Below are 230,686 nucleotides of genomic sequence, written 5' to 3' on the forward strand. Positions count from 1 at the left end.
GGGCACGCGAGATCGTAGCTCTCGGTCATGAGGTCCGGCTCATTCCGCCGGCTTATGTCAAACCCTTCGTCAAGCGTGGTAAGACGGATGGGGCGGACGCGGAGGCCATCAGCGAAGCGGTGACCCGAAAGACCATGCGCTTCGTGCCGATTAAGACGGCTGAGCAATAGGCTGCCGCGATGGTGCTGAAGACCCGCGCTCTTCTAGTGCGGCAGCGAACGCAGGCGGTCAACGCGTTGCGCGCGCATCTGGCAGAATTGGCATCATCGCCACCGCCGGCCTGGCGAAGGTTGAGGCGCTGGTCGCAATCATACGGGATGAGACAGATGCCCGCCTGCCCGCAGCAGCGCGTTTCGCGCTGACGGCTATTGCCGACCAGATTGAAGCTTCAGCCGACCAGATCGAGAGGCTCGAGCGCGCAATCGTCGTGGAGGCCAAGCGCGACGAGGACATGCGTCGGTTGACCACAATCCCTGGCGGCCGCACCATCAAAGGGCCGGACAGATGGCAGCATCCGACTACGTGCCGCTCTTCTTCAAAAATCGTTTGCATCTTGCGGGGCTTCCACAGATGAGTACGCGGCGGGTGACCGAGAAACGAGAGAGTAGGGCACCTTCTCATGTGGCGCCCGCGTATACCATAGGTTCTTCGAGACCGCCGACTGTTGGGTCGAGTATAACGGAGAGGAACCATGAGCCTCGGAGCCATTCTGGCGCACTGGGGATGACAAGACCCGCACTCGTGAACTAGTTCGATGCGGTAGGAGTGACCATGCATCTGTGGCAGCGGTGCGTCTCGAGTATGATCTTGCCCCCATATGTGGAACGGCCCGCGAGGCAAGAGCTTTTTGCGCGCGGCACAATATGGCCGCTGGCCTCGATGAGATCGCGGAACGAGAAACCAAATCAAGTTTACGCGCTTGAGCGCATTGGGGGCAGTAGCTTCACTCGTTTCGGGATTTCGTCCCAAGGGTTCATCGCCTGTTGTTGCACCATTGCCCTCTGCCGGCCTACGCCGATGAAGCTGCTGGCCCGTATGGGAGTTCGCAGACCGGAACCAAATCATAATGCGTGCTCTAGGCACGGTGAGTACGCCTGGTTCTTCCGGCTTCGTCTCGCCGACTGTTGCGTCATACCCTACCTTCGACCGACTACATCTCGGACGACCTCAGGTCCGCCAAGGTCACGCCTTGGCAGCGACCGGAGCTCTGTAATTCTCCTGCTTCAGAAGCAGCGCCCAGACGATCCGCGCTGTCTTGTTGGCCAACGCGACTGTTACAAGCATGCGCGGTTGCGAGCCAGCATCTGTTCGAGCCGAGAACCCTTCGGCGCCCCCGCTTGCTTGCCTGCTTTACGACGGCGCTACTGCCGATGATGAGCAGGCGTCTGAGCGTGCGTTCGCCCATTTTGGAAGTTGCACCGAGCTTCTGCTTGCCGCCTGTCGATCTTTGAAGAGGCGTGAGACCTAACCAGGCGGCGAAGTCACGCCCCTTGGCAAAGTGTCGGCTGGCGGGGCTAAGGCGACGATCGCAGTGGCTGAGATTGGGCCGATACCTGGGATCGTCATTAGCCTGCGGGATGCTTCATCTTCCCGAGCGCGCCTAGCGATCTCGTTGTCGAGATCCTCAATCTTGCCGTTCAGGCTGTCTAGCAGGTCTAGCATCACTCGGAACATGGCGCGGGCCTCCACGGGAAGCGAATTAACCATCTCTTCTTCCTCGATCAGGTCGGCGAGCATCGCCACATGCGACGGCCCCTTGGGCGCGACCCAACCATATTCCGTGAGGTGTCCCCGGACCGCGTTGATGAGCTGAGTTCGCTGCCGCACTAGCAGATCACGGGTTCTAAACGCCAGGTCGGCCGCCTGCTGCTCTTTGCTCTTAACGGCTAGGAACCGCATGCTGGGCCGCTGAGCGGCTTCACAAATCGCCTCGGCATCGATCGCGTCGTTCTTCTGTCGCTTTACGAACGGCTTTACGTAGGCTGGCGGGATCAGCCGCACCGGTTGGCCAAGCTGAGTGAGCTGGCGAGCCCAGTGATGAGCACCGCCACACGCTTCCAACGCGACGGTACAACTCGGCTGGGCTGCAAAGAAGTCCAGTAGTTTTCCCCGAGTAATCCGTTTGCTGAATACATTCGCCCGTTCCCGTCCGCTCCATGAGCGTGGAAAACATGTTTGGCGATATCCAGACCGATTATGCTAACCTCCGCCACGGATGCCTCCCTTAAGTCGTGCTAAACACCTCCACTTTGGCGCATCGATGCCGTCGGCGGGGCGTCCACCCCATCATAAGTCTTCGTCGATGTTCGGTTCGCCGCGACACAGAACGCCTTTGAATCGGAGCAAAGGTTGCGATGACCATCAACCGAGCTCCGGCGGAACAGTAATGATGAAGTTGCCATCACGCCTTGAGCGGAATTATAGGTCGCGCAATTCAGCTAGCTACTCAATCGGTGCCGGCGCTCTTTCGACTTGACGCAGTTGGCCGGCTGTTCCAAATAGTTTGGCGCACGAGATGCATTGCTGCCAGCGCAGCCGTGAAGACCATCGTCAGCAGCAGGATCGCCACGGTGGCTTCGCGGATGTCCTGAACCTGCCAGCTATACCCCCTGGCGTCGACCGCTCGACCTGTTTGTCCAATTATCCATGGCACGATATGTGTGAGGCCGGCGCTTACGTAAAAAAGGATGCCAATCGCTGGTAGCTTAGGGCTCATCCTTGGATACGGCTGGAGGCAGCTACGGCGGAGATAGAGCGCGAAGGCGTAAAAAATCAGCCATGAGGTAAGAAGCCAACCAAGATAGTTGGAGAGAGGAACACCGAATACCCCACCGCCGTCGTGCCATATCCAGACCTTGGCGATTGTCGCGTTGGGGGCATCCATCACAAGATCCCATTGGGTCATCACGAACGCAGCGACGACGGGCAGGGCGATCAAGTTGAAAAGGCGATGGAGCTGACGGTCGGCGCCATCAAGCAGAACCGACGCGACTACCCAGGAAAAATAACCGGCTCCGAACCATAGCGGTCCCACAATAATCGGAATCAAGCCGACGTGCGACAAGTTCGGTCCTACCTCGAAATGATAGACGCCGAATGGAAAGCCCGTGGCGGTGCTGAGATTCTCCATCGCAAATGCAATTGCATTGCAAGCAACGAACAGGACCAAGGCTCGCCGTGGACCATAGTCAAAAGTGGCATGGACCAGCGCGCAGCCAATGAAAATCGCCGCGAGCGCTTGCGCAAGCGGGGTTGGATTCCAGGAAAACCCAATTGCCGCAGCAAGAATGCCAGCGATGGCCAACCAAAGCGCGGGCTCCTGCCGCGCCCAGAATCTGCTGCGCGCAACATTATCTAACGTCATTGCGCATCGTTTCCGTCGGCTGAGCGAGCAATCAACGGCAACGCAGTTGCGTTGACTATCCACCCTATCTATTGCAAGAAAATGGCACTGCTTGGTCTCTTCTGAACCTGTGAATCTTGCCGAAGAGATCTTTTCTTTCCTTAGTCTCCCAAGCGTATGCGCGCGGATAGTCAGGTATAAGAATAATCGCCGCGCCGAAAGTTTGTTCACCTCGGAGGGAATAGTGCGCGATCGACCCAATTTGGCACTTGGCGAATTGCTTACCTTGCTACAGATGACGGACCGGCCATCTTGTCTCTCAGCCTTCGCTGAACGGTTTCGACCAGAGCCGCTCCGCGAAATCCAGATGGCACTTCATTACTCCCGAGGGAGTTTTGGAATTGGCAAGAGTTTTCAGAAGATTGGTTTGAGCGTGCAGAGAGGAAGCAGCCAGCTTTGCCCCCTCCTTCAATGCCGCAGCGAACAGGTCTGTTGTCTCTTCGAGAGATATTTTCCATTCTGGAGGCGCAAATGAATGGCTTGATGCGGCCCTCGCTGATTCTCCAACATCGTGCGTAGTGCCAGCCGCTCCAGAGGTTGATGCCTGGGCGGCCTGTTCGAGCTCCGGATCTGTCTTTCGTTCGCGTTTCTCGTATTCGGGGCTTCTCGCGGGCATTCAACGTCTCCCCATCTGAACAGGATCGCAGCGCTGCGTGGTCTAGATCCGACCAAGAGGCTTCCGGAAAGTACCACAAGCGGCAACATACCGAACCTATCTCATTTGGTAGCACTTGCTCAATCGGGATCGCTTAAGCGGATACCCAACAGGACGTGAATTGCCAGAGAGCTACCTAGCCGAACTCCTTCGGCGCTGATGTGGAGGCGAGACATTTGTTGGCACGCACACGTCCCCCTCTAGAAGAGTCCGTATGCGCGCAGCGATCTTCCGTGCCTCCTCGGGCCCGGGGTCGCGTTTCACGCAATCGAGGATGCCCAACACTTCCTGAGCCTCCTCGGCATTAAACGTCGCGACTTGGCGATCTGCCAGGCTCAACAGCGGATCGACCGCAAGAGCCTGATTGGCAGCAAGCACCGCAAGCGCTTGCGACCGCAGGGACGTGATGTGCCGCTCGAATGTGTGCATTCGTTAGCCTTTACTACCTTGTAAGGTGGCGTCGCAGCCGCCGGTGGCCAGCCCCGCCTATGAAGACTGTGGCCGGCCACCTTTGCTCCTGAGACATATTCCCGAGGCGCCATCAGATAATGGCGCAGACAAGTAACCGGGGCACCTACCTGAATTGGTCGGCGGCATGGTCCGCCGCTGAACGCTAACCTTGTTGCTCCTTTTGCATGCGGAAGAAGAGATCCCCGTGGCCAGACTCGCACGCGTTCGTTGCATCGGTAAGACCGACAGGACGATTCCACACGAGAGAATTAGCAGCGTCGGCGGGGTATATTCGAACGGAAGTCACTGGGAGCAATCTGTCGTTCAGACGATCAGAGACATCGAAAGCGGCGCGCGGGAATTCTATGTCCAGGAAGACGGGCTCACTGCTGGTTTGATCGTGGCCAAACACAAAGGGCACAAGTACATCAAGACGACAGCAGACGGCATTCAGCCAGACAATCTTCTTTCACTCGCTGAGTGTCCGTGATCCTTGTCCATCCGAGATTGTTCGCCGTCAGGGCCTGTGAGAAACAGGGGGATTTTGCGGAGGGAGGAGTTCTGGTTCATCGTAGCCACCAGAAGCGAAGATGAAGCAGAGAAAAGCGTCGGCAGACCAAGTACCAAAGGACATTCGGCGCCAGACCCGCCGGCAGTATTCGGCGGAAGTGAAGATCCGCATCGTGCTGGAAGGATTGCGCGGCGAGGAGAACATCTCCGAGCTTTGTCGCCGAGAAGACATTGCCGCCTCGATGTATTACGGCTGGTCCAAGGAGTTTCTCGAGGCCGGCAAGCGCCGCCTGGCCGGCGACATTTGGCCTGGGGGGTGTTTAGTCTCAGACTTTGATGGTGCATCCTTCGTCGCACGATTCGAAGGAAGCGCTTTGGGACAGATTTATACGACTGCGCCACCACGAGGGAGGCAGTCCGTCGAGCAATACAAAACAGTCAAGAGAGCCTGAGAGGTCTCGCCAAGGCGCTACGGGATCAACCAGAAGACAGTCGCGAAGTGGAAGCAGCGCGAGACAGTCACCGATCGTTCGACTGGCCCCAAGGAAGCCAAGTCGACTGTCCTTTCCATCGAGGAGGAGGCGATCATCGTTGCTTTCCGGCAGCATACGCTGCTGCCACTCGACGATTGCCTCTATGCAGCCGACTATCCCGCATCTGACGCGGTCATCCCTGCATCGCTGCCTCCAGCGTCACGGCATCAGCCGATTGCCGGAAGTCGGGGGTGGCAAGCCCTCGAAGAAGAAGTTCAAGGCTTATCCGATCGGCTACTTCCATATCGACATCGCCGAGCTCCAGACCGCCGAAGGCAAGCTCTACCTCTACGTCGCAATCGATCGCACCAGCAAGTTCGCGCTCATGCAACTGGCCAGGAAAACGGGAAGGACCTCGGCCGCGGCCTTCCTCGAAGCTCTTATTGCGTCCACCGTGAAGAATGCAGATCCACCTGACAGATAGACAGAATTTGTCTCGGTAAAGTATTCGATTTTGCAGGAAAGCTGGGTGTTGTACCTGGCTTTCTTGCGTTTTGGGATTTTGCTCTTGAGCGATTCGTGATTCCCTGACGGCGTCGTCGACATTGGGGAATGCGATGAGCAAACCGCGGGATGATCGCCAGAAAGACCTGCTGCTTCCGGCGCTGGATCAGATCATCGACATGGGTCATCCGCTGGTTCGGTTGGCGGCGCTGATCGACTGGAAGTTTCTGGATGAGCGCTTTGGTTCGGTGTGCCAGGCGGGGTCGGGGCAGCCTGGCCTGCCGACGCGGCTTGTCGCCGGCCTGTTCATTCTGAAGCACATGCACAACCTGTCGGATGAGGTGCTGTGCGCCCGCTGGATCGAGAATCCCTACTACCAATACTTCTGCGGCGAATTGAGCTTCTGCCACCGGCTGCCGTTCGATCGATCGTCGATGACACGCTGGCGTCATCGGCTCGGGGAGGAGCAACTCGTCGCGCTAATTCAGGAAAGTCTGTCGGTGGCGCACAAGACTGGCGCGATCGGCGCCAAGGACCTGGAGCGGGTGGTGGTCGATACCACAGTGCAGCCCAAGGCAGTTGCGCATCCGACCGATGCACGGCTGATGCATCGGGCCATCATCAAGCTCGTCGGGCTCGCCAAGCGCAACCGTGTGCCGCTGCGCCAGAGCTATCTGCGCCTGGCCAAGCGCGCCGCCATCATGGTCGGCCGCTATACCCACGCCCACCAGTTCAAACGCGCCCGGCGCCAGCTCAAGTTTCTGCGGACACGGCTTGGCCGGATCATCCGCGACATCCGCCGCAAGATTGATGGCGATTCGGTGCTGGAAGCGCGGTTCGGCCCGCTGCTCGGTTTAGCGCAGCAGGTGCGCAGCCAGGATCAGCATCAGCGCGGTCCGAAGGTCTATGCGTTACATGCCCCTGAGGTCGAGTGCATCGGCAAGGGGAAAGCCCGCGCGCCTTACGAGTTCGGGTGCAAGGTCAGTATTGCCACCCCTGTGACGTCTCCGAAGGGCGGGCAGTTCGTGCTCCATGCCAAGGCGCTGCATGGCAATCCCTTCGACGGGCACACGCTCGGCCCTGTGATCACCGATATGGAGAAGCTCACCGGCGTGGAGGCCCGCCGCATCCACGTCGACAAAGGGTACCGCGGCCACAACCACCCGCATCGGTTCAGGGTCTGGATCTCGGGTCAGGTCCGCCGCGTTACGGCTACCATCCGGCGCGAGATGAAACGTCGCGCGGCTGTCGAGCCTGTCATCGGCCACGTCAAGGCCGAGCACCGCATGGACCGCAACTATCTCAAAGGCCGCGCTGGTGACCGCATCAACGCTGTTCTCGCCGCAGCCGGATACAACTTCGGACTGCTGCTGCGATGGCTCGCAGGACTCTTACGTGCCATCATCCTGGCGCTTGCCCCGGCCCAAAAGATCGCTTGAAACGCCATTCGGCCGCGTTCTTCACGGGGGACTATTGCGACCGTCCCCTACAAGATCCACACGGTTCTCACCGACAATGCGATCCAGTTCACCTTCACACCGCGCTATGCGGACGGCCCAACAGCAAGATACGCGACGCATATGTTCGACATGCCGGGAGAACGGGATCGAGCATCGCCTGACTAAGATCAAATCCCTGGACCAATGGCCAGCTCGAACGAATGAACCGCACGATCAAGGAAGCGACCGTCCAACGCTATTACTGCGATCGACACGATCAGCTCGAAGCTCACCTCGCCGACTTCATCAACGCCTACAACTATGCTCGGCGGCTGAGGACCCTGAATGGCCTCACACCCTACGAATACATTTGCAAATGCTGGACTTCCCAGCCAGAACCATTCAAACTCAACCCGCTCCAGCAAATGCCGGAACTAAACACCTAGAGCACTCAGGTCGGATGGGACCTCACCAAACTTCCTGATCAACTTGGCATTGCTGAATTCTCCAATTCTCCCGTCGGGGATCGCCGTTGGGAAGCCGTGCAGAAACGGGCGAAACGCCTAGCAATAGCGGCACCGCCTGGCCACAAAATAGTTGGATTATAGCCAGTGGTTTAAGTATCTGGGCCCATGACATGCTTGGCGCATGAAAGCTCGTGCGCTTGTGGCCTTGAATGTGCGTCAGCTCCGCGTGAATCGCGGTATTTCGCAAGAGAAACTGGCTTATGAGACCGGGATTGACCGCTCCTACTTGGCTAGCCTTGAACGCCAATCCAAAAATCCGACAATTGATATCCTGGATCGCATCGCCGAAACGCTGGGTGTTCATGTATCCGAATTGGTTGTTCAGCCCTCCAAACGCGCCAAAGCCGCAAAGACATTGTCTAAATGCCGCAAGCGCGTGTCTCTCTAGAGCGGTAGCCCATCTTACTGAATCGTTGGGGATTGAACGAAGCCGCTGGCGCGGCATGTAGGGAGGCATAGCAAGGATTGCCTCCTGTCTGAGAGGATTGCGGGTTTTCGAAGCCCAACCCTTTAGACAGGAGGTTTTCCGATGGCTGAGATCAGCCCACTTCGCCGCCGCATGATCGAGGACATGACGGTCCGCAATCTGTCACCGGCGACGCAGCAATCCTACCTCAACGCCGTAGCGAAGTTGAGCCGATATTTCGGTCGTTCTCCTGACCGCCTCGACCTGGAGGATATCCGTGCTTTCCAGGTTCATCTGGTTGCGACGGGGATGTCCTGGCCGGCGCTGAACCAGATCGTCTGCGCACTGCGGTTTTTCTACGGTGTGACGCTGGGTCATGACACCGTTCCGGAGCGCATCGCCTATGCGCGTAAACCGCGCAAACTGCCGGTGGTGCTGAGCGCCGACGAGGTCGTGCGCTTCCTGGAAGCAATCCCAAGCCTCAAGAGCCGTACCGCGCTGACCACCGTCTATGCCGCAGGCTTGCGCGTATCGGAAGTGGTCCTCTTGAAGGTTGTCGACATTGATAGCCAGCGGATGTTGATCCGGGTCGAGCACGGCAAGGGCGGCAAGGACCGTTACGTTATGCTCTCGCCGCAGCTTTTGAGGATTCTGCGGACGTATTGGCGGCTCACTCGGCCCAAACGATGGCTATTTCCCGGCCGCGACGACGAGCGTCCGCTCGTCCCTAACGTGCTGCACGCCGCCTGCCGTTCAGCCTGTACGGCGGCCGGCTTGAGCAAGTCGGTGACAGTGCATACGCTGCGGCACACATTCGCGACCCATCTCCTGGAGAACGGGGCCGACGTGCGCATCATCCAGGTGCTGCTCGGCCATGCCAGTCTGCAGAGCACGGCGCGCTATACCCAAGTCGCCACAAAGACCATCAGCAATACGCCAAGTCCGCTTGACCGGCTCCGCCTGGAGGTCGTGCCGCCCGGCTGAGCGGACCTGATGACTCCAGTTCTGGAAGTGGCGGATATCTTCCGCCGCCACGGCGAAGCGTTTCGGCAAGCTCGTGCCGGACATCTGGGCCGCGTCGAGCGGCGCGTCATGGGCGCGATCACGGCATGCCGGACGGCTGTGCTTGGCGGCCACATCGAGCAATGCGACGACTGCGGTGCCACCCGGATCGCCTACAACTCCTGTCGCAATCGGCATTGCCCGAAGTGCCAAGGCTCGGCGCGCGCGCAATGGCTTGCCGAGCGACAATCCGAACTCCTTCCCGTGCCATACTTCCACGTCGTCTTCACCTTGCCGGCGCCGGCCAGAGAGATTGCTTTCCAGAACAAGGCGGTGGTCTATGCCATTCTGTTCCGCTGCGCGGCCGAGACGCTCACCACCATCGCGGCCGACCCCAAGCATCTCGGCGCTCCGCTCGGTCTGACCGCCGTCCTCCATACTTGGGGTCAAACCCTGCAACACCATCCGCATATCCACTGCGTCGTGCCTGGTGGTGGACCTTCACTCGACGGCACACACTGGGTCGCTTGCCGGCCCGGCTTCTTCCTGCCGGTGCGCGTCCTCTCCAGGCTGTTCCGCCGCCTGTTTCTGCAAGAGCTGCAAGCTGCCTTCGCGGCTGGCCAGTTGGGCTTCTTTGGCGATCTCGCCCGTCTCGCCGATCCCGCCGCATTCGCCGAGCGCCTCGCTCAACTTCGATGGACCGACTGGGTCGTCTATGCCAAGCCGCCATTCGGTGGGCCCGAACAGGTGCTGGCTTATCTCGGCCGCTATACGCATCGCGTCGCCATCGCCAACAGTAGGCTGATCTCGCTTGCCGACGGCAAGGTGAGCTTTGCCTGGAAGGACTATCGGCAGAATCGTAAAACCAAAGTGATGACGCTTAAGGCCGATGAGTTCATTCGTCGCTTTCTCCTGCACACCCTGCCGGACAGCTTCCACCGCATCCGCCACTATGGTTTCCTCGCCAATGGCGGACGCAACGATAAAATCGCTTTCTGCCGTCAACTCCTTGCTGTCCGCAACGCTCCGACTGATCAAGAAGCCGGCGCCGATCCCCTCACCAAATGCGAGATCCCCGTCTGCCCGCATTGTGGCGGCACCATGCGGCGCGTCGATATCGTCCCGCGAGCCTGCGCGCGCGACCAGCCGTTTCATTGTGATACGTCATGACCAGCGTCTGTACCATCCACCCCTTCCGTAATCACCTTCTTGGTGGCAACGTCCGAAGTCGCCGTGGCCGCGCTCGTCACCGAACACCCCGCCAATCGTTCGGTAGCGCATCCCAGCGCTGCAAATCGCTCGCTGGATCGCGCCCTTGGCCCGATCAATCGGGCCCCTCACATCCGATGAATGACTCGCGGACGCGCGGCGACCACAGGCGAGCGTTCCCCGCAGCCGCACCCGCTGCACTATTCCCATAGCGCCCACAACTCCGCAGCTTCGTTCAATCCGGCTTCTATGAGGTCGCACGCACCACAGAGCGCGCGGCTCGCGCCTGCCACGCGACCTCACAGAACCCTCAAGATTCCGGGTCTGGGACGAATATGATTCAAGATGCTGGCTGGGCTGGAGGCCAGCATCCGATGGTCCGACCAATTTCCAACGATTTGCGTAAGCGTGCGGTATCCGCTGTTGCCAAAGGTGAGAGCTGCCGATCTGTGGCGGAACGGTTTGGCGTTGCTGTCTCGTCAGTTGTGAAGTGGTCACAGCGTTATCGAACGACCGGCTCGGTAGCGCCTGGCAAGATGGGTGGTCACCGCAAGCCTGTGCTTGATCCGCACCGCGCCTTCATCGTCGAGCGGATCACTCAGACGCCGCACCTGACGCTGCATGGTCTGAAGGCGGAACTGGCAGCCCGTGGGGTCAAGGTCTCACACAATGCGGTCTGGCTGTTCCTGCGCCGGGAAGGGCTGCGGTTCAAAAAAAACACTGTTCGCCCTCGAACAGGCTCGCGCCGACGTCTCTCGTAGGCGCTTGCGTTGGCGAGCCTGGCAGGCCGGGCTCGATCCGGGCCGGCTCGTCTTCATCGATGAGACCTGGATCAAGACCAACATGGCCCCTTTGCGAGGCTGGGGACCCAAAGGGGCGCGCCTGCGCGGCTTCGCTCCGCACGGTCACTGGCGTACCCTCACATTCCTCGGCGCGCTCCGCCATGACCAACTCACGGCACCCTGCGTCTTCGATGGCCCGATCAACGGTGAATGCTTCCGTGGTTACGTAAAGCACATTCTCCTGCCAACCCTGCGTGAAGGCGACATCGTCATTCTCGACAATCTCGGAAGCCATAAGTCGAAAGCCGTCAGGCAAATGATCAAGGCTGCTGGCGCCAGACTCTGGTACCTGCCGCCATACTCGCCCGACCTCAACCCAATCGAACAGGCCTTCTCCAAGATCAAACACTGGATGCGGCAAGCTCAGAAGCGCTCAATCGAGGAGACTTGGCGCCATATCGGTCACCTCGTCCAAGACATCCAGCCTCGCGAATGCGCCAACTACTTCGCCAGCGCCGGTTATGCTTCAATCAAAATGTGAAACGCTCTAGTCGTTCCCTTTTCCGCGACTGATCCGAACCGGCATCTAACGCCAGCGGATATTCCTTTTAATGCAAGGACATATGAATGCTTGACGGTCGAGACTTGGGCGATTTGCTCTGCGGTCATGAGCGTTTCTCATGATCGCTTGGACCGAGTATCCGTCCGTCGCCACCGAACCCATCCCAGGTATTCCATGGAAACCCTAAAGCCTGCGGATTTGGCGCTTATTGAAGCAGGACTAAGACATGCGATGGGAACCTGATTTCTTTTGAATCGTTAACGGTTCCGCGTCTTGTGGCTGTTATCGGTAGCCTCTATATCTAGACCATCCCCCCGGGGACCTGTGGGGCCGGGTTCCTGCTCACCGCGCGCGGAGCGCTGGACCGGCCTCGAAATAAGCCCCGTCTCGCAAGAGGCGGGGCTTTTCGTTATTCCGCTGTCGTGCAGGTACCTGCACGCGGTCTATTTCAGGTCCACCGAACTACCGTGCGTCCAACCATCGCCGCCCAGCAATTCTGGCTCATCTGGCAAAGGGACGTTCTTGAGCCAATACCCCTTGCCCTCATGGCTTTCGAACACGTCCTGATGACGCCAGAGAATAGTCCCAAGATAGCGCGGCTTGTCGGTGCTCGGGATCGAATGCCCGCGCTTCTCCACCTCCTCGACCAAATCTCCCCGCTGTAGCGGTCGCCCGGCTTCTTTCAGAACGTCTTGCATGATCTGGGCAAAATCAGCAGGCCGACCACGCAGCCGCGACGCGTGGCTAGCGGCCATTCGGTCAAGGTCAGCCTTGCTAACGGGGCTACCGATCATCACCCGTGCAAGATTCTCTTGACGGACTTCATCGGGGTCAGTTCCAGTCAGCTCGTGATACATGTGGATGAATTCGTTCAGGCGACGAAGCTCTTTTTCCAATTCAAGCCGTCTTTTCAATGCTTTATCTAATGCTTGATCCATTTCGCGACCCCATCGTGTCTGTAGGACACTGTAATACAGGCTTGCGGTTTCCGCAATCGGAGGATTCCGTTAACCTTCTTTGTTAAGAATCCTTTAACTAAATCGATGCCGTAAATTTCCGGCATATCCCGTAATCTTCCGGATACGAGTGGCCTCTTGAGTGGGGGATGATTCCGGCGTACAAGGGGAACTGGGCGTCTGAACGCATACAGCCCCTTACGTGGCTTCAACACGTAAAGGGCTGATGTTCAGTTCCGGGTTGAGGGGCCTTTTGCACAGGGCACCCCTCAACCGCGTCCGGGCAATATAGCGTTCCGCCCGGACGGGCTCAAGTGCCTCAATCATGAGGTATCAAATGGACGCTTCGGCCCCGAAATGGATCTACGTCGACACCTACTACCGTGTCCGTGATGGAGTAATCCAACACGTTCGCGGTCATTGGCGCCGACGTAAGACCAGCCGGAAGTCAGCGACCGTAATTCCGTTTCGACATCCGTCTGTCGCGTAACGAAACTACGGCTTTCTGATCAACATCGCCGTCGGAGGGAGCTTTCCCCTTTCCCCCCGGCGGCTTCTTCTTTTTAGCACGCTTTACGTTTGCTTCTACTTCCTTCGGATCGGCTTGAATGAACCGCTTCAGCGCTTCATCAAATGGCATGTCGAGGCCGAACGGCGGCTCTGGCGGTTCGCTTCGTATCTTCGGCTTTTTCACGAGATCAGTACCTTGTACGGCAGCGCGCCGGCAACGCATTCAAACAGATCATTCATGCGATCAGCGGGCGACAGGCTACGCCGGTTGAGGCGCCAAGTCATTTCCTGCACGTACTTTTGCAGATGCTTTTCGCTGACCCAGTGATGGGTGCCGACGATCTGGCGCTTGAGAAGTGCCCACACACTTTCGATGCCGTTGGTGTGAGCCTCGCCGCGCTTGTACTCGCCCTTCAGATGGTTGACGATTTGGTGGTTCTGATAACCCTCAAGGCGCTGGTAGACGGGATGGGCATCGGTCGCCAGCATCGCGGCATCCTTTGCGACAGTGTCGTTGAGGAACGCGTGCATCGTGCTTTTGTTCGCGATAGGCAGAACCTTTGCGACAACTTCGCCGTCGCGCTCAACGGCGCCGATGACCGGGGTCTTATCCTTCGGGCCGCCCTGAGTACCGCTGCGGCGCTTGTGGCGATTGATCGCTTTGCCTCCGACGTATGTCTCATCCACTTCAACCATGCCATCGAGCGGTTTGTTGAACGAGCGGGTGCGCGCGGCATGACGGAGGCGATGAAGCACGAACCAGGCTGACTTCTGAGTAATCCCCAAGTCCCGCGCCAGCGTGGTCGAGGCAATGCCCTTTGGGTGGTTGGTGATGAGCCAGATGGCGCCGAACCAAATGCGCAGCGGGAGCTTGGTATCCTCGAAAATGGTGCCGACCGTCACCGAGAAGTTGCGCAGGCAGTCCGAGCAACGAAACTTGTTCTTACGGCTGAGGGTGTAAGCCTTCTGGCAATCGCAGTAGGGGCAAACCGCGCCTTCCGGCCAGCGGATCGCAGTGAAGTGGTCAATCGCAGTCTGCGGGTCCTGAAAGGCGATCATCAGGTCGGTCAGGGTCTTGAACTGCGTCAACATGGCTGACTCCCTCAATGCGGCCAATCATACTGCATTTTAGTTTAGTGTCAACTGGTATATAGGTCCCATTATAATGCTACTTAACTCGGCCAAGGCCGCGCCAAGCCTGCGGCGCTTTTTCGCGCCAGTTCGATAAACCGCGCCTATGCCGCGATTGATGACGACTATTGGACCGCAGCGCCGGATCCGCACTTAAATGAGGGTGAGCAGCTAGCGAGATTCGAGGTGCATCATGGCCGCAAATCCCCATCGCGTCGTCATCGTCGGCGCCGGCTTCGGCGGGTTGGAAGCCACCTACCGACTTGCGGGTGCCCCGGTCGAGATCACGCTGATCGACCGCCGCAACCACCATCTGTTTCAGCCGCTGCTCTACCAGGTCGCGACCGCCTCGCTCGCGACCAGCGAGATCGCCTGGCCGATCCGCCATCTCATGCGCGACCGACGCGAGGTGACGACGCTATTTGCGACGGTGGGCGGGGTCGATGCGGACAGGCGCTGCGTGCTGATCGACGACGGCAGCGAAGTGCCCTACGACACCTTGGTGCTCGCGACCGGCGCGCGGCACGCCTATTTCGGCCATGACGAGTGGGAGGCATGGGCGCCGGGCCTGAAGACGCTGGAGGATGCGACCACGCTGCGCCGGCACATCCTGGTGGCGTTCGAGCGCGCCGAGCGCGAGACCGATCCGAAGCGGCGCGCCGCGCGGCTGACCTTCGTCATCGTCGGCGCCGGCCCGACCGGCGTCGAACTCGCCGGCACCATCGCCGAGATGGCGCATCACACTTTGCCCGCCGATTTCCGCAACATCGACACCCACAAGGCGCGCGTGGTGCTGATCGAGGCCGGCCCGCGCGTACTCGCCGGCTTTCCCGACGAGCTGTCGGCCTATGCGCAGGCCTCGCTGGAAAAGATCGGCGTCGAGGTCGTGCTCGGGCGGGCCGTCACCGAGATCAACCGCGAGGGCGTCGTGTTCGGCGGCAAGCTGCTGGAGGCGAAGACGAGGATCTGGGCCGCCGGCGTGCGCGCCTCGCCCGCGGCCGAATGGCTCGGTGCACCTAGCGATCGCGCCGGGCGTGTGCAGGTCGAGGCTGACCTGACGATTCCCGGCCATCCCGAGATCTTCGCGATCGGCGATACCGTCAGCATCAACGCCTGGGACGGCAGGCCGGTGCCCGGCATCGCACCGGCGGCCAAGCAGCAGGGACGACATGTCGCGGAAACCATCAAGGCACGGCTGCGCGGCGCTGCGACGGGTCCGTTCCGCTACAAGCATTCCGGCAACCTCGCGCAGATCGGCAAGCGCCTCGCGATCATCGATTTCGGCAAGGTGCGGCTGCGCGGCACCATCGCGTGGTGGATCTGGGGCATCGCCCACATCTACTTCCTGATCGGCCTCCGCCACCGTCTCAGCGTTGCGCTGAGCTGGCTCTGGATCTACGCGCGAGACCAGCGCGCGGCGCGGCTGATCACGCAGGGATCGAGCAAGGTGGCGTAGGACGCCTGCCCCCTCTCCCCGTTCTTACGGGGAGAGGGGCAGGGTGAGGGGCTCTCTCCGCCGAGACAGTGAGAGTTGAGTTCATCGATATTTCCCCATCGTCATTGCGAGCGCAGCGGTCGCGGTAGGGACGCTCATTGCTGGGCGCCCCCCGCACAGATCCGTACGTGCGGCTTTCCCGCATACGGCTCCCACCTCGGGTGAGTAGCGGTGAAGCGTGTTCGGGGCCAAGGATGGAGGATTTGTGGCTTGGGGAGCAAGTCGGAGGCAAGCCGCGCGACCCGCTGCCACGTGGTCCCGTCAATCTGGCTGCGGCGCCGAAGCATCCGCCTCCATTGTTCGGTGACGAAGTAGCGGAAGGCGCTGAGCGCTCGGCTGTTGGTCGGTACCGCGTGGTAGTTGAAGTACCCGGTAACGACCTGCCGCAGCCATTTGCCCTGTTCGAGCACCGACTGGTGCATACGCCGTCGCATTCCCTGCTTCACGGCTTGCAGTTTCGCCCGCATGCGGTCTTTGCGAGACTTGCGCCTGATCTGGAACTTGCCTTGCTTGGATCGGCTGCAGATGAAGGTGAAGCCGAGGAAGTTGAAGGTCTCCGGCTTGCCGAGCCCGCGCCGCCTGCGGTTGTCCTCCGCATGACGTCCGAACTCGATCAGCCGGGTTTTCTCAGGGTGCAGTGACAGCGCGAACTCCTGCAGCCGTTTGCGCAATTCTTCGAGGAAGTGCCGGGCCTCATTCTCATGCTCGAAGCCGACGATGAAGTCGTCAGCGTAGCGCACGATGATCATGTCGCCCGCGGCCTCGCGCCGTCTGAAGCGTTCGGCCCACAGATCGAGGGCATAGTGCAGGTAGATGTTGGCAAGCAGCGGCGAGATCACCGCCCCTTGTGCCGTCCCCTGTTCGCTGACCCTGACCGTTCCTTCTTCGAGAACACCCGCCTTGAGCCATTTGCGGATCAGACGGATGATACGCTGGTCGCCGGTCCGATGTTCGACGAAGCGGATGAGCCATTCCTGGTCCACCATGTCGAAGAACGAGCGGATATCGGCGTCAACAATGAAGTTCACCCGCCGGCTCTCGATTCCGACCAGCAGCGCATCCATCGCATCGTGCGCGCTGCGCCCGGGCCGGAACCCATACGAGAACCCGAGGAAGTCCTCCTCGTAGATCGCGTTGAGCACCGTAGCGGTTGCCCGCTGAACGATCTTGTCCTCGAGGGACGCAATCGCCAGCGGTCGCTGCCGCCCATCCTGCTTCGGGATATGGACCCGCCGCGACGGCTGCGGCCGGTACGCTCCCCGGTGAACACGAGCATGCAGGTCCTCAAGATTGGCCTTGAGGTCTTGCTCGTAGTCCCGCCACATCATTCCGTCCACACCCGGCGCGGCATGCTTCTTCAGCGCGAAGAACTCCGCCTCGAGCAGTTCAGGCGTGATGTGGTGAAGCAGCGCAGTGAACCTCTCCTTCTTCCTTTCCCTTGCAGTTCGCCGTATGCGTTCCAACGCCTGTGTCACGCTTGTCCGGCTCGGCGTCCGGGGCGTGCTTTGCTGGTCCGCATTCCCCTTGGTCGCGGCCCTTCGCTCCACCAACTCCTCCGCGGATCGCTCCGCTTCGTTCGCAGGCTTCGACGCTACTACGGCCGCGTCCGACTTCCCGCATCCGTTCGTCATCGGCTTTGGCTCCTCGCCTTCCCGATGCGGACCTTGGGGGCATGTTGCCATCGGTCAGATGCGGGACCTCCCAGGTTCCGACGCGGTCCTTTGCTGCGTGATGGGGTCTTCGACCACGGCAGAGCGTCAGCGCCTCGCATAACGGCGCCGCACATGTTGCCTTCGACGTTGCTTACCGGCTCGGCCTCTGCGAGTTTCTGTCTTTCGCGGCTCAATAGCCCACCCCACAGCATCGTTGTGTACGCTTCGCAGCCGCCGTTGCCGACGGCCACGCAACACTCACTACCGGGCGCTCGCTACCGCTTACCCGGACCGGACTTCCACCGGTTGGACCACGCCAGCTTGCCTGGCGCACAAGCAATCCAGAGCCTCTCCGCGGTGGGATTCTAGATTGCTTCGCGGCGCTCGCGATGACGTGTCGAAAGATCGACGTTCCGGCAAACATCTGGAAGCTCCCCCTAACCCGCCACGCACCGGACGATGCTCCGCATCGCTCGGAGCGCGTCGGCCTCTCCCGGCAGGCGGGGAGAGGCGAGAGGGTGCAGCGGCCCTCGCGGCAACAGCTACTTCACCAGTTCGCACCCGCCCTCCGCCAGCGGGCGGAACGCCTGGTCCGCGGGAATGGTCGAGACCAGCTTGTAATAGTCGTAGGGGTATTTCGACTCCTCCGGCTTCTTCACCTCGAACAGGTACATGGGATGCACGACGCGGCCGTCCTGGCGGATCGTGGTGTCGCCGAACAGCTTGTCCTTGCCCTTGAACTTCTTCATCTCGGGGACGGCATCCCTGGCATGGTCGCTGCCGGTGGCCGCAACCGCATTGAGATAGGCGAGCGTGGAAGCATAGACGCCGGCCTGGTTGCCGCTCGGCATCTTGCCGTTCATGCCGGGACGTGCGGCAAAGCGTTTTGCAAACGCGCGGGTATCGTCGTTCATGTCCCAGTAGAAGGCTTCCATGAGCTGGAGGCCTTGGGCAACCTTGATCCCCATCCCGTGGATGTCGTTGATGAACAGCAGGAAGGCGACGAGCTTCTGCCCGCTCTGCTGGATGCCGAACTCGGCGGCCTGCTTCACCGCATTGATGGTGTCGCCACCGGCATTGGCAAGCCCGATCACCTGCGCCTTCGAGCTTTGCGCCTGCAGCAGGAACGACGCGAAATCGGACGTGCCGAGCGGATGCTTCGACGAGCCGAGCACCTTGCCGCCATGCGCCTCGATGTATTTTTGCGCCTCCGCCTCGATGCCCTTGCCGAGGGCGTAGTCGACCGTCAGAAAATACCAGTCCTTGCCGCCGCGCGACATCATTGCGGCTGCGGTCGTGTTGCCGGTCGCCCAGGCGTCATTGACCCACTGGATCGTGTTCGGCGAGCACGCCTTGCCGGTGAGATCGGAGCTTGCCGTCGACGAGGCCAGGAACGTCATCCGGCTGTCGCGCAGCAGCGTGTTGATGGAGAGGCCGACCGCCGAATTCGGCACGTCGACGATCGCATCGACGCCTTCGACATCGAGCCATTTGCGCGCGATGGCGTTGCCGACATCGGCCTTGTTCTGGTGATCGGCATAGACGATCTCGACCTTGATGCCCTTAGCCCCGCCGTTGAAGTCCTCCGCGGCCATGCGCGCGGCCTCGACCGAGCCCATTCCGTTGGTGTCCTGGAAGATGCCCGAGATGTCGTTGAGCACGCCGATGCGCACGACGTTGTCCGATATCTCGGCACTCGCCGCACCGGTCACCAGGCTCGCGGCCAGCGCGAGCGACCACTTCAGATGCTTCATCATTCCCTCCCCTGCTTGCTGATTGCCGGTCGTTGCCGGCACGATCGAAGTTTCAGACCTGCCGCTCCGGCAGACGCAGCACGAGCCCATCGAGTTCAGGCGTGATGTTGATCTGACAGGACAGCCGGCTGTTCGGCCGCCGTTCGGCGGCGGTGCCGTCGAGCAGCGCGTCCTCGTCGTCGGCCATCGCAGGCAGGCGCGCGAGCCAGCTCTCGTCGACATAGACGTGGCAGGTCGCGCACATGGCGTTGCCGCCGCACTCGGCGAGGATGCGGTCGAGGCCGCGACGGGTCGCGGCCTGCATGGCGGTCTCGCCGCCTGCGGTCTCGATACGGTCGGACTTGCCGTCGGGATGAATGAAGGTGATAGCGGGCATCAAAGCTCCTCGTCAGGCCGGGGTGATGGTGACAGGCAGGCTGTCGAGCCCGCGCAGCGTGTTGTTGAAGCGGCGCTTCGGCTGGCCCGTGATCTCGATCTTCGAGATGCGGCGGGCCAGCGCCGTCAGCATCACCTCGCCTTCGAGGCGGGCGACGAGTTGGCCGACACACATGTGGATGCCGGAGCCGAAGCCGACATGGCCGGAGGTGCGGCGCGTGACGTCGTAGCTGTCAGGGTTGTCCCAGCGCCTGGGATCGCGATTGGCAGCAGCAAGAAACATCAGCACCTTCTCGCCCTCGCCGATCCGCGCGCCTGACAGCTCGACCTCGCGCGTCGTGGTGCGGAAGAAGGTCTGCACGGGGCTCTCGAACCGCACCGCCTCCTCGAAGGCGCCCCGCGCCAGCGAGGGATCGCTGCGCAGGCGCTGCCACTGATCGGGGAAGCGTGCGAGACAATAGACCGCCGCGCCGATGCCATTGACGGTGGTATCGAGACCGGCCGACAGCAGCGAGCGCACCAATAGCGGCGCCTCGGTGGCCGTGATGGCGCCCTCGTCGACCTGCGCATGAATGCAGGCGCCAAAGCCGCCCGCCGCGAGGTTCTCGCGCTGGCATTGCTCGGCGACATAGGCCTGGTGCGGCATCGAACGTTCGATCGCCTCCTGGCGGAGCTGGTTGGGCGGCCCGAAGGCGTTGAATACGACGCTGGCATAGGGAATCAGATGCTCGCGGCCTTCGGCCTTCAGCCCGAGCGCATCGGGAAATATCGACAGCGGATAGGCCTCGGCCAGGTCGGTGATCGCATCAAAGCTGCGCTTCTGCAGCAGCGCATCGACCCGCTCCTCAGCCGCCGCGGCAAAACGGTCCCGCACCTGCTTCATCACCGTCGGCGACAGAACCTTCGACAGCACCGCGCGGGTGCGGGTGTGCGCGGGGGGATCGGCCTCCAGGATCAGGCTTGGCGGCCGCCAGGGCGTCTCCTTCTTGAAGTCTGACAGGCCGACGCCGCGGCTGGAGCAGAAGGTGGCAGGATCGTTCAGCACGGCATGGACCTCGGCATAGCGCGCCACACCGTAGACCTTCCATTTATCGAGATAGACCACCGGCCCCGCCTCCCGCAGCAGCTCATGGGTGGGATAGGGGTCGGCGAAAAACTTCATGTCGAAGGGGTCGACGTCGAGATGCGGGACGCCTGATACGGCGGAGCCGGGTGCGCTCATTGAAGTCCTCCCTCATTTTGATCTTGTGAAAGGGCGGCGCATGCCCTTAGGTCTTTCGGCACGCCGCGAGTCAGTACCGATATGCCGCCGTCCTCGACCAGAGCCCGCCAGAAGCCCGCGCCCACGGATGCTGGGCCGACGCTCGACCTCGAGCGTTACGTGCCGGCGTTCATCACCTTCATCGCCAACAAGCTCTCGAACAGCGCGACCGCATTCTACCAGAAGCAGTTCGGCGTCAACGTCACGGAATGGCGGATCATGTCGCTGCTGGCGATCGAGCCCGGCATTCCCGCCTCGCGCATCTGCCACGTCATCGGCTTCGACAAGGGTCCGGTGAGCCGGACGCTGGCGGGCCTCGAGAAGCGCGGGCTGATCTCGATCCGCACCGACCCCAATGACGGCCGCACCCATTCGATCTCCCTGACCGCGAGGGGCCGCGCCACCCATGACAAGGTGATCGTGGCAGCGTTCGAGCGTGAGCGGCGCCTGTTGTCCTGCCTGAGCAAGGACGAGCGCGAGGTGCTGATCGACCTGCTTCGCCGGCTGCACGAGAATCTCGGCGCGGTGACGGACGGCAGCTACACCTGACGCGCCGCGCCGCGCGCGATTCGCACCGCCACTGTCAGCCATGCGCCCGCGTTTGCCCGCGGCACCTCTCCTGCCAAGCATTGTTTCCTCCGAGAGCGGCCGCGGCAGTTCTTCCACCGTCGACCTTCACCAGAACGGTTCGCACAAATTAGTTGCTTAGGCAACAAAATATATCGTGACAGGTTGGCTGCCGTAGTTGGGGGCCCTTCATTCCCTCTCCCCGTTCTTACGGGGAGAGGGTGGGGCGGGGGATAGTCCCTCTTGGCACGAGGCCGTCGACCATTCTCCGTCATTGCGAGCGCCGCGAAGCAATCCAGAGTCTTTCCACGGTGGGATTCTGGATTGATTCGCTGCGCTCGCAATGACGGGTGGACTGAGCGTGGCCTTACTCCGACTAGATCTACCAGCGGCTACAGCCCGATCCACTCCCCCGACGCATCGTCGTTCAGTCGGGCCACCGCCTCAGCGCGCCGCGTCAGCACGGCGCGCTGGTTGATGTAGCCCTTGTCGGTGATCTCGCCGCCGTCGACCGATGGCGGCTCGGCGAGCAGCAACGCGCGCGTGGCGTGGCCGGAGGAGTTTGCGCTCTGCTGCTTCAGTCTTGCGAGACCCTGAGCGATCGCGCTGCGGACCTTGCCATGCGCCAGCACATCGCTCACCGCTGCCGTCTCGGGCAGGTCCGCATGAGCGCGGCAGGCCCCGATGTTCGGAAACACCAGGAAGCGCACCTCGTCGCCGCCGTGGCCCGACACGACGATGTCCTGCGCGAGCGGCGCCAGCGCGGCGATGCCGGCAACGCGTAGCGTACCGACACTGACCCAGGTGCCGGAATTGAGCTTGAAGTCCTCCGCGACGCGCCCGTCGAAGAACAGGCCGCGCTCCGGCCGTTCGCGATCGGCAAGCTTCACCGCATCGCCGATGCGATAAAACCCCTCCTCGTCGAACGCCTGCTTCGTCAGCTCGGTCGCCTTCCAATAGCCCGGCGTGACGTTGGGACCGCGCACCCGCACCTCCAGCTTGTCGGCTGACCTAACGAGCTTCAGCTCGGTGCCGGGAATCGGCACGCCGATATTGCCGGAGCGCTCGGCCAGGAAATGACAGTCGGTGGCGAGCGGCGAGGTTTCGGTCGATCCCCAGGCCGAGACCATCGGAAGCGCCCGGCCGACAGTCTCGACGGAGAGCTGCTCGAGCGCATCCCAGAGATTCTGCGGCAGCGCCGCGCCGGCATAGAACGCGAATTTGACCTCGCTGAAGAAGCGGCGACGCAGTTGCTCGTCGCCGCGCAGCGCCCCGATCAGCATGTCGAAGCCGCGCGGCACGTTGAAATAGACCGTCGGCATCACGCTTTTCAGATTGGCGAGTGAGGTCGCAAACAGGCCGGGCGCGGGCTTGCCGCCGTCGATATAGAGCGAGCCGCCATTGCGCAGCACGAGGTTGAAATTGTGATTGGCGCCGAACGTATGGCTCCAGGGGAGCCAGTCAAGGATGACGAGGTCGCGGCTGCGCTCGAGAAATGTCCAGGTCTGCGCCTTGGCCTGCTGGCTCGAGGTCAGCATGCGCTGGGTGTTGATGACGGCCTTGGGCGTGCCGGTCGAGCCCGACGTGAACAGGAATTTTGCAATCGTATCAGGCGTGATCGCAGCGAAGGCCTTTGCGACTTCCGGACTCTCCGGCGTTGCCGCAACAGTGCGGAAGGCCAGCGCATCGGCGTCATCCGCATTGCCGCTGATGATAGGCGCCCGGTGCAGCGGCTTGATCGCAGCGAGCGCTGCCGCAAACGGCTTGGTCGCGGAGACATAGATTGCGCCGGGCTCCAGCAGCGCGATCATGCTCTTGAGCTTGTCGAAATCTTTCGACATCAGCGAGTAGGCCGGGGAGATCGCCGCCGAGGGCGCGCCGACATGCTGGGCGGCAAGCGCGAGCAGTGCGTGGTCGATGCTGTTGTCGGAGAGGATCGCGAGCGGGCGCTCCGCGCTGAGGCCTTGCGCGAGGATCCACGACGCCGTCCCGCGCACCCGCCGCAGCGCCTGCGCGTAGGTGACGGTGGTCCATGGCGCATCAACATTGCCGCGTTCAGCGAGGAAGATCGTGTCGGGCGTTTGCCGCGCCCATTGCTCCAGCCAGTCGCCGATGCACCGCGCGCTTTCGCGCAGAGGCTCGGGCGAACGCAGCACGATGGTGCCGTCCGCGCGATGCTCCGCGACCGTGTTGGGCGCTGCGAACAGGTTCGAAGCTTCACCGCGAGCGGCGCTTGTCATGGTTCCCTCCTCCCCCGTATCAGCGGTCGGCCGCAGCCTCGTTCCGGACTGCTTTGGCCATAATGTCGGGCATGACAATTGTTGTCGTCAACAACAATCTTTCGCTGTGGCTGTCGAGACGCTATGGTTCCGCGGCAGGAGACACAACGTGACAGCCAACGCAGCCCTGACGTCCCCGCGTCAACGATCCGGCAACGGCGCAGTGCGACGCAATGACGACGACGAAATCGGCCTCGACGCACTGGTCGGCCACGCCGGCTATGCGGTGCGGCGCTTCCAGCTCTGGATTTTCCAGGACTTCATCAAGACGCTCGGCGATGTCGACATCCGGCCAACGCAATATTCGGTGCTGACGGTGGTGGGCGCCAATCCGGGCCTGTCGCAGATGGCGGTGGCAAAGCGCCTTGGCATCGAGCGCGCCCGTCTGGTGCACCTGCTCGACAGCCTCGAACAGCGCAAGCTGGTGAAGCGCATCAAGTCGAAGGAGGACCGGCGCTCCCACGCGCTGCACCTCACCACGCAGGGCGCCACCGCGCTGGCGAAGTTCAAGCGGCTGGCGGCCGAGCACGAGCGAAATGTCGAGGCCAAGATCGGCAAGGAGAACCGGGAGCGGCTGCTTCGCATCCTCGCGGGCTTCACCTGATCCAATCCGCCCAATCTTTATGCAGATGCCCGTAACAGGGCGCTGGCACGACCACCTGCCGTGACGCCGAAATATCCCCCAACTCACTGATCCCACGATAATATCCGGCGCACGTGCCCTGCCCGGATTCTGTACACAATGGCACATCGCTTGCTTCCGTCCGGGTGAAGCATGTTGCCGGAGTTTGGATGCCATGGGGGCCGAGCCTGAAACGATCGCCGCGATTGTGGCCGCACATCGCGCGGGCACGCTGACGCCCGCCGAGACGATCGCGCGGACCTATCAGCGCATCCGCGACCACAACGATCCCGCCGTCTTCATCAGCCTGCGCGAGGAGAAGGACGCGATCGCGCAAGCGGAAAAGCTCGCCACGCAGAATGCGGCCAACCTGCCGCTCTATGGCGTTCCGGTCGCGGTGAAGGACAATATCGACGCGCTGGGCTTTCCGACCACGGCGGCCTGCCCGGCTTTCTCCTACACGCCGACGCATGATTCGACCGCGGTGGAGCGCCTGCGCGCCGGGGGCGCCATCATCATCGGCAAGACCAATCTCGACCAGTTCGCAACCGGCCTCGTCGGCGTGCGCTCGCCCTACGGCATCCCCCGCAACGCGACCCGGGAGGACCTCATTCCCGGCGGATCGAGCTCGGGATCGGCAACCGCCGTCGGCGCCGGCCTCGTCCCGCTGTCACTCGGCACCGACACCGCAGGCAGCGGCCGCGTGCCGGCGATGCTCAACAACATCGTCGGGCTGAAGCCGAGCCTCGGCATGATCTCGACCGCGGGCCTCGTGCCGGCCTGCCGCACGCTCGACTGCATCTCGGTGTTCGCCTTGACGGTGGACGACGCCGCGCTCGCGCTGTCGGTGATGGCCGGACCGGACCAGGCCGATCCGTTTTCGCGCGACCGGCCGCTTGGCGCACTTACGCCGTTCCCCGCGAATTTGCGCCTCGGCGTGCCGCGCAATGGGCAGCTGATCTTCTTCGGCGACAAGAAGGCGGAAGCGGCTTACGGCGATGCACTGAAGCGCTGGACCGCGCTTGGCGCAACGCTGGTCGAGTTCGACCTCGAGCCGTTCTACGAGACGGCGCGACTGCTGTATGAAGGTCCCTGGGTCGCCGAGCGCTATCTCGTGATCAAGAACCTGCTCGCCTCGGCACCTGACTCAATCCATCCGGTCACGCGCGAGATCACCGCCGCCGGCGCGCGGCTCACCGCCGCGGAAACCTTCTCGGCGCTCTATCGCCTGCAGGGCCTGCGCAAGATCGCCGAGCGCACGTTTGCGAACATCGACGCGCTGGTGCTGCCGACCGCCCCGACCGCCTACACGACCGCGCAGGTGCTCGCCAATCCGATCGAGCTCAACAGCCGGCTCGGCACCTACACCAATTTCGTCAACCTGCTCGACCTCTGCGGCCTCGCGGTCCCGGCAGCGATGCGCAGCGACGGCATTCCGTTCGGCATCACGCTGCTCGCGCCGGCAGGACGCGATGCGCTGCTCGCGAGCATCGGGCGCGTGTTCCATGCGGATACGAAGCTGACCGTCGGCGCGAAAGACGTGGCGCAAACACCGCTCGCGCCGCTGCCTGCGACCGGCGGCGACGAGATTCCGATCGCAGTGGTCGGCGCTCATCTCTCCGGCATGACGTTGAACGGCGAGTTGAAGGCGCTGAGCGGCAAGCTGGTCGAGGCGACAAGGACTGCGCCGGACTACAAGCTCTATGCGCTTCAGACCACGCCGCCGAAGCCGGGCATGCTGCGCGTCGAGGCCGGCAAGGGCGCTGCGATCGAGCTGGAGATCTGGTCGCTCTCGGCGGCTGCGTTCGGCAAGTTTGTGAATGCGATACCGGCGCCGATGGCGATCGGCACGATCAGACTCGCCGATGGGCGCAGCGTGAAGGGTTTCCTCGTCGAGCCGGAAGTGCTGGGCGAAGCCCGCGACATCACGAGCTACGGCGGCTGGCGGAAGTTCATGGCGGAAGCAGCGACGGCGTAGACGTCGACCGCGCTCTCACGCCGATTTGCGCCAGGCGGCTTCGTTCTTCTTCTCGTAGTCCTCGAACGCCTTGATGAGGCCGGACAGCACTTCGGCCGAGGTCTCGAACATCGCCGCGAGTTGCGGCTCGTCGACCTTGCGGATGTCTTCGCGAAGATGCGTTACCGTCTCCTGGAGACGCTGTTTCATCTTCCGGGTGTGATGCCGCGGATCTTTCTCGGAGGATGCCATGATGTTTCTCCTCATCGATCGATGAGAGAAAACGATCGGGGCAAAGCCGGGTTCCCGGCAGCAGTCACCGCTGCTTCACCTCGCAGTGAACGTGCGAAGGTCAACCGGGAACTCAAACCGACACTGCGTAGATCTCGTACTCCCCGCGCACCAGTTCGATGTGCGCGCGCATCGCAGCCGCAGCGCCCTGCTTGTCGCCGCGCATGATGGCGACGACGACGCGGTCGTGCTCGGCCTGCGATTTGGCGAGGCGGCCGAGGTTGCGGAACTGGGCGCGGCGGAACGGCTGCACCCGCACGCGCGTGGCCAGCGTGATCTCGGCGATGTAGCCGTTCTGGGAGCCCGCATAGATCGTGTTGTGGAAGCGCTCGTTGACCTCGTGGAAGCGCTCGGGATTGCCGGCGTAGCTCAAGAGCCGCAGCTCTTCGTGGACGGCCTCGAGCGCATGCCGCTCGGCAGGGGACATGCGCTCGGCGGCAAGGCCGGCGCACAGCGCCTCGAGCTCGGCCATCGCCTCGAACATGCTCTTCAGCCGCTCGATCGACGGCTGCGCCACCACTGCGCCGCGATGGGGCCGCGCCTCGACCAGGCCGCTCGCCACCAGCTGGCGCAGCGCCTCGCGTACCGGCGTGCGCGACACGCTGAAGCGCCGCGCGATGTCGGTCTCGTCCAGCGGTGAGCCCGGGGCCAGGGTCCCACGCACGATCTCGTCGGCAAGCTGAAGACGCAGCTCCTCGGCGCGCGTGACCTTCAGCACCGACGGCAGTGCCCGGTCGACGCGGGGCACCACCGGCTCGGCCGGCAGTGTCCCGGGCGGAAGATCGTCAAGCGTCATTCGATCAGGTCTCTTTCGGCTCGTCGATGATGCTGACATGAGCGGCGACGACGCGCCAGCCCTCCGGGAAACGTATCCACGTCTGCATCTGCCGGCCGACCTTGCCGGGCGCCGTGTCGCGATAGAACAAGGTGGATGCCACCGCCGTGTCGCGGCCATAGCTGGTAATTACGGTTTTCGCGGTCCGGCGATTCAGTCCGACCGGCGAACGGCCGGCGCGGAAGCCGGAGATCGCCTCGTAGCCATAGAGGTTCTCGCCGATGCCGTAGCGCAGCGTGCGGGGATCGTTGCGGAACAATTCGCCGAGCACGGCGACGTCATTGCTGACCAGGGCCTCCTCATAGCGCTCGAACGCGGCTTTGACTTCCGCGATCGTCTCGGGGAGATCGATCTCCATTTCAGAATCCTCTTGGTGCGGGCGCGGATACGACGCCCATCTGTTCCAGGGCGTACGCGACACGCAACGCAATATCCTCGCGCCAGGGCGCGGCGATGATCTGTACGCCGATCGGCAGCGGCTCGAGCGGCACCGGGACGGCGACGACGGGCAGGCCGATGAAGGAGATCGGCTGGGTGTGAATGCCGATATTGGCGCGCACCGGCAACTCGACGCCGTCGAGGCTGAAATTGACCTGGCCGAGTTTTGGCGCGGTGCAGGGCGTTGCGGGTGCGAGCAGCACGTCGACCGATTTGAAGATCTCCGCGAGCTGCGCGCGATACCAGCGGCGGAATTTTTGCGCGCGATCAACCATCGGCGCAGGAACCATGGCGCCCGCGATCAGCCGGTCGCGCACGGCAGGATCGAAATCGTTCGGGCGCTTGCGCAGGCGATCGAGATGCAGCGATGCGCCTTCGGTGGTGGTGATGACGTAAGCCGCCGCGCGGGCGCGCGAGGCTTCGGTGACGTCGACGATTCGCGTTGCGCCCAGCGCCTTGGCAACGCGGCCGACGGCTTCGACCGCTTCCGGAAACACGTTCGTCTGGAAGTGGCCGCCGGCGATCGCGATGCGCAAATCCGAGATTGGATTTGCGATCAACGGCAGCGTCGGCTCCAACCCGCGCGTGGTGCAGGCGCCATCATCCGCGTCCGGACCCTGCATCGCGTCATAGGCGAGCGCGAGATCGGTGACGGAGCGCGCGAACGGCCCGAGATGATCGAGGCTCGCCACGAACGGGAACGAGCGGGCACGAGAGAGCCGGCCATAGGTCGGTTTCAAACCGAAGATGCCGCAGAACGAGGACGGCACGCGGATCGAACCGTTGGTGTCGGAGCCCAGCGCGATCGGCACCAGCGCGCCGCCGACGGCGCTGCCCGAGCCACCGGAGGAGCCACCGCTCATCCGGGTGGTGTCATGCGGATTGCGCGAGGGACCGTCATGGATGTTCTCGCCGGTGAAGTCGTAGGCGTATTCGCCCATGTTGAGCGCACCGACGAGGACGGCGCCGGCCGCCTCCATCCGCTCGATCAAGGTGGCGTCGCGCCTGGCGGGCGCGAGGTCGCGGTTGATCTTCGAGCCGGCGCGCGTGGCAAGGCCCGCGACGTCGAACAGGTTCTTCACCGCGAAGGGCACGCCGGCGAGCGGGCCGACGGTCTTGCCCGCCGCGACGTCCGCGTCGATCGCGCGCGCTTTCGCACGGGCGCGCTCGGCGGTCACGTCGGTGAAGGCATTGAGGATGCCGTCGTGCTGCTTGATGCGTGCAAGAGCGGCTTCGGTGGTATCGAGCGCGCACAATTTGCCGCCGGCCACCGCTTTGGCGATGTCGGCCGCATTCATCTCTGGCTTAGCGGTCATGGCAGCATCAGGCGGTGAAGATCGGCGCCGGCTCGGTCTCGTCCGGCAGTTCGAATTCGTCGACCAGGCGGGCGAGCCGCAGCGACACTTCGAGGTTGGCGCGGATCGCGGGCCTGAAGGCCTCCTCGACCGGCAGCGCCAGCGCTTTCGATACGGCGTCGATATAGTCGTCCAGCGGCTCGGCCATCACGCTCCCAAACAATCAATGCGTTCTCAGTGGACCGGCAACGGCGGATGCGGGATCGCCGTCAGCAGCTCCTTGGTGTAGTCGTCCTGGGGATCGCTGAGGACCTGCTCGGAAGAGCCTTCCTCGACGATCCGCCCCGTCCGCATCACAATGACACGATCGCACAACAAGCGCACTACATTCAAATCATGCGAGACGAACAGATAGCTCATACCTAGCCGCGCCTTGAGATCCTGCAGCAGGTTGAGGACCACGGCCTGCACCGAGACGTCCAGCGCCGCGGTCGGCTCGTCCAGGATGACCAGCTTCGGATGCAGGGCAATGGCGCGGGCGATGCCGACGCGGGCTTTCTGGCCGCCGGACAATTGGTGCGGGAAGCGGTCGAGCAGATTGTGCGGCAGCCCGACCATGGTGGCCAGCTCCTCGCAGCGGGCGCGCAGCGCGTCGCGCGCCTTGATGTCCCCCAATTGCATGATCGGGTCGGCGATGGCGCGCGCCGCGGTGAAGCGCGGGTTGAGGCTGTCGGTCGGATCCTGGAACACCATCTGGATGCGGCTGCGCTGCGGCAGCCGGGCAAATGATGCCGGCTGGATGGCGCCGATGTCCTCGCCGTCGAACTCGATCAGGCCGGAGGTCTGGTCCAAGAGGCGCATCACCATCATGGACGTGGTCGATTTGCCGCAGCCGGATTCGCCGACGAGGCCGACGCTCTCGCCATGGCCGATCGAGAAGCTGATGCCGTCGACGGCGCGGAACACATCCGGCTCGACCGGCGGCTTGCGGCTGAACAGCTTGCCGAGCACGGCCGTGGCGCCCTGGCGGGGGTACTCTTTCACGAGCTTTTCGATCCGGAGGAGGGGCTGGTCGCTTGCGCTGGTCTGCTCCCTCTCCCCGTCCTTCACGGGGTCGCGACGAGCTTCGCTCGCGCTGAGAGGGTCGTGGTGAGGGGCCGCCTCCGCGAACTCGGCTCGTGGCGCGTCCCCCTCACCCGCCGCGCGTTGCGCGTCGGCCTCTCCCCGCACGCGGGGAGAGGCGAAGACAGCGGCGTCCTCTTCAGGCAGCAAGTCTCTCAACGACACGCCGAGCCGCGGCGTCGCGCGCATCAGCTTCTTGGTGTAGGGGTGCTGCGGGCTCGCGAAGATGTCCGCGGCTTTCGCGGTCTCGACCACGCGGCCCTTCTCCATCACGACCACGCGGTCGCAATAGGCAGCGGCGAGGCCGAGATCGTGCGTGATCAGGATGGTCGACATCGCGCGGCGTTTCGTGAGTTCGACGATCAGATCCATCACCGCCTTCTGCGTGGTGACGTCGAGCCCGGTGGTCGGCTCGTCCGCGATCAGGAGCTGCGGATTGCAGGCGAGCGCGAGCGCGATGACGACGCGCTGGCACATGCCGCCGGAGAGCTCGAACGGATAGGCGTGATAGCGCTCGCGCGGGCGGGCGATCTTGACCTGCTCCAGCGCCTCGATCGCCTTCTCGCCGTGATCTTTGACCTGGGCCTGCTGCACATGGGTGCGCAGCACGTCCTCGATCTGGTCGCCCACCTTCCGGATCGGGTTCAGCGCCGCACGCGGGTTCTGGAAGATCATCGAGACTTCGCGGCCGCGCAGGTCGCGCATCTGGTCTTCGGTCGCCGCCTTCACGTCGACGCCGGAGAACATCACCGAGCCCTCGGCAATCTTGCCCGCGCGGTCGAGGATGCGCATCACCGCGTAGGACGTCACCGACTTGCCGGAGCCGGACTCGCCGACGATGGCCAGCGTCTCGCCCTTGGCGACGGCGATGTTGACGTGCTGCACTGCTTTCACGATGCCGCGGCGGGTGGTGAACTCGACCGTGAGATCCTGGACGTCGAGCAGGGGTTGGGCGGTCATGGGCGGCTCCCGTCGCTCAAGGCGTCGAAAACAACCCCATGCACAGTAGAATGAGGATTGGAATCATTGAGGAATTTTGCGCGTGAGGAGGGCAAAGCTGTCTCGCTCCCTCCCCCCTCGTGGAGGAGGGTCGGGGAGAGGGGTGGCCCCAAGCGAGATCGGAGTTCGTGGCTACCCCCCTCTTTGCCCCTCCCCCACAAGGGGGGAGGGAATGAGAGAGTGGCGCCCTCCTCACATGGTGGTTTGACACACTCGAATCCGGCCATCACGTCCTCCTCTGGGGGTCGACGATGTCGCGCAGGCCGTCGCCGAGGAGGTTGAAGCAGAACACGGCGATCATCAGGGCAAGGCCCGGGAACAGCGCGATCCACCATTCGCCTGAGACCATGAAGCCCGCGCCTTCGGCGACCATGATGCCCCATTCCGCGGTCGGCGGGCGGACGCCGAGGCCGATGAAGGACAGGCCCGCGGCGTTGAGGATGGCGTAGCCCATGGTCAGCGACATCTGCACGATCATGATCGGCATGATGTTCGGCAGGATGTGCACCAGCAGGATGCGGAATTCGCCGTTGCCTGAGAGACGCGCGGCCTGCACGAAGCCGGCATTGCGGCGGACATTGGCCTCGGCGCGCGCGACGCGGGCGTAGAGCGGGAAGTTCACGATCGCGGTGGCGAGGATGATGTTCTGCACGGTGTTGCCGAGGGCTGCGACGATGCCCATGGCGAGCACGAACAGCGGGAAGGCCATGATGGTGTCGGCGATGCGGCCGACAATGCGGTCGGTCCAGCCGCCGAAATAGCCCGCGGCGATGCCGGCGAGGCCGCCCATAAAAAACACCAGCACGACCGAGGCGATCGCGATGAAGAAATCGAGCCGCGTGGCCACGATGACGCGGCTGAAGATATCGCGCCCCAATTGGTCGGTGCCGAACCAGTGCGCCGCCGATGGCGGTTTCAGCGCGGCGGCCGTGTCGGAGGCGAGCGGATCGTAGGGCACCACATACGGGCCGAGCAGCGCGGCGAACACGATGATCAGGAGCAGCGCGAAGGCAAAGCCCGTGACCTTGTTCTCGCCGAGGACGTAACGGGTCTGTTCGAGCACCGCGACGAGGCCGGACGTGCGGGCGGGACCGACAGGTTCAACAGCAGGCGCAACCGAACTCATGATTTAGCCCTCCAACCTGACGCGCGGATCGATCACCCCGTACAAAATGTCGATCACGAGATTGAGCAGCACGTACATGACCGCCATGGTCAGCACGAAACCCTGTACCGGCGCGAAGTCCGATGAGATCAGCGCTTCCACCGCGTAGGAACCGATGCCGGGCCAGGCGAACACCTTCTCCACCAGCACGTTGGCGCCGAGCAGGAACGAGAACACCATGCTGAGCGTGGTGATGACCGGCAGCATCGCGTTGCGAAAGGCGTAGGTGACGATGACGGTCGCCGGCGACAGGCCGCTGGCGCGCGCGGTGCGGACGAATTCGGATGCGAGCACCGCCAGCATCGAGGCGCGCGTCATGCGCGCGATCGGGGCCAGCGAGAAGATCGCGAGCGTCGTCGCGGGCAGGATGAGCTGGCTCAGCGCCGAACGGAACGCCTCGACATCGCGCGCGATGAGCGTGTCGATCAGATAGAAGCCCGTCACCGTCGGCGGCGCGCTGTAGAACACGTCGAGGCGGCCGAGCGGCGCCGGCGACCAGCCGAGCCGGAAATAGAAGACATAGACCAGCACGAGGCCGGTGAAGAACACCGGCAGCGACACGCCGGCCGTCGTCGTGACCCGGCAGAGATGATCGATCCATGACCCCGGCCGTGTCGCCGCCAGCACGCCCAGCGGAATGGCGATCACGATGGAGACGATGAGGCCGAGCAGCGTGAGCTCGGCGGAGGCCGGCAGGCGGTTGCGGATCTCGGTCGCGACCGGCTGGCCCGTGGTCAGCGAGTTGCCGAAATCGCCGTGGGCGAGATCGTTGGCGTAGCGGAAGAACTGCTCGACCAGCGGCTTGTCGAAACCAAGCTTTTTCCGGATCTGCTCGACGGCTTCCTTCGTCGCCGCGGGGCCGGCGAAGTAGGCGGCCGGGTCACCCGGCAGGGCACGCGTCAGCAGGAAGGTGACGATGACGACGCCAATCAGCGAGGGAATCGCAAACATCAGGCGCTTGCCGATCATGGTCAGCATGGGATGAGACTCCAGGATGACGAAGCTCTGCCGATGAGAGGCGACCTAGCCGTCGCGCGCTCCGCTGCGTTCCCTCCCCCCTTGTGGGGGAGGGCTAGGGAGGGGGGTGGCTCCGGGAGGGATCGGAGTTCGTGGCTACCCCTCTCCCCAACCCTCCCCCCCAAGGGGGGAGGAAGCCTGAAGAGCGTGCTCACCTCACCCATCACGCGTCACCCCTTCGCCATCGCGCGATAATCGAGCCTGCGGTGGAACCAGTATTGGTAACCGCTGATGTTCTTCTGCATCGCGACGTTGACGAAGGGCTGGTACAGCGGGATGCGCGGGATGTCGGCGAAGGCGAGGTCGACGAAACCTTTCACGTCGGTGGCGTAGGTCGCGGTGTCGCCGGTGGCGGCGGCGGTGCGCGCGCCGTCGATCAGCTTGTCCATCTCCGCCGACTTGTAGCTCATGGTGTTGAAGACGGAATTGTTGCCGTGATAGCACCAGTAGAAGAAGTACTCGGGGTAATCGAGCCAGCCCGAGAACACGTTGGTGAAGAGCGGCATCTCCTTCTTGTTCAATTCGGTGCGCCAGTTGGCGCCGGGCACCTTGTTGATGGTGGTCTTGATGCCGAGCTGAGCCAACGATTCCTGCACCAGCACGCAGAGCGGCTCGTTGACGCCGGCGAAGTTGAGATCGAACGAGATCGTGGTCTCGAAGCCGTTGGCGTAGCCGGCTTCGGCCAGCAGCGCCTTCGCCTTCTCCATGTCGGTGTTGTATTTGTGCGGCTGCGGCCAGGCGACCTCGGTGGCCTTGTCCAGGGGCGCGCCGAACATGGGATTGCCGAGGCCGAACAGCACCGCGTCCATGATCTTCTGGTACGGCAGCGCATAGGCGATCGCCTGCCGCACCTTGACGTTATCGAACGGCGGCTTGGTGACGTTCATGCCGATGTACTGGATGCCGTTGGAGAACGGCAGTGACACCACGTTGAGCTTGCCGTTCGCCTTCATCTCCTGGAAATCCTTGAACGGCAGCTCGTAGGAGATGTCGGCGTCGCCGCGCTCCAAGAGCGCGCGACGGTTGCCGGCCTGCGGCACCATGCGCCAGATCACGCGCTTGATCTTGGGCAGGGGACCACCGACCCAATCCTCGCTGCGCTCCATGATCACTTCGGTGCCGGCGGTCCATTTTGTGACTTTGTAAGCGCCGGAGCCTGCGGTCTGCTGCTTTGTGAACTCGAGACCCCACGGGTCTTTCTCGCTCGCATTCTTCTTCACCAGCTCGGAGTTGACGATGCAGGGCACGATGACCGCGAGATCGGGAATCGTCAGCCGGTCCTTCTTGGCGAAATCGACGCGCACCGTGGAATCGTCAACCACGACGAACTGCTCCGGCTTGGTCAGCGAGCCCGCGCTCATCTGGAAAGTGGGGAAGCCGCCGACGCTGACGGCGCGGTCGAGCGACCATTTCACATCCTTGGCGGTAACAGGCGCGCCGTCGTGGAATTTGGCGTTCTTCTTCAGCTTGAAGGTGACCGACATGTCGTCGATCTTGAAGTCATCGGCGAGCTCGCCCTTGAACTTGTCCCGGTCGTAATAGGGCACGCCACCGGGGCCGCTCTTCATCTCGTGGCTGATCAGCCGGTCGTAGCAATTCCAGGACACCTCATAGCCGGGCACGTTGGTGCCGACGCCGTGGATGTCGAGATTGTTGGGGCCGCCCTCCGAGACGATCAGCAGCGTCTCCGAGCGCGCATCGGCCTTGGCCGAGGAGATCACCGAGGGCATGGCCGGAAGCGCCGCGCCAGCGGCCAATCCGGAAACGGACTTGAGGAAATCGCGGCGCTTCATGAAATCGCTCCAACACAAAAGTTTCTGGTTGGAACGGGCTTCGCAAGGTTCGTGCCAAGGATTAAGGGAAGCTCACGCCACGAATAAACTATTGATATAGAACGGGAATATTTCTGTTCGCGCCGACGGATACTTTCTGATCAAAGCCAATCATTGCATACAAAGCTGTGATTTTGACTATAAAACAGGCTGGCATGCGCGGAGCCCGATTTGTCACCACAACTTGCCCCGGCACAACCTCGTCGTTGCGAGCGCAGCGAAGCAATCCAGAATCTTTTCCGCCGAGACAGGCTGGATTGCTTCGCTGCGCTCGCAATGACGGCTGCGGTCGTCACTCCGCCCAGATCAGCTCCTGCAGCTCGACCAGATCACCCGCCCTCTCCTGCCAGCCCTCGATGCAGATGTGGCTGTTGAGGTCGCTGGCATGGTGCAGCAGCATCAGCGCCATCAGGCGGCGCTTGAGCGCGAAGTCGAGCTTCGCATAGCCAAAACCTTCGAGCAGGCTCTTCACCCTCCCCGGCCGTCCGGCGGCCATGAAGGCGCTGGGGCCGAGCAAATCGTAGTCGCGCCAGCCGGCGCGCACGTCGCCGAAGTCGAACAGGCCTTTGAGCGACCATGCGCCGTCATCGCGGCCGAGCAGGAAATTCTCGGGGATGTATTCGCCGGTCAGGATCACCGGCGGCGCATCCATCGGAATCAGCGCGGCCGCATCGCGCAGGAGATCGTCGAGGCCTTCGAGGAATTTCGGCGCAAGGCCGAGGCGTTCGTGCCGCGCACGGCAGCCCCGCATCTGGGCACGCATGAAGTCGTCCCAGCGCGGCTCGATGTGTGCGAGCGGACCGAGCGGGGCGCGCTGCACCGAGGCGATGGTCTCGCCGATCTGGCGCAGCACACGCTCCTTCTGGTCTTCCGCCAGGGACGGCCACACCTCCGAGCCGAGCGTGCCGGCAAGGCGGGTGATGACGAGATAGGGCCAGCCGTCGCGCACCCCTTCCGCGACGATCTCGGGGATGGGCAAGGACAGCCGGCCGGCAAGTTGCGTCAGCGAACCTCGTTCGGAGAGGAATTGCGCGCGAAGCAGCGGCGGGAAGACCTTCAGGATCAGGTTCTCGCCGAAGCCAACCACGAGATTGGTGCCTGTCGCGAAGACGTGCGGCGCGCTGACATCGAGACCGTGGCCGCGCGCGATGTCGAGCGCGATTCCCAGCCATCGCGCGCGGTCGGCGCGAAAGATGCGAAAGCTTTTGGAGTCGATGATGTGAGGCAGTTTCAGCGACATTGCGACCTTGATGCATTTCAAAATCAGTTTCCCCGCGGTCCCATCCGTCGAGACGCCCGCTTTGGCGGGCTCCTCAGGATGAGGGCGGAGTGCGTGGCAACAATTTCGCGGGCACCGATGCCGCTTAGCCGCCATCCTGAGGAGACCGCGACAGCGGTCGTCTCGAAGGACGAGGCGAGCGCTGAGACCGCCGCTATCGCTCCGGACTTGCGCGCTCGAACTGGCGCAGCAGCTTGTTGCCGCGCTCGACCGCGGAATCGAGCGCTCCCTGCGCGCTCTTCTGGCCGGTAAAGGCCTGCTCCAGCTCGTCCTCGATCACGCCGCGGATCAGGACGAAGGAGCCGAGCCGGATGCCCTTCGAGTTCTCCGTCGGCGGATGCAGCGTGATCTCCTCGAACGAGATCGCCGATCCCGGATTGCGCTGGTAGAACCCCTGCGCCCGCGTCAGCTCGAAAGCGGCGCGGGTCACAGGCAGATAGCCGGTGTTCTGGTGCCAGGCGGCCTGCACGCCGGGCTGCGACAGATAAGCGAAGAACCGCGCCACGCCCTTGTATTCCTCGCGCGGCCGGTCGCGCAGCACCCACAGCGTGGCGCCGCCGATGATCGAGTTCTGCGGCGCATCCTTCACGTCCGGCCAGTACGGCATCATGCCGTAGCCGATCTCGAATTTCGAATTCGCCTTGATGTCGGCGCGCGTCGCCGAGGAGCCGATGAAAATGCCGCATTCGCCGTTCTGGAAGCGCGGCTCGGCGGACTGGCCACGACCGCCATAGTCGAACACCTTGCTCTTCTGCCATTCGGCGAGCTGGGCGACGTGCTTGACGATGACGGCATTGTTGATGGTCAGCTCGGCATCGAGCCCGGCAAAGCCGTTGGTGCGGGTCGCGAGCGGCAGATTGTGGAAGGCGGAAAAATTCTCGACGTGAATCCAGGACGGCCAGGACGTGGTGAAGCCGCACGGCGCGCCGCGATCGCGCAGGCGTTTGGCGGCGGCACCGAGCTCGGGCCAGGTCCTCGGCGGCGCCTCCGGATCGAGGCCGGCGTCGCGGAACATGGACTTGTTGTAGTACAGGATCGGCGTCGAGGAATTGAACGGGAACGACAACAGATTGCCGGCCGCATCGGTGTAGTAGCCGGAGACCGCGGGAAGGTAGTCGTCGAGCGAGAACGGCTCGCCCTCGTCCCGCATCAGGCTGAACACCGGATAGATCGCGCCCTTGGCCGCGGTCATCGTGGCGGTGGCGACCTCGTTGACCTGGACGATCGCGGGCTGGCTGCGCGAGCGGAAGGCGAAGATCGCGGCCGTCACCGTCTCGGTATAGCTGCCCTTGTAACTCGGGACGATGCGGTAATCCGGCTGCGAGGCGTTGAAGTCGGCGGCGAGCTTGTCCAGTTGCCGGCCGAGCTCGCCGGACATGGCGTGCCACAGCGCAATCTCGGTGGCGGCGCGCGCTGGCGCGGCCAGCGAGAGAGCCGCGAAGACGGCGAGGACCTGCAACAGGCGCGATGCTGACGTCACGATGGCTCTTCCCGTGTCGCACGACCAAAGGCGACCGGTCCTGCTTAAGGCGGGGCGTTTGCGGTTTCAACGGGAATGAGAGGCGGCCGCACCGCACAATCAGCCCGCGGGCCGGGCGCGGGATGGCCTTCCCTTGACCATCTGCTAGATTGCATTGAACCTTTTGGTCCCGCCATAGACTCCACCACTGAGGGGTTGAGTGTGCCAGTGTGTTGAACCGTGCCGAACTCTCGCGGACCGGGGTGATCTTCGTCGCGCTTCTGCTCGCCGTCTGCGCCACGGGCGCCGTCGCGCGCGAATTTCGCGCCGCCGACACCCAGACCGAGGATTATCCGACCGTCCAGGCGCTGCGCTACATGGGCGCGCTGATCACTGAACGCACCGGTGGCCGGCACCAGATCAAGGTGTTCCACTCCCGCCAGCTCGGCGAGGAGAAGGAGACCATCGAGCAGACCCGGGCCGGCGCGATCGACCTCAACCGGACCAATGTCGCCCTGATCGGCAATTTCGTTCCGGCCATGAACGTGCTCGCCATGCCGTTCCTGTTCCGGTCCATCGAGCACATGCAGAAGGTGCTGGACGGGCCGATTGGCAGCGAGATCCTGAACAGTTTCGAGCCCTACGGCTTCGTCGGGCTCTGCTTCTACGATTCCGGGGCACGGTCGATCTACAACGGTGTCCGCCCTATCAGGAGCATCGAAGACCTCCGGGGCCTGCGGATCCGTGTGCAGCAGTCGGAGTTGATGAGCCAGATGATCCGCTCGCTCGGCGCCGAACCGGTCGAGATGCCCTACGGGCAGGTGCTCACCGGGCTTGCCAACCACCTGATCGACGGCGCCGAAAACAACTGGCCATCCTTCGTGACGACCGACCATTACAAGCATGCCGGGCACTACACGTTGACCGAGCACACGATGAGCCCCGAGGTGCTGGTGATCTCGCTGAAGGCCTGGCGGAGCCTCCCGGCGGAGGACCAGACCATCTTCAGGGAGGCCGCGCAGCGCTCCAGCCGGTTCATGCGCGAGAAGTGGCGCGACCTCGAGGAGCAGTCGCAGCGCAAGGCGGTCGCAGCCGGTGTCAGCATCGTCAGGGACATCGACCGCAAGCCGTTCGAGAATGCCATGGCCCCGATCTACACGAGGGCCGCCCGGGACCCCGCCGCGGCCGCACTGATCGAACGCATTCGCAAGGTGGAGTGAGCCCCGTTGCCTGCGCCTGGAAACAGCGAGCACGCAGACAGGCCGTCCGGCCCGATCGGGGGGGTGCGCGTGCGTCTGGTCGGCGTGCTCCGCGCAGTACCGATCCGCTGGCGCATCCTGTCGATCGCGGCGCTGAACTCCGCCGTCGTGGTGGTGCTGGTGGCGCTGATCTGGAACGGCTCGCAGGTGCTGGGCTCGGCCTGGGACGACGTGCGCCGGGTGCGCGAATCCGACCGCATCCTGGCGCTGCTCGAAAGCGAGACCGGGCGCCTGCACAATCTGATCCACCGCTACATCAACCAGCCGAGCCCGGACCTGTTCGCCGAGATCCTGTTGCTGCGCGAGGCGGTGCTGGGCACGCTGAGCAACCGTGCGGCCAAGGACCCGATGCTGTCGGGCTCGGTCGAGGAGCTGGAGCGCACCACCGAGCGCTTCCTCAACGGCTTTGGCGAGCTGCGCAGCGTGCAGGCGACGATCGCGAAGACCTATGAGGACCAGGTGCAGGGGCCGGCCAGGGACATGGCGGGGCTCTATTCCATCATCGAGGGTGCCACCGGCCATCGCGACGCGCTGATCTGGCCTTCGCTCGGCAAGTCGCGCGAGGCTTTCACCGCAATGCTGGTCGCGGCCAATTCCTACTATCTGTCGCAGTCGAAGGGCGCGGCCGACGATGCGCGCCGCCACACCGAGACGATCGAGAAGACCATTCCCGTGATGATCGATCTCGCCGACAACGACCTCCAGCGCATGGCGCTGCAGCGGCTCGGGGCCCGCACCGCGTCCTTACGCGAGGGCTTTGCCAAACTCTCCGAGCAGCTGACGAGCCGCACCGAGCTGCTGCGCAACAGCATCGACGTCAGCCAGGCCGAGGCGATCGGCGCCATCGACGATCTCTCGACCAAGATGCGCCAGCGCGAGCAGAAGGCGCAGGAGACCTTCGACCGCACGCTGGCGGACATCTCCCGCCGTGTGCTGTCCATTGCGGTGATCTTCCTCGGCATCATCCTCACCGCGGGCGTCTTGATCGCGCTGTCGATCCGCCTGCCGCTGCAGCAGATCATGGCCGCGATGCGCGCGATCACGCTCGGCAATCTCGATCGCGAGGTGCAGGGCACCATGGCACGCGACGAGGTCGGCGCCATGGCGCGCGCGGTGGAGGTGTTCCGCGAGAACGCGATCGCGAAGCGGCAGACCGAGGACGAGCTGCGTGCGTCGAAGGAAAAGGCCGAGAGCGCGCTGCTCGAGCTCAATACCGCGCAGCAGAATCTGATCGATGCCGAGCGGCTGGCCGCGCTCGGCGGTCTCGTCGCCGGCGTTGCCCACGAGGTCAACAACCCCATCGGCATCAGCCTGACGGTCGCCTCCAGCTTCGCCCGGCGGACCGAGATCTTCGAGGCCCAGCTCAAGGGCGACGGCGGCCTGCGCCGCTCGCAGCTGGAGGAGTTCGTGCAGTCCTCGCGCGACGCCTCGCAGCAGCTCGTCGCCAACCTCACCCGCGCCGGCGAGCTGATCCAGTCGTTCAAGCAGGTCGCGGTCGACCGCTCCCATGCCGAGCGGCGGCAGTTCTCACTCAGCGAAGCCACCGACCAGATCATCGCGAGCTTAAGGCCCGTGCTGAAGCGCTCGCCGATCACGCTCGAGGTCGACGTGCCCGAGGGGCTGCTGCTGGACGGCTATCCCGGCTCCTACGGCCAGATCCTGACCAACCTCTTCCTCAACGCCGCCAACCATGCCTTTGCCGACGGGCGCGCCGGCACCATCACGATCTCGGCGCGGCCGCGCGGGGCTGACGACATCGAGATCATCTTCACCGACGACGGGGCCGGCATGACCCCGGACGTGCAGCGCCAGGCCTTTGACCCCTTCTTTACCACGAGGCGCAATGAAGGTGGTACGGGACTCGGGCTGCATATCGTCTATAACCTCGTCACCCAGCAGCTCGGCGGTCGCATGATGCTGGAATCCAAGCTGGGACAAGGCACCACTTTTCGCATTATCATGCCGCGAGTCGCCAAGGGCGGCGCGCAAAGCACAGAGACTGACGGGACTTCTCAATGGCCGAACAGGACGATGTCCTCCACCTGATCGACGACACCGGCGCCGCGTCGGAGGACCAGAACGCACGAAAGTGGAAGATCGCCGTCATCGACGACGATCCGGCCGTGCATGACGGCACCCGCTTCGCGCTGTCCGACTATACCCTCAACGGCCAGAGCCTCGAGATCCTGTCGGCCTATTCCGCGGCGGAGGGCCGCGAGCTGATGGCCGCGCACGGCGACATCGCGGCCGTCCTGCTCGACGTCATCATGGAGACGGATGTGGCCGGCCTCGATCTCGTCGAGTTCATCCGCAACGAGATCAGGAACGAGACCGTGCGCATCATCCTGCGCACCGGCCAGCCCGGCCAGGCGCCCGAGCGGCGCGTGATCGTGCAGTACGACATCAACGACTACAAGGCCAAGACGGAGCTCACCGCCGACAAGCTGTTCACCTCGCTGACCGCGGCGCTGCGCTCCTATCAGCAGCTCGAGCGCATGGTGCAGACGCGGCGCGGGCTCGAGATCATCATCGACGCTGCGTCCACGCTGTACGATTTCAAGTCGATGCAGCGGCTCGCCGAGGGCGTGCTGACCCAGCTCGCCTCGCTGCTCAACGTCGACTGCGCAGGTATACTGGTCCTGCGCGATAATGGCGGCGTCGACCCCGAGTTGTCGGTGCTCGCCGGCAGCGGCTGCTACAGCCGCTTCATCGGCACCACGTCGTCGAAGGCGCTCGACCCCGAGCTGCGCGAGATGGTGGAGGCCGCGTTCCAGCGCCGCAAGAACGAGTTCGCCGATCATCGCAGCGTGATCTACCTGCGCACCGGATCCGGCCGCGAGGTGGTGGTGCTGCTGCAGGCCGAGCGCGAGCTCTCGGAGACCGACCGCTCGCTGGTCGAGATCTTCTCCTCGAGGCTCTCGATCGCCTTCGACAACGTCATCCTCTATCAGCAGCTGCAGGACGCCAACACGCAGCTGGAAGACCGCGTCGCCCAGCGCACCCGCGCCCTGATGCAGGCCAACCGCCGCCTGTCGGCGCAATGGCTGCGGCTGCAGCGCGCCAACGGCTTCAAGAACGAGATCCTGGGCACCGTCGCACACGACCTGAAGAATCCGCTCGGCGTCATCCTCGGCCGCACCGAGATGCTGAAGGAGCTGATCTCGACCGGCGCATCCGAAAGCGGCGTGGTGGCCCAGGTCGATCACATCCGCGACGCCACCAAGCGCCTGACCACCATGGTCGACCATCTGATCTCGGACGCGATGGCCGATGCCTTCGACATCACCATCCGCCGCGAGCCGGTCGACGTCGCGGCCCTGGTCAAGGAGGTCGCCGAGGCCAACCAGCCGCTCGCCGTCAACAAGCAGCAGGCGATCAGCGTCACCGCGCCGTCCAACATCGTCACCATGTGCGACACCGACCGCATCCGCGAGGCGATCGACAACCTCATCAGCAACGCCATCAAATACTCGCCGATCGGCGGCAGGATCGGCGTCGCCGTCGTCCACGAGGGCAGCGACACCATCGTCCGCGTCAGCGACGAGGGCGCCGGCCTGTCGCCGGAGGATCTCGGCCGCCTGTTCGGCCGGTTCCAGCGGCTGTCCGCCAAGCCAACCGCCGGCGAGAGCTCGACGGGGCTTGGGTTATCCATCGTCAAGCGTATCATCGACATGCACGGCGGCGAGGTGACCGCCGAGAGCGACGGCCCCGGCAAGGGCTCGACCTTCACCATCACCCTCCCTGCGACAGAGATGCCGTGACCTAGAGACCATGACCCAAAGCCAGCACATCATGATTGTCGACGACGAGGCCCCGGCCCGGGAGATGGTCGGCGATTACCTCAAGATGCACGGCTTCACCGTGACGCTGTGCGACGGCGGCAAGAGCTTGCGCGCCGCGATCCAGGGCAGCATGCCCGATCTCGTCGTGCTCGATCTCAACATGCCCGAGGAAGACGGGCTCTCGATCATCCGCGACCTCAAGAGCCGCATCAACGTGCCCGTGATCATGCTGACGGCGACCGCGAGCCCGATCGACCGCGTCGTCGGCCTCGAGCTCGGCGCCGACGACTACGTCGCCAAGCCGTGCGAGCTGCGCGAACTGATGGCGCGCATTCGCTCGGTGCTGCGGCGGAGCACGCCGGTGAAAGCGGCAGCGGAGACGGCGGCGGCGAAATCCGACAAGGACCAGCTGGTGCGCTTCGGCACCAAATGGCTCGACCTCGAGGCGCAGGCGCTGCGCGACGACGAGGGCAACGAGCATCCGCTGACCGCATCCGAATTCGGATTGCTGAAGGTGTTCGCGGCCAATCCGAAGCGCGTGCTGTCGCGCGAACGCTTGCTCGAGCTCGCCAATGCGCGCGATGCCGAAGCCTTCGACCGCGCGGTCGACCTCCGCATCATGCGCATCCGCCGCAAGATCGAGCCGGATCCGGCCAAGCCCGCCGTGATCCGCACCATCCGCGGCGGCGGCTATCTGTTCTCGCCGCAGGGCGAGAAGGCGTAAGCTCGGCATCGCTGCCTCCAACGTCACATTGCGAGCGCAGCGAAGAATCCAGAATCCCTCCGCGGAAGGACACCTGGATTGCTTCGCTGTGCTCGCGATGACGGAGCAAGTGGCATCGGCGCCACTCTCCATCAGGCATTTCAGGCCGCGGACCCACCGCCCGCCTTGAGCCCATCAAACGCCCTGGACCGGCGCTTTCCCCCCGCGACCGCAGCGCTGGGGCTCGCGCCACCGAACGCAATCCCCCAAAATTCGTTCCCCTCGCCTCGGCGCGCCTCCAAATCCCACCCCCGTATTTTCCGTATATTGAAATTCCACGGTTTTTTGCCCCGAATGTTTCGTCGCGCCTTCTGCGACGAAACAATTTGGCGGCGCACGAAACCATTTTCCGCTTTTGGCGCAGACGTCCCGAAACGGTGGCTGATTAACACTTTGCTCCAAGGAAACGCCGCTCGGTTGCGGCGCTACGGGGAGCCAGGTCCATGCCGAACGTCATCGCCATCAACGCCCAGGCCAGCCAGAGCATCATTGCCGCTCAGGCGACTTCGGACGACATGCTGCTCGAAAGCATTGCCGACGGCAACCGGACCGCGATGCACATCCTTTATTGCCGGCACAATGTGCGGGTCTACCGTTTCATCCTGCGCATCGTGCGCGACGTCACCACGGCGGAAGATCTGGTCAGCCAGGTGTTCCTCGACGTGTGGCGCACCGCCGGTCAATTCCAGGGCCGCTCGCAGGTCTCGACCTGGCTGCTCTCGATCGCCCGCTTCAAGGCGCTGACTGCGATGCGCCAGCGCCGCTTCGAGGACATCGACCAGGAAGACGTGCGCCAGATTCCCGACGATTGCGACACGCCCGAGACCTCGCTCGACCGCAGCGACACCAGCGCCATCCTGCGCGCCTGCGTGGCAAAATTATCGCCCGCGCATCGCGAGATCATCAACCTCGTCTACTACCACGAGAAGTCGGTGGAGGAGGTCGGGCAGATCATCGGCATCCCCCAGAGCACGGTGAAGACGAGGATGTTCTATGCCCGCAAGCAACTGGCCGATTTGCTTAAGGGCGCCGGCGTTGATCGTTTCGCCGCGTAAGCACAAGGATTTCAAGGGGATAGGACATCAATCTCGATCCTGTCCCCGGACACGGAAGCGTTACCGCCGATGAAACAATTGAAACAAACGACAACATCAGGCGGAAAAACTTCCCCCCTATAAAGGTCCCATACGGTTTCGTTAAACCTCCCAAGACCTCCAGCGACCCGGACGATGCCCCCGTCCGGGTCGTTTTTATTTGGGCCCAGGCTCTCGCCGCGGGCTCCCGCCTCTCCCGCGCCGCGAGCGGGGGAGGGAGCGCACCTCCTGTGCGGTTAGCAATTGCTCCGCCAACAACCGCACCCGTCACGAAGGCGTGACGTCGCGTAACGACCGCCCCATCGCACACGAACTGCCCTCGTGACCTCCATCACGAGTGCCCCGATGCTCGAACTTCTCTTCGCCGTCCTTGCCGGCATCCTCACCATCGCCGCGCCCTGCACGCTGCCGATGCTGCCGATCCTGCTCGGCGCCTCGATCGGGCGCGCGGGGCACTTGCGCCCTGCGATGATCGCGATCGGCTTCGTCGTTTCCTTCTCCGTGGTCGCGCTGCTGCTAGGCGCGCTGACGCGGCTGTTCGATTTCGATCCGAACGTGCTGCGCGAGGCGGCGTCGATCCTGCTGCTCGGCTTCGGCCTGGTGATGCTGTGGCCGGCGCCGTTCGAGTGGCTGTCGATCCGGCTCAATGGCTGGCTCGCTTTCGGCAACGCGAGCGGCGTGCAGCGCGAGGGCGCGCTCGGCGGGCTCATCCTCGGCACCACGCTCGGCCTGGTCTGGACGCCCTGCGCCGGACCGGTGCTCGGCTCGATCCTGACGCTGGTGGTGACCTCGAAGAACCTGGCCTGGGCCGGCACGCTGCTGGTCGCCTACGCCATTGGTGCTGCGATCCCGATGCTCGCGATCGCCTATGGCGGACAGGCCGCGACCACGCGCGTGCGCAGCCTGGCGCGGATCTCGCCGCGGCTGCAGCAGGGCTTTGGCGTCATCGTGATCGCCTTCGCGGTCGCCGCCTATTTCCAATACGACACGCTGATCGTGGCGTGGCTGACCGGCTTCTATCCCACCGGCCAGATCGGCCTGTGATCATCCCAAGGCTTCACCGGAGGAGACTTCCATGACTCTCAAACTGCTCGCAACGTCTGCTGCACTGATCGGCATCACTGTCATCGGCGCCGTCATCCCCGGCATCTGCGACGAGGCCGCGCGTGCTACGCCGGTCACCATCGCCGCCGCGAGCCAGCAGGCCGCGCCCGACTTCACCGGCATCACGAACTGGTTCAACTCGAAGCCGCTGAGCCTTTCCGAGCTGCGCGGCAAGGTCGTGCTGGTCGACTTCTGGACCTATGGCTGCGTCAACTGCGTCAACACGCTGCCCCACGTCACCGACCTCTACGCAAAATACAAGGACAAGGGCCTCGTCGTGGTCGGCGTGCACACGCCGGAATTCCCGTTCGAGCGCTCGGCCGCCAACGTGCAGGCCGCGCTGAAGCGCCACGGCATCACCTATCCGGTGGCGCAGGACAATGATTCCAGGACCTGGAACGCCTACAGCAACCAGTATTGGCCGGCGCAATACATCATCGACCAGAGCGGCAGGATCGTGTTCCAGCACGCCGGCGAAGGCCGCTACGACGAGATCGACCGCACGGTGGCCAGGCTGCTCAACGCCAGCAGTTGATCCCGCGCGGAGATCGTGCGGCTGATTTCGCCTGACGCCCTTGTTGCTTGACTCCGCAGACCCGTCCGTGGAGTTTCGCGCCATCGGAACCAGCCGCCCGCAATGGACGACGCGAACACCAGCACCGACATCCGCCTTCGTGAAGGCTCCTCGATCGCGCAGCGGCTGGTCGTGTCCGGCTTCGCGGCCGCTGTCGCGCTGTGCTTCACCCCGGGCCTGTTCACGCACGACGCCCTGGAGATCGTCATCACGGTGGTGGCGCTGCTGGTCGGAGCCGGGTTCGTCGTCGGCATCATGATGGCCCCGGCGGTGGTGTGGATCATCACGCCCGATGAGATCCTGATCGGGCATCAACGGCCATTCGGGAAACTGCAGACGCGGCTCGTCGGGAAGGACGAGATCAGCAGATTGCAGGTTCCCGGCAGCAGGCGGGTGAAGGCCCGCTTTCAACTCGTCTTCACGCTGGTCTCGGGAGAGCGCCTGACATCGCCGCCGATCTCAGACGTCACGCATGTTCACGACACCGTGGCGCGGATCGCCGCGCAGTTCGATGTCCCCAACGTCGAGGCCCCCAGCAATCCGCTCGATGCCAGCAATCCCGAGATGCATCTCGGCGAGCCGCTCGAGGCGTTTTCCGCGCGCGATATCCGCATCGTCGCATTGATCGCCGTCGCGTTGTCCGCCGTGCCCTACGCCTACAAGCTCTGGCGCGGATGGCCGCCCAGCCATGTCGATATCCTGCTGCTGCCGCTCGGCGCTCTCGCCGCGTTCGCGGTCTACAGATACGCCAACCTGGCGACCGGCGCGTTCTGGGTCATCCGGCAGGGCGATATCCGCGTCGAAAGATTGTGGGGCGACGGCACGCCGCGCACGGACAGCATCAGGGGAGACGAGGTCAAGACGATCACCGTCGAGCGCCGCGGCCGGTCGGAGGACGAGCATTGCATCGTGGTGATCCGGCTCCATTCAGGACGAAGGTTTCGCAGCCCCCGCATCGGCTCACGGCTCGAGGCCGGTGCGGTGGGAGCTGAAATCGTGCGGCGGCTCGGGATCGCGCCGGAGAGCAACAAGATCTAGCTCCTGAGTCAGACTCTGAGGAGCGCGCCCTTGCGCGCGTATCGAAGGATGGGGCGCGCGCTCAGGCCGCCGTCAAGAAATCCCACGCGATCCCTTCCCGCAGCCGGGGAGAGGGAGCCCACTACCACCGCGGTACCATTCTGGGCTTTTCGCGCCATACCCTGTTTGTGGCGTTGCCCAGGCCTCGTAAAAAACCGAAGCATTCTCGTGACATACCAGCCGCGCGCGCCATCAACTTGCCATGAACATGCCCCTGAGATTTGATGGTTCCGAATGATTTGCGCTGTGGCAGCGGGGAGAGCTTGAAATGACGGATTATCGTCGCCTGACCGGGGCGTTCATCACGGCCCTCAGCCTGGTTCTGACCACCTCATACGGCTCCGCCCAGCAGCCGGACCGCGGCGACGAGCCGGGCCTGATCGCCGACGAATCCTACCAGCTCGATCCGGAATGGCAGAAGCAGGTCGTGTACTTCCGCACCACGGAAGCACCGGGCACCATCATCGTCTCGACGGCCGAACGGCACCTCTATCTGGTACAGCCCGGCGGGCGCGCGATCCGCTATGGCATCGGCGTCGGCCGCGACGGCTTCCAGTGGCAGGGGCTGGTGACCATCACCAACAAGAAGGAATGGCCGGACTGGACGCCGCCGGCGGAGATGATCCAGCGCCAGCCCTACCTGCCGCGCTTCATGGCCGGCGGCCCCGGCAATCCGCTGGGCGCCCGCGCCATGTATCTGGGCACCACCGTCTATCGCATCCACGGCACCAACCGTCCTGACACGATCGGCACCAAGGTGTCCTCGGGCTGCTTCCGTCTCGTCAACAACGACGTCGCCGATCTCTACGATCGCGTCCCTGTCGGCACCAAGGTCGTGATCCGGCAGAAGCCCGAGCTCTAAGGGCTATGGTTCGAGCATGATCGCACCGATCATGCTCCGCCCCCTCCTGCCATTTCCTTTTCCCGATTTTTTCGAGAGAGAGACATCATGCGCACTTTTCGAGGCGGCCTGCTGATCGGGCTCGCGGTCGCCGTGCTGGTCGGCGTGCTCGCCGTCATCTACGAGTTCTACGACACCCGCACCCTGAAGCGCACCGTTCGCCGCGGCGAGGTGCTGTGCGGCGTCAACAAGGGCCTGCCGGGCTTCTCGATCCCCGACGACAAGGGCAACTGGACCGGCTTCGACGTCGATTTCTGCCGCGCGGTGGCGGCGGCGATCTTCAACGACCCGAACAAGGCGAAGTTCGTTCCGCTCGACGCCAGCGAGCGCTTCAAGGAATTGCAGAGCCGCAAGGTCGACATCCTCTCGCGCAACTCGACCTGGAGCATGGCGCGCGAGCTCGACTACGATCTTTATTTCCCGGCGGTTGCCTATTACGACGGCGCAGGCTTCATGCTGCCGCGGTCGCGCAACAAGGAGACCTCGCTGGACCTGACCGGCAGCAACGTCTGCGTGCAGGCCGGCACCACCACGGCTCTCAACGTCTCCGACTACTTCCGTGCCAACAACATGAAGTATGAAGAGGTGAAGTTCGACAAGCTGGATGACGTGGTGAAGGCCTACGACACCGGCAAGTGCGACACGCTCTCCGCCGACGTCTCGCAGCTCTATGCGCTGAGGCTGAACCTGTCGAAGCCCGGCGACCACATGATCCTGCCGGACATGATCTCCAAGGAGCCGCTCGCCCCCGTGGTGCGCCAGCGCGACGACGACTGGATGATGATCGTGAAGTGGACGCTCTATGCGATGATCAACGCGGAAGAGCTCGGCGTCTCCTCGGAGAACATCGACGAGGCCCTGAAGTCGAAGAAGCCAGAAGTGATGCGCCTCGTCGGCACCGAAGGCAATTACGGCGAGCAGCTCGGCCTCACCAAGGACTGGGTCGTCCGCATCATCCGCCATGTCGGCAATTACGGCGAGATGTACGAGCGCAACATCGGCGAGAAGTCCAAGCTGAAGATCCCGCGCGGCATGAACCAGCTGTGGAACGCCGGTGGCGTGCAGTACGCGCCGCCGATGCGGTAACAGGTCCCTCCGCCGTCATTGCGAGCGAAGCAAAGCAATCCAGAACTTTCCACGGCGACGGTCTGGATTGCTTCGTCGCAGGCGCTCCTCGCAATGACGAGCTCGGGGCAGGCGCTTTCCACGCCCTCAACTGTCATCGCCCGGCTCGATCGGGCGATCCAGTACGCCGCGGCCTCTCCTTAAGATCACTGCTGCCTCTGGATTCGGTCGCCCGGCTTGACCGGGCGAGGACACCGATATTGAGGCGCGCGCCGCCTGCCGCGCCTCAATACCCCCGCGCCCTTGCCAGTTGCTCGGTGTGGTAGTTCGCATCGCCGAACAATTCCTCGCAGACCCGCGCGCGCTTCATGAAGAAGCCGATGTCGAACTGGTCGGTCATGCCCATGCCGCCATGCATCTGCACGCCCTCCTGCACCGCGCGCGTGGCGGTGGTGCCGGCACGCGCTTTTGCGACCGCGACGGCTGAGGCGGCCCTGGCAACGTCGGCATCCAGCGCCTGCAGCGCCTTCATGGTGGCGGCGCGGGTGATCTCGATGTCGACATAGAGCTGGGCGGCGCGGTGCTGCAGCGCCTGGAATTCGCCGATCAGCTTGCCAAACTGCTTTCTGCTCTTGAGATACTCGACGGTGCGGCCGAAGACCTCCTCGCTGAGCCCGACCATCTCGGCGGCGACCGCGCCGCGGCCGATGTCGAGCACGCCGTCGAGCAGCGTGGCGCCCTGATCGACCTCGCCGAGCACGCTGTCGGCGGTGACCTCGACATTGGCCAATTCGATCCGCGCCGCGTTGTGTGCATCGACCATGATGGTGCGCTCGACGGCAACGCCCTTGGCCTTGGGGTTGACCAGGAACAACGTCAAGCCGTCGCGCTCGCCGGCCGAGCCTGCGGTGCGCGCGGCGACGATGAAGAGGTCAGCGACATGGCCGTCGACGACCAGTGCCTTGGCGCCGGAGAGTTTGAAACCGTTGCCGGCGCGCACGGCCTGCAGGCCGGTTTGCAGCGGGCGATGCTTGGCGCCCTCGTCGACCGCGAGTGTCGCGAGCAGCGAGCCGCTCGCAATCTTCGGCAGATATTCCGACTTCTGCGCGGCGTTGCCGCCGCGGTTCAGCGCGGAGGCCGCGACCACGCTGGTGGCGAGGAAGGGGGACGGCATCAAGGTGCGGCCGATCTCCTCCATGATGACACCGACTTCAATGAAACCAAGGCCGCTGCCGCCGAACTCTTCCGGCACGAGCAGGCCGGCGAAGCCCATCTCGGCGAAGGATTGCCACAGCTCCTTGGAGAAGCCGGTGGGATCCCTGGAATCGCGCAAGTGACGCAGATGCGACACCGGCGCCTTGTCGCTGATCAGCCCGCGCGCGCTGTCGCGGAGCATCGATTGTTCTTCGGTGAGGACGAGGGCCATGTGCGTGTTTCCGATTCGAAATCTATTTGTCGCCGTCATTTTGGGAGGGGCCGCCGGCGCAGGCCCGGAATGACGGGTGGCGAGAGCGTGGCTCACGCCCCCGGCAAATCCAGGATGCGCTTGGCGACGATGCCGAGCATGACTTCGGACGTGCCGCCCTCGATCGAGTTGGCCTTGGTGCGCAGCCAGGCGCGCGGGCGGGCGCCCTGCTTCGAGCGCTCGCTCTCCCATTCCAGCGCATCGACGCCGCCGGCCGACATCAGGATCTCGTAGCGGCGCTTGTTGAGCTCGGTGCCGTAATATTTCATCGCCGAGGAGAACGCCGGATGTGCCTGCCCGGCCTTGGCGAGATCGACCGCGCGCTCGGCGCTGGCGGCAAGGGCGGCCTCATCGACCTCGAAACTCGCGATCTGGCCGCGCAGCATGGCATCATCGAGCCGCCCCAGCGCATCGGTGCCGACCGAGTCGGCCGCGATCTGGCCGAGCGGTCGGCCGACGCCGCGCTCGCCCATGCCTGAGATCATCGCGCGCTCGTGCTGGAGCAGATATTTCGCGACGTCCCAGCCGCGGTTGATCTGCCCGACCACATGCGACTTCGGCACGCGGACGCCGTCGAAGAAGGTCTCGCAGAACGGCGAATAGCCGGAGATCAGCAGGATCGGCTTGGTCGAGACACCCTTCGAGGTCATGTCGAACAGGATGAAGCTGATGCCGTCGTGCTTCTTGGCGGTGGGATCGGTGCGGACGAGACAGAAGATCCAGTCGGCGTAATTGGCGTAGGACGTCCAGATCTTCGATCCCGTGATGATGAAATCATCGCCGTCGCTTTCGGCGCGGGTCTGCAGCGAGGCGAGATCGGAGCCCGCGTTCGGCTCGGAATAGCCCTGGCACCAGCGAATCTCGCCCGCGGCGATTTTTGGGAGATGCTCCCTTTTCTGCGCCTCGTTGCCATACTTGAGCAAAGCCGGCCCGAGCATCCATATGCCGAAGCTCGACAGCGGCGGCCGCGCCCCGATCCGCGCCATCTCGGCGCGCAGCACCTTGTGCTCGGCAGCGCTCAAGCCCCCGCCGCCATACTCCTTCGGCCAGTCGGGCACGGTCCAGCCCTTGTCGCGCATGCGCTCGAACCAGATGCGCTGCGGCTCGGACGAGAATTTTGCATTGCGTCCGCCCCAGAACACGTCGGCGTCGGATGTTGCGGGCTTGCGCATCTCCGGCGGGCAGTTCGCTTCCAGCCAGGCGCGCGTCTCGGCGCGGAATTGTTCGAGATCGGCGGTCTCAGTGTCGCTGGTTTTCGGGTCAGTCATTGGTCGTTTCCATCCCTCAAAATCGACTTGTTGGCGGCGACTCTGGGCCAAGCTCCTGCGGAATTCAACCACTTCCGGCGAGCCGCATTCGGCTATAGTCCCTGCTCACGACGGTGCTTGAATACAAAGAGGAAACGACAATGCGCCTGAAGCTTCTTTCGCCCGGCGAAATGAACGAGAGCCAGCGGCAGACTTATGACGAGTCGATTGCCGGCAAGCGCGGCAAGCCGCCGGCCCCGATGATGGCCTGGCTGGGCAGCCCGGAGATGGCGCGCCACGCCACGCGGCTCGGCGAAGTGCTGCGCTTCGACACGATCTTCCCGGCAAAGCTCTCGGAGATCGCGATCCTGGTGACGGCGCGGCACTGGACCGCACATTACGAATGGTATGCGCATAAGCGCCTCGCGCTCGCCGGCGGCATGAAGCCGGAGATGATCGACGCAATCCGCGATCGCCGCACGCCCGAGTTCGACGATCCCAAGGGCAAGATGATCTACGACGTCGCGAAGTCGCTGCACGAGGGACACGGCGTCGCGAAGGGGCTCTATGAGGAGGCTGTGAAGCTGCTGAGCGAACGCGGCGTGGTCGAAGTGATCGGGTTGTGCGGCTATTACACGCTGGTGTCGATGACGCTGAACACATTTGAATTCGGGTTGCCCGAGGGCGAGGTGTCGGAGCTCAGCTAGAGCGGATGAAGTTGCGTACGACCGGATCGCATCTTGCGATGCGATCCGACCTCTCCCTTCGGGAGAGGTAGACCTCTGCCCTGCGCGGACACCCGACACCATCAATTCATCCCAATTGGTTTCCCATCCGGAAACGATGGGTTTCGGGATCGGCCCATGGCGCGGTGCCGGAGCCGGCCTTATGTGGATGGCTTGAACGGAGCATCCCCATGTCGCAGAACCCAGCCGTCGCCGCCGCCACCCGAATCGGCCACGTCCATCTCAAGGTCGCCGATCTCGATCGCGCGCTCGGCTTCTATTGCGGGGTGCTCGGCTTCGAGCTGATGCAGCGGATGGGCTCGGGCGCGGCGTTCATCTCGGCCGGCGGCTATCATCACCACATCGGGCTCAACACCTGGGAGAGCAAGGGCGGCTCGCCGCCGCCGCCGGGAACGACGGGCCTCTTCCACACCGCGATCCTCTATCCGACGCGCCCCGCGCTGGCGGATGCGCTGCACCGGGTGCTCACGGCGGGCATTGCGCTGGACGGCGCGAGCGACCACGGCGTCAGCGAGGCGCTGTACTTGCGCGATCCCGACGAGAACGGCGTGGAGTTGTATTGGGACAAGCCGCGGGAGCAGTGGCCGTTCGGGCCCGACGGCAAGCTCGCGATGTTCACCAAGCGGCTGGATGTGGAGGCGTTGCTGAGGCAACGCGAGGATTAAACTTCGCCCTCTCCCCGTCATTGCGAGCGCAGCGACTTGTCCGCCGAAGCCTCGGCGAAGGCGCAAGCAATGCAGAATCTTGCCGCGGAAACAGTCTGGATTGCTTCGTCGCAAGGGCTCCCCGCAATGACGGAGTGTGTTGAGACCGCCGTCGCCCCTCTATGAAAGCTTCGCCCGCGGCTTTCCCCGCACCATGATCAGCGCCGCGGCGACCACCTCCAGCGCGATGCAGAGATAGAACGGCAGCACGTAGCCGCCCGACCAATCACGCAAGGCCCCGACGACACCGGGGCCGAACGCGTAGGTCACCTGGTTGATCGCGGTGTTGAGGCTGATCAGCACACCGAACGAGGCGCTGTCGAACTCCTGCTGCACGATCAGCGACGGCAGAGTGATCAGGTTGCCGACCGAGAAGCCGAACACCGCGCAGCCCGCGATCAGCACATGGTCGTTGTGCAGGTTGATGACGACGAGGAGCGCGGCGGCCTGGCTCAGGAACGAGATGGCCGAAGCCAGCCGCTGGTCGAGGCGGTCGATCACCAGCGAGAACAGCACCCGGCCGACCACCGCCATCGCGGTCAGCACCGCGACGGCAACCGCGGCGCGCTCGCGGCCGATCACGGGATCGAGGAACGAGATCAGGTGCACGACGAAGCCGACCTGCGCGAACAGCACCAGCGAGAATGCGATCGTCACCGTGAGGAAGCCGACGTCGCGCAGCGCCCAGGCGCGGATCTGCGTCGACGATTGCGGCTTCTCCTTCGCCGCCGTCCAGCCGTGAAGATCGGGCGGGCGGCCGACGAGAAGCAGGATTACCGGCACGAGCAGCACCAGCATGGCGCCGGCGGCGGCATACATTGCGCTGGCAAAGCCGATATGGCCGATCAGCGTCACCAGCAGCGGCACGCCGACGATGCCGCCGAAGCTCGCGCCGTTGAGCGCGAGACTGATCGCCATGCCGCGCTTGTGGTCGAACCACAGGCTGATCGTGTTGGTGATCATGGCAAGACTGGTGCCGGCCCAGCCGAAGGCGAGCACGGCGTCGGCGAGATAGAGCTGCCAGGGCTCGCGCACCGCGCCGATCGCGACCGCGGCGGCCGCCATCGCCAGCGCGCCGGCGATCAGGCTGAGCCGCGGGCCATATTTTCGCACGGCTTCGCCGACGAAGACGACGAGCAAGGCGCCGAACAAATAGAAGAAGGTCGTGCCCGACGAGATCAGCGAGGCCGACCAGCCGCGGGCGCGCTGGAGCTCGGCGACATAGACGCTCTGGCCGTAGAAGCCGAGCCCCCAGCCGAAGGTCGCGAGCAGGAAGCAGACGGCGACGATGCGCCAGCCTTCGTAGCGCAGCGAAGATTCGTCGATGGAAACCGTATGGCGGGGGTTGTCGAGCATTTGCGCTTCTCCGTGAGGTTCTCCCGCAAGCGCCCGGCTTTCGCGCTCACCCGTTCATGACGAGCATCATGTAACAACGCGGCTTCCGAAAATCACTTCGACGGCGATCGAAGTGTCGACACTGCTGACAGTCTCATGCCAGTTCAAACCGCGTCGGGGAACTCGCCGATGGCCGCCTCCAGCCGCGCCTTGCGCCTCGCCCAGGAGACCAGCGAGAGCACGGCAAGGCCGAGCATAACAGGCGGGAACACCACCATGTTCACCGCGGACCAGCCATAGTTCGCGAGCAATTGGCCGGAGGAGAACGAACCGATCGCCATCATGCCGAACACCAGGAAATCGTTGAAGGCCTGCACCTTGTTGCGCTCCTGCGGTCGGTGCGTCTCCAGCACCAGCGCGGAGGCACCGATGAAGGAGAAATTCCAGCCGATGCCGAGCACGATCAGCGTGGCCCAGAAATGCATCGCGGTGAGGCCGGAGAGGCCGATGCCGGCGGCGCCCGCTTCCAGCAGCAATCCGGCAGCCACGATCTTCGGCGCGCCGAAGCGGGCGATCAGCGCGCCGGTGAAGAAGCTCGGGCCGTACATGGCGACGATGTGCCATTGAATGCCGAAATTGGAATCGGACACGGACAGGCCGCACATCTTCATGGCGAGCGGCGCCGAGGTCATCACCAGATTCATCAGGGGATAGGCGATGACACCGCACAGCGCGGCCGCGATGAAGCGCGGCTGGGTCACGATCATGAGCAGCGGTCGCCCGCCGTGCAGATCGGCCGGCGCAGGCCTCGGCATATCGATGCCGGCGACGATGCCCATCGCGATCAGCGCGACGGCCGCCTGCACCAGGAAGCTGAAGGCGAACAGATAGGGCTGCCAGACATCCATGGTCCATTGCACGAGCTGCGGACCGAGTACCCCGGCGAACACGCCGCCCGCCATCACCCATGACACCGCCTTGGGGCGGTACGCGGCGCTGGCGCCGTCGGCGGCTGCAAAGCGATAGGATTGCGCCACCGCGCCGTAGAGGCCGCCGAGGAAGGTCGCCAGACAAAACAGCGCGAACGAGCCGTGCAGGATCGCGAACGAGCCGAGCAGACCGGTGAGCGTTCCGAGACCCGTGCCGGTGATGAAGGCGGCGCGGCGGCCGAAGCGGCGCGAGATCGCGCCGGTCGGCAGCGTGCCGGCGGCGAGGCCCACCACATACATCGAGATCGGCACGGTCGCGAACGACATGTCGGGTGCGAGCGTGGCGCCGACGATCGCGCCGGTGGCGAAAACGACCGCCGAGTTGGCGCCGGTCAGCGCCTGCGCGGCGGCAAGGCGCACCACATTGGCACGCACGCGGGCGTCGGCGGCAATCTCATTGGCAGTCGTCACGTCCAGCATCGGCATGTCCGCCCAAAGGGCTGTGTTGATTCGCGGCACTATGGAGGGGTGAGGGAGAGCGGGCAACCGGCGCAAACGGGCGCGGGCCATGCCCCTGACGCAATCGGTGGGATGATAGCGGCGCGCGCCCTTGACGGCTTGCGCTCGATCAAATCCTATCCGCCGCAGATGACCGGAGCTTCGTTCATGCCCGTCGACGACAGGCCCACGCTTCAAGCCCCCGACGACGATCCCTGGCTGTGGCTGGAAGACATCGAAGGCAGGCAGGCGCTCGATTTCGTCGAGCGGCAAAATCAGCTGACGCTGAGCGCGTTCGGCGGGACTGCCTATGAGCGCGACCGCGATATCCTCGCCGCGATCTACGACCGTCCGGACAACATTCCCTATGTGCGGCGCCGCGGCGGCTGGCTCTACAATCTCTGGAAGGACGCCGACCATCCACGCGGCCTGTGGCGGCGCACCACGCTTCCAGAATTTCGCAAGCCCGAGCCGTCCTGGGAGATTCTGCTCGACATCGACGAACTCGCTGCAACGGAAGGCAAGGACTGGCTTTTCAGCGGGACGTCCTCGCGGCCCGGAAGCGCGCGCGTCATGCTGGGTCTGTCGCGCGGCGGCAGCGATGCCGTGACGTTGCGTGAGTTCGACACCGATACCAGGAGTTTCGTGGCGGACGGCTTCTTGCTGCCGGAAGCCAAGAGCAGCGCCGATTGGGTCGATGACGACACGCTGCTGCTGTCGAGCGCGCTAGGCGAGGGCATGGCGACGGCATCGGGCTACGCAAGGACCGTGCGGCTATGGCGAAGAGGGACCAGCGTCGACCAGGCGCCGGTGATCTTCGAGACGACCGCCGACCATATGCGCGTGTACAGCTACGTCGACGACACCGTGCCGGCACAACGCATCTGGTTCATCGACCAATCCGACTTCTTCAATTTCCGCACCTCGATTGGCACCACAGCCGGCGCCACGACGAAGCTCGACCTGCCCAGCAACATCTGGATGCAGACCCACGGCGATTGGCTGTCAGTCAAGCCACGCGCGACCTGGTCGGTCGCGGGACACACCTATGAAGCCGACGCGATGCTCGGCATTTCACTATCGGCATTTCTTGCCGGCAGCCGCGAATTCACGGTCCTGTTCGAGCCCGAACCACGGCGGGCCGTGCAGGGCTTCTTCTGGACCGGAGGCAAGCTCGTCCTCTCCATCCTCGACGAATTGCAGCCCGTGTTCGAGGTGTGCACGCCCTCAGCTTCGGGTTGGAGCAGGCAGAGAGTGGAGGGACTCCCAGGCATCGGGGTGGTCGACGTCTGGAGCCTCGATCATCATGAATCCGAGAGCAACGGCGACATGCTCGCCAACGTGCAGGATCCGCTCACGCCGCCCTCGCTGATGCTGATCGAACGGGATGTCGCGAGTCCGGCCGTTCTGAAGCAGGCGCCGCGGACGTTCGCCGCCGACGCTGTCGTGGTGACGCAGCACGAGGCAATCTCCATCGACGGCGAGCGCATTCCCTATGTCCAGACCGGCCCTGCGGGCGAGACCGGCGATGCGCCGGTCTATATGAGCGCCTATGGCGGCTTCGGAGCTTCGGTGAAGCCGTATTACAACGCTTCGCTCGGCAAGCTGTGGCTGGAGCGCGGCGGCACCACCGTGCAGGCAAATTTGCGCGGCGGCGGCGAGTTCGGCACGCGCTGGCACGATGCCGGGCGCCTTGCCGGCAAGAAACTCTCGCACGACGATTTCGCCGCCGTTGCCGCCGATCTCGTCCGCCGCGGCGTGACGAGCGCGAAGCGCATCGCGGCGCAGGGCGGCTCGAACGGCGGCATCCTCATCACCAACATGCTGGTGCGCTACCCCGAACGTTTCGGCGCATTGTTCTGCACCATCCCGCTGATCGACATGCGTCGCTATACCAAGCTGCTCGCGGGCGCGAGCTGGATCGCGGAATATGGCGACCCCGATAAGCCCGAGGAATGGGAGTGGCTGAAGACCTACTCCGCCTATCACAACGTGAAAACCGGCCAGGCCTATCCACCGATCCTGATCGCTACGACGCGGCGCGATGACCGCGTTCATCCTGGCCATGCCCGCAAGATGGCGGCAAAGCTCCAGGCGATGGGCTATGAGGCCTGGTTCTACGAGCCGGCCGCAGGCGGCCACGGCTACGGCAAGGACAACAAGGAGCGCGCCGGCTTCGAGGTGCTCGGCTATCGGTTCTTGAAGGACAAAATCGGGTGGCGGGATAGCGAATGCTGACGCTTTGCGACAGCCAAACTCGCGGCCATCCTTCGAGACGCCCGCTTTAGGCGGGCTCCTCAGGATGAGGACGGAATGCGTGGCAGCAGTTTCAACAGCCACGGCGCTGCTTAGCCTCCTCCTGAGGAGACCGCTGGAAGCGGTCGTCTCGAAGGACGAGGCCTGCGGTCAGGCGTCGCCAAATGTCATATGCGATGACCCTCCCCCGCAGGCAAGGGAGGGAGCGCACCGCCGTCGTGGCGTGCACCCGGACTTAAATCGGCAACGCCTCAGCTTCGCGCGAACACCAGCGTCAGATTGTTCGCGGGCATCTCGACCGTATCGACGAGGCAAAGGCCTGCCGCGTTCGCGAGCTTCTCGACATCGACGATGTCGCGGACGCCCCAGTCGGGATTGCCTTCGCGCAACGACGTGTCGAACACGGCATTGCTGAGCGCGGTGTGCTTGCCGTCGCGCTTGAACGGGCCATAGAGGAACAGCTTGCCGTCGGCGCGCAGATAACGGCCGGCGCCGGCGAACAGGCCTTCGGCCACGGTCCAGGGCGCGATGTGGATGACGTTGGCGCAGAACACGGCGGCAAGGCTGGTCGGCCCCTGCCCGCTCTTCATCTCCGGGCACCAGTCGGGATCGGTGAGATCGATCCGCAGCGGCGAGCGGATGTTTGGCAGGCCCGAATGGACGCGCCAGGCCTCGATGCTCTTCACATGCCGCTGGTTGAGATCGCTCGGCCACCAGATCAGGCCGGGCGTATGCCGGGCGAAATGGACCACGTGCTGGCCGGTTCCGCTGCCGACCTCGATCACGTTGCCGGTCAGCCCAGCCAGGTGCTTCTCCAGCGCCGCCCAGATCGGCTCGTGATTGCGATGGAAGGCCGGCGCATCGAGCCGGCCGTCAGGCTCGACCCGTCCGCCGTCCCTGCCAAATTCGACGACATATTCAGCCAAGTGAGGTCCCCTTGAAAAACCGAGAACGCGATGAAAACAGGATGAGCGCCCCAACGTCCTGGAACAGCCGGCCCGCACCCACTACCCTTAACGCCTGGCCAAATCGGCCGCACAAACGATCTCTTCAGTTGCAATGCGGAAGATATTAACTCCAATTTGCCGCGTGCATAGTCTTGATTGTCAGGGGCACCCCTTTGTGCTTTGGAACGCTCCTATTTCCGCGATCGAGATCATCGCCATAACGCCTCGGAATGACACCTTGACCGCCCTTGTCCGGACGCCTGTCCTGTTCATCCTGCTGGCCATCGCCGCCGGTTTCGCGAGCCCGGCACGGGCACAATCCGCCGTGACCGAGGGCCAGAAGCTCGCCTTCGACCGCGGCAAGGGCAATTGCCTGACCTGCCACGTCATCAAAGGCGGCGACCTGCCGGGAACGATCGGGCCGGAATTGAAGGACATCAAGTCGAAATACCCTGATCGTAACGAGCTGGCGGCGATCATCTTCGACGAGACCAAGCGCAATCCCCAGACCATGATGCCGCCGTTCGGCCGGAACCGGATTTTGACCGAACAGGAGATCAGCGCGATCGTTGATTTCCTGCAGACCCTGTAACGGCAGCGGCCCAGGAGACCCGAGATGACCACGACCACCGGCCCTCATCCGACGCGCCGCCTGATCCTTCAGGGTACGGCCTCCGTCGTGCTGCTCGGCCTCGGCAATCTGCCGTTCGCAGCCGCGCCTGCGCACGCGGCAGCCAACGACAAATATCCGGACGAGGCGTTCAAGCAAAAGAACGAGGCGGACGCGATCAAGGCGCTCTACGGCAAGACGGCCGAGCCCTCGGACAAGGTCAAGCTCGACGCGCCCGAGATTGCCGAGAATGGCGGCGTGGTGCCGATCTCGGTGACGACGACGCTCGACAAGGTGACCTCGATCTCGTTCTTCGTGGCCGAGAACCCGGTCGCGCTCGCAGCAAGCTACAGGATTCCGGACGGCACGCTGCCGGGTGTCGCCAACCGGCTGAAAATGGCCAAAACCACCAACGTGACCGCGATCGTGGAAGCCGACGGCAAGCTCTACAGCGCGACCAAAGAGGTCAAGGTCACCGTCGGCGGTTGCGGCGGTTAAGCGAGGCAGATCGACATGGCATCCAGCATTCGCGTGCGCGCAACATCAAACGGCGACATCACCGAGGTGCAGGCGCTGATCCAGCACCCCATGGACACCGGGCTCGTGAAGGATTCCAAGGGCGAAGTGATCCCCGCGCACTTCATCCAGCGGCTGACGTTCGAATGTAACGGCAAGGACGTGTTCGTCGCCGATTGGGGCACCGCGGTCTCCAAGGACCCCTACGTCAAGTTCAGCTTCAAGGGGGCCAAGAAGGGCGACGAGCTCAAGATCTCCTGGACCGACAACAAGGGTGGCTCGGATACGACCACCGCGAAGATCGCGTGATGAAGGCCCGTATCCCCCTCCTGCTTGGCTCGCTCAGCGCCGCGCTGGTCGCAGTGGCGCTGAACTCTCCACGCGTCGTCGCGGCCGACAGGGTCGATCCTGTCGCTGATGCCAAGGCATTCCAGAACTTCTTCTTCCAGAAGTTTCCCGACGTGAAGCACGAGGATTTCGTCAACGGTCCTTATTCCATGAACGAAGACATGAAGCGGCAGTGGCAGGAGAAGGAGGAATTCCCGCCTTACGAGTTCGCGCTCGATGCAGGCAAGGAGATGTTTTCGACCCCGTTCAGGAACGGCAAGACCTATGCCGACTGCTTCCCGAACGGCGGCATCGGCATCCGCCAGAACTATCCCTATTTCGACGAGAAGGAAGGCAAGGTCGTCACGCTCGAGCTCGCGCTCAACCGCTGCCGCGAGGCCAATGGCGAAGCGCCCTATTCCTACGTCAAGGACGAGATGGCCTCGCTGACCGCCTACATGGCGTACACCTCGCGCGGCAAGCTGATGGACATCAAGATTCCCGATGATCCTCGCGCGCTCGCGGCATTCGAGAACGGCAAGCGCTATTTCTACACGCGGCGCGGCCAGATGAATTTCTCCTGCGCGAGCTGCCATGTGCAGAGCCCGGGCGAGCGCATCCGCGCCGAGATCCTGGCGCCGGCGCTCGGCATTTTGAACGCGATGCCGATCTACCGCTCCGAATGGAGCGGCATGGGCACGATCAGCCGGCGCTTCGTCACCTGCAACAGCCAGACTCGCGCGGTTCCGCTGGAGCCGCAGGCGGATGAATATCGCGACGTCGAATATTTCCTCTCCTACGTCGCCAACGGCCTGCCGATCTCGGGACCGGGAGCGCGGCCATGAAGCTGTCACTTCCCCTCGCCATGCTGCTCGCCTTTAGCCTTGCGCCATCCGCGCGCGCGGCAAACGAGGCGGACTACAAGGCGGCCTATGCCGCCGCCGAGGCCGCCTCCAAGGAGGCAGCCGGCATGCGCAACCAGTGGACCGTGACCGTATCTGCGCTGGCAGCCGCCAAGAAGGCGGCCGACGGCGGCGATTTCGACCAAGCGCTGGCCGCAGCCAGGGAAGCCGAAGCGCTGGCGAAGGCGTCGATCTTCCAGGCGACGTCCGAAAAAGAAGCCTGGAAGGCGATGGAAATCCGCTAGACTGGGCCTGCTGGAACTGTCGGACTGTCGTTGAAGGGGCGCGGAGAATTCGAGATTCGAGATGGCCATCCGACGCCGCGATTTCCTCAAGACTGCAGGCCTTGCCGCCGTATCGCTCAGCCTGCCCCGGCTCGCGAGCGGCACTGAGACCGCGAGCATTTACGAGCTCGAACGGTTCGGCAATGCGCGGATCCTGCACATCACCGACGCGCATGCGCAGCTCAATCCGGTCTATTTCCGCGAGCCGAGCGTCAATATCGGCATCGGCGAGATGGCGGGACGGCCGCCGCATCTGGTCGGGCGCGCCTTCCTCGAGCGATTTGGAATCCGCCCCGACAGCGCGGATGCCTATGCCTTCACCTGCTTCGAGTTCGAGAGGTCCGCGGGCCGCTTCGGCAAGCTCGGCGGCTTCGCCCATCTGAAGACGCTGGTCGATCGGCTGCGCGGAGAGGTCGGCGAGAAGGATTCCGTGCTCGTCGACGGCGGTGACCTCTGGCAGGGGACCGGCCTTGCCAACGTCATGCAGGGCCGCGACATGGTCGAGGTCGCCAATCTGCTCGGCATCGAGGCGATGACCGGGCATTGGGAATTCACCTATGGCGAGCAGGTGCTGCGCGACAATCTCGAACGCTTCAATGGCGAGTTTCTGGCACAGAACGTCTTCCTGACCGAGGAAGCCGCGTTCAACGACGCCCGCGCCTTCGATCCCCCGACCGGGCGCGTGTTCAAGCCTTCTTTCATCAAGGAGCTGGGCGGTCATCGCGTCGCGATCGTCGGGCAGGCATTCCCTTACGTTCCGATCGCGCATCCCAGGCGCTTCACGCCGGACTGGACCTTCGGCATCCGCGAGGAAGAGCTGCAAAAGCATGTCGATGCCTTGCGCGGCATCGACAAGGTCGATGCGGTGATCCTGCTGTCGCACAACGGCATGGACGTCGACCTCAAGCTCGCCAGCCGCGTCAGCGGCATCGACGTCATCCTCGGCGGCCACACCCATGATGCCGTGCCGCAGCCTGTGCCAGTGAAGAACGCGGGCGGGACCACGCTCGTCACCAATGCCGGGTCCAACGGGAAATTCCTGGGCGTGATCGATCTCGCGCTCGACAAGGGCAAGGTCAGCGACGTCAGGTATCGCCTGTTGCCGGTCTATTCGGAGCTCCTGAAGCCCGATCCGGCGATGGCCGAGCTGATCGGCCGGGTCCGCGCGCCGCATGTCGCCGACTGGTCGGAGAAGATCGCGACCCCCGACCGCCTGCTCTATCGCCGCGGCAATTTTACCGGCCCCATGGACGAACTGATCTGCACCGCGCTGCGCACCGAGCTCGATGCCGAGATCGCGCTGTCGCCTGGCTTCCGCTGGGGCGTCACCGCGCTGTCGGGCCAGGCGTTGACCATGGAGGACCTGCTCGCGGAAACCGCGATCACCTATCCCGAGACCTATGTGCAGGAGATGACGGGCGCGGAGATCAAGACCGTGCTGGAGGATGTCTGCGACAATCTCTTCAACGGCGATCCCTATTACCAGCAGGGCGGCGACATGGTGCGCGCAGGCGGGCTCAGCTACACCTGCACGCCGACGGATGCCATCGGCAGCCGCATCTCGGAGCTGAAGCTCGATGGCGGCAAGGCCATCAACGCCAGCCACCGCTACAAGGTCGCGGGCTGGGCCTCGGTCAACGGCCGGCAGGGCGCTCCGGTGTGGGAGGTCGTCGGCAAATATCTGCGCTCGGGCCGCATGCTTCAGGAGCGGCTCGGCACCGGCATCGCGCTGAAGGGCGTCGAGGGCAATCCGGGCAATTCGGGATAGGAATGATGCGGTTGCGGGTGTTTCGCGCGATGTTGCTGCCGCTGCTCGCTTGGGCGGCGATGCTGCCGGCACGGGCACAGCAGGTGCCGCTCCAGGACAAGCCGTTCGCCCAGCACGAGATCGTGCTCCAGCTCTCCGACGTCGGTGAATACTGGATTGCCCGGTCAAGCCGGGCGATGACAGTGGTGGGTGCGCTGCCGCACGCGCAATAAAAATCTTCCAAATATTGCTGTCACCACAGTGAATTGCTTCTCTTTCTGGCCCTAAACGTATTAGAATCTTGGACATCAGTTCCAAGCCGGGTCCTGCCATGATCTTCCGCCAGCTCTTCGACAGCGTTTCGGGCACCTACAGCTACATCCTCGCCAGCCGCCCCGGCGGCGAGGCGCTGATCCTCGATCCCGTGCTGGAGAAGGTCGACCGCTATTGCCAATTGCTGCGCGAGCTCGACCTCAAGCTGGTGAAAGCGGTCGACACCCATCTGCATGCCGACCACGTCACCGGGCTCGGCGAACTGCGCGACCGCACCCATTGCATGACCGTGATGGGCGACCAGACCAAGGCCGACGTGGTGGCGATGCGGGTCGCCGACGGCGACAAGGTGACGATCGAGGGCCTGTCGCTCGACGTGATGTACACGCCGGGCCATACCGACGATTCCTATTCCTATCTGATGGGCGACCGCGTCTTCACCGGCGATACGCTGCTGATCCGCGGCACCGGCCGCACCGATTTCCAGAACGGCTCGTCGCGCGCGCAATACGATTCGATCTTCAATCGCCTGCTCAAGCTGCCTGACGAGACGATGGTGTTTCCGGCGCACGACTACAAGGGCGACACCGTCTCCACCATCGGAGAGGAGAGGCGCTACAACCCGCGCCTGCAGGTGCGCTCGGTCGACGAATATATCGAGCTGATGGCGAACCTGAAGCTGCCGAACCCGAAGATGATGGACGTGGCGGTCCCTGCCAACATGCGGGTCGGACTGCATCAGGAAGAGCTGGAGAAGGAAGGCCGCGCACTCGGTGCGAGCGAGGCGATCCGCTCGCTTCACCGACCCGATATCCTGCTGGTCGATCTGCGCGAGACCAACGAACGGATGAAGCACGGCATGCTCGAAGGCGCGCTGCACACGCCCTATCCGTCGGTCGAGGAGAGCCTGAAGCCCGGCGGCATGCTGCGTGAAGTGGCCGCTGCAACGGGCCGTCGCGTGGTGTTCTTCTGCGCCTTCGGCGAGCGCTCGGCGATGGCGGTTGCAGCCGCCAAGGAAGCGGGCCTGCTCAACACCGCCCATATCGCCGGCGGCATCGATGCCTGGAAGAAGGCGGGCGGGCCGATCGTGCACTGACGGCCTCGTCGCGTCCCTTGAGATAAGTCAGGAACCGCACATATTGTGCGGGTAGATTCGGATGCAGCATCACCATCCGGGACCAGCCATGGCCAAGACCGCCAACAAGACTGCCGGGAATACGACCGTCAAGCCGAGCGGGCCACCCAAGACGACCGACGACGAGCCCAAGAAACCGCTGCCGCCTCGCGACACGGACGACGACGATTACGAGGACGGCGACATCGCGACGCCGAAGCGCGATCGGTATGGCCCGGATGACGAGCCGTTGTGAGCGGCTCGGCTCTGGCTACGCTTTCAACCGTCGTCCTGGCAAGGCATCACACCCGCGATCACCGTGACGCCCCTCACGCCCCCGCCCGCACTACCTGCCATGCGCCGGCGTTCATGGACAAATAAGGGCCCTCCCCGATAGTTTGCCCGTCCATCGGGAGTGAAACGGAACTGCAATGGTCGACGTTCTCGCCGCACCGCAGCAAGGCAAGGCGGATAGTGCGCTGCGCACGCTGACGGGGATCTCGATCGCGCATTGGGTCAGCCATTTCCATCTGCTGGTCCTGCCGATGCTATTCCCGTTCCTGAAGGACAAGCTTGGCGTCGGCTATGTCGAGCTCGGCTTCTCGCTGACCACGCTTGCCGTCGTCTCGGGCCTGACACAGGCGCCGACCGGCTATCTCGTCGACCATTTTGGCGCGCGCAAGATCCTGCTGATCGGGCTGACGCTCGGCGGCTGCGCGCTGATCCTGCTCGGGCTGCAGCTCAGCTACGCCGCGCTGATCGCCTGCGCCGTGCTGCTCGGGCTCGCCAACAGCGTCTATCACCCCGCCGATTACGCGATCCTGGCCGAGCACATGGACGAGGCGCGGATGGGCCGCGCCTTCTCGGTCCACACGTTTGCGGGCTTTCTCGGCGGCGCGGTGGCGCCGGCGATCGTCGCAGCGCTCGTCACGATGTCAGGCGGCACCGGCGCGTTGATCGCATCGGGGGCGATCGCCGTGCTGGTGGCGTTGCTGCTGATCGGCATGAACATTCCCGATGCCGGCGCGCACAAGAAGAAACCGGGCGCGGAGAACGCGCCGAAGCAGGCCGTGATCACGCCGGCGCTGATGATGCTGACCGTGCTGTTCATGCTGCTCAGCCTGTCGGTTGCCGGCATCAACAATTTCGGCGTCGTCGCGCTGATGAGCGGCTATGGCGCCTCCTATTCCGCGGCCAATGTGATGCTGACCGCATTCCTCGGCTGCAGCGCCGCGGGCGTGCTCGCCGGGGGCTTCCTTGCCGACCGCACCGAACGCCACGGCTATGTCGCCGCGGCCTGTTTTGCCGTGAACGCAGCACTCGTGCTGCTGATCGCGCTCGTCGCGCTGCCCGGCTGGGCGCTCACTGCCGCGATGGCGACGGCAGGCTTCCTCTCCGGCGTGATCGCGCCGTCGCGGGACATGCTGGTGCGCAACGCCGCCCCTGCGGGTGCAGCGGGGCGCGCCTTCGGCATCGTCTCGACCGGCTTCAATCTCGGCGGCATCGTCTCACCGCTGCTGTTCGGCTGGATCATGGACCAGAGCGCGCCGCACTGGGTGTTCGGGGCGTCCGTGATCTTCATGCTGGCGACGGTGGTGCTGTCGCCGTTCACGGAACGGAAGCCGGCCAGGGCTGAGGCGTAGGAGAAATTCAGGCGTCGTCCCGGGCTAGTGCGCAATTGCGACGGGGGCGGGGACGAGGGAAACAAACAACAAACAAAACGGGAAGAAACACCATGAGCACCCCTGATCTCGTGATCCGCGGCGGCACCGTTGCGGACGGACGCGGCGGCGAGCTGTTCGAGGCTGATGTCGCCATCACCGCTGGCAGGATCAGCGAGGTCGGCAAGGTCTCCGCCAAGGGACAGGAAGAGATCGACGCGCGCGGCAAGCTCGTCACGCCTGGCTTCGTCGACGTGCACACCCATTACGACGGCCAGGTGACCTGGAGCCAGGACATCACGCCGTCCTCTCAGAACGGCGTCACCACCGCGATCATGGGCAATTGCGGCGTCGGCTTCGCGCCGTGCAAGCCCGCCGACCACACCCGCCTGATCCAGCTGATGGAAGGCGTCGAGGACATTCCCGAGCCGGTCTTGAGCGCCGGCATTCCCTGGGCCTGGGAGAGCTTTCCGGACTACATGGACTGGCTCAGCAAGCGCGATTTCGACATCGATGTCGGCGCGCAGCTGCCGCATGCGGCGCTGCGGGTCTATGTCATGGGCGAGCGCGGCGCGCGCCGCGATCCCTCGACCGCGGAAGACAACGCGGCGATGGCGAAGCTCGCGGGCGAGGCGGTGCGCTCCGGCGCGCTCGGCTTCTCGACCTCGCGCACGCTCAACCACCGCACCTCCACCGGCGATTTCACGCCGACCTTGAAGGCCGGCGAGGACGAGCTCACGGCGATTGCCGGCGCGATGCATCGGCAGGGCCGCAGCGTGCTGCAATTCGTGCTCGACCTCTCGACGATCCACGAAGACCTGCCGATGATGCTGCGGGTGGCGGATAGCACGAAGTGCCCGATCTCGTTCTCGATCACGCAGAACGACAGATCGCCAAACCGCTGGCGCCAGACGCTGGACGAGATCAATGCGGCGGCCAAACGCGGCCTCTCCGTCACCGCGCAGATCGCGGCGCGCCCGGTCGGCCTGCTGCTCGGGCTCGAGCTGTCGCGCAACCCGTTCCAGACCCATTCGAGCTACAGGGCTATCGCGCACCTGCCGCTTGGGGAGCGACTGACGCGGTTGCGTCAGCCGGAGGTGCGCAAGGCGATCCTCAGCGAGACGGCGACCGCGACCGATGATCCGCTGTTCTTCCGGCCCAACTACGACAAGATGTTCCTGCTCGGCGATCCCCCTGACTATGAGCAGCCGCCGGAGAACGCGCTGGGACCGCAGGCGCGCAAGCAGGGAAGGCCGCCGGAGGAGCTCGCCTACGATGCGATGCTGTCCGACGGGGGCCGCGGGATGCTCTACGTGCCGTTCCTGAACTATTCCGACGGCAATCTCGATGCGACGCGCGAGATGTTGCTCGATCCGCAATCGGTGCCGGGCCTGTCCGACGGCGGCGCGCATTGTGGCATCATCTGCGATGCGAGCTTTCCGACCTATCTGCTGACGCACTGGACGCGCGACCGCAAACGCGGCGAGAAGCTGACGGTCCCGTTCGTGGTCGCGGCGCAGTCGCGCAAGACCGCGCTTTCGGTCGGCCTCACCGATCGCGGACTCATTTCGCCCGGCCACAAGGCCGACGTCAACGTGATCGACTACGACCGGCTGCATCTGCATCCGCCCAAGGTGCATTACGACCTGCCGGTCGGCGGGCGTCGATTGCTGCAGGATGTCGACGGCTATGACGCCACGATTGTCTCGGGCGTCGTGACGCGGCGGCACGGCGAGGCGACGGGACGGCGGCCAGGAAAGCTGATTCGCGGGGCGCAGGGGGTGAATTAACTGCCCTGCTTACCCTCCCCTCCAGGGGAGGGTAAGCAAGAGGCCGCCTCCTTACGTCGGCGAGACCGCGCCCTTCAGCGGCGCTGCTTGCGGTGCCGCACCGCGGGTCAGCCTCGCCTTCTCCGTGTTCGGCCAGAGCAGCAGCAGGCCGATGAGGCCGGAGCCGACCATGACCACCGCGTTGATGGTGAAGCCGGTCATGTAGCCGTCGAGCATGCTGCCGGCGCGCTGGATCACGGTACCCATCACGCTGGGCGCGATGATGCCGGAGAGTGTGTAGAGCGCGCCGTAGATGGCGATGACGGCGCCGCGCTGCGAGGCCGGGGTGAACTCGCCGAGCATCGGCGGGCAGACCACGTAGATCGCGCCGCACAGGCCGGAGCCGACGACGAGCGCCGCGATCTGCAGGCCGGCGCCCTCGACATGCCCCATCATGGCGAGGATCAGGCCGCCGATGATCAGCGGCACCGAGCCGAGCACGCCGCGCGAGATGCGCGTGGTGTAGCCGCGCGCCATCATCACCTGCGAGATCCAGCCGGTGAGGATGACGATCGTGGCGCCGAACACCCAGGGCAGGATCGAGATGAAGCCGGCCTGGCTCTGCGAGAATCCGAGCCCCTTGACGATGAACGGCGTGAACCAGGTGAGGCCCAGCGACAGCGCCCAATAGGCGCCGAAGGTCGCGATCACGCAGCCGAGAAAGGTGCGCGAAGTCAGGAGCTGCACATACGGAATCTTCGGCTCGGTGACGGCGAGGACCTGGGTGTCCTCCAGCGGCCCTTCCTTGCCGAGCGCGAGCCAGGCCGCGACCCAGATCAGGCCGACGACACCGAGCGCGCCGAAGGCGTAGTGCCAGGAGTGGTTGACGATGACCCAGTTCAGCGCCGGCACCGCCAGGATGACGCCGAAGGCCGAGCCCTGCGACAGGATCGCGGTCGGCAACGTGCGCTTCTCGTCGGGGAACCATTTGTAGATCGCATGCGCGGCGACCGAGAAGGCCGGGCCTTCGCCGGCGCCGAGCACGATGCGGCAGATCAAGAGCGTGGTGAAGGAGACGGTGCCAACCATCGGGAACTGCGCCAGCGCCCAGATCACCGCCAGCGTCAAGAGCACCCAGCGCGTCGGCACCTTGTTGACGATGAAGCCGACCACGACGGCCGAGATCGAGAACAGGAAGAAAAACGAGGAGCCGAGCAGGCCGAATTGCTCGGCGCTGAGGTTCATGTCGGTCATGATCGGCACGCCGGCGAGACCGACCACGATCTTGTCCGCGAAGTTCACCACCATGAAGAGAAAGAGGAGAAATGTGACGGTCCAGGCGCCCTTCGGCGTTGGCTTTGCCAAACCCTTGGAGTCCCCTGCCGTCCTGCCCATTTCGGGCGTTCCCTGAGCGCTCATCGTTCTCCCCGTATGTCTTTATCGTCGGCACTTTTGATTTGGCCGTCCTGGGAGCTAACAACGGCTTGAAAGCCAACGCAACCCCGGCATTTCCACGGCGGGTGTGCTACGCAGCATTGAGTTAAATTCCGTACGGCGCATCAATCTTGCTGAGCATCCGAAACCTCTCAAAGACCTTCTCCTCGGCCGGCGAGCCGGTCCATGTGCTGCGCGGCGTCGACCTCGACCTCAAGGCTGGCGAACGCGTCGCGCTGACCGGGGAATCCGGCAGCGGCAAGAGCACGCTGCTGCATCTGATCGCGGGCTTGGACGCCGCCGACAGCGGCACAATTCGCCTGGAGGACATCGAGGTCACCAAGCTCTCGGACGCGGGCCGCGCGGAGCTTCGGCGTGACCGGGTCGGGCTCGTTTTCCAGCAGTTCAACCTGATCCCGAGCCTTTCGGTTGCGGACAATCTGGCCTTCCAGGCGCGCATCGCCGGCCGGCACGATGCGGCCTGGAGCAAGGAGCTGGTGGAGCGGCTCGGGCTCGGCGCCCTGCTGCGTCGTTATCCGGAGCAATTGTCAGGCGGCCAGCAGCAGCGCGTCGCGATCGGCCGGGCGCTGGCGACAAAGCCCTCACTGCTGCTCGCGGACGAGCCGACCGGCAATCTCGATGAGGACACCGCCGAGGACGTGCTGGCGCTGACGCGCGACCTCGTGGCGCGCACCGGCTGCAGCTTTCTGATGGTGACGCACAGCCTGCATCTGGCCGGCACGCTCGACCGGCATCTCACCCTGCATGCGGGGCGAATCACATGAGACGCGCGCTCTGGGTGCTCGCGGTGCTTCTCAGCCATTGGCGGCGACACGGGATGCAGTTCGCAACGCTCCTGATCGGGCTGATCGCGGCGACCGCGCTGTGGAGCGGCGTGCAGGCCATCAACCAGCAGGCCCGCAACGCCTATGATCGTGCCGCGGCGACCTTTGGCGGGGCGCGCACGGCGATGCTGGTGGCGCCCAATGCAGCGACGTTTCCGCAGGAGCTGTTCGTAAAACTACGTCGCGCGGGCTGGCCGGTGTCGCCGGTGCTGGAGGGACGCGTCCAGGTGGGCGGACGCTCGGTGCGGCTGCTCGGCATCGAGCCGGTGACGATGCCGGCCGATGTCGGCAACGCCCCGCGCCTCGGCGCCTCGGATTTGCGCAGCTTCGTTGCTCCGCCGGGCCAGACATTGGTGGCGAAGGAGACGCTGAGCGATTTGCAGGAGATGGAAGGCGCGGCACCTCAGATCAGCAACGGCGCAAAGCTGCCGCCATTGCGCGTGCTGCCGCAGCTGGCGCCTGATGTGCTGGTGGTCGATATCGGCGTGGCACAGCGACTGCTGAACAAGCCCGACCAGGTCTCGCGCCTCCTGATCGGCAAGCCGAGGGGCAAGCCGGCGCCGGTGCAGGACGTCGTCGGCGATCAGCTGCAGCGGGTCGAGCCGAACGCGGAGACCGAGCTGGAGCGCCTCACCGACAGCTTCCATCTCAACCTCACCGCCTTCGGTCTGCTGTCCTTCTTCGTGGGCCTCTTCATCGTCAACTCGGCCGTCGGCCTCGCCTTCGAGCAGCGGCTGCCGATGCTGCGCACGTTGCGGGCCTGCGGTGCCTCGGCACGCCTCGTCAACACGGTGCTGGTAATCGAGCTGGTGGCCCTGGCGCTGGTCGCGGGCCTGATCGGGCTCGTCTGCGGCTATTTCATCGCAGCCGCACTGCTGCCCGATGTCGCGGCCTCGCTGCGCGGGCTCTATGGCGCGCAGATCCCGGGGCAACTCAGCCTGCGGCCTGAATGGTGGCTCGCCGGCGTCGGCATCAGCGTTGCCGGCGCACTCGTTGCGGCGGCGACGAGCCTGGTCAAGGCGATCAGGATGCCGGTGCTGGCCACCGCCCAGCCGCGCGCCTGGCAGCAGCGGCAGCGCCGCTGGCTGGTCCTGCAAAGCCTCGCGGCCTGCGCCGTATTCGCGGTGGCGCTGCTGCTGCTTCACTACGGCCAATCGCTGATCGCAGGTTTCGGCGTGCTGGCCGCGTTGATGCTCGGCGCAGCGCTCATCCTGCCGGCATTCCTCGACATCATCCTGCTCGTCGGTCAGCGCAGCGCGCGCGGCCCGATCGCGCTGTGGTTCTGGGCGGACAGCCGGCAGCAACTCTCCGGGCTGTCACTCGCGCTGATGGCGCTGCTGCTGGCGCTCGCCGTCAATGTCGGGGTGTCCACCATGGTGGAAACCTTCAGCCGCACCTTCATCGGCTGGCTCAACGGGCGGCTCGCGGCCGACGTCTACATCAGCGCATCCGACAATGCGCAGGGCACAGCGATCCGCAGCTGGCTGAGGGAGCGCAGCGACGTCCAGGCGATCCTGTCCGGCGGACGCGCGGAGACGCAAGTGCAGGGTGAGCCGGTGGAGCTGCTCGGCCTGCCCGATCACGCGCTCTATCGCGAGCGCTGGCCGCTATTGGAGGCCGCGCCGCGCGCATGGACGCAGCTCGTTCCCGGCAATGCCGCCTTCATCAGCGAGCAGCTGAGCCGCCGGCTCAACGTCCGCGTCGGCGACGTGATCGAGGTGCCGGCGCCGGGCGGGACATGGGAGCTCGATGTAGTCGGCATCTATGCCGACTATGGCAATCCCAAGGGGCAGCTCGCCGTCAATGTCGCGGCGCTGATCCGGCATTTTCCGCAAACGCCGCAGACGCGGATGGGCCTGATCGTCGCGAAGGAGAACATCGCCGGCCTGATCGCGGCGTTGCAGAAGCAGTTTGCGCTCGACGATCGCAGCGTCGCGGACCAGGCAACGGTAAAAGCGGAATCGATCCGCATTTTTAATCGCACCTTTGCGGTGACCTCGGCCCTCAACGCCTTCACGCTCGGCGTCGCCGGCATCGCTTTGCTCACGAGCCTACTGACGCTGGCGAATTCCCGCCTGCCGCAGCTCGCCCCGCTGTGGGCGATCGGCCTGACGCGGCCGCGCCTTGCCGCGATCGAATTGACGAAGACGCTGTCGGTCGCGTTGTTCACGGCGCTGCTGGCCGTGCCGCTTGGATTGGTCGTGGCCTGGTGCCTGATTGCGATCGTGAACGTGAAAGCGTTCGGCTGGCGGCTGCCGTTCCATGTATTCCCCTTGCATCTGATCGAGCTGGTCGCCGTCGCGCTGCTGGCTTCGCTGCTGGCCGCACTGCTGCCGATGCTGCGGCTGGCGCGGATGCAGCCGGCGAACCTCGTCAAGGTGTTTGCCAATGAGCGCTGACAAAATCACGCGGCGCGCTTTTGCCGGCGGCATCGCCGCCCTCGCACTTGCACGCCGCGCAACTGCGCAAGGCTACGCCGGGCTCGGCGAGACCGCCGAGGGCTTTGCCAGGGTCACGCCGGGCAAGACATTCACCTTCCCCGGAGATCACGGCCCGCATCCGGAGTTTCGCATCGAGTGGTGGTATCTCACGGCGAACCTCACGGACAGCAGTGGCGCGGCCTGCGGCCTGCAATGGACGCTGTTCCGCCAGGCGGCGCAGCCGGGACCGCAGGGCGACGGCTGGGCCAATCAGCAGATCTGGATGGCGCATGCCGCGGTGACCCGCGCCGGCACGCATCACTTTAGCGAAGTGTTTTCGCGCGGCGGGATCGGACAGGCCGGCGTCACGGCAAAGCCGTTTGCGGCCTGGATCGACGATTGGGAAATGAAGGGTCTCGAGCGCACCGACGATCGCACGCTGGCGCCGCTGACGATGAAGGCCTCGGGCACCGCATTCAGTTATGCGCTGACATTGGAGGCCGACCGTCCGGTGGTGCTACAAGGCGATCGCGGCTACAGCCGCAAGTCGGAGCGCGGGCAGGCATCCTACTACTACAGCCAGCCATTCTACCGCGCGCGCGGAACGCTCAGCATCGACGACAAGCCGGTCGATGTCACAGGCCAGGCCTGGATGGACCGCGAATGGAGCAGCCAGCCGCTCGACACCGACCAGACCGGCTGGGACTGGCTGTCGCTGCATCTTGCGTCCGGCGACAAGCTGATGCTGTACCGGCTGCGGCAGAAGGACGGCAAAGACTATCCGTTCGGCAACTGGATCAGTGCCGCGGGCGAGACGCAGATGATTGCGGGCGGCGACGTCCGGATGATGCCGAAGGCGACCGCCGAGGTTGCAGGGCGCAAGCTGCCGGTGGAGTGGCACATCGCGATTCCCTCGCGCTCGTTCTCGATCCTGTGCAAGCCGCTCAATCGGAACGCCTGGATGGGGACCGGCTTCTCCTATTGGGAGGGGCCGATGAGCTTTGCCGGCACGCATGACGGCGTTGGCTATCTCGAGCTGACGGGGTATTGAAGCGCGGTCTGCCTGGCTTCTCGTTTTGACGCGTTTTCTTTACGCGAACCGGTATCCACTTCGCTCAAAAATGCTCTGGGGAAATTCGCGATGTATCATCTCACCGCCCTCGTCACGCTGCTGGCGATCGCGTTCTACTTCTTTACCTGCATCAACGTCTCACGCTCGCGCGCCAGGACCGGTGTCAAGGTGCCGGCGACGTCGGGCCACCCGGATTTCGAGCGCGCTTTCCGCATCCAGATGAACACGCTGGAATGGATGCCGATCTTTTTGCCGGCGCTCTGGCTGTTCGCGGTCTATATCGGCGACGCGATTGCAGCGGGAATTGGCGCGGTGTGGATCATCGGCCGCATCGTCTATTTCATCGGCTATTCGCAGGCCGCCGCAAAACGCGGCCCGGGCTTCATGATCCAGGGCATCGCCGCGATTGCGCTGTGGGTGGGGGCGGCGGCAGCGGTGGTGATGCGGATGGTGTAGCCCAACCACGACCGTCGTCCCGGACAAGCGCGCCCCGAGCGCGCGCCGATCCGGGACGACAGCGAGGGTGTGGCGCTCGCTGTGCCCTTCCCTCTCACTTCGTCAGCGGACAGCCGCTTTCCTTGGCGGTGAAGAAGGCCTTGTCGCCGGGGACGGTGGCGAGCAGCTTGTAATAGTCCCAGGGCTTCTTCGACTCCGAGGGCTTCTTGACCTCGAACAGGTACATGTCGTGGACCATGCGGCCGTTCTCGAGCACCTTGCCGCCCTGCGCGAAATCGTCGTCGACCGGCAGCTCCTTCAGCTTCTTGGCGACGGCATCCGGATCCTTGGTACCGGCGGCTTTGACGGCCTTCAGATAGCTCAGCGTCGCCGAATAGGTGCCGGCATGGATCATGCTCGGCATCCGGCCGGTGCGCTTGAGGAAGCGTTCGCCGAGGTTGCGGGTCTTGTCGTTGAGATCCCAGTAATAGCCCTCGGTCAGCACCAGGCCTTGCGCGGCCTGCAGGCCGAGGCCGTTCACCTCGGCGAGCGTCATCAGGAGGCCGGCGAGCTTCTGGCCACCGGAAACGATGCCGAACTCGGACGCCTGCTTGATCGAGTTGGTGGTGTCGAGGCCGGCATTGGCGAGGCCGACGATCTTCGCCTTCGAGCTTTGCGCCTGCAGCAGGAAGGAGGAGAAGTCCGACGAGTTGAGCGGCACGCGCACCGAACCGACCACCTTGCCGCCATTGGCGGTGACGATCTCGCTGGTGTCCTTCTCCAGCGCATAGCCGAAGGCGTAGTCCGCGGTGAGGAAGAACCAGGTGTCGCCGCCGGCCTTGGTCAGCGCGCCGCCGGTGCCGACGCCGAGCGCGCGGGTGTCATAGGCCCAGTGGAAACCGTAGGGCTGGCACGCGTCACCGGTGAGGCGCGAGGTCGCGGCACCGACGACGATGTCGATCTTCTTCTTTTCCTTGGAAAGCTCGTGGATCGCGAGCGCAACCGAGGATGTCGTCAGCTCCGTGATCATGTCGACGTTCTCGACGTCGTACCAGCGCCGCGCGATCGAGCTCGCGAGGTCGGGCTTGTTCTGGTGATCGGCGGTGACGAGCTCGATCTTCTGGCCGAGCACCTCGCCGCCAAAATCCTCGATCGCCATCTTGGCCGCTTCGACCGACCATTTGCCGCCGTAATCGGCGTAGACGCCCGACTGGTCGTTGAGGATGCCGATCTTGACGCCTTGCGCGGAGGCTGGCGCCGTCAGCAATACGACCGAGGCCGCAGCGGCCAAAAATGGTGATTTCATATGTTAACTCCCAGCAGTCTTCTGTTGTGAAATCGCGCGGATATTAGGGAAGAACCCCGCGCATGCCCATCCATTGCATGTTGGTCGTTAGTATGAAGGGCGGGCTACAAAACGGCTGTCGTCCCGGGGCGCGCGTAGCGCGAGCCCGGGACCCATAACCACAGGGAGAGGCTTGACGAAGACTCGGAGTTGGCAGCTTGGCCCCAAACTCCTCCGCGCCTGCGCGGGAACGACAGCGAGGATTGAGGATATGCCGGTGGCCACCATGCACTCAAGAAGCCGCCACCTCCGGCTTCTTGTCCCGCCGCCCTTCCGCAAGGTTCCGCACCACCACGTAGAAGATCGGCGTGAACAGAAGCCCGAACAGGGTGACCCCGATCATGCCGAAGAAGACGGCGACGCCGACGGCCTGGCGCATCTCCGAGCCGGAGCCGGTCGAGATCACCAGCGGCAAGACGCCGAGGATGAAGGCGAAGGAGGTCATCAGGATCGGCCGCAAGCGCAGGCGGCAGGCTTCGATCACGGCCTCCAGCCGCGGCTTGCCTTCGTTCTCGATGTCGCGCGCGAACTCGACGATCAGGATCGCGTTCTTCGCCGCCAGTCCCACCAGCACGACGAAGCCGATCTGGGTGAGGATGTTGACGTCCTGGCCCATGAGGCGGACACCGATGGTGGCGGCCAGCAGACACATCGGCACGATCAGGATCACCGCGAACGGCAATGTCCAGCTGCCATATTGCGCGGCGAGCACGAGATAGACGAACAGCACGCAGATCGGGAACACATAGAGGCCGGCATTGCCGCCGGTGACCTGCTGATAGGACAGGTCGGTCCACTCGAAGCTGAAGCCGCTTGGCAAGGTGTCGTCGGCAAGTTTCTTGATGGCGTCGAGCGCGGTGGTCGAGCTCGTGCCCGGGGCCGGCTCGCCCTGAAGCTCCGATGCCGCATAGAGATTGTAGCGCGCGACGCGGTCGGGACCTGAGATATCCCTGAAGTCGACCACGCTGCCGAGCATAACCATGTCGCCGGAGGCGTTGCGCGTGCGCAGGCGCGCCAGATCGGCCGGCTCCTTGCGGAACGGGAAATCGGCCTGCGCGGTGACGTGATAGGTGCGGCCGAACAGGTTGAAGTCGTTGACATAGGTCGATCCGAAATAGGTTTGGATCGTGTCATTGACATTGGCGATGGGCACGCCGAGCTTCTGCGCCTTGGTGCGGTCGATGTCGACGAACAGCTGCGGCGTGTTGGCCGAGAACGGCGAGAACACCGAGGGGCCGAGAAGCGAGGGCGATCTGCGCGCGGCGGCGACGAGCTCGTCGGTCGCCGATGCCAACAGCTGCGGTCCACGGCCCTGCCGGTCCTGGATGCGGATGGTGAAGCCACCACCGGTACCGATGCCGGGCACGGCCGGCGGCGGAATAACGATGATGAAGGCGCCCTGAATCGCAGCGAGGCGCTTGCGCAGCTCAGCCGTGATGGCGTTTGCCGTCAGCCCCTTCTTCAGCCGCACCTCAGGCTCGTCGAACACCGGGAATAGCGCAGCAGCGTTGCCCGCCTGTGTGCGCGTGGCGCCGGAGAAGCCGGCGAAGGCCGCGACGCGGATGATGCCCGGCGTATCCAGCGAGATCCGCTCGATCTCGCGGACGATTTCAGTGGTTCGCGCCAGCGATGCCGCCCCCGGCAATTGCACCGAGATGATGACGTAGCCGCGGTCCTGCGCGGGGATGAAGCCCTGCGACGTCGTCCCGATCAACCAGCCGGCGCTGCCGATCAGCACGACATAGATCAGGAGCATCACCACCGAATGGCGGATCACGAAATTGGCAAGGCCGGCATAGCCGTGCGAGAGCCGGTCGAACACGCGGTTGAACACGCCGGTGAAGGCGCCCCACGCTCGCGCGATGACGTTCCAGCTCGCCGGCGGCCGCTTCTCCTCGTGTGGCGTGAGGATCTGCGAGGCCAGCGCCGGCGACAGCGTCAGCGAGCAGAAGCAGGAGATCGCGGTCGCGACCGCAATGGTGACGGCGAATTGCTGGAAGAACTGGCCGGAGATGCCGCCGATGAACGCAGTTGGCACGAACACGGCGCACAGCACCAGGGCTATCGACACCAGCGCGCCGCCGACCTCCTCCATGGTCTTGAGCGCGGCATCGCGCCGGCTCAGGCCATGCTCGAGATGGCGTTCGACATTCTCGACCACCACGATGGCGTCGTCGACCACGATGCCGACCGCGAGCACGAGGCCAAACAGGGTGAGATTGTTGATGGAGAAGCCGAGCGCCGCCATCACCGCGAAGGTGCCGACCAGCGAGACCGGGATCGCGATGATCGGAATGATGGCGGGCCGCCAGCCCTGCAGGAACACCAGCACCACGATGACCACGAGCAGCATGGCCTCGTAGATCGTCTTGATCAGCTCGTGGACCGACTGGGCGATGAACTCGGTCGGGTTGTAGCCGATGTTGAAGTCGAGGCCCTTCGGGAAGCTCTCCTTCAGCTTCACCATGGTGTCGGAGATGTTCTTGGCGGTCGCGAGCGCGTTCGATCCCGGCCGTTGCGTCACCAGCATGGCGACGGCGGATTTGCGCAGCAGGAAGCTGTTGGTGGAATAGGCCAGCGCACCGAGCTCGATGCGGGCGACGTCGCGCAGGCGCACCGTGCGGCCGTCGGCGCCGGCCTTGATCAGGATGTCCTCGAACTGCTTCTGGTCCTTCAGGCGCCCCGTGAAGGTGAGGTTCGGCTGGAAGGCACGGTCGGCGATCGGCGGCTCGGCGATCTGGCCGCCGGCGATCTGCACGTTCTGGGCACGGATGGCCGCGAGCACCTCGGTGGAGGTCAGGCCGAGATTGGCGATGCGGTCGGGATCGAGCCACAGCCGCATCGAATAGTCGCGAGCGCCGAAGATCTGGATGTCGCCGACGCCGTCGATGCGCAAGAGCTGGTCGCGGACCTGGAGCAGCGCGTAGTTGGAGATGTAGAGCTGGTCGAACGTGTCGTCGGGCGACAGCATGAACACGACCATCAGGATGTCGGGCGAGTTCTTGCGGGTGGTGACGCCGTTGCGCTGAACCTCTTCGGGGAGCCGCGGCTGCGCGATCGCGACACGGTTCTGCACCAGCACCTGGGCCTTGTCGAGATCGGTGCCGAGCTTGAAGGTGACGGTGATGGTGAGCTGGCCGTTCGAGGTCGCCTGGCTGTAGAGATACAGCATGTCCTCGACGCCGTTGATCTCCTGCTCGATGGGAGCGGCGACCGTGTCGGACACGGTCTGCGCAGAGGCGCCGGGATATTGCGTGGTGACGACGACGGTGGGCGGCACCACTTGCGGATATTCGGAGACCGGCAGCGTGGTGTAGGCGAGCGCGCCGACGATCAAGAGCACGATCGACAGCACCATCGCCAGGATGGGCTGATTGATGGAGAGACGGCCGAGATTCATGACTTGCCACCAACCGGGGCTTGCGCGGTCTGCGGAGCGACCTTGGCGCCGACGCGGGCACGTTGGATGCCGTTGACGATGACGCGGTCGTCGGCCTTCAGGCCTTCGCGGATCACGCGCAGACCTTCGTCGAGCGGCCCGAGCACGACCGGGCGCGCCTCGACCGTATCGTCCGGCTTGACCACGAACACGATCTTGCGGGACTGGTCGGTCGCAACAGCGACGTCCGGGATCAGCAGCGCCTCGTAGGGCGCGCTGCCGATCAGGCGGACGCGGCCGAACTGGCCGGGCAGGATCGACAGGTCGGTGTTCTTGATGACGGCGCGGCTGCGCAGCGTGCCGGTGGAGACGTCGAGACGGTTGTCGAGGAAGTTGATGGTGCCTTCATGCGACGGCTTGGTCTCGCCGGCGAGAGACACCTGCACCGGGTTCGCCGTGTCGCGCGAGCTCGGGCGCTTACCTTCGAACCACAGCTTGCTGTATTTGATGAAGGTCGCCTCATCCATGTCGAAATAGATGTAGATCGGATCGAGCGCGACGATGGAGGTGAGCAGCGTCGAGGTGCCGGTGTCGCTGCCCTGCACGAGATTGCCGGGGCTGACGAGATGGCGGCTGACGCGCCCCGTGAGCGGCGCGGTCACGTGCGTGAACTCGATATTGAGACGTGCAGCCTTCAGCGCGCCCGCGGCCTGCGTTTCCGCCGCATGCGCGGCCTGCAAGGCCTGCCGGCGCTGGTCGACGACCTGTTCGGAGACCGCGCTGGTCTGTACCAGGTTGAGGCCGCGATCGAGCTCGCGCTTGGCAAGCTCGACCTTGGCGCGGGCGTCGGAGAGCTGGCCGTCGGCCTGCTCGGCCACCGCCTCGAACGGGCGCGGGTCGATGACGTAGAGCAGATCGCCCTGACGCACGATGGCGCCGTCCTGGAATTCGACGGAATTGACGAAACCGCCGACGCGCGGACGCACCTGCACCTCCTCGACGGCCTCGAAGCGGCCGGTGAACTCGTCCCAATCGGTGACGGTGCGCTTGACCGGCTGGGCGACCGTCACCGGTGCCGGCGGCGGCGCGGCGGCCTGCGAGGTCGGTTGTCCGCAACCGGCGAGGGCGAATGAAGCGGCGAGGAGGCTCGCTATTGCGTAATGCCGCGGTTGAACGAAATCGTGCTTTTTTACAAATGGCTCGCTTCCGTCCGGTCCAGTCATCCCAGGTCCTCACTCAAAAAACCGCGGAAAAAGCGGGGTATTCGCCATCGCGCGGGCCCTACAGGATGGGCGGCAATGATGAACACTTCAAGACCAATGCGCGTGCAATGCCCGCGCGCGCCCTGGCCGGATGGCGGGTTGACAGTGGAGTTAGCCGGCCTCGGGCGCACCGATGAGTAGGCAAGACGCGAATGGACTTGTTCGCGGGGCTCTTGAATGGAGCGCATGATTCTCGCGCAGCGCCTTCCGCCCTCACTTGGAGGGGGACGGTAAGGGGAGCGGCCAGCGTCTTCACGCATGACGGGCGGCGGCCGCTCGGCTAGACTTCCCTTACAAAACAAGACGAATTTGTCCGGGGAGGACAGGCGTGCATCAGGGACGTGTCGTTTACGGCGCGATCGAGGAGGTCGTGTTCGGCCATCCTGCGGCCAGCGCGATCGTGGCGCAGATGGACCGGTTGGGAGCGCGCCGCGCCTTCCTGATGGTCTCGCGGACGCTGAACCGGCAAACCGACGAAATCGCGAGGATCAAGCAAGCCCTGGGTTCCCGTTGCGCCGGCCTGTTCGACGCCATGCCGGCACACACGCCGCGCGAGGCGGTGATCGCGGCTGCCAATGCGGCGCGTGACGCCGGCGCCGATCTGATCGTCACCGTCGGCGGCGGCTCGATCACCGACGGCGCGAAAGCCGTGCAGCTCTGCCTTGCCAACGGTATCGACACGATCGACGGCATCGACCGCATCCGCGTGCACAAGGGCATCGCGCCCGAGATGAACGGGCCGACGGTGCGCCAGGTCAGCGTGCCGACCACGATCGCCGGCGGCGAGTTCTCATCGATCGCCGGCGTCACCGACCGCAGCACCAACGTGAAGCAGATGCTGCGGCATCCGCTCACCGTTCCGCGCGCGACCATCCTCGACCCCGCAATCACCGTGCACACGCCGGAATGGCTGTTCCTGTCGACCGGCATCCGTGCCGTCGACCATTGCGTCGAAGCGATCTGCTCGCGCGAGACGCATCCTTATGCCGATGCGCAATCGGTCAAGGGCCTTGCCATGCTTGCCGATGCGCTGCCGCGGGTGAAGGCCGACCCGTCCGATCTCGATGCACGGATGGATGCCCAGATCGGAACCTGGCTGTCCATGGGCGCGCTCGCCGCCGGCGTGCCGATGGGCGCCAGCCACGGCATCGGCTACGTGCTGGGCGCGGCCTTCAACGTGCCGCATGGCCACACCTCCTGCGTCATGCTGCCGGCGGTGATGCGCTGGAATGCGCGTGACAATGCCGAGCGCCAATTGACCGTCGCCGCCGCGATGGGTTTTCCCGGCCATGACGCCGCCGACGTACTCGATGCCTTCATCCGCTCCCTCGGTATGCCGCGCAACCTCGCGGACGTGCATGTCTCGGCGGAGCATTTCGACGCGATCGCCGAACAGGCGATGCGTACGAACTGGATTCCGCGCAACCCGCGCAAGATCGCCGGTCCCGCCGACATCAAGGAAATCCTGCTTCTCGCCGCATGATCCAAGCCGGAGGATAGATGTACACTGGTCACCACGCCCGCCTGCGCCCGCTGCAGCCCGCGTTCGTCATGGCGGCGACCGGCGAAGCCGTCACCTATCGCGAGCTCGAGGCACGCAGCAATCGCCTCGCGCATCTGTTCCGCAAGCACGGCTTGAAGCGGCTCGACCACTACTCGATCTTCATGGAGAACAATTCGCGCTATCTCGAGGCCTGCGGCGCCGGCGAGCGCTCCGGCCTGTACTACACCTGCATCAACTCCTTCCTGACGCCGGGCGAGCTCGCCTATCTCCTGGTCAACAGCCAGTCGAAGATCCTGATCACGTCGGTGGCGAAGCTCGACATCGCGCGGGAGGCGATCAAGGCTTGTCCCGACGTCAAGCTCTGCATCGTCGCCGATGGTCCCGGCGAAAGCGAGCGCATCGTCGGCCTTGCCGAGGTGACCGCCGACTCGCCGAAGACGCCGATCGCGGATGAATGGCTCGGCACCGCGATGCTGTATTCATCGGGCACGACGGGACGGCCAAAGGGCATTTTGCGGCCGTTGCCGGAGGAGCCGCCGAAGCACAATCTGCCGCTGTTCGATTTCCTCACAAAACTTTGGCACTACCGCGAGGGCATGGTCTATCTCTCGCCCGCCCCGCTCTATCACTCGGCGCCGCAGGCTGCCGTCAACCTCACGATCCGCATGGGCGGCACCGCGATCATCATGGAGAGCTTCGATCCGGAACGCTATCTCCGGCTCATCGAGCAATGGGGCATCACCCACACCCAGCTGGTGCCGACGATGTTCTCACGGATGCTGAAGCTGCCGGAGGAGGTACGCAAGCGCTACGACCTGTCCTCGCTGGAGATCGCGATCCATGCGGCGGCGCCCTGCCCGGCCCTCGTCAAGGACGACATGATCAAATGGTGGGGGCCGATCATCCACGAATATTACGGCGCGACCGAAGGCCTCGGCTTCACCGCCTGCAACAGCGAGGAATGGCTTAGCCATCGCGGCACCGTCGGCAAGGTGCTGCTCGGTGATCTCCATATCCTCGACGAGAACATGCGGGAATGCCCGACCGGCACGCCGGGCCAGGTCTGGTTCAATACGGGATCGCCGTTCGAATATTTCAACGATCCAGAGAAGACCAAGGAGGCACGCTCGGCCGACGGCAGCATGAGCACGGTCGGCGACGTCGGCTATGTCGACGCGGACCGCTTCCTCTATCTCACCGACCGCGCGACCTTCATGATCATCTCCGGCGGGGTGAACATCTATCCGCAAGAATGCGAGAACCTGCTGATCACCCATCCGAAGGTCGCCGATGCCGCGGTGTTCGGCGTGCCCAATCCCGATCTCGGCGAAGAGGTGAAGGCCGTGGTGCAGCCGATGCCGGGCGTCGTGCCGGGCCCCGCGCTCGCCGAAGAGCTGATCGCGTTCTGCAGCCAGTCGCTGTCGCGGCAGAAGGTGCCGCGCTCGGTGGATTTCGAGAAGGAACTGCCGCGGCTGCCCACGGGCAAGCTGTACAAGCGGCTGCTGCGCGACCGCTATTGGGGGAACAAGACGTCGCGGATTGTGTGAGGGCGCTGCTGCGTAACGTGCGCGCACAAGCGCGGGTGAGGGGAACTCTCCGCTAGTCCAACTCTCACCGCGCCCGCGGAAACTCCCCCTCGCCCCAAGCCTCTCCCCGCAAGCGGGGCGAGGGAGCGCACCTTCGCCGCGGCTCCAGCAACGCCAATTACACGATGTCCGTTCGCACCTGCACTCTCACATTGTGAAAGATTGAAAACCCTGCGGCCTTGCGTCATCCGAATTGCCGAGAGCGCGGCTGCCCTTGCCCGTTGCCTCCCTCCACCTGCCTCGCTATCGTCCTGACAAACAGGCCTGAAAAGGCCCAAAGACCGATGTCCAGGGAGGACGAGGATGCGGAGCGTACGGGCGCTCGCCGCGACGGCGGCGCTATCTTTGCTGGCGTTTTCGACCATTGCATTCGCCGGCGGACCCAAGCAGGGCGGTATCCTGCGGATGTATCATCGCGACAGCCCTGGCAATGCCTCGATCCATGAAGGCGCGACCTACTCGCTCAATGTTCCCTTCATGCCCGTGTTCAACAACCTCGTCATCTACAAGCAGGACGAGGCGCAGAACCGGATGGACAATATCGTCCCGGAACTCGCCGAGAGCTGGGCCTGGGCGGGCGATAACAAGACGCTGACCTTCAAGCTGCGCCAGGGCGTCAAATGGCACGACGGCAAGCCGTTCACGTCGGCGGACGTCAAATGCACCTTCGACATGCTGATGGGCAAGGCGCAGCAGAAGTTCCGGCAGAACCCGCGCAAGACCTGGTACGAGCAGGTCAACGACATCTCGACCAATGGCGATTTCGAGGTCTCGTTCAACCTGAAGCGGCCGCAGCCCTCGCTGCTGGCGCTGCTCGCCTCCGGCTATACGCCGGTCTATCCCTGCCACGTCTCGCCCGGCGACATGCGCACGCGCCCGATCGGCACCGGCCCGTTCAAATTCGTCGAGTTCAAGGCCAATGAATCGATCAAGCTGACGCGCAACACGGACTACTGGCGCGAGGGGCGGCCCTATCTCGACGGCATCGAGTTCACCATCATCCCGAACCGTTCGACCGCCATTCTCGCCTTCGTCGCCAGCAAGTTCGACATGACTTTCCCGACCGAGGTGAGCATTCCGCTTCTGAAGGACGTGAAGTCGCAGGCGCCGAACGCGGTCTGTGTGGTCGAGCCCAACAATGTCGCGACCAACATCATCGTCAATTCGTCCGCGCCGCCGTTCGACAACATCGACATCCGCCGGTCCATGGCGCTGGCGCTCGACCGCAAGGCCTTCATCTCGATCATGTTCGAGGGCCAGGGCGACATCGGCGGCACCATGCTGCCGCCGCCGAACGGGCTGTGGGGCATGCCGAAGGAGATGCTCGAAACCATTCCCGGCTACGGCCCCGACGTGAACGCCAACCGCGAGGAAGCCAAGAAGCTGATGCAGAAGGCCGGTTACGGGCCCGACAAGCATCTCGCCGTGAAGATCTCGACCCGCAACATCCCGGTCTACCGCGATCCCGCGGTGATCCTGATCGACCAGCTCAAGAGCATCTATATCGACGGCGAGCTCGACGTGGTCGAGACCGCGAACTGGTTCCCGAAGATCGCCCGCAAGGACTACATGCTCGGGCTCAACCTGACCGGCAACGCCGTCGACGATCCCGACCAGTCCTTCTACGAGAACTATTCCTGCGGTTCCGAGCGCAACTACACCAACTACTGCAACAAGGAGATCGAAAAGCTGTTCGACGAGCAGTCGCAGGAGACCGATATCGCCAAGCGCAAGAAACTGGTGTGGGACATCGACAAGAAGTTGCAGGAGGACGTTGCCCGCCCGATCATCTTCCACGCGCGCACCGGCACCTGCTGGCAGCCCTACGTCAAGGGCGTGACCGTGATGTCGAACAGCTCGTATAATGGCTACCGCTACGAGGATGTCTGGATGGACAAGTAGCGCAGGCGGCTGACGGGTTCGGCAGGAGGCGAAGGATGTTTGCCTATCTGGTGCGGCGCCTGTTCCTGATGCTCGTGACCCTGTTCGGGATCTCGGTCGTCATCTTCTTCCTGCTGCGCATCGTGCCCGGCAACATCGTCGACATCCTGTTCGCCGCCGCCGGCTATGTCGATCCCGCCGACAAGGCCAATCTGGAGAAGGAGCTCGGCATCGACCAGCCGCTGATCGTACAATACTGGCGCTGGATCAGCGGTTTTCTGCGCGGCGATTTCGGTTACTCCTACGTCTCGGAGAAGCCGGCGCTCCAGGAGATCCTGCCGCGGATTCCGATCACGGCGCGGCTCGCGGGGCTCGCGCTGTTGTTCTCCGCGTCCATCGGCATTCCCTTGGGCGTCATCAGCGCGGTGAAGCAGGGCACGCGGCTGGACTACGCCTTGCGCGTCGTCAGCTTGAGCGGCCTGTCGCTGCCCTCGTTCTGGCTTGGCCTGCTCATCCTCACCGCGGCGGTGGCGATGTTCGGTCAGATACCGATTTTCAATCCCAATCCCAATACCTGGCTCGAAGCCTTCGCGACCTATGCGGTGCCGGCCGCCGCCGTCGGCTTCCGCAGCGCGGCACTGACAATGCGTATCACGCGTTCCTCGATGCTGGAGGTGCTGCGGCAGGACTATATCCGCACCGCGCGCGCCAAGGGCGCCTCCGATGCCGCCGTGAACTATCACCACGCGCTCAAGAACGCGATCCTGCCCGTCATCACCGTGATCGGCATCGAGGCCGCGTTCCTGATCGGCGGCCTGATCGTCACCGAGACCGTGTTCAACATTCCTGGCGTTGCGCGCTTCCTGGTCGAGGCGATCCGCTGGCGCGACTATCCGATCGTGCAGAACCTCGTGATGTTCATTGCGGTGGTGGTGGTGTTCGCGAATTTCACCGTCGACATGCTCTACGCGGTCTTCGATCCGCGGATCAGGTACACGGATTAGCCGCATGATTGTCTCTCGCACAGCGCTTGCGCTCTCCTTCACCTCTCCCCGCTTGCGGGGAAAGGTCGAATTTGCGCAGAGCGCAAATTCGGGTGAGGGGGAGTCTCCACGAATCCGGCTCTCACCTCCCCTCCGGAAAGGCCCCCTCACCCCAACCTTCTCCCTGCAGGCGGGGAGAGGGGGAAGATAGAGCTCACATGGCCGCGATCGACTTCGACGTTGAACTGAGGCGGGCCGGGGCGCATGCGACCGGGGGCTGGCGGCGCGTGCTGTTCATGGCGCAGCGGCATGTGCTGGGCGCGGCGGGGCTCCTCATCATGACGGTCTTCGTGCTCACCGCGATCTTTGCCGATTTCATCGCGCGTTATGATCCCCTCACGGTCGATTCCGCCCACGCGCTGGCGCGGCCGAGTTTCGCGCACTGGATGGGGACTGATTCCTTCGGCCGCGACGTCTTCAGCCGCATCATTCACGGTGCGCGCATTTCGCTGGCCGTCGGCATCGGCTCGACCGCGCTCGGCGGCACGATCGGCGTCATCGTCGGCCTAACCTCCGGCTATCTCTCCGGCTGGGTCGATCTGGTGTTCCAGCGCGTCTCCGACGTGCTGCAGGCGCTGCCGCTGCTGGTCCTCGCCCTGATCATGACGGCGGCGCTCGGCCCGTCGCTACCGAACGTCATCATCGCCATCGCCATTCCGCTGATCCCGACCGTGTCGCGCGTCACCCGCGCCAACACGCTGGCTCTGCGCGAGCAGCCTTTCGTCGAGGCCGCCAAGTCGATCGGCATGAGCGAGATGCGCATCGCGCTCCGTCACGTGCTGCCGAACACGCTGGCGCCGCTGATCGTGCTCGCCACCGCCCAGCTCGGTTCGACCATCCTCACCGAAGCCTCGCTCTCCTTCCTCGGCCTCGGCATTCCCGAGCCTTATCCGTCGTGGGGCCGCATGCTCTCCGAATCCGCCGCCGAATATGTCCGCACCGCGCCGTGGCTGGTGATCTTCCCCGGCATCGCAATCAGCCTCGCCGTGTTCGGCGCCAATTTGTTCGGTGACGCCCTGCGCGACATCCTCGATCCCCGGCAGCGCGGCTGATGGCACAAAAATCCGACATCGTGCTCGAGGTGAAGAACCTGAAGACGGTGTTCTTCACCACCTCCGGCCTGTTCAAGGCCGTCGACGACGTCTCCTTCACCGTGAGGCGCGGCGAGACGCTGGCGATCGTCGGCGAATCCGGCTGCGGCAAGAGCGTGACCGCGCTCTCGCTGATGCGCCTCGTGCCCGATCCGCCCGGCCGCATCGTCGGGGGCTCCGTGACGCTCGAAGGCACCGACCTGCTGGCGCTGGATGAAGCGCAGATGCGCGCCGTCAGGGGCAATCGCATCTCCATGATCTTCCAGGAGCCGATGACCTCGCTCAACCCGGTGATGCGGGTCGGCGACCAGATCGTCGAGGCCGTGCGGCTGCACCGGAACATCTCCTCGAAGGAGGCGCAGAATATCGCCGTGGAGATGCTGCGGCTGGTGCGCATCCCCGAACCGGCGCGGCGGGCGCGCGAATATCCGCACCAGCTGTCCGGCGGCATGCGCCAGCGCGCGATGATCGCGATGGCGCTGGCGTGCCGGCCGGCGCTGTTGCTCGCGGACGAGCCGACCACGGCGCTCGACGTCACCATCCAGGCGCAGATCCTGGCGCTGATCCTCGATCTGCAGAAGGAGCTCGGCACCGGGCTCGTGCTGATCACGCACGATCTCGGCGTGGTCGCGCAGACCGCGCAGCGCGTGATCGTGATGTATGCCGGCCGGAAGGTCGAGGAAGCCAGCGTCGAAGCGTTGTTCGCAGCACCAAAGCATCCCTACACGCGCGGCCTGATGGCTTCGATCCCGGCCGTCCCTGCATCCGGCCTCCCGGCCCAGGCGCGGTTGAACGAAATTCCGGGCACCGTGCCCTCTCTGGTGCGGCTGCCGAAGGGCTGCGCCTTCGCGCCGCGCTGCAAGCTCGCGATCAAGCGCTGCGAGGACGAATATCCACCGCTCGCGGATTGGGGCGGCGGCCATCTCGCGGCGTGCTGGCGCGCGGAAGAAGTCGCGGAGGTGGCATGACCGGGGCGCTGCTCGAAGTCACCGACCTCAAAAAGCACTACCCCGTGCGCGCCGGCGTGCTGCGCCGGCAGGTCGGCACCGTGCATGCGGTTGACGGCGTCTCGTTCTCGCTTGGGACCGGCGAGACGCTCGGCCTCGTCGGCGAATCCGGCTGCGGCAAGTCAACGGTGGCACGCAGTGTGCTGCGGCTGGTCGAGCCGACCTCCGGACAAATTCGTCTCGACGGCGAGGACATCACGCATCTCTCAAAGACGGCGCTGCGCCCGCACCGCCGCTCGATGCAGATCGTGTTCCAGGATCCGTTTGCCTCGCTCAACCCGCGCATGACCGCGGGCGACATCGTCGGCGAGCCGCTGGCGGTGCACGGGCTTGCGAGCGGCAAGGAGCTGGAGACTCGGGTCGCAAGGCTGTTCGAGCAGGTGGGCCTGCGGCCCGACCAGATGGGCAATTTCCCGCATCAGTTTTCGGGCGGCCAGCGGCAGCGCATCTGCATCGCACGCGCGCTCGCGCTGGAGCCGCGTCTGATAGTCTGCGACGAGCCGGTATCCGCCCTCGACGTCTCGATCCAGGCGCAGGTGATCAACCTCCTGATCGACCTGCAGCGCCAGCACGGCTTCTCTTATCTCTTCATCGCGCACGACCTTGCCGTGGTGGCGCATATCAGCCATCGCGTTGCCGTGATGTATCTCGGCCGCATCGTCGAGATCGCCGACAAGGACGAGCTGTTCCGCAATCCCAAGCATCCCTATACGCAGGCCCTGCTGGCCTCGGTGCCGATCGCCAATCCGCTCGCAAAGAAGCTGGCGCCGCTGGTCGACGGCGACGTGCCGAGCCCCGTCAATCCCCCTTCGGGCTGCGCGTTCCACACGCGCTGCCGGTTTGCGATGGAGCGGTGCAAGACGGAGCGCCCGGCGCTCGCGGATGCAGGCGACGGGCACCAGGTGGCGTGCTTGCTCAATGACGGGACGGGGCGGAGCAACGCGTCTGCGTAGGTGGCGCGTGCCGCGCTACCCGGCCCCGATCTCCGCGACGATCCTGCCGGTCGTCACCTGCTCGCCTTCGGCGACGTCGATCGCGGCGATCACGCCCTCGATCCCCGCCTTGTGGACGTGCTCCATCTTCATCGCCTCCAGCGTCAGCACCGGCTGGCCGGCGGTGACGCGGTCACCCGGCTTGACGAGGACGGCCACGACGCGGCCGTTCATGGCGGCGCGGACCTTGCCGTCGCCGCCATTGGTTGCCGCCGCTTTCGGCGCGGCGAGGGTGAGATCGGTGACCGCTAGCGGAATGCCGCGGTGCTGGAGGTAGAGCCGGTCGCCATTGCGCAGAAATTTTGCGCTGTCCATCACGCCGTCGTGGCGGAAGCGGATGGCGTCGGGATCGAGCTGGTCAATCTCGAACCTGTCCGGGCGGCCGTCGGCGGCGACGGTGTAGCTGCCATCGCGCTCGCGCGTGACTTCGAGCTCATGCGCGTGGCCGTCAATTTCGATCTTCGCCGGCAGCGGAAAGGTGACGGCGAGACTCCGCCCGCTTTGCCATGATGGTGCGCGTGGATTGGTCACGTAGAGCAGCAGGCCTGCCAGCGCCCTATCGAATGCGGCGTCGGCGCGCGCCGCCAGCAGATCGTCGCGATGCGCGCCGATGAACCCCGTCGTCGCCTCGCCCCTGGCAAAGCCGGGATGGCGCAGGCAGGACATCAGGAACGCCTGGTTGGTGGTCACGCCGAAGGCCGTGAGCTGCTCGAGGCCAACGATGAGCCGCCCCCTCGCCTCCTCGCGAGTCGCGCCATGGCTGATCACCTTGGCGATCATGGAATCGTAGAATGGCGGAATCTCCGAGCCCGACCGAAGCGCATGCTCGACGCGAATGCCATCAGGCACCTGCCAGTACCCCATGCGGCCGGACTGCGGCATGAAGTCCTGTGCCGCATCTTCCGAGCAGAGCCGCACCTCGATGGCATGGCCTGTGAAGCGGATGTCGTGCTGCCTCAAGGGTAACGGCTCGCCACGCGCGACGCGCAGCTGCAGCTCGACGAGATCGAGCCCGGTGATCGCCTCGGTCACGGGATGCTCGACCTGGAGACGGGTGTTCATCTCCATGAAATAGAATTCGCCGCTTTCGTCGAGCAGGAACTCCAGCGTGCCGGCGCCCTCGTAGCGCAGCGCCTTCACCGCCGTTACCGCAACCTCGCCCATCTTGGCGCGCAATTCCGGCGTCACCGCGGGCGACGGCGCCTCCTCGATCAGCTTCTGGTGGCGCCGCTGCACCGAGCAGTCGCGCTCGCCGAGATGGATGGCATTGCCGTGGCTGTCGCCAAAGACCTGGATCTCGATGTGGCGGGGATTTTGAATGGCGCGTTCGAGGATGACGGTGGGATCGCCGAACGCGGCCTTGGCTTCCGAGCGCGCGCTGCGCAGCGCGTCGGGGAACGACGCCGCGTCGCTGACGAGCCGCATGCCACGGCCGCCGCCACCGGCCACCGCCTTGATCATCACCGGGAAGCCAATCTTTTCGGCTTCCGCGAGCATGACCCCATCACCCTGGTCTGCGCCCTGATAGCCGGGCACGATGGGCACGCCGGCCTTCTTCATGATCTCCTTGGCGCCAGCCTTGTTGCCCATCGCCTCGATCGCCTGCGGCGACGGGCCGATGAAGACGAGGCCGGCATCCTTGCAGGCCTGAGCGAAGTCTTCGTTCTCCGCGAGGAAGCCATAGCCGGGATGAACGGCATCCGCGCCGCTCGCCTTGGCCGCGGCAATGATCGCGCGGACGTTGAGATAGGATTCGCCCGGCAACGCCGCGCCGATGCGCACGGCCTGATCGGCGTGCTTGACGTGAGGCGCATCGCGATCGGCGTCCGAATACACCGCGACGACACCAAGGCCTAGCTGCCGCGCGCTGCGCATCACGCGCAATGCGATCTCGCCGCGATTGGCGACCAGCACCTTGAAGAACGGGCGGTGATGCACTGATCCGTTCCTCATGGGCGGGCCACCGAAAACTGCATGCGCTGAGGCGAGCGCGCATCGCCCTCGCGGCAGATCGCGAGCACCTCGGACAGCACCGCGCGGGTGTCGCGCGGATCGATCACGCCGTCGTCGAGCGCGCGGGCGCTGGTCGAGAACACATCCATCTGGCCGTCGAACACGCCGATGATCTCGGCCTTCATCGCATCCAGCCTGTCCTTCTCGATCGGCTTGCCGCGGCGGGCGGCGGCCGCCTCCGTCACGATTGCCATGGTCTCGGCGGCCTGCTCGCCACCCATCACGGCGGTCTTGGCGTTGGGCCAGGAGAAGCAGAACCGCGGATGGAAACCGCGGCCGCACATGCCGTAATTGCCGGCACCGAACGAGGCGCCGCAATAGATGGTGATCTGCGGCACCGTCGCCGAGGTCACGGCCTGGATCATCTTCGAGCCGTGCTTGATCATGCCGGCTTCCTCATAGGCCTTGCCGACCATGTAGCCGGTGGTGTTGTTGAGATAGAGAATCGGCGTGCGGGTCTGGCAGCAGGCCTGGATGAAATGCGTCGCCTTGTTGGCGCCGGCGGGATCGAGCGGGCCGTTGTTGGTGATGATCCCGATCGCCTGGCTCTCGATGCGGGCATGGCCGCAGACGGTGGCCGGGCCGTAATTAGGCGCCATCTCGGTGAAATCGGAATCGTCGACGATGCGGGCAATCACCTGCTTCATGTCGACGGGGCGCTTGTGATCCATCGGCATGATGCCGAGCAGCTCGTCCTGGTCGTAGCGCGGCGGCTTGAACTGGGTCGACGCTTTGCCCGGCCGCTCCCATTCCATCGCCGCCATGATCTCGCGCGCGATGCGAAGCGCGTCGCGATCGTCCTCGGCGAGGTAATCGCCGAGTCCGGAGACTTGCGTATGCATCTCGGCGCCGCCGAGCTCCTCCTCGGTCGCGATCTCGCCCGTCGCGGCCTTCAGCAGCGGGGGCCCGGCGAGGAAGGCGCGGGTGCGGCCGCGGACCATGACGATGTAGTCGGACAAACCGGTCTGGTAGGCGCCACCCGCAGTCGAGGAGCCGTGCGTGACGGTGACGACCGGCAAGCCCGCCGCCGACAGCCGCGCCAGATTGCGAAAGATGTTGCCGCCGCGAATGAAATCCTCGACGCGGTAGCGCAGCAGATTGGCGCCGGCGCTTTCGACGAGCTGGACATAAGGCAGCTTGTTCTCCAGTGCGAGCTCCTGCACCCGCAGCGTCTTGTCGAGGCCGTAAGGCTGCAGCGCGCCGGCGTCGATGCCGGAATCGCTGGCGCTGACCATGCAGCGGATGCCCGAGACGAAGCCGATGCCGGCGATGACGCCGCCGCCCGGCACACTCTTGTTCGGATCGGGCACGTCGAACATGTAGCCGGCGAGCGTCGACAGCTCGACGAAGGCCGCGCCGGGATCGAGCACCAGCGCGACGCGCTCGCGCGGCAGCAGCTGGCCGCGCTTGTGGAAGCGATCTTTCGCTGCCGCGGACGCCGCACGCGTGCGCTCTTCCAGCGCGCGCATGCGGTCGATCAGGCCGAGCATACCGTCGCGGTTGGCGTGGTAGGCGGCGCTGCCGGGGGAGATGGCGTTTTCGAGAATGGCCATGACTTTATCCTCTCGTCACTGCGAGGAGCGAAGCGACGAAACAATCCAGACTGTTTCCGCGGACGCACTCTGGATTGCTTCGCTTCGCTCGCAATGACGGGTGAGGCGATACCTTACCTGTTCGTGCCAAAGATCTTCCGCGCTTCGGCCGGCGATGCGATCTCGCGGCCGGCGCGCCTTGCACAGGCGGCGACCGCTTCAATGAGCTGGCCGTTCGAGGTCACCTTGGTGCCATCGGCGAGATAGAAGGTGTCCTCGAGGCCGGTGCGTAAGTGGCCGCCGAGCTCGGCGCAGCGCTGGTGCAGCGGCCAGATCTCCTCGCGGCCGATGGCGGTGACCTGCCAATGCGCCTCGGGACGTTTGAGCTTGATCAGGATCGGCAGCAATTCAGGATCGGCGGGCATTCCTGAGGCGACGCCCATGACGAAATTGTATTCGAGCGGTCCTCTGTACATGCCGACCTGGTGATACATGCCGACGCAGCGGACGATGCCGACGTCGAAGCATTCGAACTCCGGAATGGTGCCGACCGCGTTCATGACGTCGAGATAGTCCTTCACCTTCTCGACCGCGTTGTCGAACATCATCGGCGGCCAGGCCCAGGTATTGTCGGCCTTCACCTTCAGGTAATTCAGCGAGCCGGCGTTGCAGGCGGCGATCTCGGGCTTCGTCTCACGGATACAGTCGAGCGCGCCGGAGTAGTTCGGCCCCGACACACCCGAGGTGTGGTTGATGATGACGCCGGGACAGGCCTCGCGGATCGCCTGCTGGATTTCCTTGCTGACCGCGACCTCCCAGGACGGCAGGTGCCCCTTGTTCGGCGCCTGCTGGCGCAGGTGGATGTGCATGATGGACGCGCCGGCATCGAACGCAGCCCTGGCCTCGTGCGCCATCTGCTCGGGCGTCACGGGCACGTTGTGCTGCTTCGGGTCGGTAAGCACGCCGTTCAGCGCGCAGGTGATGACGGCCTTGTCGCTCATGCCAAGAATGTCTCGCACGTTGAGAACTCAACGTTTGCGATCATGTGACGCGCGACATTCGGCTTCTTGCGCGGAGAAGCTGGAAAAGGAGGTGATGTAGGGTGTGTTGGCCGAGGGCGTAACCCACCCTAACAAGCTACGAGGCCTCCGCCATCCGCACGGTCTCGGTGCTGCGGTAGATCGCAAGATCCCGCGAGCCGACGAAGATCGCGCGCGGCTTCAATCCGTAGAAGCGGCGGATCGAGTGGCTGAAATGCGTGGAATCTGGATAGCCGATGTCCTGCGCGAGATGCGCGAGGTTGAGATCCTGGTTGGCGAAGTGCAGCAGGTGCCGCGCGCGCTTCCAGGCGCGGAACGAGCGGAACGAGATGCCTGTCTCCTCCTTGAACAGATGCAGGAAGCGCGAGGTGGAGAGACCTGCCTCAATGGCGCAGGTGTCCGCCGTGACGGGCTCGCCGGAGAAGCGCTCGATGCGGGCGACCGCGCGCATCACGCGCGGGTCGAGCACGCGGCGCGGCAGCGCTTCGCCAAAACACATCTCGTCGAATTCAGCGGTGGTGATGTCGCCGTAGCGGCGCTGGCGCAGCAGCGCGTAGGCTGCGAGGATCTTGCGCGCGTAGACGGCCCGATCGGGTCCGGTCAGCCGCTCGGCCAGGGCCTCGATCACGCCATCCGGCAGGCTCTCCGGCTCGAGCGTCACGCTGATCGCAGTGCGGTAGTCGCCGGCGATGGAATGGCGCTGGTTCGGCAGGGTGACGAACAGCTCGCCGGTGGCGAGAACGTCGTCGATCGTGAGGTGCAGATTGCCCTTCACCGCCACATAGACATGGCAGCAGCCCGGGGTCCGCTTGCGGGGGCGACCGAGCAGGCCCGCATAAAACACCCGCTCCGGCGTGATCAGCATCAGATGGTCGGATTCGCGACCGTTATCTTGCATTGGGCTCCTCCTCGCGCGGCTCTCGGGCCGCTGCGGACGGAGGTCACCTTAGCGGAAATTTGGGCGCTGTCACGACGGGATAGCGCTGTCACGCCGCGCAAAAGATTACCATTCCGGGAGGGCCGTTGGGCGAACCCGGAACTCTCCGTCACCGCCGTCCCGGCGCAGGCCGGGACGACAATCAAGCCCTCACCCGTGCCGCAACATTCTGCTCGATCCCGGCCTTTTGCTCCGCAGCAACGGCGCGCCTGAACCCGTCGCGCTGCTGCAGGCGAGCCCAATAGGCTGCGACATTTGGCCCGAAATCCTTGGCTAGACCGGTGGTTTCGGCGAGCCGGAGAGCGAAACCGATCGCAATATCGGCGGCGGTGAAGCGGCCCGCGCACAATGTATCGGCATTTGCAGTCGCTGCCTCAACCGCGCGCAGCCGCCCCAGGAACCATTTCGCATAGTCGCCCACGACCTTGTTGTTGCGCTGCTCCGGCTCGTGCTGGCTGTAGCGGAGCACCAGCGTCTGCGGGAAGGTCAACGTGGCGTCGCTGAAATACATCCAGTTCAGGAACGCGCCATAGGCGGGATCCTCGGGGCCGATCATCAACGGCGTCGGCCCATATTTGATGCCGAGGTAGTGGCAGATGCCGGAGGACTCCGTCATCCTGGTCTCGCCGTCGATCATGAAAGGAATGGTCCCGAGCGGATTGATCGCGAGATATTCCTTTGCGAAAACGCGCGGCGGGAATGGCAGCATCTTCAATTCGTACGGCAGCCCCATCTCTTCCATCATCCAGAGCGGACGGCAGGAGCGCGCAGCTTCGCAGTGATAGAGCGTAATCATCAGGCGTTTCCCTTGCTCCCCGGCAGCGTACCCATCATCTTGCACAGGACCATCAGCATGACCTCGTCGGCGCCGCCACCGATCGAGGTCAGGCGGCTGTCGCGATAGGCACGGCTGACCGGCGTCTCGTTGGTAAAGCCCATTCCGCCCCAATATTGCAAGCAGGCGTCGGTGAGCTCGCGGCCGAGCCGGCCGGCCTTGAGCTTGGCCATGGTCGCAAGCCGCGTCACGTCCTCGCCGGCGACCAGCTGCTCGCCGGCGCGATAGATCAGCGCGCGCAACAGCTCGACCTCGGTCTGCATCTCCGCGAGCTTGAAATGGACGACCTGGTTGTCGAGGATCGACTTGCCGAAAGCCTTGCGGTTGCGCGTGTACTCGATGGTCTGGTTGATGATGTATTCGTGCGCCTTCAGGCAGGCCGCCGCGCCCCAGAGCCGCTCTTCCTGGAACTGGATCATCTGGTAGGTAAAGCCCTTGCCCTCCTCGCCGATCCGGTTGCGCTTGGGCACGCGGACATTGTCGAAGAAGATCTGCGCGGTGTCCGATGAGCGCATCCCCATCTTGTCGAGCTTGCGGGCTACGGTGACGCCCTTGCTCTTCATGGGCACGCAGATCAGCGACTTGTTGCGGTGAACGGGTCCATCGCCGGTGTTGGCGAGCAGGCAGATCCAGTCGGCCTGGGTGCCGTTGGTGATCCACATCTTGCCGCCATTGATGACGTAATCGTCGCCGTCGGAGCGCGCATTGGTCTTGATCGAGGCGACATCGGAGCCGGCGCCCGGCTCGGAGACGCCGATGCAGGCAACGTAATCGCCTGATATCGAGGGGCTGAGAAACTCGCGCCGTACCTCGTCGGACCCGAACCGCGCCAGCGCCGGGGTCGCCATGTCGGTCTGCACCCCGATCGCCATCGGCACGCCGCCGCAGGTGATGGCGCCGAGCTCCTCCGCCATCATCAGCGCGTAGGAGTAGTCGAGGCCGGAGCCGCCGAACTCGACCGGCTTGTTCAGGCCGAGGAAGCCGAGACTGCCCATCTTCTTGAACAGCTCATGCGCCGGGAAAATGTCGGCCTTCTCCCATTCATCGATATGAGGATTGATCTCGTTGGCGATGAATTTCTGCAAGCTGCGGCGGATGTCGTCGTGGTCGGCGGTGAATAGCATTTTGTCCTCTCGTCACAACCCCATCTGCCGTGCCGCCAGATCCTTCATGATCTCCTCGGTGCCGCCGCCGATGGCGTTGACCTTGACCTCGCGGTAGATGCGCTCGGCCTTGATGCCGCGCATGAAGCCGGCGCCGCCGAAAATCTGCACGGCTTCCGAAGCGCAGAACGCCATGGTCTGGGTCGCCTGGTTCTTCATCATGCAGATCTCGGCAACCGGGCTCTCGCCCTGCTGCAGCCGCCAGGCCAGCATCTCCAGCATCGCCTGACTTGCAGCGACCTTCTGCGCCATGTCGACGATCTTGTGCCGGATGACCTGGTGTTGGGCGAGCGGCTTGCCGAACGTCTTGCGTTCCTTGGCATAGGCGATCGCCTCGTCGAGGCAGACGCGCGCAAAGGCGGTGCAGCTCGCCGCCATGCTCATGCGCTCGCTGTTGAAATTCTGCATGATGATCTTGAAGCCCTGGCCCTCCTCGCCGATCAGGTTTTCGGCCGGCACACGGCATTCGTCGAAATGCAGCGTCGCGGTGTCGGAGGCCCACCAGCCCATTTTCTTCAGCTTTATCCTGGAGAGGCCGGGCGTATCGCCCTCGATCAGGAGCAGGCTGACCCCGCCGGCGCCCTCGCCGCCGGTGCGCACGGCAACAGTCAGGTAGTCGGCGCGCACGCCCGAGGTGATGAAGGTCTTCTCACCGCTCACGACGTAGTGATCGCCGTCGCGCCGCGCCCTGGTGCGGAGGTTTGCAACGTCCGAGCCGCCGCCCGGCTCCGTGATCGCGAGCGCGGAGATCTTCTCGCCCGCCAGCACCTGCGGCAGCACCCGTGCCTTCACCTCGGCCCGCGCCGCGCGCGCGATCGGCGGCGAGCCGATGGTGTGGCTCATCAGGCTGGCGCTGACGCCGCCGGCGCCGGCCCGCGCCAGTTCCTGGCTGGCGACGATCTTCATGAACTGGTCGGCGGCGATGCCGCCATATTCCTCGGGGAATCCAAGTCCCAGAAGGCCGATTTCGGCGGCCTTGCGATAGAGCGCCCGCGGGAATTCGCCGGCCTCGTCCCATTCATGGGCGAACGGGGCGATCTCCTTCTCGACGAAGCGGCGCATGACGTCGCGAAAGGCGTCGTGCTCGGCGGTATAGAACGGGCTCTTCATCGTGGTCTCGCCCTGTTGGCGGATTCGTCGCGTCCACCATGGCTGGAACATTTGCCGTTCACTTGCGCAGAGTGGCTGACCGGAGGAACCGCTTCACCGCGGCCTGCAACCTAGCAACTCAACGCAAGACGATTTTCGCTCCTCGCAGGCCAACTCCAAATCAAAAAAGACGTGGTGCACAAACTCCGGCTGGCCCTCGCGGCCACGCCGGGCATGTGCCCGGCAAGAAGGCTATGGCGGCACAAGACCGCCGGGGGGAGGGATTTTTGGCCGTTCGTTACTACGACTGGATCGCCCATCATGGCCGCCGCGCGCCCGGCAAGGTCGCGCTCATCGATCTCGCGAGCGAACGCCGCTTCAGCTATTCGCAGCTCGACGCCCGGGTCTCGCGGCTCGCCTCCTTCCTGCGTCACGGGTTGAAGGTCTCGCGCGGCGACCGCGTCGCGGTCCTGGCACTGAACACGACCGATACGCTGGAGGTGCAGTTCGCCTGCGGACGGCTTGGCGCGATCTTCGTGCCGCTCAACACCCGCCTCACCGTCCCCGAGCTCCAGTTCATCACCGCCGATTGCGCGCCGAAGGTGATGATCCACGACGCTGATCTGGCCGACACGGCGCTCAGCGTCGCAAAGCTCTGCAACGTTGCCACCTGCCTGCTGCTTGGCCCGGGCGGCAGCTATGAGGCCGGCATCGCCGCCGCAAAGCCGCTCGAGGCCATCGAGGAGGTCACGCTCGATGATATCTCGACCATCATGTACACATCGGGCACGACGGGACATCCGAAGGGCGCGACCATCACCCATGGCATGACCTTCTGGAATTGCGTCAATCTCGGTGGCCCCGCCTGCATCGGGCCCTCTTCGGTGCTGCTCACCGTGCTCCCGCTGTTCCACACCGGCGGGCTCAATTGCTACACGAATCCAGTGCTGCACGCGGGCGGCACCGTGATGATCATGCGCGCCTTCGATCCCGGCACGGCGCTCGGCCTGATCAACGATCCCGCGCAGGGCATCAACGTGTTCTTCGGCGTGCCCGCGATCTACCAATTCATGGCGCAGCATCCGGCATTCGCCACGACCGACCTGAGCCGACTGATCGTTGGCGGTGTCGGCGGCGCGCCGATGCCGGTGCCGCTGCTGAAGGTCTGGGAGGCGCGCGGCGTCGCGCTGCAGCAGGGCTACGGCATGACCGAGACCTCGCCCGCCGTGCTGGTGCTCGACCGCGAAGATGCCGCACGCAAAGCCGGCTCCGCCGGCAAGCCGGTGCTGCACACCGAGGTGCGGATCGTGCGGCCCGATGGCAGCGATGCCGATATCGGCGAGCTCGGTGAGCTCTGGGTGAAGGGGCCGAACATCACGCCCGGCTACTGGAACAGGCCCGAGGCAAACAAGATCTCGTTCACGGACGGCTGGCTGCATACGGGCGACGCGACGCGCGTGGACGAGGAGGGCTTCTACTACATCGTCGATCGCTGGAAGGACATGTACATCTCCGGCGGCGAAAACGTCTATCCGGCCGAGGTCGAGAACGTCCTGCACCAGCTCACCGCCATCGCGGAAGCCGCCGTGATCGGCATTCCCGATCCGCAATGGGGCGAGGTCGGCCTTGCCATCATCGCGGTCAAACCGGGCCAGCGGCTGACCGATGCGGATGTGTTCGCGCATTGCGCGGCCAATCTGGCGCGCTTCAAATGCCCGCGCCAGATCCGCTTCGTCGATGCGTTGCCGCGCAACGCCACCGGCAAGATCCACAAGCCGACCTTGCGCAAGGAATTATCCGTCGCCTCGGAGGTCGACAGGAAAGTCGCAAACGCCTGATCGAAGCGCCCTTTGCCGGCGCTTTTCTTTTTTGAAGTGCCTGCCCAGCCAACAAGGAAAACCCAAGGAATTTCCATGAAGAACAAGAAACTCTCCCTGCTCGCCGCGGCGGCGGCGGTGACATTGCTGTCGGCCCAGGCCGCCCAGGCGCAGAAGAAATACGACACCGGCGTCAGCGACACCGAGATCAAGATCGGCAATGTCGAGGCCTATTCGGGCCCTGCCTCCGCCTACGGCATCATCGGCAAGACCGAGGAAGCCTATTTCAAGATGATCAACGACCAGGGCGGTATCAACGGCCGCAAGATCAACTGGATCTCCTACGACGACGGCTATTCGCCGCCGAAGACCGTGGAGCAGGTCCGCAAGCTGATCGAGAGCGACGAGGTGTTCCTGGTGTTCAACGCGCTGGGCACGCCGACGCAGACCGCCGTGCAGAAATATCACAACACCAAGAAGGTGCCGCAGCTGTTCCTCGCCACCGGCGCCAGCAAGTGGAACGACCCGAAGAATTTTCCATGGACCATGGGCTTCCAGCCCAGCTACCGGGTCGAGGCACAGATCTTCGCAAAATACATCCTGAAGGAGAAGCCGGACGCGAAGGTCGCGATCTTCTATGCCAACGACGATTTCGGCAAGGACTACCTCGCCGGCATCAAGGATGTGTTCGGCGACAAGGCCTCGAAGCTGATCGTGGCCGAGGAGAGCTACGAGACCTCCGAGCCGTCGATCGACGCCCACATCGTCAAGCTGAAGGGCACCGGCGCCGATGTCTTCGTCAACATCGCGACGCCGAAGTTCGCGGCACAGGCGATCAAGAAGATCGCCGAACTGGAGTGGAAGCCGATGCACCTGATGACGGACGTCTCGGTCTCGATCGGCGCGGTGATGAAGCCTGCCGGCCTCGAGGCCTCCGAAGGCGTGCTGTCGGCCGGCTATCTCAAGGATGCGTCGGATCCCCAGTGGAAGGACGACGAGGGCATGAAGAAGTTCATGACCTTCATCGACAAGTACATGCCCGGCGCCAACATCTCCGACGCCAATCTGGTTTACGCCTATGCCGCGGCCCAGACCATGGTGCAGGTGCTGAAGCAGTCCGGCGACAATCTCACCCGTGAGAACGTGATGAAGCAGGCCGCCAGCCTGAAGGATTTCGTTCCGGACACGCTGATCCCGGGCATCAAGATCAACACCTCCGCCACGGACTTCGCGCCGATCGAGCAGCTCAAGATGTGGCGGTTCAAGAAGGGCCAGTGGGAGCTGTTCGGCGACATCATCAGCGCCGAGCCGAACGGTTAGCTCGGAGCGAACGGCCCGTGCATGGGAGATGGCGGCCGCGAGGCCGCGATCTCTTTATCCGCAAGTGAACCTATGCCGGCAGGAACAGCGCGAACGGCTCCTCCACCGTGCGGCGCAGGTGCTTTCGGTACAGCTCGTAGTTGGCGTCGTCCGGCGCGACCCGTCCCAGGGACGGCTTCGGAATGTTTTTGAGCGGCACATAGGCGATGGGCGCGGCGATCGGCGTCAGCTGCGAGCCGGGGCCGGCGCGGAGCGTCGAGATGATGCCGTACATCTCGCCGGCGACCGTCGGCCGCGACACCGTGATCACGCGATGCTGGCCGTGCTTGATGATGACGAGGTAGATGAAGCCGGACTGATGGGGAACGGCGACCTCGCCGGTATGTTCATAGGCGGTATCGGTCCGGTCGCCTTCGCGGAAGACCAGCGATGAGACTTTCGGCTCCCAGGCGATCTCGGTGCGGTAGGCGAAGATCGCGTCCTTGTCGCCGAATGACGGCCGCAACGTGATGTAGACGTCCTCGAGCCAGGTCACCGCGCGATGCGCATAGGAGCCGAGGCTGTCGGGAGCGACGTCGTTCGCGGCCGGTGGCGTCACCACGGCGGCGCTCTTGCGCAAGGACACGCCCAGCGCCTGCTCCAGCCGGACCGTGGTCGCCAGGGTGAACGGCCGGCGGCCGCCTAAAACCTTCTCCAGCGTCGACAGACTAAGCTTGGCCTGCTCCGCCAGCGCCTGCCGGGAGATCCGGCGTCTGGCCAGCTCCTCGCGAATGGTCTCCGCGATCTCGCGGCTCTGCTCGTCCGAAAGCTGCTTGTCGGCCTGTGTCTGCATCGTCAACCCTGCCCTGGGAGTGCCATCCTATCAGGGCGGACAAACCAGCACAAAACCGCACATGGCCGCCCCGGCGGCGGGCCCGTCCGGCCGGCGGCGGCGGAACATTGCCGATCATTCTGCTCGCGAAATCGCGCCCTCCCGGCGGATGCTGAAGGCCAGCAAACATGCTTCGGGAGCAGGCCAAATGAGTACCTACGACACAGCCGAGGGGGACGAACACCCCTTGTTGAGCCGGCTGATCAAGGTTGGATTATTCCTTCTCGCGCAGGGCATCGCCGTGATGCTGGTCGCCTTCGTGGCGCTGCTGGTGAGCTTCGGGACGGGCTGGTCGGCAACGACCGAGCCGGCCAGCCTGCTCCAGCCCGGCGAGGCCAAATCCGGCAGCCTGCTGCTGAAGGAGGACGGCGCCTACACCGAGGCCATCCGCCTCGGCACCGATGTTGACATCACCGTGTCAGGCCCGACGCTGCGCGCCCGCGTCACCCAGGTGTTCCGCAATCCGACCAGGGACTGGGTCGAGGCCACCTATGTCTATCCGCTCGCGACCGACGGCGCGGTCGATACCCTGAAGATCGTCGTCGGCGACCGCGTCATCGTCGGCGACATCAAGGAGCGGCAGCAGGCCCGCGTGATCTACGAGCAGGCCCGCAGCGCCGGCCAGAAGGCCGCGCTCACCGAGCAGGAGCGGCCCAACATCTTCACAAATTCGGTCGCCAATATCGGCCCCGGTGAGACCGTGCTGGTGCAGATCGAATACCAGGAGCCGGTGCATCAGAGCGGCAACGAATATTCGCTGCGCCTGCCGCTGGTGGTCGCGCCGCGCTACAATCCGGCACCGATCGTGCAGAGCGTCGACTTCCGCGAGGACGGCTCCGGCTGGGGCGCGACCAATTCGGATCCCGTGCCGGATCGCGATCGCATCTCGCCGACCGTACTGGATCCCGCGAGGAACGCGCCGGTCAATCCGACCAGCATCACGGTGCGCCTGAAGGCCGGCTTCGCGCTCGGCGAGGTCAAGAGCCATCACCACAACGTCAAGACGGAAAGCCCCGACGCTGCGACGCGCATCATCACGCTCGCCGACGGCACTGTGCCCGCGGACCGTGATTTCGAGCTGACTTGGAAACCGGCCGCCGAGAAGGCGCCGTCGGTCGGGCTGTTCCGCGAGCATGTCGGCGATGCCGATTACGTGCTCGCCTTCGTCACCCCGCCGAGCGCCGAGCAGGCGGTGCAGAAGCCGCTGCCGCGCGAGGTCGTGTTCGTGATCGACAATTCCGGTTCGATGGGCGGCACCTCCATCGTCCAGGCCAAGGCGAGCCTGCTCTATGCCCTCGGCCGCCTGCAGCCGAACGACCGATTCAACGTGATCCGTTTCGACGACACCATGGACGTGCTGTTTGCGGCCTCCGTGCCGGCGGATGCCGCCCATGTCGGCGAAGCCACTTCCTTCGTCGGCGCGTTGCAGGCGCGCGGCGGCACCGAGATGGTGCCGGCGATGCGTGCGGCGCTGACCGACAAGCTCGCCGACAGCAACATGGTCCGCCAGGTCGTGTTCCTGACCGACGGGGCGATCGGCAACGAGCAGCAATTGTTCGAGACCATCACGGCGATGCGTGGCCGCTCGCGCGTGTTCATGGTCGGCATCGGCTCTGCGCCCAACACCCATCTGATGACGCGCGCCGCCGAGCTCGGCCGCGGTGCCTTTACCCATATCGGCTCCGTCGAACAGGTCGAGGAGCGCATGCGCGGCCTGTTCGCCAAGCTCGAAAATCCCGCCATGACCAGCCTCACCGCAAAGTTCTCCGACGCCGGGGCTGACATCACCCCGGCGATCATTCCCGACGTCTATCGCGACGAGCCGCTGGTGCTGGCGGCGAGGCTCGACAAGCTCGCGGGCTCGCTCGAGATCAAGGGCCGCGTCGGCGACCGCCCGTGGTCGGTGACGCTGCCGCTGCAGAACGCGGCCGAGGGCAAGGGCCTGTCGAAACTCTGGGCGAGGCGCAAGATCGGCGATGCGGAAGTCGCGCGCACCCTGCGCGAGATGACGCCGGAAGTATCCGACAAGGCGATCCTGGCACTGGCGATTGATCATCAAATCGTCACCCGCCCACCAGCCTCGTCGCCGTCGACAAGACGCCGAGCCGGCCCGAAGGCGAACCGCTCAAGCTGAGCGAGCTGCCGATCAATCTGCCGGCCGGCTGGGATTTCGAGAAAGTGTTCGGCGAACGGCCGCATCTGACGCCGACGCAGCTGCGCGAACGCCATGCCGATGCGCGCAGCCAGCCGGCGGCAAGGCGGCCGACACCTGCTTCGCCCGATGCGATCCGGCTGCCCAAGACGGCGACCTCGGCCGAGCTGAAGATGATCGCGGGCCTGATCCTGATCGTGCTCGCCCTGTTCCTGTTCGTGTTCAACCGGCGTCAGCCCTTGCTCACTGACGCCGCTTGAGAGAGGAGAGCCCCCCGAACTCCTCTGTTAGCGCACGCGGCTGCCCGTCCCGACAAACGGCCGCGCGCGCCTTTTTTGATCGTCATTGCGAGGAGCGAAGCGACGAATCAATCCAGACTGCCGCCGCGGAGACAGTCTGGATTGCATCGCGTCGCTCGCAATGACGGGGGACGAAACACAATGCCCCGCCTCATCTCTCTGCTGATACCGGCACTGATCGGCCTGCTCCTGTTCGGCGAAGGCGCATACATCCACGCCAAGGCATGGCTGGCGCAGGTGCTGCTGGAGCGGGCGTTCGACCAAGGCGTTGCGACGGGACAGGCGGTCAAGCCGTGGTCGTGGGCCGACACCTGGCCGGTCGCTCGGATCGAGGTCAAGCGGATCGGCGCCAGCGCCATCGTGCTGGAAGGCACGAGCGGACAGGCGCTTGCTTTCGGACCCGGCCATATCGACCACACGGCCAATGCAGGCGAACGCGGGATTGCGGTGTATGCCGCGCATCGCGACACGCATTTCCGCTTCCTGCGGAACGTTGCCATGGGTGACATCATCGATGTCACCCGCGGCGACGGCCATCATTTTCGCTATCGCGCGGATTCCTCGAAAGTGGTCCGTTTCGATGAATCGGGCATCGACGCCACGGCACAGGGTTTCGAGCTTGTTCTCGCGACCTGCTGGCCATTCGACGCCGTCACCTCGGGCCCCGAGCGCTATATCCTGCATGCAACATTGATTGCTGACAGATAGATCGCCATTGGGGGATGCGCACTTCATTCCACCGCACGGCATACCAGCCACACAGTTGCCACTCCGAAGGACTCGCCATAGAACAGAGTGACGCGCCACCAAATAAGAACAACAGGTGAGGTCACGCCATGGAAGCCCATGTGTCTGCAGCGTCCGCGTCCCGTCCATGGTCTCCGCCGCCCGACGCCAGCGACATCGTCAAGGGCATCCACGCCATGCTGCACCCGCACAACATCGTCCTGGTGGGCGCGACCGACAAGCCCGGCAATTATGCCGAGCGCATCTGGAACAATCTGGTCAAATACGGTTTCGAGGGCGGGCTTTATCCGGTCAACGCCAAGCGCCAGAGCATCTGGGGCGTCACCTGCTACAAGGATTTCGCCAGCCTGCCGGAAAAGCCCGATCATGTGCTGGTGCTGGTGCCGGCACGGTTCGCCGTGCAGGTGATCCGTGATGCGGCTGCGGCCGGCGCGCGTTCGGCGACCATCGTCACCTCCGGCTTCAGCGAGCTGCAAGATGAGGAGAGTCAAAAGCTCGCGACGGAATTGCAAGCCGCGATCCGCGAGACGGGCCTCGCCGTCACCGGGCCGAACTGTCTCGGCAATTTGAGTGCCGGCGAAAAACTCTTCACCAATATCGACGACCGCATAGTCACCATGGAACAGGGCGCGGTGGCGATCGCCGGGCAATCCGGCGCCATCGTCATGGCGATCCGCCAGGCGCTGGAGGATCGCGGCGTCGGCGTCGGCTACATGGTGACGACAGGCAATGAAGCCGGGCTCGAGACGCCGGATCTGATGCGCTATTTCGCCGAGGATCCCAGCATCAGGGCGATCGTCGTCTACCTCGAAGGCGTCCGCAACACCAAGGCATTCCGCGATGCCTGCAAGGCGGCGCGCGCCGCCAGCAAACCCGTGATCGCGCTCAAGCTCGGCGCATCCGAGGGCGGCCGCGCCGCGGCGATGGCGCACACCGGCGCGCTGGCGGGATCGATCGAAACCTTTGACGCCATCGCCACGCGCGAAGGCGTGATCCGGGTCGGCGGGCTCGATGAGTTGATCGAGACCACCGAATGCTTCATTCACGCAGCGGTGCCGAAGGGCGACCGGCTCGCTGCCGTCACGTTGTCCGGCGGCAAGCGCGGCATGCTGATCGACGCGTTCTACAAGGAGGGCCTGAACTTCGCGCCGCTGAGCCCGCATGTCAGTGCGGAGCTGGCAAAGATGCTCGGCCCGGGATCGATCGTCGGCAACCCGCTCGACGCCGGCTTTGCCGCGGTAGTCGATCCCTCCGTCTACATGAAGTCGATCAAGCTGATGATCGACGACCCCGACATCGACATCGTCATCGTCGATGCCGAGCTGCCGAAGGCTCCGCATGAGGTGCGCGAGCGGAACTTGCGCATCGTCAACGACATGGCGAGCCGGGCCGCCAAGCCCGTGATCTATATCAGCGCGATGTCGATCGGCTTCACCGAATTCACCAAGACCCTGCGCAAATCGCTGCCCCATCTCACGGTGATGCAGGGAATGGACCGCGCGGTGACCGCGATCAAGTCGCTGCTCGCCTATGCGAAGCTGCGCAAGGTGGTGCCCGAGATCGTCTCGGGCTCGAAGCCCGCCGCATGCGCGGTGCTGGAAAAGGTGCTGAACTCGGCGAACGGCGCCGCGCTGGACGAAGTCGCCTCGAAGAAGCTGCTGAAGGCCTATGGCATCCCGATTTCCAAGGAGGCGATCGCGCAGACGGCGGCGGAGGCGGTGAAGATCGCCAGGCAGATCGGCTTCCCGGTTGTCGCAAAAGTCGTCAGCGCCGAGATCCTGCACAAGTCCGATGTCGGCGGCGTGGTCCTGAACCTCTCCAGCGCGGCCGAGGTGAAGAAGGCGTTCGCCGACATCACCGCGCGGATGTCTAAGCTGAAGGGCAAGCCGAAGCTCGACGGCATTTTGATCGCGCAGCAGGTGAAGGCCGATCTCGAGCTCGTGGTCGGCGCCTCGCTCGACGCCGAGATGGGTCCGGTCGTGCTGTTCGGCACCGGCGGCATCGACATCGAGCTGATGAAGGACGTCGCGCTCGCCGGCGCGCCGCTGGACGAGACCGAGGCGCGGCTCCTGATCGGCCGCACCAAGGCCGGCATCAAGTTGCGGGGTTATCGCGGCAAGCCGGCCCTGCACGAGGCCTCCGCGGTGAAGGCGCTGGTCGGCCTGTCCAATCTGATCGCGGATGCCGGCGACCGGATCGCCTCGATCGACATCAACCCGTTCCTGATCAATGCCAGGACGGGCGTCGCGGTCGATGCCCTGATCGTTCTCAACAATGCTGCGGCAAAACGTGCCGCCAAGCATTGAGGTGCGTGCGGCGCCTCTAGGCGCTTCGGCGGGACGAGTCGTTAACCCGCCCGATGTACCATCGCGGCCTTCTTCCAACCATCTCGCTTTGGCCCTAAACTCTGCCTCATGGCACGCGCGAGCAATCTTGTGATCGGAACGGCGACGCTGGCGGTGATCGCCGTGGTGTTCGGCGGCCTGCTCGGCGTGCAGAAATGGCGCACCATCCAGAGCCGCAGCCAGCTGCGCGTGGTGTTCGAGGGCGGCTCCGCCAGCGGCTTGCGCCGCGGCGGCCCGGTGAATTTCGACGGCGTGCCCGCCGGCCAGATCCTGTCGATCAAGCTGGACAATCCACGCCGGATCGTGGCGCTGGTGATGCTCGACAACACCGCACCAATCCGCAAGGACACCGTCGCGGGCATCGAGTTCCAGGGGCTCACCGGCGTTGCCGCGATCTCGCTGATCGGAGGCGCGCCCTCTGCGCCACCGGTACCGCTGGACGCGGACGGCATCCCCGTGCTGACCGCCGACCTTAGCGATGCCGAATCGATCGTCGACACCCTGCACAGCGTCGACCGCTCCATCGTGAGCAACGCCCCCGCGATCAAGGAGGGCCTGCGCACATTCGAAGCCACCACCGCCGATCTCAGGAGCAAGGGCGGCGAGATCGACGCCGTGATGGCCAAGGTCGACAGCGCCTTCGGGGGCTTCGACAAGGCCGTCACGAAGATCGAGAGCGTGGTGCCCGGCTTCGTCGACGGCAAGGCCGACGAGCTGTTCGAGAAGGTGCAGGGGCTGCGCGAGCTGGCAGGCATGATGAAGAAAAAGTCGGCGAACTATATCGAGGACATTCGCCGCTCGCTGCTCGACGTCAGCGAGACCGCCAACAAGATGGCCGGCACGCCCCTGCCGCCACGACCACCGCGCCATCCCGAGCAGCAGAAGCGGTAGCCTTTTTCTGACCCTCCCTGCAGGGGCCTGGAGGGGGAGGGGTCGATCGCGCGCGGCGCGAGCGGGGACGCGCGCAATTGATCGGTGGCTGCAGTGGTCGCGCCGCTACATCCAAGACGGCCTTAGTAATTGCTGGCCGCCGCCTCGTTCGGGATGCCCTCGATCGGACACTCGTCGGTCCCCGGCGTCGAGCGGGTCATCGCCTCGACCATGTCGCGCGTGCCTTCGGGATCCTTGATCCAGTTCTTGTAGAAATCATACGGGCAGGCCGCGACGCCGCGCGGGCCGTCGCCGGAATTGATCATCCCGGTGTAGCCGCGGTGAACCAGCTTGTAGAGATGGTTCTGCGACTGGCCGTTGCGGCGCGCATCGCGGATCAGATGCTTCGAGAGCTGCGCGTACTGGATGCCGTAATCCTCCTCGCCGCACTCGCCGAGGGTGCGGCCGTCGAAGCCGATGATCGCGGAGTGGCCGAAATAGGAATAGACGCCATCGAAGCCGGCGGCGTTCGCGACGGCGACATAGACGTTGTTGGCCCAGGCCATGGCCTTGGAAATCATGACCTGCTGCTCCTTGGCCGGATACATGTAGCCTTGGCAACGCACGATCAGCTCCGCGCCCTTCATGGCGCAGTCACGCCAGATCTCCGGATAATTGCCGTCGTCGCAAATGATCAGGCTGACCTTGAGGCCCTTCGGGCCCTCGGAGACATAGGTGCAATTGCCGGGATACCAGCCTTCGATCGGTACCCATGGCATGATCTTGCGATATTTCTGCACGATCTCGCCCTTGTCGTTCATCAGGATCAGGGTGTTGTAGGGCGCCTTGTGCGGATGCTCCTCGTGGCGCTCGCCGGTCAGCGAGAACACGCCCCACACCTTGGCCTTGCGGCAGGCCTCGGCGAATATCGCGGTCTCCTCGCCCGGCACCACCGACGCCGTCTCGTACATCTCCTTGGAGTCGTACATGATCCCTTGCGTGGAATATTCCGGGAAGATCACGAGATCCATGCCGGGCAGGCCGACCTTCATGCCCACGATCATGTCGGCGATCTTGCGGGCATTGCCGAGCACCTCGGCCTTGGTGTGCAGGCGGGGCATCTTGTAGTTCACCACTGCGACGCCGACCGTGTCGTTGCTGCTGGAAATGTCACCGTGAAGCATGTTGAGCGCTCCTGTCTTTATTCGTGTGAAGTCATCGCGTGGATTAGTGGCTGATCATCCAGGGGCGCGCCGTCGGAAAACCCTTGGCGCCGCTCCTGGTCTTGGTCATCAGCCGCGCCGGCTTTTTTCTGTCCGGGGAGCTCTTGTCCTTGATCGTCTTGCCCGATGAGCAGCAGCCACAGCCGGGGCCATGCGAAGCCTTGTATTGCGCCAGCGTTTGCGGCGCGTGCGCGCTGCGTTCGTTGACGGCGTGCGCCTTGCGCTTATCCGCCGGCATGCAGAAGAAGTTCGGCGCGGTCAGCATCACCCGCGGCGCCATGGTCTCGCAGTGCGGGCAACTCTGCGGATCGTCGCATTCCGCCATCGGGCGGAGGTCCTTGAAGGGACCGCAATCCTCGCAGAGATATTCATAGACCGGCATCGCATCATCCTTTTAGTGTTGCTCAATACAACTCACGGCGACCGCTCGTGCGGAGACAGCCACTCACCCCGACCCTCTCCCCGTGAGAACGGGGAGAGGGAGCGCGGCGTCATTTGTCCGGCGAGATCGGCATCTGGATGTCGCCGGTGATGTGCTTGATCGGTCCGGCCGCCGACGGCATCACGTCGAAGTCGAAGATTTCGGTCGGCAGCCACAGCGTGGCGCAGGCGTTGGGTACGTCGACCACGCCGGAGATGTGGCCCTGGCACGGCGCGGTGCCGAGAATCGAATAGGCCTGGGCGCCGGAGTAGCCGAACTTCTTCAGATACTCGATGGCGTTCAGGCAGGCCTGGCGATAGGCGATGTGGACGTCGAGATAATGCTGCTTGCCGGCTTCATCGACCGAGATGCCTTCGAAGATGAGGTAGTCCTTGTAGTTCGGCGTGATCGGCGAAGGCTTGAAGATCGGGTTCTTGATGCCGTATTTGGCGACGCCGTCCTTGATGACACCGACCTTCAGATGGAGCCAGCCGGCCATCTCGATCGCGCCGCAGAAGGTGATCTCGCCGTCGCCCTGGCTGAAGTGGAGGTCGCCCATCGAGAGACCGCCGCCGGGGACATAGACCGGGAAGTAGATCTTCGAGCCGCGCGAGAGATCCTTGATGTCGCAATTGCCGCCGTGCTCACGCGGCGGCACCGTGCGCGCGCCCTCCGCACCAATCTTCACCTTGGCATCGCCCTTGGCGCGGCCGCCATGAGCGGTCGGCGCGAATGGCGGATTGGCAAGGCCGGGCACGCGGGTCGGGTTGGTCGAGATCAGCTCGGCCTCGCGCTTGTTCCACGTCTCCAGCATCTTCGGATCGGGCAGACAGCCGATCAGGCCGGGATGGATCAGGCCGGCAAAGTTGACGCCGGGCACGTGGCGCGACGAGGTGTAGAGACCCTTGATGTCCCAGATCGACTTCTGCGCCAGCGGGAAATGATCGGTGAGGAAGCCGCCGCCATTCTGCTTGGAGAAAAAGCCGTTGAAACCCCACAGGCTCTCCTTGAGCGGCCCGACGTCGAGCAGGTCGACCACGAGGAGGTCGCCGGGCTCGGCACCCTTGACGCCGATCGGACCGGACAGGAAGTGCACGATCGACAGGTCGATGTCGCGCACGTCGTCGGCGGAATCGTTGTTCTTGATGAAGCCGCCGGTCCAATCATAGGTCTCGATGATGAAATCGTCGCCCGGATTGACCCAGGCCACGATCGGGATGTCCGGGTGCCAGCGGTTGTGCACCATGTCATTTTCGTAAGCCGACTTGGTGAGATCGACCTTGATCAGTGTCTCTGGCATCGAGATGCTCCCCTTTACTACGGTTGGTTAGACGGACAAATATTTCGAGACCTGCGCGGCATCGACGGCGTCGCGCGGATCGTCGCGTACGATCTCGCCGTTCTCGATGACCAGAACGCGGTCGGCGATGTCTAGCGCGAAGCTCAGGACCTGCTCGGAGACGACGATCGAGAGCCCCTTGTCGTCGCGGATGCGCTTCAACGTGCGCGCCATCTCCTTGATGATCGAGGGCTGGATGCCTTCGGTCGGCTCGTCCAGCAGCAGCACCTTCGGCCTGGTCGCGAGCGCACGCGCAATCGCGAGCTGCTGCTGCTGGCCGCCTGAGAGATTCCCACCGCGGCGGCCTTTCATCTCCAGCAGCACCGGAAACAGCTCGTAGATATCCGCCGGCACCTCCGACCCGCCGGAGACGACGAGACCGGTCTCGATGTTCTCCTTCACCGACATGGTGGAGAAGATCATGCGGCCCTGCGGCACATAGGCGAGCCCCTTGGCGACGCGCTCGTAGCTCGGCAGGCTACCCAGCTCGGCGCCGTCCATGGTCACCGAGCCGCTCCTGGTCGGCAGGATGCCCATCAGCGATTTCATCAGCGTGGTCTTGCCCATGCCGTTACGGCCCATGATCGCGACGATCTCGTTCGGCGCGACCTTGACGTTGAGCCCGTGCAGCACCTCGCTCTGGCCGTAGGCGACGTGAAGATCGGAAATTGCCAGCATGATGCGCTCCTAGGCTCGGTGCTTCTTCACCTCTCCCCACCGGGGAGAGGTCGCGCCGAAGGCGCGCAGGTCTCTCGAGGGAGTGAAACCCCTCACCCGAATTGCTGCGCAATTCGACCTCTCCCTATGGGAGAGGTGGGCCGTCATTGCCGCGGCGGATTCGATCGAATTCATCATCGTCAGTGCCCCAGATAGACCTCGACGACCTTCGGGTCGTTCTTCACCTTCTCCATGGTGCCCTCCGAGAGGATCTGGCCCTGATGCAGCACGGTGACCTTGTGCGCGATGTCCTCGACGAACTTCATGTCGTGTTCGATCACCAGCACCGAGCGGTTCTTGATGATGCGGTTGAGCAACTCGGCGGTCTTGGCGCGCTCGGACACGCTCATGCCAGCGACGGGCTCGTCCAGCATCAACAGGTCCGGGTCTTGGATCAGCAGCATGCCGATCTCGAGCCACTGCTTCTGGCCGTGGCTGAGCAGGTCGGCATTCATGTGCAGCCGGTCCTTCAGGAAGATCATCTCGGCGACCTCGTGCACCCGGTCGCGCACGGCGGCATCGCGGGTGAAGGTCAGCGCACCGAACACCGAGCGGCCACGCGGATAGGAGATCTCCAGATTCTCGAACACGGTGAGATCATCGTAGATCGACGGGTTCTGGAACTTGCGCCCCACCCCGGTCTTGACGATCTCGTTCTCCTTCATCCGCGTCAGCTCCTTGCCGCGGAACTGGATCGAGCCCGACGTCGCTTTGGTCTTGCCGCAGATCAGGTCGAGCACGGTGGTCTTGCCGGCCCCGTTGGGCCCGATGATGACGCGGATCTCGTTCTCGTCGACATAGAAGGAGAGATCGTTGACCGCCTTGAACCCGTCGAACGACACGGTCAGCGCTTCGACGGCGAGCAGGAATTCCTTGGGCTGATGACCGACGAGCATGACCTATCTCCTCATTGCCAGCGTGGCATCGGCATCGTGATGACCGACGAGCATGACCTATCTCCTCATTGCCAGCGTGGCATCGGCATCGTGATGACCGACGAGCATGACCTATCTCCTTATTGCCAGCGTGGCATCGGCATCGTGGGGACCTATGAGCATGACGATCTCCTCACTCCGCCGGGGCGCCGTCGGCGACCGAGCTGTCGGTCCAGCCCTCGGGTTTCGATTTGCGCGAGGCGATCAGGCGATCGATGCGCGGCTGCACGTAGTCGCCCCAGATCCCGGCGAGGCCGTTCGGGAACGCCAGCACCACGGCGATGAACAGGCCGCCGAGGCCGAACAGCCACAATTCGGGGAAGGTTTCCGACAGGCTGGTCTTGGCGAAGTTGACCAGCAGCGTGCCGTAAATCGCGCCCAGGATCGACAGCCGTCCGCCGACCGCGGTGTAGATCACCATCTCGATCGAGGGCACGATGCCGACGAAGGACGGCGACATGAAGCCGACATTGAGCGCGAACATGGCGCCGCCGATCGCGGCGAAGACCGCAGCGATGCAGAAAGCGAAGATCTTGAAGTTGGCGACGCTGTAGCCGGAAAAGCGGACGCGGTCCTCCTTCTCCCGCATCGCGACCAGGATACGCCCGAGCTTGGAGTGCCGGACGAACTGCGCGATCATGATGCAGGCGAACAGGCAGCCCACCTCGAAGAAGTACAGCACGATCTTGGCGTGGTCGGGCCGGATGTCCCATCCCTTCAGCGTGCGCAAGTCGGTCATGCCGTTGATGCCGCCGGTGTAGCCCTGCTGTCCCACGATCAGGATCGTCATGATGGCCGCGACCGCCTGGGTGATGATGGCGAAGTAGGTGCCACCGACCCGGCGCTTGAACATCGCGGTGCCGATGATCAGCGCGAAGATGCCGGGCACGAGGATGATGGCGGCGATGGTGAAGGTGAGGCTGTTGAAGGGTTTCCAGAAGAACGGCAGCGCCGTGATCTGATTCCAGTCCATGAAATCGGGGATGCCGGGGGTCGACTGGATCTTGGTGTTCTCCACGCTCGATGCCTCGAGCTTGAGGAACATCGCCATGCAGTAGCCGCCGAGCCCGAAGAACACGCCCTGGCCGAGGCTCAGGATGCCGCCATAGCCCCAGCAGATCACGAGGCCCAGCGCGACGAAGGCGTACGTCAGGTATTTGGCGACCAGATTGAGCCTGAAGACGTCAAGGGTGAGCGGCAGCACCACCACGAGGAAGGCCGCGAGCACCAGAATTCCGATCAGCTCCGATCGATTGAAGAACCGATTGTCGGTCATAACATCAGCCCCATTTCTCACTTGCGGACCTTGAGGGCGAACAGCCCCTGCGGCCGCAGCATCAGGATTCCGACCACGGCGAACAGCGTCAGCACCTTGGCCATCGAGCCCGACATGAAGAACTCGAGGGTGGATTGCGTCTGCGAAATCGAGAAGGCCGAGGCGATGGTGCCGAGCAGGCTCGCGGCGCCGCCGAATACGACGACGAGGAAGGTGTCGACGATGTAAAGCTGGCCGGAGGTCGGCCCGGTCGAGCCGATCATGGTGAAGGCGCTGCCGGCGATCCCGGCGATTCCGCAACCGAGGCCGAAGGTGTAGCGATCGACCTTCTCGGTGTTGATGCCGACGGCACCGGCCATGATGCGGTTCTGCACCACGGCGCGCACCTGGCGGCCCCAGCGCGATCTAAACATCACATAAGCGACGGCGATGGTGATCAGCACGGTCAGGCACATCACGAAGACGCCGTTGATCGGCACTTCGATGCTGTCGGTGACGTGCAGCGATCCGAGCATCCATTGCGGCAGCTCGACCCCGACCTCGCGCGCGCCGAATACGGAGCGATAGGCCTGTTGCAGCATCAGGCTGAGGCCCCAGGTCGCCAGCAGCGTATCGAGCGGGCGCTTGTAGAGATGCCGTATCAGCACCCATTCAACCAGCATTCCCAGCGCACCCGACGCGAGGAAAGCCAGGATCATCGCGAGGAAGAAGTAGCCGCCGAACAGGCCCGGCATGTAGCTCTGGAACAGATTGGAGGTCATCCAGGTGACGTAGGCCCCGAGGATCATGAACTCGCCATGGGCCATGTTGATGACGCCCATCTGGCCGAAGATGATCGCAAGCCCGAGCGCCATCAGGACGTAGACCGAGAACAGGATCAGTCCTGCGAAGCCCTGCATGACGAAGATGGAGCCAAGGTCACCAAGCGAGTAGTCGCCGAACATCGATGTCCTCCGTCGGGGAAAGGGCCCCGCGTCGCGATGCAGAGTCACGACGCGGGGGTCTTGGGCACGGACTTGCGATCCACGCCAGGGAGCGGTTTTGCCTTGAGGGGAAAGCGCGAGTTATGCCGCTGCTTACTGGTAACCCTTCGGGAACGGATCCGGCTCGACGAGATCGGCGGTCTCGTAGATCAGTTCGAACTGGCCATCGAGCTTGGCGCGGCCCACGCGGGTCTTCGACCAGAGGTGATGGTTCTCGTGGATGCGCACATAGCCTTCCGGCGCGCCCTTGAACTCGACGCCCGGTGACGCCGCCGCGATCTTGTCGACGTCGAAGGAGCCCGCCTTCTCGACCGTCAACTTCCACAGCCACGGGCCGAGATAGGCAGCCTGGGTGACGTCTCCGATCACGGTCTTCTCGCCCCATGCCTTCTTGAACGCGGGCACGAAGGCCTTGTTGTTGGGATTGTCGAGCGACTGGAAGTACTTCATGCAGGCATAGGCGCCCGCGATGTTCTCGCCGCCGATGCCGTCGATCTCGTCCTCGGTCACCGAGATCGTCAGCAGCGGCTGCTTGGCGAGGTCGATGCCGGCGGCCTTGAGCTGCTTGTAGAAGGCGACGTTGGAGCCGCCGACGACGTCGGTGAAGATCACGTCGGGCTTGGTCAGCTTGATCTTGTTGATCACCGAGTTGAACTGGGTCGAGCCGAGCGCGTAGTACTCCTCGCCGACGACCTTGCCCTTCAGCACGTTCTCGACGTGCTTGCGCGCGATCTTGTTCGAGGTGCGCGGCCAGATGTAGTCGGAGCCGATGAAGAAGAAAGTCTTGGCGCCCTTCTCCTTGGCGATCCAGTTCAGGCCGGCGAGGATCTGCTGGGTCGCTTCCTGGCCGGTGTAGATCACGTTCTTGGACTGCTCGAGGCCTTCGTAAAAGGTCGGGTAATAGAGCATGCCGTTGTACTGCTCCATGACCGGCAGCACCGCCTTGCGCGAGGCCGAGGTCCAGCAACCCATGATGGCCGCGACCTTGTCGTTGACCAGCAGCTTCTTGGCCTTCTCGGCGAAGGTCGGCCAGTCGCTGGCGCCGTCTTCCTGAATGAACTTGATCTTGCGCCCGAGCACCCCGCCCATGGCGTTGATCTGCTCGATGGCGAGCTTCTCGGCCTCGATCGAGCCGGTCTCGGAAATGGCCATGGTGCCGGTAGCGGAGTGTAGGATGCCGACCGTGACTTCCGTGTCGGTGACCGCAAGACCTGTGGTGTTGACCGCAGAGGTCGCCGGGGCCTGCGCGAAAGACGCCCGCGGCAGCATCGTCATGGCGGGCACGGCCGCCATTCCCATCACCGATCGCGTGGTCGAATTTCTTCTCACGCCTGACCCACAGCCATCCCGGCCGCGTGGTCTGGCTGGTATTCAACGTCACCGATCGCGGCGTTCTACGGCCTGTTCGGGCCGACCATGAAGGCGCTGGCCGCCTTCGTCGCGCTGACGGTCGCCTTCGTCACCGCGCCTGTCATCGCCTGGCTGACGGACGGAAAGTTTTACATCGCGCGCAAGCCGAAGCGAAGCTGGGCCAATATCGAGGCGATCCAGTGCTGTATCTGCGAGCATAGCTTCGAGCCGGAGGACACCACCTCCTGCCCCGCCTATGCCGGTCCGATCTGCTCGCTATGCTGCTCGCTCGACGCCCGCTGCCACGATCTCTGCAAGCCGCATGCGCGGGCGCAGGTGCAGTTTGCCGAGGCGCTCGGCAAGATTCTGCCGCAGCCGATCTATGCGCGGATCAACTCGCAGTTCGGCCATTACGTCGGCGTGTTCCTCGTCTCTGCCGGCCTCGTCGCGCTGGTGCTGGGGCTGATTTATCTGCAGACCTCGGCGAGCGTGCATGGCGAGAACATGCTGGTCTCCAACGTGCTGTGGAAGGTGTTCTTCTCGCTCAGCATCATCATCGGCGTGGTGGCCTGGCTGTTCGTGCTGGCGCAGCAGAGCCGCCGCGCCGCCGAGGCCGAGACGCGGCGGCAGACCGCGCTGCTGATCCAGGAGATCGACGCTCACAAGCGCACTGACGCCGAGCTGCAGCGCGCCAAGGAAGTTGCCGAATCCGCCAACCTCGCCAAGAGCCGCTACGTCGTCGGACTCAGCCACGAGCTGCGCTCGCCGCTGAATGCGATCAGCGGCTATGCGCAGCTGCTCGAGCAGGACTCGACGCTGAGCACCAAGCCGCGCGACCAGGTCCGCGTTGTCCGGCGCAGCGCCGATCACCTCTCCGGGCTGATCGACGGCATTCTGGATATCTCCAAGATCGAGGCGGGGCGGCTGTATCTGTCGCGCGACGAGGTGCGCCTGAGCGAATTCCTGGACCAGCTCGTCGGCATGTTCCGCCTCCAGGCCGCCGCCAAGGGCATCGACTTCGTGTTCAGACGTCCCGCGCATCTGCCGGCCGTGGTCTATGCCGACGAGAAGCGGCTGCGCCAGGTGCTGATCAATTTGCTCTCGAACGCCATCAAATTCACCCAGACCGGCAGCGTGCAATTCGTCGTGCACTATCGTAGCCCCGTTGCCGAGTTCGAGGTGACCGACACCGGCCCGGGCATCCGGGGCGACGATCTCGAGCGGATCTTCGCGCCGTTCGAGCGCGGCGCGCTCGGCGTTGCGCAGCCTCGGACCGGAACCGGCCTCGGCCTGACCATCAGCCGGCTGCTGGCCGGCGTCATGGGCGGCGACATCAAGGTCACGAGCACGGTCGGCACTGGCTCGACGTTCAAGGTCAAGATCCTGCTGTCGGAGGTCACCAATCCCCGACGCATCGCGCCGGTGGAGGCGCCGGTCTCCGGCTATCACGGCGCGCGCAAGACCATCCTGATCACCGACGACGACCCCGTGCATCGCGATCTCCTGCGCGAGGTGCTGACGCCGCTCGGCTTCATCTTGCTCAGCGCGCCCGACGGCGCGGGATGCCTGGCACTGGCGCAACATTGCCGGCCCGATCTGTTCCTGCTCGACATCTCCATGCCGGCCATGGACGGCTGGGCCGTTGCAGAGGCGCTACGCGCCAGCGGCCATCACCAGGCGCGCATCCTGATGGTCTCGGCGAGTGCGCTGGAAGCCCACGGCACCCCGCTGGCGCAGCCCTTCCATGACGGTTATCTGATGAAGCCGATCGACATTCCGCGGCTGCTGGAGACGGTCCGCCAGCTCCTCAAGATCGAATGGCAATACGGCTCTGAAGAGATCGCGGTGCCTTTCTGGCGGCCCGAGAGCGGCTCACGGCCGCCGGCGCGGCACATCGAGGCGTTGATCGGGCTCGGCCAGATCGGCTACGTCAAGGGCATTCAGCTCAAGCTGGACGAGCTCGGCAGCGAGCACCCGGAGCATGCCGACTTCGTGGCGCAGATGCGGTCGCTGGTCGACCGCTTCGATCTCGACCAGTACATGACCACATTGAAGACGTTGCATGCTTATGAGCATTGAACCAAAGAAGCGCGACGTCGCGCTCGTTGTGGACGATTCGCCCGAAACGCTGCGGCTGCTCACCGATGCGCTGGACGGCGCCGGCATGACCGTGATGGTGGCGCTCGACGGCGCGAGCGCAATGCGCATCGTCGACCAGATCACGCCCGACATCGTGCTGCTCGATGCCGTGATGCCCGGCATCGACGGTTTCGAGACGTGCCGCCGCCTCAAGCGCGATGCAGGCCTTGCCAATGTTCCCGTGATCTTCATGACGGGGCTTGCCGAGACCGAGCACATCGTGCGCGGGCTCGACGCCGGCGGCGTCGACTACGTGACCAAGCCGATCGTCGTCGAGGAAATGCTGGCGCGCATCCGCGTCCATCTCGGGAACGCCCGCCTGACCCAGAGCGCACGCGCCGCGCTCGACGTCTCCGGCCGCTTCCTGTTCGCGGTCAATCGGCAGGGCCATTTGCTCTGGGCGACCTCGCAGGCCCAGAAGCTGCTGGCCGACCATCACGGCGCGCAGGCCGACGACTTCGTGCTCCCGCCACCACTGCTGCAATGGCTGGAGCAGGCCAAGGGCAAAGGCGGATCGAAGTCGCAAGCCGCGTCCCTGCCCGACAATCCGCAACTCCGCTTCTACTACATGGGCGAGACCGCGCCGAACGAATTCCTGCTGCGGCTCTCCAAGGAAGCCGGCACCGCGCTGCCGGCCGAGTTCACCAGCGAGCTCGGTCTTACCACGCGCGAAGGCGAGGTGCTGGCCTGGCTCAGCAAGGGCAAGACCAACCGCGACATCGCGCAGATCCTGGGATTGAGCCCGCGCACGGTCGACAAGCATCTGGAGCAGATTTACTCCAAGCTCGGCGTGGAGAATCGCACGGCGGCGGCGGCGATCGCGGCGAATGCGACGCGGAGGAATACGTAGCTCGCAGTGAGGGTGAGTTGGGACGCGCTAGCCCGGCTAAAAGTGTCGTCCCGGGCAAGCGCAGCGAAGCGGAGCGCAGATCCGCGACCCCTAACCACAGGGAGTGGTTTCACGAAGATTCGGGGTTGCCTGTTCGCTCTATAACCACTGCCTGGGAGTATGGGTCCCCGGTTCGCTTCGCGCCCCGGGACGACGGCGGAGTGTGCGGCGATCGCGCCCGCCACACCCACCGCCCCACACCACATCACCCGTACACAAACGCCTTGTCGTCCAGATCCGTCTTCGGGATCTCGTCCTTCTCGGTCCAGTAATCCTGGCTGTGCTGCCATTCCGGCTTGTCGCCACGCTTTGGCAGCAGGTTCATGTTGCGCATGATGTAGCCGGGGTTGAAGTTTTCCGGATCGATCCAGGGCAGGATCGGCATGTTGTGGTCTTCGGGACGTAGCTTGACCTCGACCTTCTTCTTGCCCATGGCCTTCATGTGGCCGAGCAGGCGGCAGACGAAATCGGCGACGAGATCGACGCGCAGCGTCCAGCTGGCGCGGAAATAGCCGAACACCCAGACCATGTTCGGCACGCCCGTGAACATCATGCCGCGATAGGTGACGGTGTCACCGAAGGCGAGCGGCTTGCCGTCGATCTCGAAGGCGATGTCGCCGAGGGCCGAGAGATTGAAGCCGGTCGCCGTGACGATGACGTCCGCTTCCAGCAGCTTGCCCGATTTCAGCTGGATGCCGTTCTCGACGAAGCATTCGATCTCGTCGGTAACGACGGAGGCCTTGCCGCTGGCGATGCCCTTGAACAGGTCGGCATCCGGCACGAAGGCGATGCGCTGCCGCCATGGACGATAGCTGGGCGTAAAGTGTGTCTCGACATCATAGTCCGGCCCGAGCACCGCGCTGATCTGGCCGATCAAGTCCTTCTTCACCTGCTCGGGTTTGGCCAGACAGAGTTTTGTGAACGCATCCTGCTCGAACAGGATCTTGCGGCGGACGATCTCGTGGATCCAGGCCTCATCGACCTGGAGCCGGCGCAGCTCCTCGGCGATCTCGATGGCGTTGCGGCCGAGACGGAAATAGGTCGGCGAACGCTGCAACATGGTGACGTGCGCGCAATCGTCCGCGATGTTCGGCACCAGCGTTGCCGCGGTCGCACCCGAACCGATCACGACGACCTTCTTGCCCGAAAGATCGAGATCATCCGGCCAGGTTTGCGGGTGGACGATGCGGCCGTTGAAGCGGTCCATGCCCTTCCATTCCGGCGTGTAGCCTTCCGAATGGCGGTAATAGCCCTGGCACATCCAGAGGAAGTTTGCGGTAAAGGTCTTTGCCTCGCCCGTATCCGTGGTTGTCGCCTCGATGGTCCACAGGTTCTGCTCGCTCGACCACCTCGCCGAATTGATCCTGTGCTTGTAGCGGATGTGGCGGGCGATATCGTTGTCGTCGATCACCTCCTTCATGTAGGAGAGGATTTCCTCGGCGGTCGCGATGGGCGGCCCGACCCAGGGCTTGAAGCTGTAGCCGAAGGTGTGGAGGTCGCTGTCCGAGCGGATGCCGGGATAGCGGTGCGTGCTCCAGGTACCGCCGAACGTCGCCTGCGTTTCGAGGATGACGTAGCTCGTGCCCGGAAGCTGCTTTTCGATGTGATAGGCGCTGCCGATGCCGGAGATGCCGGCGCCGACGATCAGCACGTCGAAATGTTCAGTGGCCTGCTTGGTGGTGGCGTGACTGCGAACCGCGACATTCATTGCTGCTTCTATGCCTTGCTTGCTTTTGTGGCCGCCCTCGACCGGACGGCGCGTTTCCTCCGCGACGGGCATGGTCGCCCATCGCGCTTCCGCTTCAAAATGACATAGATCAAGTCGCGGTCAAATCACAGCGCTGCACCCCAGCTCCGCGCGGTCTGCAAAATCCAGTCGCGATAGAGCGTGAGCGGCGTGACACCGGTCAGGCCGCCGCAGCCGGCGGCACCGTTCGGTCCCGTCGACCAGCTGATGAGCCCGACGAGCATTGCGCCATTCGGCTTGTCCTCGAACACCGGACCACCGGAATCGCCGGTACAGGCGCCAATTCCGTCGCGAACTCCGTTGGTTACGGGATCGACCAGCCGGATCTGCAGCGTTCCGGGCTGGCCCGTGGCAACGAGACCGGCGACACGCGTGGCGCCGCCGCTCTTGCCGTCGCCGCGCACGCTGACGCCAATACCGGCGATGACGAAGCGACTGCCGACCTGAATCGGAATATTAGGCATGCCGACCGGCACCGTCGATTTTCCCTTCAGTGGAATTTCCAGTTGCAGCAGTGCAACGTCGGCCGTGGCGCGATGGGACTGCATCGCCTGCATGTTGAAGTTCGGATGGATCGCGACGGTGCGAACGTTCAGCAATTGCGGCGCGCCGTCGGCACCGCGATCGACGATCTTGTAGTCCGCGCCGGGCTGCACGCAGTGCGCCACCGTCAACACCAGTTTTGGTGCGATCAGGGTGCCGCTGCAGAAATTGCCGCGCGAGCCGACGATGGTGACGACGGCGCGCGCGACGCCATCGGCCTGCGGCGTGCCGCCCCCGACGATGGCGTAAGCGGGCGTGGCGAGCAGCAGCGCGGCTGCGATGAACGTGGCAGGCTTCTTCATGGGAACACGCTTCGGCATCGGTGACGGCGGCGAATTGCTTCGGGCTGGCCCTTGCCGATAGCGCATGCTAGCTCTCTTGGAAAGGAATTGACGAGGGCAGGACCTTGGCGATCGAGGCGGTGATCTTTGATTTTGGCGGCGTGCTGACGAGCTCGCCCTTTGAAGCGTTCACGCGGTTCGAGACCGAGCGCGGCCTGCCCATCGACATCATCCGGCGCACCAACGCCGCCAACCATCTGGAAAATGCCTGGGCCAAATTCGAGCGGGCCGAGGTCGACATCGAGACGTTCGATCAGCTATTCGCCGAGGAATCCCGCGCGCTCGGCGCCGAGGTCCGCGGCCGCGACGTGCTGCCGCTGCTCCAGGGCGATCTGCGGCCCGAGATGGTGGAGGCGCTGAAGCGTATCAAGGCGAAATTCAGGACGGGCTGCATCACCAACAATCTGCCGGCCAACGCCATCGGCAGCATGACCGGGCGCTCGCTTTACATTGCCGAGGTGATGGTGCTGTTCGATCACGTCATCGAATCCGCCAAGATCGGCCTGCGCAAGCCCGACCCGCGGATCTACCGACTGATGGTGGAGACGCTGAAGGTCGATCCGAGGAATTGCGTCTATCTCGATGATCTCGGCGTGAACTTGAAGCCCGCGCGGGAAATGGGCATGACCACGATCAAGGTGACGAGCGGGGCTGAGGCGATCGCGGAGCTCGAGAAGGCGACGGGATTGACGCTGAGCTAGCGCGTCATACTCCGTCATTGCGAGCGCAGCGAAGCAATCCAGACTGTCTCCGCAGTGGGATTCTCGATTGCTTCGCTGCGCTCGCAATGACGGCGTGGGAGCATCTCGCCCGGCGAACTGACTACTCCGCCGCAATTGCGATCCGCTCGGGAAATGCAGCCGCCAGCGAGGCGCGGTCCGGCTTCAGCACACCGCGTTCGGTGATCAGGCCCGTCACCAGTCGCGCCGGCGTCACGTCGAAGGCGTAGTTCGCGACCGCCGATCCCTCCGGCACGATCCGCACCGTCTCCAGCCTTCCATCCGCGGTGCGGCCGGTCATGTCGGTGACCTCCACGCCGCTGCGCTGCTCGATCGGGATATCCCTGATGCCGTCATGGACCGCGAAATCGATCGTCGGCGACGGCAGCGCGACGTAGAACGGCACGCCGTTGTCATGCGCGGCGAGCGCCTTCAGATACGTCCCGATCTTGTTGCAGACATCGCCATTGGCGGCGACGCGGTCGGTACCGACGATGGCGAGATCGACCATGCCGTGCTGCATCAGATGCCCGCCGGTGTTGTCGGCAATGACCGTGTGCGGCACGCCGTGATGGCCGAGCTCCCAGGCGGTGAGCGAGGCACCCTGGTTGCGCGGCCGCGTCTCGTCGACCCAGACATGGATCTTGATGCCGCGCTCATGCGCGAGATAGATCGGCGCCGTCGCCGTGCCCCAGTCGACGGTGGCGAGCCAGCCGGCGTTGCAATGGGTCAGCACGTTGACCACTTCGCCCGGCTTCTTCGCCGCAATCGCTTCGACCAGCGCTAGGCCGTTGCCGGCAATGCCGCGATTGATCTCGACGTCCTGCTCGACGATCTCGTCGGCGCGTGCATAGGCCGCTTCCGCCCGTTCAACGGGATCGATCGGCGCGAGCGCGGTGCGCATCTCGTCCAGCGCCCATTTCAGGTTGATCGCGGTCGGCCGCGCCACGACGAGCGTGTCGTAGGCGCGCTTCAGGCCGGCGTCGGAGGCATCCTCGCGCATGGCGAGTGCCATACCATAGGCCGCGGTCGCACCGATCAGCGGCGCGCCGCGGACCAGCATGTCGCGGATCGCAACGGCCGCCTCCTCGCACGAGGTCAGGCGCGCGATGATGAATTCATGCGGCAGCCGGCGCTGATCGATCGCGCCAACCGACCAGCCGTCGCGCTCGCGCCAGATGCTGCGGAAATGCTTGCCCTCGACCTTCATGGCATTCTGCCTTTCGTATCACGCCCGCAGGATGCGCCCCGCCACCGCATCGAGCTTCTTCAGGAGCTCGGGATCACGGGCCTCGGGGGCCGTGATCAGCGCGGTGTCGAGCGCGCGGTCCGAACCGATCGGGCACGGCTCGTGCTCGCGCGGCAAATCCTTCGCCAGCCGCGCCACCAGCGCCTTCGCCTTGTCGGCGTTCGAGGTCAGCACGCGGATGATGTCCTGCACGGTGACGGCATCGTGATCGGGATGCCAGCAGTCGAAATCCGTCACCATCGCGACGCTCGCGTAGCAGATCTCGGCCTCGCGCGCGAGTTTTGCCTCGGGCATGTTGGTCATGCCGATCACCGAATAACCAAGCGTCTTGTACGTCATGCTCTCCGCACAGGTAGAGAATTGCGGCCCTTCCATGCAGACATAGGTACCGCCACGCGCGATCGCGATGCCCTCGGCTTCGGCGGCCGCTGCGAGATGGATGTGCAGCCGCGGCGAGACCGGGTGCGCCATCGAGACATGCGCGACACAGCCGCGACCGAAGAACGAGCTCTCGCGCTTATGGGTGCGGTCGACGAACTGGTCGACGAGAACGAAGGTGCCGGGCGGCAGTTCCTCTCTGAAGGAACCGCAGGCCGAGAGCGAGATCAGGTCGGTGACACCGGCCCGTTTCAGCACGTCGATATTGGCGCGGTAGTTGATGTCGGAGGGCGACAGCCGGTGGCCCTTGTCGTGCCGCGGCAGGAACACGATCTGCAGGCCGGCGATGGAGCCGCGCCTTAAGGGCGCCGACGGCTCGCCCCAGGGGCTCTCGATCACCTCTTCGCGCGCGCCCTCGAGACCCGGCAGGTCGTAGATGCCGGAGCCCCCGATGATGCCCAATACCGCCTGCGTCATACCCGCTCCACCCTGTTCGCCACGTGCGACATGGTTAAAGCTATGCCAGTTTTGCGGCGGTTTTGGAACGGGGTGGTGAGGGGATGGCGTAGCTGTGAAAAGCCAGCACCCATACCGCGAGGTCTATCGACGGGGCACTATATCAATCCCCAACGACGAAACTTCGCCAAACTCCTCGCTGGGTAATCGCGACGAGCGCAAGCGCTCGTGCGGAGGTCCTGGCTTTCGCCAGGACGACCCCCGAGAATGATCAAGCCGCAGTCGCGAGCCGCAGCTGCGTCGCGACCATCCGCTCCAGCGTCTCGACCGATTGGAAATTCTCAGGGGTGATCTCGGACTGCGGGATGGTGAAGTCGAACTCCGCTTCGACGCCGAGCATGAGATTGACCATGTCCATCGAGGTCAGGCCGACGTCGACGAGCTTGGCCGACGGGGTGACATCGGCGGACAGCGAGTTTCGCGCGAGGATGCCCTTCACCAGCTTGATGATGCGATTGCGCAATTCGGGTTCGAAGGCCTGCATCGGTAAATTCCATCTGTCTATGAAAGGTCCGGCCGGACTGCCGGGTACGATGGGCAGGGCCGGCCGATCCCGCAATGGGGGTCATCATTACTTCGCGTTTCTTAGTAAACGATGACTCAGATTGTCTGGATTCATGCCTCTTCCAGTCCACTAAAGCGATCGCGGAAACCCGCGTGATACAAAAAACCGGCTCTTAACTGTCCATTCGGAATTGGGCTTCGTTTACCCTCTATTTCATCGACGAATTTGAATTAAATCCGTAGCCTCGTCTCACAAGCAAAGATGGTCGGAGGATCTCTTTACACGGCATCGCGAATGATGCCGGCGATCCTGAACGGCAAACCGGAGGCGGACGAGCATGAACGTGCGTGAAGCGGTCCTCACTGTCGACGAAACGCAAGCCAGCTTCCTCGATCAGGGCCCCTCCCTGATCGAGCGCGCCGCCCGGACCGCCGCAGCGGCCGCGGCCGACGCAGACGGGGTCGATCGCGACGCCCGCTTCCCTCATGAAGCCTTCGACGTCGCGCGTGAGCAGAAGCTGCTCGGCGTGATGATACCGGTCGAGTTCGGCGGCTTCGGTGCCTCGATCCACGACGTCACCGACATCTGCTACACGCTCGGGCGCTCCTGCGCCTCGACCGCAATGATCTACGCGATGCACATGACCAAGGTCGCCTGCGTCGTCAGGCACGGCCACGGCATCCCCTGGATGGAAACCATGATGCGCCGGGTCGCGCGCGACCAGTGGCTGCTCGCCTCCTCCACCACCGAAGGCCAGAACGGCGGCAACATCCGTGCCAGCGCCGCCGCCGTCGACCATGCCGGCGACACCGTCTCGCTGGTGCGCGACGCCACCGTGATCTCCTACGGCGCCGAAGCCGATGGTCTCGTCACCATCGCCCGGCGCGCCACCGATGCCGCCGCCTCCGACCAGGTGCTGCTGGCGCTCGCCAGGGACGATTATTCGCTGAAGCAGACGCAGGGCTGGGAGACGCTCGGCATGCGCGGCACCTGTTCGACCGGCTTCGAGCTGAAGGTCGATTGCCCCGCCGACCGTGTCTTCCCGGAAAGCTACGACAAGATCCACGCCCAGACCATGACGCCGTTCGCGCATATGTGCTGGTCCTCGGCCTGGGCCGGCATCGCCGCTGCGGCCGTCACGCGCGCGCAGGCTTTCATCCGCAAGGCGGCCCGCACGTCCGGCGGGCAGATGCCACCGGCGGCTGCACATTTCACCGCCGCGAAGATGTCGCTCGCAAAACTGCGCGCGCTGATTTCGGCCAACATCGAGGCCTTTTCCCGCGCCGAGCATGATGAACGCGCGCTCGGCTCGCTCGACTTCCAGTCGTCGATCACGCTGCTGAAGGTGCAGGCCTCCGAACTCGCGGTCGAGACCGTGATGCATGCGATGCGGACCGCAGGCCTTTCCGGCTACCGCAACGACGGCGAGTTCACCATGGGCCGTCACCTCCGCGACGTGCTGTCGTCGCCGATCATGATCAACAACGATCGTATTCTGGCCAACGCCGCCAGCTCGACGCTGATGAGCGGCGTACCATCGAGCCTTCATGACTGAAGTGCCTTCCCGACCAGATCAACAAGAACAATTTCGAGATAGCAGGACATCGACCCATGAATATTGCCGCCCTTCCCAATTCGCCGGAAACCGCACCGCAAATCGTTGATCCGCTCGATCATCTCGCCGGCAAGCTGTTCCACCGCATGGGTTCGGACGGCGTCTACGCCCGCACCGCGCTCTATGAGGGCGTCGTCGAGAAGCTCGCCGCGCTGATCACCAGCCATCGCGAAGCCGGCACCGAAGCCTTGCGCTTCCCGCCAGTGATGAGCCGCGCGCAGCTGGAGAAGTCAGGCTATCTCAAGAGCTTCCCGAACCTGCTGGGCTGCGTCTGCGGCTTGCACGGCACCGAGCGCGAGATCAACGCCGCAGTGAGCCGCTTCGACGCCGGCGGCGACTGGACCACGTCACTGTCGCCCGCCGACCTCGTGCTGTCGCCGGCGGCCTGCTATCCGGTCTATCCGATCGCGGCGAGCCGGGGGCAACTGCCGAAGGGCGGCCTGCGCTTCGACGTCGCCGCCGACTGCTTCCGCCGCGAGCCCTCGAAGCATCTCGACCGGCTGCAGTCGTTCCGGATGCGCGAATATGTCTGCATCGGAACGCCCGACGACGTCGCTGATTTCCGCGAGCGCTGGATGGTGCGCGCGCAGGCGATCGCCCGCGACCTCGGCCTTGCCTTCCGCGTCGACTATGCCAGCGATCCCTTCTTCGGCCGCGTCGGCCAGATGAAGGCGGTGAGCCAGAAGCAGCAGCAGCTCAAGTTCGAGCTGCTGATCCCGCTGCGCTCGGAAGAGCAGCCGACCGCCTGCATGAGCTTCAACTATCACCGCGAGCATTTCGGCACGACCTGGGGCATCCAGGATGCCAATGGCGAGCCGGCGCACACCGGCTGCGTCGCCTTCGGCATGGACCGCCTTGCCGTCGCCATGTTCCACACCCACGGCACCGATCTCTCCGCCTGGCCCGCCAAGGTGCGAGACATGCTGGGCCTGCAGCCGCAAGCCGCGGCTGAAGCCCATGGCGAAGGCTGGCGCTAGAGCATGATCCCGAAATGTTCATGCTGAAACGATGGACCGAACGAGGCCGACCATTTCCACGGGCAAGACGAGCGTGATCCATACCAAGGTCCGTTGCCGCGAGATCACCGAATCCGATGTCGGGAAGATTGCGAACTTGCTGACGCGCGGCTTCGTCGGCCGTTCACGCGAATACTGGATGCAGGGCCTGCGCCGGCAGGCCTTCCGGCCCGTGCCGGAGGGCTATCCGCGCTTCGGCTACATGCTCGACAACGACGGCGAGCCCGTCGGCGTGCTGCTGCTGATCTACACGACGCGAAAGCACGGCGAAGAGACCGCCATCCAGTGCAATTTGTCGAGCTGGTATGTCGATCCGGCCTACCGTAACTACGCTCCGTTTCTGACCAAGGTCGCGCAGCGACACAAGGATGTCACCTATCTCAACATCAGCCCGGCGCCGTGGACCTGGCCGATCATCGAGGCCCAGGGTTTTCGCGATTACTGTCGCGGCATCTTCTTTTCGGTGCCGGCGCTGGCGCGCGCCCCGCGCTGGAGCAAGGTTGAGGTGATCTCCCAGCACGCCAAGGCGATCGACGGGCTTTCCCCGGACGAGACCGATCTCCTGACGCGGCATGCGCGCTACAATTGCCTCAGCCTCGTCTGCCGCACGCCGAAGGGAACGTTCCCTTTCATCCTGCAACCGGTGCGCATTCGTCGCGGCTTCATCGCCCCGCCTGCGATGAAGCTGATCTACTGCCGCAACGCCGCCGAATACGCCGAATGCGCCGGCCGCATCGGCCGGCTGCTGCTGCGGTTCGGCAAGATCTCGGTGGCGGTCGACGCCAACGGCCCGATTCCCGGCCTCGCAGGTATCTATACCGAGCGGCGCCGCCGCAAATATTTCAAGGGTCCGCATCGGCCACAGCTTGCCGATCTCACGGATACGGAGCTCGTGCTGTACGGGCCGTAGCGAGCGCGGTCGGCCAACGCACGCAGGCGCTTCTGCATTTCCGACACACTCTCCATCGCCGGTCACCCTCCGTAAACTACTGCGCTTAAGGGAATTTTCCCGCCTCTTCGCTACCCTCGGCAACGGAATTACGTTGCGTTAAGTCTATTGCCTGCCGAGATCATGCCGACCCCATGACGTCGACCTGCGACAACGAGCTTGGTGCACGCCGCGAGCAGGGCCCGGACGCCCTGGTCGCGCTGAGCCAGCTTGCGCTCGATCGCATGGAGCAGGGTGTCTGCGTCTACGATGCCGACAACAGGATCGTGCTGGTCAACCAGAGCTACCGCTCGCTTTTCGATCTGTCTGCCGAAATCGTGCGCATCGGCACGAGCTACCGCGAGGTGCTCGCGCACAGTGCGAGCCGCGGCAACTTCCCGGAGAGCGAGCTCGACGCGCTGTATTCGGCGCGGATCGCGCAGATCGCAGGGGGCCAGCCGTTTCGGACCGAGCAGCGGCTGGCGAGCGGCCTCGTCATGTCGCTCGAGCTGAAGCCGCTTCCGGGCGGCGGCTGGATGACGATCTGCGACGACGTCAGCCGCCTCGCGCGGCTCGAGGCGGAATTGCACGTGCAGACCGAACGCAGCCAGCATGCGCTCGCCAACATGTCGCACGGCCTCATCATGTATGACGCCGACAGCCGCGTCGTCCTCTGCAACGAGCGCTTCCTGAAGCTCTACGATCTCGATCCCGACATCGTGAAACCCGGCGTGGCGCACAGTACGGCCATCGCGCACTGGCTCGCGCGCGGCAACGTGGCGGGCATGCCGGCGGAGGAATTCCACGACGCCAGGCTCGAGGACGTGCGCGCCAGGAAGGCGAAGACCCTGCTGGTGATGCGCTACGACGGGCGGATGGTGCAGGCGGTTTCCCGCTTCCTTCCCGACGGCGGCTGGGTGACGGTGCACGAAGACGTCACCGAACGGCTGCAATACGAGGAGACTCTGCGGCGGCAGAACTTCATTCTCGACGCAGCGCTGGAGAACATGGCGCACGGGCTCGCCTTCTACGACAGCGACATGCGCCTGCGCGTCTGCAACACCACCTACCGAAAGATCTACCTGCTCTCGCCGGAGGAGACGAGGCCCGGCACGCATCTCGGCGAACTGATCGAACGATCGATGGCGAACGGCGCGTTCACCTCGGAATACAGGCCCCAACAGATCCTGGAAGCGGCCCGCGCGCGGATCGCGAACCGCGATTCCTCGCCGATGCGCCGGCGCATGTCGAACGACACCGTGATATCCGTCCGCTACTGCGCGCTGGCCGAAGGCGGCTTCGTCGCCACCTATGAAGACATCACCGAACGCGAGCGCGCGGTCGAGGAATTGAGCGAGCAGTATCGGCGCTTCGATGCGGCCCTGAACAACATGAGCCAGGGCCTGTGCATGCTCGATTCGAGCCTGCGCGTCATCGTCTGCAACCGCCGCTACATCGAGATGTACGGTCTCTCGCCCGACATGGTGAAGCCGGGCGTCTCGATGCGCGAGATCATGGAGCACAGTTGTGCGATCGGCATCCATCCGAACACTTCCGGCGCCAAGCTCTACGCCGACTACGTCGAGCGGCTGCGCGAGGGCGACCATACGCTGCACCGCCATTTGAGCGACGGCCGCATCATCAAGCTCAATCACAAGCGGATGGAGCACGGCGGCTGGGTCGTCACCTATGAGGACGTCACCGAGCGGCACAAGGCCCAGGCCCGCGTGGCGCACATGGCGCGGCACGACTCCCTGACTGACCTGCCCAACCGCACCCTGTTCCGCGAGAAGATGGGCGAGGGACTGAACCACGTCGCGATTGCCGGCGGCGCAATGGCTGTGCTGTGCTTCGACCTCGACAACTTCAAGACGGTCAACGACCGCCTCGGCCATGCCGCCGGCGATCGACTGCTGCGCTGGGTCGCGGCCCGCCTGAAGGAGAATGTCGGCGAGCACGACACCGTCGCGCGGCTCGGCGGCGACGAGTTCGCCGTACTCCAGCGCGGCCCGCAGCCGCAATCGGCCGAACAGCTGGCCCGCCGCCTGGTCGAAATCATCGGTCACCCGCCGCCGCTGGAAAGCCAGGCGATCCATGTCGGCGTCTCCGTCGGCATCGCGATCGCCCCCGATCACGGCTTGGACGCCGACGAGCTGATGAAATGCGCCGATCTTGCGCTGTACCAGGCCAAGGCCAAGGGGCGCGGCGCCTACCGGCTGTTCGAGCCCGAGATGGAGGAAGAGGCGCGCAGCCGGCACGCGCTGGAGCACGATCTGCGCGGCGCGCTGGAGTCCAACCAGTTCCACCTGGTGTTCCAGCCGCAGATGCGGCTCGATTCGTCCGAGCTCATCGGCTTCGAGGCGCTGCTGCGCTGGAAGCATCCCTCGCGCGACTCGGTCTCGCCCGCCGAGTTCATCCCGATCGCTGAAGAGAACGGGCTGATCGTTCCGATAGGCGAATGGGTGCTGCGCACGGCCTGTGCCACTGCGGCGTCCTGGCGCGACGTCACCGTTGCGGTGAACCTGTCACCGGTGCAATTCCGCTCCCGCGGGCTGGTGGCGCTGGTCACGAGCGCGCTTGCGGAAGCCGGCCTTGCGCCGCGGCGGCTCGAGCTCGAGGTCACCGAGACGGCGCTGCTCGACGACAGCGAGGCGACGATCGAGATCCTGCACCAGCTCCGCGCGCTCGGTGTGCGCGTCAGCCTCGACGATTTCGGCGTCGGCTATTCCTCGCTCAGCTATCTGCGCAAGTTTCCGTTCGACCGCATCAAGATCGACCGCTCCTTCGTCGGCACGCTCGGCGAAAGCCCGGAGAGCGTTGCCATCGTCCGCACCATCGCCAGTCTCGGCTCCGTGCTCGGCGTCGAGACCACGGCCGAGGGCGTGGAGACCGAGGCGCAACTCGACTTCGTACGCGAATGCGGCTGCACCGCGGTGCAGGGCTATTACTTCGGCAAGCCCTGCCCAGCGGCGGAGGTCGGCCACATCATCGAGGCGCTGAACGCTGTGCGGCGCGTGGCGTAGGGGCTTCGGGCCTCCTCGAAATTCCGCCTCTCGGCACGTCTCCAAACGACCAATTGTCGCACGTCCCGTTTCCGCGGAGATCGCCGCCGCGCCCTGCGCGCGATCTACGCAATGCGCTTTTCTTCTCCCGAGATTTCGAGGACAATCCGCTCATAACAACGAGAGTCGGCGGTCCAACGAGATCGCCGCGAGGGAGGTATTTCGATGTCGCGATACGGGCTGAAGACGATTGCCTTTGCGGCCATGCAAGTCGTGGGCGCATTGCTCGCGACCGCCGCAGGCGCGCAGGACTATCCCACCAAGCCGGTCACGCTGATCGTGCCATGGCCGGCCGGCGGCTCGACCGACATCTCGATGCGCGCCATCGCCGACAGCGCCTCGAAGGTGCTGGGGCAGCCGATCGTGATCGACAACAAGGCTGGCGGCGGCGGCACGGTCGGCCCTGCGACCATGGCGGCGGCTGCGAAGCCGGACGGCTACACCATCTCGCAAATTCCGATCACCGTGTTCCGCCTGCCGCTGATGCAGGAGGTGTCATGGGATCCGGCGAAGGACTTCACTTATATCATCCACCTCACCGGCTACACGTTCGGCGTGACCACCAGCGCGGAATCGCAGTTCAAGTCCTGGAAGGACGTCGTAGAGTTCGCGAAGGCGAACCCCGGCAAGGTGACCTATGCAACGCCGGGTACCGGAACCTCGCTCCATATCGGCATGGAGCAGATCGCGGCGATGTCCGGCATCAAGCTCACCCAGGTGCCGTTCAAGGGCGGCGCCGAGACCAACGCGGCCGTGCTGGGACAGCACACGATGCTGCAGGCGGATTCGACGGGCTGGCGACCGCTGGTCGATGCCGGCAAGCTGAAGCTGCTGATGGTATGGACCGGGGCGCGGTCGCCAAACTACCCCGACGTGCCGACGCTGAAGGAGCTTGGCTATCCCATGGTCTATGATTCCCCGTTCGGCATCGCGGGGCCGAAGGGCATGGATCCGAAGATCGTCGCCAAGCTGCACGACGCCTTCAAGAAGGCGGTCGAGGATCCGGCGGTGATCGCCACGCTGGCCAAATACGACATGGTGCCGAACTACAAGAACACCGAGGACTACAAGAAGTTCGTCATCGAGGTCACGGAATCCGAGCGCAAGGTGATCGACACGCTCGGGCTGGCGAAGAAGTAGGGTCAGGCCGCCACATATGCTGACGCCATCGCGAGGCGGAAGCCGCGCTTGCGGCTCGCCTCGAAGGATGGTCGGGGCACCGTCGCCCTTCGAGGCCCGCTGAAGAAGCGGCCACCTCAGCGACAACGGCTTCGCCGTTGCGCAGGGCTGACGGTGATCGAGAGGTGTTTCAAATGAACAACCCAACCAACGTCAAACTCCGCCTCAACAACTCCGAACTCTGGGGCGGGCTGATCGGGCTCGCGCTCGGCGGCTTCGTGATCTGGCAGGGATTGAAGCTGAAGCTCGGCACCATCAACGATCCCGGCTCCGGCTATGTGCTGTTCTACACGGGCATGCTGATGTGCGTGTTCGCGGGCTCCATCGTCATCTCGGCCATCGCGGAAGGCGGGCCGACGCTGGAGTCGCGCTGGGAGAAGGCGCGCTGGAGCAAGCCGCTCCTCGTCATCGCCTGTCTCACCGCGTTCTCCTTCGCGCTCGAGCCGCTGGGATTTTTGCTGTCGTCGATCCCCTTGATGCTGCTGCTGTTGCGCCTGATCGATCCCGTGCGCTGGACGCTGGCGATTCCGATCGCCGTCATGGTGCCATCAGGAATGTGGTGGGTGCTCAAGCGCCTGCTGTTGATCCAGCTACCCTCTGGCCTGTTCGGGATCGGCTGACCGCATGGACACGCTTCTCAACGTCGCACATGGATTCGGTGTCGCGCTGCTGCCGATCAACCTGCTCTACTGCTTCATCGGTGTCTTCATCGGCACGCTGGTCGGGGTGCTGCCGGGCATCGGGCCGATCTCGGCGATGTCCCTGCTGTTGCCCGTGACGCTTTCGGGCACGCCGGAATCCGGCATCATCATGATGGCCGGCATCTATTACGGGTCGATGTATGGCGGATCGACCACCTCGATCCTGGTCAACATCCCCGGCGAGGCGGCCTCCGTCGTCACCTGCATCGACGGGCACCAGATGGCCAAGCAGGGCCGTGCCGGCCCTGCGCTCGGCATCTCCGCCTTCGGCTCCTTCATCGCCGGCACGTTCGCGCTGGTCGCCCTGATGCTGGTGGCCCCGAAGCTCGCCGGCATCGCGATCGCGTTCGGCCCGGCCGAGTATTTCAGCCTGATGGTGCTCGGCCTCGTGGTGCTCACCTTCCTGACCCAGGGCTCGATGCCGAAGGCGCTGCTGATGGCCTGCATCGGCGTCGTGCTCGGCCTGATCGGGCTCGACAGCATCACGGCGCAGCCGCGGCTGACATTCGGCCGCATGGAGCTGATCGACGGCATCGGTCTCGTCCCCGTAGTGATGGGGCTGTTCGGCGTCGCCGAGGTGCTGCTCAACATCGAGCAGGCGATCAAGCGCGACATCATCAATGCGAAGATCACCCAGCTCCTGCCCAACAAGGAGGACTGGCAGGCGAGCGCCGGCCCCGTGGCGCGCGGCACGCTGCTCGGCTTCCTGCTCGGCATCCTGCCGGGCGGCGGTGCGGTGGTGGCCTCGTTTGCGTCCTATGCGCTCGAGAAGCGGCTGTCGAAAGCGCCGGAGCGTTTCGGCCGCGGCGCGATCGAGGGCGTTGCGGGCCCCGAATCCGCAAACAACGCGGCAGCGGGCGGGGCGTTCATTCCGCTGATGACATTGGGCATCCCGCCGAACGTGGTGATGGCGCTGCTGCTCGGGGCCTTCGTCATCCACGGCCTGCAACCGGGCCCGCTGCTGATCACGCAAAACCCCGGCCTGTTCTGGGGAATCGTCGCCAGCATGTATATCGGCAACGTCATGCTGCTGATCCTCAACCTGCCGATGATCGGGATGTGGGTGCAGCTGTTGAAGCTGCCCTACAACATCCTGTTCCCGCTGATCATCCTGTTCACGATCCTGGGCGTCTACTGCTCGAGCAACAACGTGTTCGACGTCTATGTGATGATCGCGTTCGGCGTCATCGGCTATTTCATGCGCAAGCTCGGCTACGAGCCGGCGCCGTTGGTGCTCGCCTTCGTGCTCGGGCCGATGCTGGAGAACAATCTGCGCAAGTCGCTGATCCTGTCGCAGGGCGATCTCTGGACCTTCGTGCAGCGGCCGATCTCGGCGGCGTGCCTGACACTGGCGCTGGTGCTGCTGATCGCGCCGCTGCTGCCGTCGCTGCGCAGGAAGCGCGAACTGGTGGCGCTGGATGAGGGCGCATGAGTGTTTTATGGCCGCTGTGCGATCTCTTCCTTCTTCCCGTGTGGGAGAAGGTGGCATAGGCGGCCAGTGGCCGCGGTTCTTAAGAACGCCGAAGCAAAGCTTCGGCTATGGCGCCGGATGAGGGTTGTCTCCACAAACTCAGATCGCAAGGGATCGACTCGGTACGCTTCGCTTGGCCCATCCTACGGCATCTGCGCAAGATGCGGCATGATCACCTCTCACCGGCCTCCAGCCGGTCACGCAGAGCGCCAATCACGCGGCGGGCCGCCTCGATCTCCTTCACTGACAGGCCGTCCGCCAGGCTGTTGACCCACGGCGTCTGCAGGCGGCCTGCGGCGTCAAAGACCTGCCGGCCCTTGTCGGTGAGCACGACGAGCTGCGCCCGGCGGTGATGCGGATTGGTCTCGAACGCAACGAGGCCATCCCGCTCGAGATCGTTGACGATCCGCTGCACGTTCTGGCGGTTGGCGCCGAGATTGCGCGCGAGCCAGGCGACGGGCTCCGGACGCTCGGCATCGACGATCGCCCCCAGAATCTGCCAGCGCGCGCTGGTGAGGCCGAGCGAGGCGACCAGCCGGTCACCCGCGGTGAGGAGCAGGCCGTTGGCCCGGAACAGCTCGAGAATGAAGCCGGTCAGGGCCTCGCCCGCCGGGGTCCGCTTGATCTTGCTCATTTGTCTCGATCGCTCCTCATTGACATCGTAATGTCACTTATCTATGTCAGGTATCGCCTAATTGACATGATGATACCAATTACATGGAGTGATGTCATGCCCCAGATGCGTCCGCTCGACCCGACGTTCCCGATCGACCGCCAGATCGCGCTTGATGCCGGCCCCGTGGTGCTGGTCAACCTGTTCACGCTCGATGCGGCGGATGAGCAGCTTTTTCTGAAGCGCTGGCAAGACGATGCCGCCTTCATGAAGCGGCAGCCGGGCTTCATCTCGACCCAGTTGCATCGTGCGATCGGCGACAGCCCGACCTATCTCAACTACGCGGTCTGGGAGTCCAATGCGCATTTCCGCGCGGCTTTCACCCATCCGGAGTTCCGCGCGAAGATCGCGGACTACCCGACGTCGGCCATCGCAAGTCCGCATCTGTTTCAGAAGGTCGCAGTCGCGGGGATTTGTGTGGCGTAGGTGCGCATCGTCATTGCGAGCGCAGCGAGGCAATCCAGACCGCCGCGGCGGAAAGACTCTGGATTGCTTCGCTACGCTCGCAATGACGGAGGAGAGAGTCGAGCCCACGAGAGCAATCGTACGGAGGGCAAAGGCGCCCTCGCGCCTTTCCCCACCCCTCAGCCCGCCGCGGGCAGTGCGCTATCCACCGCCACACCCCACGGGCGCTCGGCTGAGGCGAGGCCGATCAGGCGGCCCTGGATGTAGTCGCAGCCCCAGTCGCGCAGCATGTTGGCGGCGTCTTCGTCCTGCACCCATTCGGCGACGGTCTTGATGTCGAGGCGGTGGGCGAGATCGATCAGGGTCTGTACGAAGGCGCGGTCGTCGGCGGAGTGCGTGATGTTCTGCACGAAGGCGCCGTCGATCTTGACGATGTCGACGCCGAGCTTGCGCAGATTCCGGAAGGAGGTGTAGCCGGCGCCGAAATCGTCGATGGCGATGCGGCTGCCGAAATTCTTCAGCCGCGTGACGAAACCGCGGACATCATCGATGTCCTGGATCGCGACCGTCTCTGTGATCTCGACGATCAGCCGCTCGGCGACCCCGGGATGGGCCAGCATCAGCGACTCGATTCCCGCCCACCAGTCCGGATCCATGGTGGTGTCGGGCGAGATATTGAGGCTGAGACTGACATCGGGCGCGGCCGCGAGCTCGGCCACCACGAGCTCGAGCACGCGGTGATCGACGAGGCGGATGAGGCCGAGCCGCTCGGCGACCGGCACGATGTCGGGCGCGAGCAGGACCTGGCCGTCGCCCTGGTCCATCCGCACCAGGCATTCGTGGAATGCGCGCTGGCGCGAGACGGCCGACACGACAGGTTCGTAGGCGAGCTTGATGCGGCGCTCGTTCAGCGCCGTGACGATCTCGTCGGTGACACGGATGTTGACGCGGCGCTGCGCATCGCGCGCAGCATCGGGACGCCAGGCCGCAAACGAGCCGGCCCGCCGGCGCTTGGCAGCATCGAGCGTCTCATGCGCGCGATTGACCGCCTCGTCGGTGTTGCGGGCATAGCGCGGCAGGCTGACCGCCCCGATCGAGGCGGTGACCGAGACCGGACCGGATTTCGTCGGCACCACCTCGTCGCGGATGCCGGCGAGGAAACGCTCGGCGGCGACGTTCATGTCGTCGATGGTGCAGTTCTTCAGGATCAGGCCGAACTTGTTGCCGGAGAAGCGCCCGAGCACGTCGCCGCCGCGCAGGCGCGCGCGGATGCGCCCGGCGATGTCGAGGATCACCGCGTCGGCGACGTCGAAGCCGAAAGCGTCGTTGACGCGGGCGAGATGATCGATGCCGACCAGCATGAAGGCCGCCGTCGAGCGGAAGCGCCTCGTCTCCTCGATCGCCTCGGCCAGCGCCGCGATCAGATGGGAGCGGTTGAGCTCGCCCGTCAGTGGATCGAGCCGGGCCAGCCTGGTCAATTCCTGGTCGCGGGCGTGGCGCTCATTGTTGATGCGGACGGAGCCGATCGCACGCGTCGGCCGGCCATCGGGGCCGGCGAACCAGCGGCCGGTCTCCTCGATCCAGATCACGGGATCGGAGGCGCTCATGCGCACGCCATACTCGACGCGGTAGGGCGTGCCGTCGCCACCGTGCACCGGGGAGGTCTGCGCCAGCGCGGCGCTCCGCAGCGACTGCGCGGGCTCGATCAGCTTGGCGAATTCGGCGCCGGTCGCAAGCCGCTCGGCGGGGATGCCGGGGAAGACGGCACTGACCTGCTCGCCCCAGGCGATGGCGTCACTGGCGATGTCCCAGGCGAACACGGCCTGGCCAAGGGCGGCCAGGATGTCGGAGGCTTGCGGCAATGCAGGGGTCAAAATCGCCTCGTTTCGGGACAGCGGGAGTCCTGAGCCGGCACAGGATAGAGCCAGATTCGCCTTCGACCCTAGGCAAAGTTGATAAACAATTTGGAAACCACGTTGTGAAGTGAGGAGGGAACCAAACCGGCCCGCGCGGCATAGGCCTTGCGAGTACTGACACGCACCCGGCGCCCGCGTCCCGAAACGCGACAGGCTCCGCCGGATCAACGGTGATCGCGATGTTGGCTACTGGTCGATCGGACGAGTTGGACAGCGGAAAGGGCACGGCCCTGGTGCCGATGGTGCCGACGTTGCAGTGGGTCAACAAGGCGCCGCTGCCCCGCCCTGATCCGAGCTTCGTCACCCAGCTGATCGCCAACGCCGAGCACCTGCCCCAGACCAGCCGGCTCCGCCGCGCCTCGTCGGAAGATGCGCTGATCGCCTATGGCAGCAAGCGCCCGCTCGGAAGCGTCAGCGCCCGCACGCGGCAGGTGGCTTGATAAGCAGGAGATCGCGCTTCACCTCGCCCCGCTTGCGGGGGCGAGGTCGATCGCGAAGCGATCGGGCGAGGGGGACCCTCCGCGAGTCCAACTCTCACCATCCCCGGTGGAGACCCCAACCCTCTCCCCGCAAGCGGGGCGAGGGAGCGCACCGACACCGCGGCGACAGGCTCAAGTCAGCGCGGCGTGTCGGGCGAGGGCGGCGTGCCGTTGCCCGGCTGCAGATGCGGCGAGGGGATTTCCGGCGAGGGCGGGCTCACCGGCTTCGGCGCGGGATGATCCATCAGCACGGATTCGGCGACCGACTGCGCGGAGGGCGCGGGCGGCACCACCGGCGCTGGCTGCGGCGCCGGCTCGAACTTGGGCTCGGCCACAGCTTCATCAGCAGGCGGTTCGGCCCGACGCTTGGCCTTCCGCGGCGCCGGCGCCGTGGTCTCGGCGACATAGGTGACGCGGCGGCGCGTGCGCTGGGCGATGCCGCCGAGGAAATCGGCCATCGCGAGCAGCACCAGCAGGAAAAAGGTGGAATTGCCGAATTTGGGCCACATCACGAATTCGGCGGCGGCCGCGCCGAAGATGATCAGCGACAGCAGATGGTCCATCAGGAATTTCGAGCCGGGCCGCGCGCCCTTGACCACCTCGAGCAGCAACAGCACCACGCCGAGCGCGAGCAGGAGATCGGCGAGCGTGACCGGCCAGGTCTCGCCCGTGATCATCGGCACCTTGAACAGCACGTCCGAGAAGGACACGCTGGGCATCAGAAAGGCGATGATGTTGTAGACCGCGAGCGGAATCAGAAGCAGCGGGAAACCGACCATCGGCAAGATGCCTTCTCGATCAAGATGTCCAGACAGGACAATGCGGCGGCGAAGCATTGGCTCCGCCGCCGTCACTGCCATATCTCATGGGTTGGCCGAAATCAGGCAGGCCCGATCATCCCGCCCGGAGAAAGGTCCTGAATTCAGGTCTCTTTCTTCTTCAGGACCTGACGGCCCTTGTACATGCCGGTCTTGAGATCGAGATGGTGGGGACGACGGAGCTCGCCGGAGTCCTTGTCTTCCACATAGGTCGGCTTCTTGATGGCGTCTGCCGAGCGGCGCATGCCACGGCGCGACGGCGAGGTTTTTCTTCTCGGAACGGCCATTTCAATATCCTCTAGGGATTGGTGTTATCGGGGCATCGTCCGGGAGGGGACGGCTCAGCACCCGCAATACGAGGCGAGCTGAATGCCGATCAAGGCCGGGCTTATAGAGGAAGGCCGGCCGTAAAGCTAGGCTTTTGGCCCGGAAAATGCGCCCCAAAAGGGCCCGGAATCAGCGATTTTCCCGCCAGCAGGTCACAAGCGAACTCGCCTGGCCCCGCGCCATATAGGTGGCTGCCAGCCGCCGGACACCCGGTCCCGGGGTCCGGGCGCTGCGTTTGACCGGATTCGGCAGGATCGCGGCCAAAAGCGCGGCCTCCCGGGGCGAGAGGTTCTCGGCCGATTTGCCGAAGGCATAGGCGCTGGCCGCCTCTACCCCGAACTGGCCCTGCGGGCCCAGCTCCGCGATATTGAGGTAAATTTCGAGAATCCGCGGCTTGGGCAGCACGAGGTCGATCCACAGCGCCAGTGGGAATTCCAGCGCCTTGCGGATGAAGTCCCGCCCCTGCCAGAGGAACAGGTTTTTTGCGACCTGCTGGGTGATGGTGGAGGCGCCCCGAAAGGCGGTGCCGTCCTCCCTCGCGTCGTCGATCGCCTCGCGCAGCGCGCCCCAATCGATGCCGTGATGCTTGCAGAAATGAGCATCCTCGGCCGCCACCACCGCACGCGGCAGGTAGGGCGACATGTCAGCCAGATCGATCCACACCCGCTGCATCGGCGCGCCCCGCAAGCTGCGCCAGGCCATCAGTGTCGAAACGGGATGGCCGGCGCGATAGAATGGCGCGATCACATAGGGCGCGAGGACCACGACCGCGAGCACCACCAGCAGGATCTTGACGATGCGCAAATCGACCTTTCCGGCGCAAACTGAACCGCGGCCACGGGCTGGACCATTAAGTCTGTGATAATTCGGCTCTTTTCCAGCACTTTTTAGGCCTTCCAAGCGATTGACTGATGCAGGCGCATAAAGGATTGTCCCGCCGAATTTTAGTTCTGGAGCCCTTCTTGATGACCGGCACGTCCCCGTCCGATTTCGCCAAACGTCTGGACAAGACCGCTGATGATACCGAGGCCCTGCTCGGGCGCCTGCTGTCGGACGACATCCTGCACGATGAGATCGCCCGGCCCAAGCGACTGATGGACGCAATGCGCTATTCAAGCCTTAACGGCGGCAAGCGCCTGCGGCCGTTCCTTGTGGTCGAAAGCGCCGCGGTGTTCGGCGTGCCGCGCGAAGCCGCCCTGCTCGTCGGCGCCGCGCTCGAATGCATCCACTGCTACTCGTTGATCCATGACGACCTGCCGGCGATGGACAATTCCGACCTGCGCCGCGGCCGCCCCACCCTGCACAAGCAGACCGACGACGCCACCGCGATCCTCGCCGGCGACGGCCTCTTGACGCTCGCCTTCGACATCGTCACCCGCGACGAGATCCATCGCGACGCCAATGTGCGGCTCTTGCTGACGCGCGCGCTGGCGCGCTGCGCCGGCATCGGCGGCATGGTCGGCGGCCAGATCCTCGACCTCGCCGGCGAGGGCCGCTTCGGCGGCAACGAACCGATCGATGTCGCCCGTATTCAACAGATGAAGACCGGTGCGCTCTTGCGCTACGGCTGCATCGCCGGCGCGATCCTCGGCCAGGCCTCGCAGAAGGAATATCAGGCGCTCGACGATTACGGCCGCGCGCTTGGCGAAGCCTTCCAGATCGCCGACGACCTGCTCGACGTCGAGGGCGATGCCGCCGCGCTCGGCAAGCCGGCCGGCGCCGATGCCGCACTCGGCAAGACCACCTTCGTCACACAACTCGGCATCGAAGGCGCCAAGCAGCGCGTACGCGACCTGCTCGCGCGCGCCGACAGCGCCGTCTCGATCTTCGGCGATCGCGCCGCCGTGCTGCAAGCCGCCGCGCGCTTCGTCGCCGAGCGGAAGAACTGACTAGGAACTATCTTCACCTCTCCCCGCTTGCGGGGAGGGGTCGGATTGCATCGAAGATGCAATCCGGGTGAGGGGGAGCCTCCGCGAAGCCAGCTCTCACCGTCCTTGCGGAGGTCCCCCCTCACCCCAACCCTCTCCCCGCAAGCGGGGCGAGGGAGCAGACCGCCGCCGCGGCAACTGTGAGAGAGCCCTCACCGTCATGGCCACCGACAAAGAAGATCCCGTTCTCGTCCGCTTCCGCAAGATGTCGCGGCCGGTGCGGCTGATCTATGCACGGCCGCGGACCTTCATTGCGCTCGCGGCCGGCATCCTGGTCAGCCTGCTGCTGCCGGGCTCGCACCGGCTGGTGACGCGGCTGCTGTTCGGCTGGGATGCGCTGATCGCGGTCTATCTCGTGCTGGTCTATGCGATGATGCTGTGCAACGACCACCAGCACATCCGCCGCGCCGCGGCGATGCAGGACGACGGCCGCTTCGTGATTCTGCTGGTGACGGCGACCGGCGCCTTCGCCAGCATCGCCGCGATCGTTTCCGAGCTCGGCACACCACATCGCGGAGCGCTGGAGCTGACCATCGCGATCACCACGATCGTGCTGTCATGGGCCGCCGTGCACACGACCTTCGCGCTGCATTACGCCCACGATTATTATCGGAACGCCAAGCCGGGCGGCTTGCAGTTTCCGAGCGGCGACAAGGAAGACCACGCCGACTATTGGGACTTCGTCTATTTCTCGTTCGTGATCGGCATGACCGCGCAGGTCTCCGACGTCGGCATCACCGACAAGACCATCCGCCGCACCGCCACCGCCCACGGCATCGTGTCCTTCATCTACAACACGGCCTTGCTGGCGCTGACGGTCAACATCGCGGCGAGCGCGATTTCGAACTAGGCTGCCGTCGCGGCCTAGTGGTGTCAGTTGCACACCTCGGCATTGGCATCGTTGCCAGGGCCGCCACCGCCACGATATTCGAGATGGCAGCCCCGGTTGACGGGACGGCAACCGCTGCTGTTGCAGAACACCTGACCCCCACCCGAGCGACGGCCGGCGCCGGCGGCGGCAGCGATGCCGGCAGCTGCACCGTAGCCGCCTGACGCTTCGGCAGCCGCACCGCCGGCCTGGCGACGCTGCCGGGTCGGACGTTCATCACTGTCGTCGCGCTTGGCCGTTGCAGGCTTGGCCGGCCTGGCGGCGCGCTGCTTCTCGCACTCATTGTCGTCGTTGACCGCATAGCCCTCACGGCAAACGATCTTCGTGCACCTGTCGCCGTCGGCCTTGAAGCCGTGCTCGCAGACCAGCGGACAGACGCGCGACGGCTTGGCCTTGACCGCGTCGAGCGCGTCGGTGCTCGCGACCTTCACGTCGAGCTTGGTGCCGGCGTAGCGGTTGAACTGCGACAGCGAGCGCTGCGAGGACGTGTTCCAATTGCCGTCGGCCTGACCGGAGTAGCAGCCGACCCGGCCGAGCTCGGTCTGCACCGAGCGGCTGAGATCGGCCGGACTGGTCGCCCGCGTCAGCGAGGCAACGTTGGTGCCCGCCGGGCTCGCGGTGGTGGCCGGCGCGGTGCCTGGCGCCGCGGCGGCGAGCTCGACGCGCTGCTGCTCGGCGGCGGCCGCCTGCTGCTGCGCCTGCTCCTTGGCCTTCTGCGCCGCGAGTTGGGCCTGCTCGGCGGCCTTCGCATCGGCCGCAGCCTTGGCCTGCGCATCCTTCTGCGCGCCGAGAGCAGCAAGACGATCGCGCTCGGCCTCGGCTTGCTTCGCCTTCTCGATCGCCGCCGCATGGGCCTGCTCGGCCTGGATCTTGTCGATCTGCAGCTTGGCGAGGTTGGCATAGAAGCCGTCAGGGTGCTGGGCGAGGAAGGCTTCCCACGCCGGCTTGTTGCCGACCTGGAGCGCGAGCTCGTAGTCGCGGCGGATATCGGCCTGCGGGTTCGCCACCGGCGCCGCAGGCGCTGCAGCCACCGCCTTGACCGGCACCAGCGGGACATCGTCGCCGCCGAGCGAGCCGTAGACGAACGGTTCCTGCTTGTTGCCGGTCGACTTCAGCACGTCGTCGCGCACGAAGCCGAAGGCGCGGCGGACATCGAGGCCCGGCGTCGTCAGATGCTTCGACAGCGCCACCGTAAACGGACTGTTGGCGCCGTCCCCGTCCTGCGCCGTGAAGCCGGCCTTGGCCGAATAGGCGATCAGCGTGTTGGGGCTGGTCGGCTCGACCTGGGCGAGACCGCGGCCGATGCCGCGCGAGGCGATCGTGCGCTTCATGGTCTTCCCAAAGGGATTGTCGCGGCAGGCGTCCAGGATCACCAGGCGAAGCTGCTTGGCGGGCTCGACCGCGACCAGGACGCGGTCGAGCGACAGCGCCTCGTCGTAGACGTCGGTGTCGCGCTCGAGCCTGGCGTCGACGGGGATCAGATAATTGGAGCCCTCGACCTCGATGCCGTGACCGGCATAGTAAACCACTGCAATGTCGGCAGTGCGGGTCGCGTCGGCAAAGTCGCGCAGCACACGCCGCGTGTCCTGGGCGGACAAATCGTGCCGGGAATCGACGACGTCGAAACCGGCCTCCTTCAGCGTGTTGGCCATCACCGCACCGTCGTTGACGGGGTTGGCCAGCAAGGGGGCGTGCTGGTAGGCCGAGTTGGCGAGCACCAGCGCCACGCGCTTTCCGGCAAAAGCGGGATCAGTGCCAAACAGCAGCGCAGCAGCAAGAAGAAGCGGGCAAAGTCTGAGCAGGTTGCGCATGACACGACATCCGAAGTTCGGGCCACCCGGGCCCCTTTGGGCACCGCTCTAGCAGGACCAATCGCCGGCGCTTGTGATGGAGGTCACGAAGGCGGCATCGATGACGGGCGGAAAGACCCTTTATGTTTGTCACGCCAGCGCGGTCGGGGTTCGGCGACACAAGCGGGCGCGGGCCAGGTTCCTCTAGGGATCGCCGACATGCGCCCGATATTGCGGAAGATCGTCCGTGATCTCGTGCCAAGGCGCCTTCGAGCCCACGAAAATATGGGCGCTCGGGCGGATCGAGGGGGCATCGACCAGGGTTCCCATGGCGACATGGACCCATTTCCCCTCCCGCACCCGGGAATAGAGCAGCGAGCCGCATCGGGCACAGTGGGCGTCATGGGTGACCTGGTCCCCGTAAATAAGCCGCTGGTCGCCGCCCTGGACGATGCGGAGCTCCTCCTGCGCGATGCCGGCGAACGGCTTGAAGGCGGAGCCGGTGGTGCGGCGGCAGTTCGAACAGTGGCAGTTCATCGCATAGGAGAACGCGTCGGTCACTTCAAAGCGTACCGTGCGGCAATAGCATTCGCCGGACAGGATACGAGCGTTCGAACTTTCTGATCCGGTCATGGCGACGCCTTCGCGCAATTGGCTGACACACCCATAGCGCATTTTGATGTGTACGATTAAGTTCCGCCCAAGCCATCTGCAAAGGGATGACCCATGAGCCAGAACCGTTCGAGCGTCGAAGCCGTCGTGCAATCCTATTTTGACGGGCTCTATGAGGGTGATGCCGAAAAGCTCGGCGCCGTCTTCCATCCGTCCGCCGATCTGCGCTGGGTGGAAAACGGCGAGCTGAAGATCCTGACCGTACCGGACTGGCTCGCCTGGGTACGCAAGCGCGCCTCCGCGAAAGCCGAAGGCAAACCGCGTGAGGATTTCATCGTCACCATCGACCGCTCCGACGACAAGACCGCCTTCATCAAGGTGCGTTGCCAGCTGCCGCCGCGCTACTTCACCGACTATCTGGTCGCGATGAAGCTCGCCGACGGCTGGCAGATCGTATCGAAATCGTACAGGTATGACCTGAGGGAGTGAGGGAGTACTCTCGCGCTGCCCGAATTCGGGCGCGCTTGCCCCTCATTCTCCGTCATTGCGAGCTCCGCTCTCGCCGCGTCATTGCGAGGAGCCCTTGCGACGGAGCAAAATCCCGCCGCGGAAAGACTCTGGATTGCTTCGCTGTGCTCGCAATGACGGCGCGGATAAAGCGTACGCTACGTCTTCCCACTCACCCGCCTGAAAGTCCCCCATGCTTCTCGATCGCCGCTCCCTGCTCGCCTCGCTCGCCTGGATGGCCGCGTCTCCCACGCTTGCCGCGGAAGCGCCGCCAGAGCTCGAATCCTATGAGCGCGACAGCGGCGGACGGATCGGGCTCTATGCAGAGAATCTCGCGACCGGCAAGAAGCTCGCCTGGCGGGCCGACGAGCGCTTCGTCATGTGCTCGACGTTCAAGGCCCCGCTCGCGGCCTGCGTGCTGGCGCGCGTCGATCGCGGCGAAGAGCAGCTTGCGGCCATGATCCCTTATGGCGAGGCGGATCTGCTGGAATACGCTCCGGTGGCCAAGCAGAATCTCGCGGCCGGCAAGATGTCGGTCGGCGAGATGTGCAAGGCAATCGTCGAGCTCAGCGACAACACCTGCGCCAATCTGCTGCTGGCACGGATCGGCGGGCCGGCCGCGCTTACCGCATTCTGGCGATCACTTGGTGACACCACCTCCCGGCTCGACCACAACGAGCCCGAGCTCAACCGCTCGCCGCCCGGCAATCCCCATGACACCACGACGCCGGCGGCGATGGCGAACAATCTGCGGCGGCTGGTGCTGGGCGAGGCGCTGTCGCAGGCCTCACGCGTCCAGCTCACCGACTGGATGGTGAACTGCAAGACCGGCGCGAACCGGCTGCGCGGCGGCCTGCCGGCGGACTGGAAGATCGGCGACAAGACCGGCAACAACGGCAAGGATGCGTCGGGCGATATCGCGGTCGTCTGGCCCAAGTTCGACAACAAGCCCGATGCGCCGATCCTGATCGCGGCCTATACCCAGGGCGGCACGCCGAATGCGGCGCAGATCGCGTCCGCTTTTGCCCGCATCGGACGCATGGTGGCGGAACGGCTGGCGTAAGGCCCGCGCATTGACCTCATGGCCGCTTCCGGGCGAAGACAGGCCATGATCGCAGCGAAATTCCAGACCTTCCTCATCCTGCTCGCGGTGCTGGCGGGCACCGCGCTCGTCGCCCGCCGTTTCAACATCGCGCCTGCGATCCTGCTGATGCTCTCCGGCGTCGGCCTCGCCTTCGTGCCGGGCATGCCCCCGGTCGAGCTGCCGCCGGAACTGGTGCTGCTGATGGTGCTGCCGCCGCTGATCTATTCCGCAAGCGTCGCCATGAGCTGGCGCGAGTTCAGGAACAATCTGCGGCCGATCGTGCTGCTCGCGGTCGGCGCGGTGATCTTCACCGCGGCGCTGGTGGCGGCCGCCACACATTATCTGATCGGCCTGCCCTTGACGGTGGGATTCCTGCTCGGGGCCATCGTCGCGCCGCCCGACGTGGTGGCGCCGCTCGCGATCGCGCGCCGGCTCAACTTGCCGCGCCGGCTCGTCGTCATCCTCGAAGGCGAAGGGCTCGCCAATGACGCCACCGCGCTGATCCTCTACCGCTTCGCGCTGGCCGCGATCATGGTCGGACATTTCTCGCTGCCGCTGGCGGCAGGCGAGTTCCTGCTGATCGTGGCCAGCGAGATCGCCTTCGGCATCGGCGTCGGCTGGCTTTCGTTGCGCTTCCGCAAATGGTCGAGGGATCCCCAGGTCGAGCTGACGCTGTCGCTGATCACGCCTTACGTCTCCTATTGGCTGCCCGAGCATGTCGGCGGCTCCGGCGTGATCGCGACCGTGGCCTGCGGTCTCTATGTCAGCTGGAACGGCCCGCTGCTGATCTCCTCGGCGACGCGCCTGCAGGGCATCTTCTTCTGGGACCTCATCATCTACCTGATCGAGGGCCTGCTGTTCCTGCTCACCGGCTTCCAGATGCGCGCGCTCTACGAGAAGTCGAAGGCGTTTCCGCTCGACGACATCCTGATCGCGACCGCCGTCGTTCTGACCATCATCGTGACCGCGCGCTTCGCCTGGCTCTATCCCGCGACCTATCTGCCGCGGATCCTCTCCAAATCGCTGCGCGAGCGGGACCCGTCGCCGCCATGGCAATGGCCGTTCGTGCTCGCCTTCACCGGCGTGCGCGGCGCGGTGTCTCTGGCCGCCGCGCTGGCACTGCCGTTCACGCTGCCCAGCGGCGAGGCCTTCCCGTATCGTGACCTGATCCTGTTCGTCGCCTTCGGCGTCATCTTCGTGACGCTGATCGGCGTCGGCCTGACGCTGCCGCCCGTGGTGCGCTGGCTCGGCGTCGCCGAGGCGGGCCGCCACGAGCATGTCGCCGAGCACGAGGCCGAGATCGCGGCGCGACGCCAGGCGCTCGAGGCCGCGCTGAAGTCGCTCGATGCGTTGACCGCGGAAAAGGACATCTCCGACGAGGTGATGCGGCTGCTGCGCGCCCGCCACGAGATCCGCGTTAACCAGCTGCCGGATTCACTCGATCCCGCCCACCACGACGTCTCCGCCGCCGGCACCGCGCTAACCCGCAACCTGATCGAGGCCGAACGAAAATTCATCCACGGCCTTCTCCGCAACGGCCAGATCACGGACGAGACGAGGCGCCGGATCGAGCGGGACCTGGACCTGGAGGAGGCGAGCCTGGCGAACCGGGAGTATCGGGGCGGGCCGCTGTAGCTTCCCGTCATTGCGAGCGCAGCGAAGCAATCCAGGCTGCCGCCGCGGAAAGACTCCGGATTGCTTCGCGGTGCTCGCAATGACGGGCCGAAGCGTCGGAGCGATCTACCGCTTCTCGCAAAATTCCCCCACCGCCGCGGCCACGGCCCCCGCAATCAGCTCCTGCCGTTCCGCCGAGTTCATCTCCATCTCCTCGTCGCGATTGATGATGGAGCCGGCTTCAAGCAGCACGGCGGCGCTTCTCGTTCGCGACAGCACGATGAGTCCGTCATAGCGGTACACGCCGACATCCTTGTCGAGCAGCTGGCGCTGGTAGCGGCCCATCACCGGCAAGGTGTATTGGCTGGCATAATGCAGACCCTGCTCCTTCAACTGTCTGCCGATCATCCGGGCCAGCTTGAGACTGGTGGTGAAGTGCGGATTGCGCTCGGAGACGAACAGCGAGTGGCCCGAAAATCGATCGCTGAAATAGCTGTTTGCACCGTCAAATTCCCAGGCCTCGAGTAGCTTGTCCGGCACCGAATCGTGGTGAACCGACAGGAAGAGATCGGCGCGCCCGTCATTGGCAGCGCCGACGCGCTTGAACAGGCTCGGCCGTGCCTTGCCGTCCGTGACGAGCAGGCGGGTGGCGGCAAAGCCTTCGGACTTGAGCTTCGCCGTGATGAGACTTGCGAGCCGGAAATTGAAGCCGAATTCCGGATCGTTGCGCGCGCTGAGGGCGCCGTAGGAGTCCGGAGTGTGACCGACATCCACGACGATCCGGAATTTCGGCATCTCGCATTTGGCCGGTGATGGCGGCGGCTGAGGTCTGACTTTCGCAACCTTCCGGACCGGAGCAGCACGGCCCGCATCGATCGACGGCAGCGACAGCGCGGCCAGCGACACGAGAAGAATTGCGACGACGCCACGTCCTAGCGACAAGCCTTACTCCGCTGCCGCAATCCGCGGCCGGCCGACGAAGCCCGTTCCGGAACCGGACTCGGTCAGGAATTTGTTGCACTCGGCACGGAGCATGGCTGCTCCTCCCGATTGGTTTTTGGGAAGATTGGCGCGGACGAAAGGGAACGTCAACGCCGAGCTATTGACCGTGAACCATTTGCAGGATCTTGCCGCTGTTACAGGCCGCATCAAAGGCCTCAAACCGGCCTCTCCCCCTTCACCGTCACGCGTGTGCCCGAGCGCGTGTGCGGCCAGTAGTCCCACATCGCGCGGTGCTGGGTGCAGCGGTTGTCCCAGAAGGCGATGGCATTCTCGGTCCAGCGAAAGCGGCACTGGAACAACGGGTTTTCGGCGTGCTGGTAGAGATAGGCGAGCATTGCATCGCTCTCGTCGCGGGGAATGCCATTGATGTGGCGGGTGAAGCCGCGGTTGACGTAGAGCGCCTTCCTGCCGGTAACCGGATGCGTGCGCAGGACGGGATGTTCGGCGTGCGGATAGGAGGGACGATCGGCGACGCCATAATTCGCGTAGAGCCCGCGATAGATCGGTTCGCCGTCGTGCAGCGCCGTGAGCCCGTCTAGATAGGCCTTCATGCGGTCCGACAGAGCCTCATAGGCCGCATACATGTTGGCGAACAGCGTGTCGCCGCCGCGCGGCGGGCATTGCTTGATGTAGAGGATCGAGCCCATCGGCGGCTCGAGGTCGCAGGACACGTCCGAGTGCCAGCCCTCGCCATTAGCGCGCGGCGAATTCTTGTCGGCGTAGATCTTCATCAGCGCCGGGTCTTCGTCCTCATGGGGAGCTGCGGGATGGAAATGCAATTCACCGAACTTGCGGCCGAAGGCGAGGTGCTGCTGCGGCGTGATGTGCTGGTCGCGGAAGAAGATGACGAGGTTTTCGGCGAGCGCGCGGTGGATCTCGTCCATCTGCCGGTTGGAGCGGGCATCGCCCTCGACGAGCTTGCCGATGTCGACGCCGGAGATTTCGGCGCCGATGATGGGGGTGAGCTTCTCGACCTGAAGCGTTTCGTATGGCGCGCCGTCATCGGCCGTATGGCGATAGCGCGGGCCTTGCTTGCCGGCGAGTGAGCTCATGGCATGTCTCCCGATCGTTGTTGATTGGGAGCATGGTAACGTGTGGCAATGGATGTGCAATCTGCGCTGCAAACACAGCCGTCGTCCCGGCCTTCGCCGGAACGATGGAAGTGTGTGGAACGCGAGCGGAGTAAAAATTACTCCGCCGCAGGTGCCGGCACCTTGGCGCCCTGACCGTAGCGCTGGTCGATATAGTCGATCACCAGCGCCTTGAAGTCGGCGGAGATGGTCGGGCCGCGCAGCGTGCGGAACTTCTTGCCGTCGACGAAGACGGGCGCGGCCGGCGCTTCGCCGGTGCCCGGCAGCGAGATGCCGATATTGGCGTGCTTGGATTCGCCGGGGCCGTTGACGATACAGCCCATCACCGCGACGTTGAGCTCTTCAACGCCGGGATATTTCGTCTTCCAGGTCGGCATCTCGTCGCGGATGAAATCCTGGATCGAGCGTGCCAGCTCTTGGAACGTGGTCGAGGTGGTGCGGCCGCAGCCGGGGCAGGCCGCAACCAGCGGCACGAAGGTGCGGAAGCCCATGGTCTGCAGCAGTTCCTGGCCGACCTGCACCTCGCGGGTGCGGTCGCCGCCGGGCTCCGGCGTCAGCGAGATGCGGATGGTGTCGCCGATACCCTGCTGCAGCAGGATGCCGAGCGCGGCCGAGGACGCCACGATGCCCTTCGAGCCCATGCCGGCCTCGGTGAGGCCGAGATGGATGGCGTAGTCGGAACGAGCCGCGAGATCCTGATAGACCGCGATGAGATCCTGCACCGCCGAGACCTTGGCGGAGAGGATGATGCGGTCCTTGGGCATGCCAAGCTCTTCGGCGCGCGCGGCCGAGAGCAGCGCGGACTGCACCATGGCCTCGCGCGTCACCGCGCGGACGTCGCGCGGATTCGGCGAGGCGGCGTTCTCGTCCATCAGCCTGGTCAGCAATTCCTGGTCGAGCGAGCCCCAATTGGCGCCGATGCGGACCGGCTTATTGTTCTTGTTCGCGATCTCGATGATGTCGGCGAACTGGGTGTCGCGCTTGTCCTTGAAGCCGACATTGCCGGGATTGATGCGGTACTTGGCGAGCGCCTCGGCGCAGGCCGGATAGGCCGCGAGCAGCTTGTGGCCGATATAGTGGAAGTCGCCGATCAGCGGCGTGGTGATGCCGCGCTTGGCGAGGCCGTCGCGGATGTGCGGAACGGCGGCCGCGGCCTCCTCGCGGTCCACGGTGATGCGCACCATTTCGGAACCGGCGCGCGCAAGCGCTGCGACCTGGGCGATGGTGCCGTCGATATCGGCGGTGTCGGTGTTGGTCATCGACTGCACGACGATCGGCGCACCGCCGCCGACGGCGACGTTGCCGACCTTGACCTGGATGGTCCGATGCCGGGGCGCGGGGCCTGCGATGTCTGAATCGAGAGGGTTTTCGAGCTTGTTCATGGCGTCCAGATATCAGGTTTTGGTGACGTTCAGCAATGCATCGCGCGGCGCCGCAGCCGTCGGGCTCGGACGGTTAACCAGAAAAAGCCCAGCAATTACAAGGACCGCGGCGGCGCCGAATGTCAGGCTCAAGGTGTCGTGCATGATGAAATAGCTACCCACCACGCCAAACAAAGGGGTGATGAAGGTAAAAGCCGACAATTTGCTGGCCGAATAGGCCTTCACCAGCGCGAACCAAAGCGTGAACGTCGTTCCCACCACCCAGATCGCCTGGAAGGCCATCAGGCCGAGGGACAGCGGCGCCGGCGTGTGGGTTATGGACTCGCCAAACAGCCAGGCCGCCAATCCCAGGATCGGGATCGAGGTCGCGACCTGGTAGCCCAGCGCTTTCTCGGGCGCGGCGAAGCGCAGCCGCGTGCCCTTGGCGACCAGCGTGGTGGCCGCCCACAGCCCGGCGCCGCCGACGATCAGGAGATCGCCGAGCAGGACGTGCGAATCGACATTGGGCTGCGGCACGCCGATCGCGAGCGCGACGCCGGCAAAGCTGACGGCAAGACCCAGCCATTGCGAGGCGCCAAGCCGCTCGCCGAGAACCTGGTAGGAGCCGAGCGCGACGAAGAACGGAGCGGTGTAGAGGAACACCACCGCGCGAGAGGCGGAGGTGAGGCGCAGGCCCTGGAAAATCAGCACGAACTCGACGCCGAACATCAGCCCTGCGATCAGACCGGCCTTCCACGTGCCGTCACGCTCGAAGAATTTCACGCCGCGCAGGGTGCCGATGATGAACAGCACCGGCAGCGCGCCCATCGAGCGGATCATCGCCTGCAGCATCGGCGGGATGTCCGGCAGCACCAGCTTCACCGCGATCTGGTTGAATCCCCAGGTCAGGCACAGCATGAGCATCAGGGCGATGGCGCCGGCGCTGAGCGGACGGCCGGCGGACGGGTTGGCTTGAGGTGCGGACATTTCTTCCCAAAAATCCGGCTTTGCGCCGTTGTTGCTTCAAGACATTTTCTGACAATGGGCGCAGACGCCGGTGATCTCCACCACAGACAGCTTTGGCGCAAAGCCCGAGCTGCGCGCCGCGGCATTGAGATCCCCGGCGAAGGACCCCGACGGGATCTCTCCAACCAGACCACAGCGCTCGCAGATCAGGAACGCCACCGCCGAGGTCGAATCGTGATCATGGGCGGCACAGGCGAGATAGGCATTGCGGCTCTCGATGCGGTGCACGAGACCGTTGGCCATCAAGAAATCGAGAGCACGATAAACCGTGATCGGCGCCGGCCGCGCCATCGATTTTGCCAGCTCGTCGATCACCTCGTAGGCGCCGAGCGGTCGATGGCTGGCAAGCAAGGCGCCCAGCACCTGGCGGCGAATCGGCGTGAATTTCTGCGCGCGCTGCTCGCAAACCTCCTCGGCATGCGCCAGCGCGTCCGCGGTGCAGCGGCCGTGATCATGGTCAGGCGCGGGAAAGGCCGGTTTTGCGAGGGTCATGCGGCCTGCGTTCTAGCATTTCCGGCGGTGGAACCCAAAGCATCACCGGCGGCGGGTTGCCAGCCATGCTCAGCCCGCGGGACTGCGTCCCGATAATCTGCCACTAAAAAATCATAAGCTTGCTTATATTATCCTAAGCTCATTGGAGACAAAGCTCATGACCCGCGGGTCCGTGGACCAGAACTTCCTGTTTACGCTCGCCGAGCTTTACCGCCTGCTCCGCGTTTATGCCGACAAGGAGGCCTCGCGGTTCGGCATCACCCGCGCGCAATGGGCGGTGCTGGCCAAGGTGGAGCGCAGCGAGGGCATGAAGCAGTCCGAACTCGCCGAGTTGCTCGAGGTGCAGCCGATTACGCTGACGCGCCTGATCGACAAGCTCTGCGACAGCGACTGGATCGAGCGCCGCAGCGACGCCTCGGACCGCCGCGTCAAGCGCCTCTATCTCAAGAAGGCCGGGCGGCAGCTGCTCGGCCGGATGAGCGGCCTGAAGTCGGAGCTCACGGCCAACGCGCTCGACGGCATCAGCCCGGCGGACGCCCACCGTCTCCTCACCCAACTCGAAACAATCAAGGAAAACGTGCGCAACGCGATCCAGACATCAGGCGCGGAGCAAGCACGCAAGGAGCAGCGCTATGGCTGATCAGGTTCTCAAGTTCCAGCCCGAGCAGAGGTCGGACAGCGGCAAACCCACCGAGAAGGCCGGCGCCGATCCGCGCCGCCGCCTGCTCGCCGGCCTGCGCCGCTATCGCCGCTTCCTGCTGATGGTCGTGCTGCCCGTGATTGCCGCCATCGGCGGCGTCACCTTCTATCTCAACGGCGGACGCTATGTCGGCACCGACGATGCCTATGTCGGCGCGCAGAAGGTGCTGGTGACGCCCGACATCTCCGGCAAGATCCAGAAGGTCCTCGTGAAAGAAGGGCAGTCCGTCAAGCAAGGCGACGAGCTGTTCGAGATCGACCCCGTACCGTTCCGCCATGCGGTGGACGAGGCCAAGGCACAGCTCGCCCAGGCGCGCACGACCTACGACAATCTCATCGCCAACATCAAGATCTTCGGCGACATGCTCAACCTCGCCCAGCAGGGCGTCGACCTGAAGCAGCGCGACGTCGAGCGCAAGCAGGCGCTGGTGAAGAACAATTACGGCTCCCAGCTCGATCTCGACAACGCCGCGAACGCACTGGTAACGGCAGGCGCACAGACGCAGTTCGTCAAGCAGCAGCTGTCCAACGCAAAGACGCAATTGCTAGGCGATCCCAACCTGCCGCTCGAGCAGTTCCCTCCCTATGCGCAGGCCAAGGCAAAGCTCGACGACGCCCAGCGCAATCTCGATCACACCGTGCTGCGCGCGCCGATGGACGGCGTCGCGACGCAGGTCGAGCAGATCCAGCTCGGGCGCTTCGTTGCCGCCGGCACAGCGGTGTTCTCCATCGTCGATATCGCCCGTCCCTGGGTCGACGCCAATCCGAAAGAGAGCGACCTCACCTATGTCACCGAAGGCCAGCCGGTCACGCTCGAGGTCGACGCCTTCCCCAACCACGTCTTCAAGGGCAAGATCGGCTCGCTCTCGCCCGGCACCGGCGCGCAGTTCGCGATCCTGCCGCCGCAGAACGCCACCGGCAATTTCGTCAAGGTGGTGCAGCGCGTGCCGATCCGAATCTATTTCGACGAGACCGACAAATACGTGAAGAAGCTGAAGGCAGGCATGAGCGTCTATGCCACCATCGACACCGGCCACAAGCGTTCGCTCGCCGGCCTGCTCGGCCTGTCGGCGACCGCGAGCCAGGATAAAGAGTAAGGACTGACTCCATGTCCGGCCCCAATGCCAGCCTGATGGTCCCCGGCCTGCGCCGGAACATGGTGACGATCTGCGCCATGACCGCGACCATCATGCAGGCGCTGGACACCACCATCGCCAACGTCGCCCTGCCCTACATGCAGGGCACGCTGTCGGCCTCGCAGGACCAGATCAACTGGGTGCTGACCTCCTACATCGTCGCCGCGGCGATCATGACCGCGCCGGTGGGCTGGATCGCCAACCGCTTCGGCCGCAAGCGCATCTTCATCATCTGCTCGGCCGGCTTCACCCTGGCGTCGGTGCTGTGCGGCCTCGCGCAGGACATCAACCAGATGGTGCTGTTCCGCCTGCTGCAAGGCGTATTCGGCGCAGCGCTGGTGCCGCTGTCGCAGTCGGTCATGCTCGATTATTACACGCTCCAGGAGCGCGCCAAGGCGATGTCGATCTGGGGCATGGGCGTGATGATGGGCCCGATCATGGGCCCCTCCCTCGGCGCCTGGCTGACCGAGACCTATTCCTGGCACTGGGTGTTCTTCGTCAATTTGCCGTTCGGCGCCATCACCGTGCTCGGACTGATCGTCTTCATGGACGAGACGGAGAAGAACCTCAGCCTCAAATTCGACTGGCTTGGTTTCGCTGCCCTGGCGATCGCGATCGGATCGCTCCAGCTCGCGCTCGACCGCGGCGAACAGCTCGGCTGGCTGGAATCCAACGAGATCATCGCGGAATTCATCGTCTCGGCCGTCGCCTTCTACTTCTTCCTCGCGCACTCCTTAACAACGTCGACGCCGTTCATCCGCTTCGCGCTGTTCCGGGACCGCAACTTCGTCACCGGCTGCGTGTTCATGATCGTGATGGGCCTCGTGCTGTTCTCGACCATGGCGCTGGCCTCGCCCTACATGCAGAATGTGATCGGCTATCCCATCATCACCGCCGGCCTGCTGCTGGCGAGCCGCGGTTTCGGCACCTTCTTCGCCATGATGCTGGTCGGCCGCATGATGCGCTATTTCGAGGCCCGTACGCTGATCATCACCGGCCTGTCGCTGACCGCGGGCTCGCTATTCCAGATGACCGGCTGGACCGACCTGACCCAGGTGCCCGAGATCGTCACCGTCAGCGTCATCCAGGGCTTTGGCTTCGGTCTCGTCTTCGTGCCGCTCTCGACGGTCTCGTTCCTGACCCTGCCGAACCATCTGCGCACCGACGGCACCGCCATGCTGACCCTGATGCGCAATGTTGCGAGCTCGGCCGGCATTTCGGTCGTCATCGCCGAGCTGACGCAGGGTACGCGACGGACCTATGCGATCCTGTCCGAGCACATCAACCCGTTCAACCACGCCCTGCAGATGCCGGACGTGCGCGGCATCATCAACCTCTCCACCGACGCCGGCCGCGCCATGGCCGACCGGATGGTCGGCGTGCAGGCGCAGATCATCGCCTTCGCGCACGACTACATGCTGGTGATGATCTTCATCCTCTGCACCATCCCGCTGGCGCTGATGATCGGCTCGACCAAGGCCACGCTGCGCAAGCAGGCCGCGGGGCCGGAACATGCGGTGATGGAGTAGCAAGGTCCCGCCGTGGTCCCGGCGAAGGGCGGGCGTAGGCCGGGACGACACGGAGAAGTGGGGCGCCGCCGCACCTCATTCGCTCCGCTACCCCAACAACTCCTCACACCCCAAATCCTCGACCGCGATCATCACGCGCTCCAGATTGTTCCACCAGATCAGCGGCGGGATGTTGATGCTCCACTGCCAGACGGGCCGCGTGATCTGCCAGAGCACCGCCCAGCGGTAGTCGCGATCGAGCGCGCCGCGCGTGTAGCCGGTGATGCCGCTTTCGATCAGCGTGTCGTGGTAGAGAGTGAGCAGCGGGCGTTCGAGCGCCTGGCGGCGTTCCGGATACCAATGCATCGCCATCATATAGGCGAGGTCGTGGGTCGGGACGTCGATGCTCCAGAGATCGAAATCGAAGATGCGCACGGTGTCGGCGACGCCCGCGCGCGGCAGCAGGAAATTCCAGGTGTTGGCGTCGCCATGCGTGATGCTGAGATGACGACGCGAATGGTAACGCTCGGACAGCCGCTCCGATTGATCGATGAGCCGGCGGTACAGAATCCGCCGCTCCTCGCTGAGGCGATTGCCGAGAAGGTCGGCGAAGCGGTCATAATGGCCCGCAAACGTCTCCATGCGTTGCGCGCTTTCCTCGGTGCTCGCCCAGGTCCCGACGGTGTCGCCGAGGCTCGGATGGTCCCACCAGGCCGCATGCCAGCGTGCCAGCGTGGTGACGATGGCGAACGTCTGCTCGCGCGACGGCGGCACCGGCCAGGCCATCCCGATTTCGTGGCTGTCGGTGAGGTCCTCGAGCAGCAGATGCCAGATGGGGCCGCCCTCGTCGAAATGCCCGTCAAAGCAACGCGGAACGAGTCCCGGCGGCATCTTCGGCGCGAGCTGCGTGTAGTAGTCCACCTCGCGCCGGCCGCCATTGGCGAGGCTCTCGGCGAAAGCGGAATTGGGAGTCTTGAGGATCAGCGACTGCGGAGCGCCCGCGGATTCGCCGACATAACGCAGGCCGAGCCTGACGATATGTGACACGACGGTGTCACGCTGGTGCAGCACCTTCACCTCGCGCACCGCGCCAGCGTCCAGCACGCCGCCCCGGCGCAGCGCAGCCGTCAGTCGGGCGGGCTCAACGACCGCCGGCAATTGTGGAGGTGTCATGACCACGATGCCCCTGTCCCGCGCCATACTGCACGATCACGATCCCGGGCACCAGCGGGCCGATCTTGGCCGAGACGGCCTTTGCGGCGGAGGCAGATTCGGAGATCGTTCGCGCGATCTCCCGGGTCGCCGCGTCCTGCTCTTCCATCGCGGCGGCGACCGAGGTCGCAACGCCGTCGATCTCGACGATGTGACTTCCCATGGCCTCGGTCGCGTCCACGGCCGCCTGTGTCGAGGCCTGGATCTCCGCGATGAGGCGCCCGATCTCCTCGGTGGATTTGGCGATCTGGTGCGTGCGACCTGGGTCGCGTCGCGGCGACCAGGCCTCGCGGCGACGCATTGCCTCAGACGTCGAAGAACACCGTCTCGTCGTCGCCCTGCAAATGCAGGTCGAGGCGATAGACCGGCTTGCCGGCCTCGCGCACCGCGGTCAGCGTGGCGCGGCGCTCGGCGGGCACCAGCGCCAGCACCGGATCGGCGGCGTTGCCGGCCTCATCGCTGAAATAGATCCGGGTGTAGAGATGCCGCAGCATGCCACGGCCGAAGACGGCAAGCAGGATGTGCGGTGCCTGCGGCCTGCCATCGGGATCAGGCACCACGCCCGGCTTGATGGTGTCGAAGGAATAGTTGCCGTCCTCGTCGGTGCCGCAGCGGGCGAAGCCGCGGAAGCTGGCATTGGGCAGCGCGCGCTTGTCCTGCGGGTCGGCGAAGCGCCCTTGCGCATCGGCCTGCCAGATCTCCAGCAAGCAGTCAGGCACGACGACGCCGTCGCCGTCGAACACGCGGCCTTCGATGCGGACGCGATCGCCGGTGACGTCGGGCGTCAGCGTCGAATTGGTGAACGCGTCATTCCAGGCGTATTCGCCGGTCGGCGCCAGGCCGTACTTGAAGAACGGACCGACGGTCTGCGATGGGGTGATCCCGTTATCCTGCACGTTAGTGGTTCTCCATGGGCGTGGCGTTCTTGCCGCGCAGCACGATGTCAAAACGGTAGCACAGCGCCCATCCGGGCTGGGTGTTCTCGAGGTCGAACGACGAGACCATCCGCGCGCGCGCCTTCTCGTCCGGCACCGAGTTGAAGATCGGGTCGAACGGAAATAACGGGTCGGCCGGGAAGTACATCTGCGTCACCAGGCGCGTGACGAAGGAATGGCCGAACACCGAGAGATGGATGTGCGCGGGACGCCAGGCATTGTGGTGATTGCCCCAGGGATAGGCGCCGGGCTTGATGGTGACGAAGCGGTAGTAGCCGGCGGCATCGCTCACGGTGCGGCCGGCGCCGGTGAAATTCGGATCGAGCGGCGCCGGATGCTGGTCGCTGACGTGGACGTAGCGGCCGCAGGAATTGGCCTGCCAGATCTCGACCAGCGAGTTCGGTACACCGCGGCCGTCCTCGTCGCGCACATGGCCGTGCACGATGATGCGCTCGCCGATCGGCTCGCCACTATGTTGCGTGGTCAGATCGTTGTCGCCCGCGCGCACGGTCTCGTGGCCGTAGACCGGGCCGGTCAATTCCGACAGTGTGTGACGCATCGGGATCAAGGGCTTGTTCGGCGCCCGCTTGATCGAGCTCTTGTACTCGGGCGACAGCGGCAGCGGATGCGCCTTGTTGCTGGCGACGGGATAGATGAATGTCATTGGCGAACTCCTCCCCGGCCATTGTCGGTCCAGCCGGTCAACGCTTCCGCCATTCATTATAGGATATAACTAATTTGGGGAAGCGGGTTTAGGCCTCCTCCGCCGCCCCTATTTTATCGGCGGACGCGGCAGCACGGCCTCGCCGGGTTCGAGCCTGTAGGTGTGGTCCAGCGAGTACCAGGGCATCGACACGTCGGGCGCAGTCGGATGCGGGGTATCGTGGCGCTGGAACTTGCCGATCAACGCCTGCGTCACCCCGAATTGCACGTCGCTGTCGATATGCGGATCGGCGGGATCGTAGACCTGGGAGATCAGCGTCTTGAATCCCGGCTTGAAGATCAGGGCATGCAGATGCGCCGGGCGATAGGGATGGCGGCTCTGCGCCTCGAGCAGGCGGCCGACCACGCCATTGGTCGGAATGGGATAGCCGATCATCATCACCGAGCGGAAGGCGAAGCGTCCGTGCTGGTCGGTCGTGAACTTGCCGCGCAGGTTCATGTCGGCCTGCTCAGGATCCTGGTTCTCATAGAGGCCAACGGGAGAAGCGTGCCACACATCGACCTCCGCGCCCGCGACAGGACGACCGTGCTTGTCGACGACGCGGCCGTTGACGAACAGCGGCGCACCCGGTGTCTCCGAGCGCACGATCGATCCGCCATTCTCGACCCGCGGCGAGTTCAGCCGCCAGAACGGTCCGAGCAGCGACTGATCGGTTTCGGTATTGCCGTTGTCCCCATTATTGAGCAGGCACACCAGCGGGGACACGCCGAGCGAGCCCGCCATCAGCACGACTTCGTTGTGGGTGTCGGTGGTCAGCTGGCCGAGCTCGGCGATGACCGCGGTGGCCTCGCGAAACTCCTTCTCGGTCAGGCGAACGTCGCGCACGAAGGCGTGCAGGTGCTTGACCAGGGAGATCATGATCTGGCGCAGCCGCGGATCGGATGTCCGCTCCATAACTGCCAGGGCCGCGGCCGTGACATCCTGCTCGCGCTCGATGATCATGGGCTATTTTCTCACTTTCATTCCGGGATGCGAGAGACACCGCGCGAACCCGGCTTCTTCGCCTCTCCGCTTGCCGGAAGAGGCCGGCGCGCAAGGCGCGGCGGGTAAAGGGGGCTCGCCGGGTGTCCGACTTTCACCGGCCTTGCGGAGATTCCCCCTCCCCCCTCTCCCCGCAAGCGGGGAGCAGGGGGAGAGAGAGCTCAGTTCAGCTTCTCGATCGCGACCGCGACACCCTGGCCGACGCCAACGCACATGGTGGCCAGAGCCAGCTTGCCGCCGCGCTTCTCCATGCCGTGCACGGCGGTGAGCACGAGGCGTGCGCCGCTCATGCCGAGGGGATGGCCGAGCGCGATGGCACCGCCATGCGGATTGACGAAGTCGGCATCGTCGGCAACGCCGAGCTGGCGCATGCAGGCGATGCCCTGCGAGGCGAAGGCCTCGTTGAGCTCGATCAGGTCGAAATCGCTGATCTTCTTGCCGAGACGCTCCATCAGCTTGCGGGTGGCCGGCACCGGACCGATGCCCATGATGCGGGGCGGCACGCCGGCCGAGGCGAGGCCGAGGATGCGCGCGCGGGGCGTCAGGCCGTGCTTCTTCACGGCAGCTTCGGAAGCGAGGATCATCGCGGCGGCGCCGTCATTGACGCCGGAGGCGTTGCCGGCGGTGACCGTGCCCGGATTGCGCACGATCGGCTTCAGTTTTGCCAAACCTTCCAGCGTGGTCTCAGGGCGCGGATGTTCGTCCTTGTCGACCGTGATGGGGCCAGCCTTGCCGCCGGGAATGGTGATGGGCGTTATTTCTTCCGCGAAATACCCCGCCGCGATCGCCTTGCCCGCGCGCTGCTGCGAGCGGATCGCGAAGGCATCCTGGTCGGTGCGCGAGACCTGGAATTCCTCGGCGACGTTCTCGCCGGTCTCCGGCATCGCATCGACGCCGTACTGCGCCTTGAGCAGCGGATTGATGAAGCGCCAGCCGATGGTGGTGTCGAATATCTCGGCCGAACGCGAGAACGCTTCCTGCGCCTTGCCCATCACGAAAGGTGCGCGGGTCATGGATTCGACGCCACCGGCAATCGCAAGCTCGATCTCGCCGGAGCGGATGGCGCGGCCCGCGGCGCCGACCGCATCGAGGCCGGAGGCGCAGAGCCGGTTCAGGGTCTGGCCGGGAACCGAGTCCGGAAGGCCCGCCAGCAGCAGCGCCATGCGCGCGACGTTGCGGTTGTCCTCGCCGGCCTGGTTGGCACAGCCGAGGAAGACTTCGTCCACCTGCGCCCAGTCGAGATCGGGATGCTTGGCCATCAGCGCCTTGATCGGGGCTGCGGCGAGATCGTCGGCGCGCACTTTGGCGAGCGAGCCGCCGAAACGGCCGATCGGGGTCCGCACGGCATCGCAGATAAAGACGTCACGCATCGTTGTTCTCCCTGAATGCCGCGATCCGGCCAAATTCTTCAATGTCGGCGGAGTTTTAGGAGGGCGCCCGCGGCAGGTCAATTGACGGTTTCGCGTGCGATCTGCAGGGGCCTGCGGCCCGCCACGCATGCCGCGGTGCGGACAACGTGGAAAACCCGCTCCTGCCGGCCAAACCGATAGGAGCACAGGGCGAAATTTTGTAGGTTGCGCCGCCCATGACCATGCAACAGCCGATACCCGTACCGCCGCCCGACGAAGCGCCCGCACCGCAGGCGGAAGCCGTTGCGCGCGTCACGCCGATGATGGAACAGTACCTCGAGATCAAGGCGGCGCATCAGGGCCTCTTGCTGTTCTACCGGATGGGCGATTTCTACGAGCTGTTCTTCGAGGACGCCGAGATTGCCTCGAGGACGCTCGGCATCGTGCTGACCAAGCGCGGCAAGCATCAGGGCGCCGACATCCCGATGTGCGGCGTGCCGGTCGAGCGCTCCGAGGATTATCTGCACCGCCTGATCTCGGCCGGCCACCGGGTCGCGGTCTGCGAGCAGACCGAGGATCCTGCGGCCGCGAAAGCGCGCGGCAACAAGAGCGTCGTGCGCCGCGGTGTGGTGCGGCTGGTCACGCCGGGCACGCTGACCGAGGACACGCTGCTCGATGCGCGCGCCAACAATTACCTGCTGGCGATCGCGCGGGCGCGTTCGTCCGCAGGCGGCGACCGCTTCGGGCTCGCCTGGATCGACATCTCGACGGCCGAATTCGTGGTGACCGAGGTTTCGGGCGGCGAGCTCGCCGCGACGCTGGCGCGCATCAACCCGAACGAGGCGATCGTCACCGACGCGCTCTATAACGACAGCGAGCTCGGCCAGACCCTGCGCGAGCTGCCGGCGGTGACGCCGCTGACCCGCGACGTCTTCGACGGCCCCACCGCCGAGAAGCGCCTCTGCGACTATTTTGCGGTCGCGACCATGGATGGGCTGGCGCAGCTCACACGTCTGGAAGCCACGGCCGCGGCTGCGGCCGTCACCTATGTCGACCGCACCCAGGTCGGCAAGCATCCGCCGCTGTCGCCGCCCGCGCGCGAGGCCTCGGGCGCGACCATGGCGATCGATCCGGCCACCCGCGCCAATCTCGAGCTGACGCGGACGCTCGCGGGCGAGCGCCGCGGCTCGCTGCTCGACGCCATCGACTGCACCGTGACCTCGGCCGGCTCGCGTCTGCTCGCGCAGCGGCTGGCGGCACCACTGACCGATGCGTCGGCCATCGCGCGTCGCCTCGATGCGGTCGGCACCTTCGTAACGGACTCGGCCACACGGGAAGACATTCGCAGCATTTTGCGCGGCGCGCCGGACATGTCTCGCGCGCTGGCCCGTCTCTCGGTCGGCCGCGGCGGCCCGCGCGATCTCGCCGGCCTCCGCGACGGCATCCTGGCCGCCGACCAGGTGCTGGCGCGGCTCGGCGAGCTCGACCAGCCGCCGCAGGAGATCGCAGCGGTGATGGCGGCGCTGAAGCGGCCGTCGCGCGAGCTTGCCGCTGAATTCGCCCGCGCGCTCGACGAGCAGCTGCCGCTGATCAAGCGCGATGGCGGCTTCGTTCGCCAGGGCTATGAGCCCGCGCTCGACGAAGCCCGGAACCTGCGCGACGCCTCGCGCCTCGTGGTCGCCTCGATGCAGGCCCGCTACGCCGACGACACCGGCGTGAAGGGCCTCAAGATCCGACACAACAACGTGCTCGGCTATTTCGTCGAGGTCACCGCACAGCACGGCGACAAGCTGATGTCGGCGCCGCTGAACGCGACCTTCATCCACCGTCAGACGCTGGCGGGCCAGGTGCGCTTCACGACTGCCGAGCTCGGCGAGATCGAAGCCAAGATCGCCAATGCGGGTGATCGCGCGCTCGGGCTCGAGCTCGAGATCTTCGAGAAGCTCTGCGCCAAGGCGCTCGAGATCAGCGACGATCTGCGCGCGGCAGCGCAAGGATTTGCGCTGCTCGACGTTGCGACGTCGCTGGCCAAGCTCGCCGTCGACGAGAACTACGTGCGGCCTGAGGTCGACGGCTCGCTCGCTTTCGCGATCGAAGCCGGCCGCCATCCCGTGGTCGAACAGGCGCTCAAGCGCAACGGCGAGCCGTTCATCGCCAATGCCTGCGATCTCTCGCCTGGCCCCGCGCAGAAATTCGGCCAGCTCTGGCTGCTGACCGGCCCCAACATGGCCGGTAAATCGACCTTCCTGCGCCAGAACGCGTTGATTGCGCTGCTCGCCCAGATCGGCAGCTTCGTGCCGGCGACGCGCGCACGAATCGGCATCATCGACCGCCTGTTCTCGCGCGTCGGCGCCGCCGATGATCTCGCCCGCGGCCGCTCCACCTTCATGGTGGAGATGGTCGAGACCGCGGCGATCCTGAACCAGGCCGGCGAGCGCTCGCTCGTGATCCTAGATGAGATCGGCCGCGGCACCGCGACCTTCGACGGCCTCTCGATCGCCTGGGCCGCGATCGAGCATCTGCACGAGAGCAACCGCTGCCGCACGCTGTTCGCGACGCATTATCACGAGCTGACCGCTCTCTCGGCCAAGCTGCCGCGCATGTTCAATGCGACGGTGCGGGTGAAGGAATGGCAGGGCAATGTCGTGTTCCTGCACGAGGTGCTGCCGGGCTCGGCCGACCGCTCCTACGGCATTCAGGTGGCCAAGCTCGCCGGCCTGCCAGCCGCGGTGATCACGCGCGCCAAATCCGTGCTTTCCAAGCTGGAGGCGCAGGACCGCGGCCAGACCGCGCGTGCGCTGGTGGACGATCTGCCGCTGTTCGCGGTCCCTTCCCGCGCCGCCGCCGAAGCCGCGCCGCCGAGCGGGGCCGAGCTGTTGATGGAAGCCGTGAAGGCGCTGCACCCTGACGAGATGTCTCCGCGCGAGGCGCTCGATGCGCTGTATGCATTGAAGGCCAGGCTGCCGAAGCAGTGAAGGTGTAAGCCACCCCTTCTGTCTCCTGGGAAATGAAAGAGGTGGTTACGCCGGCGGACTGCGCTTCGCGCAGCCGCTTGCTAATCCACCCAACAGTTCTCCCCTACGCCCGCGCCGCGATCGCCGCGGCTTCCGCGGCGGCGCGCTGCATGCTGGTCGACATCTCGTTCGTGACCGTGCTCTGCTCCTCGACGGCGGCGGCGGTCGAGGTCACGTATTCGCTGACATTGTTGATCGCCTGCTTGATCGAGCCGAGCGCGCTGACGACGTCGCCGGAGATGCCGTTGAGGCTGCCGATCTCCTGGCCAATCTTGTCGGTCGCCTGCTTGGCCTGGTTGGCGAGGCTCTTCACTTCGGAAGCGACCACTGCGAAACCGCGGCCGGCTTCGCCGGCGCGGGCGGATTCGATCGTGGCGTTGAGCGCGAGCAGGTTGATTTGGCCGGTGATGTTGTTGATCATCTCGACGATGCCGCTCATCGCCTGCGCCGCCTCGGTGAGGCGCTGCGCCTGGGCGTCAGCGGCGGCGACCTGGTCCACCGCGCTCATCGCCGTCTCGCGCGATTTGGTCATCGCCTCCGAAATCTCCCGCACCGAGGCGTTCAGCTCCTCGGACCCGGCGGCGACCGATTCCATCATGGCGCGGACGCGCTCGTTCCCCATGCGGACCAGCACCTGCCGCGTGGTGTCGGTGGCATATTTCACGACCTTGAACGGCTTGCCGTTGAGATCGAGGATCGGGTTGTAGGAGGCCTGGATGTAGACCTCCTTGCCACCCTTGCCGATGCGCTTGTATTCCCCTGCCTGGTACTGGCCGCGGCCGAGCGTGGCCCAGAACTCGCGATAGGCGGCGCCGTCGCGCTCGGCGGGCTCGACGAACATGCTGTGATGCTTGCCCTTGATCTCGGCCAGGGAATAGCCGAGCGTGGCGAGGAAGTTGGCATTCGCCGTGATGATCGTGCCGTCCATGTTGAACTCGATCACGGCCTGCGCCTTGTCGATCGCCTCGATCTGCCCGGCTCGGTCGGCGTTCTTCAGCTTTTCCACGGTAATGTCGGTTGCATACTTGACCACGCCGAACGGCTTGCCGTTCTCGTCGAGCAGAGGATTGTAGGAAGCAAGGATCCAGACTTCGCGGCCGCCCTTGCCGATCCGCTTGAACTCGCCGGCCTGGTATTCACCACGGTTGAGCTTCGCCCAGAACTCGCGATAGGTGGCACCATCCCGTTCGGCCGGTGCGACGAACATGCTGTGATGCTTGCCCTGGATCTCGGCAAGCGAATAGCCGAGTGCCTTGCAGAAATTCTCGTTGGCGGCGACGATGGTGCCATCGAGCTTGAACTCGATCACGGCCTGGGCACGGCTGCTGGCGGCGATCTTCGAGGCATCGGTCATGCTCCGGATCTTCTTCTCGGTGATGTCGGTCGCAATCTTGGCGACCATCACCGCCTTGCCGTCGCCGTCGAGCACCGGGTTGTAGGATGCTTCGATCCAGACCTCGCGGCCGCCCTTCGCGATTCGCTTGAACTCGCGGGCCTGATACTCGCCACGATTCAGTGCGGCCCAGAAAGCCTTGTACTCGGCGGTCGCGCGCTGTTCGGCCGGCAGGAACATGGAGTGATGATTGCCCTGGATCTCGTCGAGCCGATAGCCGAGCGCATCGAGAAAATTCTTGTTGGCCGTGATGATCGTCCCATCGAGTTTGAATTCGACCATCGCCTGCGAGCGGCCAATGGCATCGAGCCGCGCCTGTGCATCACTATGGGACTTGCGACCGAACATCCAAATGTCTCCTCGCTGAGAAATCGTTTTTCATGACGCAGCCAGCGTTGCCCGCGCGCTCGAAAATTTCGGCTCGCCGGTCGCTCGATTCTAGTGGAACTGTAGGCCGCCGCATTTGACGTGGGCGGCCGCCGCCGCTGACAAGTATATTTACGGACAAGGCACAAAGATTAAATTAACGACGCTATCAAAAACCCGCGGCCGAGCACCGGAGAACTACGAGGCGGATCACCGCAAAATTTCTGTACGGAATGCTTACGCTTCAATGCGCTGCCTTCGGCGCCCATCCCACCACAGCATCAAGTTCCACGTCACGCAGGTTGCAAGCGCCAGAAAAAGACCAATCACCGATCCAGATTTAACGACCGCAACGTGCATCACTGCGATCGCCATACCGAATCCGAGCAGGCCCCAGGCGGAGTTGGCGAGCACGGCCGCCGTCGGGGGACCGCCGATGCGCGGATGCAGGATCAGCATGATGCTGGAGAACACCACGGGGTACAGCGCGATGATGCCGCTGATGCGCGGACCGACCCAGCCGGAGGTCGAGACCACGATGGCGACGAGGGTCGCGACCAGCCCAGCCCGCATCGGGACGTCATACCAGCGGCGCGTCACCAGCGGCATTTTCGCATGGCGATAGCCTGCGAGCAGCGGAATGCAGATGCCGAATGCGATCAGGTTGGCGGCAAGGCCGGCTGTGAGCGTCCACTCGAACTGGCGGATGATCGAGGCAAGCACGATCCACACCGCGATGGCGCTTCCGCAACTCACGAGCATGCCGTGCCGCTGCGACAGCACGACATAGGTAAGGCACATGAAGATCGTCGCCGCATTGACCGGCAGGCTTGCCAGCGCGCCCTGCGCGACGAAGGCGGCGTCGTGGTCGAGCGCGAGGAAGACGTAGGAGGGGCCTGCCGAGATCGGCAGGGTCGCGACCAGCGCGCCGATCACCGGACCCGAGCGCTCGGCGATCATCGACGCCGTCACGACGAACGCTGCCGCGATCGCCATGCGCAAGAGCAGGAAGAGGATGAAGTGGAAGTCGAGGGACATTTCACGCGGGATATTATTGTTGAGGAATTTTCCGCGGGCTCGTTCAGCTCTCCCGAAGGAGAGGTCGATTTGCGCAGCAAATCGGGTGAGGGCTTCAGGTCCCACGAGGGAGCGCAACCCCTCACCCTCGCCTTCGGCGCGACCTCTCCCTATGGGAGAGGTGGGCAGTCACATCCTTTGCATCGACACCGAGACCTTCGGGCCGTTCTTGATGGTCTGGTAGACCACGCAGTAACGCTCGGTGAGTTTCAGCAGCAGATCGAGCTTGTCCTGCGGCGCCGGCGTCTCGACCTCGAAGCGGAGGCGGATTTCGGCGAAGCCGACCGGCGTCTCCTTGTCGACGCCGAGCGTGCCGCGGAAATCGAGATCGCCCTCGGCATAGACGTTGCCGGTCTTCAGCGGCACCTCGATCGCGGTGGCGACCGATTTCAGCGTGACGCCGGCGCAGGCCACCAGCGCTTCGAGCAGCATGTCGCCGGAGCAGAGCTCGAGCCCGGAGCCGCCGGTGGCGGGATGCAGGCCAGCCATCGCGATGGCGCGGCCGGTCTCGACCTTGCACGCGATACCTTCGCCCTCGGTGGAACCCTTGGCCTTCAAGGTGATCAGCGCGGCCTTGGGATCGGCCTTGTAGCGCTCCTTGATCGGGGCCTGCATCTGGCGCAGTTCGGCGGCGTCCATTGTCGTTCTCTCCCGGAAAAATCGTCCCTCGATTTACCGGCTCAGCGCGACATTGTCACCACCACATGGCCTGGCCGGGACCCTGGGTTGCGTCCCGGTCGGGCACGCGGCGGTCGAGCGAACGGTCGAGCGAGGTCAAGACACTTCGCTTGAAAGTTTCGAACAGCGGCGAATTGCGGTCGCGCGGCCGGCCGAGATTGATCTCGATGTGGTCGAACAGCCGGCCGGGCCGCGGCCGCATCACCAGCACGCGATCGGCCAGCACCACGGCCTCGTCGACGTCATGTGTGACGAGGATCAAGGTCGGCCGCGTGTCGGCCCAGAGGTCGAGCAGATGATCCTGGAGGTCGCGACGCGTGAAGGCATCGAGCGCGGAGAACGGCTCGTCGAGCAGCAGCACCTCGGGCTGCGGCACCAGCGCCCGCGCAATCGCGACGCGCTGCGCCTGCCCGCCCGAAAGCTCGCGCGGCCAGGCCTGTGCCTTGTCGGCAAGCCCGACGCGCTCCAGCGCGCGCGCTACCTTTGCGCGCCGCTCAGCCGCCGGCAGGTCGGCGAGGCCGAAGCCGATATTGTCGGCGACGCTGAGCCAGGGCAAAAGCCGCGGCTCCTGGAAGATGATGCCGATTTTTGCGTGCGGCGAGCTGATCGCTTCGCTGTCGAGCGTCACGGTGCCCGAGCTGGCACGGTCGAGGCCGGCGATGGCGCGGAGCAGTGTGGACTTGCCGCAGCCGGAGCCGCCGATGATGGCGATGATCTCGCCTTGGCGGATCTCGGCGGAGAAGCGCGCCAGCGCCTCGACGCCGTTGGGGTAGGTCTTGCTGACCCGGTCGAGCGCGAGCATCGCGTTACGCTCCCCTCGCGCGGGAGAAGGCATCCTGCCAGCGCAGGAACGGCGCGGCCGCAAGTTCGATCAGCCAGTCCGTGAGCTTGCCGAGGATGGCGAAGATCACGATGGCGGCGAGGATCTGCGCGGGCTTGCCGAGCTGCTGGCCGTCGAGCAGGAGATAGCCGAGGCCCTCGGAGGCGCCGATCAGTTCGGCCGCGACCACGAACATCCAGCCGAGACCGAGGCCGACGCGCAAGGAAACCACGTAAGCCGGCAGCACCGCGGGCAGCAGGATGCGGCGTATCATCGCGAAACCGGAGAGGCGGAAGGTGCGGCCGACCTCCACGATCTTGCGATCGACCGAGAGGATCGCGCCCATCACGCCGAGATAGACCGGAGAGAACACGCCAACCGCGATCAGCGCGATCTTCGAGGTCTCGAAGATGCCGAGCCAGAGGATGAACAGCGGCACCCAGGCGAGCGACGGGATCGCGCGCAGCGCCTGCACGGTCGGATCGAGCAGCCGCCGCGCCAGCGACCAGTAGCCGGAAATCGCGCCGAGCAGCGTGCCCGCGACCACGCCGAAGGCGAAGCCGAGCCCGACGCGCCACAGCGTCGCAGTGATGTGACGCACCAGCTCGCCGGACCGGGCGAGCTCGGTGAGGGTGGTGAAGATGCGCGAAGGCGGCGGCACCAGGCGCCCGTTGGACCAGCCGGACCAGACCACGAGCTCCCAGCCAAGCGCGAGCGTCACCGGCAGCAGCAGCCCGAGCACCGGCCGCGCATAGCGCGACAGCCGCGACGGCGCGGCGGCGCTTTCGGCGGGTTCCGAAGTCTGTTGCAGCACTGGAACGTCGGAGATCATGGCCGGTAGGAAGCGCGTCTGACGAGGGAATGCAACACTACTATTGCCGCGCCTGATGCTGCCGTCTTCCTTCTCCCCTTGTGGGAGAAGGTGGCGCGAAGCGTCCGATCAGGGTTCTTTCCACTCGCAAAACTGTTCGTGAGGATGGATCCCTCACCCGGCTTCGCGTTCCGCGAAGCCACCCTCCCCCACAAGGGACCACAAGGGCGGAGGGCAGGAAGATCAATTCGTCGGCAGCGGGACCTGGTCGTCGATCAGGGCGTCGAGCGTGGCCTTCACATCGACCTTGGCGTCGACGACGCCGGCCTGTTGCAGGGCGAGGCCGGCGGCGAGGATCGACTCGCGCTGGGGCGCGCCGATGCGGCTGTGGCTGAGGTCGGTGCGCTCCTTGAGCTGCTTGTCGACAACGGCTTCTGGAAGCTTCGTCACCGCGATGAAGGTCTTCTTCAGCTCGTCGTAATTCGCCAGCGAATACTTTCGCGCTTCTTCGTACACCGCGAGCACGCGGCGGGCGGCATCCGGATAGTCCTTCAGGAACTGCTCGCGCACATTGAGGACACCCCAGGTGTTGGCATCGGCCTTGCGATAGAACAGCTTTGCGCCTTCCTCGACTTCGGCCTGCGCCATCATGGGATCGAGACCGGCCCAGGCATCGACATCGCCGCGGATCAAAGCGGTCTTGCCGTCGGCGTGCTGCAGCAGCACCGGCGTGATGTCCTTCTCGGTCAGACCCGCACCCAGCAGCGCACGCACCAGGAAGATGTGCGGATCGGTGCCGCGCGTCACCGCGACGCGCTTGCCCTTGAGATCGGCCACATCAGCGATCCTGGAATCCTTGCCTGTCACCAGCGCTGTCCATTCGGGACGCGAATAGACGTAGATCGACTTGATCGGGTTGCCGTTGATCCTCGCGACCAGCGCCGCCGAGCCCGCGGTCGAGCCGAAATCGATCGAGCCGGCATTGAGGAATTCGAGCGCCTTGTTGGAGCCGGCCGACTGCACCCACGTGATGGTGATGCCGTCCTTGGCGAACTCCCTCTCGAGCAGCCCCTTCTGCTTCAGCACCAGCGACACCGGGTTGTAGGTCGCCCAGTCGATGCGGATTTCCTTGAGCGGATCGGCGGCCTCTGCCGCCGGGCTCATTGCGAGCGCCACCGCGCCAGCCAGAAGAATGCGTCGCGTAATCCCAGTCATGCCCGAACTCCTCAAAAACTTTGTTGTTTTTCAATGAGTTATATCCAGAGGTCAACGAGAAAATCCGACCCTTGAAAGGGCACCGGCTGAGAACAGATTTGCCCGAAGCCGGCCTTTTCCAGCACGGAACGACTATTGCCAGCGAATGACGGGTGACAGCGCCTGTCGCCTCTTATATCCGGTGAGACATGGACAGCGTCGCAACTGAGCACAAGCCTGAGGTGGACGATCGCTTCGACACCGCGCGGATCACCGCCGCGATCGATGCGCTTGCCGAGAAGCACGAGGGACGCGAGGACGCGTTCCGCACCGCCATGGCGCAACTGCTCAAGGCCGAGCTGATCGCGGCGCGCGCCGCGGCGCAGACGATCCTGCTGAAGGACCGTCACGGCCGCCGCTGCGCCGAACGACTGTGCCATGTGCAGGACGAGATCATCCGCATCCTCTATTCGGCCGCGACGCGTCATCTCTACCGCTCGCACATCCCGAGCGGCGCCGAGCGGATGGCGGTGGTGGCGACCGGCGGCTACGGCCGCGGCCTGATGGCGCCCGAGTCCGACATCGATCTCTTGTTCATCCTGCCCTACAAGCAGACCGCCTGGGGTGAGCAAGTCGCCGAAGCCATCCTCTATTGCCTCTGGGACATGGGCCTGAAGGTCGGTCACGCCACGCGCTCGGTCGATGAATCGATCCGCCAGGCGCGCGGCGACATGACCATCCGCACCGCGATCCTGGAGACGCGGTTCCTCACCGGCGACCAGCCGCTCTACGACGAGCTGGTCGAGCGCTTCGACAAGGAGGTGGTGCAGGGCACCGCGTCCGAATTCGTCACGGCAAAGCTCGCGGAGCGCGAGGAACGGCATCGCCGCGGCGGTCAGTCGCGTTATCTGGTCGAGCCCAACGTCAAGGACGGCAAGGGCGCGCTGCGCGACCTGCACACGCTGTTCTGGATCGCCAAATACGTCTACCGCGTCCGCGACACCGACGAGCTCGTCGAGCGCGGCGTGTTCGACGCGCAGGAATACCGCAGCTTCCGTCGCTGCGCCGACTTCCTCTGGTCGGTGCGCTGCAACCTGCATTTCTACTGTGGCCGCGCCGAGGAGCGCCTGTCCTTCGACCTGCAGCGCGAGATCGCGATCCGGCTCGGCTACACCTCGCATCCCGGCATGCAGGACGTCGAGCGCTTCATGAAGCACTACTTCCTGGTCGCCAAGGAGGTCGGCAACCTCACCGCCATCCTGTGCGCCAAGCTCGAGGACCAGCAGGCCAAGCCCGCGCCGGTGCTGAGCCGGGTGATGGCGCGGCTGCGGCCGACCGCGGTGAAGCGGCGCGTCCCCGATAGCGACGACTTCATCGTCGACAACAACCGCATCAACGTCGCCGCGCCCGACGTGTTCAAGCACGATCCGGTCAATCTGATCCGCATCTTCCGCCTGGCGCAGAAGAACAACCTCGCCTTCCATCCGGATGCGATGCGCGACGTGACGCGCTCGCTCGGCCTGATCAACGCGCAGCTGCGTGAGAATCCCGAAGCCAACCGGCTGTTCATGGAGATCCTGACCTCCGACAACGCCGAGATCGTGCTGCGGCGGATGAACGAGACCGGCGTGCTCGGCCACTTCATCCGCGCCTTCGGCAAGATCGTCTCGATGATGCAGTTCAACATGTATCATCACTACACCGTCGACGAGCACCTGATCCGCTGCATCGGCTTCCTCCAGGAGATCGAGCGCGGCGGCATCGAGGAGTTCGCTCTCGCCAGCGACCTGATGCGCAAAACGAGACCCGAGCACCGCGCGGTGATATACATCGCAACGCTGCTGCACGACGTCGCCAAGGGCCGTCCCGAGGATCACTCGATCGCCGGCGCCAAGGTGGCGCGGCGGCTGTGCCCGCGGCTCGGCTTCAGCCCGGCCGACACTGAGCTCGTGGCCTGGCTGATCGAGGAGCATCTGACGATGTCGACGGTCGCGCAGTCGCGCGACCTCTCCGATCGCAAGACCATCGAGAATTTTGCCGCCGTGGTGCAGTCGGTCGAGCAGATGAAGCTGCTGACGATCCTCACCACCGCCGACATCCGCGGCGTCGGCCCCGGCGTGTGGAACGGCTGGAAGGCGCAGCTCTTGCGCTCGCTGTATTACGAGACCGAGCCGGTGCTCACGGGCGGCTTCTCGGAAGTGGATCGCGGCAAGCGCCTCGCCGTCGCGCACGCCGAATTCCGCATGGCCTTCGCCGAGTGGCCGAAGGACGAGCTCGACGCCTATATCGGCCGGCATTATCCGGCCTATTGGCTCAAGGTCGAGCTACCGCGAAAAATCCGCCATGCCCGCTTCGTCCGCTCCAGCGAGCAGGCCGGCCACAAGCTCGCAATCAATGTCGGCTTCGACGAGGTGCGCGGCGTCACCGAGCTCACGATCTTCGCCGCCGACCATCCCTGGCTGCTGTCGATCATCGCCGGCGCGTGCGCCTCGGCCGGGGCCAACATCGTCGACGCGCAGATCTACACCACGACCGACGGCCGTGCGCTCGACACCATCTCGATCTCCAGGGAATACGACCGCGACGAGGACGAGGGACGGCGCGCCACACGCATCGGCGAGATGATCGAGGACGTGCTGGAAGGCAAGCTGCGCCTGCCCGAAGTGGTGGCGCGGCGCACCGTGCGCAGCAAGGCAAAGCCCTTCGTGATCGAGCCGGAAGTGACCATCAACAACCAGTGGTCCGACCGCTACACCGTGATCGAGGTCTCCGGCCTCGACCGCCCCGGCCTGCTCTACGAGCTGACCACCGCGATCTCGAAGCTCAATCTCAACATCGCCTCGGCCCATGTCGCGACCTTCGGCGAGCGCGCCCGCGACGTGTTCTACGTCACTGACCTCCTTGGCGCACAGATCAACGCGCCGACCCGGCAGTCCGCGATCAAGAGCGCGCTGACCCACGTGATGGCCAGCGACAAGGCGGTGCAGCCGGCGGCATAGAGGCAGGCAAGCATCTTTCTCCACTCGTCATTCCGGTGCGCGCGTAGCGCGAACCGGAATCCATTCATCCGCCGAGCCGGTGGCACGATAGATTCCGGGCTCGCCGCTTGCGCGAAGCCCCGGAATGACGAGAGGAGAGATCTAAACCTCCACGCCCTCGTGCCGCAGCAGCCAGCGCTTGCGCTCCAGCCCGCCGCCATATTTCACCAGCGAGCCATCGGCGCCGACCAGGCGATGGCACGGCAGCACCACGCTGATCGGGTTGGAGCCGTTGGCATGGCCGACGGCGCGAATGGCTTTTGGCATAGCGATCCTTGCGGCCATCGCACCGTAGCTCATCGTGGTGCCGGCCGGGATTTGCGCCAGCGCGGTCCAGACCTTTTGCTGGAACGGCGTGCCGGCGACGCGCCATGCGACACCTGCCAGCTGGCCGAGATCGCCTTCGAAATAGCCCGACAGCGCAGTCCGCATCCCAGCCGGCGCGGGCCGATGGCTGAGATCCACGGCACCATAGTGCAGGCGCAACAGCTCGCGCATGCGATGCTCATAGTGGTCCCAGTCGAGCGCCCGCAGATTGCCCTCGGCATCGGTGACCAGCAACGCAATCCCGATCGGCGTCGCCATGCGATCGAGACCGAAGCGTTCAGGCGTCTTGGTTGATCGAACGGGCATTGCGGCACCAGCAATCGAAACACACCCATCGCACTTGCCATGGCGGCCATGCTAGCGTCCACCCGAAAGCTGACGCTTTTGGGGGAGCTCACCTTGAACCTGATCGCCAATGTCCTGGTGGCGCTGGTCGCCGCACTGCACGCCTGCTTCCTGATCCTGGAGATGTTCCTCTGGGACAAGCCACAGGGCCTGAAGGTTTTCCGCAACACGCCGGAGAAGGCCGCAATCACGAAGGTGCTGGCCGCCAATCAAGGGCTCTATAACGGCTTCCTGATCGCCGGTCTGATCTGGGGCCTCGTCCACGGCAATCCAGCCTTCGCGTTCCAGATCAAGGTATTCTTCCTGCTCTGCGTGATCGTGGCCGGGGCCTATGGCGCGGCGACCGTCAGCGCGCGGATTCTGATCGTGCAGGCGTTGCCGGCCGCGGTCGCGCTGGTTGCGCTGATTCTCGCCTGAGACGCTTCGGCGCAGCGCCGCGATCCTTGCGCGGCGGCTGCCCTTCCTCCACAATCCCAGGCAGCGATGGCGCCTGCAACAACGGAAAAGACCATCGGTCGAAAATTCCGTCAGGAGGAACAACCCAACATGAGCAATCGCAGAGCCTTCCTAGCTGCCACGGCGGCGTTCGCCTTCGCGTTTTCCGCCAGCCAAGCCCTCGCCCAGAAGAAATACGACACCGGCGCGAGCGACACCGAGATCAAGATCGGCCAGACGGTGCCGTTCTCCGGTCCCTATTCCGTCTACGCCAATATCGGCAAGACGCAGGCCGCCTACTTCAAGATGATCAACGATCAGGGCGGCATCAACGGCCGCAAGATCAATCTGATCCAGTATGACGACGCCTATTCGCCGCCGAAGACCGTGGAGCAGGTGCGCAAGCTGGTCGAAGGCGACGAGGTGCTGTTCACGTTCCAGCTGATCGGCACCGCGGCCAACGCCGCCGTGCAGAAATATCTCAACGGCAAGAAGGTGCCGCAGCTTCTGGCCTCGACGGGCGCCGCACGCTTCAACGATCCGCAGAACTATCCCTGGACCATCGCCTATAATCCCAACTACGTGTCCGAGGGACGCATCTACGCCAAATACATTCTCAAGGAGCATCCGAACGCCAAGATCGGCGTGCTCTACCAGAATGACGACATGGGCCGCGACTATCTCGCGGGCCTCAAGAGCGGCCTCGGCGACAAGGCCGCCAGCATGATCGTCGGCGAGGTCTCCTACGAGGTCACCGATCCCACCGTCGACTCGCAGGTGGTCAAGCTGAAGTCGATGGGCGTCGACGTGTTCTACGATGCCTCGACGCCGAAGTTCGCGGCGCAGGCGATCAAGAAGCTCGCCGATCTCGGCTGGACGCCGGTGCACATTCTCGACATCAATGCGAGCCCGATCTCGGCGACGCTGAAGCCGGCCGGCCTCGACATCTCCAAGGGCATCATCTCGACCCAGTACGGCAAGGAGCCGGGCGATCCGCAGTGGAAGGACGATCCGGGCGTGAAGGCCTTCTTCGCCTTCATGGACAAGTATTTCCCCGAGGGCGACAAGCTCAACACCGTCAACACCTATGCCTATTCGGTGGCCGAATTGCTGACACAGGTGCTCAAGCAATGCGGCGACGACCTCACGCGCGAGAACGTCATGAGGCAGGTCGCCAACATCAAGGGCTATACGCCGAGCCTCGCGCTGCCCGGCATCAAGATCAACACCGGGCCGAACGACTTCCGCGTCAACAAGCAGATGCAGATGATGAGGTTCAACGGCGAACGCTGGGAGCTGTTCGGCCCGATCATCGAGGACACGGGACCGTCGGGTTAGTTTCGCGAACGGATCGTAGGCTGGGTTGGCCCAGCGATTGCGCGAAGCGCAAGCTGCTGGGCGTAACCCACCCTACGAACGCCGACCTTGCGTCGCAGCAACGCCTCCTCCACACTCGCCCTCAGCGGTGACGTCCGGTGTGCACAAGCGCACCGGTCAGATCACCGGCAATAACAAACTGAGGGAATTGCGAATGAGGAATGGAATGCTGCATCTGGCCACGGCAACGGCGCTGACCCTGGCGCTGTGGGCCTCTGCGGCCAATGCCCAGAAGAAATATGATCCGGGCGCCAGCGACACCGAGATCAAGGTCGGACAGACCATGCCGTTTTCGGGACCGGCGTCGGCCTATTCGTCGATCGGCAAGACCCAGGCCGCCTACTTCAAGATGATCAACGATCAGGGCGGCATCAACGGCCGCAGGATCAATCTGATCCAGTATGACGACGCCTATTCGCCGCCCAAGGCGGTGGAGCAGATCCGCAAGCTGGTCGAGAGCGACGAGGTGCTGCTGACCTTCCAGATCATCGGCACGCCCGTGAACGCGGCCGTGCAGAAATATCTCAATTCCAAGAAGGTACCGCAGCTGTTCGCAGCGACCGGCGCCTCGAGGTTCACCGATCCGAAGAACTTTCCGTGGACCATGGGCTACAATCCCAACTATTTCGTCGAAGGCCGAATCTACGGCCAGTACATTTTGAAGGAGCATTCGAACGCCAAGATCGGCGTGCTCTATCAGAACGACGACCTCGGCAAGGACTATCTGAACGGCCTCAAGGCCGGCCTCGGCGACAAGGCCGCCAAGATGATCGTGACCGAAGCGTCCTACGAGGTCTCCGATCCCACGGTCGATTCGCAGATCCTCAAGATCAAGGACGCCGGCGCTGATCTGTTCTTCAGCGCGACGACGCCGAAGCAGGCCGCGCAGGCGATCAAGAAGATCGCCGAAATGGGCTGGCATCCGGTCCAGATCGTCGACATCAACGCCACCTCGGTCGGTGCGGTGCTGAAGCCGGCCGGCCTCGATGCCGCCAAGGGCCTGATCAGCGTCAACTACGGCAAGGAACCGCTCGATCCGACCTGGAAGGACGACCCCGGCATGAAGAAGTATTTCGACTTCATGGCGAAGTACTATCCTGATGGCGATAAGGACTCGAATTTCAACACCTACGGCTACAGCACCGCGCAATTGCTGGTGCATGTGCTGAAGCAGTGCGGTGACGATCTGACGCGCGAGAACGTCATGAAGCAGGCGGCCTCACTGAAGGACGTCACCAGCGACACCGCGCTGCCCGGCATCAAGGCCAACACCTCGCCGACAGACTACCGCGTCAACAAGCAGCTTCAGATGATGAAGTTCAACGGCGAGCGCTGGGAGCTGTTCGGCCCGATCCTGGAGGATGCGGGCCCGGCGGGTTAGTGGTGATCTCGTAGGGTGGGTTATGCCCGCGGATCGCGCTTCGCGCGACCGCGAGCTAACCGACCCCACGAACTCAGGTCGGTATCTCTCCAAAGTTCTTGCCCACCGGCAGCACCGCGTGCCGGATCAGCCGCGAATCCTCCACCGCCGCCTGACGGTGCTTGACCGCTTCGCGATAGACCGGGTCGCGGATCATCTCGACGAAGGCGGCAACGCTCGGATACTCCGCGATGAAGCAATGGTCCCAGCGCTCCTCCTGCGGGCCGATCAGCATCAGCTCGAATTTGCCCTGCCAGACGATGCGGCCGCCGAGGCGTTCGAATACCGGGCCGCTCTCGCGCCCATAGGCGGCATAGGCCTCCGCGCCGCTCGCCTTGCGGCCGTCGGGGTAGGCTGCTTCCTTCCGCAAGCGCACCAGGTTGAGCATGTGGATCGGGCCCGGGCGATCGTTCTCCCGGAATTGCGCAAAGATCTCCTTGGTAGGATCGATATGGCCCATGCCTGCTCCCTTCGTGAGTTCCCTTTGTTTTACGTCGGCGATCCTAGCCTTGCCGCCCGACAAGCGGAACTGCGGTGGGCGAATGCCGCACCTCCTAATCGCGCTTTAACGCCGGGGTAACCCGGCCTTAAACAGCGACCGCTAGCGTGCAGCGGGGCGGGCTGACCGGGCGTATTTGCGTATGGCGTGGGGAAAGAAAAAGGGTGGGCGGAAGGAGCCGCTGTTCGGCTTGCCCGCGGCGCTCGCCGATCTGCGCCTGACGGCTGCGGACCGCATTCCCGGCGGCGAGGACAAGCCGAAGAAATCGGCGAAATCACCCACCAAGCGCAAGAGCGAGGATACAGGCGAGGAGCCACCGCGCGAGCGCAAGACACCGGCCGGCCGCAGCGGCGCCAGGCGCCGCTCGAAGTCGCACTTCGGAGCCGGCCTTGGCCGCCTCGTCTATTGGGGCGCGGTGGTTAGTCTTTGGGGCGTGATCGCCGTGATCGGCGTCGTGATCTATGTTGGCGCACACCTGCCGCCGATCCAGTCTCTGGAGATTCCAAAGCGCCCGCCGACGATCCAGATCGTCGGCATCGACGGCAGCATGCTGGCGCAGCGCGGCGAGATGGCCGGCGCCAATGTCGCGCTGAAGGATTTGCCGCCGTATCTGCCCAAGGCGTTCATCGCCATCGAGGACCGCCGCTTCTATTCGCATTTCGGCATCGACCCCGTCGGCATCCTGCGCGCCCTCGTCACCAACGTGCTCCATCGCGGCGTGTCGCAGGGCGGCTCGACCTTGACGCAGCAGCTCGCCAAGAACCTGTTCCTGACCCAGGAGCGCACCATGCAGCGCAAGCTGCAGGAAGCGGAGCTCGCCATTTGGCTCGAGCGCAAGCACTCCAAGGACGAGATCCTGGAGCTCTATCTCAACCGCGTCTATTTCGGCTCCGGCGCCTACGGCGTCGAAGCCGCCGCGCAAAAGTATTTCGGCAAGTCGGCCAGGAGCGTCACCGTCGCCGAGGCCGCGATGCTGGCCGGCCTCGTCAAATCGCCCTCGCGCCTTGCGCCGAACCGCAATCCCGAAGGCGCGGAGGCGCGCGCGCAGATCGTGCTCGCGGCGATGGCGGATGCAAAATTCATCACCGAAGCGCAGGCGCAGGCCTCGATCGGCCATCCCTCCTACAATGTGAAGCCGGCCGGCGCCGGCACGGTCAATTACGTCGCCGACTGGATCGGCGAGGTGCTGGACGATCTGGTCGGCCAGATCGACGAGAGCATCAAGGTGGAGACCACGATCGACCCGAAGCTGCAAAGCGTGGCCGAAGCCGCCATCATCGACGAGCTCGCGGCCAAGAGCGTGAAGTTCAATGTCAGCCAGGGCGCGCTGGTGGCGATGACGCCCGACGGCGCGGTGCGCGCCATGGTCGGCGGACGGAACTATTCCGAGAGCCAGTACAACCGCGCGGTCACCGCCAGACGCCAGCCCGGCTCCTCGTTCAAGCCGTTCGTGTACCTCACCGCCTTGGAGCAGGGGCTGACGCCCGACACGGTCCGCCAGGACGCGCCGATCGAGGTCAAGGGCTGGAAGCCCGAGAACTACACCCACGAATATTTTGGCGCGGTGACGCTGACGCAGGCGCTGGCGATGTCGCTCAACACGGTCGCCATCCGCCTCGGCCTCGAGGTCGGGCCGAAGAACGTGGTGCGCACCGCACACCGGCTCGGCATCTCCTCCAAGCTCGAGCCCAATGCCTCGATCGCGCTCGGTACCTCGGAAGTCTCGGTGGTCGAGCTGGTCGGCGCCTATGCACCCTTCGCCAATGGCGGCTTCGCGGTGGCGCCGCACGTCGTCACAAGGATCAGGACGCTCAGCGGCAAGCTGCTCTACATGCGCCAGCCCGACGAGCGGAACCAGGTCATCGACCCCCGCAATGTCGGCATGATGAATGCGATGATGCGGGAGACGCTGATATCGGGCACCGCCAAGAAGGCGGAGATCCCGGGCTGGCCGGCGGCCGGCAAGACCGGGACCAGCCAGGATTACCGCGACGCCTGGTTCATCGGCTACACCGCCAACCTCGTCACCGGCGTCTGGCTCGGCAACGACGACAACTCGCCGACCAAGAAGGCGACCGGCGGCGGCCTGCCGGTCGAAGTCTGGTCGCGCTTCATGCGCACCGCCCACGAAGGCGTGCCCGTGTCGAACCTGCCGAGCTCACCGGGCGGCTGGGGCCTGTCGAACCTCGCGCAGGCGACCTCGCAGGTGTCGCCGCCGACGGCGGCGCCGGGACCGGCACCGGCGAGCGCTGGCGGCTATCGCCCGCCGCCGACGCGCGCCAATGTGCGGCCGGAAGCGGCGGCCGGGCTCGACGGCTGGCTGATGGACCGGCTGTTTGGCGGCAATCGCTAAGCTGCGAATTGCGGTCCTCGTGGCCTCAAAACAAAAGCTGCGAAAACGACCCCATGCACAGTAGAGCGTGACATCGGCCGTGACGCCGGGGTGGATGGTGCGAAGCGTTTGATGCGGCGGGGCTAATCTGGCACGCGCCGCAATCGTCGCGCCTAAGGCGAGAGTCGCGCGAAATACCGAGAACACGTTTCCTCGGTGTCGTCCCGGCGAGGGCCGGGACACCGAGGGAGAGTTGGCCACCCGCAACGACGCGCGAGCCCTAATCCTCGACCCCGTACCGGTGCAGGTCATTGCCGTGCGTGTCGAGCCACTTCTTGGCGCGCTCCATCGACGGGCAGACTTTGCCGCAGACGCGCCAGAAGCGGGCGGAGTGGTTCATCTCGACGAGATGGGCGACCTCGTGGGCGGCGAGATAGTCGAGCACGAAGGGTGGCGCGAGGATCAGGCGCCAGGAGAACGACAGCGAGCCCGCCGAGGTGCAGGAGCCCCAGCGGCTGGACTGGTCGCGGATCGAGAGCCGCTTGACCCTGACACCGAGCTCGGCGGCATAGGATTCCGCAGACCGCTGCAGGTCGCGGCGCGCCTCGCGCTTGAGGAAGTCGCTGACGCGGCGATCGACATGCTCAAGCCCGCCGGCAACGCAGAGAATCTTTTCACCGCTGTCGCGCGTCTCGGTCCATACCGTGCCACGGGCGCCGGCGCGATGAATGATGCGATGGGGCGTGCCGCGAAGCGGTATCACCGTGCCAGGCTGGAACGGTGCAGCCTTCGGCAGGCGACCGAGACGTGCCGCGATCCAGGCGCCGTGACGCGTCGCGAAGTCTTTTGCTTCGGCGAGCGTGCCGCGCGGCGGCATGGTGAGGATGGCTTCGCGATCACTCGGATGAATTCGGAGCGTGTAGCGGCGCGCTCGGCGATGTCTTCGCAGGCGAATCGCAAAGAATTGCGACCCATGGGTGATGACGAGGGTCTTCGGTTCGTGGGGCCGCCGATAAAGGAGTGCGCGAGTGGCCATGTCTGTCAGTCCGGGGGGCAGGAGTTCACCCGGATTCTGCCATAACCACCGCCAGGGAAAGCGCTCGGCGCAAAAACAAATCATTTGCCCAATATACAGGGGTCCGGCGTCCGGGAGACCCTACAGACTGGGGTTGGAACCGGCTTTTTTCGCCCCCTCGGGACGCATGCGACACCCCCAAGCGGTGAGGCCGGACTCACTCCTATGAAGCTACCTAAATACCGCGAATCTGGGGGGGGAACTTGCCCCTGCCGGAGGCTCCGTCAGGGGCGGAAATTTCGACGGGAAAGCCGAAATACGGCTATGCCCACGCTGATCCGAGGAGCGCGCACAATCGGGCGTCTCTAAGGATGGCCACAGGGAGATCGGGGCCTTCATGGTTCGAGACGCGCGTTCCGCGCTCCTCAACATGAGGAGATTTATTCAGCCGCAAGAGCCTGCAACGAACTCGGATTCGCAGCCGAGACCATGAAGTCGTGAATCCGCGGCACGATCTCGGACTTGAAACGCGATCCGTTGAACACGCCGTAATGTCCGACGCCCTTCTGGACGTAATGAACGCGGCGATGATCGGGGATCGAACTGCACAGACCGTGCGTCGCTTCGGTCTGACCGAGGCCGGAGATGTCGTCGTTCTCGCCTTCGACCGTCATCAACGCAACGCGCATGACCTTTGAGGGATCGACGCGGGTTCCGCGATGGGTCATCTCGCCCTTCGGCAGCGAGTGCTTCACGAACACGGTGTCGACGGTCTGCAGGTAATATTCGGCCGAGAGGTCCATCACCGCGAGATATTCGTCGTAGAAGTCGCGGTGCTTGTCGACGAGGTCGCCGTCGCCCTTCACCAGATTGGCGAACAGCTGCTTGTGGGCGTCCATGTGGCGGTCGAGATTCATGCTGATGAAGCCGTTGAGTTGCAGGAATCCCGGATAGACGTCGCGCATCATGCCCGGATGCGGGAACGGCACCTTGGTGATGACGTGGTTGCGGAACCAGTCGATGCCGCGCTGCTGGGCGAGGTTGTTCACCGCGGTCGGATTGCGGCGGGTGTCGATCGGGCCACCCATCAGCGTCATCGAGGTCGGCACGAACGGATCGCGGCGCGCTTCCATGATCGAAACGGCGGCGACGACCGGCACGGACGGCTGGCACACCGCCATCACATGGGTGTTGCCGCCGAGGACGTGCAGCATCTCGATGATGTAGTCGATGTAGTCGTCGAGATCGAAGCGCCCTTCGCTGAGCGGCACCATGCGGGCATCGGCCCAGTCGGTGATGTAGACCTCGTGCGCCGGCAGGAAGGCCTCGACCGTGCCGCGCAGCAGTGTCGCATAATGGCCGGACATCGGCGCCACGATCAGCACGCGCGGCTGCGGGCTGCGCAGCGGACGGGTGAACTTGCGATCGAAGTAGAGCAGCCGGCAGAACGGCTTTTCCCAGACCGAACGGATCTCGACGGGGACGCGGATGCCGTTGACCTCGGTGTCGTCGAGGCCCCATTCCGGCTTGCCGTAGCGGCGCGTGGTGCGCTCGAACAATTCGCAGGCCGCGGCGACCGACTTGCCGACCTGGGTACGGGCCCAGGGATTGAGGGGATTCTGAAACAGCAGCTTGGTCGCGTCGGTGACTGCACGGGCGGGATTGAGAGAGGCGTGGGCCATCTCGTACATCCAGTACATCGGCGTCGTCAGGACCGGACTGCCTTCCGCAGCCAGGGGCGGGGCGCCACCAAACTCACCAATAGGCATCGCTATAATCCTCTTCGCATCGCAGCATACTGCCGAATGCGTAATATTGCGTCAATGCATGGTTCCGTACATCTACGTGGAGGAAACGATTAAATCGGCCTGAATCCACGACAAAGTGACGTTATTCACCGCCCGAGAGCAGCGAGCCGTGCTTTTTGGCGCTACGCAAAAGGGCAAGGAATGCCCAAAAAGAAGCGCCCAGAAGTACAGCATTGATGACCAACGCCTCGAGCATCAGATCGATCCTGAAGGTGTTCTCGATCAGCAGCGCGCGCATTCCCTCGAACACATAGGTCGGCGGCAGCGCCCAGGCGACATATTGCAGCCAGGCCGGCAGCACGCTGACGGGATAGTAGATGCAGGCGAGCGGCATGATCGCGAACATCAAGGTCCAGACGATGCTCTCGGCGCCCAGACCGTGCCGCAGCACCAGTCCCGAGACGAAGATGCCGACCGACCAGCTGGTGAAGATCAGATTGCAGAAGAAGGCGATCAGCGGCAGGCCGAGCGCATAAACGTTGAAATGAAACAGGAACAGCGCCAGCAGCGTCATCGGAACGATGCCGATCGCGAGCCGGATCAGGCTCATGACCGTCAGCGACAGCAGAAACTCGATCGGCCGGAGCGGGCTCATCATGAGATTGCCGATGTTGCGCGCCCACATCTCCTCCAGGAACGAGATGGAGAAGCCGAGCTGGCCGCGGAACAGGATGTCCCAGAGGATGACGGCGCCGATCAGCGTGCCGCCGGCCCGCGCGAAGAAGCTGGCGTTTTCCGCGATGTAATACTGGATGAAGCCCCAGGTGATGACCTGCAGCGCCGGCCAGTACAGAAGCTCGAGCAGCCGCGGCCAGGACGACAGCAGCAGGTACCAGTAGCGCAGGATCATCGCGCCGATGCGGTGGAGCGAGATGCCTCGGTGGAGGGAGAGCTCGATCATGGTGCGCTCCCGCACAGGGATAGAAATGCCGCGCACGGTCTATCCAAGACGTCATTGCGAGGAGCCCTTGCGACCAAGCAATCCAGAGTCCTTCCGCGGAACGATTCTGGATTGCTTCGCTTCGCTCGCAATGACGAAAGGAGCACCCGCTTCTCCCTCACCTTGCCGCCTCCTTCGCACCGTTCACCCGGCCGCGGGCGACGTCCAGAAACACCTCCTCCAGCGTGGTGCGGTTGTAGCGCGTCATGATGGCCGCAGGCGTGTCGTCGTCCTCGATGCGGCCGCGCTTCATGATGATGACGCGGTCGCAGAGCCGCTCGACCTCGAGCATGTTGTGCGAGGCCAGAAGGATTGTGGCGCTGTTCTCCTTGCGATAGCGCTCCATATGCGCCCGGACCCAGTCGGCGGTGTCAGGATCGAGCGAGGCCGTCGGCTCGTCCAGCAAGAGCAGCTCGGGCTGGTTGATCAGCGCTTTGGCGAGAGCAACGCGGGTCTTCTGGCCGGCCGAGAGCTTGCCGTTGGCACGGTCGATGAAATCGGTGAGGTCGAGATCGTCGGCGAGCTCCGCAATGCGGTCGGACAAATTCTTGACCGCGTAGAGCTTGCCGAAGATGGTGAGGTTCTGCCGCACCGTGAGCCGCATCGGCATGTCGACATAGGGGCTCTCGAAATTCATCCGCCCCAGCACCGCAGCGCTCTCCTCGGGCATGCGATGCCCGAGCACCTGCACGCGGCCGGAGGTCGGCAGCACCAGGCCCATGATCATCGCGATGGTCGTGGTCTTGCCGGCGCCGTTGCCGCCCAGGAGCCCGGTGATGCTGCCGCGCGGCAGCGAAAAGCAGATATCGTCGACGGCGCGGGTCTGCTTGTAGACCTTGACGAGGTGATCGACCGCGATCGCCGCGGAGGAGGCCTGCTCCGCGACAGTCGGCCGACTTGAACACTTGCCATTCTCGGTCATGCTGGCCGTTCTTCTGCTATTGCAGCTGATAGCGCAAGGCTTGTAATCGGGGTGGTTCCGCGAGCCCAGCGTTTGTGATCCAGAAGGCACCGCCCCATTGGCCGTTATGACCGAAATCGCCGCTTCCGACTTTCGCCCCGCGCAGCGGCATATCCGCCTCGACACCATCCTGCGGCTGCGCTGGCTCGCGGTGCTGGGCCAGCTCGCCGCGATCTTCATCGTGGCACAGGGACTGGAGTTCAACGTCGAGATCGTCCCCTGCGTCAGCATCATCGCGCTGTCGGCCGCGCTCAATCTGGGCCTCCAGACCGCGGCAAATCCGATGCAGCGGCTGGAGCCGATGCAGGCCGCCGGCCTGCTGGCGCTGAACATCGTGGAGCTGGCGGGGCTGTTGTTCTTCACCGGCGGGCTGCAGAACCCGTTCTCTTTCCTGTTTCTCGCCCCGGTGCTGATCTCGGCGACGGCGCTGCCGGCCCGCTTCACCTTCGGCCTCGGCCTGCTCGCCGTCGCCTGTGCCTCGGTGCTGTTCTTCTTCCATCTGCCGCTGCCCTGGGATTCCGACGATCCCCTGGTGCTGCCGCCGATTTATCTCGTCGGCGTCTGGCTCTCGATCGTGCTCGCCATCGGCGTCACCAGCCTCTACTCGTTCCAGGTGACCGAGGAGGCGCGCAAGCTCGCCGACGCGCTGGCCGCGACCGAGCTGGTGCTGACGCGCGAGCAGCATCTGACCCAGCTCGACGGCCTCGCCGCCGCGGCCGCGCACGAGCTCGGCACGCCGCTGGCGACCATCTTCCTGATCTCGCGCGAGCTGGAAAAGACGGTGAAGGATCCGATCTTTGCCGCCGACCTTAAGACGCTGCGCGAGCAGACCCAGCGCTGCCGCGACATCCTCAGCAAGATCACCCAGCTCTCCTCCACCGGCGCGCCGTTCGACCGCATGAAGCTGTCGGAGCTGATCGAGGAGGTGGTGGCTCCTCACCGCGATTTCGGCGTCGAGATCAAGGTGCGGATCGCGGTGGCCGCGGCCGCCGAGCCGGTCGGCTCACGCAATCCGGCGATCCTCTACGGCGTCGGCAACATCGTCGAGAACGCCGTCGATTTCGCCCACACCACGGTCGAGGTGAACGCCTGGTGGAACAAGGACACGATCGAGCTCCTGATCTCCGACGACGGCCCGGGCATTCCGCCCGATATTCTCAACCGGATCGGCGAGCCGTATCTGTCGCGCCGACGCACCCAGGACGACGGCGGCGGCGAACGGCGCGGCCTCGGCCTCGGCGTATTCATCGCGCGGACGCTGCTGGAGCGCACCGGCGCGAAGGTCTCGTTTACCAACCGGATCTTTCCGGAACACGGCGCGGTGGTGCACATCACATGGCCGAGGCCGCGTTTTGAGGCTACCGAGACAGTCGAAGAAACAATAGGATAGACCGCGACCTTGCGTCGCACAAAGGGGCCGATCGGCCATTGGCGGCCTTGGCACCGCCCGATTGCGAGGCCATATGTAACGCGCTGGAGAGAGGACAACACCTTGAACGCCATCGCCGAACTGAATGAACAGGCCGACCGCTCGCTTCTCATCGTGGAGGACGACAAGCCGTTTCTCGAGCGCTTGTCGCGCGCGATGGAGACCCGCGGCTTTTCGGTGACGTCGTGCGACACAGTCTCGGACGGTCTCGCGCAGATCGGCAAGGCGGCGCCCGCATTCGCCGTCGTCGACTTGCGGCTCGGTGACGGCAACGGCCTCGACGTGGTCTCGGCGCTGAAGAAGAAGCGCCCCGATGCCCGCGCGATCGTGCTGACCGGCTATGGCAACATCGCCACCGCCGTGACCGCGGTGAAGATGGGCGCGATCGATTATCTGTCGAAGCCGGCGGACGCCGACGACGTCGTCGCCGCGCTGCTCTCGACCAGCGCGGAGAAGTCCGAGCTGCCGACCAACCCGATGTCAGCCGACCGCGTACGCTGGGAGCACATCCAGCGCATCTACGAGATGTGCAACCGCAACGTCTCGGAAACGGCGCGCCGTCTCAACATGCACCGGCGGACGCTGCAACGTATTTTGGCGAAGCGCGCGCCGCGGTAGCGCTCGCGTAGCGTGGGTCAGCTCCGCAGATGCGCGAAGCGCATCTGTTCGGCGCAAGCACCCTGCGAACTCACTCCCAGAAATCTGCATGCCCCTGCGGATCGACCAGGCGGTTGATCCGCAAGGCCGCCGCCATCGCGAAACGCACCGTCATCTGCTTGCGCGTGGCGGCGGCGAGCTTGTGCTCGGGCGCCTCGCAATGCAGGTGCGCGCCGTAGGCATCCGCAATGATCAGGCCGGTGTCTTCAGGAAAGATCTCGCACGGCAGATCCTGCGTGAAGGAGAAGAACAGGCGGTCGCAATGGGCGCGGTATTCGTGCCATTTCTGGTCGGCACGCAAATCCTCGATCGACGATTTGATCTCGACGATCCAGATCTCGCCGCGCTCGTTCAGCGCCACGAGATCCGCGCGCCGACCCGACGGCAGCGGCAATTCGCTGATGCAGGAGAAGCCGAGCGAATGCAAGAGCCGCGCGGTGCCGCGCGCAACGGCAAGCGCTGTTTCCGACTGACGGCGATCCGGCGGCGGCACGAGGCTGATGCGGGCGGTGTTGTCCATGGGCGGAGATTAACCGATTCCATTTCGCCCGTCATTCCGGGGCGCGCGCAGCGCGAGCCCGGAATCCATGACCACCGGGAGCGGTTGTCGAGCGAGGGCGGCACAGCGCTGCGAGGCGCGGGAACCTCTCCTTCCCCACGCACTTATCACGCAGCCGCCGCACCTCGGCGGAACCACCGAGGCTGCTCGCGCATGATCGACGATCTCTGGTACAAGAACGGCGTGATCTACTGCCTCTCCGTCGGCTCCTATATGGACGCCAACGGCGATGGCATCGGCGACTTCAAGGGCCTGCTCCGGCGGCTAGACTATCTGCACGGCCTCGGCATCACCACGATCTGGCTGATGCCGTTCCAGAGCTCGCCCGGCCGCGACGACGGCTATGACATCGCCGACTATTATAGCGTCGATTCCCGCTACGGCACGCTCGGCGATTTCGTCGAGTTCGCCCAGGGCTGCAAGCAGCGCGGCATCCGCGTCATCATCGACCTCGTCGTCAATCACACCTCGGACCAGCATCACTGGTTCAAGGAGGCGCGGCGCGACAAGAACTCGCCCTATCGCGACTGGTACGTCTGGTCCGACAAGAAGCCGGCCAATGCCAACAAGGGCATGGTGTTTCCCGGCGTGCAGAAATCGACCTGGACGCGCGACAAGGAATCCGGCGCCTGGTATTTCCATCGTTTCTACGATTTCCAACCGGACCTCAACACCTCGAATCCGCGCGTGCAGGCCGAGATCCTGAAGATCATGGGCTTCTGGATCCAGCTCGGCGTCTCCGGCTTTCGCATGGACGCCGTGCCCTTCGTGATCGCGACGAAGGGCGCCAAGGTGAAGAAGCCGGTGGAGCAATACGACATGCTGCGCGTCTTCCGCGAATTCCTGCAATGGCGGCAGGGCGACGCGATCATTCTCGCCGAAGCCAACGTGCTGCCGAAGACGGACATGAAATATTTCGGGCGCGACGGCGATCGCATGCACATGATGTTCAACTTCCACGTCAACCAGCATCTGTTCTATGCGCTGGCATCCGCCGATTGCCGTCCGCTCGCCAAGGCGCTGGAAGCAACAAAACCGCGGCCGGCGACGGCGCAATGGGGCCTGTTCCTGCGCAATCACGACGAGCTCGATCTCGGCAGGCTGACCAAGGCGCAGCGCGATACCGTGTTCAAATGCTTCGGTCCCGACAAGGACATGCAGCTCTACGACCGCGGCATCCGCCGCCGCCTTGCGCCGATGCTGGGCGGCGACCGCCGGCGGCTCGAGCTCGCCTACAGCCTGATGTGCACGTTGCCGGGAACGCCCGTGATCCGCTATGGCGACGAGATCGCGATGGGCGACGACCTGTCGCTGCCCGAGCGCAATTGCGCGCGCACGCCGATGCAATGGTCGACCGAACCGCATGGCGGCTTCACCAAGGCCGACAAGCCTTCCTGCCCCGTCATCGACAAGGGTCCGTACGGATTTCCGCACCTCAATGTCGCGACACAGCGGCGCGATCCCAACTCCATGCTGAACTGGACCGAGCGCATCGTCCGCATGCGCAAGGAAGTGCCGGAGGTCGGCTGGGGCGACTTCACGGTGATCCCTGTGCGGGATCCCGCCGTCTTCATCATCCGCTACGACTGGCGCAACAATTCCGTGCTGTTCGTGCACAATCTCGACGAAAAGCCGCGCGAGATCGCGTTCTCGGCGGGACTGCCTGGCGAGGCCGGCGCGCATTTGATCAACCTGCTCGCGGAAGACCACAGTCACGCCGACAAGCGCCGCCAGCACCGCGTGGTGCTGGAGCCCTATGGCTATCGCTGGTATCGCGTCGGTGGGCTGGACTATCTGCTGAAGCGGAGCGATATCGACGAGACGACGATGCGGGGGAAGAAGCATCCGGGGTAAGGTCGGATGCCGTGGTTTGCCCCGTCGTTTCAACGATCGTCATTGCGAGCGAAGCGAGCAATCCAGAATTTTTTCGCGGGCAGCAGGCGCGATTGCTTCGCTGCGCTCGCAATGACGGGGAGACAGCGGTGGCCATCTCCTCCGCCGTTCTCCTGCCGGAAGCAGGGCTAGGATGGCGGCGCTACCACCACCCCCTCGTTCCCGCGCAGATCCAGCACGCCCTCCAGCTTCTCGCCCTCACGATCCAGGAACGTCGACAGCAGAATCTCGCTGCCCGGGCGGATCGCGCTGGTGGTGACCGCGATCGGGTCGGGGCCGAGATTGAGCACTGTTATCACCGACCTGTCTCCGGCCGCGCGGCGATAGATCAGCAGATCGCCCTGCGCCTCGATCGGGTGATAATCGCCGGCGACCAGCGGCGGGCAATCCCGCCGCAACGCGATCAGGCGCTTGTAGAGGCTGAGGATCGAGCGCGGATCGGCTTCGAGATTGGCGACGTTTTCATGGATATGATCCTCGGGCAGCGGCAGCCACGGCCTCACCTGCGAGAAGCCGGCGAAGTTGGAGGAATCCCATTGCATCGGCGTGCGGCAGCCGTCACGGCCGACGCCGATGCCGGGCACGTTCTTCTCGAAGGGATCGCGCACATCCTCCGGCGCGATCGCGAGCTGATGCATGCCGATCTCGTCGCCGTAATAGAGCGTCGGCGTGCCGCGCAAGGTCAGCAGCAGCATGGCGGCGACGCGGGCCTGCTCCGGCCCGACGCGGCTCGCCACCCGCGGACGATCGTGGTTGCCGAGCACCCAGTTCGGCCAGGCGCCCTTCGGCAGCGCCTTCTCGTAGTCCTCGATGATCGTCTCGATCGAGCGCGCGCTCCAGAAGGTCGCGAGCAGCGCGAAATTGAACGGCATCTGCGCGCCGGTGAGGTCGTTGCCGTAATAGGCCATGAGACGATGCAGCGGCAGATAGATCTCGCCGATCAAGACGCGGGCGCGATACGCATCCGTGACGCGGCGCATCTCGGCGATGACGCCATGCACCTCGTCCTGGTCGGTGGAATATTGCGTGAGGATCTTCTCGTTCGGCGGCCGGCCCTCGACGTAATGCGGGTTCGGCGGGTTGTCGCGGAATTCGGCGTCCTTGATCAGGTGCCAGATCACGTCGACGCGGAAGCCATCGACGCCCTTCTCGAGCCAGAACCGCATCACGTCGTAGATCGCGGCGCGGACATCGGGATTGCGCCAGTTGAGGTCCGGCTGCTGGGCAAGGAAGGCGTGGTAGTAGTATTGCCCCGTGGTTTCGTCGAACTGCCACGCGCTGCCGCCGAATTCGGACAGCCAGTTGTTCGGCGCGCTGCCGTCGGGCTTCGGATCGCGCCAGATGTACCAGTCGCGCTTGGGGTTGTCGCGCGAGGCGCGGCTCTCGACGAACCAGGGATGCTGGTCGGAGGTGTGGTTCGGCACGAGATCGAGGATCAGCTTCAGGCCGTTGTCGTGGACGGCCGCGAGTAGCGCGTCGAAATCCGCCATGGTGCCGAACAGCGGCTCGATGCCGGTGTAGTCGGCGATGTCGTAGCCGAAATCGGCCATCGGCGAGGGAAAGATCGGCGACAGCCAGATCGCATCGACGCCGAGCGATTTCACATAGGGCAGCCGTTGCAGGATGCCGGCGAGATCGCCGACGCCGTCACCGTCGCTGTCCTGAAAGGAGCGCGGATAGATCTGATAGAAGATGCCGTCGCGCCACCAGTTCTCGCTGCCGTGAGCCATGTGGGAATACCATCCAAAGACTGCCCTCGCGCGGGAGAACGCGGAAGCAACGCCCCGGTTCAGATTGGAGAGCCAATTGGGACGCCCGTGTGACCTGTTCCCCGGTCCATCGCACGAATCTTTTGCTTGGCGGCATGGCAAAAATCGGCATTGTGGCGCCCATGACCGAGCAAAATGACACCAAAGCCAAGGCGGGCGCGATCATCGTTCCCGTGACGCTGTTCGAGCAGAACTGCACCATCATCTGGGACGAGCCTGGCAAGAAGGCCGTGGTGATCGATCCCGGCGGCGACGTGCCGAAGATTTTGGAGGCGATCAAGCAGACCGGCGTCACCGTGGAGAAGATCTGGCTCACCCACGGCCATATCGACCATGTCGGCGGCGCGGCGGATTTGCGCGATGCGCTGAAGGTGCCGATCGAGGGGCCGCATCAGGCCGACAAGTTCCTGCTCGACAACGTGGTCGAGAGCGGTGCGCGTTTCGGCATGACCGGCGTGCGCAATTTCGCGCCGGACCGCTGGCTCGACGAAGGCGACAGCGTCTCGATCGGCGGCCTGTCGTTCGACATCCTGCACTGCCCGGGCCACTCGCCGGGCAGCGTGGTATTCTTCAACAAGGACTTACGTTTTGCCCATGTCGGCGACGTCCTGTTCGCGGGCTCGGTCGGCCGCACGGACCTGCCCGGCGGCAGTCACGCGACGCTGATCAACTCGATCAAGACGAAACTGCTGCCGCTCGGCGACGACGTCGGCTTCATCTGCGGCCACGGCGCCGGCTCGAGCATCGGTCAGGAGCGGATGACCAACCCGTTCGTCACCGGCGAGATGTAGGCTCCTTGTTTGAGCATGATCTGATCGGAAAACCGCTTCACAGTTTTCCGGATCATGCTCTATTCGGCGGCGTCTGCGAGCGCCGCCGTCTCGCCCAGGTTACGCTCGCCCCATTCGCGAATCGCGGCGACGACGGGCACGAAGCTCTTGCCCTTGCGGGTGAGGCGATACTCGACTTTCGGCGGCACCTCGCCAAAGTCCTTGCGGTCGATCAGGCCGCTCATCGTCAGCGCCTTCAATTCGCGGCTGAGCACGCGCGGGGTGATCTCGCCGCTGCCTGACGTGCCGCGCAGCAGACCGCTCCTGATTTCGCCATAGCGGCGTGGGCCGTCCTTGAGGTCCCAGACAATGCGCAGCTTGTACTTGCCGCTGATCATCTTTTGAAACGCCGCGACCGGACAGGCGCGCGGCGGGATCACTCTTGCCTTCGCCATGTCGTCTCCTCCATGCGTTAGCCAGCGTGCGAAAGAATAGGAGCGACAACGAAAAAGTCCATACTATCAATTTTGTCCATACTTGCGGGATCGCTTCCAAGGCGCAGATGATGACGCGCATGACGAACAGGGAGCGTCACATGAAGCACTTCATGATCAGATACCAATTCAGGAACGGCACGACGGAGGAATGGCATCAGGAGATCGGCCGCTTCATCAAGGCGATCGACGGCGATCCGCAGCTGAAGGGGCGGATCGGATACCGCGTCCTCAAGGCCCGCGACGAGGGCAGCTATTTCCATCTTGCGAGCGTCAGCGACGATGCCGCGCAAAAGGCGCTGCAGTCGCGCGACTTCTTCCGGGCCTATCAGGAGATGACGCGAAAGGTCGCCGGCGGCGAGGTCACGGTGACGCCGATCGAGGTGATCGATCACACGGCAGCTTCGCCGAGTTGAAGCGACGGCGTCGCCCCAAACGCGGTTGTCGTCCCGGGCAAGCGTCAGAGCAGGAGCTTACTTCATCAATCCCACCGCCGTCAGGGCGCGCGTGATGATCTGGCCGAGATCGAAGCCACGGGATTCCTGCTGCTTCGGCTCGGCCGCTTCTTCGGCGACCTTCGCACGGATCGAGCGGGCGAGATGTGGGGCTGGTGAGCGCGCCGGAGCAGCCGGAGCGGCAGGCTTCGCTGCTTTTTTCTTCGCCGCATCCGGAATCCAGCCAGTCAGGCCGAAGAACTTCGCGATGTGATAGGACGAGGAGATGCCGGCCTCGATCAGGAACGCGCCTTCCATGCCGTAGCGCTGGTCGTTGTCGGCAACGCCAAGCGGCGTGCCGTGGGCCATGTCGGTGATGGCGTAGGACTCGACCAGCGTCTCGCCGTCCTTGTTCCACCAGGCCTGGCGCGGATAGCCGTCGACATTGGTCTCCGCCATCGGCACTTCAGGCAGATCGTGCAGATCGAGCCACTGCTTGACGATCTCGTTGGCATTGCCGGGATTGACGGTGCGATCGGCGCTGCCGTGCCACACCGACACCTTCGGCCAGGGACCACGATGATCGGAGGCGCGGCGCACGAGATCGCCGAGTTCGCGTGCGGGACGCGCCGGGGAATGAAACATGCCGTCCAGCGCCTCGCGCAAATTCGAGGCGATGCCGTAGGGCAGGCCGGCGATGATCGCGCCAGCCGCAAAGACTTCCGGATAGGTCGCGAGCATCACCGACGTCATGCCGCCACCGGCGGACAGGCCGGTGATGAAGATGCGCCTGGGATCGATGCGATGCGTCTCCGTCATGTGCGCGATCATCTCGCGGATCGAGCGCGGCTCGCCGCTGTCCCGCGCCCTGTCTTCCGGATTGAACCAGTTGAAGCAGGTGTTGCCGTTGTTGACGCGCTGCTGCTCGGGCATCAGCAGCGCGAAGCCGTAGTGCCGCGCGAGCGTCGACCAGCCGGCGCCGAGATCGTAACCTGCCGCCGTCTGTCCGCAGCCATGCAGCACGACGACCAGCGCCCGGGGCTTCTGCAGTTGCGCCGGCACGAACGCGAACATGCGCAAGGCGCCGGGATTGTCGCCGAAGCCCATGACCTCTTCCAGCGGACTGGATGAACCAGGGATACGGCCGAACTCGGCGAATCGCAGACCGTCCAGCCTTGGCAGACGTCTCAACAAATCGACATTTCTGGCTAACGACACGGCACTTTCCTGATGGGCGGCTTTCAACGTTCAGCCCAACCAGATAGTTGCTGCATTGCGAAATAAAAAGGCCGAGTGCTGTCGATCTCGCGAAAATCACCGGAAATCCCGCGGGAATCCGCATGTATTAACCGCAATGCCTCAACTTGATGCAGATGCGCGGCGCATCCACGTCAGAAATGCGGTGCAGATCATGATTAACGTCACAAACAGCGCGAGCGAGACGAAAAATCCTGCGCGCGCTGATTGCAGTGATTCGATCGCGAAGAATACCGCGCCGATTGCGGCCACTCCGGCCGCATTTCCGATCTGCGCCGTCGTACCGTACATGCCGGAAGCCGAGCCTGCGGCGACGGGCTTGACCGTCGAGAGCACGGTACCGGACAGCGGCGCCATCACGAGTCCCTGGCCATAGCCGAAGATGACCATGGCCAGCGCGAGCGTGAGTGGTGTTGGCGCATCAACGCAGAATGCGGCCAGCGCAAGCGCGCCGAGGCCCGCGATCTGCAGCGCGCAGCCTTCGATCAAGACCATGGTGCCGCGATGCCGCGCCCGCACGCCGCTGTGGCGCGAGGCCACGACGAAGGCGAGCGCGAGCGGGATGAACGCCATGCCGGCGACGAGCGGCGGAATCTTCAGGCCGCGCTGCATGAACAGCGTCATGACCAGATAGAATGAGAGATTGGCGGTGAAGAAAAAGAACGCCGCGCCAAGGCCGCGCAGGAAGGCGGGGTCCGCCAGCACCGTCAGATCGATCAGCGGCATGCCGCCGGCACGTGCAACCGCGTGTTCGAGCTTGAGGAACGCCGCGAGGATCGCACCGCCGAGCGCCATTACCGGCCACAACCATAACGCCCAGCCGAGATCATGGCCGAACAGCAGCGGCCCGATCAGGCACAGCAATCCCGCGAACAGGACCATGCTGCCCTTGATGTCGAGCCTGGTCCCGGCCCGTCGCGGCACCGACGGCATGACGCGCCAGGCAGCCGCTGCGATGGCGAGGCCGAAGGGAACGTTGACGAAGAACACCGACCGCCAGCCGGTGCCGGCGAGATCGAGCGTGACCAGCAGCCCGCCGAGCAAAAAGCCCGCGGCGCCCGCGAGCCCGAGCACGATCCCGTAGACGGCGAAGGCGCGGTTGCGCGTCTCGTCGCTGAACAGAAGATGCAGCGTCGCCAGCACCTGCGGCACCATCAGCGCTGCGGTCGCGCCCTGCGCCAGCCGCGCCATGATCAGCTCGATACCGGATTGCGCAAGACCGCACCACAGCGAGGTCGCGGTGAAGCCGAGCACGCCGGCCAGGAAGATGGTCTTGGTGCCGTGGATGTCGCCAAGCCGTCCGCCGGTCACGACCAGGGTGGCATAGGCGATCAGATAGATCGCGATGACGGATTCGATCTGCGCCGGCGACGCCTTCAGATCCACCGCGATGGTGGGAATGGCGACGTTCACGATGAAGGCATCGACGCCGAACATGAACTGGGCGCGACGACGATCGCGAGCACCCACCAGCGGCGGGTCGAGTCGATCGGCTTTGTGACGGTTTGATGCATTGGCGCACGAGCTTCGGAATTTGTTCGGCGCGAGGCTCGCAAATCGCAGTCATCCGCGCGATTACCTCGGAGGTAGGATTTGTCGCTTGGCCCGATTGCTGCATGCTTTGCACCGCCCGGGCGCGTCGGCCTCTCCCGCAAGCGGGAGAGGCGGAGCAAGCCCGCTTACCATCTTCGTGAAATCCATATGCGATAGCCCTGCCGCCTGCGGGGAGAGGTCGGATCGCTCTTGCGATCCGGGTGAGGGGGACTCTCCGCGAGTCGCGCTGTTCCCTGGAACGACGCCCCTCTCGACGCGTCATTATTGCGAGCAATCCCACGACGTCCGCCCTCGCGGAGAGAGGCCCCTCCCCCCCGACCCTCTCCCCGTAAGGATGGGGAGAGGGAGGCGAGGCATCTCGTCTGGCCTCGACGCATGCCTGCATTCCACCACGCGGGACATCGCGCGATTGCGTTCGTCGTCTCCGGCACGTAGCCTCACCGTCTCAACAAACAGAAAATTCAGCCGGAGAGAACGCCATGGCGCGCCTGAAGTTCGGAGCCTTTCTTGCCCCGCATCACCCGATCGGTGAGCATCCGATGCTCCAGTTCCGGCGCGATCTCGACCTCGTCGAGCAGCTGGACGCGCTCGGCTATGACGAGTTCTGGTGCGGCGAGCATCATTCCTCCGGCTGGGAGATGATCGCTTCGCCCGAGATGTTCCTGGCGGCCGCCGGCGAGCGCACCAAGCGGATCAAGCTCGGCACCGGCGTGATCTCGCTGCCCTATCACCATCCCTTCAACGTCGCCCAGCGCATGGTGCAGCTCGACCACATGACCGGCGGCCGCGCCATCTTCGGCTCAGGTCCCGGCGCGCTGGCCTCGGACGCGCACACGCTCGGCATCGACCCGATGACGCAGCGCGACCGCCAGGACGAGGCGATCGGCATCATCCGCCGCCTGTTCAACGGCGAGCGCGTCACCGCGAAGAGCGACTGGTTCACCATGAACGATGCCGCGCTGCAGATCCTCCCCTTGCAGGAGGAGATGCCGTTCGTGGTGGCGTCGCAGATCTCGCCGTCGGGCATGACGCTCGCCGGCAAATACGGCATCGGCATCATCTCGCTGGGCTCGATGACGACGCAGGGCCTGATGTCGCTGCGGCAGCAATGGCAGTTCGCCGAGGATGCCGGCAGGAAGCACGGCACCAAGGTGAACCGCGCCGACTGGCGGGTGCTGCTGACCTTCCATATCGCCGAGACCCGGGAGCAGGCCCGTCGCGAGGCCGGCGCCGGGCTGATGCGCTGGCACAATGAATATAATGTCGGCACGCTGCAGCGGCCGGGCCTGACCGCGTTCTCCTCGGCGGATGAAGCAGTGGACAAGACCGCTTTCGTCGAGGGCGCCGCGTCCACCATCGGCACGCCGGACGATCTCGTCAAAACCATCAAGAACGTGATGGAAGTGTCCGGCGGCGTCGGCGCCATCATCGGCTTCGTGCACGACTGGGCCAATCCGGAAAACACGCGCCGGAGCTGGGACATGGTCGCGCGCTATGTCGTGCCGGAGATCAACGGCTACATCGACGGGCTGCGCAGGTCGCAAAAATTCGTCATCGAGAACCGCGCGATCTTCGAGCGTGCAGGCCAGGCCGTAATGGCCAAGATCATGGAGAACGAGAAGGCCGCCGAGGCACTGAAGGTCACCGGCCCCGGCCGCGTCGCCATTCCCGCCGTCAACGCACCGGATCTGCAGAAGGAAGCAGCGAAGGGGTAGGGCTGCGATCGGCGCCGCTTGGGTTCACCTCTCCCTACGGGAGAGGTGAACCACGCCGCGGCACTTTCGCACGTAGGAACGGCACATCGCTTCTGCGCGAGGCTGTGCTAAGCTGACCGGATCAGCCTTGCTCAACCGGAGCAATCGTCATGTCGATGCAGAACGTCGCCCCTGCGCTTCCGTTCACCGCACCCAAGCGCAATGAGCTGAGGCACATTCCCGGCGACGAGGGCTGGCCGGTCATCGGCAAGACTTTTCAGGTGCTTGCCGACCCCAAGGGACATATCGAGGCGAACGGCGCCAAATACGGTCCGGTCTACCGCACCCATGTGTTCGGCGAGACCAACGTCGTGCTGCTCGGCCCCGAGGCCAACGAGCTCGTGATGTTCGACCAGCAAAAATTGTTCTCCTCGACCCATGGCTGGAACAAGGTGCTGGGCCTGTTGTTTCCGCGCGGGTTGATGCTGCTCGATTTCGACGAGCACCGGCTGCATCGCAAGACGTTGTCGGTCGCCTTCAAGTCCGGACCGATGAAATCCTATCTCAGCGATCTCGACCGCGGCATTGCCGCGCGCGTGGCGCTGTGGAAGGCGAGGCCCGGCGAGATGCAGCTCTATCCCGCGATGAAGCAGCTCACGCTCGATCTCGCTGCGGTATCCTTCCTCGGCGCCGATATCGGGCCGGAGGTCGATGAGATCAACCGCGCCTTCGTCGACATGGTCGCGGCCGCCGTAGCCCCGATCCGCAGGCCGCTGCCGGGCACCCAGATGGCGCGCGGCGTTGCGGGGCGCAAGCGCATCGTCGCCTATTTCCGCCAGCAGATCCCGCTCCGCCGCGGCAATCACGGCGGCGACGATCTGTTCTCGCAGCTCTGCCGCGCCACCCATGATGACGGCGCGCTGCTGTCCGAGCAGGACATCATCGACCACATGAGCTTCCTGATGATGGCAGCGCACGACACGCTGACCTCGTCGCTGACCTCGTTCATCGGCGAGCTCGCCGCGAACCCGGACTGGCAGGACAGGCTGCGCGCGGAGGTTCTGGCGCTCGGGCTTCCCCCCGGCGCGCCCAGCAGCTTCGACGATCTCGAAAAGATGCCGCTGTCGGAGATGGCGTTCAAGGAGGCGCTGCGGATCAAGCCACCGGTGCCCTCGATGCCGCGCCGCGCGATGCGGGATTTCACCTTCAGGGGCTATACGATCCCCGCCGGCACCGCGGTCGGCGTCAACCCGCTCTATACGCATCACATGAAGGACATCTGGCCGGAGCCGGATCGCTTCGATCCCCTGCGTTTCACCGAGGAGGCCCAGCGTGGCCGCCATCGCTTCGCCTTCGTCCCGTTCGGCGGCGGCGCGCACATGTGCCTCGGCCTGCACTTCGCCTACATGCAGGCCAAGTGCTTCGCGCGGCACTTCCTGCAGAACATCGAGGTGTCGCTGGCACCGGGCTACAGGCCGGACTGGCAGATGTGGCCGATCCCGAAGCCGCGGGACGGGTTGAGGGTGCGGGTGAAGGCAGTTTAGCGGCACCACCGTCACTAACGAGCGACGCGAAGCAATCCAGACCGTGTCCGCGGAAACAGTCTGGATTGCTTCGTCGCAAGGGCTCCTCGCAATGACGGAAGCCTACCCAGTGGTGGGCGCGGCACGCGAAGGGCGCCTTTGCCCAACCTACAGGGACCGCCTCGTCCTACGCCCCCTGATCGAACGCCTTGCGCAAGGCCGACAAGCCCTGCTGCTGTTGGCTCCAGTTGCGGCCGCCGGTCATGGCGCCGTCGATGACGAGGTCGTGGCCGTTGATGAAGCTGGATTCGTCGCTGGCCAGAAACACCGCGGCATGGGCGATATCATCAGGAAGACCGGCGCGCGGGATCGGCTGCGCGGTCTTGTAGACCTCGCGCATCACCGCCGGCGTCTTCTCCGCGGCGTCGGTCGAGAGTCCCAGCGCCTTGCCGAAGATGCCGGTCGCGATCGCGCCGGGCGAGATCGAGTTGACGCGCACGTTGGACTCGCCGAGCTCCATCGCCACGCATCTGGTGAGATGGATCACCGCAGCCTTGGCCGCGCCATAGACGATCGATGAGGAGAAGCCTGCAAGACGGCCCGCGATGCTGCCATTGTTGATGATGCTGCCAGATCCCTGCTTCTTCATATGGGGCGCGGCGTGCTTCATGCCGAGCATGACGCTGCGCACCAGCGTCGCCATCGCCGCGTCGAAGCGCTCGACCTCGAGACCCTCGATCCCGCCGGTCTGCGCCGGGCCGCCGGCATTGTTGAACAGGCAATCGATGCGGCCGAACTTCTCCACCGCGAGCGCGATCAGCGCCTGCATCTGCGCTTCGACCGTCACGTCGGTCTGAAGGAAGACGCAAGTAGCCCCGAGCTGCCTCGCCAGCGCCTCGCCTTCCGGTACGCGCCGCCCGGCGATCACAATTTTGGCACCTTCAGCAACGAAGACTTCCGCAGTCCGCAATCCGATCCCGCTCGTCGCGCCCGTGATCACCGCCACCTTGCCGTCCAGCCTGCCCATGGAATGTTCCTGCTTTCGAACCCCTTGACGCCAAACGGCAAACACCGATCGACGACGGCACCGCGACAGTCGCTGCCGCGACGGTCACTATTCCTGCCGGCTTTCGACAAGGCAAGCTTTGCTTGCGCGCCCGACATGCGTAACATTCAAGGCGGCCGCACGTCGCAACCGGGCTGGGCATGGAGAAGCTGATCGAGGAGTTCCGCAAGGGCTGGCAGGGCGTGGCACCGCCCTCGCTCGGCCTGAGCATCGCTTTTGCGATCGCCTGCCTGCTGGTGGCGACGCTGGCGCGCTGGGGGCTCGCCCAAGTCCGCCCCGACGTCTACTTCACGCCTTACTTTCCGGCCGTGTTCTTTGCCGCCGCCTTCGGAGGTTTTCGGCTCGGCATCGTGACGGCGATCATCGGCGGCGTGCTCGGCGTGGTCCTGAATTTCAGCGATGCCATTGCCGACAACGCCCGCTTTGCCCTGCTGGCGCTGTACTGGGTGGTCTGCGCGCTCACCATCTGGGGCGTCGAGCATTATCGGACGCTCCTGATCGAGCAGCGCCGGATCTCCAAACGCCTGATCGAGGAGGAGGATTATCGCAAGCTGCTGGTCGACGAGCTCCAGCACCGGCTGAAGAACAAGCTCTCGACCGTGCACGCCGTGATCCATCAGGTGCTGCACGACCAGCCCCAGGTCTGGGCCCGGATCGATCCGCGGCTGCGTTCGCTGGCCACGACCGACGATCTGATCTCGCGGATCGACAAGGGGGGCTGCGATATCCGCGACCTCCTGATCGCCGAGCTCGGGCCCTACGGCCATGTCCGCTTCACCCTGAACGGCGACCGGCTGTTCCTGCCGCCAAAGCTCGCGGTCACGCTGTCATTGATGTTTCACGAGCTCGCCACCAATGCAGGAAAGTATGGCGCATTCTCCGCGCCGCGCGGCCTGTTGCAGGTGTCGTGGACCGTCAGCGAGGACCGCCTGACCATCACCTGGGACGAAACCGAGGGGCCGAGCGTGGACAAGGTGTCCGAGCCCGGCTTCGGCACCAAGCTGCTGAAATCGGCACTTTCGGCTTTCGATGGTAGAACCGAGATCTCCTATCTCAAGTCCGGGCTGCATTGCATCATGCAATGCCGCATCCCCAAAGGCGGCTAGCGGAGAGCAAGACTCGGTCGGATCACCTCTCCCCAACGGGGAGAGGTGCGCCGGGGCTCCCATCGATTCAAACAAGGCTGAGCTCGCAACAAGATTCGAGCAAAACGAAAGCGATCCGCGCGCTCTGCTCGCGCTTTCGCAGGCGACCGTTGACGCTCTGTTAATGACGATTTGCGCGCGTTGCATCGTCGCCAGTTTCGTCGAGGACACCCCCGTATTTCTCCGCACCCCTTAACCAAACTTAAGAGGGAACTGCGCATGATCGCGTGCATTGCAAAGGCGCGCTGAACAACAAGATTCATGACTTCTATGAACGACGACAAATATTCCGGCGCGACCGAGGCCGAACTCGGATTTCTCAAGGAAATCGTTAGAATGCTGCCGGCCGGGCTGACCGTGCAGGATGCCCATGGCGAGCTTCTGCTGGTCAACGATGCCGCTGCGGCCCAGCTCGGCATCGACGGCAGCCGTCCCTCGCCGGACCTGGCGCCGCGCCGCGAAGCCTGCCGCAAGGCTCTGAGCGCCGGCCAGGCCATCGTCATCGAGGAAGCGCTTCACGACGGCGCCGCGCGCCAGGTGCTGCTCACGACCCATCGACCCGTTCGTCTCGCCGGACGCGAGCTCCTGATCTCGGCCTCCTCCGACATCACCGAGCAGAAGAATTTCGAGGACCAGCTGTTCCGCTCGGCCCATTTCGACGAGCTGACCGGCCTGCCTTCGCGCCGCGTGATCGAGCATCGCGCCAACGGCCTGCTCGCGAAGGATCGCAGCAGCGAGCGTTTCGCGCTGGCCTTTCTCGACGTCGACAACTTCAAGCACATCAACGACTATTACGGCCACGCGGTGGGCGATGCGCTGCTGGTCGAGCTGTCGAAGCGGCTCGGGCGCGACTTGCGCGATTCCGACATGCTGTCGCGCATCTCCGGCGACGAATTCCTGCTGCTGCTCTCCCCGATCCAGAGCCAGGAGGAAGTCGCCGAGTTCATGCAGTCGACGCTGGAGCGGCTGACTGCGCCGTTCTTCATCGATCATTCGGAAGTGTTCGCCTCGACCTCGGTCGGCATCAGCCTCTATCCCGACCACGGGCGCAGCTTCGAGACGCTGCGGCAGAACGCCGACATTGCGATGTACCGCATCAAGAACAACGGCAAGGGACTGGCCGCATTCTTCGACGCCAACATGGAGCGCGAGGCGCTGGCGCGGAGCAAGATCGAGCAGTCGCTGCGGCTCGCCATCCTGGAAAAGCGCTTCTGCTGCGCCTTCCAGTCCAAGGTCGACATCCGCACGCAGGCCGTGAAGGGCATCGAAGCCCTGGTGCGCCTGCGCGACGACGAAGGCGTGATCCAGGCGCCGGGTTCGTTCATCAACCTCGCCGGCGAGCTCGGGCTGATCGACGAGCTGACCCATCTCGTGCTCGCCGAGATCGTCAAGTCGATCGACGTCATCAACGACACCTTCGGCGCGGCAGCGACCATCAGCATCAACGTCGCCGCCAGGCAGGCCGGCAATCCCGAGTTCATGCGCAGCTTCGCGCGGGCACTGGAGGAGACCGGCTTTCCGCAGCGCTTCATGATCGAGGTGACGGAAGACGCCTTCGTCGCGAAGAATCATTTCCAGGCCGAGATCCTGCCGATGTTCCGCAAGCTCGGCGTCGGCATCTCGATCGACGATTTCGGCACCGGCTATTCCTCGCTCTCGGCGCTCGCCGACATCACCGCGGACGAGATCAAGATCGACCGCTCCTTCATCACTGACATCCACAAGCGCCCCCGCAGCCAGGGCATCTTGCGCGCGATCGAATCCCTAAGCGAGGCGCTCGGCATCACCGTGATCGCCGAGGGCCTCGAATCCTACGAGGAGCTGGCTTATCTGCAGGCCGCGACCAAGATCCGCTACGCGCAGGGCTATTACTTCTCCCGCCCGATCTTCCTGGAGGAGCTGAAGCTCGCAACGCCGGTCTCCAGCGAAGCCCGCGCCAGCGTCGCCACCCGCCCGATGCAGCAGAACCGCCACGGCTATTCGCGGGCGAGCTTGTATCGGAGGTAGAGCGCAAGCGCCGCTTCAATCTCGGTGTCGTCGCCCGGCTTGACCGGGCGACCCGGTATTCCAGAGACAGTCGTTGTTGAATCGATCCGCCGCGGCGTACTGGATGCCCCGGTCGAGCCGGGGCATGACAGTGGCGGGTGTGGCCGCACCTCAACGCCCATTTCTCCCTTTGAAATCGCTACACTTTTGCTAATAAACAGGCGGGCTTCCCGCGAGGCACGCCATGTCCGTCCCCACTTCCGCCGTCAGCGATCCCGCCTATCTCCGTGCCCGCGCGATGGTGACGCTGTTCGAGCGGCTGGAGAACCTCTGCGAGGGCGCGATTGCGATCGATCGCGGCGGGCGCGTCGTCTACGTCAACGAGAAATATCTGGCCTCGCTCGGCCTCGAGCAGACCGCAGACGCGATCGGCCGGCCGATCGAGGAGATCATTCCGAACAGCCTGATGCGGAAGGTGGCCGAGACCGGCGAGCCGATCCTGCTCGACATCATGGAGCTCGGCGGCGAGCAGCTCGTGGTGACGCGCATGCCGATCGAGGACGAGAACCGCAAGGTCATCGGCGCGATCGGGTTCGTGCTCTATGACCATCTGGAGAGTCTCAAGCCGCTGCTCGCCCGCGTCGCCCGGCTGGAGAGCGATTTGCGGCTGGCGCGACGGCAATTGTCCAACGCCCGCGCGGCGCGCTTCACCTTCGCCGATTTCGTCGGCTCGACGCCCGCCATCGCGCAGGCCAAGGAGCTCGCGGGCCGCGCCGCGCGGCAGAGCGTCACGGTGCTGCTCACCGGCGAGACCGGAACGGGCAAGGAAATGCTGGCGCAGGCCATCCACAACGCCTCCTCCCGGGCCGACAAGCCGTTCGTCAGCGTCAATGTCGCAGCGATCCCGGAAACGCTGATCGAGTCCGAATTCTTCGGCGCCGTTCCCGGCGCCTATACCGGCGCCGACCGCAGGGGGCGCGAGGGCAAATTCCGGGTCGCCGACGGCGGCACGCTGTTCCTCGACGAGATCGGCGAGATGCCGCTGCAGCTCCAGGCCAAGCTCCTGCGCGTGCTGCAGGAGCGCGAGATCGAGCCGCTCGGCTCGGACAAGATCAGCAAGGTCGACGTCCGCGTCATCGCCGCGACCAATGTCGATTTGCGCAAGCGCGTCAGCGACGGCGCGTTCCGGCCCGATCTCTACTACCGCCTCAACGTGCTCTCGGTCGACCTGCCGCCGCTGCGCCAGTGCCTGGACGATCTCCCCGACATCTGCGCCCGGCTGCTCGACGACATCAGCGCGTCCGGCGATTACGTCAAGGCCAAGATCACGCCGAGCGCGCTGGCCGCGCTCGCCCGTTACGACTGGCCGGGCAATGTCCGCGAGCTCCGCAACATTCTCGAGCGCGCGCTGATCCTCAGCGATTCCGGGCGCCTGACCGGTGACGACTTCGTCCGCATTCTGCCTGTTGGCAGCGAGGTCAGGCTTGCAGCGCCGGAGCGGCCGGTCGGTCTCGTCGTGCCCTATGCCGAGGCCGAAGCCGAGTTCGAGAAGCACACGCTCGAGCAGGCGCTCGCCGCCAGCAACGGCCAGATCTCCGAGGCCGCCAAGATGCTGCGGATCTCGCGCGCGACCTTCTACAAGAAGCTCGCCAAGTTCGGTCTCGCCGCGGGACCGGCCTCCGTCTGAGTTTCGAGACTCGGGCTGTCCGGAGTCTCGGAATCCTGACATACGATCTGGCCGCTTTTTCCCGAAGCATTCGCTGAATCTGCTGGATTTTCAGCCAATTTGCGCAAACCTGTGGCATCTGGCGCGGAGCTTGCTCTTCGCTTTGCACAATGACGCATGCTGCACGTGCGCATTCACAACCAGGGAGGACGCAAGATGAGTGAAGCGATCTCGGTCCATCAGCTTCAGACGAGACAGCCCTCGCACGTCACGGTCGCCACCGCGAGCCTGATCGGCACGGCGATCGAGTGGTACGACTTCTTCCTCTACGGCACGGCCGCGGCGCTGATCTTCAACAAGCTGTTCTTTCCGACCTTCGATCCAATGATGGGCACGCTGCTGGCGTTCGCCACCTACGCGCTCGGCTTCATCGCCCGCCCGCTCGGCGGCGTCGTGTTCGGGCATTACGGCGACAAGATCGGTCGCAAGACCATGCTCTATCTGACGCTGCTGATCATGGGCGCGGCGACCGCGGCGATCGGTTTCCTGCCGACCTATGAAACCGCCGGCATCTGGGCCGCGATCCTGCTCGTCACCTGCCGCCTGATCCAGGGCTTTGGTCTCGGCGGCGAATGGGGCGGCGCGGTGCTGATGGCGGTCGAGCATGCGCCCGCGGACAAGAAAGGTTTCTACGGCAGCTGGCCGCAGCTGGGGGCGCCGCTCGGCCTCGTGCTCGGCACGCTGGTATTCTCCGTGGTCTCCGCACTGCTCACCGACGCGCAGCTCTATGCCTGGGGCTGGCGCATCCCGTTCCTGTTCTCGATCGCGCTGGTGCTGGTCGGCCTGTGGATCCGCTTCACCATCGCGGAATCGCCGGAGTTCCAGAAGGTCAAGGACACCAAGCAGGAAGTCAAGATGCCGATCCTCGAGGCTATCCGGATGTACCCCAAGAACATCCTGCTCGCGATGGGCGCGCGCTTCGCCGAGAACGGCTTCTTCTACATCTACGCGACCTTCGTGCTCGCCTATGCCACGCAATCACTCGGCATGAACAAGCAGGACATGCTCAACGGCGTGCTGATCGGCGCGGCGATCGAGACCTTCACCATCCCGGCCTTCGGCGCGCTCTCCGACCGGCTCGGGCGGCGGCCGATCTACATCTTCGGCGCGGTGTTCTCGGCGCTGATGTCGTTCCCGCTGTTCATGCTGCTGTCGACCAAGAACCCGCAATACGCCTGGATCGCGATCGTGCTCGGCCTCGCCGTCGGCCATGCCGCGATGTACGGCCCGCAGGCGAGCTTCCTGTCGGAGCTGTTCGGCACCAAGGTGCGCTACAGCGGCGTCTCGCTCGGCTACAACCTCGCCTCGATATTCGCCGGCGCGCTGTCGCCGCTGATCGCGACCGGATTGATGACGGCCTACGCGCCGGCGACCTGGCCGATCTCGCTCTACATGATCGCGCTGGCGCTCATCACCATCGTCTCGGTCTATTTCGCGACCGAGACACGCAAGGTCGCCCAGCCCTGAACGCGCCTCCGCGACGCCGGAGCGGCTGGTCGCCGGCCGCTCCACGCGATACGAATGGAGGCAAGCAAGAAGAACCGCCATGCGGTCCGCAACAGACATGGGAGGGAATGCCATGAGCCAGCATCCTGCCTTGCCCTATTTGCGCAACGCCGAGAAGGGCAAAGTCGTCACCGCCGCGGAAGCCGTCATGCTGATCCGTGACGGCGACACGGTGGCCACCGGCGGCTTCGTCGGCATCGGCTTTGCCGAGGAGATCGCGATCGCACTGGAGGAGCTTTATCTGTCCAACGAGGGCGATGCGCCCTACACGCAAGGCAAGCCGCGCAACCTGACGCTGGTCTATGCGGCCGGCCAGGGCGACGGCAAGCACCGCGGCCTCAACCATTTCGCGCATGAAGGCCTGGTCCGGCGCGTGATCGGCGGGCATTGGGGCCTTGCGCCGAAGCTGCAGCAGCTCGCGATCGCCAATCAGATCGAGGCCTATAATCTGCCGCAGGGCGTGATCACCCACCTGTTCCGCGACATCGCGGCGCGCCGGCCCGGCCACATTACCCGCATCGGCATGGGCACCTTCGTCGACCCCCGGCATGGCGGCGGCAAGCTGAATGCGCGCACCACCGAGGACATGGTGGAGCTCGTCACGCTGCGCGGCGAGGAGTGCCTGCTCTACAAGGCGTTCCCGATCAATGTCGGGATCATCCGCGCCACGACGGGCGATCCCGACGGCAACCTCACCATGGAAAAGGAGGCGCTGACGCTGGAGGCGCTCGCCATCGCCATGGCGGCGCATAATTCCGGCGGCATCGTCATCGCCCAGGTCGAGCGTGTCGCGGAGAGCGGCAGCCTCAATCCGCGCCAGGTCAAGATCCCCGGCATCCTCGTCGACTGCGTCGTGGTGGCGAGACCTGAGAACCACTGGCAGACCTTCGGCACGCAATACAATCCGGCGTTCTCGAGCGAGATCCGTGTCCGCGCCGCCTCGCTGCCGGTGATGCCGGTCAGCGAGCGCAAGATCATCGCCCGGCGCGCCGCCCTCGAGCTCAAGGCCAACAGTGTCGTCAATCTCGGCATCGGCATGCCGGAAGGAATCGCCTCGGTTGCCAATGAAGAGCGGATCATCGACCTCATCACGCTGACGGCGGAGCCGGGCGTGATCGGCGGCATCCCGGCGAGCGGCATCGATTTCGGCGCTGCGATCAACACCCAGGCGGTGATCGACCAGCCCTATCAGTTCGACTTCTACGACGGCGGCGGCCTCGATGCCGCCTTCCTCGGCCTCGCCCAGGTCGACCGTGCCGGCAATCTCAATGTCAGCAAGTTCGGGCCGAAGCTTGCCGGGGCCGGCGGCTTCATCAACATCAGCCAGAGCGCCAAGGAGGTCGTGTTCGTCGGCACGTTCGGCGCGGGCAAACAGCGCATCGCGGTGAACGACGGCAAGCTCGTCATTCTCGACGAAGCCAAATCGCGCAAGTTCGTCGACAAGGTCGAGCACGTCACCTTCAGCGGCCCGTTCGCCGCCGCGCGCAAGCAACGCACGCTCTATGTCACCGAACGCTGCGTGCTCGAGCTCAGGCCGGACGGGCTCGAGCTCACCGAAATCGCGCCCGGCATCGACATCGAGCGCGACATCCTGCGCCTGATGGACTTCAAGCCGCTGATCCCGCGCGACCCTGCGCTGATGGACGCCCGCATCTTCCGCGACGGTCCCATGGAGCTGCGCGAGCGCCTGCTCACCATCCCGCTCGACCAGCGCTTCACTCTGGACGAGCAGCAGAACCTGTTCTTCGTCAATCTGGAGCGCTATCCGCTGCGCAGCAAGGCGGAGATCGACACCATCGCCGATATCGTCGAGGCGAAGCTCGCACCGCTCGGCCGCCGGGTCTACGCCATCGTCAATTATGACAATTTTTCCATCCTGCCCGAGCTGATGGACGACTATTCAGCCATGGTGCGCAGCCTGGTCGACCGCTTCTATTCCGGGGTGTCGCGCTACACCACGTCGGGCTTCCTGCGCATCAAGCTCGGCGAAGCCCTGGAGAAGCGCGGCGTCGCGCCGCATATTTTCGAGAGCGCGGAGGAAGCGCAGTCGGATCGACGTCAGGCCGAGGGAGCCGCCGCAGCACCTGCCGTCCGGCGAGCCCAAAAATGATGCATGGTCCAAAGAGCCGGCACGCTCGGCCGGAGGTTCAATTGCAATGTTCGTAGTGTTGTGCAAATCGCTGTTGCCGAGAAACTTTGAATCAGGAGGGACCATCGTGCGTCGATCATTCATCATAACAACAACCATCCTTGCCCTCGCCGCGAGTACCTCCGCACGGGCCGACGATCTCAAGGTCGCGCTGATCTACGGCAAGACCGGTCCGCTGGAAGCCTATGCCAAGCAGACCGAGACCGGCCTGCAGATGGGTTTCGAGTACGCCACCAAGGGAACCATGACGCTCGACGGTCGCAAGATCGTCGTCATCACCAAGGACGACCAGGGCAAGCCGGACCTGTCCAAGGCCGCGCTCGCGGAAGCCTATCAGGACGACAAGGCCGACATCGCGATCGGCACGACCTCGTCGGCCGCGGCCCTCGCCATTCTCCCGGTGGCCGAGGAGAACAAGAAGATCCTGATCGTCGAGCCCGCCGTTGCGGACCAAATTACCGGCGAGAAGTGGAACCGCTACATCTTCCGCACCGCGCGCAACTCCTCGCAGGACGCGATCTCCAACGCGGTCGCGATCGGCAAGCAGGGCGTCACCGTCGCGACGCTGGCGCAGGACTACGCCTTCGGCCGCGACGGCGTTGCCGCCTTCAAGGAGGCACTGGCCAAGACCGGCGCAACGCTGGCAGCGGAAGAATATGCCCCGACGTCGACCACCGACTTCACCGCGGTCGGCCAGCGCCTGTTCGACGCGCTGAAGGACAAGCCGGGCCGCAAGATCATCTGGGTGATCTGGGCCGGCGCCGGCAATCCGCTGGCAAAGCTCCAGGACATGGACCCGAAGCGTTACGGCATCGAGCTCTCCACCGGCGGCAATATCCTGCCGGCGCTCGCCGCCTATAAGGGTCTGCCCGGCATGGAAGGCGCGACCTATTACTACTATGAGATCCCGAAGAACCCGGTGAACGACTGGCTGGTCGCCGAGCATCAGAAGCGCTTCAACGCGCCACCGGACTTCTTCACCGCGGGCGGTTTTGCCGCCGCGATGTCCGTGGTCGCCGCCGTCACCAAGGCGAAGTCCACCGACACCGAGAAGCTGATCACGGCGATGGAAGGCCTGGAGTTCGACACGCCGAAGGGCAAGATGGTGTTCCGCAAGGAAGACCATCAGGCGCTGCAGAGCATGTACCACTTCAAGGTCAAGGTCGATCCGAACGTCGCCTGGGCCGTGCTCGAGCCGGTGCGCGAGCTGAAGATCGAGGACATGGACGTTCCGGTCAAGAACAAGCGGTGAGATGGTGTTCACCTCTCCCGCTTGCGGGAGAGGTCGGATCGCATCGTCAGATGCGATCCGGGTGAAGGGCCTCTCCTCTTGGGGATTGTCCCCGAGCGGAGACACCCTCTCCCCTGCCCTTCCCCGCAAGCGGGGGAGGGGCGCACCGCGACGGCGGATCAATCCAGTTTCATCATTTTCAGACGTTCAATGACGCTCACCCTCGAAACCCGCGACCTCACCATTCGCTTCGGCGGCCACGTCGCGGTCAACAACGTCACCTGCACGTTCCGCCCTGGCGAGCTCACCGCCATCGTCGGGCCGAACGGCGCCGGCAAGACCACTTATTTCAATCTGATCTCGGGCCAATTGCGCGCATCGAGCGGCAACATTTTGTTCGATGGCACCGACATCACCCAGCACTCGGCGCCGATGCGCACGCGTGCTGGCCTCGGTCGCGCTTTCCAGCTCACAAATCTATTTCCCAATCTCACCGTGGAAGAGAACGTCCGCCTCGCCGTGCAGGCGGCGAACGGCACCCATTACGACATGCTGCGGCCCTGGATGCTGCGCGGCGACCTGATCGCGCGGGCAGATGCCATCCTCGACCAGGTCGCCCTCGGCAATCGTCGCGGCGTCGCCGCCACCGCGCTGTCACATGGCGACCAGCGCAAGCTCGAGGTGGCGCTGATGATCGCGCTGGAGCCGAAGGTGTTCATGTTCGACGAGCCGACCGCCGGCATGAGCATCGACGAGGTGCCTGTCGTCCTCAATCTGATCGCGCAACTGAAACAGGACAGGAGCAAGATCATCCTGCTGGTCGAGCACAAGATGGACGTGGTGCGCTCGCTCGCCGACCGCATCATCGTGCTGCATAACGGCCAACTCGTTGCAGATGGCCCACCGGCCGAGGTGATCGCTTCGCCGATCGTGCAGGAAGCCTATCTGGGCGTAGCACCGAAGAGTGCCGCATGACCGACCTGCTCAAACTCTCCGGCGTGCACACCCATATCGGGCGCTATCACATCCTCCAGGGCATCGATCTCACTGTGCCGCAAGGACAGGTCACGATGCTGCTCGGCCGCAACGGCGCCGGCAAGACCACGACGCTGCGCACCATCATGGGCCTGTGGCAGGCTTCCAGCGGCGAGATCACCCTCGCCGGGATGCGCATCGAGAGCCGCGCCACGCCCGACATCGCCCGGCTCGGCGTCGGCTATGTGCCGGAAAGCATGGCCGTGTTCTCCGACCTGACGGTGAAGGAGAACCTCGTGCTCGCGGCGCGCGACGGGCCGCTCGACGACACCCAGCTCGACTGGATCTTCGGCTTCTTCCCCGCGCTGCGCCGGTTCTGGCTGTCCCGCGCGGGGAGCCTCTCGGGCGGGCAGAAGCAGATGTTGTCCATCGCGCGCGCCATCATCGAGCCGCGCAAACTGCTGCTGATCGACGAGCCGACCAAGGGGCTGGCCCCGGCCATCGTCATGGCGCTGATCGAGTGCCTGAAGGAGATCAAGCGCAAGGGCGCAACAATTCTTCTGGTCGAGCAGAATTTCTTTGCCGCCCGCGAGCTCGGCGACAGCGTGCTGGTGATGGACAACGGCACCATCGTCCATCGCGGCGTGATGGCGGCGCTCGCCGCCGACGTGCCGCTGCAGGAGCGGCTGCTCGGCCTGAGCCTGGAGGCGCATCAGTGACTGACCTTGCTGCAACCGATCCATTGCCGAAGCCGAAGCGCGACATCGCGCCGGTGCTGCTGCCGATCGCGCTCGCGCTGCTGATGATCCCGCTGATCGGATCGACTTCTTCCTGGCTGACCCTGACCGCAGCGAGCCTTGCCATGGGCATGATGATCTTCATCATGGCCTCGGGCCTCACACTGGTGTTCGGGCTGATGGACGTGCTCAATTTCGGCCACGGCGCCTTCATTGCCGTCGGCGCCTATGTCGCAACCCTGGTGCTGGCGCCGTTCGCGGCGTCGATCCAGGCGGATTCGCTCTGGATGAACCTCGCGGTGCTGGCCCCGGCTGCGCTGCTCTCGATGGCGGTATCAGGCGCGCTCGGCCTCGTCGTCGAGCGGGTGCTGATCCTGCCCGTCTACGGCCAGCATCTGAAGCAGATCCTGATGACGACCGGCGGCCTGATCGTCGCCGAGCAGACGCTCTATGCTCTGTGGGGACCGCAGATCATCCCGATGCCGCTGCCGGCCTCGCTGCGCGGCTCCTTCATCCTCGGCGACGTCGCAATCGCCAAGTACCGCGTGCTGGCGATGCTGATCGGGCTTGCCGTCTTCATCGCGATCCAGCTCGTGCTCAACCGCACCAAGGTCGGCCTCCTCATCCGCGCCGGCGTCGAGAACCGCGAGATGGTCGAGGCGCTCGGCTATCGCATCCGCCGCCTGTTCCTCGGCGTGTTCATGACGGGATCGGCGCTGGCGGGCCTCGGCGGCGTGATGTGGGCGCTCTATCGCGAGCAGGTGCACGCTTCCATGAGCGACGACCTTACCGTCCTGATCTTCATCGTCGTCATCATCGGCGGCCTGGGATCGATCGGCGGCTGCTTCATCGGCGCGATTCTGGTCGCCATGGTCGCCAATTACGGCGGCTTCCTGGTGCCGAAACTCGCCCTCGTCTCCAACATCCTGCTGATGGTCGTCATTCTGATGTGGCGGCCGCGCGGCCTCTATGCGGTGACCAGCCGATGATGATCCTCTCCGGCGATCCGCCGCGCAGCCGTGTGCTCACGCTTCTCCTCGTCGTCATCATCCTGGCGCTGGCGGCGACACCGTTCCTGTTCCCGGGCGCCAAGGCGCTGAACGTCGCGGCCAAGATCTGCGTCTTCGCCGCGCTAGTCGCCTCCTACGATCTGCTGCTCGGCTATACCGGCTCGGTGTCGTTCGCCCACACCATGTTCTACGGCATCGGCAGCTACGCCATCGCCATCGCGCTCTACGGCATGGGGCCGAACTGGGCAGCGGTCGCAACCGGCATCGTCACCGGCCTGCCGCTGGCGGCCCTGCTCGCGCTCGCCATCGGCCTGTTCTCGCTGCGGGTCGCCGCGATCTTCTTTGCCATGATCACGCTCGCGGTCGCCTCCGCCTTCCAGGTGCTGGCCTCGCAGCTGTCCTGGCTGACCGGGGGCGAGGACGGCCGCAGCTTCCAGCTGCCGCAGCTGCTGCGCCCCGGCACCGTGCTGATCTCCAAGAACCTGTTCGGCTTCGAGATCAACGGCCGGATCCTGACTTTCTATCTGGTGTTCGCGATCTCGGCGCTGATGATCCTCGCCTTGCTGCGGGTGGTGAACTCGCCGTTCGGCCGCGTGCTGCAGGCCATCCGCGAGAACCGTTTCCGCGCCGAGGCGCTCGGCTTCCGCACCGTCTTCCATTTGACCTACGCCAACTGCATCGCCGCCCTGGTCGCCGCCAGCGCCGGCATCCTGAATGCACTATGGCTCCGCTACGCAGGTCCCGACACTTCGCTAAGCTTCTCCATCATGCTTGACATTCTGCTGATGGTGGTGATCGGCGGCATGGGCACGATCTACGGCGCGATCATCGGCGCCACCATCTTCATCCTCGCCCAGAACTATCTGCAGTCGCTGATGGGCGTCGCCTCCAAGGCGGCGTCGGAAGCCGGCCTGCCGCTGCTGCCGGGACTCTTGCATCCCGACCGCTGGCTGCTGTGGCTCGGGCTGCTCTTCATCGCCAGCGTCTACTTCTTTCCGACCGGCGTGGTCGGACGGCTGCGCCATGGGGGCGGCAAGAAGACCGAAGGCGCCTCGCATTGAGCATTGATTAATTATGCCGCGCCGCGATTGCCGCGAGCGCAACGCAACTGCGGCGTGCTTCGCGCCTTGCGGGGCGCGGGAGCGAGAGCGCTACCGGGCTTAATGGTTGGGTAACTGGTTTTCCTAAGCTTTGCGCCATTTGTGCGGTGTATTCCTGTCCTTGCAGGGAGGGGGAATGCGCCAGGTCTTTTCCACGATGGCAGCCGGAACATCCCTAGCCGCGAAAAACGGCTGGGCGGCCTCGGCGCGGCGTGGCCCTGTCCTGTGGCTCACCCTGTGCGGCGTGCTGCTGGTCGCGGGCATCTTCGCCGTGACCGCCATGGCCGTCGGCGAATTCCGCGAGCGGACGCTGGTCAACCGCGAGCGCGAGCTGGAAAAAACGGTGCAGCTGATCGCGCGCCACTTCGATCAGCAGTTTGAGGACTCCGATGTCGTCGCGGCCGATCTCATCGGGCAGATGAACCTGCCGGAGATCACCTCGCCCGAGATGTTCCGCGAGCGCATGTCCGGTGCCGCTGCGAACCAGATGCTGCGCAGCAAGGTCAGCTCGGTGTCCTATCTCGGCGACATCGCGATCTACGATGCCGACGGCGAGCTGATCAACTGGTCGCGAGGCCAGCCGCTGCCCAAGATCAACATCTCCTCGCGCGCCTATTTCCAGACGCTCAAGTCGGACCCGATGTCCGAGCCGGTGCTGCTCGAGTCCGTCCGCAGCTTCATCATCGGCAAATGGACCACGGTCGTCGCGCGCCGGCTCAACGGCACCGACGGCACCTTCTTCGGCGCCATGGTCCGACGGATCGATCCGGACAGCTACCAGAACTATTTCGCATCCGTGGCGCTCGCGGAAGGCACGGCGATCGCGCTGTTCGACCGCGAGGGCAAGATGCTGGCACGCTACCCCCATGTCGAGGAGCTGATCGGCAGGAGCTTCAGGGATGCGCCGCTGATGCGGAAGGTGCTGACCAAGGGCGGCCAGCACACGCTTCGCGTCAAGGGCCCGGTCGACCTCGAGGAGCGGCTCGGCTCGGCGGCGTCGCTGAAGCACTTCCCGCTCGTCATCGTCGCCACCAACACCACGGCTGCAGCGCTTGCGGACTGGCGGCAGCAGACCGGTTTCATGGTCACCACGGCCGCGCTTTCGGCCGCCGTGATCGCGCTGATCCTCTACCTGATCATTCGCCAGATCAACCGGCAGAACCGCGAGGCCCAGGAGCGGATCGAGGCGGAACGGCTGCGGCTCGACACCGCCCTCAACAACATGTCGCAAGGGCTAATTCTCTACGACGCGAACGGCTACATCGTCACCTGCAACCGCCGCTACGCCGACATGTTCGGCCTTTCGCACGACGTCATCAAGCCAGGCTGCCACGTCCTCGAAGCGATGCGCCACCGCAAGGAGCGCGGTGCGTTCGAGGGCGACGTGGAGGAATTCTACGCCGAGGTGATGAGAGTCGTCACCGAAGGCACCGTCTCCACGCGGACCCATCAACTGCCCAATGGCCGGGCCTTCCAGGTCATCAACACCCCGCTCGCGCAGGGCGGCGTCGCCACCATCGAGGACATCACCGACCGCCGCAACCTCGAACAGGAGCGCGATCGCAACCACACCTTCCTGCGCGAGATCATCGATCACATTCCGTCGCAGATCACGGTGAAGGACGCTCAAAGCCGCCAATATCTGCTGGTCAACCGCATCGCGGAGGAGGTCTTCAACGAAACGGGCGAGACGATCGTCGGCAGGACGGCCACCGATATCCTCCCGGCACCCGACGCCGATATCGTCAAGCGCGACGACGACGCCTTGCTGCAATCGCCCGACCGGCTGTTGCTCAGGGAACAAAGCTGGGAAAGACGGACGGGCGGCCAGCGCCATACCATCTCGAAGCGCATCGGCATTCGCGACAAGGCTGGCGAGCCACGTTACATCATCAACGTGATCGAGGACGTCACCGAGCGGCGGCGCGACCACGAGAAGATCGCGCATATGGCGCATTACGATGCACTGACCGATCTGCCGAACCGCACGCTGTTCCGCGAGCAGATCGAGCGCGAGCTGGAGAAGGTCGCGACCGGCGCGCAGTTCGCACTGCTCTATATCGACGTCGACGAATTCAAGGGCATCAACGATTCGCTCGGCCATCACGTCGGCGACGAGCTGCTGAAGGCGATCGCGACCCGCCTGCGCGGCTGTCTCAAGAAAGGCGACCTGATCGCGCGGCTCGGCGGCGACGAATTCGCGGTGATCCAGACCGGGATCCAGTCCTCGGCCGACGTGCTGTCCTTCGTGACGCGGATCTACGAGGCAATCCGTCAGCCCTATCACTGCCTCGGCCACCAGCTCTCCACCGATGCGAGCATCGGCATCGCGCTGGCGCCGCAGGACGGCGCCGATCTCGACCAGCTCGTCAAGAACGCCGACCTTGCGATGTACGGTGCCAAGGCCGGAGGCCGCCGCACCCACCGTTTCTTCGAGCCCGAGATGGACGCGAGCGCCAAGGCGCGCCTGACCATGGAGCAGGATCTGCGCCACGCCCTGGTGAACGGCGGCTTCGAGATCCACTATCAGCCGCTGGTCGATCTGCGCTCGGGCGCGGTCACCGGCTGCGAGGCCCTGCTGCGCTGGCGCCACCCCGAGCGCGGCATGGTGTCGCCGGCGGAGTTCATTCCGATCGCCGAGGATACCGGCCTGATCAACGAGCTTGGCGACTGGGTGCTGCGCATGGCCTGCAACGAGGCCGCGACCTGGCCGGCGCATATCCGCGTTGCGGTCAACGTCTCGCCGGTGCAGCTCAAAAGCGACACGCTGGCGCTCAGGATCGCCAGCGCGCTCGCCGCCTCGGGGCTTGACCCGCGCCGGCTCGAGCTCGAGATCACCGAGGCCGTGCTGATCCGCGACGACGAGGCGGCGCTGTCCATCCTGCACCAGCTCCGTTCGATCGGCGTGCGCATCGCGCTCGACGATTTCGGCACCGGCTACTCCTCGCTCAGCTACCTGAAGCGCTTCCCGTTCGACAAGATCAAGATCGACCGCTGCTTCGTCGCCGACATCGCGGAGACCAGCGGCGCGCCCGTGATCGTGCAGGCGGTGGTGAACATCGCCGCCGCCAGCAGCATGACCACGGTCGCAGAGGGCGTCGAGACCGAGGCCCAGCGCGAGATGCTGCGCAACCTCGGCTGCACCGAGATGCAGGGCTATCTGTTCAGCGCACCGAAGCCGGCTGCCGAGGTGCGAAAGCTGTTCGGCAAGGGCGATGCCGCGCCGGTGGCGGCGGTGGCCTGATGGCGAGGCCAAACAAGGCTCGGGCGAAGGCCGCCAGACCGGCGACGAATGCCTGCGCGTGATCGCCTCGGTCGTCAGCCGTCATGGCTGCGCCGACCGGCTGCTGCTCGAGGCCGACGAGGCGCTCTACGTGGCCAAGCGGGTCGGCCGCAACCACGTCATCTGCGCCGAAAGGGCGCTGGCCGAGTTCGCATTCCTCGGCCGGGTGGCGGTTCCTGGTTCTTTCCGCCAAATTGGCCTAGCGCGGGGAGGCGAGAAGCGGTTGCCCACTCCGCGCCAATCGGCTAAATGAACCGCATTGCACCCGTAGCTCAGCTGGATAGAGCGTTGCCCTCCGAAGGCAAAGGTCACACGTTCGAATCGTGTCGGGTGCGCCAGTAAGATAAGCGTTTTTCTGAATTTTTCATCTTCTGAACAAAGCTTGCCGGAAGCATACCGGAAGCACCCATTTAGCCCGCAACCTTCCATCTGAGCCCTCCACTTCAACTCCATGCTCCGCATTCACGTTCGCGGGGCCGCCCCGTTTGGTCGCTTGCTGGCGCCGGAAGAGCCTATCTTTTGGCATCACCGTCCTTAGAGATGAGCAATAGGTTGTAAAGCCGCTCGAATCCGTCCTGCTTCCGATCTTCGACAGGTTCTCCGTCGCAGATGAGCAGTTCGCGCCAGAACGGGATCAATTCGGAAAGGATGGGTCTACGGGGCAGCACTCGCAGTAGAACCGCTGGGAAAAAATTCAACTGCAAGAGGTGCGCGAGTTTCTCCCAAAGAGTCGAGTTCAATTTTTCAGTGTTACATCGTCTGCAACAACAGCGCAGATTGTCGGGGTCATCGGTGCCTAGAATTTGCGGTACTACATGATCGACACTAGGGGCGTTTGGCGCATAACGGGAGGAGCCGAAGTCTTTGGGAGTTGGTTGACCACAAAGATAGCAGCGGAAACCATCGCGTTCGAAGATGGCCATTCGGTTCAGAGCGATGGGGCGCAAGCCATAGGTAAGGCCATAGTCGCAGTACTCCGAACAATGCGCTCGCCGGTGAGCGGCGAGCACAGATGGGGGTGCTGCTGGAATGGCGATCTCACGCCCTAAATCCGGCACGAAGAGGGTGCCGCAGTATTGGCATTCACGCGATTCTGAGTCCGGCATGCCGTCGTACCACAGCACGCGCCGGTGGGGCGACTTTCTCATCCTCTCCATGAACCGGCGATGGGGCGGCTCACGCTTGTACACTTCCTGTAGATAAGCGGCGTTTAGCGCTGGCAGCGATGCTAAGAGCGACGGAAGGCGATGGTTCATGGTTCCTTACCCCCAACCATTCTTGTTGTTCGCGCTCCCGTTTGCAACTTCCGAAGCGCGAGCGGGGCCTGATCTTTCAGGCAGGTGGTGGCAGGTCGCGGGCCAGCGACGGAGCCGCCGCTGAGCAACTCGTCGCGCTGAAGCGGTGAGGCTGCAAACTGGGACGTCCGAGTTGATAAGGATTTCTTCACCTTCATCTAGGGTTACGTCAGAATTGGCTATGGCCGAGCGCTTCGCGTTGATTCTAGAGTCAGACAAGCCGCTGCTGGGGGCCAAACGGAGTTGTCCGAATGGGTGTGGCAGGCTGGCGCTTCGCGCGGTTCAAGAGAACTCTTATCGGGCGGGCGGCGGTTGTCGCTGTGCTGGAAGAGTTGCCGTTTATCTGCCCCGTGGTGGTCGCAGTCGGCTCGCTGATCATGATTGGGATCACGCTCTACAGGGATTGGCCGCAGTGAGGGGTCCGCTTTGCTCCTAAAGCGACACTGCTGCTGCGGAGTAGCGAAATGACGTGATGGGCCAGAAGACGACGTTAGAGGCGCTCGGCTAAGAGTGCCGGTTGATAAAAGTTGGTTCGAGGCGGCCTGCCGCGACAATAGCAGTGGGTAACCCTATCAGCTTGTGCGTGCTGTCGTAGGTTATTGCAGGAACTCCGATTTCGATACTTTGATCCTGTTGTCACCGGCAGCGGTCAACTAGGCGTTGGTGGCTGAGAGCGACCAGCGCTCCCGCCTGTCAACTACTGCGAAAGCCGTTCTTGATCAAACAGCGCGGCAGCACGTTCCTGCGTTCTTCGTTGGAGAACAGCATTGAAAAAGAAGATGAGTGATCCTGTCGCGGACTTACGCTATGTGATCCGAGCGGCTGAAGGTCGCTTTGTGCTGTGGGATAACACGCGCCTCGACCAGCCGCTATCTAAGCATCGCTCACTGGCTGCGGCCGAACACACGAAGGACATCCATGCCCGCATCGACCGCCTTATCAGGGCAGGACGTAGACGGCGCGAGCCAGGATGATCGCAGCCAACAACTCATGCGACATTACTCAGTCGGCGGCGGCGTATCGTTTAGCAATTGAGAAACAGCCGTGACGACCTGCGCGGGCGCGAATGGCTTGGTTAGGAGAACGCTGTTGGGCACGCCACGCGACGCCCACTCGTCAGCAGCAGCTCCGGTCATGTAAACCACGGGAAGGTCGGCGGATAATTCTCTCGCGCGTTTTGCCACCTGCCAGCCCGTGTGCTCGTCCTGCAAATTAATGTCTGTCACAAGCGCGCGGTATTTGCGGTCGTCATCAAGCAGCGCTAGCGCCTCCTGACCGGAGGCCACTACCTCGGTCTCAAAGCCTCCCTCTGCCAGCGCCTCCCGGACCATTTCCGCAATGAGGTAATCGTCCTCGACAATCAATATCCGCAATGGACTTTGCACGGCCCGCCCTCCAGCCCACATCGTTGTGGCTGCGTGCTAAGTACAAAAGTGCACACAACGTTCCAATCTGCATTAGGGGCGCCGGGGAATTTGTGAGAGACAGCCTTTTTGACGAGCGCTAGGACCGGTTCCATGTTACCAGATCAGCCCTCCTGATTAGAGAAGGTCACTGAGCAGTAGCTAAGGGGCAGCCAATGGCTTCGGTGTTTTTGGTGGAGGATGAAGTACTCATCCGCATGATGGTCGCCGAGATGGTGACGGAGCTTGGCTATACCGTCGCGGCCGAAGACGGTGATTTGCCTTCGGCGTTGGAGCACGCAAAAGACGATGCCTTTGATCTCGCCGTGCTCGATGTAAGGCTAGGCCCCGATAGCATCGCGCCTGTGGCGAAGGCTCTCGCGCATCGCAACATCCCGTTCGCGTTCGCAACGGGTTATGGAGCGGACGGAGTGCCAGAGGAATTTAGCGGACGACCATGGCTGCAAAAGCCGTTTGCGATAGAACAGCTTGAACGCTGCTTCGCTCAACTGTTGCCATAACGATAAGCAGACCATCGAAACAAGCATCAACCGAGGCGGCTTTACTCGCTCGTGCTGTTCTCGTCCCAATGCAGTGTGGCCCTCTCTGTTTTAAGGTCTTCGACGACTACAGCCACCCGCATGCGGCCGAACGCCGAATGCGCCCGGTTCTTGACCTTCACCAAGTGGCCGCACCGACCGCCCCGGTAGTCGCGCTGGCGATGCTTCGAGACCAAGCCCTCAAGCCCCATCCGGGCACGCTGCATCGAGCAGGTCGGGACCGATCTCGCCGCCCACGCTGGGCGATGCCCTCACGGTAAACGGCTGTCTATAGTCCACCGTGAAGAATGCAGATCCACCTGACAGATAGACAGAATTTGTCTCGGTAAAGTATTCGATTTTGCAGGAAAGCTGGGTGTTGTACCTGGCTTTCTTGCGTTTTGGGATTTTGCTCTTGAGCGATTCGTGATTCCCTGACGGCGTCGTCGACATTGGGGAATGCGATGAGCAAACCGCGGGATGATCGCCAGAAAGACCTGCTGCTTCCGGCGCTGGATCAGATCATCGACATGGGTCATCCGCTGGTTCGGTTGGCGGCGCTGATCGACTGGAAGTTTCTGGATGAGCGCTTTGGTTCGGTGTGCCAGGCGGGGTCGGGGCAGCCTGGCCTGCCGACGCGGCTTGTCGCCGGCCTGTTCATTCTGAAGCACATGCACAACCTGTCGGATGAGGTGCTGTGCGCCCGCTGGATCGAGAATCCCTACTACCAATACTTCTGCGGCGAATTGAGCTTCTGCCACCGGCTGCCGTTCGATCGATCGTCGATGACACGCTGGCGTCATCGGCTCGGGGAGGAGCAACTCGTCGCGCTAATTCAGGAAAGTCTGTCGGTGGCGCACAAGACTGGCGCGATCGGCGCCAAGGACCTGGAGCGGGTGGTGGTCGATACCACAGTGCAGCCCAAGGCAGTTGCGCATCCGACCGATGCACGGCTGATGCATCGGGCCATCATCAAGCTCGTCGGGCTCGCCAAGCGCAACCGTGTGCCGCTGCGCCAGAGCTATCTGCGCCTGGCCAAGCGCGCCGCCATCATGGTCGGCCGCTATACCCACGCCCACCAGTTCAAACGCGCCCGGCGCCAGCTCAAGTTTCTGCGGACACGGCTTGGCCGGATCATCCGCGACATCCGCCGCAAGATTGATGGCGATTCGGTGCTGGAAGCGCGGTTCGGCCCGCTGCTCGGTTTAGCGCAGCAGGTGCGCAGCCAGGATCAGCATCAGCGCGGTCCGAAGGTCTATGCGTTACATGCCCCTGAGGTCGAGTGCATCGGCAAGGGGAAAGCCCGCGCGCCTTACGAGTTCGGGTGCAAGGTCAGTATTGCCACCCCTGTGACGTCTCCGAAGGGCGGGCAGTTCGTGCTCCATGCCAAGGCGCTGCATGGCAATCCCTTCGACGGGCACACGCTCGGCCCTGTGATCACCGATATGGAGAAGCTCACCGGCGTGGAGGCCCGCCGCATCCACGTCGACAAAGGGTACCGCGGCCACAACCACCCGCATCGGTTCAGGGTCTGGATCTCGGGTCAGGTCCGCCGCGTTACGGCTACCATCCGGCGCGAGATGAAACGTCGCGCGGCTGTCGAGCCTGTCATCGGCCACGTCAAGGCCGAGCACCGCATGGACCGCAACTATCTCAAAGGCCGCGCTGGTGACCGCATCAACGCTGTTCTCGCCGCAGCCGGATACAACTTCGGACTGCTGCTGCGATGGCTCGCAGGACTCTTACGTGCCATCATCCTGGCGCTTGCCCCGGCCCAAAAGATCGCTTGAAACGCCATTCGGCCGCGTTCTTCACGGGGGACTCTATAATGTGCCGTCTATAATTTTGGCTTTACTTCCAAGTATCTTGCCGACTCCTCCGGTGACCGCATCAAGCTCATCGTCTCGCAAGACCGCCATGTCGTCATTGGCGCGCGGCGGCTCGTTCTCTCGGGCAGTCTTTTGAGGCTGAGCCGTGGTCTGCTTCCTTGGTGGAGGTGCGGATGCCGATCGCGATGCTTGGAACTAGGAGTTCCGCGCGGCTGTCGCCAGACTCTCCCCGATATTCTTGATGACGTTGGAAAATGCGTTTTGAAGCATGCTGAACGAGCTTCCGCCGGAAACCGAATCGAGTTCGTCGTCTCTCAGGACTCGATTCTGCTCGGGGCGGATTGGCTTGCTGGGATGTGTCATGCTGTTCATGGCTTTCATCCTTAATGAGTGTGGAAACCCGCGCGAACGCTATATGACGGCGAGAATATAACAGTGATCTACATCACTCGTCCGAGCGCCTGGGTGCCCTTTCGGCAAGCGCCCGAGCTACCAGCGCCTCGACGAAGCCCGCGAACCCTTCCATCCTCTTGCGGTCAGTATTGTCTCATTGGAAGTTTTCTTGCACGGCAGATGGAAGCCCATATACGGGGCCGAGCAGAGTGAGTGTCGCGAGACTGACCGCGCCTAGACCACGCGCGACGAGCAGCAGCAGCGCGATCACCGCGTACATGTCGGCTATCGGCGGAAGACCAGAACCAGCTCAGTGCAGCGCTGACGTTTGACCCGAAGCCGAGCTTTCAGGCCCGTAGGCGGACTGTTGATCTAGATCAACGATGCGTTGCGGCATTGTGTCTGGGGTACGCGCCCACAGGGTTCTGATGTCTCCAAGAGGGAGCTTCCAATGGCGCGTACCCGTCAGGACGACAATAGCCCGAAGCCAGAAAGCCGCTTTCTAAGCCGCCGCAACTTACTGCTGCTTTGCGGCACCACACTCTCCGCCGCTTATTTGCTGTGCGCACTGGGAACAACCAGCCTCGCGCAGCAAACAACCGGCACACCAGGCTCGCCCGGCGCTACGACGACGATTGACGGAAAATATCTTCCGTCGCCACCGCCGAAGTTCGGCGGCGTGATCAATCTGCAGGCCAGCCAATCGAAACCATATTGGCCTGCACGGGTGGTGCCGCCCAAAGGGGCGCCCAACGTGCTCCTGATCATGACCGATGATCAGGGTTACGGAGTTTCCGGGACCTTTGGAGGCGTCGTCCCGACGCCAGCGATGGATCGCATTGCGGAGATGGGTCTGCGCTATACCCAGTTTCACTCCACGGCCCTATGCTCGCCGACACGCGCGGCGCTGATCACCGGCCGCAATCATCATTCGGTTGGGTTCGGCATCATCTCGGAACAGGCAACCGGCTATCCGGGTTACGACAGCATCATCGGACCAGAGAGTGCCACTATTGGAACGATCCTGAAGCAGAACGGGTTCGCCACCTCCTGGTTCGGCAAGAACCACAACACGCCGAGCTATCAGTACGGCGCGTCGGGACCGTTCGACCAATGGCCCATCGGCATGGGTTTCGACTATTTCTACGGCTTCCTCGGCGGCGAGACGGACCAGTGGACGCCGTATCTGTTCAAGAACACCACCCAGGTTTTCCCCTGGATTGGCAAGCCCGGCTACAATCTGACAACGGATATGGCGGATGAAGCCATCGCGCACCTGCGACAGCTCAATGCCGCCGCTCCGGATCAGCCGTTCTTCCTTTATTACGTGCCCGGCGGCACCCATTCGCCGCACCAACCGACCAAGGAATGGATCGACAAGTTCAAGGGCAAGTTTGACATGGGCTGGAACGCCCTGCGCGATCAAATCTTCGCCAATCAAAAGCGGCTTGGTGTAGTCCCCGAGAACACGCAGCTCACGGCATGGCCTGACGACCTGCAGATGTGGGAGACTTTAACTGCCGATGAAAAGAAGCTGTTCGCACGGCAAGCTGAGGTGTACGCCGGTTATGTCGCCTACACCGACCACGAGATCGGTCGCGTGATCCAGGAAGTGCAGGACCAAGGCAAGCTCGACAACACGCTGATCATCTACATCAGCGGTGACAACGGGACGAGCCCTGAAGGCACTGTGCGCGGGACACCGAACCAATACACGGCGTACAACGGCATATTGGACCTTCCCATTGCCGAGCAGTTGAAGGCATACGACGCCTGGGGCTCGGCAGCGACCTATCCGCACATGGCGGTGGCCTGGTCATGGGCCTTCGACACGCCATTCAAGTGGACGAAGCAGGTCGCGTCGCACTTCGGCGGCACCCGGCAGGGCATGGCGATCTGTTGGCCGAACCGTATCAAGGATGCGGGGGGCATCCGCACCCAGTTCCACCACATGATTGACATCGTGCCGACCATCCTGGAGGCAACCGGCATTACCGCGCCGTTGATGGTCAACGGCATCGCGCAAAAGCCGATTGAAGGTGTCAGCATGACCTACACCTTCGACAAGTCGAGTGCCAACGTGCCGTCCGCGCGAACAACGCAGTATTTCGAGATGTTCGCCAACCGCGCCATCTATCACGACGGCTGGATCGCTGCGACAACGCCACCTGCGCCGCCTTGGCTCTTGGGGACAGCCAAGATGCCCGAGGATGTCGTCAATGGTTACAAATGGGAACTCTACAACATTGCGGAGGACTACTCGGAGAGCAATGACCTCGCTGCAAAAATGCCTGACAAGCTGCGCGAGTTGCAGGAGCTGTTCATGGTGGAGGCGACGAAATACAACGTGTTTCCGCTGGACAACTCGGTCCTTTCGCGCGTCGTAGCGCCAAGGCCAAGCGCGACCGCCGGTCGGGACATTTTCACCTACTCAGGTGAGTTGTCGGGGATCCCAACAAGCGATGCACCCAGCATCCTGAATAGGTCCTACACAATCACCGCCGAAGTGGACATTCCGGGCAGTTCTGCTTCGACGGTTGGGCGTACGGGCGCGCAGGATAGCAGCGAAGGGATGATCGTCACCCTCGGCGGCCGTTTCGGTGGCTACGGACTGTATCTGCTCAAGAGCAAGCCGGTTTTCGTCTATAATTTAGCCGACCTCGAACGCTTCCGCTGGGAAGGCAAGGACGCGCTCACGCCGGGCAAGCACACCATCGTGTTCGATTTCAAATACGATGGACCCGGCTTCGGCAAGGGTGGCACGGGCATCCTGAACGTGGACGGTAAGGAGGTCGCGACCAACAACGTCCCGCACACCCTTCCATTCATCATGTCTATCGACGAAACCTTCGACGTGGGTGTCGATACACGTACCCCCGTTGACGATAAGGACTATCAGGTGCCATTCCGCTTCACCGGTAAGATTGACAAGCTCACCGTCAAAGTCGGGCCGGTACATCTCTCCAGTGAGGAGCATCAGGTCGTCCGGCACGCGCGAGCCGGCGCGAACAACTGATGCCTCAGCAATCCGGCCGGGCGTCCTTCTCTGGGGGGCCGGCCGGACGTGCCGGTGTCCAGCGAAATCCGTCGAACATCGCGTGGCGCGCCGTGTCAGGTCCTGCGCCTCCTGCTGTTTGCGCTCGGCGAGCAGGCGGGCGGGAACGGTCACATCGCGGACGGGCATGGGACCGGCGCCGGGACGGGAGGACGTCATTGCGGCGCTCGATCACGCCGGGATCGCCGAGGGGCCGGGCGGTCCGGCGGAAATGGTTCCGGGCCAGCACCACGTCCGCATGAACATGTATATCGCCCAGGCGAAGAACGGCCGTTTCGAGATCGTCGAGAGCTTGGGGGCCATCGATCCGGACGAGGCGATGGTGCCGTCCGTCGCGGAGGGAGACCGATAGCGTAGTCGGCCCATCAAAAAGGGGGTGCTTGAGATGAGTGTCCTGTCTCCGGTCAACGAGAGCCTCCTGAGCCAGCGCCTCGGCGCGCTCGGATCGGTAAGAAGCTGGGCGCCGAATGTCCTCTCGGAGCTCGAACACTTCATCCGTACTGCCGACGACTATGATCTCTTTCGCGTCAACCCTATCCAATACGGCCGCCTCGTCGGCCTGTCCGAGGCGGACGCGATAGAGCTGTTCGTGCACACCGCCAAGGTGGGCCTGTTCGACATGGACTGGCTGCTCATCTGCGCCTATTGCCCGCAGGTCGCGGGCAGCTTTCGCGAGCTCGATCAGGTCCATCCACGCTTTCAGTGCGCGTTCTGCGACGCGATCAACGATGTGTCGCTGGACGACTACATTCAGGTCACCTTTACGGTCTCGAGTGGCGTGCGCGACATCATATTCCGCCATCCCGAAATGTTGTCTGTCGAGGATTTCTATCTGCGCTACAACTTTTCCAAGGGCTTCATCGCTCCGCACGGGATGACGCACCAGCAGCTCGTTGCTGCGCTCTCACGAGGGTTCGCCGATATCCAGGCCCATGAGCACCGCAGCTTCGACTTCGATGTCACGGCTGGCCGTTTCGAGGTGCTGGACCTCTGCCATAAACTTCTTTTAGTCTTCTTCGCGGGCGGGGAGCCGGCAGAACCGCAGGGGACGCTGGTCCAGCTCGAGTCGGGCCGCCTTGTGCTACCGGACCGGCCCACGGCACCGAGAGACATGGTCCTCGGCGACGGACGCTTTTCGTTCCGGCAGACGGCCGATCTCAGCCCAGGCAAGCACACCATCCGGATCGACAACCGCAGTGACGATCGCGGTCGCTTCTGGTTCGTCCAGTATCCCCCAGGTTTCGAGCCCCATCTGGTCGAATATGAGCCGTTTCTTTCCGGCAAGCGGTTGCTGCTCACCCCGAGTTTCCGCGAACTCTACAAGGCGCAGCTTGTTGATGAGGGCGAGAGCATCAAAGTCTCAGATATGACTTTCCTGTTCACCGATCTGAAGCAGTCGACTCCGCTGTATGAAAGCGTGGGTGACGTGAATGCATATTTTTTGGTTCGTCAACACTTCGAGATCTTGAACACGATCATCCGGGAACGATCCGGCACCATCATCAAGACGATCGGCGACGCGGTCATGGCGGGGTTCGAGCGTCCCCAGGATGCCGTTTGCGCCTCCATCGAGATGATCGAAGAACTGTCCAGATTCAACCGGACCGCTTCGCGGCCGCTGGGCCTCAAGGTCGGCGTCCATAGGGGGCGGGCGATTGCGGTGAACCTCAACGACCGGATCGACTATTTCGGACAGGACGTGAATATCGCCGCACGCGTGCAAGGTCTCGCCGACGTCAACGAAGTTTGCATCAGTGCAACGGTCATGGAGGCGCCGGGGGTCAGCGACATCGTCAATTCACGCTCGGTGTCGCGCAACTACGAGAACCTGAAGGGTATCGGTCAAAAGATGGAAGTCCATCGCGTAACAATCACGCCGACGCAGACATAAACGACCGCGGTGCTGCCGCGACGCGAAGGCCGACGGTTCGCGCGGCTCGACACTGCGTGCGCAGCTATCCGACGATATGGTAGCCGCCATCGACGTAGATAACCTCCCCGGTCATCAGCCTCGCATAGTCGGTGGCGAGAAATGCCGTGGTCGCGCCGACGTCGTCGACGGACACTAGGTCTCGCGCAGGCGCGCGTTGCGCGGCACGTTCCAGCAATTCGTCGAAGTGCGCGATCCCGGATGCTGCGCGTGTCTTGATGGGTCCGGGCGAGATGGCATGCACGCGGATCCGCTTCGGTCCGAGCTCGTTGGCGAGGTAGCGCACCGAACTCTCGAGCGCCGCTTTCACCGGCCCCATCACGTTATAGTTGTCGATCACCTTCTCTGCGCCATAATAGGTCATGGTGAGGATCGTGCCTCCGTCACGCATCAACGGAGCCGCAAGATGCGCCATGCGGATGAAGGAGTAGCAGGACACATTCATGGCCTGCAGAAAGCCTTCGCGGGAGCAGTTCGACAGCGGACTGTGGAGATCCTGCTTCGGGGCCGAGGCGATCGAATGGAGCGCAAAATCGAGCTTTCCCCAAGTCTGCTCGACGGCCTGAAACACGCTCTCCAGCTGGCCCGGTCCGGTGACGTCGCAGGGCAGGAAGATCGGAGCCTGGAGCGCCCTTGCGAGCGGCTCGACGAATGGCTTTGCCTTCTCGACCGAATAGGTGATTGCAAGATCGGCGCCCAGCCCGCGAAAAGCCTGAGCACAGCCAAACGCGATCGAATGCTCATTGGCGATGCCGAGAACGATGCCCTTCTTGCCGGCGAGCGGACGCGCGGAAAACTCGACCATGTCTGCCTCCTGTATCAAGCCATCGAAGCCGCTGCCGACGCGGGCAGGCTGGATCGGCGCCAAGCATCCGCGACAAGGACGGCCACCGCGGCGGACGCCAGACGCGTCCGCAGTTTGTCGGCCGGGCTGGTCATCATGATGGGAACGCGCGCTCCGAGGACGATTCCCGCGCCGTCGGCACCGGACATGAACGTGAGCTGCTTGACGAGCATGTTTCCGGATTCGATGTCCGGGACCAGCAGGATGTTCGCCCTGCCCGCAATGCGAGATGTGATCTGCGCCTGCCGGGCGGCCTCCGTGCTGACGGCGCTGTCGAACGCAAGGGGGCCGTCGACCAGACCACCCGAGATCT

At 64.4% G+C, this 230,686-nt stretch carries 192 protein-coding genes, 1 tRNA gene and 10 pseudogenes (2 of these 203 cut by a window edge); 108 read left to right on the plus strand and 95 right to left on the minus strand.

The genetic code is table 11. From position 1 onward, the window contains the following. Nucleotides 1-478: pseudogene (locus tag ACNJYB_RS38985) on the plus strand (IS110 family transposase); its annotated part reaches 181 nt to the left of the window's first position; the annotation flags it as partial. Between the two features lie 704 nt (nt 479-1,182). On the opposite strand, the pseudogene ACNJYB_RS38990 reads toward ACNJYB_RS38985, so the two are convergent. The 3 genes and pseudogenes from ACNJYB_RS38990 to ACNJYB_RS39000 form a co-directional block, all read right to left on the minus strand. Next, nucleotides 1,183-2,213: pseudogene (locus tag ACNJYB_RS38990) on the minus strand (IS110 family transposase). A gap of 233 nt (nt 2,214-2,446) precedes the next feature. Continuing rightward, a complete protein-coding gene (locus ACNJYB_RS38995) occupies nt 2,447-3,364 on the minus strand; it encodes a carotenoid biosynthesis protein (RefSeq protein WP_439371786.1) in 918 nt (305 codons plus the stop codon). Between the two features lie 298 nt (nt 3,365-3,662). Continuing rightward, a complete protein-coding gene (locus ACNJYB_RS39000; RefSeq protein ID WP_439371787.1) occupies nt 3,663-4,019 on the minus strand; it encodes a hypothetical protein in 357 nt (118 codons plus the stop codon). A gap of 694 nt (nt 4,020-4,713) precedes the next feature. On the opposite strand from ACNJYB_RS39000, the gene ACNJYB_RS39005 reads away from it, so the two are divergent. From ACNJYB_RS39005 to ACNJYB_RS39045, 9 genes and pseudogenes are all read left to right on the plus strand, one after another. Then, complete coding sequence (locus tag ACNJYB_RS39005; RefSeq protein WP_439371788.1) at nt 4,714-4,998, plus strand: DUF3892 domain-containing protein; 285 nt, start codon at nt 4,714-4,716, stop codon at nt 4,996-4,998. Nucleotides 4,999-5,098: 100 nt separating this feature from the next. Next, a pseudogene (locus tag ACNJYB_RS39010) lies at nt 5,099-5,320 on the plus strand (transposase); the annotation flags it as partial. A 56-nt stretch (nt 5,321-5,376) separates the two neighbouring features. Continuing rightward, a pseudogene (locus ACNJYB_RS39015) lies at nt 5,377-5,942 on the plus strand (IS481 family transposase); the annotation flags it as partial. 166 nt (nt 5,943-6,108) lie between these two features. Further along, entirely contained in the window at nt 6,109-7,434 is a 1,326-nt protein-coding gene (locus tag ACNJYB_RS39020) for an IS5 family transposase (RefSeq protein ID WP_439371789.1), read from the plus strand. A 24-nt stretch (nt 7,435-7,458) separates the two neighbouring features. Then, nucleotides 7,459-7,880 (plus strand): annotated as a pseudogene (locus ACNJYB_RS39025) (integrase core domain-containing protein); the annotation flags it as partial. 202 nt (nt 7,881-8,082) lie between these two features. Further along, nucleotides 8,083-8,349 carry a helix-turn-helix domain-containing protein gene (locus tag ACNJYB_RS39030; RefSeq protein WP_061882435.1) on the plus strand — a complete coding sequence of 89 codons (267 nt, stop codon included), beginning with the start codon at nt 8,083-8,085 and terminating at the stop codon, nt 8,347-8,349. A 141-nt stretch (nt 8,350-8,490) separates the two neighbouring features. Then, nucleotides 8,491-9,351, plus strand: coding sequence for a tyrosine-type recombinase/integrase (locus ACNJYB_RS39035; RefSeq protein WP_439368084.1), 861 nt, complete (start codon nt 8,491-8,493; stop codon nt 9,349-9,351). Between the two features lie 6 nt (nt 9,352-9,357). After that, nucleotides 9,358-10,539, plus strand: a complete 1,182-nt coding sequence (locus ACNJYB_RS39040; RefSeq protein WP_439375757.1) for an IS91 family transposase — start codon at nt 9,358-9,360, stop codon at nt 10,537-10,539. 413 nt (nt 10,540-10,952) lie between these two features. Continuing rightward, a protein-coding gene (locus ACNJYB_RS39045) for an IS630 family transposase (RefSeq protein ID WP_439368321.1) occupies nt 10,953-11,901 on the plus strand; the annotation gives its coding sequence in 2 pieces (ribosomal slippage) (nt 10,953-11,288 and nt 11,290-11,901; 948 coding nt in all). A 464-nt stretch (nt 11,902-12,365) separates the two neighbouring features. On the opposite strand, the gene ACNJYB_RS39050 is transcribed toward ACNJYB_RS39045, so the two are convergent. The 3 genes from ACNJYB_RS39050 to ACNJYB_RS39060 form a co-directional block, all read right to left on the minus strand. Beyond that, nucleotides 12,366-12,860, minus strand: coding sequence for a hypothetical protein (locus ACNJYB_RS39050; protein ID WP_439371790.1), 495 nt, complete (start codon nt 12,858-12,860; stop codon nt 12,366-12,368). 466 nt (nt 12,861-13,326) lie between these two features. Continuing rightward, on the minus strand, nt 13,327-13,572 hold the full coding sequence (locus ACNJYB_RS39055; protein ID WP_439371791.1) for a hypothetical protein: 246 nt from the start codon (nt 13,570-13,572) through the stop codon (nt 13,327-13,329). Then, nucleotides 13,569-14,480: an IS1595 family transposase gene (locus ACNJYB_RS39060; protein WP_439371792.1), complete on the minus strand. Its 912-nt coding sequence runs from the start codon at nt 14,478-14,480 to the stop codon at nt 13,569-13,571. The genes ACNJYB_RS39055 and ACNJYB_RS39060 overlap by 4 nt, the downstream gene beginning before the upstream one ends. A 232-nt stretch (nt 14,481-14,712) precedes the next feature. On the opposite strand from ACNJYB_RS39060, the gene ACNJYB_RS39065 reads away from it, so the two are divergent. Continuing rightward, nucleotides 14,713-15,975 carry an NAD(P)/FAD-dependent oxidoreductase gene (locus ACNJYB_RS39065; RefSeq protein ID WP_439371793.1) on the plus strand — a complete coding sequence of 421 codons (1,263 nt, stop codon included), beginning with the start codon at nt 14,713-14,715 and terminating at the stop codon, nt 15,973-15,975. Nucleotides 15,976-16,109: 134 nt separating this feature from the next. Here ACNJYB_RS39065 and ltrA read toward each other — a convergent pair whose 3' ends face one another. The 4 genes from ltrA to ACNJYB_RS39085 all read right to left on the minus strand — a co-directional run bounded on the left by ltrA (nt 16,110) and on the right by ACNJYB_RS39085 (nt 21,017). After that, nucleotides 16,110-17,489: a group II intron reverse transcriptase/maturase gene (gene ltrA / locus ACNJYB_RS39070; RefSeq protein WP_439368145.1), complete on the minus strand. Its 1,380-nt coding sequence runs from the start codon at nt 17,487-17,489 to the stop codon at nt 16,110-16,112. Nucleotides 17,490-18,208: 719 nt separating this feature from the next. After that, a complete protein-coding gene (locus tag ACNJYB_RS39075) occupies nt 18,209-19,420 on the minus strand; it encodes an ABC transporter substrate-binding protein (RefSeq protein WP_439375758.1) in 1,212 nt (403 codons plus the stop codon). Between the two features lie 52 nt (nt 19,421-19,472). Continuing rightward, nucleotides 19,473-19,796 carry a 2Fe-2S iron-sulfur cluster-binding protein gene (locus tag ACNJYB_RS39080; RefSeq protein ID WP_439371794.1) on the minus strand — a complete coding sequence of 108 codons (324 nt, stop codon included), beginning with the start codon at nt 19,794-19,796 and terminating at the stop codon, nt 19,473-19,475. A gap of 12 nt (nt 19,797-19,808) precedes the next feature. Next, complete coding sequence (locus ACNJYB_RS39085; RefSeq protein WP_439371795.1) at nt 19,809-21,017, minus strand: cytochrome P450; 1,209 nt, start codon at nt 21,015-21,017, stop codon at nt 19,809-19,811. Between the two features lie 81 nt (nt 21,018-21,098). On the opposite strand from ACNJYB_RS39085, the gene ACNJYB_RS39090 reads away from it, so the two are divergent. After that, nucleotides 21,099-21,605, plus strand: a complete 507-nt coding sequence (locus ACNJYB_RS39090; protein WP_439371796.1) for a MarR family winged helix-turn-helix transcriptional regulator — start codon at nt 21,099-21,101, stop codon at nt 21,603-21,605. A gap of 410 nt (nt 21,606-22,015) precedes the next feature. On the opposite strand, the gene ACNJYB_RS39095 is transcribed toward ACNJYB_RS39090, so the two are convergent. Continuing rightward, nucleotides 22,016-23,863, minus strand: coding sequence for a feruloyl-CoA synthase (locus ACNJYB_RS39095; protein ID WP_439371797.1), 1,848 nt, complete (start codon nt 23,861-23,863; stop codon nt 22,016-22,018). A 148-nt stretch (nt 23,864-24,011) separates the two neighbouring features. Here ACNJYB_RS39095 and ACNJYB_RS39100 point away from each other — a divergent pair, with 148 nt between their 5' ends. Then, entirely contained in the window at nt 24,012-24,506 is a 495-nt protein-coding gene (locus ACNJYB_RS39100) for a MarR family winged helix-turn-helix transcriptional regulator (RefSeq protein WP_439371798.1), read from the plus strand. Between the two features lie 193 nt (nt 24,507-24,699). Continuing rightward, a complete protein-coding gene (gene atzF, locus ACNJYB_RS39105) occupies nt 24,700-26,502 on the plus strand; it encodes an allophanate hydrolase (protein ID WP_439371799.1) in 1,803 nt (600 codons plus the stop codon). Nucleotides 26,503-26,517: 15 nt separating this feature from the next. On the opposite strand, the gene ACNJYB_RS39110 is transcribed toward atzF, so the two are convergent. The 11 genes from ACNJYB_RS39110 to ugpB form a co-directional block, all read right to left on the minus strand. After that, entirely contained in the window at nt 26,518-26,733 is a 216-nt protein-coding gene (locus tag ACNJYB_RS39110) for a hypothetical protein (RefSeq protein WP_439371800.1), read from the minus strand. 112 nt (nt 26,734-26,845) lie between these two features. Beyond that, a complete protein-coding gene (locus ACNJYB_RS39115; protein ID WP_439371801.1) occupies nt 26,846-27,568 on the minus strand; it encodes a GntR family transcriptional regulator in 723 nt (240 codons plus the stop codon). Nucleotides 27,569-27,572: 4 nt separating this feature from the next. Continuing rightward, nucleotides 27,573-27,965, minus strand: a complete 393-nt coding sequence (gene hpxZ, locus ACNJYB_RS39120; protein WP_439371802.1) for an oxalurate catabolism protein HpxZ — start codon at nt 27,963-27,965, stop codon at nt 27,573-27,575. A 1-nt stretch (nt 27,966) separates the two neighbouring features. Beyond that, nucleotides 27,967-29,361, minus strand: a complete 1,395-nt coding sequence (locus ACNJYB_RS39125; protein WP_439371803.1) for an AtzE family amidohydrolase — start codon at nt 29,359-29,361, stop codon at nt 27,967-27,969. Nucleotides 29,362-29,368: 7 nt separating this feature from the next. After that, nucleotides 29,369-29,548, minus strand: coding sequence for a DUF4089 domain-containing protein (locus tag ACNJYB_RS39130; protein ID WP_439371804.1), 180 nt, complete (start codon nt 29,546-29,548; stop codon nt 29,369-29,371). A gap of 26 nt (nt 29,549-29,574) precedes the next feature. Then, nucleotides 29,575-31,422, minus strand: a complete 1,848-nt coding sequence (locus ACNJYB_RS39135) for a dipeptide ABC transporter ATP-binding protein (protein WP_439371805.1) — start codon at nt 31,420-31,422, stop codon at nt 29,575-29,577. 265 nt (nt 31,423-31,687) lie between these two features. Further along, nucleotides 31,688-32,587 (minus strand): ABC transporter permease, encoded by a 900-nt coding sequence (locus ACNJYB_RS39140; RefSeq protein WP_439371806.1) that lies wholly within the window; start codon nt 32,585-32,587, stop codon nt 31,688-31,690. Nucleotides 32,588-32,590: 3 nt separating this feature from the next. Further along, nucleotides 32,591-33,604, minus strand: a complete 1,014-nt coding sequence (locus tag ACNJYB_RS39145; protein WP_439371807.1) for an ABC transporter permease — start codon at nt 33,602-33,604, stop codon at nt 32,591-32,593. Nucleotides 33,605-33,813: 209 nt separating this feature from the next. Continuing rightward, nucleotides 33,814-35,436 carry an ABC transporter substrate-binding protein gene (locus tag ACNJYB_RS39150; RefSeq protein ID WP_439371808.1) on the minus strand — a complete coding sequence of 541 codons (1,623 nt, stop codon included), beginning with the start codon at nt 35,434-35,436 and terminating at the stop codon, nt 33,814-33,816. Between the two features lie 331 nt (nt 35,437-35,767). Continuing rightward, nucleotides 35,768-36,715: an aminoglycoside phosphotransferase family protein gene (locus ACNJYB_RS39155; protein WP_439371809.1), complete on the minus strand. Its 948-nt coding sequence runs from the start codon at nt 36,713-36,715 to the stop codon at nt 35,768-35,770. A gap of 193 nt (nt 36,716-36,908) precedes the next feature. Beyond that, complete coding sequence (ugpB, locus tag ACNJYB_RS39160; protein ID WP_439371811.1) at nt 36,909-38,234, minus strand: sn-glycerol-3-phosphate ABC transporter substrate-binding protein UgpB; 1,326 nt, start codon at nt 38,232-38,234, stop codon at nt 36,909-36,911. A gap of 209 nt (nt 38,235-38,443) precedes the next feature. Here ugpB and ACNJYB_RS39165 point away from each other — a divergent pair, with 209 nt between their 5' ends. From ACNJYB_RS39165 to ACNJYB_RS39210, 10 genes are all read left to right on the plus strand, one after another. Then, nucleotides 38,444-39,433 (plus strand): TRAP transporter substrate-binding protein, encoded by a 990-nt coding sequence (locus ACNJYB_RS39165; RefSeq protein ID WP_439371812.1) that lies wholly within the window; start codon nt 38,444-38,446, stop codon nt 39,431-39,433. Between the two features lie 54 nt (nt 39,434-39,487). After that, nucleotides 39,488-41,518 (plus strand): ATP-binding protein, encoded by a 2,031-nt coding sequence (locus tag ACNJYB_RS39170; protein ID WP_439375759.1) that lies wholly within the window; start codon nt 39,488-39,490, stop codon nt 41,516-41,518. Then, on the plus strand, nt 41,488-43,233 hold the full coding sequence (locus ACNJYB_RS39175; RefSeq protein WP_439371814.1) for an ATP-binding response regulator: 1,746 nt from the start codon (nt 41,488-41,490) through the stop codon (nt 43,231-43,233). The genes ACNJYB_RS39170 and ACNJYB_RS39175 overlap by 31 nt, the downstream gene beginning before the upstream one ends. Before the next feature lie 10 nt (nt 43,234-43,243). Further along, complete coding sequence (locus tag ACNJYB_RS39180; RefSeq protein WP_439371816.1) at nt 43,244-43,978, plus strand: response regulator; 735 nt, start codon at nt 43,244-43,246, stop codon at nt 43,976-43,978. Nucleotides 43,979-44,460: 482 nt separating this feature from the next. Further along, nucleotides 44,461-45,072, plus strand: a complete 612-nt coding sequence (locus ACNJYB_RS39185; RefSeq protein WP_439371818.1) for a sigma-70 family RNA polymerase sigma factor — start codon at nt 44,461-44,463, stop codon at nt 45,070-45,072. Between the two features lie 384 nt (nt 45,073-45,456). Further along, entirely contained in the window at nt 45,457-46,155 is a 699-nt protein-coding gene (locus tag ACNJYB_RS39190; protein ID WP_439371819.1) for a cytochrome c biogenesis CcdA family protein, read from the plus strand. 31 nt (nt 46,156-46,186) lie between these two features. After that, complete coding sequence (locus ACNJYB_RS39195) at nt 46,187-46,750, plus strand: redoxin domain-containing protein (RefSeq protein ID WP_439371821.1); 564 nt, start codon at nt 46,187-46,189, stop codon at nt 46,748-46,750. A gap of 102 nt (nt 46,751-46,852) precedes the next feature. Further along, a complete protein-coding gene (locus ACNJYB_RS39200; RefSeq protein WP_439371822.1) occupies nt 46,853-47,827 on the plus strand; it encodes a hypothetical protein in 975 nt (324 codons plus the stop codon). 307 nt (nt 47,828-48,134) lie between these two features. Next, entirely contained in the window at nt 48,135-48,728 is a 594-nt protein-coding gene (locus tag ACNJYB_RS39205; protein WP_439371824.1) for a L,D-transpeptidase, read from the plus strand. Between the two features lie 87 nt (nt 48,729-48,815). Further along, on the plus strand, nt 48,816-49,853 hold the full coding sequence (locus ACNJYB_RS39210; RefSeq protein ID WP_439371825.1) for an amino acid ABC transporter substrate-binding protein: 1,038 nt from the start codon (nt 48,816-48,818) through the stop codon (nt 49,851-49,853). 265 nt (nt 49,854-50,118) lie between these two features. Here ACNJYB_RS39210 and ACNJYB_RS39215 read toward each other — a convergent pair whose 3' ends face one another. Next, a complete protein-coding gene (locus ACNJYB_RS39215; RefSeq protein ID WP_439371827.1) occupies nt 50,119-51,258 on the minus strand; it encodes an acyl-CoA dehydrogenase family protein in 1,140 nt (379 codons plus the stop codon). 92 nt (nt 51,259-51,350) lie between these two features. Continuing rightward, nucleotides 51,351-52,565 (minus strand): acyl-CoA dehydrogenase family protein, encoded by a 1,215-nt coding sequence (locus ACNJYB_RS39220; RefSeq protein WP_439371829.1) that lies wholly within the window; start codon nt 52,563-52,565, stop codon nt 51,351-51,353. A gap of 140 nt (nt 52,566-52,705) precedes the next feature. Here ACNJYB_RS39220 and ACNJYB_RS39225 point away from each other — a divergent pair, with 140 nt between their 5' ends. Together ACNJYB_RS39225 and ACNJYB_RS39230 are read left to right on the plus strand one after the other, a co-directional pair. Beyond that, nucleotides 52,706-53,251 (plus strand): carboxymuconolactone decarboxylase family protein, encoded by a 546-nt coding sequence (locus ACNJYB_RS39225; protein ID WP_439371830.1) that lies wholly within the window; start codon nt 52,706-52,708, stop codon nt 53,249-53,251. 209 nt (nt 53,252-53,460) lie between these two features. Continuing rightward, nucleotides 53,461-53,955, plus strand: coding sequence for a VOC family protein (locus ACNJYB_RS39230; RefSeq protein ID WP_439371832.1), 495 nt, complete (start codon nt 53,461-53,463; stop codon nt 53,953-53,955). A 159-nt stretch (nt 53,956-54,114) separates the two neighbouring features. Here ACNJYB_RS39230 and ACNJYB_RS39235 read toward each other — a convergent pair whose 3' ends face one another. Together ACNJYB_RS39235 and ACNJYB_RS39240 are read right to left on the minus strand one after the other, a co-directional pair. Then, the gene (locus ACNJYB_RS39235) at nt 54,115-55,350 is read right to left on the minus strand and encodes an MFS transporter (RefSeq protein ID WP_439371834.1); all 1,236 of its coding nucleotides are present in this window, start codon (nt 55,348-55,350) and stop codon (nt 54,115-54,117) included. Nucleotides 55,351-55,493: 143 nt separating this feature from the next. After that, nucleotides 55,494-56,738 carry an MFS transporter gene (locus ACNJYB_RS39240; protein ID WP_439371836.1) on the minus strand — a complete coding sequence of 415 codons (1,245 nt, stop codon included), beginning with the start codon at nt 56,736-56,738 and terminating at the stop codon, nt 55,494-55,496. A 186-nt stretch (nt 56,739-56,924) separates the two neighbouring features. Between ACNJYB_RS39240 and ACNJYB_RS39245 the strand changes: the two genes are divergently transcribed. Beyond that, entirely contained in the window at nt 56,925-58,994 is a 2,070-nt protein-coding gene (locus ACNJYB_RS39245) for a prolyl oligopeptidase family serine peptidase (RefSeq protein WP_439371837.1), read from the plus strand. 269 nt (nt 58,995-59,263) lie between these two features. Here the strand turns inward: ACNJYB_RS39245 and ACNJYB_RS39250 are convergent, their stop codons facing one another. Then, nucleotides 59,264-59,938: a DUF938 domain-containing protein gene (locus ACNJYB_RS39250; RefSeq protein WP_439371838.1), complete on the minus strand. Its 675-nt coding sequence runs from the start codon at nt 59,936-59,938 to the stop codon at nt 59,264-59,266. 259 nt (nt 59,939-60,197) lie between these two features. Here ACNJYB_RS39250 and soxX point away from each other — a divergent pair, with 259 nt between their 5' ends. From soxX to ACNJYB_RS39305, 11 genes are all read left to right on the plus strand, one after another. Then, nucleotides 60,198-60,551 carry a sulfur oxidation c-type cytochrome SoxX gene (soxX, locus tag ACNJYB_RS39255; RefSeq protein ID WP_439371840.1) on the plus strand — a complete coding sequence of 118 codons (354 nt, stop codon included), beginning with the start codon at nt 60,198-60,200 and terminating at the stop codon, nt 60,549-60,551. A 24-nt stretch (nt 60,552-60,575) separates the two neighbouring features. After that, on the plus strand, nt 60,576-61,067 hold the full coding sequence (gene soxY, locus ACNJYB_RS39260; RefSeq protein WP_439371841.1) for a thiosulfate oxidation carrier protein SoxY: 492 nt from the start codon (nt 60,576-60,578) through the stop codon (nt 61,065-61,067). 15 nt (nt 61,068-61,082) lie between these two features. Further along, nucleotides 61,083-61,394, plus strand: coding sequence for a thiosulfate oxidation carrier complex protein SoxZ (gene soxZ, locus ACNJYB_RS39265; protein WP_439371843.1), 312 nt, complete (start codon nt 61,083-61,085; stop codon nt 61,392-61,394). After that, entirely contained in the window at nt 61,394-62,257 is an 864-nt protein-coding gene (soxA, locus tag ACNJYB_RS39270; protein ID WP_439371844.1) for a sulfur oxidation c-type cytochrome SoxA, read from the plus strand. Before soxZ ends, soxA begins: the two co-directional genes overlap by 1 nt. Beyond that, nucleotides 62,254-62,559: a hypothetical protein gene (locus tag ACNJYB_RS39275; protein WP_439371846.1), complete on the plus strand. Its 306-nt coding sequence runs from the start codon at nt 62,254-62,256 to the stop codon at nt 62,557-62,559. The genes soxA and ACNJYB_RS39275 overlap by 4 nt, the downstream gene beginning before the upstream one ends. A gap of 61 nt (nt 62,560-62,620) precedes the next feature. After that, entirely contained in the window at nt 62,621-64,366 is a 1,746-nt protein-coding gene (soxB, locus tag ACNJYB_RS39280; protein ID WP_439371847.1) for a thiosulfohydrolase SoxB, read from the plus strand. Nucleotides 64,367-64,368: 2 nt separating this feature from the next. Then, nucleotides 64,369-64,578 (plus strand): hypothetical protein, encoded by a 210-nt coding sequence (locus ACNJYB_RS39285; protein WP_439375810.1) that lies wholly within the window; start codon nt 64,369-64,371, stop codon nt 64,576-64,578. 98 nt (nt 64,579-64,676) lie between these two features. Further along, the gene (locus tag ACNJYB_RS39290; protein WP_439375760.1) at nt 64,677-65,714 is read left to right on the plus strand and encodes an MBL fold metallo-hydrolase; all 1,038 of its coding nucleotides are present in this window, start codon (nt 64,677-64,679) and stop codon (nt 65,712-65,714) included. An 88-nt stretch (nt 65,715-65,802) separates the two neighbouring features. Continuing rightward, a complete protein-coding gene (locus ACNJYB_RS39295) occupies nt 65,803-65,988 on the plus strand; it encodes a hypothetical protein (RefSeq protein WP_439371849.1) in 186 nt (61 codons plus the stop codon). 175 nt (nt 65,989-66,163) lie between these two features. Next, the gene (locus ACNJYB_RS39300) at nt 66,164-67,375 is read left to right on the plus strand and encodes an MFS transporter (RefSeq protein WP_439371851.1); all 1,212 of its coding nucleotides are present in this window, start codon (nt 66,164-66,166) and stop codon (nt 67,373-67,375) included. Between the two features lie 92 nt (nt 67,376-67,467). Further along, complete coding sequence (locus ACNJYB_RS39305; protein WP_439371852.1) at nt 67,468-69,183, plus strand: N-acyl-D-amino-acid deacylase family protein; 1,716 nt, start codon at nt 67,468-67,470, stop codon at nt 69,181-69,183. A gap of 51 nt (nt 69,184-69,234) precedes the next feature. Here the strand turns inward: ACNJYB_RS39305 and ACNJYB_RS39310 are convergent, their stop codons facing one another. Then, nucleotides 69,235-70,581: an MFS transporter gene (locus ACNJYB_RS39310; protein WP_439371853.1), complete on the minus strand. Its 1,347-nt coding sequence runs from the start codon at nt 70,579-70,581 to the stop codon at nt 69,235-69,237. A 146-nt stretch (nt 70,582-70,727) separates the two neighbouring features. Here ACNJYB_RS39310 and ACNJYB_RS39315 point away from each other — a divergent pair, with 146 nt between their 5' ends. The 4 genes from ACNJYB_RS39315 (at nt 70,728) to ACNJYB_RS39330 (ending at nt 75,389) form a co-directional block, all read left to right on the plus strand. Then, a complete protein-coding gene (locus ACNJYB_RS39315; RefSeq protein ID WP_439371854.1) occupies nt 70,728-71,381 on the plus strand; it encodes an ABC transporter ATP-binding protein in 654 nt (217 codons plus the stop codon). After that, nucleotides 71,378-73,840 (plus strand): FtsX-like permease family protein, encoded by a 2,463-nt coding sequence (locus tag ACNJYB_RS39320; RefSeq protein ID WP_439371855.1) that lies wholly within the window; start codon nt 71,378-71,380, stop codon nt 73,838-73,840. Before ACNJYB_RS39315 ends, ACNJYB_RS39320 begins: the two co-directional genes overlap by 4 nt. Continuing rightward, complete coding sequence (locus ACNJYB_RS39325; RefSeq protein WP_439371857.1) at nt 73,830-74,912, plus strand: lipocalin-like domain-containing protein; 1,083 nt, start codon at nt 73,830-73,832, stop codon at nt 74,910-74,912. The genes ACNJYB_RS39320 and ACNJYB_RS39325 overlap by 11 nt, the downstream gene beginning before the upstream one ends. Nucleotides 74,913-75,002: 90 nt before the next feature. Then, the gene (locus tag ACNJYB_RS39330) at nt 75,003-75,389 is read left to right on the plus strand and encodes an MAPEG family protein (RefSeq protein WP_439371858.1); all 387 of its coding nucleotides are present in this window, start codon (nt 75,003-75,005) and stop codon (nt 75,387-75,389) included. Between the two features lie 94 nt (nt 75,390-75,483). Here ACNJYB_RS39330 and ACNJYB_RS39335 read toward each other — a convergent pair whose 3' ends face one another. From ACNJYB_RS39335 to ACNJYB_RS39345, 3 genes are all read right to left on the minus strand, one after another. Next, entirely contained in the window at nt 75,484-76,674 is a 1,191-nt protein-coding gene (locus tag ACNJYB_RS39335; protein WP_439371860.1) for an ABC transporter substrate-binding protein, read from the minus strand. Between the two features lie 271 nt (nt 76,675-76,945). Beyond that, nucleotides 76,946-80,113, minus strand: coding sequence for an efflux RND transporter permease subunit (locus ACNJYB_RS39340; RefSeq protein ID WP_439371862.1), 3,168 nt, complete (start codon nt 80,111-80,113; stop codon nt 76,946-76,948). Continuing rightward, nucleotides 80,110-81,315: an efflux RND transporter periplasmic adaptor subunit gene (locus ACNJYB_RS39345; protein ID WP_439371863.1), complete on the minus strand. Its 1,206-nt coding sequence runs from the start codon at nt 81,313-81,315 to the stop codon at nt 80,110-80,112. The genes ACNJYB_RS39340 and ACNJYB_RS39345 overlap by 4 nt, the downstream gene beginning before the upstream one ends. Nucleotides 81,316-81,682: 367 nt before the next feature. On the opposite strand from ACNJYB_RS39345, the gene ACNJYB_RS39350 reads away from it, so the two are divergent. The 7 genes from ACNJYB_RS39350 to ACNJYB_RS39380 all read left to right on the plus strand — a co-directional run bounded on the left by ACNJYB_RS39350 (nt 81,683) and on the right by ACNJYB_RS39380 (nt 90,419). Beyond that, nucleotides 81,683-82,837, plus strand: coding sequence for an iron-containing alcohol dehydrogenase (locus ACNJYB_RS39350; RefSeq protein ID WP_439371865.1), 1,155 nt, complete (start codon nt 81,683-81,685; stop codon nt 82,835-82,837). Nucleotides 82,838-82,854: 17 nt separating this feature from the next. After that, entirely contained in the window at nt 82,855-84,405 is a 1,551-nt protein-coding gene (locus ACNJYB_RS39355; protein ID WP_439371866.1) for an AMP-binding protein, read from the plus strand. A 342-nt stretch (nt 84,406-84,747) separates the two neighbouring features. Beyond that, on the plus strand, nt 84,748-86,346 hold the full coding sequence (locus tag ACNJYB_RS39360; protein WP_439371867.1) for an ABC transporter substrate-binding protein: 1,599 nt from the start codon (nt 84,748-84,750) through the stop codon (nt 86,344-86,346). Between the two features lie 35 nt (nt 86,347-86,381). After that, nucleotides 86,382-87,329 carry an ABC transporter permease gene (locus ACNJYB_RS39365; protein WP_439371868.1) on the plus strand — a complete coding sequence of 316 codons (948 nt, stop codon included), beginning with the start codon at nt 86,382-86,384 and terminating at the stop codon, nt 87,327-87,329. A gap of 197 nt (nt 87,330-87,526) precedes the next feature. Continuing rightward, nucleotides 87,527-88,420, plus strand: coding sequence for an ABC transporter permease (locus ACNJYB_RS39370; RefSeq protein ID WP_439371869.1), 894 nt, complete (start codon nt 87,527-87,529; stop codon nt 88,418-88,420). Beyond that, nucleotides 88,420-89,427, plus strand: a complete 1,008-nt coding sequence (locus tag ACNJYB_RS39375) for an ABC transporter ATP-binding protein (protein WP_439371871.1) — start codon at nt 88,420-88,422, stop codon at nt 89,425-89,427. Before ACNJYB_RS39370 ends, ACNJYB_RS39375 begins: the two co-directional genes overlap by 1 nt. After that, on the plus strand, nt 89,424-90,419 hold the full coding sequence (locus ACNJYB_RS39380) for an ABC transporter ATP-binding protein (RefSeq protein WP_439371872.1): 996 nt from the start codon (nt 89,424-89,426) through the stop codon (nt 90,417-90,419). Before ACNJYB_RS39375 ends, ACNJYB_RS39380 begins: the two co-directional genes overlap by 4 nt. A 15-nt stretch (nt 90,420-90,434) precedes the next feature. Here ACNJYB_RS39380 and ACNJYB_RS39385 read toward each other — a convergent pair whose 3' ends face one another. The 7 genes from ACNJYB_RS39385 to ACNJYB_RS39415 all read right to left on the minus strand — a co-directional run bounded on the left by ACNJYB_RS39385 (nt 90,435) and on the right by ACNJYB_RS39415 (nt 99,088). Further along, nucleotides 90,435-92,411 carry an acetyl-CoA carboxylase biotin carboxylase subunit gene (locus ACNJYB_RS39385; protein ID WP_439371874.1) on the minus strand — a complete coding sequence of 659 codons (1,977 nt, stop codon included), beginning with the start codon at nt 92,409-92,411 and terminating at the stop codon, nt 90,435-90,437. Next, nucleotides 92,408-94,024, minus strand: coding sequence for an acyl-CoA carboxylase subunit beta (locus ACNJYB_RS39390; RefSeq protein ID WP_439371876.1), 1,617 nt, complete (start codon nt 94,022-94,024; stop codon nt 92,408-92,410). The genes ACNJYB_RS39385 and ACNJYB_RS39390 overlap by 4 nt, the downstream gene beginning before the upstream one ends. Nucleotides 94,025-94,137: 113 nt before the next feature. Further along, nucleotides 94,138-95,004: a 3-keto-5-aminohexanoate cleavage protein gene (locus ACNJYB_RS39395; RefSeq protein ID WP_439371877.1), complete on the minus strand. Its 867-nt coding sequence runs from the start codon at nt 95,002-95,004 to the stop codon at nt 94,138-94,140. Nucleotides 95,005-95,140: 136 nt separating this feature from the next. Next, nucleotides 95,141-95,941, minus strand: a complete 801-nt coding sequence (locus ACNJYB_RS39400; protein WP_439371879.1) for a helix-turn-helix domain-containing protein — start codon at nt 95,939-95,941, stop codon at nt 95,141-95,143. A 181-nt stretch (nt 95,942-96,122) separates the two neighbouring features. Further along, complete coding sequence (locus tag ACNJYB_RS39405; RefSeq protein ID WP_439371881.1) at nt 96,123-96,776, minus strand: glutathione S-transferase family protein; 654 nt, start codon at nt 96,774-96,776, stop codon at nt 96,123-96,125. Next, nucleotides 96,776-97,939, minus strand: coding sequence for an acyl-CoA dehydrogenase family protein (locus ACNJYB_RS39410; RefSeq protein WP_439371882.1), 1,164 nt, complete (start codon nt 97,937-97,939; stop codon nt 96,776-96,778). The genes ACNJYB_RS39405 and ACNJYB_RS39410 overlap by 1 nt, the downstream gene beginning before the upstream one ends. Before the next feature lie 12 nt (nt 97,940-97,951). Then, nucleotides 97,952-99,088, minus strand: a complete 1,137-nt coding sequence (locus ACNJYB_RS39415) for an acyl-CoA dehydrogenase family protein (protein WP_439371884.1) — start codon at nt 99,086-99,088, stop codon at nt 97,952-97,954. A 266-nt stretch (nt 99,089-99,354) separates the two neighbouring features. Between ACNJYB_RS39415 and ACNJYB_RS39420 the strand changes: the two genes are divergently transcribed. Next, on the plus strand, nt 99,355-100,905 hold the full coding sequence (locus ACNJYB_RS39420; RefSeq protein ID WP_439371886.1) for an acyl-CoA synthetase: 1,551 nt from the start codon (nt 99,355-99,357) through the stop codon (nt 100,903-100,905). Nucleotides 100,906-100,980: 75 nt separating this feature from the next. Next, nucleotides 100,981-102,204 (plus strand): ABC transporter substrate-binding protein, encoded by a 1,224-nt coding sequence (locus ACNJYB_RS39425; protein ID WP_439371888.1) that lies wholly within the window; start codon nt 100,981-100,983, stop codon nt 102,202-102,204. A gap of 70 nt (nt 102,205-102,274) precedes the next feature. On the opposite strand, the gene ACNJYB_RS39430 is transcribed toward ACNJYB_RS39425, so the two are convergent. Continuing rightward, nucleotides 102,275-103,036 (minus strand): helix-turn-helix transcriptional regulator, encoded by a 762-nt coding sequence (locus ACNJYB_RS39430; RefSeq protein WP_439371889.1) that lies wholly within the window; start codon nt 103,034-103,036, stop codon nt 102,275-102,277. A 187-nt stretch (nt 103,037-103,223) separates the two neighbouring features. Between ACNJYB_RS39430 and ACNJYB_RS39435 the strand changes: the two are divergent. The 4 genes and pseudogenes from ACNJYB_RS39435 (at nt 103,224) to ACNJYB_RS39450 (ending at nt 109,509) form a co-directional block, all read left to right on the plus strand. Next, nucleotides 103,224-105,487 (plus strand): annotated as a pseudogene (locus ACNJYB_RS39435) (marine proteobacterial sortase target protein). 180 nt (nt 105,488-105,667) lie between these two features. Next, nucleotides 105,668-106,234, plus strand: a complete 567-nt coding sequence (locus ACNJYB_RS39440) for a class GN sortase (protein ID WP_439371891.1) — start codon at nt 105,668-105,670, stop codon at nt 106,232-106,234. Between the two features lie 128 nt (nt 106,235-106,362). Then, complete coding sequence (locus ACNJYB_RS39445) at nt 106,363-108,579, plus strand: acetate--CoA ligase family protein (protein WP_439371892.1); 2,217 nt, start codon at nt 106,363-106,365, stop codon at nt 108,577-108,579. A 108-nt stretch (nt 108,580-108,687) separates the two neighbouring features. Then, on the plus strand, nt 108,688-109,509 hold the full coding sequence (locus ACNJYB_RS39450) for an MlaD family protein (RefSeq protein WP_439371894.1): 822 nt from the start codon (nt 108,688-108,690) through the stop codon (nt 109,507-109,509). A 122-nt stretch (nt 109,510-109,631) separates the two neighbouring features. On the opposite strand, the gene ACNJYB_RS39455 is transcribed toward ACNJYB_RS39450, so the two are convergent. The 8 genes from ACNJYB_RS39455 to urtA all read right to left on the minus strand — a co-directional run bounded on the left by ACNJYB_RS39455 (nt 109,632) and on the right by urtA (nt 117,675). Next, complete coding sequence (locus ACNJYB_RS39455) at nt 109,632-110,672, minus strand: aliphatic amidase (protein ID WP_439371895.1); 1,041 nt, start codon at nt 110,670-110,672, stop codon at nt 109,632-109,634. A gap of 43 nt (nt 110,673-110,715) precedes the next feature. After that, nucleotides 110,716-111,093 (minus strand): FmdB family zinc ribbon protein, encoded by a 378-nt coding sequence (locus ACNJYB_RS39460; protein ID WP_439371896.1) that lies wholly within the window; start codon nt 111,091-111,093, stop codon nt 110,716-110,718. Between the two features lie 109 nt (nt 111,094-111,202). Continuing rightward, the gene (gene fmdA, locus ACNJYB_RS39465; protein WP_439371897.1) at nt 111,203-112,432 is read right to left on the minus strand and encodes a formamidase; all 1,230 of its coding nucleotides are present in this window, start codon (nt 112,430-112,432) and stop codon (nt 111,203-111,205) included. Between the two features lie 27 nt (nt 112,433-112,459). Beyond that, nucleotides 112,460-113,149 carry an urea ABC transporter ATP-binding subunit UrtE gene (gene urtE / locus ACNJYB_RS39470; protein WP_439371898.1) on the minus strand — a complete coding sequence of 230 codons (690 nt, stop codon included), beginning with the start codon at nt 113,147-113,149 and terminating at the stop codon, nt 112,460-112,462. Between the two features lie 179 nt (nt 113,150-113,328). Beyond that, nucleotides 113,329-114,084 (minus strand): urea ABC transporter ATP-binding protein UrtD, encoded by a 756-nt coding sequence (gene urtD, locus ACNJYB_RS39475; RefSeq protein ID WP_080133634.1) that lies wholly within the window; start codon nt 114,082-114,084, stop codon nt 113,329-113,331. Between the two features lie 172 nt (nt 114,085-114,256). Next, entirely contained in the window at nt 114,257-115,399 is a 1,143-nt protein-coding gene (gene urtC, locus ACNJYB_RS39480) for an urea ABC transporter permease subunit UrtC (RefSeq protein WP_439371900.1), read from the minus strand. A 17-nt stretch (nt 115,400-115,416) separates the two neighbouring features. Further along, the gene (gene urtB / locus ACNJYB_RS39485; RefSeq protein WP_439371902.1) at nt 115,417-116,343 is read right to left on the minus strand and encodes an urea ABC transporter permease subunit UrtB; all 927 of its coding nucleotides are present in this window, start codon (nt 116,341-116,343) and stop codon (nt 115,417-115,419) included. Nucleotides 116,344-116,475: 132 nt separating this feature from the next. Next, nucleotides 116,476-117,675, minus strand: coding sequence for an urea ABC transporter substrate-binding protein (gene urtA / locus ACNJYB_RS39490; protein ID WP_439371903.1), 1,200 nt, complete (start codon nt 117,673-117,675; stop codon nt 116,476-116,478). On the opposite strand from urtA, the pseudogene ACNJYB_RS39495 reads away from it, so the two are divergent. Further along, nucleotides 117,675-119,811 (plus strand): annotated as a pseudogene (locus tag ACNJYB_RS39495) (ATP-binding protein); the annotation flags it as partial. The gene urtA and the pseudogene ACNJYB_RS39495 sit on opposite strands and share 1 nt — an antisense overlap. Further along, nucleotides 119,795-120,721 (plus strand): response regulator, encoded by a 927-nt coding sequence (locus ACNJYB_RS39500; protein ID WP_439371905.1) that lies wholly within the window; start codon nt 119,795-119,797, stop codon nt 120,719-120,721. The pseudogene ACNJYB_RS39495 and the gene ACNJYB_RS39500, both read left to right, overlap by 17 nt. Nucleotides 120,722-120,965: 244 nt before the next feature. Here the strand turns inward: ACNJYB_RS39500 and ACNJYB_RS39505 are convergent, their stop codons facing one another. Beyond that, entirely contained in the window at nt 120,966-122,468 is a 1,503-nt protein-coding gene (locus ACNJYB_RS39505; protein WP_439371906.1) for a flavin-containing monooxygenase, read from the minus strand. Nucleotides 122,469-122,593: 125 nt separating this feature from the next. Further along, nucleotides 122,594-123,352 (minus strand): S1 family peptidase, encoded by a 759-nt coding sequence (locus tag ACNJYB_RS39510; RefSeq protein ID WP_439371908.1) that lies wholly within the window; start codon nt 123,350-123,352, stop codon nt 122,594-122,596. Nucleotides 123,353-123,456: 104 nt separating this feature from the next. Between ACNJYB_RS39510 and ACNJYB_RS39515 the strand changes: the two genes are divergently transcribed. Then, entirely contained in the window at nt 123,457-124,092 is a 636-nt protein-coding gene (locus ACNJYB_RS39515; RefSeq protein WP_439371910.1) for an HAD-IA family hydrolase, read from the plus strand. A gap of 121 nt (nt 124,093-124,213) precedes the next feature. Here the strand turns inward: ACNJYB_RS39515 and mtnA are convergent, their stop codons facing one another. The 3 genes from mtnA to ACNJYB_RS39530 form a co-directional block, all read right to left on the minus strand. After that, nucleotides 124,214-125,320: an S-methyl-5-thioribose-1-phosphate isomerase gene (gene mtnA / locus ACNJYB_RS39520; RefSeq protein WP_439371911.1), complete on the minus strand. Its 1,107-nt coding sequence runs from the start codon at nt 125,318-125,320 to the stop codon at nt 124,214-124,216. An 18-nt stretch (nt 125,321-125,338) separates the two neighbouring features. Then, on the minus strand, nt 125,339-126,214 hold the full coding sequence (locus tag ACNJYB_RS39525) for an S-methyl-5'-thioadenosine phosphorylase (RefSeq protein WP_439371912.1): 876 nt from the start codon (nt 126,212-126,214) through the stop codon (nt 125,339-125,341). A 250-nt stretch (nt 126,215-126,464) separates the two neighbouring features. Continuing rightward, entirely contained in the window at nt 126,465-126,737 is a 273-nt protein-coding gene (locus tag ACNJYB_RS39530) for a phosphopantetheine-binding protein (RefSeq protein ID WP_439371913.1), read from the minus strand. Between the two features lie 358 nt (nt 126,738-127,095). Here ACNJYB_RS39530 and ACNJYB_RS39535 point away from each other — a divergent pair, with 358 nt between their 5' ends. The 7 genes from ACNJYB_RS39535 to ACNJYB_RS39565 all read left to right on the plus strand — a co-directional run bounded on the left by ACNJYB_RS39535 (nt 127,096) and on the right by ACNJYB_RS39565 (nt 136,691). Continuing rightward, on the plus strand, nt 127,096-128,313 hold the full coding sequence (locus tag ACNJYB_RS39535; RefSeq protein WP_439371915.1) for an acyl-CoA dehydrogenase family protein: 1,218 nt from the start codon (nt 127,096-127,098) through the stop codon (nt 128,311-128,313). 56 nt (nt 128,314-128,369) lie between these two features. Continuing rightward, the gene (locus tag ACNJYB_RS39540; RefSeq protein ID WP_439371917.1) at nt 128,370-129,350 is read left to right on the plus strand and encodes an amino acid--[acyl-carrier-protein] ligase; all 981 of its coding nucleotides are present in this window, start codon (nt 128,370-128,372) and stop codon (nt 129,348-129,350) included. A gap of 73 nt (nt 129,351-129,423) precedes the next feature. After that, the gene (locus ACNJYB_RS39545) at nt 129,424-130,299 is read left to right on the plus strand and encodes an acyl-CoA acyltransferase (RefSeq protein WP_439371918.1); all 876 of its coding nucleotides are present in this window, start codon (nt 129,424-129,426) and stop codon (nt 130,297-130,299) included. A gap of 173 nt (nt 130,300-130,472) precedes the next feature. Next, nucleotides 130,473-133,340, plus strand: a complete 2,868-nt coding sequence (locus tag ACNJYB_RS39550; RefSeq protein ID WP_439371920.1) for a PAS-domain containing protein — start codon at nt 130,473-130,475, stop codon at nt 133,338-133,340. Between the two features lie 204 nt (nt 133,341-133,544). After that, nucleotides 133,545-134,519, plus strand: a complete 975-nt coding sequence (locus ACNJYB_RS39555) for a tripartite tricarboxylate transporter substrate binding protein (protein ID WP_439371922.1) — start codon at nt 133,545-133,547, stop codon at nt 134,517-134,519. A 173-nt stretch (nt 134,520-134,692) separates the two neighbouring features. Beyond that, complete coding sequence (locus tag ACNJYB_RS39560) at nt 134,693-135,178, plus strand: tripartite tricarboxylate transporter TctB family protein (protein ID WP_439371923.1); 486 nt, start codon at nt 134,693-134,695, stop codon at nt 135,176-135,178. Between the two features lie 4 nt (nt 135,179-135,182). After that, complete coding sequence (locus tag ACNJYB_RS39565) at nt 135,183-136,691, plus strand: tripartite tricarboxylate transporter permease (RefSeq protein WP_439371924.1); 1,509 nt, start codon at nt 135,183-135,185, stop codon at nt 136,689-136,691. Nucleotides 136,692-136,902: 211 nt separating this feature from the next. On the opposite strand, the gene ACNJYB_RS39570 is transcribed toward ACNJYB_RS39565, so the two are convergent. Next, complete coding sequence (locus ACNJYB_RS39570) at nt 136,903-137,364, minus strand: MarR family winged helix-turn-helix transcriptional regulator (RefSeq protein WP_439371926.1); 462 nt, start codon at nt 137,362-137,364, stop codon at nt 136,903-136,905. A gap of 96 nt (nt 137,365-137,460) precedes the next feature. On the opposite strand from ACNJYB_RS39570, the gene ACNJYB_RS39575 reads away from it, so the two are divergent. Continuing rightward, a complete protein-coding gene (locus ACNJYB_RS39575; RefSeq protein WP_439371927.1) occupies nt 137,461-137,829 on the plus strand; it encodes an antibiotic biosynthesis monooxygenase family protein in 369 nt (122 codons plus the stop codon). 158 nt (nt 137,830-137,987) lie between these two features. On the opposite strand, the gene ACNJYB_RS39580 is transcribed toward ACNJYB_RS39575, so the two are convergent. Next, nucleotides 137,988-139,682 (minus strand): EAL domain-containing protein, encoded by a 1,695-nt coding sequence (locus ACNJYB_RS39580; protein WP_439371928.1) that lies wholly within the window; start codon nt 139,680-139,682, stop codon nt 137,988-137,990. Between the two features lie 221 nt (nt 139,683-139,903). Here ACNJYB_RS39580 and ACNJYB_RS39585 point away from each other — a divergent pair, with 221 nt between their 5' ends. Continuing rightward, on the plus strand, nt 139,904-140,164 hold the full coding sequence (locus tag ACNJYB_RS39585) for a hypothetical protein (RefSeq protein ID WP_439371929.1): 261 nt from the start codon (nt 139,904-139,906) through the stop codon (nt 140,162-140,164). 176 nt (nt 140,165-140,340) lie between these two features. Here the strand turns inward: ACNJYB_RS39585 and ACNJYB_RS39590 are convergent, their stop codons facing one another. From ACNJYB_RS39590 to mtgA, 3 genes are all read right to left on the minus strand, one after another. Then, entirely contained in the window at nt 140,341-140,982 is a 642-nt protein-coding gene (locus ACNJYB_RS39590; RefSeq protein WP_439371931.1) for a hypothetical protein, read from the minus strand. Nucleotides 140,983-141,125: 143 nt separating this feature from the next. Next, the gene (rpmF, locus tag ACNJYB_RS39595; protein ID WP_439371932.1) at nt 141,126-141,308 is read right to left on the minus strand and encodes a 50S ribosomal protein L32; all 183 of its coding nucleotides are present in this window, start codon (nt 141,306-141,308) and stop codon (nt 141,126-141,128) included. 169 nt (nt 141,309-141,477) lie between these two features. Continuing rightward, nucleotides 141,478-142,152: a monofunctional biosynthetic peptidoglycan transglycosylase gene (gene mtgA / locus ACNJYB_RS39600; protein WP_439371933.1), complete on the minus strand. Its 675-nt coding sequence runs from the start codon at nt 142,150-142,152 to the stop codon at nt 141,478-141,480. A gap of 161 nt (nt 142,153-142,313) precedes the next feature. On the opposite strand from mtgA, the gene ACNJYB_RS39605 reads away from it, so the two are divergent. Both ACNJYB_RS39605 and ACNJYB_RS39610 read left to right on the plus strand, forming a co-directional pair. Next, nucleotides 142,314-143,237, plus strand: a complete 924-nt coding sequence (locus ACNJYB_RS39605) for a polyprenyl synthetase family protein (protein WP_080133655.1) — start codon at nt 142,314-142,316, stop codon at nt 143,235-143,237. A gap of 199 nt (nt 143,238-143,436) precedes the next feature. Beyond that, nucleotides 143,437-144,126: a DUF1345 domain-containing protein gene (locus ACNJYB_RS39610; RefSeq protein WP_439371935.1), complete on the plus strand. Its 690-nt coding sequence runs from the start codon at nt 143,437-143,439 to the stop codon at nt 144,124-144,126. Between the two features lie 23 nt (nt 144,127-144,149). Here the strand turns inward: ACNJYB_RS39610 and ACNJYB_RS39615 are convergent, their stop codons facing one another. Together ACNJYB_RS39615 and ACNJYB_RS39620 are read right to left on the minus strand one after the other, a co-directional pair. After that, the gene (locus ACNJYB_RS39615; RefSeq protein ID WP_439371936.1) at nt 144,150-145,976 is read right to left on the minus strand and encodes a caspase family protein; all 1,827 of its coding nucleotides are present in this window, start codon (nt 145,974-145,976) and stop codon (nt 144,150-144,152) included. Nucleotides 145,977-146,159: 183 nt separating this feature from the next. After that, nucleotides 146,160-146,588: a GFA family protein gene (locus ACNJYB_RS39620; RefSeq protein ID WP_439371938.1), complete on the minus strand. Its 429-nt coding sequence runs from the start codon at nt 146,586-146,588 to the stop codon at nt 146,160-146,162. 93 nt (nt 146,589-146,681) lie between these two features. Here ACNJYB_RS39620 and ACNJYB_RS39625 point away from each other — a divergent pair, with 93 nt between their 5' ends. From ACNJYB_RS39625 to ACNJYB_RS39635, 3 genes are all read left to right on the plus strand, one after another. Further along, a complete protein-coding gene (locus ACNJYB_RS39625) occupies nt 146,682-147,056 on the plus strand; it encodes a nuclear transport factor 2 family protein (RefSeq protein ID WP_439371939.1) in 375 nt (124 codons plus the stop codon). Between the two features lie 211 nt (nt 147,057-147,267). Beyond that, nucleotides 147,268-148,137: a class A beta-lactamase gene (gene bla, locus ACNJYB_RS39630; RefSeq protein WP_439371940.1), complete on the plus strand. Its 870-nt coding sequence runs from the start codon at nt 147,268-147,270 to the stop codon at nt 148,135-148,137. A 45-nt stretch (nt 148,138-148,182) separates the two neighbouring features. After that, entirely contained in the window at nt 148,183-149,793 is a 1,611-nt protein-coding gene (locus ACNJYB_RS39635) for a Na+/H+ antiporter (protein ID WP_439371942.1), read from the plus strand. A gap of 105 nt (nt 149,794-149,898) precedes the next feature. Here ACNJYB_RS39635 and ACNJYB_RS39640 read toward each other — a convergent pair whose 3' ends face one another. The 5 genes from ACNJYB_RS39640 to ACNJYB_RS39660 all read right to left on the minus strand — a co-directional run bounded on the left by ACNJYB_RS39640 (nt 149,899) and on the right by ACNJYB_RS39660 (nt 154,744). Then, nucleotides 149,899-150,714 (minus strand): N-acetylmuramoyl-L-alanine amidase, encoded by an 816-nt coding sequence (locus tag ACNJYB_RS39640; protein ID WP_439371944.1) that lies wholly within the window; start codon nt 150,712-150,714, stop codon nt 149,899-149,901. A gap of 215 nt (nt 150,715-150,929) precedes the next feature. Further along, nucleotides 150,930-151,826: a TauD/TfdA dioxygenase family protein gene (locus tag ACNJYB_RS39645; protein ID WP_439371946.1), complete on the minus strand. Its 897-nt coding sequence runs from the start codon at nt 151,824-151,826 to the stop codon at nt 150,930-150,932. Between the two features lie 137 nt (nt 151,827-151,963). After that, nucleotides 151,964-153,247: a flavodoxin-dependent (E)-4-hydroxy-3-methylbut-2-enyl-diphosphate synthase gene (gene ispG, locus ACNJYB_RS39650; RefSeq protein WP_439371947.1), complete on the minus strand. Its 1,284-nt coding sequence runs from the start codon at nt 153,245-153,247 to the stop codon at nt 151,964-151,966. A 12-nt stretch (nt 153,248-153,259) separates the two neighbouring features. Next, on the minus strand, nt 153,260-154,213 hold the full coding sequence (locus ACNJYB_RS39655; protein WP_439371948.1) for a DMT family transporter: 954 nt from the start codon (nt 154,211-154,213) through the stop codon (nt 153,260-153,262). Between the two features lie 36 nt (nt 154,214-154,249). Further along, a complete protein-coding gene (locus tag ACNJYB_RS39660) occupies nt 154,250-154,744 on the minus strand; it encodes a Fur family transcriptional regulator (RefSeq protein ID WP_439371950.1) in 495 nt (164 codons plus the stop codon). A gap of 157 nt (nt 154,745-154,901) precedes the next feature. Here ACNJYB_RS39660 and ACNJYB_RS39665 point away from each other — a divergent pair, with 157 nt between their 5' ends. Genes ACNJYB_RS39665 through ACNJYB_RS39675 form a run of 3 tightly spaced genes read left to right on the plus strand, consistent with a single transcriptional unit; the run spans nt 154,902 to nt 158,108 of the window. Continuing rightward, complete coding sequence (locus tag ACNJYB_RS39665; RefSeq protein WP_211403568.1) at nt 154,902-155,384, plus strand: MarR family winged helix-turn-helix transcriptional regulator; 483 nt, start codon at nt 154,902-154,904, stop codon at nt 155,382-155,384. Continuing rightward, nucleotides 155,377-156,540, plus strand: a complete 1,164-nt coding sequence (locus ACNJYB_RS39670) for an HlyD family secretion protein (protein WP_439371952.1) — start codon at nt 155,377-155,379, stop codon at nt 156,538-156,540. Before ACNJYB_RS39665 ends, ACNJYB_RS39670 begins: the two co-directional genes overlap by 8 nt. 11 nt (nt 156,541-156,551) lie before the next feature. Then, complete coding sequence (locus ACNJYB_RS39675) at nt 156,552-158,108, plus strand: MDR family MFS transporter (RefSeq protein WP_439371954.1); 1,557 nt, start codon at nt 156,552-156,554, stop codon at nt 158,106-158,108. Between the two features lie 87 nt (nt 158,109-158,195). On the opposite strand, the gene ACNJYB_RS39680 is transcribed toward ACNJYB_RS39675, so the two are convergent. The 6 genes and pseudogenes from ACNJYB_RS39680 to pcaF form a co-directional block, all read right to left on the minus strand. Then, on the minus strand, nt 158,196-159,287 hold the full coding sequence (locus tag ACNJYB_RS39680) for a phosphotransferase (protein ID WP_439371955.1): 1,092 nt from the start codon (nt 159,285-159,287) through the stop codon (nt 158,196-158,198). 31 nt (nt 159,288-159,318) lie between these two features. Beyond that, nucleotides 159,319-159,549: pseudogene (locus ACNJYB_RS39685) on the minus strand (methyl-accepting chemotaxis protein); the annotation flags it as partial. Between the two features lie 55 nt (nt 159,550-159,604). After that, entirely contained in the window at nt 159,605-160,195 is a 591-nt protein-coding gene (pcaG, locus tag ACNJYB_RS39690; protein WP_439371957.1) for a protocatechuate 3,4-dioxygenase subunit alpha, read from the minus strand. 1 nt (nt 160,196) lies between these two features. After that, nucleotides 160,197-160,898, minus strand: coding sequence for a protocatechuate 3,4-dioxygenase subunit beta (pcaH, locus tag ACNJYB_RS39695; protein ID WP_439371959.1), 702 nt, complete (start codon nt 160,896-160,898; stop codon nt 160,197-160,199). 108 nt (nt 160,899-161,006) lie between these two features. Further along, nucleotides 161,007-161,900 (minus strand): dioxygenase, encoded by an 894-nt coding sequence (locus ACNJYB_RS39700; RefSeq protein WP_439371960.1) that lies wholly within the window; start codon nt 161,898-161,900, stop codon nt 161,007-161,009. A gap of 200 nt (nt 161,901-162,100) precedes the next feature. After that, nucleotides 162,101-163,309: a 3-oxoadipyl-CoA thiolase gene (gene pcaF / locus ACNJYB_RS39705; RefSeq protein ID WP_439371961.1), complete on the minus strand. Its 1,209-nt coding sequence runs from the start codon at nt 163,307-163,309 to the stop codon at nt 162,101-162,103. Nucleotides 163,310-163,524: 215 nt separating this feature from the next. On the opposite strand from pcaF, the gene mutS reads away from it, so the two are divergent. Next, on the plus strand, nt 163,525-166,263 hold the full coding sequence (gene mutS, locus ACNJYB_RS39710; protein ID WP_439371962.1) for a DNA mismatch repair protein MutS: 2,739 nt from the start codon (nt 163,525-163,527) through the stop codon (nt 166,261-166,263). Nucleotides 166,264-166,366: 103 nt separating this feature from the next. On the opposite strand, the gene ACNJYB_RS39715 is transcribed toward mutS, so the two are convergent. From ACNJYB_RS39715 to ACNJYB_RS39740, 6 genes are all read right to left on the minus strand, one after another. Beyond that, nucleotides 166,367-168,043 carry a PAS domain-containing protein gene (locus ACNJYB_RS39715; protein WP_439371964.1) on the minus strand — a complete coding sequence of 559 codons (1,677 nt, stop codon included), beginning with the start codon at nt 168,041-168,043 and terminating at the stop codon, nt 166,367-166,369. A gap of 255 nt (nt 168,044-168,298) precedes the next feature. Continuing rightward, complete coding sequence (locus tag ACNJYB_RS39720) at nt 168,299-169,099, minus strand: hypothetical protein (RefSeq protein ID WP_439371966.1); 801 nt, start codon at nt 169,097-169,099, stop codon at nt 168,299-168,301. Nucleotides 169,100-169,267: 168 nt separating this feature from the next. After that, the gene (locus tag ACNJYB_RS39725) at nt 169,268-169,777 is read right to left on the minus strand and encodes an OsmC family protein (RefSeq protein ID WP_439371968.1); all 510 of its coding nucleotides are present in this window, start codon (nt 169,775-169,777) and stop codon (nt 169,268-169,270) included. A gap of 55 nt (nt 169,778-169,832) precedes the next feature. Continuing rightward, nucleotides 169,833-170,618 (minus strand): ABC transporter ATP-binding protein, encoded by a 786-nt coding sequence (locus ACNJYB_RS39730; protein ID WP_439371969.1) that lies wholly within the window; start codon nt 170,616-170,618, stop codon nt 169,833-169,835. 4 nt (nt 170,619-170,622) lie between these two features. Further along, complete coding sequence (locus ACNJYB_RS39735; RefSeq protein WP_439371971.1) at nt 170,623-171,468, minus strand: ABC transporter permease; 846 nt, start codon at nt 171,466-171,468, stop codon at nt 170,623-170,625. A 222-nt stretch (nt 171,469-171,690) separates the two neighbouring features. Then, complete coding sequence (locus ACNJYB_RS39740; protein ID WP_439371974.1) at nt 171,691-172,662, minus strand: aliphatic sulfonate ABC transporter substrate-binding protein; 972 nt, start codon at nt 172,660-172,662, stop codon at nt 171,691-171,693. A gap of 188 nt (nt 172,663-172,850) precedes the next feature. Between ACNJYB_RS39740 and ACNJYB_RS39745 the strand changes: the two genes are divergently transcribed. After that, nucleotides 172,851-175,640, plus strand: coding sequence for a [protein-PII] uridylyltransferase (locus tag ACNJYB_RS39745; protein ID WP_439371976.1), 2,790 nt, complete (start codon nt 172,851-172,853; stop codon nt 175,638-175,640). A gap of 141 nt (nt 175,641-175,781) precedes the next feature. Here the strand turns inward: ACNJYB_RS39745 and ACNJYB_RS39750 are convergent, their stop codons facing one another. Next, nucleotides 175,782-176,312, minus strand: coding sequence for a methylated-DNA--[protein]-cysteine S-methyltransferase (locus tag ACNJYB_RS39750; RefSeq protein ID WP_439371977.1), 531 nt, complete (start codon nt 176,310-176,312; stop codon nt 175,782-175,784). Nucleotides 176,313-176,351: 39 nt separating this feature from the next. On the opposite strand from ACNJYB_RS39750, the gene ACNJYB_RS39755 reads away from it, so the two are divergent. The 3 genes from ACNJYB_RS39755 (at nt 176,352) to ACNJYB_RS39765 (ending at nt 179,544) form a co-directional block, all read left to right on the plus strand. After that, the gene (locus ACNJYB_RS39755) at nt 176,352-176,768 is read left to right on the plus strand and encodes a DUF1304 domain-containing protein (protein WP_439371979.1); all 417 of its coding nucleotides are present in this window, start codon (nt 176,352-176,354) and stop codon (nt 176,766-176,768) included. Nucleotides 176,769-176,897: 129 nt separating this feature from the next. Continuing rightward, the gene (locus tag ACNJYB_RS39760) at nt 176,898-178,124 is read left to right on the plus strand and encodes an ABC transporter substrate-binding protein (protein ID WP_439371980.1); all 1,227 of its coding nucleotides are present in this window, start codon (nt 176,898-176,900) and stop codon (nt 178,122-178,124) included. 193 nt (nt 178,125-178,317) lie between these two features. Further along, nucleotides 178,318-179,544 carry an ABC transporter substrate-binding protein gene (locus tag ACNJYB_RS39765; protein WP_439371982.1) on the plus strand — a complete coding sequence of 409 codons (1,227 nt, stop codon included), beginning with the start codon at nt 178,318-178,320 and terminating at the stop codon, nt 179,542-179,544. Between the two features lie 73 nt (nt 179,545-179,617). Here ACNJYB_RS39765 and ACNJYB_RS39770 read toward each other — a convergent pair whose 3' ends face one another. Further along, a complete protein-coding gene (locus ACNJYB_RS39770) occupies nt 179,618-180,043 on the minus strand; it encodes a DUF1330 domain-containing protein (RefSeq protein WP_025033272.1) in 426 nt (141 codons plus the stop codon). A gap of 181 nt (nt 180,044-180,224) precedes the next feature. On the opposite strand from ACNJYB_RS39770, the gene ACNJYB_RS39775 reads away from it, so the two are divergent. Beyond that, nucleotides 180,225-182,435 (plus strand): transglycosylase domain-containing protein, encoded by a 2,211-nt coding sequence (locus ACNJYB_RS39775; protein WP_439371984.1) that lies wholly within the window; start codon nt 180,225-180,227, stop codon nt 182,433-182,435. 259 nt (nt 182,436-182,694) lie between these two features. Here ACNJYB_RS39775 and ACNJYB_RS39780 read toward each other — a convergent pair whose 3' ends face one another. The 4 genes from ACNJYB_RS39780 to ACNJYB_RS39795 form a co-directional block, all read right to left on the minus strand. Then, on the minus strand, nt 182,695-183,534 hold the full coding sequence (locus tag ACNJYB_RS39780) for a M48 family metallopeptidase (RefSeq protein ID WP_439371986.1): 840 nt from the start codon (nt 183,532-183,534) through the stop codon (nt 182,695-182,697). A 335-nt stretch (nt 183,535-183,869) separates the two neighbouring features. After that, the gene (locus tag ACNJYB_RS39785; protein WP_439371987.1) at nt 183,870-185,198 is read right to left on the minus strand and encodes a polyhydroxyalkanoate depolymerase; all 1,329 of its coding nucleotides are present in this window, start codon (nt 185,196-185,198) and stop codon (nt 183,870-183,872) included. Between the two features lie 121 nt (nt 185,199-185,319). After that, entirely contained in the window at nt 185,320-186,138 is an 819-nt protein-coding gene (locus ACNJYB_RS39790) for an ABC transporter permease (RefSeq protein ID WP_439371989.1), read from the minus strand. 157 nt (nt 186,139-186,295) lie between these two features. Then, nucleotides 186,296-187,099, minus strand: coding sequence for an ABC transporter ATP-binding protein (locus ACNJYB_RS39795; protein WP_439371991.1), 804 nt, complete (start codon nt 187,097-187,099; stop codon nt 186,296-186,298). A gap of 106 nt (nt 187,100-187,205) precedes the next feature. Here ACNJYB_RS39795 and ACNJYB_RS39800 point away from each other — a divergent pair, with 106 nt between their 5' ends. Both ACNJYB_RS39800 and ACNJYB_RS39805 read left to right on the plus strand, forming a co-directional pair. Next, nucleotides 187,206-188,528 carry an ActS/PrrB/RegB family redox-sensitive histidine kinase gene (locus ACNJYB_RS39800; protein WP_439371992.1) on the plus strand — a complete coding sequence of 441 codons (1,323 nt, stop codon included), beginning with the start codon at nt 187,206-187,208 and terminating at the stop codon, nt 188,526-188,528. A 102-nt stretch (nt 188,529-188,630) separates the two neighbouring features. After that, nucleotides 188,631-189,185, plus strand: a complete 555-nt coding sequence (locus ACNJYB_RS39805) for an ActR/PrrA/RegA family redox response regulator transcription factor (protein WP_018644326.1) — start codon at nt 188,631-188,633, stop codon at nt 189,183-189,185. A gap of 70 nt (nt 189,186-189,255) precedes the next feature. Here ACNJYB_RS39805 and ACNJYB_RS39810 read toward each other — a convergent pair whose 3' ends face one another. After that, nucleotides 189,256-189,744, minus strand: coding sequence for an MmcB family DNA repair protein (locus ACNJYB_RS39810; protein WP_439371994.1), 489 nt, complete (start codon nt 189,742-189,744; stop codon nt 189,256-189,258). A 192-nt stretch (nt 189,745-189,936) separates the two neighbouring features. On the opposite strand from ACNJYB_RS39810, the gene ACNJYB_RS39815 reads away from it, so the two are divergent. Beyond that, nucleotides 189,937-191,637 (plus strand): alpha-amylase family protein, encoded by a 1,701-nt coding sequence (locus ACNJYB_RS39815; RefSeq protein WP_439371996.1) that lies wholly within the window; start codon nt 189,937-189,939, stop codon nt 191,635-191,637. 167 nt (nt 191,638-191,804) lie between these two features. On the opposite strand, the gene ACNJYB_RS39820 is transcribed toward ACNJYB_RS39815, so the two are convergent. Next, nucleotides 191,805-193,406, minus strand: a complete 1,602-nt coding sequence (locus ACNJYB_RS39820) for an alpha-amylase family glycosyl hydrolase (protein ID WP_439371998.1) — start codon at nt 193,404-193,406, stop codon at nt 191,805-191,807. Between the two features lie 161 nt (nt 193,407-193,567). Here ACNJYB_RS39820 and ACNJYB_RS39825 point away from each other — a divergent pair, with 161 nt between their 5' ends. Then, nucleotides 193,568-194,236 (plus strand): MBL fold metallo-hydrolase, encoded by a 669-nt coding sequence (locus tag ACNJYB_RS39825; RefSeq protein ID WP_439371999.1) that lies wholly within the window; start codon nt 193,568-193,570, stop codon nt 194,234-194,236. Between the two features lie 59 nt (nt 194,237-194,295). On the opposite strand, the gene ACNJYB_RS39830 is transcribed toward ACNJYB_RS39825, so the two are convergent. Further along, a complete protein-coding gene (locus ACNJYB_RS39830; RefSeq protein WP_439372001.1) occupies nt 194,296-194,670 on the minus strand; it encodes a winged helix-turn-helix transcriptional regulator in 375 nt (124 codons plus the stop codon). Between the two features lie 140 nt (nt 194,671-194,810). Between ACNJYB_RS39830 and ACNJYB_RS39835 the strand changes: the two genes are divergently transcribed. After that, complete coding sequence (locus ACNJYB_RS39835; RefSeq protein ID WP_439372003.1) at nt 194,811-195,125, plus strand: hypothetical protein; 315 nt, start codon at nt 194,811-194,813, stop codon at nt 195,123-195,125. A 57-nt stretch (nt 195,126-195,182) separates the two neighbouring features. Here the strand turns inward: ACNJYB_RS39835 and ACNJYB_RS39840 are convergent, their stop codons facing one another. Both ACNJYB_RS39840 and ACNJYB_RS39845 read right to left on the minus strand, forming a co-directional pair. Then, nucleotides 195,183-196,361, minus strand: a complete 1,179-nt coding sequence (locus ACNJYB_RS39840) for an extracellular catalytic domain type 1 short-chain-length polyhydroxyalkanoate depolymerase (protein ID WP_439372004.1) — start codon at nt 196,359-196,361, stop codon at nt 195,183-195,185. A 141-nt stretch (nt 196,362-196,502) separates the two neighbouring features. Further along, a pseudogene (locus ACNJYB_RS39845) lies at nt 196,503-197,914 on the minus strand (MFS transporter). Between the two features lie 519 nt (nt 197,915-198,433). Here ACNJYB_RS39845 and ACNJYB_RS39850 point away from each other — a divergent pair. Both ACNJYB_RS39850 and ACNJYB_RS39855 read left to right on the plus strand, forming a co-directional pair. Continuing rightward, on the plus strand, nt 198,434-199,669 hold the full coding sequence (locus ACNJYB_RS39850; protein WP_439372006.1) for an LLM class flavin-dependent oxidoreductase: 1,236 nt from the start codon (nt 198,434-198,436) through the stop codon (nt 199,667-199,669). 149 nt (nt 199,670-199,818) lie between these two features. Next, nucleotides 199,819-201,192, plus strand: coding sequence for a cytochrome P450 (locus ACNJYB_RS39855; RefSeq protein ID WP_439372007.1), 1,374 nt, complete (start codon nt 199,819-199,821; stop codon nt 201,190-201,192). Between the two features lie 166 nt (nt 201,193-201,358). Here ACNJYB_RS39855 and ACNJYB_RS39860 read toward each other — a convergent pair whose 3' ends face one another. Continuing rightward, nucleotides 201,359-202,198: an SDR family NAD(P)-dependent oxidoreductase gene (locus ACNJYB_RS39860; protein ID WP_439372008.1), complete on the minus strand. Its 840-nt coding sequence runs from the start codon at nt 202,196-202,198 to the stop codon at nt 201,359-201,361. 179 nt (nt 202,199-202,377) lie between these two features. On the opposite strand from ACNJYB_RS39860, the gene ACNJYB_RS39865 reads away from it, so the two are divergent. From ACNJYB_RS39865 to ACNJYB_RS39925, 13 genes are all read left to right on the plus strand, one after another. Further along, nucleotides 202,378-203,343, plus strand: coding sequence for a sensor histidine kinase (locus tag ACNJYB_RS39865; RefSeq protein ID WP_439372010.1), 966 nt, complete (start codon nt 202,378-202,380; stop codon nt 203,341-203,343). A gap of 309 nt (nt 203,344-203,652) precedes the next feature. Next, entirely contained in the window at nt 203,653-205,389 is a 1,737-nt protein-coding gene (locus ACNJYB_RS39870; RefSeq protein ID WP_439375761.1) for a putative bifunctional diguanylate cyclase/phosphodiesterase, read from the plus strand. A 223-nt stretch (nt 205,390-205,612) separates the two neighbouring features. After that, on the plus strand, nt 205,613-207,055 hold the full coding sequence (locus tag ACNJYB_RS39875; protein WP_439372012.1) for a sigma-54 interaction domain-containing protein: 1,443 nt from the start codon (nt 205,613-205,615) through the stop codon (nt 207,053-207,055). Between the two features lie 195 nt (nt 207,056-207,250). Further along, the gene (locus ACNJYB_RS39880) at nt 207,251-208,561 is read left to right on the plus strand and encodes an MFS transporter (RefSeq protein WP_439372014.1); all 1,311 of its coding nucleotides are present in this window, start codon (nt 207,251-207,253) and stop codon (nt 208,559-208,561) included. A 112-nt stretch (nt 208,562-208,673) separates the two neighbouring features. Beyond that, nucleotides 208,674-210,710: an acyl CoA:acetate/3-ketoacid CoA transferase gene (locus tag ACNJYB_RS39885; RefSeq protein WP_439372016.1), complete on the plus strand. Its 2,037-nt coding sequence runs from the start codon at nt 208,674-208,676 to the stop codon at nt 210,708-210,710. Between the two features lie 106 nt (nt 210,711-210,816). Beyond that, nucleotides 210,817-212,001, plus strand: coding sequence for a substrate-binding domain-containing protein (locus ACNJYB_RS39890; RefSeq protein WP_439372018.1), 1,185 nt, complete (start codon nt 210,817-210,819; stop codon nt 211,999-212,001). A gap of 189 nt (nt 212,002-212,190) precedes the next feature. Beyond that, nucleotides 212,191-212,955, plus strand: a complete 765-nt coding sequence (locus ACNJYB_RS39895) for an ABC transporter ATP-binding protein (RefSeq protein ID WP_439372019.1) — start codon at nt 212,191-212,193, stop codon at nt 212,953-212,955. Next, nucleotides 212,952-213,674 carry an ABC transporter ATP-binding protein gene (locus tag ACNJYB_RS39900; protein WP_439372021.1) on the plus strand — a complete coding sequence of 241 codons (723 nt, stop codon included), beginning with the start codon at nt 212,952-212,954 and terminating at the stop codon, nt 213,672-213,674. Before ACNJYB_RS39895 ends, ACNJYB_RS39900 begins: the two co-directional genes overlap by 4 nt. After that, nucleotides 213,671-214,681: a branched-chain amino acid ABC transporter permease gene (locus ACNJYB_RS39905; RefSeq protein WP_439372023.1), complete on the plus strand. Its 1,011-nt coding sequence runs from the start codon at nt 213,671-213,673 to the stop codon at nt 214,679-214,681. The genes ACNJYB_RS39900 and ACNJYB_RS39905 overlap by 4 nt, the downstream gene beginning before the upstream one ends. Beyond that, the gene (locus tag ACNJYB_RS39910) at nt 214,678-215,763 is read left to right on the plus strand and encodes a branched-chain amino acid ABC transporter permease (protein WP_439372024.1); all 1,086 of its coding nucleotides are present in this window, start codon (nt 214,678-214,680) and stop codon (nt 215,761-215,763) included. The genes ACNJYB_RS39905 and ACNJYB_RS39910 overlap by 4 nt, the downstream gene beginning before the upstream one ends. A 175-nt stretch (nt 215,764-215,938) precedes the next feature. Further along, nucleotides 215,939-219,046 carry an EAL domain-containing protein gene (locus ACNJYB_RS39915; protein WP_439372025.1) on the plus strand — a complete coding sequence of 1,036 codons (3,108 nt, stop codon included), beginning with the start codon at nt 215,939-215,941 and terminating at the stop codon, nt 219,044-219,046. Next, nucleotides 219,018-219,338 carry a hypothetical protein gene (locus tag ACNJYB_RS39920; RefSeq protein ID WP_439372027.1) on the plus strand — a complete coding sequence of 107 codons (321 nt, stop codon included), beginning with the start codon at nt 219,018-219,020 and terminating at the stop codon, nt 219,336-219,338. The genes ACNJYB_RS39915 and ACNJYB_RS39920 overlap by 29 nt, the downstream gene beginning before the upstream one ends. Nucleotides 219,339-219,346: 8 nt before the next feature. Then, nucleotides 219,347-219,423, plus strand: a tRNA-Arg gene (locus ACNJYB_RS39925). 174 nt (nt 219,424-219,597) lie between these two features. On the opposite strand, the gene ACNJYB_RS39930 is transcribed toward ACNJYB_RS39925, so the two are convergent. After that, a complete protein-coding gene (locus tag ACNJYB_RS39930; RefSeq protein WP_439372029.1) occupies nt 219,598-220,341 on the minus strand; it encodes an HNH endonuclease in 744 nt (247 codons plus the stop codon). A 290-nt stretch (nt 220,342-220,631) separates the two neighbouring features. Here ACNJYB_RS39930 and ACNJYB_RS39935 point away from each other — a divergent pair, with 290 nt between their 5' ends. Both ACNJYB_RS39935 and ACNJYB_RS39940 read left to right on the plus strand, forming a co-directional pair. Continuing rightward, a complete protein-coding gene (locus ACNJYB_RS39935) occupies nt 220,632-220,796 on the plus strand; it encodes a hypothetical protein (protein WP_439372031.1) in 165 nt (54 codons plus the stop codon). A gap of 351 nt (nt 220,797-221,147) precedes the next feature. Beyond that, nucleotides 221,148-221,354 (plus strand): hypothetical protein, encoded by a 207-nt coding sequence (locus ACNJYB_RS39940; RefSeq protein WP_439372033.1) that lies wholly within the window; start codon nt 221,148-221,150, stop codon nt 221,352-221,354. A 24-nt stretch (nt 221,355-221,378) separates the two neighbouring features. On the opposite strand, the gene ACNJYB_RS39945 is transcribed toward ACNJYB_RS39940, so the two are convergent. Continuing rightward, complete coding sequence (locus tag ACNJYB_RS39945; RefSeq protein ID WP_439372035.1) at nt 221,379-221,765, minus strand: response regulator; 387 nt, start codon at nt 221,763-221,765, stop codon at nt 221,379-221,381. Nucleotides 221,766-221,959: 194 nt separating this feature from the next. Here ACNJYB_RS39945 and ACNJYB_RS39950 point away from each other — a divergent pair, with 194 nt between their 5' ends. Continuing rightward, entirely contained in the window at nt 221,960-222,304 is a 345-nt protein-coding gene (locus ACNJYB_RS39950; protein ID WP_439372037.1) for a response regulator, read from the plus strand. Between the two features lie 219 nt (nt 222,305-222,523). Here ACNJYB_RS39950 and ACNJYB_RS39955 read toward each other — a convergent pair whose 3' ends face one another. After that, nucleotides 222,524-222,775, minus strand: coding sequence for a hypothetical protein (locus tag ACNJYB_RS39955; RefSeq protein ID WP_439372039.1), 252 nt, complete (start codon nt 222,773-222,775; stop codon nt 222,524-222,526). An 11-nt stretch (nt 222,776-222,786) separates the two neighbouring features. Here ACNJYB_RS39955 and ACNJYB_RS39960 point away from each other — a divergent pair, with 11 nt between their 5' ends. Then, a complete protein-coding gene (locus ACNJYB_RS39960; RefSeq protein ID WP_439371789.1) occupies nt 222,787-224,112 on the plus strand; it encodes an IS5 family transposase in 1,326 nt (441 codons plus the stop codon). 234 nt (nt 224,113-224,346) lie between these two features. On the opposite strand, the gene ACNJYB_RS39965 is transcribed toward ACNJYB_RS39960, so the two are convergent. Next, entirely contained in the window at nt 224,347-224,523 is a 177-nt protein-coding gene (locus ACNJYB_RS39965) for a hypothetical protein (RefSeq protein ID WP_439372041.1), read from the minus strand. A 175-nt stretch (nt 224,524-224,698) separates the two neighbouring features. Continuing rightward, the gene (locus tag ACNJYB_RS39970) at nt 224,699-224,824 is read right to left on the minus strand and encodes a hypothetical protein (RefSeq protein ID WP_439372042.1); all 126 of its coding nucleotides are present in this window, start codon (nt 224,822-224,824) and stop codon (nt 224,699-224,701) included. Between the two features lie 171 nt (nt 224,825-224,995). Here ACNJYB_RS39970 and ACNJYB_RS39975 point away from each other — a divergent pair, with 171 nt between their 5' ends. The 3 genes and pseudogenes from ACNJYB_RS39975 to ACNJYB_RS39985 all read left to right on the plus strand — a co-directional run bounded on the left by ACNJYB_RS39975 (nt 224,996) and on the right by ACNJYB_RS39985 (nt 229,490). Continuing rightward, nucleotides 224,996-227,560: an arylsulfatase gene (locus ACNJYB_RS39975; protein ID WP_439372044.1), complete on the plus strand. Its 2,565-nt coding sequence runs from the start codon at nt 224,996-224,998 to the stop codon at nt 227,558-227,560. A 184-nt stretch (nt 227,561-227,744) separates the two neighbouring features. Beyond that, a pseudogene (locus tag ACNJYB_RS39980) lies at nt 227,745-227,951 on the plus strand (ABC transporter substrate-binding protein); the annotation flags it as partial. 33 nt (nt 227,952-227,984) lie between these two features. After that, entirely contained in the window at nt 227,985-229,490 is a 1,506-nt protein-coding gene (locus ACNJYB_RS39985; protein WP_439372046.1) for a DUF5939 domain-containing protein, read from the plus strand. A 64-nt stretch (nt 229,491-229,554) separates the two neighbouring features. Here ACNJYB_RS39985 and fabI read toward each other — a convergent pair whose 3' ends face one another. Beyond that, entirely contained in the window at nt 229,555-230,334 is a 780-nt protein-coding gene (gene fabI / locus ACNJYB_RS39990; protein ID WP_439372047.1) for an enoyl-ACP reductase FabI, read from the minus strand. A gap of 14 nt (nt 230,335-230,348) precedes the next feature. After that, nucleotides 230,349-230,686, minus strand: the 3' portion of a protein-coding gene (locus tag ACNJYB_RS39995; protein WP_439372049.1) for a bifunctional enoyl-CoA hydratase/phosphate acetyltransferase. 1,087 nt of this gene lie beyond the right edge of the window; 338 of the gene's 1,425 nt are visible here — the last part of the coding sequence; the start codon falls outside the window, past its right edge — the gene reads right to left on this strand; its stop codon occupies nt 230,349-230,351.

The sequence above is a fragment of the Bradyrhizobium sp. SMVTL-02 genome, assembly GCF_051853005.1.
Classification (GTDB): Bacteria; Pseudomonadota; Alphaproteobacteria; order Rhizobiales; family Xanthobacteraceae; genus Bradyrhizobium.

What these genes read in the sequence shown, in the direction of transcription:
- ACNJYB_RS39550 (WP_439371920.1), top strand. Translation starts at nt 130,473, where the DNA reads ATGACGTCGACCTGCGACAACGAGCTTGGTGCACGCCGCGAGCAGGGC.
- ACNJYB_RS39745 (WP_439371976.1), top strand. Translation starts at nt 172,851, where the DNA reads ATGGACAGCGTCGCAACTGAGCACAAGCCTGAGGTGGACGATCGCTTC.
- ACNJYB_RS39620 (WP_439371938.1), bottom strand. Translation starts at nt 146,588, where the DNA reads ATGACCGGATCAGAAAGTTCGAACGCTCGTATCCTGTCCGGCGAATGC.
- ACNJYB_RS39115 (WP_439371801.1), bottom strand. Translation starts at nt 27,568, where the DNA reads ATGACGCTTGACGATCTTCCGCCCGGGACACTGCCGGCCGAGCCGGTG.
- ACNJYB_RS39305 (WP_439371852.1), top strand. Translation starts at nt 67,468, where the DNA reads ATGAGCACCCCTGATCTCGTGATCCGCGGCGGCACCGTTGCGGACGGA.
- ACNJYB_RS39785 (WP_439371987.1), bottom strand. Translation starts at nt 185,198, where the DNA reads ATGCCTATTGGTGAGTTTGGTGGCGCCCCGCCCCTGGCTGCGGAAGGC.
- fmdA (WP_439371897.1), bottom strand. Translation starts at nt 112,432, where the DNA reads ATGCCAGAGACACTGATCAAGGTCGATCTCACCAAGTCGGCTTACGAA.
- ACNJYB_RS39970 (WP_439372042.1), bottom strand. Translation starts at nt 224,824, where the DNA reads ATGTACGCGGTGATCGCGCTGCTGCTGCTCGTCGCGCGTGGTCTAGGC.
- ACNJYB_RS39660 (WP_439371950.1), bottom strand. Translation starts at nt 154,744, where the DNA reads ATGACCCTCGCAAAACCGGCCTTTCCCGCGCCTGACCATGATCACGGC.
- ACNJYB_RS39870 (WP_439375761.1), top strand. Translation starts at nt 203,653, where the DNA reads ATGAACGACGACAAATATTCCGGCGCGACCGAGGCCGAACTCGGATTT.
- ACNJYB_RS39670 (WP_439371952.1), top strand. Translation starts at nt 155,377, where the DNA reads ATGGCTGATCAGGTTCTCAAGTTCCAGCCCGAGCAGAGGTCGGACAGC.
- ACNJYB_RS39830 (WP_439372001.1), bottom strand. Translation starts at nt 194,670, where the DNA reads ATGGCGAAGGCAAGAGTGATCCCGCCGCGCGCCTGTCCGGTCGCGGCG.
- ACNJYB_RS39795 (WP_439371991.1), bottom strand. Translation starts at nt 187,099, where the DNA reads ATGACCGAGAATGGCAAGTGTTCAAGTCGGCCGACTGTCGCGGAGCAG.
- ACNJYB_RS39885 (WP_439372016.1), top strand. Translation starts at nt 208,674, where the DNA reads ATGAGCCAGCATCCTGCCTTGCCCTATTTGCGCAACGCCGAGAAGGGC.
- ACNJYB_RS39850 (WP_439372006.1), top strand. Translation starts at nt 198,434, where the DNA reads ATGGCGCGCCTGAAGTTCGGAGCCTTTCTTGCCCCGCATCACCCGATC.
- ACNJYB_RS39355 (WP_439371866.1), top strand. Translation starts at nt 82,855, where the DNA reads ATGTACACTGGTCACCACGCCCGCCTGCGCCCGCTGCAGCCCGCGTTC.
- urtD (WP_080133634.1), bottom strand. Translation starts at nt 114,084, where the DNA reads ATGCTCGTCGGTCATCAGCCCAAGGAATTCCTGCTCGCCGTCGAAGCG.
- ACNJYB_RS39950 (WP_439372037.1), top strand. Translation starts at nt 221,960, where the DNA reads ATGGCTTCGGTGTTTTTGGTGGAGGATGAAGTACTCATCCGCATGATG.
- ACNJYB_RS39285 (WP_439375810.1), top strand. Translation starts at nt 64,369, where the DNA reads ATGATGCGGTTGCGGGTGTTTCGCGCGATGTTGCTGCCGCTGCTCGCT.
- ACNJYB_RS39560 (WP_439371923.1), top strand. Translation starts at nt 134,693, where the DNA reads ATGAACAACCCAACCAACGTCAAACTCCGCCTCAACAACTCCGAACTC.
- ACNJYB_RS39700 (WP_439371960.1), bottom strand. Translation starts at nt 161,900, where the DNA reads ATGATCATCGAGCGCGAGCAGGATGTCACGGCCGCGGCCCTGGCAGTT.
- ACNJYB_RS39625 (WP_439371939.1), top strand. Translation starts at nt 146,682, where the DNA reads ATGAGCCAGAACCGTTCGAGCGTCGAAGCCGTCGTGCAATCCTATTTT.
- ACNJYB_RS39825 (WP_439371999.1), top strand. Translation starts at nt 193,568, where the DNA reads ATGACCGAGCAAAATGACACCAAAGCCAAGGCGGGCGCGATCATCGTT.
- ACNJYB_RS39425 (WP_439371888.1), top strand. Translation starts at nt 100,981, where the DNA reads ATGAAGAACAAGAAACTCTCCCTGCTCGCCGCGGCGGCGGCGGTGACA.
- ACNJYB_RS39300 (WP_439371851.1), top strand. Translation starts at nt 66,164, where the DNA reads ATGGTCGACGTTCTCGCCGCACCGCAGCAAGGCAAGGCGGATAGTGCG.
- ACNJYB_RS39915 (WP_439372025.1), top strand. Translation starts at nt 215,939, where the DNA reads ATGCGCCAGGTCTTTTCCACGATGGCAGCCGGAACATCCCTAGCCGCG.
- ACNJYB_RS39200 (WP_439371822.1), top strand. Translation starts at nt 46,853, where the DNA reads ATGGACGACGCGAACACCAGCACCGACATCCGCCTTCGTGAAGGCTCC.
- ACNJYB_RS39655 (WP_439371948.1), bottom strand. Translation starts at nt 154,213, where the DNA reads ATGTCCGCACCTCAAGCCAACCCGTCCGCCGGCCGTCCGCTCAGCGCC.
- ACNJYB_RS39665 (WP_211403568.1), top strand. Translation starts at nt 154,902, where the DNA reads ATGACCCGCGGGTCCGTGGACCAGAACTTCCTGTTTACGCTCGCCGAG.
- ACNJYB_RS39360 (WP_439371867.1), top strand. Translation starts at nt 84,748, where the DNA reads ATGCGGAGCGTACGGGCGCTCGCCGCGACGGCGGCGCTATCTTTGCTG.
- ACNJYB_RS39505 (WP_439371906.1), bottom strand. Translation starts at nt 122,468, where the DNA reads ATGAATGTCGCGGTTCGCAGTCACGCCACCACCAAGCAGGCCACTGAA.
- ACNJYB_RS39860 (WP_439372008.1), bottom strand. Translation starts at nt 202,198, where the DNA reads ATGGGCAGGCTGGACGGCAAGGTGGCGGTGATCACGGGCGCGACGAGC.
- ACNJYB_RS39790 (WP_439371989.1), bottom strand. Translation starts at nt 186,138, where the DNA reads ATGATCGAGCTCTCCCTCCACCGAGGCATCTCGCTCCACCGCATCGGC.
- pcaF (WP_439371961.1), bottom strand. Translation starts at nt 163,309, where the DNA reads ATGCGTGACGTCTTTATCTGCGATGCCGTGCGGACCCCGATCGGCCGT.
- ACNJYB_RS39220 (WP_439371829.1), bottom strand. Translation starts at nt 52,565, where the DNA reads ATGACTGACCCGAAAACCAGCGACACTGAGACCGCCGATCTCGAACAA.
- ACNJYB_RS39125 (WP_439371803.1), bottom strand. Translation starts at nt 29,361, where the DNA reads ATGACCGCTAAGCCAGAGATGAATGCGGCCGACATCGCCAAAGCGGTG.
- ACNJYB_RS39460 (WP_439371896.1), bottom strand. Translation starts at nt 111,093, where the DNA reads ATGCCGGTCTATGAATATCTCTGCGAGGATTGCGGTCCCTTCAAGGAC.
- ACNJYB_RS39730 (WP_439371969.1), bottom strand. Translation starts at nt 170,618, where the DNA reads ATGCTCGCGCTCGACCGGGTCAGCAAGACCTACCCCAACGGCGTCGAG.
- ACNJYB_RS39065 (WP_439371793.1), top strand. Translation starts at nt 14,713, where the DNA reads ATGGCCGCAAATCCCCATCGCGTCGTCATCGTCGGCGCCGGCTTCGGC.
- rpmF (WP_439371932.1), bottom strand. Translation starts at nt 141,308, where the DNA reads ATGGCCGTTCCGAGAAGAAAAACCTCGCCGTCGCGCCGTGGCATGCGC.
- ACNJYB_RS39230 (WP_439371832.1), top strand. Translation starts at nt 53,461, where the DNA reads ATGTCGCAGAACCCAGCCGTCGCCGCCGCCACCCGAATCGGCCACGTC.
- ACNJYB_RS39965 (WP_439372041.1), bottom strand. Translation starts at nt 224,523, where the DNA reads ATGAACAGCATGACACATCCCAGCAAGCCAATCCGCCCCGAGCAGAAT.
- ACNJYB_RS39240 (WP_439371836.1), bottom strand. Translation starts at nt 56,738, where the DNA reads ATGCTGGACGTGACGACTGCCAATGAGATTGCCGCCGACGCCCGCGTG.
- ACNJYB_RS39365 (WP_439371868.1), top strand. Translation starts at nt 86,382, where the DNA reads ATGTTTGCCTATCTGGTGCGGCGCCTGTTCCTGATGCTCGTGACCCTG.
- ACNJYB_RS39050 (WP_439371790.1), bottom strand. Translation starts at nt 12,860, where the DNA reads ATGGATCAAGCATTAGATAAAGCATTGAAAAGACGGCTTGAATTGGAA.
- ACNJYB_RS39330 (WP_439371858.1), top strand. Translation starts at nt 75,003, where the DNA reads ATGTATCATCTCACCGCCCTCGTCACGCTGCTGGCGATCGCGTTCTAC.
- ACNJYB_RS39775 (WP_439371984.1), top strand. Translation starts at nt 180,225, where the DNA reads ATGGCGTGGGGAAAGAAAAAGGGTGGGCGGAAGGAGCCGCTGTTCGGC.
- urtC (WP_439371900.1), bottom strand. Translation starts at nt 115,399, where the DNA reads ATGACCGACAATCGGTTCTTCAATCGATCGGAGCTGATCGGAATTCTG.
- ACNJYB_RS39445 (WP_439371892.1), top strand. Translation starts at nt 106,363, where the DNA reads ATGGAAGCCCATGTGTCTGCAGCGTCCGCGTCCCGTCCATGGTCTCCG.
- ACNJYB_RS39375 (WP_439371871.1), top strand. Translation starts at nt 88,420, where the DNA reads ATGGCACAAAAATCCGACATCGTGCTCGAGGTGAAGAACCTGAAGACG.
- ACNJYB_RS39020 (WP_439371789.1), top strand. Translation starts at nt 6,109, where the DNA reads ATGAGCAAACCGCGGGATGATCGCCAGAAAGACCTGCTGCTTCCGGCG.
- ACNJYB_RS39780 (WP_439371986.1), bottom strand. Translation starts at nt 183,534, where the DNA reads ATGATTTGTTTTTGCGCCGAGCGCTTTCCCTGGCGGTGGTTATGGCAG.
- ACNJYB_RS39150 (WP_439371808.1), bottom strand. Translation starts at nt 35,436, where the DNA reads ATGAAGCGCCGCGATTTCCTCAAGTCCGTTTCCGGATTGGCCGCTGGC.
- ACNJYB_RS39430 (WP_439371889.1), bottom strand. Translation starts at nt 103,036, where the DNA reads ATGCAGACACAGGCCGACAAGCAGCTTTCGGACGAGCAGAGCCGCGAG.
- ACNJYB_RS39335 (WP_439371860.1), bottom strand. Translation starts at nt 76,674, where the DNA reads ATGAAATCACCATTTTTGGCCGCTGCGGCCTCGGTCGTATTGCTGACG.
- fabI (WP_439372047.1), bottom strand. Translation starts at nt 230,334, where the DNA reads ATGGTCGAGTTTTCCGCGCGTCCGCTCGCCGGCAAGAAGGGCATCGTT.
- ACNJYB_RS39725 (WP_439371968.1), bottom strand. Translation starts at nt 169,777, where the DNA reads ATGGACGCCGCCGAACTGCGCCAGATGCAGGCCCCGATCAAGGAGCGC.
- ACNJYB_RS38995 (WP_439371786.1), bottom strand. Translation starts at nt 3,364, where the DNA reads ATGACGTTAGATAATGTTGCGCGCAGCAGATTCTGGGCGCGGCAGGAG.
- ACNJYB_RS39140 (WP_439371806.1), bottom strand. Translation starts at nt 32,587, where the DNA reads ATGAGTTCGGTTGCGCCTGCTGTTGAACCTGTCGGTCCCGCCCGCACG.
- ispG (WP_439371947.1), bottom strand. Translation starts at nt 153,247, where the DNA reads ATGAACAAGCTCGAAAACCCTCTCGATTCAGACATCGCAGGCCCCGCG.
- ACNJYB_RS39715 (WP_439371964.1), bottom strand. Translation starts at nt 168,043, where the DNA reads ATGTTCGGTCGCAAGTCCCATAGTGATGCACAGGCGCGGCTCGATGCC.
- ACNJYB_RS39530 (WP_439371913.1), bottom strand. Translation starts at nt 126,737, where the DNA reads ATGCAGGCCTTCGAACCCGAATTGCGCAATCGCATCATCAAGCTGGTG.
- ACNJYB_RS39325 (WP_439371857.1), top strand. Translation starts at nt 73,830, where the DNA reads ATGAGCGCTGACAAAATCACGCGGCGCGCTTTTGCCGGCGGCATCGCC.
- urtB (WP_439371902.1), bottom strand. Translation starts at nt 116,343, where the DNA reads ATGTTCGGCGACTACTCGCTTGGTGACCTTGGCTCCATCTTCGTCATG.
- soxZ (WP_439371843.1), top strand. Translation starts at nt 61,083, where the DNA reads ATGGCATCCAGCATTCGCGTGCGCGCAACATCAAACGGCGACATCACC.
- ACNJYB_RS39210 (WP_439371825.1), top strand. Translation starts at nt 48,816, where the DNA reads ATGCGCACTTTTCGAGGCGGCCTGCTGATCGGGCTCGCGGTCGCCGTG.
- ACNJYB_RS39760 (WP_439371980.1), top strand. Translation starts at nt 176,898, where the DNA reads ATGAGCAATCGCAGAGCCTTCCTAGCTGCCACGGCGGCGTTCGCCTTC.
- ACNJYB_RS39605 (WP_080133655.1), top strand. Translation starts at nt 142,314, where the DNA reads ATGACCGGCACGTCCCCGTCCGATTTCGCCAAACGTCTGGACAAGACC.
- ACNJYB_RS39130 (WP_439371804.1), bottom strand. Translation starts at nt 29,548, where the DNA reads ATGGCCGAGCCGCTGGACGACTATATCGACGCCGTATCGAAAGCGCTG.
- ACNJYB_RS39635 (WP_439371942.1), top strand. Translation starts at nt 148,183, where the DNA reads ATGATCGCAGCGAAATTCCAGACCTTCCTCATCCTGCTCGCGGTGCTG.
- ACNJYB_RS39555 (WP_439371922.1), top strand. Translation starts at nt 133,545, where the DNA reads ATGTCGCGATACGGGCTGAAGACGATTGCCTTTGCGGCCATGCAAGTC.
- ACNJYB_RS39455 (WP_439371895.1), bottom strand. Translation starts at nt 110,672, where the DNA reads ATGCTTCACGGTGACATTTCCAGCAGCAACGACACGGTCGGCGTCGCA.
- ACNJYB_RS39440 (WP_439371891.1), top strand. Translation starts at nt 105,668, where the DNA reads ATGCCCCGCCTCATCTCTCTGCTGATACCGGCACTGATCGGCCTGCTC.
- ACNJYB_RS39390 (WP_439371876.1), bottom strand. Translation starts at nt 94,024, where the DNA reads ATGGCCATTCTCGAAAACGCCATCTCCCCCGGCAGCGCCGCCTACCAC.
- ACNJYB_RS39450 (WP_439371894.1), top strand. Translation starts at nt 108,688, where the DNA reads ATGGCACGCGCGAGCAATCTTGTGATCGGAACGGCGACGCTGGCGGTG.
- ACNJYB_RS39960 (WP_439371789.1), top strand. Translation starts at nt 222,787, where the DNA reads ATGAGCAAACCGCGGGATGATCGCCAGAAAGACCTGCTGCTTCCGGCG.
- ACNJYB_RS39765 (WP_439371982.1), top strand. Translation starts at nt 178,318, where the DNA reads ATGAGGAATGGAATGCTGCATCTGGCCACGGCAACGGCGCTGACCCTG.
- atzF (WP_439371799.1), top strand. Translation starts at nt 24,700, where the DNA reads ATGGGGGCCGAGCCTGAAACGATCGCCGCGATTGTGGCCGCACATCGC.
- ACNJYB_RS39800 (WP_439371992.1), top strand. Translation starts at nt 187,206, where the DNA reads ATGACCGAAATCGCCGCTTCCGACTTTCGCCCCGCGCAGCGGCATATC.
- ACNJYB_RS39215 (WP_439371827.1), bottom strand. Translation starts at nt 51,258, where the DNA reads ATGGCCCTCGTCCTCACCGAAGAACAATCGATGCTCCGCGACAGCGCG.
- ACNJYB_RS39310 (WP_439371853.1), bottom strand. Translation starts at nt 70,581, where the DNA reads ATGAGCGCTCAGGGAACGCCCGAAATGGGCAGGACGGCAGGGGACTCC.
- ACNJYB_RS39135 (WP_439371805.1), bottom strand. Translation starts at nt 31,422, where the DNA reads ATGACCGCCCAACCCCTGCTCGACGTCCAGGATCTCACGGTCGAGTTC.
- ACNJYB_RS39405 (WP_439371881.1), bottom strand. Translation starts at nt 96,776, where the DNA reads ATGATTACGCTCTATCACTGCGAAGCTGCGCGCTCCTGCCGTCCGCTC.
- mutS (WP_439371962.1), top strand. Translation starts at nt 163,525, where the DNA reads ATGACCATGCAACAGCCGATACCCGTACCGCCGCCCGACGAAGCGCCC.
- ACNJYB_RS39145 (WP_439371807.1), bottom strand. Translation starts at nt 33,604, where the DNA reads ATGCTGACCATGATCGGCAAGCGCCTGATGTTTGCGATTCCCTCGCTG.
- ACNJYB_RS39185 (WP_439371818.1), top strand. Translation starts at nt 44,461, where the DNA reads ATGCCGAACGTCATCGCCATCAACGCCCAGGCCAGCCAGAGCATCATT.
- ACNJYB_RS39815 (WP_439371996.1), top strand. Translation starts at nt 189,937, where the DNA reads ATGATCGACGATCTCTGGTACAAGAACGGCGTGATCTACTGCCTCTCC.
- ACNJYB_RS39750 (WP_439371977.1), bottom strand. Translation starts at nt 176,312, where the DNA reads ATGCCCGTTCGATCAACCAAGACGCCTGAACGCTTCGGTCTCGATCGC.
- ACNJYB_RS39680 (WP_439371955.1), bottom strand. Translation starts at nt 159,287, where the DNA reads ATGGCGCGGGACAGGGGCATCGTGGTCATGACACCTCCACAATTGCCG.
- ACNJYB_RS39500 (WP_439371905.1), top strand. Translation starts at nt 119,795, where the DNA reads ATGCTTATGAGCATTGAACCAAAGAAGCGCGACGTCGCGCTCGTTGTG.
- ACNJYB_RS39770 (WP_025033272.1), bottom strand. Translation starts at nt 180,043, where the DNA reads ATGGGCCATATCGATCCTACCAAGGAGATCTTTGCGCAATTCCGGGAG.
- ACNJYB_RS39735 (WP_439371971.1), bottom strand. Translation starts at nt 171,468, where the DNA reads ATGATCTCCGACGTTCCAGTGCTGCAACAGACTTCGGAACCCGCCGAA.
- ACNJYB_RS39585 (WP_439371929.1), top strand. Translation starts at nt 139,904, where the DNA reads ATGTTGGCTACTGGTCGATCGGACGAGTTGGACAGCGGAAAGGGCACG.
- mtnA (WP_439371911.1), bottom strand. Translation starts at nt 125,320, where the DNA reads ATGAAGGTCGAGGGCAAGCATTTCCGCAGCATCTGGCGCGAGCGCGAC.
- ACNJYB_RS39400 (WP_439371879.1), bottom strand. Translation starts at nt 95,941, where the DNA reads ATGCAAGATAACGGTCGCGAATCCGACCATCTGATGCTGATCACGCCG.
- ACNJYB_RS39090 (WP_439371796.1), top strand. Translation starts at nt 21,099, where the DNA reads ATGCCGCCGTCCTCGACCAGAGCCCGCCAGAAGCCCGCGCCCACGGAT.
- ACNJYB_RS39225 (WP_439371830.1), top strand. Translation starts at nt 52,706, where the DNA reads ATGCGCCTGAAGCTTCTTTCGCCCGGCGAAATGAACGAGAGCCAGCGG.
- ACNJYB_RS39030 (WP_061882435.1), top strand. Translation starts at nt 8,083, where the DNA reads ATGAAAGCTCGTGCGCTTGTGGCCTTGAATGTGCGTCAGCTCCGCGTG.
- hpxZ (WP_439371802.1), bottom strand. Translation starts at nt 27,965, where the DNA reads ATGGAGATCGATCTCCCCGAGACGATCGCGGAAGTCAAAGCCGCGTTC.
- ACNJYB_RS39535 (WP_439371915.1), top strand. Translation starts at nt 127,096, where the DNA reads ATGAACGTGCGTGAAGCGGTCCTCACTGTCGACGAAACGCAAGCCAGC.
- ACNJYB_RS39955 (WP_439372039.1), bottom strand. Translation starts at nt 222,775, where the DNA reads ATGTCGACGACGCCGTCAGGGAATCACGAATCGCTCAAGAGCAAAATC.
- ACNJYB_RS39835 (WP_439372003.1), top strand. Translation starts at nt 194,811, where the DNA reads ATGAAGCACTTCATGATCAGATACCAATTCAGGAACGGCACGACGGAG.
- ACNJYB_RS39590 (WP_439371931.1), bottom strand. Translation starts at nt 140,982, where the DNA reads ATGGTCGGTTTCCCGCTGCTTCTGATTCCGCTCGCGGTCTACAACATC.
- ACNJYB_RS39190 (WP_439371819.1), top strand. Translation starts at nt 45,457, where the DNA reads ATGCTCGAACTTCTCTTCGCCGTCCTTGCCGGCATCCTCACCATCGCC.
- ACNJYB_RS39295 (WP_439371849.1), top strand. Translation starts at nt 65,803, where the DNA reads ATGGCCAAGACCGCCAACAAGACTGCCGGGAATACGACCGTCAAGCCG.
- ACNJYB_RS39645 (WP_439371946.1), bottom strand. Translation starts at nt 151,826, where the DNA reads ATGAGCTCACTCGCCGGCAAGCAAGGCCCGCGCTATCGCCATACGGCC.
- ACNJYB_RS39415 (WP_439371884.1), bottom strand. Translation starts at nt 99,088, where the DNA reads ATGAAGAGCCCGTTCTATACCGCCGAGCACGACGCCTTTCGCGACGTC.
- ACNJYB_RS39985 (WP_439372046.1), top strand. Translation starts at nt 227,985, where the DNA reads ATGAGTGTCCTGTCTCCGGTCAACGAGAGCCTCCTGAGCCAGCGCCTC.
- ACNJYB_RS39080 (WP_439371794.1), bottom strand. Translation starts at nt 19,796, where the DNA reads ATGCCCGCTATCACCTTCATTCATCCCGACGGCAAGTCCGACCGTATC.
- ACNJYB_RS39720 (WP_439371966.1), bottom strand. Translation starts at nt 169,099, where the DNA reads ATGTCCCTCGACTTCCACTTCATCCTCTTCCTGCTCTTGCGCATGGCG.
- ACNJYB_RS39075 (WP_439375758.1), bottom strand. Translation starts at nt 19,420, where the DNA reads ATGAAGCATCTGAAGTGGTCGCTCGCGCTGGCCGCGAGCCTGGTGACC.
- ACNJYB_RS39275 (WP_439371846.1), top strand. Translation starts at nt 62,254, where the DNA reads ATGAAGCTGTCACTTCCCCTCGCCATGCTGCTCGCCTTTAGCCTTGCG.
- ACNJYB_RS39380 (WP_439371872.1), top strand. Translation starts at nt 89,424, where the DNA reads ATGACCGGGGCGCTGCTCGAAGTCACCGACCTCAAAAAGCACTACCCC.
- ACNJYB_RS39855 (WP_439372007.1), top strand. Translation starts at nt 199,819, where the DNA reads ATGTCGATGCAGAACGTCGCCCCTGCGCTTCCGTTCACCGCACCCAAG.
- ACNJYB_RS39615 (WP_439371936.1), bottom strand. Translation starts at nt 145,976, where the DNA reads ATGCGCAACCTGCTCAGACTTTGCCCGCTTCTTCTTGCTGCTGCGCTG.
- ACNJYB_RS39095 (WP_439371797.1), bottom strand. Translation starts at nt 23,863, where the DNA reads ATGACAAGCGCCGCTCGCGGTGAAGCTTCGAACCTGTTCGCAGCGCCC.
- ACNJYB_RS39370 (WP_439371869.1), top strand. Translation starts at nt 87,527, where the DNA reads ATGGCCGCGATCGACTTCGACGTTGAACTGAGGCGGGCCGGGGCGCAT.
- ACNJYB_RS39205 (WP_439371824.1), top strand. Translation starts at nt 48,135, where the DNA reads ATGACGGATTATCGTCGCCTGACCGGGGCGTTCATCACGGCCCTCAGC.
- ACNJYB_RS39820 (WP_439371998.1), bottom strand. Translation starts at nt 193,406, where the DNA reads ATGGCTCACGGCAGCGAGAACTGGTGGCGCGACGGCATCTTCTATCAG.
- ACNJYB_RS39740 (WP_439371974.1), bottom strand. Translation starts at nt 172,662, where the DNA reads ATGACTGGGATTACGCGACGCATTCTTCTGGCTGGCGCGGTGGCGCTC.
- ACNJYB_RS39900 (WP_439372021.1), top strand. Translation starts at nt 212,952, where the DNA reads ATGACCGACCTGCTCAAACTCTCCGGCGTGCACACCCATATCGGGCGC.
- ACNJYB_RS39540 (WP_439371917.1), top strand. Translation starts at nt 128,370, where the DNA reads ATGAATATTGCCGCCCTTCCCAATTCGCCGGAAACCGCACCGCAAATC.
- soxB (WP_439371847.1), top strand. Translation starts at nt 62,621, where the DNA reads ATGGCCATCCGACGCCGCGATTTCCTCAAGACTGCAGGCCTTGCCGCC.
- urtA (WP_439371903.1), bottom strand. Translation starts at nt 117,675, where the DNA reads ATGGCGGCCGTGCCCGCCATGACGATGCTGCCGCGGGCGTCTTTCGCG.
- ACNJYB_RS39570 (WP_439371926.1), bottom strand. Translation starts at nt 137,364, where the DNA reads ATGAGCAAGATCAAGCGGACCCCGGCGGGCGAGGCCCTGACCGGCTTC.
- ACNJYB_RS39060 (WP_439371792.1), bottom strand. Translation starts at nt 14,480, where the DNA reads ATGTTGACGCAGTTCAAGACCCTGACCGACCTGATGATCGCCTTTCAG.
- ACNJYB_RS39910 (WP_439372024.1), top strand. Translation starts at nt 214,678, where the DNA reads ATGATGATCCTCTCCGGCGATCCGCCGCGCAGCCGTGTGCTCACGCTT.
- ACNJYB_RS39920 (WP_439372027.1), top strand. Translation starts at nt 219,018, where the DNA reads ATGCCGCGCCGGTGGCGGCGGTGGCCTGATGGCGAGGCCAAACAAGGC.
- ACNJYB_RS39180 (WP_439371816.1), top strand. Translation starts at nt 43,244, where the DNA reads ATGACCCAAAGCCAGCACATCATGATTGTCGACGACGAGGCCCCGGCC.
- ACNJYB_RS39935 (WP_439372031.1), top strand. Translation starts at nt 220,632, where the DNA reads ATGGGTGTGGCAGGCTGGCGCTTCGCGCGGTTCAAGAGAACTCTTATC.
- ACNJYB_RS39320 (WP_439371855.1), top strand. Translation starts at nt 71,378, where the DNA reads ATGAGACGCGCGCTCTGGGTGCTCGCGGTGCTTCTCAGCCATTGGCGG.
- ACNJYB_RS39385 (WP_439371874.1), bottom strand. Translation starts at nt 92,411, where the DNA reads ATGAGGAACGGATCAGTGCATCACCGCCCGTTCTTCAAGGTGCTGGTC.
- ACNJYB_RS39875 (WP_439372012.1), top strand. Translation starts at nt 205,613, where the DNA reads ATGTCCGTCCCCACTTCCGCCGTCAGCGATCCCGCCTATCTCCGTGCC.
- urtE (WP_439371898.1), bottom strand. Translation starts at nt 113,149, where the DNA reads ATGCTGGCAATTTCCGATCTTCACGTCGCCTACGGCCAGAGCGAGGTG.
- ACNJYB_RS39085 (WP_439371795.1), bottom strand. Translation starts at nt 21,017, where the DNA reads ATGAGCGCACCCGGCTCCGCCGTATCAGGCGTCCCGCATCTCGACGTC.
- soxA (WP_439371844.1), top strand. Translation starts at nt 61,394, where the DNA reads ATGAAGGCCCGTATCCCCCTCCTGCTTGGCTCGCTCAGCGCCGCGCTG.
- ACNJYB_RS39610 (WP_439371935.1), top strand. Translation starts at nt 143,437, where the DNA reads ATGGCCACCGACAAAGAAGATCCCGTTCTCGTCCGCTTCCGCAAGATG.
- ACNJYB_RS39565 (WP_439371924.1), top strand. Translation starts at nt 135,183, where the DNA reads ATGGACACGCTTCTCAACGTCGCACATGGATTCGGTGTCGCGCTGCTG.
- ACNJYB_RS39340 (WP_439371862.1), bottom strand. Translation starts at nt 80,113, where the DNA reads ATGAATCTCGGCCGTCTCTCCATCAATCAGCCCATCCTGGCGATGGTG.
- ACNJYB_RS39410 (WP_439371882.1), bottom strand. Translation starts at nt 97,939, where the DNA reads ATGCTATTCACCGCCGACCACGACGACATCCGCCGCAGCTTGCAGAAA.
- ACNJYB_RS39195 (WP_439371821.1), top strand. Translation starts at nt 46,187, where the DNA reads ATGACTCTCAAACTGCTCGCAACGTCTGCTGCACTGATCGGCATCACT.
- ACNJYB_RS39245 (WP_439371837.1), top strand. Translation starts at nt 56,925, where the DNA reads ATGCCCGTCGACGACAGGCCCACGCTTCAAGCCCCCGACGACGATCCC.
- ACNJYB_RS39975 (WP_439372044.1), top strand. Translation starts at nt 224,996, where the DNA reads ATGGCGCGTACCCGTCAGGACGACAATAGCCCGAAGCCAGAAAGCCGC.
- ACNJYB_RS39235 (WP_439371834.1), bottom strand. Translation starts at nt 55,350, where the DNA reads ATGCTCGACAACCCCCGCCATACGGTTTCCATCGACGAATCTTCGCTG.
- bla (WP_439371940.1), top strand. Translation starts at nt 147,268, where the DNA reads ATGCTTCTCGATCGCCGCTCCCTGCTCGCCTCGCTCGCCTGGATGGCC.
- ACNJYB_RS39290 (WP_439375760.1), top strand. Translation starts at nt 64,677, where the DNA reads ATGATCTTCCGCCAGCTCTTCGACAGCGTTTCGGGCACCTACAGCTAC.
- ACNJYB_RS39155 (WP_439371809.1), bottom strand. Translation starts at nt 36,715, where the DNA reads ATGTCGCTGAAACTGCCTCACATCATCGACTCCAAAAGCTTTCGCATC.
- ACNJYB_RS39175 (WP_439371814.1), top strand. Translation starts at nt 41,488, where the DNA reads ATGGCCGAACAGGACGATGTCCTCCACCTGATCGACGACACCGGCGCC.
- ACNJYB_RS39865 (WP_439372010.1), top strand. Translation starts at nt 202,378, where the DNA reads ATGGAGAAGCTGATCGAGGAGTTCCGCAAGGGCTGGCAGGGCGTGGCA.
- ACNJYB_RS39345 (WP_439371863.1), bottom strand. Translation starts at nt 81,315, where the DNA reads ATGACTGGACCGGACGGAAGCGAGCCATTTGTAAAAAAGCACGATTTC.
- ACNJYB_RS39755 (WP_439371979.1), top strand. Translation starts at nt 176,352, where the DNA reads ATGGCGGCCATGCTAGCGTCCACCCGAAAGCTGACGCTTTTGGGGGAG.
- ACNJYB_RS39930 (WP_439372029.1), bottom strand. Translation starts at nt 220,341, where the DNA reads ATGAACCATCGCCTTCCGTCGCTCTTAGCATCGCTGCCAGCGCTAAAC.
- ACNJYB_RS39510 (WP_439371908.1), bottom strand. Translation starts at nt 123,352, where the DNA reads ATGAAGAAGCCTGCCACGTTCATCGCAGCCGCGCTGCTGCTCGCCACG.
- pcaH (WP_439371959.1), bottom strand. Translation starts at nt 160,898, where the DNA reads ATGACATTCATCTATCCCGTCGCCAGCAACAAGGCGCATCCGCTGCCG.
- ACNJYB_RS39395 (WP_439371877.1), bottom strand. Translation starts at nt 95,004, where the DNA reads ATGAGCGACAAGGCCGTCATCACCTGCGCGCTGAACGGCGTGCTTACC.
- ACNJYB_RS39675 (WP_439371954.1), top strand. Translation starts at nt 156,552, where the DNA reads ATGTCCGGCCCCAATGCCAGCCTGATGGTCCCCGGCCTGCGCCGGAAC.
- ACNJYB_RS39895 (WP_439372019.1), top strand. Translation starts at nt 212,191, where the DNA reads ATGACGCTCACCCTCGAAACCCGCGACCTCACCATTCGCTTCGGCGGC.
- ACNJYB_RS39525 (WP_439371912.1), bottom strand. Translation starts at nt 126,214, where the DNA reads ATGACGCAGGCGGTATTGGGCATCATCGGGGGCTCCGGCATCTACGAC.
- ACNJYB_RS39110 (WP_439371800.1), bottom strand. Translation starts at nt 26,733, where the DNA reads ATGGCATCCTCCGAGAAAGATCCGCGGCATCACACCCGGAAGATGAAA.
- ACNJYB_RS39880 (WP_439372014.1), top strand. Translation starts at nt 207,251, where the DNA reads ATGAGTGAAGCGATCTCGGTCCATCAGCTTCAGACGAGACAGCCCTCG.
- ACNJYB_RS39000 (WP_439371787.1), bottom strand. Translation starts at nt 4,019, where the DNA reads ATGCCCGCGAGAAGCCCCGAATACGAGAAACGCGAACGAAAGACAGAT.
- ACNJYB_RS39575 (WP_439371927.1), top strand. Translation starts at nt 137,461, where the DNA reads ATGCCCCAGATGCGTCCGCTCGACCCGACGTTCCCGATCGACCGCCAG.
- soxY (WP_439371841.1), top strand. Translation starts at nt 60,576, where the DNA reads ATGACCACGACCACCGGCCCTCATCCGACGCGCCGCCTGATCCTTCAG.
- ACNJYB_RS39035 (WP_439368084.1), top strand. Translation starts at nt 8,491, where the DNA reads ATGGCTGAGATCAGCCCACTTCGCCGCCGCATGATCGAGGACATGACG.
- ACNJYB_RS39810 (WP_439371994.1), bottom strand. Translation starts at nt 189,744, where the DNA reads ATGGACAACACCGCCCGCATCAGCCTCGTGCCGCCGCCGGATCGCCGT.